The organism is Granulicatella elegans ATCC 700633, assembly GCF_000162475.2.
Lineage (GTDB): Bacteria > Bacillota > Bacilli > Lactobacillales > Aerococcaceae > Granulicatella > Granulicatella elegans.
In genome coordinates this window covers 1,194,582-1,425,267 of the sequence record NZ_KI391971.1, presented here as the reverse complement: position 1 = coordinate 1,425,267, position 230,686 = coordinate 1,194,582, and the positions used below count along the sequence as shown (strand labels likewise).

At 33.8% G+C, this 230,686-nt stretch carries 225 protein-coding genes, 1 other RNA gene, 2 pseudogenes, 3 riboswitches and 3 other annotated features (2 of these 234 only partly in view); of the genes and pseudogenes, 192 read left to right on the top strand and 36 right to left on the bottom strand.

Annotated elements, in window-relative coordinates; genetic code table 11:
• A protein-coding gene (locus tag HMPREF0446_RS06800) for an N-acetylmuramoyl-L-alanine amidase family protein (RefSeq protein ID WP_006703239.1) crosses the window boundary here: on the top strand, positions 1-14 show its final stretch. The gene continues 1,075 nt to the left of window position 1, outside the view; the window shows 14 of its 1,089 coding nt (coding positions 1,076-1,089); its start codon lies off the left edge, out of view; its stop codon occupies positions 12-14.
• A 99-nt stretch (positions 15-113) separates the two neighbouring features.
• On the opposite strand, the gene HMPREF0446_RS06795 is transcribed toward HMPREF0446_RS06800, so the two are convergent.
• Entirely contained in the window at positions 114-1,115 is a 1,002-nt protein-coding gene (locus HMPREF0446_RS06795; RefSeq protein ID WP_006703240.1) for a nucleoid-associated protein, read from the bottom strand.
• A gap of 112 nt (positions 1,116-1,227) precedes the next feature.
• Here HMPREF0446_RS06795 and HMPREF0446_RS06790 point away from each other — a divergent pair, with 112 nt between their 5' ends.
• From HMPREF0446_RS06790 to rplA, 4 genes are all read left to right on the top strand, one after another.
• Positions 1,228-1,707 carry a methylated-DNA--[protein]-cysteine S-methyltransferase gene (locus HMPREF0446_RS06790; RefSeq protein ID WP_040507981.1) on the top strand — a complete coding sequence of 160 codons (480 nt, stop codon included), beginning with the start codon at positions 1,228-1,230 and terminating at the stop codon, positions 1,705-1,707.
• The gene (locus HMPREF0446_RS06785) at positions 1,708-2,652 is read left to right on the top strand and encodes an aromatic acid exporter family protein (RefSeq protein WP_006703242.1); all 945 of its coding nucleotides are present in this window, start codon (positions 1,708-1,710) and stop codon (positions 2,650-2,652) included. It abuts the gene before it with no gap.
• A gap of 162 nt (positions 2,653-2,814) precedes the next feature.
• Positions 2,815-3,240 (top strand): 50S ribosomal protein L11, encoded by a 426-nt coding sequence (gene rplK / locus HMPREF0446_RS06780; RefSeq protein ID WP_005607816.1) that lies wholly within the window; start codon positions 2,815-2,817, stop codon positions 3,238-3,240.
• 100 nt (positions 3,241-3,340) lie between these two features.
• Positions 3,341-4,030, top strand: coding sequence for a 50S ribosomal protein L1 (gene rplA, locus HMPREF0446_RS06775; protein WP_006703243.1), 690 nt, complete (start codon positions 3,341-3,343; stop codon positions 4,028-4,030).
• Positions 4,031-4,181: 151 nt separating this feature from the next.
• On the opposite strand, the gene HMPREF0446_RS06770 is transcribed toward rplA, so the two are convergent.
• Positions 4,182-4,988: a MurR/RpiR family transcriptional regulator gene (locus HMPREF0446_RS06770; RefSeq protein WP_006703244.1), complete on the bottom strand. Its 807-nt coding sequence runs from the start codon at positions 4,986-4,988 to the stop codon at positions 4,182-4,184.
• 138 nt (positions 4,989-5,126) lie between these two features.
• Here HMPREF0446_RS06770 and murQ point away from each other — a divergent pair, with 138 nt between their 5' ends.
• The 74 genes from murQ to HMPREF0446_RS06400 all read left to right on the top strand — a co-directional run bounded on the left by murQ (position 5,127) and on the right by HMPREF0446_RS06400 (position 63,210).
• Positions 5,127-6,023 carry an N-acetylmuramic acid 6-phosphate etherase gene (gene murQ / locus HMPREF0446_RS06765; protein ID WP_006703245.1) on the top strand — a complete coding sequence of 299 codons (897 nt, stop codon included), beginning with the start codon at positions 5,127-5,129 and terminating at the stop codon, positions 6,021-6,023.
• Positions 6,024-6,035: 12 nt separating this feature from the next.
• The gene (locus tag HMPREF0446_RS06760; protein ID WP_006703246.1) at positions 6,036-7,460 is read left to right on the top strand and encodes a PTS transporter subunit EIIC; all 1,425 of its coding nucleotides are present in this window, start codon (positions 6,036-6,038) and stop codon (positions 7,458-7,460) included.
• Entirely contained in the window at positions 7,426-8,478 is a 1,053-nt protein-coding gene (locus HMPREF0446_RS06755) for a MupG family TIM beta-alpha barrel fold protein (protein WP_006703247.1), read from the top strand. Before HMPREF0446_RS06760 ends, HMPREF0446_RS06755 begins: the two co-directional genes overlap by 35 nt.
• 373 nt (positions 8,479-8,851) lie before the next feature.
• Positions 8,852-10,300 carry an amidase gene (locus HMPREF0446_RS06750; RefSeq protein ID WP_006703248.1) on the top strand — a complete coding sequence of 483 codons (1,449 nt, stop codon included), beginning with the start codon at positions 8,852-8,854 and terminating at the stop codon, positions 10,298-10,300.
• 79 nt (positions 10,301-10,379) lie between these two features.
• Complete coding sequence (locus HMPREF0446_RS06745) at positions 10,380-11,588, top strand: NADH-dependent flavin oxidoreductase (RefSeq protein WP_006703249.1); 1,209 nt, start codon at positions 10,380-10,382, stop codon at positions 11,586-11,588.
• The gene (locus HMPREF0446_RS06740; protein ID WP_006703250.1) at positions 11,578-12,543 is read left to right on the top strand and encodes an MsnO8 family LLM class oxidoreductase; all 966 of its coding nucleotides are present in this window, start codon (positions 11,578-11,580) and stop codon (positions 12,541-12,543) included. The genes HMPREF0446_RS06745 and HMPREF0446_RS06740 overlap by 11 nt, the downstream gene beginning before the upstream one ends.
• Before the next feature lie 17 nt (positions 12,544-12,560).
• The gene (locus HMPREF0446_RS06735; protein WP_006703251.1) at positions 12,561-12,893 is read left to right on the top strand and encodes a glycine cleavage system protein H; all 333 of its coding nucleotides are present in this window, start codon (positions 12,561-12,563) and stop codon (positions 12,891-12,893) included.
• Positions 12,886-13,680, top strand: a complete 795-nt coding sequence (locus tag HMPREF0446_RS06730) for a protein-ADP-ribose hydrolase (RefSeq protein WP_006703252.1) — start codon at positions 12,886-12,888, stop codon at positions 13,678-13,680. Before HMPREF0446_RS06735 ends, HMPREF0446_RS06730 begins: the two co-directional genes overlap by 8 nt.
• A 42-nt stretch (positions 13,681-13,722) precedes the next feature.
• Positions 13,723-14,595 carry an SIR2 family NAD-dependent protein deacylase gene (locus HMPREF0446_RS06725; protein ID WP_006703253.1) on the top strand — a complete coding sequence of 291 codons (873 nt, stop codon included), beginning with the start codon at positions 13,723-13,725 and terminating at the stop codon, positions 14,593-14,595.
• The gene (locus HMPREF0446_RS06720) at positions 14,582-15,604 is read left to right on the top strand and encodes a lipoate--protein ligase (protein WP_006703254.1); all 1,023 of its coding nucleotides are present in this window, start codon (positions 14,582-14,584) and stop codon (positions 15,602-15,604) included. Before HMPREF0446_RS06725 ends, HMPREF0446_RS06720 begins: the two co-directional genes overlap by 14 nt.
• Positions 15,605-15,665: 61 nt before the next feature.
• Positions 15,666-15,785: a sequence feature (ribosomal protein L10 leader region), on the top strand.
• 28 nt (positions 15,786-15,813) lie between these two features.
• On the top strand, positions 15,814-16,317 hold the full coding sequence (gene rplJ, locus HMPREF0446_RS06715) for a 50S ribosomal protein L10 (protein WP_006703255.1): 504 nt from the start codon (positions 15,814-15,816) through the stop codon (positions 16,315-16,317).
• A 61-nt stretch (positions 16,318-16,378) separates the two neighbouring features.
• A complete protein-coding gene (gene rplL / locus HMPREF0446_RS06710; RefSeq protein WP_006703256.1) occupies positions 16,379-16,747 on the top strand; it encodes a 50S ribosomal protein L7/L12 in 369 nt (122 codons plus the stop codon).
• A 251-nt stretch (positions 16,748-16,998) separates the two neighbouring features.
• Positions 16,999-17,580: a xanthine phosphoribosyltransferase gene (locus HMPREF0446_RS06705; RefSeq protein ID WP_006703257.1), complete on the top strand. Its 582-nt coding sequence runs from the start codon at positions 16,999-17,001 to the stop codon at positions 17,578-17,580.
• Positions 17,577-18,839 carry a nucleobase:cation symporter-2 family protein gene (locus HMPREF0446_RS06700; RefSeq protein WP_156902325.1) on the top strand — a complete coding sequence of 421 codons (1,263 nt, stop codon included), beginning with the start codon at positions 17,577-17,579 and terminating at the stop codon, positions 18,837-18,839. Before HMPREF0446_RS06705 ends, HMPREF0446_RS06700 begins: the two co-directional genes overlap by 4 nt.
• A 104-nt stretch (positions 18,840-18,943) precedes the next feature.
• On the top strand, positions 18,944-19,474 hold the full coding sequence (locus HMPREF0446_RS06695; RefSeq protein WP_006703259.1) for an NUDIX domain-containing protein: 531 nt from the start codon (positions 18,944-18,946) through the stop codon (positions 19,472-19,474).
• A 10-nt stretch (positions 19,475-19,484) separates the two neighbouring features.
• Positions 19,485-19,802 (top strand): hypothetical protein, encoded by a 318-nt coding sequence (locus HMPREF0446_RS06690; protein WP_006703260.1) that lies wholly within the window; start codon positions 19,485-19,487, stop codon positions 19,800-19,802.
• Between the two features lie 168 nt (positions 19,803-19,970).
• A complete protein-coding gene (locus HMPREF0446_RS06685; protein ID WP_006703261.1) occupies positions 19,971-21,008 on the top strand; it encodes an AEC family transporter in 1,038 nt (345 codons plus the stop codon).
• Between the two features lie 87 nt (positions 21,009-21,095).
• A complete protein-coding gene (locus HMPREF0446_RS06680) occupies positions 21,096-22,094 on the top strand; it encodes a 2-hydroxyacid dehydrogenase (RefSeq protein WP_006703262.1) in 999 nt (332 codons plus the stop codon).
• 142 nt (positions 22,095-22,236) lie between these two features.
• Positions 22,237-22,428, top strand: coding sequence for a hypothetical protein (locus tag HMPREF0446_RS06675; protein ID WP_006703263.1), 192 nt, complete (start codon positions 22,237-22,239; stop codon positions 22,426-22,428).
• Positions 22,429-22,440: 12 nt separating this feature from the next.
• On the top strand, positions 22,441-22,683 hold the full coding sequence (locus HMPREF0446_RS06670; RefSeq protein ID WP_006703264.1) for a hypothetical protein: 243 nt from the start codon (positions 22,441-22,443) through the stop codon (positions 22,681-22,683).
• Between the two features lie 20 nt (positions 22,684-22,703).
• A complete protein-coding gene (locus HMPREF0446_RS06665; RefSeq protein WP_006703265.1) occupies positions 22,704-22,940 on the top strand; it encodes a hypothetical protein in 237 nt (78 codons plus the stop codon).
• A 371-nt stretch (positions 22,941-23,311) separates the two neighbouring features.
• The gene (rpsJ, locus tag HMPREF0446_RS06660; RefSeq protein ID WP_039849279.1) at positions 23,312-23,620 is read left to right on the top strand and encodes a 30S ribosomal protein S10; all 309 of its coding nucleotides are present in this window, start codon (positions 23,312-23,314) and stop codon (positions 23,618-23,620) included.
• Positions 23,621-23,645: 25 nt separating this feature from the next.
• Positions 23,646-24,278 carry a 50S ribosomal protein L3 gene (rplC, locus tag HMPREF0446_RS06655; RefSeq protein ID WP_006703267.1) on the top strand — a complete coding sequence of 211 codons (633 nt, stop codon included), beginning with the start codon at positions 23,646-23,648 and terminating at the stop codon, positions 24,276-24,278.
• A gap of 26 nt (positions 24,279-24,304) precedes the next feature.
• A complete protein-coding gene (rplD, locus tag HMPREF0446_RS06650; RefSeq protein ID WP_006703268.1) occupies positions 24,305-24,928 on the top strand; it encodes a 50S ribosomal protein L4 in 624 nt (207 codons plus the stop codon).
• A complete protein-coding gene (gene rplW, locus HMPREF0446_RS06645; protein ID WP_006703269.1) occupies positions 24,928-25,218 on the top strand; it encodes a 50S ribosomal protein L23 in 291 nt (96 codons plus the stop codon). Before rplD ends, rplW begins: the two co-directional genes overlap by 1 nt.
• A gap of 40 nt (positions 25,219-25,258) precedes the next feature.
• A complete protein-coding gene (gene rplB, locus HMPREF0446_RS06640) occupies positions 25,259-26,089 on the top strand; it encodes a 50S ribosomal protein L2 (RefSeq protein ID WP_006703271.1) in 831 nt (276 codons plus the stop codon).
• 51 nt (positions 26,090-26,140) lie between these two features.
• Positions 26,141-26,422: a 30S ribosomal protein S19 gene (rpsS, locus tag HMPREF0446_RS06635; RefSeq protein WP_006703273.1), complete on the top strand. Its 282-nt coding sequence runs from the start codon at positions 26,141-26,143 to the stop codon at positions 26,420-26,422.
• Between the two features lie 19 nt (positions 26,423-26,441).
• Positions 26,442-26,798 carry a 50S ribosomal protein L22 gene (rplV, locus tag HMPREF0446_RS06630; RefSeq protein WP_006703275.1) on the top strand — a complete coding sequence of 119 codons (357 nt, stop codon included), beginning with the start codon at positions 26,442-26,444 and terminating at the stop codon, positions 26,796-26,798.
• Between the two features lie 3 nt (positions 26,799-26,801).
• Entirely contained in the window at positions 26,802-27,464 is a 663-nt protein-coding gene (rpsC, locus tag HMPREF0446_RS06625) for a 30S ribosomal protein S3 (protein WP_006703277.1), read from the top strand.
• A gap of 2 nt (positions 27,465-27,466) precedes the next feature.
• Complete coding sequence (gene rplP, locus HMPREF0446_RS06620; RefSeq protein WP_006703278.1) at positions 27,467-27,901, top strand: 50S ribosomal protein L16; 435 nt, start codon at positions 27,467-27,469, stop codon at positions 27,899-27,901.
• On the top strand, positions 27,891-28,097 hold the full coding sequence (gene rpmC / locus HMPREF0446_RS06615) for a 50S ribosomal protein L29 (RefSeq protein ID WP_006703280.1): 207 nt from the start codon (positions 27,891-27,893) through the stop codon (positions 28,095-28,097). Before rplP ends, rpmC begins: the two co-directional genes overlap by 11 nt.
• Before the next feature lie 24 nt (positions 28,098-28,121).
• Complete coding sequence (gene rpsQ, locus HMPREF0446_RS06610) at positions 28,122-28,388, top strand: 30S ribosomal protein S17 (RefSeq protein ID WP_006703281.1); 267 nt, start codon at positions 28,122-28,124, stop codon at positions 28,386-28,388.
• 38 nt (positions 28,389-28,426) lie between these two features.
• A complete protein-coding gene (rplN, locus tag HMPREF0446_RS06605; RefSeq protein WP_005607465.1) occupies positions 28,427-28,795 on the top strand; it encodes a 50S ribosomal protein L14 in 369 nt (122 codons plus the stop codon).
• A 30-nt stretch (positions 28,796-28,825) separates the two neighbouring features.
• On the top strand, positions 28,826-29,137 hold the full coding sequence (gene rplX, locus HMPREF0446_RS06600) for a 50S ribosomal protein L24 (RefSeq protein WP_006703282.1): 312 nt from the start codon (positions 28,826-28,828) through the stop codon (positions 29,135-29,137).
• A gap of 24 nt (positions 29,138-29,161) precedes the next feature.
• On the top strand, positions 29,162-29,701 hold the full coding sequence (gene rplE / locus HMPREF0446_RS06595; RefSeq protein WP_006703283.1) for a 50S ribosomal protein L5: 540 nt from the start codon (positions 29,162-29,164) through the stop codon (positions 29,699-29,701).
• A 26-nt stretch (positions 29,702-29,727) separates the two neighbouring features.
• A complete protein-coding gene (locus HMPREF0446_RS06590) occupies positions 29,728-29,913 on the top strand; it encodes a type Z 30S ribosomal protein S14 (RefSeq protein WP_005607459.1) in 186 nt (61 codons plus the stop codon).
• Positions 29,914-29,945: 32 nt separating this feature from the next.
• Positions 29,946-30,344: a 30S ribosomal protein S8 gene (gene rpsH, locus HMPREF0446_RS06585; protein WP_006703284.1), complete on the top strand. Its 399-nt coding sequence runs from the start codon at positions 29,946-29,948 to the stop codon at positions 30,342-30,344.
• A gap of 26 nt (positions 30,345-30,370) precedes the next feature.
• Positions 30,371-30,907: a 50S ribosomal protein L6 gene (gene rplF, locus HMPREF0446_RS06580; protein ID WP_006703285.1), complete on the top strand. Its 537-nt coding sequence runs from the start codon at positions 30,371-30,373 to the stop codon at positions 30,905-30,907.
• Between the two features lie 59 nt (positions 30,908-30,966).
• A complete protein-coding gene (rplR, locus tag HMPREF0446_RS06575) occupies positions 30,967-31,332 on the top strand; it encodes a 50S ribosomal protein L18 (protein ID WP_040507629.1) in 366 nt (121 codons plus the stop codon).
• A gap of 21 nt (positions 31,333-31,353) precedes the next feature.
• Complete coding sequence (rpsE, locus tag HMPREF0446_RS06570; RefSeq protein WP_006703287.1) at positions 31,354-31,854, top strand: 30S ribosomal protein S5; 501 nt, start codon at positions 31,354-31,356, stop codon at positions 31,852-31,854.
• Between the two features lie 13 nt (positions 31,855-31,867).
• On the top strand, positions 31,868-32,047 hold the full coding sequence (rpmD, locus tag HMPREF0446_RS06565; protein ID WP_006703288.1) for a 50S ribosomal protein L30: 180 nt from the start codon (positions 31,868-31,870) through the stop codon (positions 32,045-32,047).
• A gap of 32 nt (positions 32,048-32,079) precedes the next feature.
• The gene (rplO, locus tag HMPREF0446_RS06560; RefSeq protein ID WP_006703289.1) at positions 32,080-32,520 is read left to right on the top strand and encodes a 50S ribosomal protein L15; all 441 of its coding nucleotides are present in this window, start codon (positions 32,080-32,082) and stop codon (positions 32,518-32,520) included.
• On the top strand, positions 32,520-33,818 hold the full coding sequence (secY, locus tag HMPREF0446_RS06555; RefSeq protein ID WP_006703290.1) for a preprotein translocase subunit SecY: 1,299 nt from the start codon (positions 32,520-32,522) through the stop codon (positions 33,816-33,818). The genes rplO and secY overlap by 1 nt, the downstream gene beginning before the upstream one ends.
• 68 nt (positions 33,819-33,886) lie before the next feature.
• Positions 33,887-34,546, top strand: coding sequence for an adenylate kinase (locus HMPREF0446_RS06550; protein WP_006703291.1), 660 nt, complete (start codon positions 33,887-33,889; stop codon positions 34,544-34,546).
• Between the two features lie 112 nt (positions 34,547-34,658).
• Positions 34,659-34,877 (top strand): translation initiation factor IF-1, encoded by a 219-nt coding sequence (gene infA, locus HMPREF0446_RS06545; RefSeq protein ID WP_005607446.1) that lies wholly within the window; start codon positions 34,659-34,661, stop codon positions 34,875-34,877.
• A 35-nt stretch (positions 34,878-34,912) separates the two neighbouring features.
• Entirely contained in the window at positions 34,913-35,026 is a 114-nt protein-coding gene (gene rpmJ, locus HMPREF0446_RS06540; RefSeq protein WP_005607444.1) for a 50S ribosomal protein L36, read from the top strand.
• A gap of 23 nt (positions 35,027-35,049) precedes the next feature.
• The gene (rpsM, locus tag HMPREF0446_RS06535) at positions 35,050-35,415 is read left to right on the top strand and encodes a 30S ribosomal protein S13 (RefSeq protein ID WP_006703292.1); all 366 of its coding nucleotides are present in this window, start codon (positions 35,050-35,052) and stop codon (positions 35,413-35,415) included.
• Positions 35,416-35,442: 27 nt separating this feature from the next.
• Positions 35,443-35,829: a 30S ribosomal protein S11 gene (rpsK, locus tag HMPREF0446_RS06530; RefSeq protein WP_005607440.1), complete on the top strand. Its 387-nt coding sequence runs from the start codon at positions 35,443-35,445 to the stop codon at positions 35,827-35,829.
• Between the two features lie 70 nt (positions 35,830-35,899).
• A complete protein-coding gene (locus tag HMPREF0446_RS06525) occupies positions 35,900-36,844 on the top strand; it encodes a DNA-directed RNA polymerase subunit alpha (RefSeq protein ID WP_006703293.1) in 945 nt (314 codons plus the stop codon).
• 32 nt (positions 36,845-36,876) lie between these two features.
• Entirely contained in the window at positions 36,877-37,257 is a 381-nt protein-coding gene (rplQ, locus tag HMPREF0446_RS06520; protein ID WP_006703294.1) for a 50S ribosomal protein L17, read from the top strand.
• Positions 37,258-37,561: 304 nt separating this feature from the next.
• A complete protein-coding gene (locus tag HMPREF0446_RS06515; protein WP_051349256.1) occupies positions 37,562-38,347 on the top strand; it encodes an energy-coupling factor ABC transporter ATP-binding protein in 786 nt (261 codons plus the stop codon).
• Positions 38,323-39,183 (top strand): energy-coupling factor ABC transporter ATP-binding protein, encoded by an 861-nt coding sequence (locus tag HMPREF0446_RS06510; RefSeq protein ID WP_040507622.1) that lies wholly within the window; start codon positions 38,323-38,325, stop codon positions 39,181-39,183. The genes HMPREF0446_RS06515 and HMPREF0446_RS06510 overlap by 25 nt, the downstream gene beginning before the upstream one ends.
• Positions 39,184-39,984, top strand: a complete 801-nt coding sequence (locus HMPREF0446_RS06505; RefSeq protein WP_006703297.1) for an energy-coupling factor transporter transmembrane component T family protein — start codon at positions 39,184-39,186, stop codon at positions 39,982-39,984. It abuts the gene before it with no gap.
• Positions 39,984-40,379: a hypothetical protein gene (locus tag HMPREF0446_RS06500; RefSeq protein ID WP_006703298.1), complete on the top strand. Its 396-nt coding sequence runs from the start codon at positions 39,984-39,986 to the stop codon at positions 40,377-40,379. The genes HMPREF0446_RS06505 and HMPREF0446_RS06500 overlap by 1 nt, the downstream gene beginning before the upstream one ends.
• A 107-nt stretch (positions 40,380-40,486) precedes the next feature.
• Positions 40,487-41,239, top strand: a complete 753-nt coding sequence (gene truA / locus HMPREF0446_RS06495; RefSeq protein WP_006703299.1) for a tRNA pseudouridine(38-40) synthase TruA — start codon at positions 40,487-40,489, stop codon at positions 41,237-41,239.
• A gap of 59 nt (positions 41,240-41,298) precedes the next feature.
• Positions 41,299-42,543 carry an aminopeptidase gene (locus HMPREF0446_RS06490; RefSeq protein WP_006703300.1) on the top strand — a complete coding sequence of 415 codons (1,245 nt, stop codon included), beginning with the start codon at positions 41,299-41,301 and terminating at the stop codon, positions 42,541-42,543.
• A gap of 81 nt (positions 42,544-42,624) precedes the next feature.
• Complete coding sequence (locus HMPREF0446_RS06485) at positions 42,625-43,371, top strand: alpha/beta hydrolase (RefSeq protein WP_020991413.1); 747 nt, start codon at positions 42,625-42,627, stop codon at positions 43,369-43,371.
• A 108-nt stretch (positions 43,372-43,479) separates the two neighbouring features.
• Positions 43,480-44,958 (top strand): glutamate--tRNA ligase, encoded by a 1,479-nt coding sequence (gltX, locus tag HMPREF0446_RS06480; protein ID WP_006703302.1) that lies wholly within the window; start codon positions 43,480-43,482, stop codon positions 44,956-44,958.
• Between the two features lie 218 nt (positions 44,959-45,176).
• Complete coding sequence (locus HMPREF0446_RS06475) at positions 45,177-46,238, top strand: PTS transporter subunit IIC (protein WP_006703303.1); 1,062 nt, start codon at positions 45,177-45,179, stop codon at positions 46,236-46,238.
• Positions 46,239-46,253: 15 nt separating this feature from the next.
• Positions 46,254-47,183, top strand: a complete 930-nt coding sequence (locus HMPREF0446_RS06470) for a 2-dehydropantoate 2-reductase (RefSeq protein ID WP_006703304.1) — start codon at positions 46,254-46,256, stop codon at positions 47,181-47,183.
• 492 nt (positions 47,184-47,675) lie between these two features.
• Positions 47,676-48,443: an ABC transporter ATP-binding protein gene (locus tag HMPREF0446_RS06465; protein WP_006703305.1), complete on the top strand. Its 768-nt coding sequence runs from the start codon at positions 47,676-47,678 to the stop codon at positions 48,441-48,443.
• Entirely contained in the window at positions 48,436-50,418 is a 1,983-nt protein-coding gene (locus tag HMPREF0446_RS06460; protein WP_006703306.1) for an FtsX-like permease family protein, read from the top strand. Before HMPREF0446_RS06465 ends, HMPREF0446_RS06460 begins: the two co-directional genes overlap by 8 nt.
• Before the next feature lie 184 nt (positions 50,419-50,602).
• The gene (locus HMPREF0446_RS06455; protein WP_006703307.1) at positions 50,603-51,673 is read left to right on the top strand and encodes an ABC transporter ATP-binding protein; all 1,071 of its coding nucleotides are present in this window, start codon (positions 50,603-50,605) and stop codon (positions 51,671-51,673) included.
• Positions 51,673-52,548: a carbohydrate ABC transporter permease gene (locus HMPREF0446_RS06450; protein ID WP_006703308.1), complete on the top strand. Its 876-nt coding sequence runs from the start codon at positions 51,673-51,675 to the stop codon at positions 52,546-52,548. Before HMPREF0446_RS06455 ends, HMPREF0446_RS06450 begins: the two co-directional genes overlap by 1 nt.
• Before the next feature lie 2 nt (positions 52,549-52,550).
• Complete coding sequence (locus HMPREF0446_RS06445) at positions 52,551-53,369, top strand: carbohydrate ABC transporter permease (protein WP_006703309.1); 819 nt, start codon at positions 52,551-52,553, stop codon at positions 53,367-53,369.
• On the top strand, positions 53,353-54,645 hold the full coding sequence (locus HMPREF0446_RS06440; RefSeq protein ID WP_006703310.1) for an MBL fold metallo-hydrolase: 1,293 nt from the start codon (positions 53,353-53,355) through the stop codon (positions 54,643-54,645). Before HMPREF0446_RS06445 ends, HMPREF0446_RS06440 begins: the two co-directional genes overlap by 17 nt.
• A gap of 27 nt (positions 54,646-54,672) precedes the next feature.
• Entirely contained in the window at positions 54,673-55,962 is a 1,290-nt protein-coding gene (locus tag HMPREF0446_RS06435) for an extracellular solute-binding protein (RefSeq protein ID WP_006703311.1), read from the top strand.
• 423 nt (positions 55,963-56,385) lie between these two features.
• Positions 56,386-57,942 (top strand): bifunctional metallophosphatase/5'-nucleotidase, encoded by a 1,557-nt coding sequence (locus tag HMPREF0446_RS06430; RefSeq protein WP_020991412.1) that lies wholly within the window; start codon positions 56,386-56,388, stop codon positions 57,940-57,942.
• A 127-nt stretch (positions 57,943-58,069) separates the two neighbouring features.
• A complete protein-coding gene (locus HMPREF0446_RS06425) occupies positions 58,070-58,753 on the top strand; it encodes a response regulator transcription factor (protein WP_006703313.1) in 684 nt (227 codons plus the stop codon).
• Complete coding sequence (locus HMPREF0446_RS06420) at positions 58,728-59,747, top strand: sensor histidine kinase (RefSeq protein WP_020991411.1); 1,020 nt, start codon at positions 58,728-58,730, stop codon at positions 59,745-59,747. Before HMPREF0446_RS06425 ends, HMPREF0446_RS06420 begins: the two co-directional genes overlap by 26 nt.
• Positions 59,748-59,842: 95 nt before the next feature.
• Positions 59,843-60,730: an RNase adapter RapZ gene (gene rapZ, locus HMPREF0446_RS06415; RefSeq protein ID WP_006703315.1), complete on the top strand. Its 888-nt coding sequence runs from the start codon at positions 59,843-59,845 to the stop codon at positions 60,728-60,730.
• Positions 60,727-61,746: a gluconeogenesis factor YvcK family protein gene (locus HMPREF0446_RS06410; RefSeq protein ID WP_006703316.1), complete on the top strand. Its 1,020-nt coding sequence runs from the start codon at positions 60,727-60,729 to the stop codon at positions 61,744-61,746. Before rapZ ends, HMPREF0446_RS06410 begins: the two co-directional genes overlap by 4 nt.
• A gap of 66 nt (positions 61,747-61,812) precedes the next feature.
• A complete protein-coding gene (whiA, locus tag HMPREF0446_RS06405) occupies positions 61,813-62,748 on the top strand; it encodes a DNA-binding protein WhiA (RefSeq protein WP_006703317.1) in 936 nt (311 codons plus the stop codon).
• Positions 62,749-62,829: 81 nt separating this feature from the next.
• On the top strand, positions 62,830-63,210 hold the full coding sequence (locus HMPREF0446_RS06400; RefSeq protein ID WP_006703318.1) for a single-stranded DNA-binding protein: 381 nt from the start codon (positions 62,830-62,832) through the stop codon (positions 63,208-63,210).
• Positions 63,211-63,441: 231 nt separating this feature from the next.
• Here the strand turns inward: HMPREF0446_RS06400 and HMPREF0446_RS06395 are convergent, their stop codons facing one another.
• Both HMPREF0446_RS06395 and HMPREF0446_RS06390 read right to left on the bottom strand, forming a co-directional pair.
• Entirely contained in the window at positions 63,442-64,260 is an 819-nt protein-coding gene (locus HMPREF0446_RS06395; RefSeq protein ID WP_006703319.1) for a Cof-type HAD-IIB family hydrolase, read from the bottom strand.
• A gap of 60 nt (positions 64,261-64,320) precedes the next feature.
• Positions 64,321-65,466, bottom strand: coding sequence for a hypothetical protein (locus HMPREF0446_RS06390; RefSeq protein WP_006703320.1), 1,146 nt, complete (start codon positions 65,464-65,466; stop codon positions 64,321-64,323).
• Positions 65,467-65,557: 91 nt separating this feature from the next.
• On the opposite strand from HMPREF0446_RS06390, the gene HMPREF0446_RS06385 reads away from it, so the two are divergent.
• A complete protein-coding gene (locus tag HMPREF0446_RS06385; RefSeq protein ID WP_006703321.1) occupies positions 65,558-65,875 on the top strand; it encodes a winged helix-turn-helix transcriptional regulator in 318 nt (105 codons plus the stop codon).
• A gap of 57 nt (positions 65,876-65,932) precedes the next feature.
• Here the strand turns inward: HMPREF0446_RS06385 and HMPREF0446_RS06380 are convergent, their stop codons facing one another.
• Entirely contained in the window at positions 65,933-66,901 is a 969-nt protein-coding gene (locus HMPREF0446_RS06380; protein ID WP_006703322.1) for an L-lactate dehydrogenase, read from the bottom strand.
• Positions 66,902-67,193: 292 nt separating this feature from the next.
• On the opposite strand from HMPREF0446_RS06380, the gene pth reads away from it, so the two are divergent.
• From pth to HMPREF0446_RS06315, 13 genes are all read left to right on the top strand, one after another.
• Positions 67,194-67,754 (top strand): aminoacyl-tRNA hydrolase, encoded by a 561-nt coding sequence (gene pth / locus HMPREF0446_RS06375; RefSeq protein WP_006703323.1) that lies wholly within the window; start codon positions 67,194-67,196, stop codon positions 67,752-67,754.
• A gap of 70 nt (positions 67,755-67,824) precedes the next feature.
• A complete protein-coding gene (gene mfd, locus HMPREF0446_RS06370; protein ID WP_006703324.1) occupies positions 67,825-71,349 on the top strand; it encodes a transcription-repair coupling factor in 3,525 nt (1,174 codons plus the stop codon).
• A gap of 19 nt (positions 71,350-71,368) precedes the next feature.
• The gene (locus HMPREF0446_RS06365) at positions 71,369-72,985 is read left to right on the top strand and encodes a putative polysaccharide biosynthesis protein (RefSeq protein ID WP_020991410.1); all 1,617 of its coding nucleotides are present in this window, start codon (positions 71,369-71,371) and stop codon (positions 72,983-72,985) included.
• The gene (locus tag HMPREF0446_RS06360) at positions 72,972-73,244 is read left to right on the top strand and encodes an RNA-binding S4 domain-containing protein (RefSeq protein ID WP_006703326.1); all 273 of its coding nucleotides are present in this window, start codon (positions 72,972-72,974) and stop codon (positions 73,242-73,244) included. Before HMPREF0446_RS06365 ends, HMPREF0446_RS06360 begins: the two co-directional genes overlap by 14 nt.
• A 153-nt stretch (positions 73,245-73,397) precedes the next feature.
• Complete coding sequence (locus tag HMPREF0446_RS06355) at positions 73,398-74,048, top strand: hypothetical protein (RefSeq protein WP_006703327.1); 651 nt, start codon at positions 73,398-73,400, stop codon at positions 74,046-74,048.
• A gap of 145 nt (positions 74,049-74,193) precedes the next feature.
• Complete coding sequence (locus tag HMPREF0446_RS06350; protein ID WP_006703328.1) at positions 74,194-74,892, top strand: MgtC/SapB family protein; 699 nt, start codon at positions 74,194-74,196, stop codon at positions 74,890-74,892.
• Positions 74,893-75,044: 152 nt separating this feature from the next.
• Positions 75,045-75,470, top strand: a complete 426-nt coding sequence (locus HMPREF0446_RS06345) for an FtsB family cell division protein (protein WP_006703329.1) — start codon at positions 75,045-75,047, stop codon at positions 75,468-75,470.
• A 94-nt stretch (positions 75,471-75,564) separates the two neighbouring features.
• A complete protein-coding gene (locus HMPREF0446_RS06340) occupies positions 75,565-76,056 on the top strand; it encodes a S1 domain-containing RNA-binding protein (RefSeq protein ID WP_006703330.1) in 492 nt (163 codons plus the stop codon).
• Positions 76,057-76,134: 78 nt separating this feature from the next.
• Complete coding sequence (gene tilS / locus HMPREF0446_RS06335; protein ID WP_006703331.1) at positions 76,135-77,487, top strand: tRNA lysidine(34) synthetase TilS; 1,353 nt, start codon at positions 76,135-76,137, stop codon at positions 77,485-77,487.
• Entirely contained in the window at positions 77,481-78,023 is a 543-nt protein-coding gene (gene hpt, locus HMPREF0446_RS06330; RefSeq protein ID WP_040507612.1) for a hypoxanthine phosphoribosyltransferase, read from the top strand. Before tilS ends, hpt begins: the two co-directional genes overlap by 7 nt.
• A gap of 91 nt (positions 78,024-78,114) precedes the next feature.
• Complete coding sequence (gene ftsH / locus HMPREF0446_RS06325; RefSeq protein WP_006703332.1) at positions 78,115-80,160, top strand: ATP-dependent zinc metalloprotease FtsH; 2,046 nt, start codon at positions 78,115-78,117, stop codon at positions 80,158-80,160.
• 76 nt (positions 80,161-80,236) lie between these two features.
• Positions 80,237-81,127: an Hsp33 family molecular chaperone HslO gene (hslO, locus tag HMPREF0446_RS06320; RefSeq protein ID WP_006703333.1), complete on the top strand. Its 891-nt coding sequence runs from the start codon at positions 80,237-80,239 to the stop codon at positions 81,125-81,127.
• Positions 81,128-81,273: 146 nt separating this feature from the next.
• Positions 81,274-82,161: an ROK family protein gene (locus tag HMPREF0446_RS06315; RefSeq protein WP_006703334.1), complete on the top strand. Its 888-nt coding sequence runs from the start codon at positions 81,274-81,276 to the stop codon at positions 82,159-82,161.
• A 42-nt stretch (positions 82,162-82,203) separates the two neighbouring features.
• On the opposite strand, the pseudogene HMPREF0446_RS06310 reads toward HMPREF0446_RS06315, so the two are convergent.
• A pseudogene (locus tag HMPREF0446_RS06310) lies at positions 82,204-82,579 on the bottom strand (DDE-type integrase/transposase/recombinase); the annotation flags it as partial.
• 90 nt (positions 82,580-82,669) lie between these two features.
• Between HMPREF0446_RS06310 and HMPREF0446_RS06305 the strand changes: the two are divergent.
• The 6 genes from HMPREF0446_RS06305 to dltD all read left to right on the top strand — a co-directional run bounded on the left by HMPREF0446_RS06305 (position 82,670) and on the right by dltD (position 89,757).
• Positions 82,670-83,119: a CopY/TcrY family copper transport repressor gene (locus HMPREF0446_RS06305; protein WP_006703336.1), complete on the top strand. Its 450-nt coding sequence runs from the start codon at positions 82,670-82,672 to the stop codon at positions 83,117-83,119.
• Between the two features lie 19 nt (positions 83,120-83,138).
• Complete coding sequence (locus HMPREF0446_RS06300; RefSeq protein ID WP_006703337.1) at positions 83,139-85,247, top strand: heavy metal translocating P-type ATPase; 2,109 nt, start codon at positions 83,139-83,141, stop codon at positions 85,245-85,247.
• A 433-nt stretch (positions 85,248-85,680) separates the two neighbouring features.
• Complete coding sequence (gene dltA / locus HMPREF0446_RS06290; RefSeq protein WP_006703338.1) at positions 85,681-87,174, top strand: D-alanine--poly(phosphoribitol) ligase subunit DltA; 1,494 nt, start codon at positions 85,681-85,683, stop codon at positions 87,172-87,174.
• 1 nt (position 87,175) lies between these two features.
• Positions 87,176-88,336 carry a D-alanyl-lipoteichoic acid biosynthesis protein DltB gene (dltB, locus tag HMPREF0446_RS06285; RefSeq protein WP_006703339.1) on the top strand — a complete coding sequence of 387 codons (1,161 nt, stop codon included), beginning with the start codon at positions 87,176-87,178 and terminating at the stop codon, positions 88,334-88,336.
• Between the two features lie 15 nt (positions 88,337-88,351).
• Positions 88,352-88,588, top strand: a complete 237-nt coding sequence (gene dltC, locus HMPREF0446_RS06280; protein ID WP_020991407.1) for a D-alanine--poly(phosphoribitol) ligase subunit DltC — start codon at positions 88,352-88,354, stop codon at positions 88,586-88,588.
• A complete protein-coding gene (dltD, locus tag HMPREF0446_RS06275; protein WP_006703341.1) occupies positions 88,588-89,757 on the top strand; it encodes a D-alanyl-lipoteichoic acid biosynthesis protein DltD in 1,170 nt (389 codons plus the stop codon). The genes dltC and dltD overlap by 1 nt, the downstream gene beginning before the upstream one ends.
• 164 nt (positions 89,758-89,921) lie before the next feature.
• On the opposite strand, the gene HMPREF0446_RS06270 is transcribed toward dltD, so the two are convergent.
• Positions 89,922-91,175 carry a CapA family protein gene (locus HMPREF0446_RS06270; protein ID WP_006703342.1) on the bottom strand — a complete coding sequence of 418 codons (1,254 nt, stop codon included), beginning with the start codon at positions 91,173-91,175 and terminating at the stop codon, positions 89,922-89,924.
• 247 nt (positions 91,176-91,422) lie between these two features.
• Between HMPREF0446_RS06270 and fba the strand changes: the two genes are divergently transcribed.
• The 6 genes from fba to tadA all read left to right on the top strand — a co-directional run bounded on the left by fba (position 91,423) and on the right by tadA (position 97,895).
• Positions 91,423-92,280, top strand: coding sequence for a class II fructose-1,6-bisphosphate aldolase (gene fba / locus HMPREF0446_RS06265; protein ID WP_006703343.1), 858 nt, complete (start codon positions 91,423-91,425; stop codon positions 92,278-92,280).
• A 133-nt stretch (positions 92,281-92,413) separates the two neighbouring features.
• Positions 92,414-93,421, top strand: coding sequence for a hypothetical protein (locus tag HMPREF0446_RS06260; RefSeq protein ID WP_006703344.1), 1,008 nt, complete (start codon positions 92,414-92,416; stop codon positions 93,419-93,421).
• Between the two features lie 458 nt (positions 93,422-93,879).
• Positions 93,880-95,688: a glutamine--fructose-6-phosphate transaminase (isomerizing) gene (gene glmS / locus HMPREF0446_RS06255; protein WP_006703345.1), complete on the top strand. Its 1,809-nt coding sequence runs from the start codon at positions 93,880-93,882 to the stop codon at positions 95,686-95,688.
• Between the two features lie 125 nt (positions 95,689-95,813).
• Positions 95,814-96,284 (top strand): low molecular weight protein-tyrosine-phosphatase, encoded by a 471-nt coding sequence (locus HMPREF0446_RS06250; RefSeq protein WP_006703346.1) that lies wholly within the window; start codon positions 95,814-95,816, stop codon positions 96,282-96,284.
• Positions 96,284-97,381 carry an AI-2E family transporter gene (locus tag HMPREF0446_RS06245; RefSeq protein ID WP_006703347.1) on the top strand — a complete coding sequence of 366 codons (1,098 nt, stop codon included), beginning with the start codon at positions 96,284-96,286 and terminating at the stop codon, positions 97,379-97,381. Before HMPREF0446_RS06250 ends, HMPREF0446_RS06245 begins: the two co-directional genes overlap by 1 nt.
• Before the next feature lie 7 nt (positions 97,382-97,388).
• Entirely contained in the window at positions 97,389-97,895 is a 507-nt protein-coding gene (tadA, locus tag HMPREF0446_RS06240) for a tRNA adenosine(34) deaminase TadA (protein WP_040507957.1), read from the top strand.
• 67 nt (positions 97,896-97,962) lie between these two features.
• Here tadA and HMPREF0446_RS06235 read toward each other — a convergent pair whose 3' ends face one another.
• The gene (locus HMPREF0446_RS06235; RefSeq protein ID WP_006703349.1) at positions 97,963-98,604 is read right to left on the bottom strand and encodes an SAP domain-containing protein; all 642 of its coding nucleotides are present in this window, start codon (positions 98,602-98,604) and stop codon (positions 97,963-97,965) included.
• 222 nt (positions 98,605-98,826) lie between these two features.
• Positions 98,827-98,917: riboswitch (TPP riboswitch) on the top strand.
• 145 nt (positions 98,918-99,062) lie between these two features.
• Between HMPREF0446_RS06235 and HMPREF0446_RS06230 the strand changes: the two genes are divergently transcribed.
• Together HMPREF0446_RS06230 and mgtA are read left to right on the top strand one after the other, a co-directional pair.
• Positions 99,063-99,725: a TenA family protein gene (locus HMPREF0446_RS06230; RefSeq protein ID WP_006703350.1), complete on the top strand. Its 663-nt coding sequence runs from the start codon at positions 99,063-99,065 to the stop codon at positions 99,723-99,725.
• Positions 99,726-99,837: 112 nt separating this feature from the next.
• Positions 99,838-99,992, top strand: a riboswitch (M-box (ykoK) riboswitch).
• A 191-nt stretch (positions 99,993-100,183) separates the two neighbouring features.
• Positions 100,184-102,844 carry a magnesium-translocating P-type ATPase gene (gene mgtA / locus HMPREF0446_RS06225; RefSeq protein ID WP_006703351.1) on the top strand — a complete coding sequence of 887 codons (2,661 nt, stop codon included), beginning with the start codon at positions 100,184-100,186 and terminating at the stop codon, positions 102,842-102,844.
• A 193-nt stretch (positions 102,845-103,037) separates the two neighbouring features.
• On the opposite strand, the gene HMPREF0446_RS08375 is transcribed toward mgtA, so the two are convergent.
• Positions 103,038-103,142: a putative holin-like toxin gene (locus HMPREF0446_RS08375; RefSeq protein ID WP_169816068.1), complete on the bottom strand. Its 105-nt coding sequence runs from the start codon at positions 103,140-103,142 to the stop codon at positions 103,038-103,040.
• 492 nt (positions 103,143-103,634) lie between these two features.
• On the opposite strand from HMPREF0446_RS08375, the gene ffs reads away from it, so the two are divergent.
• From ffs to recR, 5 genes are all read left to right on the top strand, one after another.
• Positions 103,635-103,721, top strand: an RNA gene (ffs, locus tag HMPREF0446_RS08370) — signal recognition particle sRNA small type.
• A gap of 80 nt (positions 103,722-103,801) precedes the next feature.
• Positions 103,802-105,946 (top strand): HelD family protein, encoded by a 2,145-nt coding sequence (locus HMPREF0446_RS06220; RefSeq protein ID WP_006703352.1) that lies wholly within the window; start codon positions 103,802-103,804, stop codon positions 105,944-105,946.
• Between the two features lie 100 nt (positions 105,947-106,046).
• Positions 106,047-107,768, top strand: a complete 1,722-nt coding sequence (gene dnaX / locus HMPREF0446_RS06215) for a DNA polymerase III subunit gamma/tau (protein WP_006703353.1) — start codon at positions 106,047-106,049, stop codon at positions 107,766-107,768.
• A gap of 12 nt (positions 107,769-107,780) precedes the next feature.
• The gene (locus HMPREF0446_RS06210) at positions 107,781-108,098 is read left to right on the top strand and encodes a YbaB/EbfC family nucleoid-associated protein (RefSeq protein ID WP_006703354.1); all 318 of its coding nucleotides are present in this window, start codon (positions 107,781-107,783) and stop codon (positions 108,096-108,098) included.
• A 17-nt stretch (positions 108,099-108,115) separates the two neighbouring features.
• Positions 108,116-108,712 carry a recombination mediator RecR gene (recR, locus tag HMPREF0446_RS06205; protein ID WP_006703355.1) on the top strand — a complete coding sequence of 199 codons (597 nt, stop codon included), beginning with the start codon at positions 108,116-108,118 and terminating at the stop codon, positions 108,710-108,712.
• 379 nt (positions 108,713-109,091) lie between these two features.
• Here the strand turns inward: recR and HMPREF0446_RS06200 are convergent, their stop codons facing one another.
• Complete coding sequence (locus HMPREF0446_RS06200; protein WP_006703356.1) at positions 109,092-110,849, bottom strand: flavocytochrome c; 1,758 nt, start codon at positions 110,847-110,849, stop codon at positions 109,092-109,094.
• Positions 110,850-111,041: 192 nt separating this feature from the next.
• A complete protein-coding gene (locus HMPREF0446_RS06195; protein WP_006703357.1) occupies positions 111,042-111,794 on the bottom strand; it encodes a DeoR/GlpR family DNA-binding transcription regulator in 753 nt (250 codons plus the stop codon).
• A gap of 428 nt (positions 111,795-112,222) precedes the next feature.
• Here HMPREF0446_RS06195 and HMPREF0446_RS06190 point away from each other — a divergent pair, with 428 nt between their 5' ends.
• The 9 genes from HMPREF0446_RS06190 (at position 112,223) to HMPREF0446_RS06150 (ending at position 121,458) form a co-directional block, all read left to right on the top strand.
• Positions 112,223-113,989 carry an L-fucose isomerase gene (locus HMPREF0446_RS06190; RefSeq protein ID WP_006703358.1) on the top strand — a complete coding sequence of 589 codons (1,767 nt, stop codon included), beginning with the start codon at positions 112,223-112,225 and terminating at the stop codon, positions 113,987-113,989.
• A gap of 14 nt (positions 113,990-114,003) precedes the next feature.
• Positions 114,004-114,300: a PTS sugar transporter subunit IIB gene (locus tag HMPREF0446_RS06185; RefSeq protein WP_006703359.1), complete on the top strand. Its 297-nt coding sequence runs from the start codon at positions 114,004-114,006 to the stop codon at positions 114,298-114,300.
• A 4-nt stretch (positions 114,301-114,304) separates the two neighbouring features.
• A complete protein-coding gene (locus HMPREF0446_RS06180) occupies positions 114,305-114,676 on the top strand; it encodes a PTS lactose/cellobiose transporter subunit IIA (protein ID WP_006703360.1) in 372 nt (123 codons plus the stop codon).
• A complete protein-coding gene (locus HMPREF0446_RS06175) occupies positions 114,669-116,165 on the top strand; it encodes a sugar ABC transporter ATP-binding protein (protein WP_020991404.1) in 1,497 nt (498 codons plus the stop codon). The genes HMPREF0446_RS06180 and HMPREF0446_RS06175 overlap by 8 nt, the downstream gene beginning before the upstream one ends.
• An 18-nt stretch (positions 116,166-116,183) precedes the next feature.
• Complete coding sequence (locus HMPREF0446_RS06170) at positions 116,184-117,167, top strand: ABC transporter permease (RefSeq protein ID WP_006703362.1); 984 nt, start codon at positions 116,184-116,186, stop codon at positions 117,165-117,167.
• Between the two features lie 74 nt (positions 117,168-117,241).
• Entirely contained in the window at positions 117,242-118,321 is a 1,080-nt protein-coding gene (locus tag HMPREF0446_RS06165; protein ID WP_006703363.1) for an ABC transporter substrate-binding protein, read from the top strand.
• A 26-nt stretch (positions 118,322-118,347) separates the two neighbouring features.
• Positions 118,348-119,838, top strand: a complete 1,491-nt coding sequence (locus HMPREF0446_RS06160) for a rhamnulokinase (protein ID WP_006703364.1) — start codon at positions 118,348-118,350, stop codon at positions 119,836-119,838.
• On the top strand, positions 119,832-120,254 hold the full coding sequence (locus HMPREF0446_RS06155) for an RbsD/FucU family protein (protein WP_006703365.1): 423 nt from the start codon (positions 119,832-119,834) through the stop codon (positions 120,252-120,254). The genes HMPREF0446_RS06160 and HMPREF0446_RS06155 overlap by 7 nt, the downstream gene beginning before the upstream one ends.
• A gap of 52 nt (positions 120,255-120,306) precedes the next feature.
• Positions 120,307-121,458, top strand: a complete 1,152-nt coding sequence (locus HMPREF0446_RS06150) for an iron-containing alcohol dehydrogenase (RefSeq protein ID WP_006703366.1) — start codon at positions 120,307-120,309, stop codon at positions 121,456-121,458.
• A 106-nt stretch (positions 121,459-121,564) separates the two neighbouring features.
• On the opposite strand, the gene HMPREF0446_RS06145 is transcribed toward HMPREF0446_RS06150, so the two are convergent.
• The gene (locus HMPREF0446_RS06145; RefSeq protein ID WP_020991403.1) at positions 121,565-122,620 is read right to left on the bottom strand and encodes a DUF6287 domain-containing protein; all 1,056 of its coding nucleotides are present in this window, start codon (positions 122,618-122,620) and stop codon (positions 121,565-121,567) included.
• A 158-nt stretch (positions 122,621-122,778) separates the two neighbouring features.
• Positions 122,779-123,804, bottom strand: a complete 1,026-nt coding sequence (locus tag HMPREF0446_RS06140) for a DUF6287 domain-containing protein (RefSeq protein ID WP_006703368.1) — start codon at positions 123,802-123,804, stop codon at positions 122,779-122,781.
• A gap of 153 nt (positions 123,805-123,957) precedes the next feature.
• Between HMPREF0446_RS06140 and HMPREF0446_RS06135 the strand changes: the two genes are divergently transcribed.
• From HMPREF0446_RS06135 to HMPREF0446_RS06095, 9 genes are all read left to right on the top strand, one after another.
• Positions 123,958-125,412, top strand: coding sequence for an amidase (locus HMPREF0446_RS06135; protein ID WP_006703369.1), 1,455 nt, complete (start codon positions 123,958-123,960; stop codon positions 125,410-125,412).
• Positions 125,413-125,424: 12 nt separating this feature from the next.
• A complete protein-coding gene (locus HMPREF0446_RS06130; protein WP_020991402.1) occupies positions 125,425-126,549 on the top strand; it encodes an NAD(P)/FAD-dependent oxidoreductase in 1,125 nt (374 codons plus the stop codon).
• Between the two features lie 81 nt (positions 126,550-126,630).
• Positions 126,631-127,014, top strand: coding sequence for a large conductance mechanosensitive channel protein MscL (mscL, locus tag HMPREF0446_RS06125; protein WP_006703371.1), 384 nt, complete (start codon positions 126,631-126,633; stop codon positions 127,012-127,014).
• A 760-nt stretch (positions 127,015-127,774) separates the two neighbouring features.
• Positions 127,775-128,935 (top strand): glycerate kinase family protein, encoded by a 1,161-nt coding sequence (locus HMPREF0446_RS06120; protein WP_006703372.1) that lies wholly within the window; start codon positions 127,775-127,777, stop codon positions 128,933-128,935.
• A gap of 1 nt (position 128,936) precedes the next feature.
• A complete protein-coding gene (locus HMPREF0446_RS06115) occupies positions 128,937-130,193 on the top strand; it encodes a GntP family permease (RefSeq protein ID WP_006703373.1) in 1,257 nt (418 codons plus the stop codon).
• Between the two features lie 108 nt (positions 130,194-130,301).
• The gene (locus HMPREF0446_RS06110; protein WP_006703374.1) at positions 130,302-132,356 is read left to right on the top strand and encodes a BglG family transcription antiterminator; all 2,055 of its coding nucleotides are present in this window, start codon (positions 130,302-130,304) and stop codon (positions 132,354-132,356) included.
• Positions 132,349-132,630, top strand: a complete 282-nt coding sequence (locus tag HMPREF0446_RS06105; protein ID WP_020991401.1) for a PTS sugar transporter subunit IIB — start codon at positions 132,349-132,351, stop codon at positions 132,628-132,630. The genes HMPREF0446_RS06110 and HMPREF0446_RS06105 overlap by 8 nt, the downstream gene beginning before the upstream one ends.
• Positions 132,631-132,654: 24 nt before the next feature.
• The gene (locus HMPREF0446_RS06100; RefSeq protein WP_006703376.1) at positions 132,655-134,037 is read left to right on the top strand and encodes a PTS ascorbate transporter subunit IIC; all 1,383 of its coding nucleotides are present in this window, start codon (positions 132,655-132,657) and stop codon (positions 134,035-134,037) included.
• 5 nt (positions 134,038-134,042) lie between these two features.
• A complete protein-coding gene (locus HMPREF0446_RS06095) occupies positions 134,043-134,759 on the top strand; it encodes a transaldolase (protein WP_006703377.1) in 717 nt (238 codons plus the stop codon).
• Positions 134,760-134,814: 55 nt separating this feature from the next.
• On the opposite strand, the gene manA is transcribed toward HMPREF0446_RS06095, so the two are convergent.
• On the bottom strand, positions 134,815-135,765 hold the full coding sequence (gene manA, locus HMPREF0446_RS06090) for a mannose-6-phosphate isomerase, class I (RefSeq protein WP_006703378.1): 951 nt from the start codon (positions 135,763-135,765) through the stop codon (positions 134,815-134,817).
• A gap of 158 nt (positions 135,766-135,923) precedes the next feature.
• Here manA and glmU point away from each other — a divergent pair, with 158 nt between their 5' ends.
• The 4 genes from glmU to HMPREF0446_RS06070 all read left to right on the top strand — a co-directional run bounded on the left by glmU (position 135,924) and on the right by HMPREF0446_RS06070 (position 141,706).
• Positions 135,924-137,306 (top strand): bifunctional UDP-N-acetylglucosamine diphosphorylase/glucosamine-1-phosphate N-acetyltransferase GlmU, encoded by a 1,383-nt coding sequence (glmU, locus tag HMPREF0446_RS06085; RefSeq protein WP_006703379.1) that lies wholly within the window; start codon positions 135,924-135,926, stop codon positions 137,304-137,306.
• A gap of 89 nt (positions 137,307-137,395) precedes the next feature.
• Complete coding sequence (locus HMPREF0446_RS06080) at positions 137,396-138,376, top strand: ribose-phosphate diphosphokinase (RefSeq protein WP_169816074.1); 981 nt, start codon at positions 137,396-137,398, stop codon at positions 138,374-138,376.
• 67 nt (positions 138,377-138,443) lie between these two features.
• Positions 138,444-139,655: a chloride channel protein gene (locus tag HMPREF0446_RS06075; RefSeq protein ID WP_020991400.1), complete on the top strand. Its 1,212-nt coding sequence runs from the start codon at positions 138,444-138,446 to the stop codon at positions 139,653-139,655.
• Positions 139,656-140,419: 764 nt separating this feature from the next.
• Positions 140,420-141,706 carry a uracil-xanthine permease family protein gene (locus HMPREF0446_RS06070; protein ID WP_006703382.1) on the top strand — a complete coding sequence of 429 codons (1,287 nt, stop codon included), beginning with the start codon at positions 140,420-140,422 and terminating at the stop codon, positions 141,704-141,706.
• 153 nt (positions 141,707-141,859) lie between these two features.
• Here the strand turns inward: HMPREF0446_RS06070 and HMPREF0446_RS08495 are convergent, their stop codons facing one another.
• Complete coding sequence (locus HMPREF0446_RS08495) at positions 141,860-143,047, bottom strand: IS110 family RNA-guided transposase (protein ID WP_006702274.1); 1,188 nt, start codon at positions 143,045-143,047, stop codon at positions 141,860-141,862.
• Positions 143,048-143,902: 855 nt separating this feature from the next.
• On the opposite strand from HMPREF0446_RS08495, the gene HMPREF0446_RS06060 reads away from it, so the two are divergent.
• From HMPREF0446_RS06060 to pepF, 14 genes are all read left to right on the top strand, one after another.
• Positions 143,903-145,696 carry an oligopeptide ABC transporter substrate-binding protein gene (locus tag HMPREF0446_RS06060; protein WP_020991399.1) on the top strand — a complete coding sequence of 598 codons (1,794 nt, stop codon included), beginning with the start codon at positions 143,903-143,905 and terminating at the stop codon, positions 145,694-145,696.
• Between the two features lie 520 nt (positions 145,697-146,216).
• A complete protein-coding gene (locus HMPREF0446_RS06055; RefSeq protein WP_006702276.1) occupies positions 146,217-148,001 on the top strand; it encodes an oligopeptide ABC transporter substrate-binding protein in 1,785 nt (594 codons plus the stop codon).
• A 193-nt stretch (positions 148,002-148,194) separates the two neighbouring features.
• A complete protein-coding gene (locus tag HMPREF0446_RS06050) occupies positions 148,195-149,979 on the top strand; it encodes an oligopeptide ABC transporter substrate-binding protein (protein WP_020991398.1) in 1,785 nt (594 codons plus the stop codon).
• Positions 149,980-150,446: 467 nt separating this feature from the next.
• Positions 150,447-152,231 (top strand): oligopeptide ABC transporter substrate-binding protein, encoded by a 1,785-nt coding sequence (locus HMPREF0446_RS06045; RefSeq protein WP_006702278.1) that lies wholly within the window; start codon positions 150,447-150,449, stop codon positions 152,229-152,231.
• Positions 152,232-152,642: 411 nt separating this feature from the next.
• Positions 152,643-153,644 (top strand): ABC transporter ATP-binding protein, encoded by a 1,002-nt coding sequence (locus HMPREF0446_RS06040; RefSeq protein WP_006702279.1) that lies wholly within the window; start codon positions 152,643-152,645, stop codon positions 153,642-153,644.
• Positions 153,644-154,591, top strand: coding sequence for an ATP-binding cassette domain-containing protein (locus tag HMPREF0446_RS06035; RefSeq protein WP_006702280.1), 948 nt, complete (start codon positions 153,644-153,646; stop codon positions 154,589-154,591). Before HMPREF0446_RS06040 ends, HMPREF0446_RS06035 begins: the two co-directional genes overlap by 1 nt.
• A 3-nt stretch (positions 154,592-154,594) precedes the next feature.
• A complete protein-coding gene (gene opp4B / locus HMPREF0446_RS06030; RefSeq protein WP_006702281.1) occupies positions 154,595-155,557 on the top strand; it encodes an oligopeptide ABC transporter permease in 963 nt (320 codons plus the stop codon).
• A gap of 17 nt (positions 155,558-155,574) precedes the next feature.
• Positions 155,575-156,483 (top strand): ABC transporter permease, encoded by a 909-nt coding sequence (locus tag HMPREF0446_RS06025; RefSeq protein WP_006702282.1) that lies wholly within the window; start codon positions 155,575-155,577, stop codon positions 156,481-156,483.
• A 341-nt stretch (positions 156,484-156,824) separates the two neighbouring features.
• On the top strand, positions 156,825-157,259 hold the full coding sequence (locus tag HMPREF0446_RS06020; RefSeq protein WP_006702283.1) for a NusG domain II-containing protein: 435 nt from the start codon (positions 156,825-156,827) through the stop codon (positions 157,257-157,259).
• Positions 157,260-158,261: 1,002 nt separating this feature from the next.
• Positions 158,262-160,400 (top strand): transglycosylase domain-containing protein, encoded by a 2,139-nt coding sequence (locus HMPREF0446_RS06015; protein ID WP_006702284.1) that lies wholly within the window; start codon positions 158,262-158,264, stop codon positions 160,398-160,400.
• A 128-nt stretch (positions 160,401-160,528) separates the two neighbouring features.
• Positions 160,529-161,653, top strand: coding sequence for a CAP domain-containing protein (locus HMPREF0446_RS08160; RefSeq protein WP_006702285.1), 1,125 nt, complete (start codon positions 160,529-160,531; stop codon positions 161,651-161,653).
• A gap of 127 nt (positions 161,654-161,780) precedes the next feature.
• Positions 161,781-163,058: an MFS transporter gene (locus tag HMPREF0446_RS06005; RefSeq protein WP_006702286.1), complete on the top strand. Its 1,278-nt coding sequence runs from the start codon at positions 161,781-161,783 to the stop codon at positions 163,056-163,058.
• Positions 163,048-164,121 carry a helix-turn-helix domain-containing protein gene (locus HMPREF0446_RS06000; RefSeq protein ID WP_006702287.1) on the top strand — a complete coding sequence of 358 codons (1,074 nt, stop codon included), beginning with the start codon at positions 163,048-163,050 and terminating at the stop codon, positions 164,119-164,121. The genes HMPREF0446_RS06005 and HMPREF0446_RS06000 overlap by 11 nt, the downstream gene beginning before the upstream one ends.
• Positions 164,122-164,164: 43 nt before the next feature.
• Positions 164,165-165,970, top strand: coding sequence for an oligoendopeptidase F (pepF, locus tag HMPREF0446_RS05995; protein WP_006702288.1), 1,806 nt, complete (start codon positions 164,165-164,167; stop codon positions 165,968-165,970).
• A gap of 273 nt (positions 165,971-166,243) precedes the next feature.
• Here the strand turns inward: pepF and HMPREF0446_RS05990 are convergent, their stop codons facing one another.
• The gene (locus tag HMPREF0446_RS05990) at positions 166,244-167,239 is read right to left on the bottom strand and encodes a biotin--[acetyl-CoA-carboxylase] ligase (protein WP_006702289.1); all 996 of its coding nucleotides are present in this window, start codon (positions 167,237-167,239) and stop codon (positions 166,244-166,246) included.
• Between the two features lie 161 nt (positions 167,240-167,400).
• On the opposite strand from HMPREF0446_RS05990, the gene HMPREF0446_RS05985 reads away from it, so the two are divergent.
• Positions 167,401-168,663 carry a UDP-N-acetylglucosamine 1-carboxyvinyltransferase gene (locus HMPREF0446_RS05985; protein ID WP_006702290.1) on the top strand — a complete coding sequence of 421 codons (1,263 nt, stop codon included), beginning with the start codon at positions 167,401-167,403 and terminating at the stop codon, positions 168,661-168,663.
• 1 nt (position 168,664) lies between these two features.
• Entirely contained in the window at positions 168,665-169,930 is a 1,266-nt protein-coding gene (rho, locus tag HMPREF0446_RS05980; protein WP_020991397.1) for a transcription termination factor Rho, read from the top strand.
• Positions 169,931-170,620: 690 nt separating this feature from the next.
• Here rho and HMPREF0446_RS05975 read toward each other — a convergent pair.
• The 8 genes from HMPREF0446_RS05975 to HMPREF0446_RS05945 all read right to left on the bottom strand — a co-directional run bounded on the left by HMPREF0446_RS05975 (position 170,621) and on the right by HMPREF0446_RS05945 (position 175,897).
• Positions 170,621-171,262, bottom strand: a complete 642-nt coding sequence (locus HMPREF0446_RS05975; RefSeq protein ID WP_006702292.1) for an HD domain-containing protein — start codon at positions 171,260-171,262, stop codon at positions 170,621-170,623.
• Between the two features lie 64 nt (positions 171,263-171,326).
• Positions 171,327-172,058 carry an amino acid ABC transporter ATP-binding protein gene (locus HMPREF0446_RS05970; protein WP_006702293.1) on the bottom strand — a complete coding sequence of 244 codons (732 nt, stop codon included), beginning with the start codon at positions 172,056-172,058 and terminating at the stop codon, positions 171,327-171,329.
• Between the two features lies 1 nt (position 172,059).
• Positions 172,060-173,499, bottom strand: a complete 1,440-nt coding sequence (locus tag HMPREF0446_RS05965; RefSeq protein ID WP_006702294.1) for an amino acid ABC transporter substrate-binding protein/permease — start codon at positions 173,497-173,499, stop codon at positions 172,060-172,062.
• A gap of 117 nt (positions 173,500-173,616) precedes the next feature.
• Positions 173,617-173,772 carry a YvrJ family protein gene (locus tag HMPREF0446_RS08365; RefSeq protein ID WP_006702295.1) on the bottom strand — a complete coding sequence of 52 codons (156 nt, stop codon included), beginning with the start codon at positions 173,770-173,772 and terminating at the stop codon, positions 173,617-173,619.
• A 67-nt stretch (positions 173,773-173,839) separates the two neighbouring features.
• Positions 173,840-174,712 carry a Cof-type HAD-IIB family hydrolase gene (locus HMPREF0446_RS05960; protein WP_006702296.1) on the bottom strand — a complete coding sequence of 291 codons (873 nt, stop codon included), beginning with the start codon at positions 174,710-174,712 and terminating at the stop codon, positions 173,840-173,842.
• Positions 174,709-175,053, bottom strand: a complete 345-nt coding sequence (locus tag HMPREF0446_RS05955; protein ID WP_006702297.1) for a YtxH domain-containing protein — start codon at positions 175,051-175,053, stop codon at positions 174,709-174,711. Before HMPREF0446_RS05955 ends, HMPREF0446_RS05960 begins: the two co-directional genes overlap by 4 nt.
• Positions 175,050-175,472: a hypothetical protein gene (locus HMPREF0446_RS05950; RefSeq protein WP_006702298.1), complete on the bottom strand. Its 423-nt coding sequence runs from the start codon at positions 175,470-175,472 to the stop codon at positions 175,050-175,052. The genes HMPREF0446_RS05955 and HMPREF0446_RS05950 overlap by 4 nt, the downstream gene beginning before the upstream one ends.
• Before the next feature lie 2 nt (positions 175,473-175,474).
• Positions 175,475-175,897, bottom strand: a complete 423-nt coding sequence (locus tag HMPREF0446_RS05945; RefSeq protein WP_006702299.1) for an HIT family protein — start codon at positions 175,895-175,897, stop codon at positions 175,475-175,477.
• 154 nt (positions 175,898-176,051) lie between these two features.
• Here HMPREF0446_RS05945 and HMPREF0446_RS05940 point away from each other — a divergent pair, with 154 nt between their 5' ends.
• From HMPREF0446_RS05940 to HMPREF0446_RS05885, 11 genes and pseudogenes are all read left to right on the top strand, one after another.
• Positions 176,052-176,795 carry an ABC transporter ATP-binding protein gene (locus tag HMPREF0446_RS05940; RefSeq protein WP_006702300.1) on the top strand — a complete coding sequence of 248 codons (744 nt, stop codon included), beginning with the start codon at positions 176,052-176,054 and terminating at the stop codon, positions 176,793-176,795.
• Positions 176,788-178,020, top strand: coding sequence for an ABC transporter permease (locus HMPREF0446_RS05935; RefSeq protein ID WP_006702301.1), 1,233 nt, complete (start codon positions 176,788-176,790; stop codon positions 178,018-178,020). The genes HMPREF0446_RS05940 and HMPREF0446_RS05935 overlap by 8 nt, the downstream gene beginning before the upstream one ends.
• A 91-nt stretch (positions 178,021-178,111) precedes the next feature.
• Positions 178,112-178,912 carry a phosphotransferase family protein gene (locus tag HMPREF0446_RS05930; protein ID WP_006702302.1) on the top strand — a complete coding sequence of 267 codons (801 nt, stop codon included), beginning with the start codon at positions 178,112-178,114 and terminating at the stop codon, positions 178,910-178,912.
• 1 nt (position 178,913) lies between these two features.
• On the top strand, positions 178,914-179,579 hold the full coding sequence (gene trmB, locus HMPREF0446_RS05925) for a tRNA (guanosine(46)-N7)-methyltransferase TrmB (protein WP_006702303.1): 666 nt from the start codon (positions 178,914-178,916) through the stop codon (positions 179,577-179,579).
• A 13-nt stretch (positions 179,580-179,592) separates the two neighbouring features.
• Entirely contained in the window at positions 179,593-179,925 is a 333-nt protein-coding gene (locus HMPREF0446_RS05920) for a hypothetical protein (protein ID WP_006702304.1), read from the top strand.
• A 97-nt stretch (positions 179,926-180,022) separates the two neighbouring features.
• Entirely contained in the window at positions 180,023-181,108 is a 1,086-nt protein-coding gene (gene pepA / locus HMPREF0446_RS05915) for a glutamyl aminopeptidase (protein ID WP_006702305.1), read from the top strand.
• A 28-nt stretch (positions 181,109-181,136) separates the two neighbouring features.
• Positions 181,137-181,751: a YtpR family tRNA-binding protein gene (gene ytpR, locus HMPREF0446_RS05910; protein WP_006702306.1), complete on the top strand. Its 615-nt coding sequence runs from the start codon at positions 181,137-181,139 to the stop codon at positions 181,749-181,751.
• A 23-nt stretch (positions 181,752-181,774) separates the two neighbouring features.
• Positions 181,775-182,518, top strand: coding sequence for a hypothetical protein (locus HMPREF0446_RS05905; protein ID WP_006702307.1), 744 nt, complete (start codon positions 181,775-181,777; stop codon positions 182,516-182,518).
• Between the two features lie 21 nt (positions 182,519-182,539).
• Positions 182,540-183,871 carry a UDP-N-acetylmuramate--L-alanine ligase gene (murC, locus tag HMPREF0446_RS05900; protein WP_006702308.1) on the top strand — a complete coding sequence of 444 codons (1,332 nt, stop codon included), beginning with the start codon at positions 182,540-182,542 and terminating at the stop codon, positions 183,869-183,871.
• 90 nt (positions 183,872-183,961) lie between these two features.
• Positions 183,962-184,110, top strand: a riboswitch (Lysine riboswitch).
• A 141-nt stretch (positions 184,111-184,251) separates the two neighbouring features.
• Positions 184,252-185,910 (top strand): annotated as a pseudogene (locus HMPREF0446_RS08625) (ABC transporter permease subunit).
• Positions 185,911-185,915: 5 nt separating this feature from the next.
• The gene (locus HMPREF0446_RS05885; RefSeq protein ID WP_006702311.1) at positions 185,916-186,653 is read left to right on the top strand and encodes an amino acid ABC transporter ATP-binding protein; all 738 of its coding nucleotides are present in this window, start codon (positions 185,916-185,918) and stop codon (positions 186,651-186,653) included.
• Positions 186,654-186,732: 79 nt separating this feature from the next.
• Here the strand turns inward: HMPREF0446_RS05885 and HMPREF0446_RS05880 are convergent, their stop codons facing one another.
• Entirely contained in the window at positions 186,733-186,975 is a 243-nt protein-coding gene (locus tag HMPREF0446_RS05880) for a ferredoxin (RefSeq protein WP_020991396.1), read from the bottom strand.
• Positions 186,976-187,201: 226 nt separating this feature from the next.
• Here HMPREF0446_RS05880 and HMPREF0446_RS05875 point away from each other — a divergent pair, with 226 nt between their 5' ends.
• From HMPREF0446_RS05875 to ileS, 12 genes are all read left to right on the top strand, one after another.
• A complete protein-coding gene (locus tag HMPREF0446_RS05875) occupies positions 187,202-187,789 on the top strand; it encodes an SAG1386/EF1546 family surface-associated protein (protein ID WP_006702313.1) in 588 nt (195 codons plus the stop codon).
• Between the two features lie 82 nt (positions 187,790-187,871).
• Positions 187,872-188,531 (top strand): (d)CMP kinase, encoded by a 660-nt coding sequence (gene cmk, locus HMPREF0446_RS05870; protein ID WP_006702314.1) that lies wholly within the window; start codon positions 187,872-187,874, stop codon positions 188,529-188,531.
• Between the two features lie 130 nt (positions 188,532-188,661).
• The gene (gene rpsA, locus HMPREF0446_RS05865) at positions 188,662-189,855 is read left to right on the top strand and encodes a 30S ribosomal protein S1 (RefSeq protein WP_020991395.1); all 1,194 of its coding nucleotides are present in this window, start codon (positions 188,662-188,664) and stop codon (positions 189,853-189,855) included.
• Positions 189,856-189,926: 71 nt separating this feature from the next.
• Positions 189,927-191,240: a ribosome biogenesis GTPase Der gene (gene der, locus HMPREF0446_RS05860; RefSeq protein WP_006702316.1), complete on the top strand. Its 1,314-nt coding sequence runs from the start codon at positions 189,927-189,929 to the stop codon at positions 191,238-191,240.
• 138 nt (positions 191,241-191,378) lie between these two features.
• Positions 191,379-191,657 carry an HU family DNA-binding protein gene (locus HMPREF0446_RS05855; RefSeq protein ID WP_006702317.1) on the top strand — a complete coding sequence of 93 codons (279 nt, stop codon included), beginning with the start codon at positions 191,379-191,381 and terminating at the stop codon, positions 191,655-191,657.
• A gap of 103 nt (positions 191,658-191,760) precedes the next feature.
• Positions 191,761-193,035, top strand: coding sequence for a tetratricopeptide repeat protein (locus tag HMPREF0446_RS05850; RefSeq protein ID WP_006702318.1), 1,275 nt, complete (start codon positions 191,761-191,763; stop codon positions 193,033-193,035).
• A 12-nt stretch (positions 193,036-193,047) separates the two neighbouring features.
• Entirely contained in the window at positions 193,048-193,575 is a 528-nt protein-coding gene (locus tag HMPREF0446_RS05845) for a YpiB family protein (protein ID WP_020991394.1), read from the top strand.
• A gap of 19 nt (positions 193,576-193,594) precedes the next feature.
• Entirely contained in the window at positions 193,595-194,806 is a 1,212-nt protein-coding gene (locus HMPREF0446_RS05840; protein WP_006702320.1) for a CCA tRNA nucleotidyltransferase, read from the top strand.
• A 110-nt stretch (positions 194,807-194,916) separates the two neighbouring features.
• A complete protein-coding gene (locus HMPREF0446_RS05835; RefSeq protein WP_006702321.1) occupies positions 194,917-195,390 on the top strand; it encodes a hypothetical protein in 474 nt (157 codons plus the stop codon).
• 662 nt (positions 195,391-196,052) lie between these two features.
• Positions 196,053-198,800, top strand: a complete 2,748-nt coding sequence (locus tag HMPREF0446_RS05830; RefSeq protein ID WP_006702322.1) for an AAA family ATPase — start codon at positions 196,053-196,055, stop codon at positions 198,798-198,800.
• Between the two features lies 1 nt (position 198,801).
• Positions 198,802-199,557, top strand: coding sequence for a hypothetical protein (locus HMPREF0446_RS05825; protein ID WP_006702323.1), 756 nt, complete (start codon positions 198,802-198,804; stop codon positions 199,555-199,557).
• 308 nt (positions 199,558-199,865) lie between these two features.
• Positions 199,866-200,086: a binding site (T-box leader), on the top strand.
• Positions 200,087-200,129: 43 nt separating this feature from the next.
• Positions 200,130-202,919 (top strand): isoleucine--tRNA ligase, encoded by a 2,790-nt coding sequence (gene ileS, locus HMPREF0446_RS05820; RefSeq protein ID WP_006702324.1) that lies wholly within the window; start codon positions 200,130-200,132, stop codon positions 202,917-202,919.
• A gap of 105 nt (positions 202,920-203,024) precedes the next feature.
• Here ileS and HMPREF0446_RS05815 read toward each other — a convergent pair whose 3' ends face one another.
• From HMPREF0446_RS05815 to HMPREF0446_RS05800, 4 genes are read right to left on the bottom strand one after another with little or no spacing between them, the layout of a single operon-like run.
• A complete protein-coding gene (locus HMPREF0446_RS05815) occupies positions 203,025-203,369 on the bottom strand; it encodes a DUF5960 family protein (protein WP_006702325.1) in 345 nt (114 codons plus the stop codon).
• Positions 203,344-203,724 (bottom strand): hypothetical protein, encoded by a 381-nt coding sequence (locus HMPREF0446_RS05810; protein WP_006702326.1) that lies wholly within the window; start codon positions 203,722-203,724, stop codon positions 203,344-203,346. The genes HMPREF0446_RS05815 and HMPREF0446_RS05810 overlap by 26 nt, the downstream gene beginning before the upstream one ends.
• A complete protein-coding gene (locus HMPREF0446_RS05805) occupies positions 203,721-205,136 on the bottom strand; it encodes a Y-family DNA polymerase (protein ID WP_006702327.1) in 1,416 nt (471 codons plus the stop codon). Before HMPREF0446_RS05805 ends, HMPREF0446_RS05810 begins: the two co-directional genes overlap by 4 nt.
• A 9-nt stretch (positions 205,137-205,145) precedes the next feature.
• Positions 205,146-205,829 carry a LexA family transcriptional regulator gene (locus HMPREF0446_RS05800; protein WP_006702328.1) on the bottom strand — a complete coding sequence of 228 codons (684 nt, stop codon included), beginning with the start codon at positions 205,827-205,829 and terminating at the stop codon, positions 205,146-205,148.
• A 135-nt stretch (positions 205,830-205,964) separates the two neighbouring features.
• Here HMPREF0446_RS05800 and HMPREF0446_RS05795 point away from each other — a divergent pair, with 135 nt between their 5' ends.
• Positions 205,965-207,221 carry a hypothetical protein gene (locus HMPREF0446_RS05795; RefSeq protein WP_006702329.1) on the top strand — a complete coding sequence of 419 codons (1,257 nt, stop codon included), beginning with the start codon at positions 205,965-205,967 and terminating at the stop codon, positions 207,219-207,221.
• A 12-nt stretch (positions 207,222-207,233) separates the two neighbouring features.
• Positions 207,234-207,938: a CpXC domain-containing protein gene (locus HMPREF0446_RS05790; protein ID WP_006702330.1), complete on the top strand. Its 705-nt coding sequence runs from the start codon at positions 207,234-207,236 to the stop codon at positions 207,936-207,938.
• A 106-nt stretch (positions 207,939-208,044) separates the two neighbouring features.
• Here the strand turns inward: HMPREF0446_RS05790 and HMPREF0446_RS05785 are convergent, their stop codons facing one another.
• The 3 genes from HMPREF0446_RS05785 to HMPREF0446_RS05775 all read right to left on the bottom strand — a co-directional run bounded on the left by HMPREF0446_RS05785 (position 208,045) and on the right by HMPREF0446_RS05775 (position 210,133).
• Positions 208,045-208,551: a phosphatidylglycerophosphatase A family protein gene (locus HMPREF0446_RS05785; protein WP_006702331.1), complete on the bottom strand. Its 507-nt coding sequence runs from the start codon at positions 208,549-208,551 to the stop codon at positions 208,045-208,047.
• A 68-nt stretch (positions 208,552-208,619) separates the two neighbouring features.
• The gene (locus HMPREF0446_RS05780) at positions 208,620-209,621 is read right to left on the bottom strand and encodes an NAD(P)/FAD-dependent oxidoreductase (RefSeq protein WP_040507591.1); all 1,002 of its coding nucleotides are present in this window, start codon (positions 209,619-209,621) and stop codon (positions 208,620-208,622) included.
• Positions 209,622-209,623: 2 nt separating this feature from the next.
• Positions 209,624-210,133, bottom strand: coding sequence for a divergent PAP2 family protein (locus HMPREF0446_RS05775; RefSeq protein WP_006702333.1), 510 nt, complete (start codon positions 210,131-210,133; stop codon positions 209,624-209,626).
• 152 nt (positions 210,134-210,285) lie between these two features.
• Here HMPREF0446_RS05775 and HMPREF0446_RS05770 point away from each other — a divergent pair, with 152 nt between their 5' ends.
• The 4 genes from HMPREF0446_RS05770 (at position 210,286) to HMPREF0446_RS05755 (ending at position 213,430) form a co-directional block, all read left to right on the top strand.
• Complete coding sequence (locus tag HMPREF0446_RS05770; RefSeq protein WP_006702334.1) at positions 210,286-210,933, top strand: CpXC domain-containing protein; 648 nt, start codon at positions 210,286-210,288, stop codon at positions 210,931-210,933.
• A gap of 94 nt (positions 210,934-211,027) precedes the next feature.
• Positions 211,028-211,621, top strand: a complete 594-nt coding sequence (locus HMPREF0446_RS05765; protein WP_006702335.1) for a peptidylprolyl isomerase — start codon at positions 211,028-211,030, stop codon at positions 211,619-211,621.
• Between the two features lie 9 nt (positions 211,622-211,630).
• The gene (locus HMPREF0446_RS05760) at positions 211,631-212,023 is read left to right on the top strand and encodes a CvfD/Ygs/GSP13 family RNA-binding post-transcriptional regulator (protein WP_006702336.1); all 393 of its coding nucleotides are present in this window, start codon (positions 211,631-211,633) and stop codon (positions 212,021-212,023) included.
• A 60-nt stretch (positions 212,024-212,083) separates the two neighbouring features.
• Complete coding sequence (locus HMPREF0446_RS05755; protein WP_006702337.1) at positions 212,084-213,430, top strand: glucose-6-phosphate isomerase; 1,347 nt, start codon at positions 212,084-212,086, stop codon at positions 213,428-213,430.
• Between the two features lie 151 nt (positions 213,431-213,581).
• Here the strand turns inward: HMPREF0446_RS05755 and HMPREF0446_RS05750 are convergent, their stop codons facing one another.
• Positions 213,582-214,196, bottom strand: a complete 615-nt coding sequence (locus HMPREF0446_RS05750; RefSeq protein ID WP_006702338.1) for a response regulator transcription factor — start codon at positions 214,194-214,196, stop codon at positions 213,582-213,584.
• Complete coding sequence (locus tag HMPREF0446_RS05745; protein ID WP_006702339.1) at positions 214,189-215,238, bottom strand: sensor histidine kinase; 1,050 nt, start codon at positions 215,236-215,238, stop codon at positions 214,189-214,191. Before HMPREF0446_RS05745 ends, HMPREF0446_RS05750 begins: the two co-directional genes overlap by 8 nt.
• 160 nt (positions 215,239-215,398) lie before the next feature.
• Here HMPREF0446_RS05745 and HMPREF0446_RS05740 point away from each other — a divergent pair, with 160 nt between their 5' ends.
• The 8 genes from HMPREF0446_RS05740 to thrS all read left to right on the top strand — a co-directional run bounded on the left by HMPREF0446_RS05740 (position 215,399) and on the right by thrS (position 224,680).
• On the top strand, positions 215,399-216,343 hold the full coding sequence (locus tag HMPREF0446_RS05740; RefSeq protein ID WP_006702340.1) for an ABC transporter ATP-binding protein: 945 nt from the start codon (positions 215,399-215,401) through the stop codon (positions 216,341-216,343).
• Positions 216,340-217,404 (top strand): ABC transporter permease, encoded by a 1,065-nt coding sequence (locus HMPREF0446_RS05735; RefSeq protein ID WP_006702341.1) that lies wholly within the window; start codon positions 216,340-216,342, stop codon positions 217,402-217,404. Before HMPREF0446_RS05740 ends, HMPREF0446_RS05735 begins: the two co-directional genes overlap by 4 nt.
• Complete coding sequence (locus tag HMPREF0446_RS05730; protein ID WP_006702342.1) at positions 217,391-218,530, top strand: ABC transporter permease; 1,140 nt, start codon at positions 217,391-217,393, stop codon at positions 218,528-218,530. Before HMPREF0446_RS05735 ends, HMPREF0446_RS05730 begins: the two co-directional genes overlap by 14 nt.
• Positions 218,531-218,840: 310 nt before the next feature.
• Positions 218,841-219,446, top strand: coding sequence for a dephospho-CoA kinase (gene coaE / locus HMPREF0446_RS05725; protein WP_006702343.1), 606 nt, complete (start codon positions 218,841-218,843; stop codon positions 219,444-219,446).
• A gap of 29 nt (positions 219,447-219,475) precedes the next feature.
• Complete coding sequence (nrdR, locus tag HMPREF0446_RS05720) at positions 219,476-219,952, top strand: transcriptional regulator NrdR (protein ID WP_006702344.1); 477 nt, start codon at positions 219,476-219,478, stop codon at positions 219,950-219,952.
• 12 nt (positions 219,953-219,964) lie between these two features.
• Positions 219,965-221,452 carry a replication initiation and membrane attachment family protein gene (locus HMPREF0446_RS05715; protein WP_006702345.1) on the top strand — a complete coding sequence of 496 codons (1,488 nt, stop codon included), beginning with the start codon at positions 219,965-219,967 and terminating at the stop codon, positions 221,450-221,452.
• A gap of 2 nt (positions 221,453-221,454) precedes the next feature.
• On the top strand, positions 221,455-222,378 hold the full coding sequence (gene dnaI, locus HMPREF0446_RS05710) for a primosomal protein DnaI (protein ID WP_020991393.1): 924 nt from the start codon (positions 221,455-221,457) through the stop codon (positions 222,376-222,378).
• 71 nt (positions 222,379-222,449) lie between these two features.
• Positions 222,450-222,661, top strand: a binding site (T-box leader).
• 75 nt (positions 222,662-222,736) lie between these two features.
• On the top strand, positions 222,737-224,680 hold the full coding sequence (gene thrS, locus HMPREF0446_RS05705; protein WP_006702347.1) for a threonine--tRNA ligase: 1,944 nt from the start codon (positions 222,737-222,739) through the stop codon (positions 224,678-224,680).
• A gap of 101 nt (positions 224,681-224,781) precedes the next feature.
• On the opposite strand, the gene HMPREF0446_RS05700 is transcribed toward thrS, so the two are convergent.
• Both HMPREF0446_RS05700 and HMPREF0446_RS05695 read right to left on the bottom strand, forming a co-directional pair.
• Entirely contained in the window at positions 224,782-225,339 is a 558-nt protein-coding gene (locus HMPREF0446_RS05700; protein ID WP_006702348.1) for a DUF6036 family nucleotidyltransferase, read from the bottom strand.
• Positions 225,332-225,616: a hypothetical protein gene (locus HMPREF0446_RS05695; protein ID WP_006702349.1), complete on the bottom strand. Its 285-nt coding sequence runs from the start codon at positions 225,614-225,616 to the stop codon at positions 225,332-225,334. The genes HMPREF0446_RS05700 and HMPREF0446_RS05695 overlap by 8 nt, the downstream gene beginning before the upstream one ends.
• A 170-nt stretch (positions 225,617-225,786) precedes the next feature.
• Between HMPREF0446_RS05695 and HMPREF0446_RS05690 the strand changes: the two genes are divergently transcribed.
• The 5 genes from HMPREF0446_RS05690 to HMPREF0446_RS05670 all read left to right on the top strand — a co-directional run.
• Complete coding sequence (locus tag HMPREF0446_RS05690; protein ID WP_006702350.1) at positions 225,787-226,074, top strand: hypothetical protein; 288 nt, start codon at positions 225,787-225,789, stop codon at positions 226,072-226,074.
• A gap of 92 nt (positions 226,075-226,166) precedes the next feature.
• The gene (locus tag HMPREF0446_RS05685; RefSeq protein ID WP_006702351.1) at positions 226,167-227,546 is read left to right on the top strand and encodes an MATE family efflux transporter; all 1,380 of its coding nucleotides are present in this window, start codon (positions 226,167-226,169) and stop codon (positions 227,544-227,546) included.
• A 98-nt stretch (positions 227,547-227,644) separates the two neighbouring features.
• Positions 227,645-229,024 (top strand): deoxyguanosinetriphosphate triphosphohydrolase, encoded by a 1,380-nt coding sequence (locus HMPREF0446_RS05680; protein WP_006702352.1) that lies wholly within the window; start codon positions 227,645-227,647, stop codon positions 229,022-229,024.
• A gap of 24 nt (positions 229,025-229,048) precedes the next feature.
• The gene (locus tag HMPREF0446_RS05675; protein ID WP_006702353.1) at positions 229,049-230,083 is read left to right on the top strand and encodes a M42 family metallopeptidase; all 1,035 of its coding nucleotides are present in this window, start codon (positions 229,049-229,051) and stop codon (positions 230,081-230,083) included.
• Positions 230,084-230,532: 449 nt separating this feature from the next.
• A protein-coding gene (locus HMPREF0446_RS05670; RefSeq protein ID WP_006702354.1) for a helix-turn-helix domain-containing protein crosses the window boundary here: on the top strand, positions 230,533-230,686 show its 5' portion. The gene runs 53 nt beyond the window's last position; 154 of the gene's 207 nt are visible here — the first part of the coding sequence; it begins with the start codon at positions 230,533-230,535; its stop codon lies beyond the right edge, outside the window.

The following is a 230,686-nucleotide window of genomic DNA, read 5'->3' as shown; positions in this document are numbered from 1 at the left end:
GTATGTATCACTAATCATACGAGTGAATTAGTGTAGGATTAGCGAATAGAAAACCTTCACTAAATGAAATGTCAAAAAGACGATGGCTTTGGATAGTCATCGTCTTTTATTGTTTATGCATTAAATCGATTCATAATTGAGTCGATATTTTTAATTAATACAGAAATGGATCCATCTGGATTGTTGATAAATTCAACCATTTCTTTGTTTTCGTATATGTCACTTGGAATAGTAATTTCAATTCCATTATCGAGTTTGAATTTTTGTTTACTATATTTCTTCTCATATTTTGGAACATTTGTAACTGGAATTTTCTCTGGGATTTTTTCAGTCGCAATGGCTTGGTAAGCTGCTTCTTTTGCAAGAGGTTTATCTTTGAAGACTGTATCGAAAATAATTCCTGCATCAATCTCATCACTTTCTTCTAGCTGTGTAAAGATTGCTTGTTGTGTCGTTGCAAGTGCTAGATAATTTTCTTCGTCATATTTTTTAGCAACATGTGTGACGGTTTTTTTAATTTCTTTGATTTGTTCCTGTGTGCTTGTTGGAGGTGTGATTTCTAAAAATTGTTCAGAGAAATACGGTATTTTTTTACCTTCTACAATATATTTTCGTTCGATTAATTGATACTGTCCATTGCTTGTATCTACAATGAATGCTTCTGATAATTTTTGAGAAGGATTTGGTAAAATCGCATGATTTTGCAAAACGGTATTTAATACTTGGTCGTCTTCATAATCTAAAAAATGCGTATATTTAGAGCTATAATCTAATCGCAAAATCGCAAAGAAAGTTCCACCTTGATCATTAATACCTGATGCGAATACATAATCAGCTGCAGGGATATCTTCTGCTGGAGCGATGATTTCATATAATTTATGAGCAAGTTGTTGAGTTTTTTCAATAAAAGGAATGCTATCGTCTGCTAAAAATCCTAGAAGCGGTTCTTCTGGAGGTAAGACACCATGACGAGGGTCACTTTTCAATGTCTTTTCAATTATTTTTGTAAAATATTCTGTAATATAGGGATTCGATAAAGGTAATTCTTTTTGCGATAACAGTAAGTTTCCGCTATTTTTATCGAAAATGTGTAAGTATGCTTGGTGTAAAATCATAAGAACTCCTTAAAAATATTATTGATACAAACATACCACTTCTTTTTTTGTAAGTAAATGGAGTATACTATTTTTATTCTGAGAAATGGGAGGCTGAGAAGTGTTTGAAAGAATGATACAAACCCCTCTAGGAGAAATTCGATTAAGAAGTGATGGAAAGTCATTAACAGGATTATGGTTTATAGGGCAAGTGAATGATACCAAGTTTAACAGTGATATTGAGATAAAAGATGATTTGCCGATTTTTGGGCAAGTTGAAACTTGGTTAGAAAGTTATTTTTCTGGCGAGCAAATTCCGATAAAGATTCCGTTACAACCAAAAGGAACTATGTTCCAAGAAAGAGTTTGGAAGATTTTGCAAGAAATTCCGTATGGAGAAACGATGACTTATGGAGAAATTGCGCAGAGAATAGCAAAAGAAAAAGGTGTAGAAACATACTCCGCTCAAGCAGTCGGTCAAGCCGTTGGAAAAAATCCAATTAGTATTCTCATTCCATGTCATCGAGTGCTAGGGAAAAATGGGGCATTAACCGGATATGCAGGTGGAGTTCATAGAAAAGAACACTTGTTACAGTTAGAAAGGGGAAAATAAATGGTATTAAAAGGAATTAAAATGATATTGGCTGCATTTGGAGCTTTAGTAGTTGCACAAGCGATAGGATTATCTTCAGCTTCCGTTGCTTCTATTATTGCGATATTGAGTGTGGTAGATACAAGAAAGTCTTCGATTGTCATTGCTTGGAAAAGAATTATTTCTATGTCCTTAGCTTTAACAATAGCAGTGTGTGTATTTTTGCTACTTGGACATTCGACAGTTGGGTTTGGGGTTTATTTACTCATTTTCATTCCATTAGCCTTTTTGTTTAAAGTAGAAGTAGGAATTGCACCAAGTTCGGTACTAGCAATTCATGTTTGGTTAAGTAAGCAGATAACTCCAAGTTTATTACTTAATGAAGCATTAATTTTATTTATTGGGGCCGGCGTAGCAATTTTAGTCAACTGGTATATGCCGAGTTACCAACAAGAGATTGAAAAGAAAAGAGAAGAAATCGAAGCAAAACTTCGTGAGATTCTGTGTTTAATGGCTTCATTTTTAAGAGAAGGTAATGGAACAAATGATGCTAAATTAATTTCAGAAGCAAAAGCAACATTAACTGAAGCACAAAAATTATTATATATCGAAAGTGAAAATCAATTATTTAGTCAATTTAATAAAGATTTATGCTATTTTGAAATGCGTGCGGAACAATTACAGTTATTAGAAGTAATGGCAAAAAATTTAAATGATTTCCATTGCCCTGCTAGAGAAGCTGATTTGTTAGCAGAAATGTTCCATTCAACAGGAGAACAATTACATCTAACAAATACAGGTATATCATTAATGGATGAAATTCAAGATTATATTGATGAATTTAGAAACTTAGAACTACCAAAAACGAGAGATGAATTTGAATATCGTGCAACATTATTCCAGTTATTAAGGGATTTACAACGTTTTATTGATCTAAAAGTTTGTTATTTTAGAGATCATAAATAATCGTCAAAAAATATATCGAAAAAGTGACAAAATATCTTGCATTTCACAAGAATTCTTGCTAGAATATCAAAGTGCATTTATGTGCACTGGAACAAAACGTGGGAGGAGAAATCTTCATCTCCATTTAAACCACGCGCGAAACAATCAAGGAGGTAATGTCTCGTGGCTAAAAAAGTTGTAAAACTAGTTAAATTACAAATTCCTGCAGGTAAAGCTACACCAGCTCCACCAGTAGGTCCAGCTTTAGGTCAAGCACAAGTTAACATCATGGGCTTCTGTAAAGAGTTCAACGCTCGTACAGCAGATCAAGCTGGTTTAATCATTCCGGTAGTGATTTCAGTATATGAAGACCGTTCATTCGACTTCATCTGTAAAACACCACCAGCAGCAGTATTATTAAAGAAAGCTGCTAAAGTAGAAAAAGGTTCAGGCGAACCAAACAAGAAAAAAGTTGCTACTGTAACTCGTGATCAAGTTAGAGAAATTGCTGAATTAAAAGCACCTGACTTAAATGCAGCAGATGTTGAAGCTGCAATGCGCATGGTCGAAGGTACAGCCCGTTCAATGGGATTTGTAGTAGAAGGCTAACAAACATGCAGCTTCCAAAAGTCCCTAACACGAGTGTTTCACTCATGGACTTTGTGGGAGGTAGAACCGTTAAAACCACACAATAGGAGGAAATTATACAATGGCAAAGAAAAGCAAAAAATATTTAGAAGCCGCTAAAAAAATCGATTCTTCAAAAGCTTACTCAGTTCAAGAAGCAATCGCATTAGCAAAAGAAACAGACTTCGCTAAATTTGATGCATCTGTAGAAGTTGCATATCGTTTAGGATTAGATCCAAAGAAAGCTGACCAACAATTACGTGGAGCAGTAGTTCTTCCAAACGGAACTGGTAAAACTCAACGTGTATTAGTATTCGCAAAAGGTGAAAAAGCTAAAGAAGCTGAAGCAGCTGGCGCAGACTACGTTGGTGATAGCGAATTAGCTCAAAAAATCCAAGGTGGATGGTTTGAGTTTGACGTTATCGTAGCTACACCTGACATGATGGGTGAAGTTGGTCGTTTAGGTCGTGTATTAGGACCTAAAGGTTTAATGCCAAACCCTAAAACAGGTACTGTTACAATGGACGTAACTAAAGCTGTTGAAGAAATCAAAGCTGGTAAAGTAACTTACCGTGTTGACAAAGCTGGTAACATCCACGTTCCAATCGGTAAAGTTTCATTCGAAAACGAAAAATTAGTAGAAAACTTCAAAACAATTCACGAAACATTATTACGTATCAAACCTGCTACAGTTAAAGGTCAATACGTACGTAACGTTGCTGTGACAACTACTTTTGGCCCTGGGGTTAAAGTAGACGTAGCTTCTCTATAATTTTAACAATAAGAAAAGAGTCGAGTTGTCTCGGCTCTTTTTTGTGTATATAAAAAGGACTTCGTAGAATAGTAGCTGAAGACGGCAGCAGCCTCGCCGAGCGAGTCTCATAGCTGAATGCTACTATGGGAAGTCCTTTTTATTTTTTGCACTAATCTTCTCTTAATGGATGAGTCATGCGGTAACTTTTTTCTAGATTTTGGAAATGACGATGTTCTTCTTTTTGAAGTAAAGCAAGATATAAAATATCAATTAAGAAAAATGAATCATTTCGGCTAGTAATCGCAGATGAACGAATAGTATTTTCATGTCTTGGAATTTTTAGTTGATACGTGCTTAAAGAGTCTAGTTGCTGGTTACCAATTCCTGTAATCGATAAAGTTGGAATGGATAATTCTTTTGCGATTTTAAAAGCAGTAATAACTTCCTTTGTATTAGAAGAATAACTAATTCCAATAATAAAATCTTGGTTTGTTGCGCCACTTAGACTTGCTAGTTGAATATGAGAATCTGTATGGTAAATGATATTTTTGCCGATTCTACTCAATTTGAAATATAAGTCGTTACAAACCATTCCTGAAGCTCCCACTCCAAACATATAAATTCTTCTTGCGGAATGGATTTGTTGAACAATCGTTTCTAGTAATTCATCATTGAGAAGTTCTAATGTCATTTCATAAGAACGTGTAATTGTATGAAATAATTTAGACTGAATCGTTTTAATAGTATCGTTACTATCCAATTGTGCATCGATAGGTTGGGCATTTTGTTGAGCGAGAACTACTTTGAAGCGAGAGTAGGATGCATAGCCAATTTTTTTAATGTATTTACTAATTGATGAAGATGAAACGCCGATAAGATTTGCTAAGTCATGAATACTCGAAGACAGGACAGTAGAAATATTTTGTTCGATATAGTTAGCAATTTTTTTGTCGGTATCTGTTAAAAAGTCTTTCATCGTGTTTGAGCCTCCTTTGGAAATTTTATTTCTAAATTTATTATACTATATTGAAATAAAAATTACAAAAGTGTATAATGAAATCAGATAAAGCGATTACAAATCATCTGAGAATGAAATAGGGATGGAGGTGAAAGTGTGGAAAATATTTCAAAATTAATGACAGAACAGTCAAATGTAAGAAGTAATAATATAGAAACACAATCTGTAAAAGATATTTTAATGTATATGAATGATGAAAATCAGATGATTACAAATGCTATCGAAAAATGTATTCCTTCTATTGAGCAAGTAACAAACGCAGTTATTGAAAGTTTCGAGAGAGGTGGACGACTTATTTATATCGGAGCGGGTACTTCTGGAAGACTAGGAGTATTAGATGCTAGTGAGTGTCCTCCAACGTTTGGAGTTTCTCCGGAAATGGTCGTTGGATTAATTGCCGGTGGAGATACAGCGTTGAGAAATGCTATTGAAGGAGCAGAAGATGATGAAGAGTTAGCTCAAAAACAATTAGAAGCAATTCGTCTTTCGTCAAAAGATGTTGTAATTGGAATTAGTGCAAGTGGCAGAACCCCTTATGTAGTTTCTGGATTAATTTATGCCAGTCAAAAAGGTTGTTTTACCGGAGCAATTTCTAATTCTCCTCAATCGAAAATTAGTCAAGCTGCTACAGTAGGGATTGAAGCGATTACTGGTCCAGAAGTTGTGACAGGATCAACGAGAATGAAGGCGGGGACTGCTCAAAAAATAATACTCAATATGATTACAACAACATCAATGATTCGTATTGGTAAAATTTTTAAAGGGTATATGGTCGATGTTCAGCCAACAAATCAGAAATTAAAACAACGAGCAGCTACTATTTTGGAAAAAGTAACAGGAATTAAAAAAGAAGAGGCTGTTCAGATGTTAGAAGCAACTGATTATGATTTAAAAGTGGCAATATTATCGCAAATACATGGAATTACACCTGAAGAATCCATAGACTTATTAAAAGAAAATCATATGAATATTGTAAAAGCGATGAAAAAATAAGGAGGTAATATTATGGAACCGAGAAAAATAGCAGAAGCAATTTTAAATAGTGTTGGGGATAAGGGGAATGTTTATAGCAATTCTACATGTATGACCCGCCTTCGTTTAATGGTATCAGATACATCAAAAATTGATTTAGCCTCATTGAGAAATATTGAAGGAGTTTTAGGTGTAGTAGAAAGAGATGAAGGTGTACAAATTGTTTTAGGGCCTGGAAAGGTTACAGAAGTGGGAAGAGAATTTGCTGAGTTGACAGGTATTGCTTTAGGAAGCGTGGATGAAGTGAATGCTGAAGATTTAGCAAGAAAGAATAAAAAAGATAATAAAGCAGCTCACAATGGACCGGTTCAAAGATTTTTAGAACATATTGCTAATATTTTTGTTCCGCTATTACCAGGTATTATTGCAGCTGGTTTAATTAATGGGATTTCAAATGTTATTAATGTAACAACTGGAAATGCTTATAATTTTGAATGGTGGTATCAAGCTATTCGTACAATGGGATGGGGGTTGTTTGGCTTCTTACCTTTATATGTTGGATACAATGCCGCGAAAGAATTTAAAGGAACTCCTATTTTAGGGGCGATTGCAGGTTCTATGTCATTAGGTGTTTCTACAATGCCATTGTTATTAAAAACTGATACACAAAATGTTGTATTACCATTTACAGGAAAACCATTTAATCCAGGCGCTGGTGGTTTGTTAGCAGCTTTGATGATGGGGATTGTAGTAGCTTATTTAGAAAGATGGATTGATAAGAAAATGCCTCAAATGTTAAGAACTTTCTTAACACCATTATGTACTTTAATTATTGGAGCATTTATTTCAATCTTATTGATTCAACCTGCTGGTGCAGCTTTAACACAAGGAATTTATACTGTATTGAATTTTGTTTATGAGCAATTAGGTGTTGTAGGTGGATATATTTTAGCAGCAGGATTCTTGCCAATTGTATCTGTTGGATTACACCAAGCGTTAACACCGATTCATGTACTATTAAATGATCCAAATGGACCAAGTGCCGGAATTAACTACTTATTACCAATCTTAATGATGGCTGGTGGCGGCCAAGTTGGTGCAGGTTTAGCTTTATATTTGAAGACAAATAATAAAAAATTAAAACAATTAACAAGAGATTCATTACCTGTAGGTGTCTTAGGAATTGGTGAACCAATGATGTATGCTGTAACTCTTCCTTTAGGAAAACCATTTATCACAGCTTGTTTGGGTTCTGGTTTAGGCGGAGTTTTAGCTGTACTATTCCATTTAGGAACAGTATCTCAAGGGGTATCTGGATTGTTTGGAGCATTAATTATGGTTCCTGGCACACAAGTTCAATTTTTAATCGCTATGGTAGGAGCTTATGTAGGAGGATTCATCATGACTTGGCTATTTGGAGTAGATGAAGAAAGAATTAATGAAGTGTATGGAAAATAATCGAAACAAAATTTCATTTGGACGTTCGATTTATCCTAATTTAAATAGAGAAATTTTAAAAGATATTTTAGAGGAGATGAAAGCTGCGCGTCAGTGCGTAGCTTTTACTTCTTTTCAATTGCAAGAATTTCCTATGAGAATTGAACAAATGATGGAATTTATTGAATTAACAGTTTCTTATGGGGTAGATGTTATTCCTGATATTGCCCATAAAGATTTGATAAAAGAAAATATTTTAGCATTAAAAAAATCGGGATTGAAATATCTTCGCTTGGATGAATTTGGAGATGAATCTCTGGTTCAGAGATGTGGTCAAGCTTTTCAATTAGTTGTCAATGCTTCGACTTTCAAAGAAGAAATGCTTGTTTTACAAAAATTAGGACTAAACACTCAAATAATTGCATGTCATAATTATTATCCAAAAGAATATACAGGAATTTCTATTAATAAACTAGAGAAGATGAATGCGTATTTAAAAAGTTTTGGGGCTGAAATTTTATCGTTTATTCCTGGAGATGAACCGTATAGAGGGCCAATTCATCAAGGGCTACCTACTGTAGAAGAACATCGAAAATGTGATAAGCGTTTAGCAATTTGCGAATTAATGAATGCTCAGACAGATATGATTATTGTAGGAGATCCTTATGTAACTGAAGAAACTCAAAAAATCTTATCGGATTTCCAAAAAGGATTTGTAACATTAGAGGCGGTTGTTCCTGAGGAGTTAGAAGGAAATATTCTTTATGACAGACCAGATGCTAGTGATTATGTTTTTCGAGTGCTTGGAACAAGAGGGATGGAATTGTTAGCAGGCGAAGTTTCTGTAAGAAACAGACGTGTTGGAGAAATTAATCAAGCAAATGAGGCTTATGGACGATATCAAGGAGAAGTGGAAATAACAAAACAAGTTTTACCTCCAGATAAACGGCAAAATGTAGTAGGCCATATTTTAGAAAAAGAAGCTTTCTTACTGACGCAATTACCAGAAGGCTATGGAATTGTATTATCAAAAGTTTAAAATGAATCAGTTTAGACTAGTAATGGTTTAAACTGATTTTTTTATAGAAAGGATTTTTCTAATTGTAGCATTAGGACGCTAGCATCCTCGCTAAGCGAGTCTCATAGCTAAAAATTGAGCCTATGTTTACTGTGCTAGAATCTGTTGTGACAAATTCTAGCGCTCATACTACGGGGAAAATCCTTTCTATTTTTTTTAAGATACGTTAACAAGTGACTTCTTGAATAGTAGCTGAAAGACGATAGCAGCTTCGTTAGGAGAGTCACTTGAATAAATGCTACTATGAGAACTTTTTCCCATGCATTCTCATTGCCAATAAAGAACGTACATGTATATAATGACAATGCGAAAGATTGTGAAAGAGGGTGTGGAGATGTTTCGTGATGCGACTAGTATGGCGCAAGCTGTACGTGATAAACAAGTAAGTCCGTTGGAATTGGTGTTAGAAACGATTGAAAAGGCGGAACGATTGAATCCAAGATTAAATGCAATTGTTTCGACACGTTATGAAGAAGCAATAGAAGAAGCGAAGAAGTTTCAAGTGAATAATCAACCTTTTGCGGGAGTTCCTTTGTTTTTAAAAGACTTGGGGCAAGAGAAAAAAGGGACACCGTGTACCTATGGTTCTCGTTTATTTAAAGATTATATTTGTCATGAAACAAGTCATTTTGTGAAACGTCTAGAAGAACTTGGGTTTGTTATATTAGGAAGAACGAATACGCCAGAGTTTGGGTATAAAATGGTGAGTGATGCTCAGTTACATGGGCCTGTTCGTCATTTTTTAGATGAAACCGTAAATGCGGGGGGCTCTAGTGGTGGAGCTGCTGCGATTGTTGCTGCAGGGATTTCTCCAATGTCAGCTGCAAGTGATGGGGGCGGTTCAATTCGTGTACCTGCTAGCCATAATGGATTGATTGGGTTGAAGCCGACTCGTGGTCGTGTCCCGGTGGGACCTGGTTCTTATCGTGGGTGGAATGGAGCGACGGTTCAATTTGCTTTGACTAAGACGGTGAGAGATACTCGGAATTTGTTGTGGCATTTACAAACGTGCCAATTAGAAAGTCCATTTCCATTACCTTTGTTGCAAGAAGAAAATTTGTTTTCCCTTAAGCTGAATCGTCCATTGAAAGTGGGGATGTTATTAAAGCACCCGATTGGTGGAAAGGTTTCTAGTGAAGTGGAACAAGTTGTTCGCCAAATGGCGAAGAAATTTGAAGTGGATGGTCATGAAGTCAGTGAAATAGTAGAAGATCCGATTAATGGAATTGAACTTCAAAAAGGATTTTATCTCATTAGTGGGGCAGAGACCGTTGTCATGTTTCAAAAAATGGAGAAACAATTGCAACGTCCAATGACTCGTTTTGATATGGAATTGATGACATGGGTCATGTATCAAAGTGGTTTAATGGTGACGGGGGCTGATTATGCACGAGTTGCGGGTGATTGGGATCGTTATGCGGAAGCAATGATGCAACTTCATGATACGTATGATGTGTTGTTGCTACCGACGGTTGCCAATACTGCGCCAAAACAAGATGCGTATTCTTTAGATGCTGATTTAATCGAGAAGATGGAGCATATTCATGAATTATCACATGAAGAACGTCAAGAAATTGTGTGGAAGATGTTTGAGTCGAGTGTGGAAGATACTCCGTTTACACAACGGATGAATATTACAGGTCAAACAGCGATTAGTTTGCCAGTTGGTCACTCACAGGAAGGTATGCCAGTTGGAGTGCAATTAGTTGCAGCGAAAGGTAGAGAAGATTTATTACTAATGATTGCTGAACAGTGGGAACAAGATGAATTATGGAAGTTTTGATAAAGTTGAAAAAATTTCCAGCATATAGCCAGAAAAGTGATACAATAGAAGTATGTGTGGTTAAGGAAGGTGTTTAAAAATGAAAACAATAGATGCATTGTTTGAACCTTTTACTTTGAAGGGAAATATTGTATTAGAAAATCGTTTTGTATTATCTCCAATGGTGACGAATTCTTCAACGGAAGAAGGGCATATTACGCAAGATGATTTATTATATGCAAAGAGACGCGCTGGTTCTGCTGCTTTACAAATTACAGGGGCAGCGTACGTTAATAAACAAGGGCAACTATTTGAATTTGGATTTAGTGCGATGGATGAATCTGCTATTCCAGGATTAAAGAAATTAGCTCAGGAAATGAAATCTCAAGGAGCGACAGCTATTTTACAATTAACCCATGCAGGACGTTTTGCCAGTCATGCATTGAATCGAGATAAAACAGTTGTAGGGCCTAGTGCGATGAAATTACAATCGCCATTTCCTCACGAAGTGCATGAGATGACGATTGAAGAAATTCATCAAGTAATTGAAGATTATCGTCGTGCTACTAAAATTGCAATTGAAGCCGGATTTGATGGAGTGGAAATTTCTTCTGCTCAACGATTGTTAATTCAAACATTCTTCTCTACTTTTTCAAATGAGAGAACAGATGAATATGGATCACAATCTTTAGAAAATCGTTCTCGTATTGGGATAGAAGTGTTAAAAGTTGTTCAAGAAACCATTGGGCAATATGCTGGGGAGAATTTTATTTTAGGTTTTAGAGCAACTCCAGAAGAAACTAGAGGGAATCAAATTGGCTATAGTATCGATGAGTTTTTAGAATTTTTCCATCAAGCTCTAACCATTGCTTCGATTGATTATTTAGCGATTGCGAGTTGGGGGCATGATGTATTTCGAAATAAAATTCGCGCAAAAGGTCCTCATCAAGGTGAATTAGTGAATGCTGTGATTTATAAAGCGTTAAAAGGAAAAGTAGCGGTGATTGCTTCAGGTGGCATTAATAGTCAAGAAAAGGCATTAGAAGCATTAGAACATGCTGATCTTGTTGGATTATCGACTCCATTTATTACAGATCCTGAATTTGCTGAAAAAATTAAAGAAGGTAAATCAGAAGAAATTCAATTATCGATTAAACCGGAGAATTTAGAAGAGTTAGCGATTCCTCAAGCTGCGTTTAAAGATATTGTGCCGTTAATGGATTTTGGAGAGTCGCTTCATAAAGATGCTAGAGATTTCTTTAGAAGTTTGGAAGTTAACTATAAGGAGAGAGCTGTCGATGAAAATTAGTGTATTAGATTATGGCGTTGTTGATTTTGGAAAAACAAATGAAGAAGCCATTCAAGAGACGATTCAATTAGCTAAAAAGGCAGAAGAATTAGGTTATGAACGTTTTTGGGTAGCAGAACACCATCAAGTAAAAGCTTTATCGATCAGTGCACCTGAAGTGGTGATTCCAGCGATTGCTTCTCAAACAAAGAATATTCACGTTGGTTCAGGGGGGATTATGGGTTTGCATTATGCTCCTTATAAAGTAGCTGAAGTGATGCACTCATTAGAAGTGCTATTTCCGGGAAGAATTGATATCGGTCTAGGGAATTCAATAGGGACAAAATCTGTTTCAACGGCTTTGAAAAGTCATTATATTAAACCTCAGTTTGGGGAATGGGTAGCTGATGTACAGGAAATCATCCAAACAAATGAAGCTGTTCCTTATACAAAGAGAGTTCCGGAACAATTTTTATTAGGGATGGGCGGTGAATCCGTTCATATTGCTGCAAAAAATGGCTTAGGATTTGTTTATGGCGTTTTCCCTTATATTCCACAAGAGCCTCTTGTGTTAGCGAAAGAATTATCAACAGCATATCGTAAAGAATTTCAATCCGTAAATGAGTCAGATTCTTGCTTTATTTTAGCAGTTTTTGTCGTGATTGCAGATACTGAGGAAAAAGCCGAAGAGATGGCTCAAGCATTAGATTTATGGATGTTAGGAAAACAAGATTTTAGTGAATTTGAAACATTCCCAACTAAAAAAGAGGTTGAAACAAGAGAAGTAACTCCAGCAGAAAGAAAAACAATCGAAGGCAATCGTCAACGGTTAATTGTTGGAGATTCACGGGCAGTAAAAGCGCAACTGGATGAATTATGCCAAGTTTGTAATCCGGATGAATTATTAATGATTCCACTAGTTGGAGGATTTGAAAATCGGAAACGTGCGTTAGAATTATTCGCACAATTGTATTAGTAGAAAGGATGAATAAGATGAGAAAATTTGCAAATTTTTTATGGATTGATAAAGAAGGAGACCGTTATACGATTCGTATGACACCAGAGTTACAAGATGATGTGGGTACAATTGGTTTTGTTCAATTTAGCCAAGATGAAGTGTTAGAAGCAGAAGAAGAAATCGTTAGTATTGAAGCTTCAAAAACAGTGATGTCTATTGTGACTCCAATTGGAGGAAAAGTAGTAGCATATAATAAAGCTGCAGTAGAGGAACCAACATTGTTAAACTCAGAAAAACCAGAAGAACATTGGTTAGTCGTATTAACAGATGTTGATGAAGCGCAATTTATGGCATTAGAAGATGAATAAAGACACACAAGTTAATCGATTACAGCAAATGATTGCTTTTTTAATGGAGGAAAAAGGCGAAGTTGTTCCAGATTTCTCTAGGAAATCAGAAAAAGATTTAGAAGAAATTTGGCGAGGGTTGGTTAATATTCGCCCGGCTAGTCCAGCGGATATTCGTTATTTAGAATTGGAAGAGGCGTATTTAAAGCAATACCATACGGGGGCAATTGTTGGATTGGAAAGTTGCCAAGATACCAATGAAGAGAGAGTAAAATTATATCATGGAGACTTATGTCATTTAGAAGTGGATGCAATTGTAAATGCGGCGAATAGTGATTTGTTAGGATGTTTTATTCCAAATCATCGTTGTATTGATAATGCCATTCATACGTTTGCAGGGGTCAAGTTAAGAGAATGTTGTCATCAAATTCAATTGGGACAAGGAAAAAAAGAGCCTGTTGGATCTGTAAAGGTGACACCGAGTTTTCATTTGCCATGTGAGTATGTTTTTCATACAGTGGGACCGTTTATTCCAAGTGGAAAGCCCGTTACGCCTATTCGGAAACAATTATTAGAGAAATGTTATATGAGTTGTTTGAAGCAAGCGGAAGAAATGAAGCTAGAAAGTATTGCTTTTTGTGGGATTTCAACAGGACAATTTGGTTTTCCGGTAGAAGATGCTGCACAAATTGCAGTTTCGGTTGTAAAAGACTGGGTTAAGCAACATGTCTTTCCAGAAACGGTTATTTTATCGACATATATAAATGAAGAACAAATGGCTTATAGAAAATTATTACAATTATCATAGAAGGGAGGAAAAGTAGTGGAGTGGATTACACCGATACAAAAGATGGAAAGTCAGGTGCAACAATTAAAAAGTTTGTTTGAAGAAGCGGATGCTATTGTTGTAGGAATTGGAGCAGGAATGTCTGCTGCGGATGGCTTTACTTATATTGGGGAACGTTTTGAGTCAGCTTTTCCAGATTTTATTGAAAAGTATCAATTATTAGATATGTTACAAGCAAGTTTATTTCAATTTGCCAGTTGGGAAGAGTACTGGTCTTTTCAAAGTCGTTTTATTGCACTGAATTACTTAGATCAACCAGTGGGAGCTGCTTATGTTGAGTTGAAAGAAATGCTTGAAACAAAACCGTACCATATTATTACTACGAATGCTGATAATGCCTTTGAAGTAGCAGGATTTGATATGGAGAAAGTATTTCATATTCAAGGAGAATACGGACTGTTACAATGTAGCCAACATTGTCATCCGAAAACTTATCGAAAAGATGAGTTGATTCGTGAAATGATTGCAAGGCAAAAAGATATGAAAGTCCCGTATGAATTAATTCCGTTTTGTCCAGAATGTGGCGCACCATTAGAGATTAATAAGCGTAATGCTGAAAAAGGGATGGTTGAGTCTGCAGATTTCTTTGAACAAAAAGCTCATTATGATTCCTTTTTAAAACAATATGAGACAGGAAAAGTAGTCTATTTAGAAATCGGAATTGGATTTACAACACCACAATTTATTAAAACACCATTCCAGAAGAAAGTTACAGAAAATCCAAATGCGGTTTATGTAAGTATGAACCATAAACATTATCGAGTGCCTTTAGCCATTCGAAATCGCACCCTACTATTATCGGAAAATATTGCAATATTAATACACGAAACACATCAATTATTAAAGGAAGAAGGAAAGCTTTATGTATTTGATTGAACCAATTAGAAATGGAAAGTATGTTACAGATGGAGCGGTAGCTCTTGCGATGCAAGTATATGTCCAACAAAATGTATTTTTAGATGATGATATTTTATTTCCATATTACTGTGATCCGAAAGTGGAAATTGGAAAATTCCAAAATACAGTTGCAGAAGTGAATGAACAATATTTAAAAGAACATAATATTCAAGTCGTTAGAAGAGATACGGGTGGTGGTGCCGTATATGTAGATTCAGGTGCTGTTAATGTTTGTTATTTAATTCAAGATAATGGAGTGTTTGGAGATTTCAAGAGAACATATGCTCCGGCGATTCAAGCGCTGCATGAGTTAGGGGCAACTGGAGTAGAACAAACTGGTCGAAATGACTTAACTATTGATGGGAAGAAAGTTTCTGGAGCTGCAATGACGATTAGTAATGGACGTGTTTATGGAGGCTATTCTTTACTATTAGATGTGGATTATGATGCAATGGAAAAAGTTTTGAATCCAAATAAAAAGAAATTACAATCTAAAGGGATTCAATCTACAAGAGCAAGAGTGGGTTCGATTCGTCCAAATTTAGCACCAGAATATCAAGAAATTACCATTGATGAATTTAAAAACTTAATGACTTGCAAGTTGTTAGGAATTGATTCAATGGATGAAGCGAAACATTATGTATTAACGGAAGAAGATTGGAAAGCCATTGATGAATTGACAACTAAAAAGTATAAAAATTGGGATTGGAATTATGGAGAATCTCCACAATATAGCGACTATCGTGATGGAAGATTTAAAGCAGGAACAATTCAAGTATACTTAGAAGTAGAACAAGGAAGAGTTACAAAATGTAGTATTCGTGGAGATTTCTTCTCTAAACGAGAAATTCAAGATGTAGAAACTCAATTAATAGGCGTTCGTATGGTTGAAGAAGATATTAAAGCTGTGTTAGATACATTTGAGTTAACAGAATATTTTGGAGCCGTAACTTCTGAAGAACTTACAAAACTCATCTTAGGTGAGTAAGTAAAAAATATTCAAAATTGCAAAAAAATAGTTGACAAGGGCTTTTTGTTCCTGTAAACTATTTTCTAGTTGAATGCGACCGAAGACAGTAGGGGGCGTTAGCCTTAATATCCTACCGAGGGAGAACAAGTTGATCTTATTTCTCTATGTCTTTGTGGGCATAGAGTTTTTTTATGCCCTACCTAAAATTCAGGAGGTGAAACACGAAGATGAGTGAAGCAATTATTGCTAAAAAAGCGCAACAAGTTTCTGAAGTTGCTGAACAATTCAAAAACGCAACATCTGTTGTAGTTGTGGATTATTTAGGAATTACAGTAGAACAAGCAACAAACTTACGTACAGAATTACGTAACGCAGGTGTACAATTTGCAGTTGTAAAAAACAGCATCTTATCACGTGCAGCTAAAGAAGCTGGTTTAGAAGGAATGGATGACATTTTCAAAGGACCATCAGCTGTAGCTTTCAGTAACGATGACGTAGTAGCTCCTGCTAAAATCTTAGCTGACTTTGCTAAAAAAGTTGAAGCTTTAGAAATTAAAGCAGGTGTAATCGAAGGTAAAGTTTCTTCTAAAGAAGAAATCGAAGCTCTTGCAAAATTACCAAACCGCGAAGGCTTACTATCAATGCTATTATCAGTATTACAAGCACCAGTTCGCAACACTGCATTGGCATTCAAAGCCGTTGCAGATCAAAAAGATGGCGCAGCTGCTTAAAGCTAGCTAGCTAATCAAAAAAATAATAAAAATTAATTAACCAAAATGGAGGAATTTTAAAATGGCATTAAACATTGAACAAATCATTGCTGACATTAAAGAAGCAACTGTATTAGAATTAAACGACTTAGTAAAAGCAATCGAAGAAGAATTTGGCGTAACAGCAGCAGCTCCTGTAGCTGTAGTAGCTGGTGGCGCTGGTGAAGCTGCTGAAGAAAAATCAGACTTCGATGTAGAATTAACATCTGCAGGCGACAACAAAATTAAAGTAATTAAAGTTGTTCGTGAAGCTACTGGTTTAGGATTAAAAGAAGCTAAAGCTTTAGTTGATGGCGCACCTGGAATCTTAAAAGAAGGCGTTGCTAAAGAAGAAGCAGAAGCATTAAAAGCTCAATTAGAAGAAGTTGGAGCTTCTGTAACATTAAAATAATTTTTAATGACTATTTAGAGGTCGGACAATTATGTCCGGCCTTTTTTATTACCTAAAAATGAATATTTTTAGCGTATATAAACTTTATTGTTCGTTTTTAATCGAAATATCATAATTAAAACTATTGATTTTATGAGTTAGTAGTATTAAAATACAGATATTCCGAGTTGGTAAGAACTGGAACGTATGCTTTTTGATTCGGTAAAGTGTTGTGAGGAAGTAAGAAAACTATTGGATTAGTAGGAGGACTTATGAAATTACTAGAAGAACGCATTTTGAAAGATGGCCATGTTTTAGGTGAAAACATCCTTAAAGTGGATTCCTTTTTAACTCACCAAGTGGATATTCGTCTGATGCATAAAATTGGAGAAGTTTTCGCAGAAAAATTTGCGAATGCGGGAATTACAAAAGTTGTAACGATTGAAGCGTCCGGTATTGCTCCAGCGATTTATGTAGCTGATAAACTAGATGTTCCAATGATTTTTGCAAAGAAATCTAAAAATATTACGATGAATGAAGGAGTATTAACTGCAGAAGTGTATTCCTTTACTAAAAAAGTAAGTAATACGGTATCTATTGCAGGTAAATATCTGTCTAATGAAGATAAAGTGCTCATCATTGACGATTTCTTAGCCAATGGGCAAGCTGCTAAAGGTTTGATTGAAATTATCGAACAAGCTGGTGCCAAAGTAGAAGCAGTAGGAATTGTCATTGAAAAATCATTCCAAGATGGTCGTGGATTGATAGAAGAAGCTGGATATCCAGTGTTATCTTTAGCTCGTATTGAACGTTTTGAAAATGGGAATGTTATTTTTAAGGAGGCAGACTTATAATGCAACAACAAAAACACTCGCAAGCAGCAGTTTTAGGGTTACAACATTTATTAGCAATGTATTCAGGTTCTATTCTTGTTCCTCTAATGATTGCTACAGCTTTGGGATATTCTAGTGAACAGTTAACGTATTTAATTTCTACAGATATTTTCATGTGTGGGATTGCTACATTGTTACAACTTCAATTAAACAAACACTTTGGTGTAGGTCTTCCAATTGTGTTAGGGGTAGCGTTTCAATCGGTGGCACCTTTAATTATAATCGGTAAGAGTCATGGTAGTGGAGCGATGTTTGGTGCTTTAATCGTTTCAGGGATTTATGTCATTTTAGTTTCAGGTATATTTTCTAAATTAGCGAACTATTTCCCTTCGATTGTGACGGGTTCTGTTATTACAACAATTGGATTAACATTAATACCAGTAGCGATTGGAAATATGGGAAATAATTCTCCAGAGCCAACGGCGCAAAGTTTATTACTTTCAATTATTACGGTTGTTATTATTCTTTTGATTAATATTTTTACAAAAGGATTTATCAAATCAATTTCGATTTTAATTGGGCTGATTGTTGGAACAGTTGTTGCAGCTAGTATGGGATTAGTTGATTTTGCACCGGTACAGCAAGCGTCTGTTCTTCATGTTCCGTCTGTATTTTATTTTGGAATGCCGACTTTTGAATTGTCATCTATTGCTATGATGTGTATTATTGCAACAGTTTCAATGGTTGAATCAACAGGTGTTTATATGGCTTTGTCAAATATTACAGGTGAAACAATTGATGCAACTCGCCTTCGTAATGGGCTTCGTGCTGAAGGGATGGCAGTGTTACTTGGTGGGTTATTTAATACATTTCCATACACAGGATTTTCTCAAAATGTGGGATTAGTAAAAATTTCTGGAGTAAAAAATCGTCTTCCAATCTACTATGCGGCAGTCTTTCTAATTATTTTAGGTTTATTACCAAAATTTGGCGCATTAGCTCAAATTATTCCAAGTCCTGTCATTGGTGGTGCGATGGTTGTAATGTTTGGTTTTGTATCTCTCCAAGGAATGCAAGTCTTGTCAACAGTAGATTTTGCTAATAATGAACATAATTTCTTAATTGCAGCTATTTCAATTAGTATGGGTGTTGGTTTTAATAATAGTAATTTATTTATTAGTATGCCGACTGCAGTTCAAATGTTCTTTTCAAATGGGATTGTAGTTGCCAGCGTAATGGCAATTTTCTTAAATACTGTTTTAAATCGAAAGAAAAATTAGAGAAACTTATTTTGAAATGTATGAGAGAAGGTCTTGAGGATCTTCTCTTTTTTGTATTTCAGGAAAAAAGAGATATAATAGTGAGTGCGATTGGAGGAAGATGCATGAAAGATTTACACTTTTATTTAGAATTAGAAGACAAGGAATGGAAAAGAATAGGTGAACAAAAGGTTCGACATTGTGCAAGAGCAATTGTTGTGGATGAACAGAATCGATTTTATTTTGTTCAAATTACTAGAGATGATTTATTCGGTCAGGGAACGTATATTGAAACTGCAGGTGGAGGTATAGAAGAAAGTGAAAATGCTGAAGAGGCAGTTTTACGAGAAGTTAAGGAAGAATTAGGCATCGAAAGTGAACTTCTATGTAAAATTGGAATCGTGAGTGACTATTATCACGCAGTGAATCGTCATAATATGAATCATTATTATTTATGTAAAATGAAGAATCGTGGAGAGCAAGAATTGCTAGATTATGAAAAAAATGATTTTCAAATGAAGGTATTAATGCTTGGATATGAAGAAGCGGTAAAATTGTATGAAAGTCAAACAGACAAAAAATTAGGAAGATTACTGACAAATCGTGAGTTGCCGATTTTAAAAGTAGCTAAACAATGGATAGATGAACACAAATAGGAGGGGGAAGATGGAATCGTCTTTTTATCATTTTAAGGCATTAACGCATATATTGAATGTGAATCAGATCCATGTGTCTTCTGGTGAATTCAAAATTTTATTAGAAGCTATACAAAAAGGTAATTTAAGTGAAGTGAAAGAGGGTCTATCCTCATTAGGGAAGATAGTTGCAAGAATTTTTGAGGTGGAACCGCTAAAGGCGCATCAATATTATTTTGTTGAATGGGAAAATCAAGCGGTAGCTGTTACAAGTAGTGCGGATTTGTTGGCAGAACTATTAAAGGCGTCTCCTGAACAACCAGAAATTCGAATTTGTACAGAGAAATAGAAGTTAAGTTTAATATGCAAATTTATCATCTAAAGGAAATGTTTTTCATAAAGAATTATCGTTTTCAAAACCAGAAATATTTTGCAAAAAAAACAAGAAATATGTTAAAATACTGTGGTGTGTACGAGGGTACATAAAAATAAAAATAGAAAAGGGGTTAATTTTTAGATGTCATCAGCTGAAATTCTGAAAATTTTAACTGCGCCAACATTTGTGGCAGCAATCTTTTCAACAATTTCTATTATTTTAGTCGGATATATTATTCGTAAAAAGGATATTGTTGATGCAAATAGTGGAAAGGTCATTAGTAACTTAGCGTTATCTGTTGCGATTCCTGCATTAGCGTTCAAAGCATTCATGCAAGATATTAAACAAGAAACATTTACAACAGGATTAAACGTATTTATTTTTGGTTTTATCGCTTATGCAATTTTAATTGTTTTAGGAGAGTTATTCTTCATGAAAGAGAAAGGGGATCGTAAAACAACTCTTTCTGTTTTAACAACATTTGGTTCAACAACGTTCTTCGGTATTCCAATTATTAACGGATTGCTAGGAGCAACTGGTACATTATATGCGAACATTTTCAATTTAGCTTATCGTGTATTTTTATATTCATATGGTTTAATTCGTATGAGTGGTATGAAATTCGAAAAGAAAAACTTAAAATTAATTTTTGGAAATATTATCGTTATTGCAACTTTTGCTGGTTTATTAATCTGGGTATTCCAAGGTTCATTACCACAAGTTGCTGTAATGGATAAAGATAAAGAAATTATGGTAGCTTTCTTACGTATCGATAAAACAGCTCCATGGTTATTTAAAGCTATTTCTTATTTAGCGGACTTAAGCTCACCATTAGCTTGGTTAGCAATCGGGATTACATTAGGTAACATTTCATTAGGTGATGCTGTAAAAGAACGTGCAGTTTGGTTCTATAGTTTAGTGAAATTATTAGTAGTTCCAGCTATCTTTGTGGCAATTATTTTTGCAGTACGTCCATTCTTACCAATGGGTTATGAAGCTGCAATGGGTATTATTATTATGCTTGCAACACCGCCTGCAACAGTAGCAGTAGCTTATGCGATTAAATATGATCGTGAAGCAGTTTTAGCAAGTAATGCGTCATTATTAGCAACAGTATTAAGTGTTGCAGCAGTAGTATTCTGGATTGTATTAGGATCAGTTATTTTAAAAGGTTTATAATCTAGTTTAAATAAAATTTTTGGAAATGGAAAAGTAGAACCATGTAAGACGGGGATACTTTTCCATTTCAATATTGGAGGAAAAAACGTGAAAGTATTAGCATACGGAGTTCGTGATGTAGAAAAACCAATTTTTGAAGCAGTGAATGCAAAATTTGGTTATGAATTAGTAACAACACCTGAATATTTAAATTCAGCAGAAACAGCACGATTAGCAGAAGGATGTCAAGCAGTTATTTTACGTGGGAATTGCTGGGCAAATAAAGAAAACTTAGATATTTATAAAGAATTAGGTGTAAAATATGTTATTACACGTACAGTAGGGGTAAACCACATTGATGCACCTTACGCACGTGAATTAGGATTTAAATTAGGATATGTGCCATTCTATTCACCAAATGCAATTAGTGAATTAGCAGTGACATTAGCGATGACATTATTAAGAAATGTTGCATACACAGTTTCAAAAACAAGTAAACAAGATTTCCGTGTAGATGCTCAAATGTTTGCGAAAGAAATCCGCAATTGTACAGTAGGTGTAGTAGGGATTGGCCGTATTGGTTTAACAACTGCAAGCTTATTCAAAGGATTAGGTGCAAAAGTTTTAGCTTATGATGCGTTCCCTAAAGAAGGAGTAGAAGATATTTGTACTCAAGTATCTTTAGATGAGTTATTAGCGAATTCAGATGTGATTAGTATTCATGCGCCATACATTCCAGCGAATGGAAAAGTTATTACAAAAGAATTTATTAGCAAAATGAAAAAAGGTGCTATCTTAGTAAACACAGCTCGTGGCGAATTACAAGATGTTGATGCTATTATCGAAGCGGTTGAATCTGGTCACTTGTCAGGTGTTGGTTTAGACGTATTAGAAGGAGAAAGTGTAGTATTCTTTAAAGACTTACAAGGTCAAACAATTGAAAATCCTGCAGTTGCAAAATTAGTAGACTTATATCCTCGTGTACTAATTACTCCACATATGGGAAGTTATACAGATGAAGCAGTATTAAACATGATTGAAACAAGTTTCGAAAATATTAAAGAATACGAAGAAACAGGTCAATGTAAATTTGATATCCAAGGTTAATTTGGAAAGGAACACTCTAAGCAAATGCTTAGAGTGTTTTTTTAAATGACTTTAGTCATGATAAGTAGTGACTTTAAGCACTCAACAATGAAAAAAGAATTAGCTATACTAGAAATGTAAAAACGTAAAGGAAGTGATTGGAATGACAGAAGTAAGAGAAAGTTACAAGATGAAAAAAATAGTTAAGAATTTATTTTGGTTCTATGTTGTAGTGTTGACGATGTTGATGGTGAAAGTATTTGTTGTAGGAGAATCAGTCGTTGACTATATAACAGGAGAAAAGTTTGTACTCTTCATTCCGATCCTATTAGGAGTCATTTCGGAAGAAGTTTAAGGAGGAATAACAATGAGAAAGAATGAAAATAACAAAGAAAAACAAATAAATATTACAGGAAGAACAATTTGGGCAGCGGTACTTATTATAAATGTAATTTTAATTTTGATTAAACTATTTAATCTGTATTACTTCAAACATTCGTTTGGAGAAGAGTTTAATTTCACCTATTTGATGTCAATATTTCCGACTTTCTTTTTATTCTTCGTGACAGCTAATATTGAAAAAGAAAAGAGTGAAAGTAAAAAATGGTAGAAGTTTAAGGAGGAATAACAATGAGAAAAGATGAAAATGCTAAAGAAAAACAAGTAAATATTACAGGAAGAAGAATTTGGGTTACAGCAATTATTATAAATGTAATTCCTATTTTGATTAAATTATTTAATGTATTGTACTTTAAACATTCATTTGGAGAAGAATTTAATTATCCTTACTCCATTTCGCTAGTCACAATTTTATTTTTATTCGTAGTAACAGCTATAATTGAAAAAAAGAAAAATAAAATTTTTTAACATAAATTTTTTAGAGAAAAAATTGTATTGGTTTTCATAATTTTTAAAACTTTAAATTAAACAGCTAGAAACATTGAAATAACAACGTTTCTAGCTGTTTTTACGCAAAAATGAAACACACGGAGGCGTTTGTATAAAAAAAGATTGATAAATCAACAAAAAAAGCTTGCATTTTTTCAAATTAGCATGTATACTATTAAAAGTGTCGCAGGGGATAAGTATGTCCACGTGCGATACCCCCTGTAAAGGAAACAGGGGTAGCTATGAAACGAGAGGTTGCGACACACCCGGACGCTTTGCCACGAAAGGGAAACGTCGGAAATTCGCGTGGAGCTAGTCTTATGACAACATTAGACGAAGGAGGAAAGAAAATGGCAAAACAAAAAATCCGTATCCGTTTGAAAGCTTACGAACACCGTGCGCTTGATCAATCAGCGGAAAAAATCGTAGAAACAGCAAAAAGAACTGGTGCTAGCGTAGCTGGTCCAATTCCATTGCCTACAGAAAGATCGCTATATACAGTTATTCGTGCGACTCACAAATATAAAGATTCTCGCGAACAATTTGAAATGCGTACTCACAAACGTTTGATTGACATTGTCAATCCAACACCAAAAACAGTTGATGCCTTAATGAAACTTGATTTACCAAGTGGCGTTGACATCGAAATCAAATTATAATTTATAGAAAAATGGAGGTGTAACCATGACCAAAGGAATCTTAGGCAAAAAAGTAGGGATGACTCAATACTTTACAGAAGCAGGTGAACTTATTCCTGTAACAGTTGTAGAAGTAACTCCAAACGTTGTTCTTCAATTAAAAACAATCGAAAACGACGGTTACGAAGCTGTTCAATTAGGTTTCGACGACTTACGTGAAGTTTTATCAAATCGCCCTGCAAAAGGTCATGTAGCAAAAGCAAATGCTACTCCTAAGCGCTTCATTCGTGAATTCAACAATGTCGAGCTTAGCGAGTACGAAGTAGGACAAGAAATCACTGTGGATGTATTTAAAGCAGGTGACATCGTTGACGTAACAGGAACATCTAAAGGAAAAGGTTTCCAAGGTGCGATTAAACGTCATGGTCAATCTCGTGGACCAATGGCTCACGGTTCTCGTTACCACCGTCGTCCTGGTTCAATGGGTGGAGCATCATTCCCATCACGCGTATTCAAAGGTAAAGCTTTACCTGGACAAATGGGTGGCAACCGTATCACTATTCAAAACCTTGAAGTGGTTAAAGTTGATGCAGAACGTAACGTTATCTTAATCAAAGGTAATGTACCAGGATCTAAAAAATCATTAGTAGAAATTAAAACAGCTATTAAATCAAAATAATTCAGTAAGGAAGGAGGAACGAGAGAATGACAAAAGTTACATTATACAAACAAGATGGAACAAAAAATGGAGAAATTGAGTTAAACTCAGACATCTTCGGAATTGAACCAAATGAAAATGTAGTATTCGACGCAGTAATCATGCAACGCGCTTCATTACGTCAAGGAACTCACGCAGTTAAAAACCGTAGTGCAGTAAGCGGAGGCGGCCGTAAACCATGGCGACAAAAAGGAACTGGTCGTGCTCGTCAAGGATCAATCCGTTCACCACAATGGCGTGGCGGAGGTATTGTATTCGGACCAACACCTCGTTCATATAGTTACAAATTACCAAGAAAAGTACGTCGCTTAGCGATTAAATCAGTATTATCACAAAAAGTATTAGATCAAAAGCTTGTTGTAGTGGAAGCATTACAATTCGACGCACCAAAAACAAAAGAGTTTGCACAAGTATTAGCTAACTTAAAAGTTGACACAAAAGTGTTAGTAGTTGTTGAGTCTTCAAACGAATTCGCACAATTAGCTGCACGTAACATTCCAAACGTAACAGTTGTTGATGAAACACAAGTTACTGTTTTAGATGTTGTAAACAACGATAAATTAGTATTAACACAAGCTGCTCTTTCTAAAGTAGAGGAGGGACTTCAATAATGGATGCACGTGACGTAATCAAACGCCCAATCATTACTGAAGCTTCAATGCTTGCTACTGACGAAAAGAAATATACTTTCGAAGTAGACGTACGCGCAAACAAAATCGAAGTACGTCAAGCCGTAGAAGAAATTTTTGGTGTTAAAGTAGAAAAAGTTAACATCTTAAATGTACGTGCTAAATTCAAACGTGTTGGCCGCTATGCTGGTTACACAAACAAACGTCGTAAAGCAATCGTGAAGCTTACAAAAGACTCAAAAGATATTCAAATCTTCGCTGAAGAAGCATAATCTTCGAAGCAAAACTACTATTATATAGGAGGAATTAGACGTGGCGATTAAAAAATATAATCCAACCTCAAACGGCCGTCGTAATATGACAGGTTATGATTTCAGCGAAATTACAAAGTCAACACCAGAAAAAACTTTGTTAGAATCATCAAAAAACAACGCTGGTCGTAACAGCCAAGGTAAAATTACTGTACGTCACCAAGGTGGCGGACACAAACGTGCTTATCGTGTGATTGACTTCAAACGTAACAAAGATAACGTTGAAGGAGTTGTTCACTCAATCGAGTACGATCCAAACCGTTCAGCAAACATTGCTTTAATTCACTATGTTGATGGTGTGAAAGCATATATCATTGCTCCAAAAGGTTTACAAGTAGGACAACGTATCGAATCAGGCGTTAATGCTGATATCAAAGTTGGTAATGCATTACCATTAGGAAGCATTCCAGTCGGTACTGTTATCCACAACATTGAAACAAAACCAGGTAAAGGCGGACAATTAGTTCGTTCAGCTGGTACAAGTGCACAAGTACTTGGTCAAGAAGGTAAATACACTTTAGTTCGTTTGAACTCAGGTGAAGTTCGTATGATTTTAGCAACTTGCCGTGCAACAATCGGTACTGTTGGTAACGAACAACATGAATTAATTAACATTGGTAAAGCTGGTCGTGCTCGTTGGAAACGTAAACGTCCAGAAGTTCGTGGATCTGTAATGAACCCTAACGATCACCCACACGGTGGTGGTGAAGGTCGTGCTCCAATCGGACGTCCAACACCAGTATCTCCATGGGGTAAACCAGCTCTTGGATACAAGACTCGCAGCAAGAAAGCTCGTTCAAACAAACTTATTGTTCGTGGTCGTAAAAAATAATTATTAAAACAAATCTGATTCTATTAAAATTTTGGAAGGAGGATTTCCATAATGGGTCGTAGTTTGAAAAAAGGACCTTTCGTCGATGAACATTTGATGAAAAAGGTTGAAGCAGCTCAAGGAAGCGACAAAAAAGTAGTGATCAAAACTTGGTCTCGTCGTTCAACAATTTTCCCAAACTTTGTTGGACAAACAATTGCTGTATATGACGGCAGAAAACATGTTCCAGTTTATATTCAAGAAGACATGGTAGGACACAAACTAGGTGAATTCGCACCAACAAGAACTTACCGTGGTCATGCAAATGATGATAAGAAGAGTAAACGTAAATAACGAGGGGAGGACTTAAACTATGTCAGAACAAATCACATCTGCAAAAGCAGTTGCTAAAACAGTTCGTATTGCACCTCGTAAAGCTCGTCTTGTTGTCGATCTAATTAGAGGTAAAAAAATCGGTGATGCAATTTCAATCTTGAAATTCACACCACGTGCAGCTTCACCAATCGTAGAGAAAGTGTTGATGTCTGCAATTGCAAATGCTGAACACAATTTCGACTTAGATGTTGAAAACTTATATGTAAGTGAAGCATACGTGAACGAAGGACCAACAATGAAACGTTTCCGTCCACGTGCTAAAGGTTCAGCTTCACAAATCTTAAAACGCACAAGCCACATCACTGTAGTGGTATCAGAGAAGAAGGAGGGATAATCAGTGGGTCAAAAAATTCATCCAATTGGAATGCGTGTCGGAATCATCCGTGACTGGGATTCAAAATGGTACGCAGAAAAAGATTTCGCAGAATTCTTGCATGAAGATTTAAAAATCCGTGATTATATCCGTAAACAATTAAGCGATGCTAGCGTTTCAACAATTGAAGTTGAACGTGCAGCTAACCGCGTTAATGTTTCAATCCACACTGCAAAACCTGGTATGGTTATCGGTAAAGGTGGATCTGAAGTTGATAAATTACGTACAAACTTAAACAAATTAACAGGTAAAAAAGTACACATCAACATCGTGGAAATCAAAAAACCTGATTTAGATGCAAAATTAGTTGCTGAAGGAATTGCTCGCGACTTAGAACGTCGTATCGCTTTCCGTCGTGCACAAAAACAAGCTATCCAACGTACAATGCGTGCAGGTGCTAAAGGAATTAAAACAATGGTATCAGGTCGTTTAAACGGTGCAGATATCGCTCGTTCAGAAAGCTATTCTGAAGGAACAGTTCCATTACACACATTACGTGCAGATATTGACTACGCTTGGGAAGAAGCAGATACTACTTACGGAAAATTAGGTGTTAAAACTTGGATTTACCGTGACGAAGTATTACCAACAAGAAAGAACAACAACTCTGAGAAAGGAGGGAAATAAACATGTTAGTACCAAAACGTGTAAAACACCGTCGTGAATTCCGTGGAAAAATGCGCGGGGAAGCTAAAGGTGGTAAAGAAGTAGTATTCGGTACATACGGTTTACAAGCAACAGAATCTCACTGGATTACAAACCGTCAAATCGAAGCAGCTCGTATTGCAATGACTCGTTATATGAAACGTGGTGGGAAAGTATGGATTAAAATTTTCCCTCACAAATCATACACAGCTAAAGCTATCGGGGTACGTATGGGTTCTGGTAAAGGGGCACCTGAAGGTTGGGTAGCACCAGTTAAACGTGGTAAAATCATGTTTGAAATTGCTGGAGTTTCAGAAGAAGTAGCTCGTGAAGCTTTACGTTTGGCATCACACAAATTGCCAGTTAAAACAAAATTTGTGAAACGCGAAGAAAATGGTGGTGAATCGAATGAAGGTTAATGCACTTAGAAAAGAACTTAAAGGGTTATCCACTGCTGAACTTGTTGAAAAAGAAAAAGAATTAAAGCAAGAACTATTCAACTTACGATTCCAACTTGCTACTGGTCAATTAGAAGGTACAGCACGCATTCGTGAAGTACGTAAACAAATTGCGCGTATCAAGACTGCATTGCGTCAAGAAGAATTGCAAAAATAATCATCAGCAAAGGAGGCAATGAACATGACTGTAGAACGTAACCAACGTAAAGTGTATCAAGGTCGCGTTGTTTCAGATAAGATGGAAAAGACTATTGTAGTTGCTATTGAAACTTACAAACGTCACAAAACTTACGGAAAACGCGTTAAATATACGAAAAAATTTGTAGCTCATGATGAAAATAACTCAGCTAAAATCGGTGATATTGTTAAGATCATGGAAACTCGTCCATTGTCAGCAACAAAACGTTTCCGTTTAGTTGAGATTGTTGAAGAAGCAGTAATTATTTAATTTCAAATTGTGTATACATTTGAAAGGAGGAACCAATAGTGATTCAAACAGAAACTCGTTTAAAAGTGGCTGACAACTCAGGCGCTCGTGAAGTATTGACAATTAGAGTTCTAGGCGGATCTGGCCGCAAAACAGCTAACATCGGTGACGTAATCGTTGCATCTGTTAAACAAGCAACACCAGGTGGGGTTGTTAAAAAAGGTGACGTTGTTAAAGCTGTAATCGTTCGTACGAAATCAGGAGCTCGTCGTAAAGACGGTTCTTACATTAAATTCGACGAAAACGCATGTGTAATCATTCGTGATGACAAGAGCCCTCGTGGAACACGTATCTTTGGACCAGTTGCACGTGAATTACGTGATAACAACTATATGAAGATCGTTTCATTAGCTCCAGAAGTATTATAATTCTCATCAAAATCGAAGGAGGTGTAACACATGCACGTAAAAACTGGTGATAAAGTTAAAGTAATCTCAGGTAAATACAAAGGAAAAGAAGGAGTAATCCTAAAAAGTTTTCCAAAACAAAACCGAGTTCTTGTTGAAGGTGTGAACATTGTTAAGAAACATCAAAAACCATCTCAAGCTAACCAAACAGGCGGCGTAGTTGAAATGGAAGCACCAATTCATGTTTCAAACGTAATGCTAATTGACCCTTCAACAGGTGCAGCTACACGTGTTAGCTACAAGGTTGAAAATGGTAAAAAAGTTCGCGTGTCTAAACGCACAGGCGAAGTACTAGATAAGTAATTTTAGGAAGGAGGACCATCCTGCATGAATCGCTTAAATGCAAAATACAAAAACGAAGTGGTAGCTTCTTTAATGGAAAAGTTTAACTACAAATCAATTATGGAAGTACCTAAAGTAGAAAAAATCGTTATCAACATGGGTGTTGGTGATGCAACATCAAACGCTAAAAACTTAGAAAAAGCAGTTGAAGAATTAACATTAATTTCTGGTCAAAAACCAGTTGTTACTACAGCTAAAAAATCAATCGCTGGTTTCCGTTTACGTGAAGGTATGCCTATCGGTACTAAAGTTACTTTACGTGGTGAACGTATGTATGATTTCTTAGATAAATTAGTAACAGTTTCATTACCTCGTGTACGTGACTTCCGTGGAATCTCTAAAAAATCATTTGACGGACGTGGAAACTACACTTTAGGTGTGAAAGAACAATTAATCTTCCCTGAAATTGACTACGATCGCGTAGACAAAGTACGTGGTATGGATATCGTTATCGTAACTACAGCTAAATCAGACGAAGAAGCTAAAGAATTATTAACTCAACTTGGAATGCCTTTCCAAAAATAAAATAAAACTCACAGGAGGCGAGTAGTTTGGCTAAAAAATCAATGATCGCAAAGAACAAACGTCCAAAAAAATATTCAACACAAGAATATACTCGTTGTGAACGTTGTGGTCGACCACATTCAGTTTATCGTAAATTCAAACTTTGCCGTATTTGTTTACGTGAGCTTGCCTATAAAGGGCAAATCCCAGGAATGAAGAAAGCAAGTTGGTAATCATTACTACTTGATAAAGGAGGTACTCATTAATGGTTATGACAGATCCAATCGCGGATTTCTTAACTCGTATTCGTAATGCGAACATGGTTCGTCACGAATCTTTAGAAGTTCCGTCATCAAATATGAAAGTGGCTATTGCTAACATCTTAAAATCTGAAGGATTTATCAAAGACTTCACAGTTGAAGAAGATGGCAAGCAAGGTGTCATGAAAGTATTCTTGAAATATGGAAAAAATAACGAACGTGTAATCACAGGATTGAAACGTATTTCTAAACCTGGTTTACGTGTGTACGCTAAAACAGGCGAAGTTCCTAAAGTATTAAACGGTTTAGGTATCGCTATCGTATCAACATCTGAAGGTGTTATTACAGACAAAGAAGCAAGAGCTAAAAACGTAGGTGGAGAAGTTCTAGCATACGTTTGGTAATCTAGAAAACAAGGAGGTGCAGCCAAGTGAGCCGTATCGGAAATAAACCAGTTGTTATCCCAGCAGGCGTAACAATCGACTTAAAGGACAATACAGTAACTGTTAAAGGTCCAAAAGGTGAATTATCATATACATTCAACCAAAATATCACATTAGTTCAAAACGAAGGTGAAGTTGTTTTCACTCGTCCAGATGACTCAAAAGAAAACAAAACAATCCACGGAACAACTCGCGCAGTATTCAACAACATGGTTGTTGGTGTTACTGAAGGATTCCAAAGAGAATTGGAATTAATCGGGGTTGGGTATCGTGCTCAATTACAAGGTAAAAAACTTGTATTAAACGTTGGATATTCTCATCCAGTGGAATTCACACCGGAAGAAGGAATTGAAATCGAAGTTCCTTCAAATACTAAAGTTATCGTAAAAGGTTATGACAAACAAAAAGTTGGTGAATTAGCTGCTAACATTCGTGGCGTACGTCCACCAGAACCATATAAAGGTAAAGGTATTCGTTACGTTAATGAATTTGTACGTCGTAAAGAAGGTAAAACAGGTAAATAATTTTCGTAATTATTTACCTTTTGTTGCGCTATTAGTCGCATAAAAATATATTATAAGAGGTGAAAATTGTGATTACAAAACCAGACAAAAATAAAGTGCGTCAAAACCGTCACGCACGTGTTCGTCGCAAAATTTCTGGTACTGCTGAGTGCCCACGCTTGAACGTTTTTCGTTCTAACAAAAACATCTACGCTCAACTAATTGATGACGTAGCGGGTGTGACGCTAGCAAGTGCCTCTACTTTAGATACAAATGTAGAAAATGGAACAAAAACAGAGGAAGCTGTTGCAGTTGGTAAATTAATTGCAGAACGTGGACTTGAAAAAAATATTAAGAAAGTAGTCTTTGACCGTGGTGGATACTTATACCATGGACGTGTAAAAGCTTTAGCTGAAGCAGCACGTGAAAATGGACTAGTATTCTAGGAAAAGGAGGACCCACAATTCATGGTTAATATTGATGCAAGAAACTTAGAATTAGAAGATCGTGTAGTTGCGATTAACCGCGTTACAAAAGTTGTAAAAGGTGGACGTCGTTTACGTTTTGCTGCTTTAGTTGTTGTAGGTGACCGTAATGGACATGTTGGTTTCGGTACTGGTAAAGCTCAAGAAGTACCAGAAGCTATCCGTAAAGCAATCGAAGATGCTAAGAAAAACTTAATTGAAGTACCAACAAGTGGTTCTACAATTCCTCACGAAGTTATCGGACGTTTCTGCGGTGGTAATGTGTTATTAAAACCAGCTCAAGCCGGTTCAGGAGTTGCTGCAGGTGGACCAGTTCGTGCCGTTGTTGAATTAGCAGGTATCGCTGACGTAACTTCAAAATCTTTAGGTTCAAACACACCTGTAAACATGGTTCGTGCTACAATCGAAGGTTTGAAACAATTAAAACGTGTTGAAGATGTTGCTGCATTACGTGGCAAATCAGTTGAAGAATTATTAGGATAGGAGGACATAGAAAATGGCAGAATTAAAGATCACTTTAAAGAAAAGCTTGATTGGACGTCCTCAAAACCAAATTGATACTTGTAAAGCATTAGGCTTAACAAAAATTCGTTCAACAGTTGTAAAACCAGCTAACGATGCTATCAAAGGCATGGTTAACACAGTATCACATCTAGTGGATGTTGAGGAAGTTTAATTAATCAACTTATAAGAGGAGGTGCCCGAAACATGAAACTTCATGAATTACAACCAGCTGAAGGTTCACGTAAAGAACGTAACCGTGTTGGTAGAGGTCAAGGTTCAGGAAACGGAAAAACTGCAGGACGCGGTAGCAAAGGTCAAAAAGCTCGTTCAGGCGGTGGCGTTAGATTAGGATTCGAAGGTGGACAAACTCCATTGTTCCGTCGTTTACCAAAACGTGGTTTCCAAAATATCAATCGTAAAGAATACGCAGTCGTAAATCTAGAAACATTAAACCGTTTCGAAGATGGACAAGAAGTGACTGCTGCTGTACTAGTTGAGGCTGGTATCGTTAAAAACGAGAAAGACGGTATCAAAGTATTAGCAAACGGAAAACTTGAACGTAAGTTAACTGTTAAAGCAAATAAATTCTCTCAAGCAGCAAAAGAAGCAATTGAAGCTGCAGGTGGAACTGTAGAGGTGATTTAATGTTCTCTCTACTAAAAAATGCGATTACAACCAAGGATATTAGACAACGTCTTTTATATACACTAATGGTATTAGTGGTATTCCGAATTGGTACGCATATTACAGTTCCCGGTGTTAATGCTTCAGCTATTGAAACATTTGCATCAACGGGTTTCTTTGGTATTTTAAATACTTTTAGTGGTGGGGCGCTATCGAACTTCTCAATCTTTTCGATGGGAGTTTCGCCTTACATCACTGCGTCAATCGTAGTCCAATTATTACAAATGGATATTCTTCCTACATTCGTAGAATGGTCTAAACAAGGGGAAGTTGGTCGACGTAAATTAAATACCGCTACTCGTTATTTAACAATCGTAATTGGATTCTTCCAAGCATTCGCGATTTCATTTGGTTTCAATGCTTATGCAAACTATGGATTAATTAATAATCCTGGAATTTCAACATACTTGTTGATTGCGTTAGTTTTAACTGCAGGAACAATGTTTGTTACATGGTTAGGGGATATGATCACTGTTAATGGGATTAGTAATGGGGTTTCTATTATTATCTTTGCAGGGATTGTAGCTCGAATGCCACATGATATTTATGAATTTTATGTCAATCAATTACAAGGAAAAGCCGATGAAGAGTTATATAAAGCTTACGGATTCACTGCTGCTTTAGCAGTTGCAATTATCCTTGTTGTAATGTTAGTAGTATATATTGAACAAGCGCAACGTCGTTTACCAATTTCATACTCTAAACGTCCAACAGGGGCTAGTGAAGCTTCATGGCTACCATTGAAAATTAACTCAGCAGGGGTTATTCCAGTAATTTTTGCAAGTTCGTTTATAGCATTACCTCAAACTGTATTAAGTGCTGTTCATGGTCAATACAGTGAGGAAAGTTGGTATCAAGTTGCAACAAATATATTTGATTACCAAAAACCAGCAGGTGCAAGTTTATATATCTTTTTAATAGTAGTATTTACTTACTTCTATGCATTTGTACAAGTTAACCCTGAAAAAGTTGCGGAAAACTTACAAAAACAAGGTGGTTACATCTTAAGTGTAAGACCAGGTAAAGAAACAGAACATTATATTTCTGGAATGCTTTTAAGATTGAGTACAGTCGGAGCACTTTACTTAGGTGGTATTTCATTATTACCAATGATTGCTGCAGCTTTGTGGAACCTACCACGTGGTTTAATGTTAGGTGGAACAAACTTACTAATCGTAGTTGGGGTTGCACTTGAAATTAGCCGTCAAATTGAAGGCCGCGCAATTAAACGTAAATATAAAGGGTTTATCCAAGAGTAATGAGGAAGATTGACAAAATATTTTTGAATGTTTTGTCTTTTCTTCATCTACAATGTAAAGGAGATATTATGAATATTATTTTAATGGGCTTACCTGGAGCAGGTAAAGGAACTCAAGCAGAAAAAATTGTTGCTACTTATAACATTCCACATATTTCAACTGGCGATATGTTCCGTGCAGCAATGCAACAAGGAACAGAATTAGGACTAAAAGCTAAATCTTTCATGGATAAAGGTGAATTAGTTCCTGATGAAGTAACAAATGGAATTGTTAAGGAACGTTTACAAGCAGACGATACTAAAAACGGATTTTTATTGGATGGTTTTCCAAGAACTCAAGCTCAAGCTGAAGCACTTGATAAAATTATGGATGAATTAGGTCGTAAAATTGATGCTGTTATCAATATTGATGTAAATCCAGAAATTTTAATGCAACGTCTAACTGGACGTTTCATTTGCAGAACTTGTGGAGCTACTTATCACAAAATCAATAAACCAACTAAAGTAGAAGGTACATGTGATCGTTGTGGAGGACACGATTTCTACCAACGTGAAGATGACAAACCTGAAACTGTTGAAAATCGTATTCAAATTAATATTGAACAATCAAAACCAATCTTAAACTACTACAATGCAAAAGAAGTTTTACATAATGTAGATGGTGAAAGCGGGATTGATCATTTGTTTAACACAATTCAATCAATTATGGGCGAACCGCACCAAGCTTAACCTGTTATCTTGCATTTATTGTAGCTGAAATGGTATAATTAGAAAGTTAGATAACGGTAGAAGTCCGTCAGTAAAATCCGTAACAACTTTTTAAAAGTGAGGAGGATGAAGCATGGCAAAGGAAGACGTAATTGAAATTGAAGGTATTGTTAATGAAACATTACCAAATGCGATGTTCAAGGTCGAACTTGAAAATGGTCATGAGGTTTTAGCGCATGTATCTGGAAAAATCCGGATGCACTATATTAAGATTTTACCGGGCGATAAAGTAACGGTTGAATTATCACCTTACGATTTAACGCGCGGAAGAATCACATATCGCTTTAAATAATGGACTCCGTTAATGATATAAAGGAGGGAACTTAAATGAAAGTTAGAGCATCAGTAAAACCAATTTGCGAAAAATGTAAAGTAATTAAACGCAATGGTAAAGTTATGGTGATTTGTCAAAATCCCAAACATAAACAACGTCAAGGATAATTTATAAGGAGGTACTTAAAAGTATGGCTCGTATTGCAGGTGTGGATATTCCACGTGAAAAACGTGTTGTTATTTCTTTAACCTATATCTACGGTATCGGTGTTACGACTTCTAAACAAGTATTAGCTGCTGCTAATGTAAGTGAAGATACTCGTGTTCGTGATTTATCAAATGATGAATTAGACCGTATCCGTGCAGAAGTGGATAAACTAAAAATTGAAGGTGACTTACGTCGTGAAGTGAACTTAAACATCAAACGTTTGATGGAAATTGGTTCATATCGTGGTGTTCGCCATCGTCGTGGTTTACCAGTTCGTGGTCAAAATACTAAAAACAATGCTCGTACTCGTAAAGGCCCAGCTAAGGCTATTGCAGGTAAGAAAAAATAATTTAGAGAAGAAGGAGGTTAATTCTTCATGGCAAAGAAAGTTGTACGCAAACGCCGCGTGAAAAAGAATATTGAATCTGGTGTAGCTCACATCCGTTCAACATTTAATAATACAATTGTTATGATTACAGATGTACATGGAAATGCTGTTTCATGGTCTTCTGCAGGTGCTTTAGGATTTAAAGGTTCTAAAAAATCAACACCATTTGCTGCTCAAATGGCTGCTGAATCTGCTGCGAAAGGTTCAATGGAGCATGGTATGAAAACAGTTGAAGTTTCAGTTAAAGGTCCTGGTTCAGGTCGTGAAGCTGCAATTCGTTCATTACAAGCTACTGGTTTAGAAGTTACAGCAATTCGTGACGTAACACCAATCCCTCATAATGGATGTCGTCCTCCAAAACGCCGTCGTGTGTAATGGATTGTTATTGTTGAATTTTGTTGGACAATCGCACATTGTACGTACGTTTTGAAAGGGGTAAAAAATAATGATCGAAATTGAAAAACCAAAAATTGAAACGATTGAGATCAGCGAAGATGCTAAATTTGGTAAATTCGTTGTTGAGCCACTTGAACGCGGTTATGGTACTACATTAGGGAACTCATTACGCCGTATTCTATTATCGTCACTCCCTGGTACTGCAGTAACAGATATCCAAATGGATGGCGTGTTACATGAATTTTCAACAATAGATGGCGTGGTAGAAGATGTTGCTGCAATCATTTTAAATATTAAAAAAATTGCATTAAAATCTTTTAGCGAAGATGATAAGGTGTTAGAAATCGATATCGTTGGTCCTGCTGTAGTTACAGCTGGAGATATTAAACATGATAGTGATATCGAAATCCTTAACCCTGATTTATATATTTGTACAGTAGCTGAAGGTCATCGCTTCCATGTTCGTATGAACGCTAAAAATGGTCGTGGTTATGTTCGTGCTGACTATAATAAATCTGATAATATGCCAATTGGTGTTATCCCAATTGATTCTATTTATACTCCGATTAGTAAAGTGAATTACCAAGTCGAAAATACTCGTATTGGTCAAAAAAATATTTATGATAAATTAACGCTTGATGTATGGACAGATGGTTCAATCTCTCCAGAAGAAGCAATTAGTTTAGCAGCTCGTATTTTAACTGAGCACTTAAATATTTTTGTTAATTTAACAGATGAAACTCGCCAAGTAGAAATTATGGTCGAAAAAGAAGAAACTCAAAAAGAGAAAATGCTTGAAATGACTATTGAAGAATTGGACTTATCAGTTCGTTCTTATAACTGCTTAAAACGTGCGGGAATTAATACTGTACAAGAATTAACAAATAAATCTGAAGCTGAAATGATCAAAGTTCGTAACTTAGGTCGTAAATCGCTTGAAGAAGTTAAACACAAATTAATCGAATTAAATTTAGATTTACGTCGTGAAGACTAATAGAAACTCTTAAGAAGGAGGAATATTAAAAAATGGCTTATCGTAAATTAGGACGTACAAGTTCACAACGTAAAGCGTTATTACGTGACTTGACAACTGACTTAATTATTAACGAACGCATCGTTACAACTGAAGCTCGTGCTAAAGAAATCCGCTCAACTGTTGAGAAAATGATTACTTTAGGTAAACGTGGAGATTTACATGCTCGTCGTCAAGCAGCTGCATATGTTCGTAACGAGGTAGCAGATGTACGTGAAGAAGGCGAAGGAATCGTTGTTGAAACTGCATTACAAAAATTATTCAATGGTTTAGCATCACGTTACAGCGAACGTCAAGGTGGATACACTCGTATTCTTAAAACTGAACCTCGTCGTGGCGATGCTGCACCAATGGTTATCATTGAATTAGTTTAATAAATAAACAAACACTTTTCGATGGTTGAAATGAGCGTCATGATGGTAATAATCATCTTGCGGTTGTGAGATGAGAAGTCTGAGGCTACTGTAAAGTAGCCTTATTCTTTCTCATGATTATTTAGTCTAGCTCGCTGTCTCCCCGCCAGCGTTGGCGGGAAGGCACTTCATCATGAAGGTGTCTTTTTTTGTTTATATACATATTTTGTTTTTTATACATATTATAAAAGGTTAAGAGGTGAAGAAATTGACTCAACCAGTTATTTCAATTAAAAATATTCATTTTAATTATCAGGATCAAGATATGAGAGAAGCATTATCTGATGTATCATTAGACGTTTATGAGGGAGAATGGTTAGCTATTATTGGACATAATGGCTCAGGGAAGTCTACACTTGCAAAAATGATGAATGGCTTATTAGAAGCTTCAAGCGGAGAAATTTATATTGATGGTCAATTATTAACAGAAGAAACGGTTTATGAGGCACGTCGTAAAGTAGGAATGGTATTTCAAAATCCAGATAATCAATTTGTTGGAACAACTGTAGAAGATGATATTGCTTTTGGATTAGAAAATATTGGGATGCCACGTGACGAGATGGTTCAAAAAATCAATGCTTCTTTAGAAATGGTTCGTATGACAAAATTTAAAGAAAAAGAACCAGCTCGTTTATCTGGTGGTCAAAAACAACGAGTTGCGATTGCTGGAATGATTGCATTAGCACCAAAGGTAGTTATATTAGATGAAGCTACTTCCATGTTAGATCCACAAGGTAGATTTGAAGTGATTTCAACGATTCAACAACTTCATAAAGATAAGGGAATTACAGTCATTTCAATTACTCATGATTTAGATGAGGCAGCACAAGCGGATCGTGTTTTATTAATGGAAGGTGGAAAAGTGAATCGTATCGGAAAGCCTTCAGAAATTTTTGAAATGGGAACAGCATTAGTAGATAAAGGGTTAGATGTTCCTTTCTCTGAAAAATTAAAAGCTATTTTAAAAGATAAAGGGATGAATGTTCCAAACGAGTATTTAGATGAAGAAGGGTTGGTGGAATGGCTATGGACATCCGTTTTAAACAAGTAGGATTCGCATATCAAGCGGGTACTCCCTTTGAAATGAGAGCATTACATGATGTGACGTTTTCAGTTAAAGATGGTTCTTATGTAGCTATTATTGGTCATACTGGTTCAGGAAAATCTACGATTCTTCAACATTTAAATGCTTTATTAAAACCAACGGAAGGTCTTGTTGAATTAGGGGATAAAACGATTGATTCAACTACTGGAAATAAAGATTTAAAACCTTTGCGTAAAAAAGTAGGGATTGTTTTTCAATTTCCAGAAGCACAATTGTTTGAAGAAACTGTAGAAAAAGATATTGCTTTTGGTCCAAAAAACTTTGGAGTTAGTGAAGAAGAAGCATTAAAAATCGCTGCTGAAGTCGTTAAAACGGTAGGATTACCTGAAGAAGTTTTAAAAAAATCACCATTTGATTTATCGGGTGGGCAAATGAGACGTGTTGCTATTGCAGGTGTATTAGCGATGAAACCAGAAGTGTTAGTATTAGATGAACCGACAGCTGGTCTTGATCCAAAAGGTCGTTTAGAAATGATGGAGATGTTTTATAAATTAAATAAAGAACAAAATATGACCATCGTTTTAGTGACACATCAAATGAATGATGTCAGTGATTATGCTGATCATGTAATTGTGATTGAAGCTGGAAATGTTGTAAAAGAAGGTTCACCTAAAGAAGTTTTCTCAGATGCTTCTTGGTTATTAGAAAAACAATTAGGAGTGCCAACGACTTTAGCTTTTGTTGAAAAATTAAAAGAAAAAGGTTGGTCTACTGATAAAATGCCTTTAACTTTAGATGAGTTAGCGGATGCTATCTTAGAAGAACGTGGGGTGAATGAATAAATGTTAGATAAATTGTTATTAGGACGCTATTTACAAGGGGACTCTTTTGTTCATCAATTGGATCCTCGCACCAAATTTATTTCTACATTTGTATTTATTATTATTATTTTCCTTGCAAATAATTGGTTAACTTATTTAATTTTAGCGATTTTCACATTGGTAGCTTTATTAGCTTCTAAAATTCCAATGAAGTTCTTTTGGAATGGTGTGAAACCACTATTGTGGGTTATTTTATTTACCGTTGTATTGCAAATGTTGTTTACATCTGGTGGGGATGTTTATTTTGAATGGAGCTTCATTAAAGTTACTTCATTTGGTGTCATTAATGCAGTCTATATTTTCTTACGCTTTGTATTGATTATTTTTATTTCTACATTGATGACTTTAACAACACCTCCTTTGCAAATTGCAGATGCGATGGAGTCTATTATGAAACCTTTAGGAAAAATTGGTGTTCCTGTTCATGAGATTGCTTTAATGCTATCGATTGCTTTACGTTTTGTTCCAACATTAATGGATGAAGCTCAAAAGATTATGAATGCACAAAGAGCTCGTGGTGTAGATTTTGGAGAAGGTAATTTATTTGAACAAATGAAAGCTATTATTCCGATTTTAATTCCTTTATTTGTTAGTTCATTTAATCGTGCAGAAGAATTAGCGACTGCAATGGAAGCTAGAGGATATCAAGGTGGAACTGGTAGAACAAAATATCGTGTGTTAACATATGGCAAGAAAGATGGAGTAACAGCTCTTACACTTGTAGTTTTAACAATTGCATTAGTTATTTTTAGAGGACAATAATGAGTATGGAACAGGATTTAACACTATTAAGATATATATTAAGAAAAATCTATCATGCTGAAACACGAATGAAAAAATTAAAATCATGGATGATTTTTGATTTTTTTAGTGATAGTTTCATTTTAAATTTTTTTAAGAGAAGACAAATTTCATTACTGAATAAAGATCTAGCAGAAATTCAACGTGGAGTTAGAACACTTCAAAGAGAGTATCCTTATTTATTAGCACATTCAAATTTACATATTTCTAATACAACATGGGATTATATTTTTGATTTGTGGCTAGATAATCCTGTTGTAGATTTTATGATTTATAAAAATGTACAAGATATTTCTAAACATTTAGATGCGCTAAAATCGGTAGTTGTTCGATTAATCAAACAACAATTAAATTAAAGACTTTCCCGTAGTAGAATGATTTTCTAACTATGGGAAAGTCTTTTCCACTTTTCTAATAGGAATGTGGTACAATAAATCGAAGAAATCGTGAAGGAGGAAATCGAGTGGGATTTCGTTATAAAGTCATTTTAAGCTATGATGGAACGAATTATGTAGGGTTTCAAGTACAAGAAAATGGCAATAGTATTCAAGCAGAATTAAATAAAGCATTACGAAAAATGACAAAGGGATTGTATATTCCGGTTTGCGGTTCAGGTAGAACAGATTCAGGTGTACATGCGAATGGACAAGTGATACATTTTGATTATCCAACTAAAATTGAAGAAGAAAATTTACAAAGAGCTTTAAACAGTTTATTACCGGATGATATTTCTGCAAAACAAGTAATGGCAGTTAGTGATGAATTTCATGCTAGATATAGTGTGACGGGGAAACGATATATTTATCGTGTAAATATTCAAAAATTCGTAAATCCATTTAGTCGTTTATATACTCTTCATCATCCTTATCGAGTGAATGTGGATAATATGAATGAAGCTTTACAAGCGGTCATTGGCGAACATGATTTTACAAGCTTTTGTTCTACAAAGACGGATAAGGAATCGAAAGTGCGAATCGTTACCAAAGCAGAAGTGGTAGAAAAGGATGGGGAATTAGTCTTCACGTTTGAAGGAAATGGCTTTTTATACAATATGATTCGTATATTAGTGGGGACAAGTCTACAAATCGGAGATGGATTACGACCTGTTTCAGATATGAGAGACATTTTAGTAGCAATGGATCGACAAAAAGCAGGACCTACAGCTCCACCACAAGGCTTGTATTTAGATGAAGTTTTCTATGAAGAAAAGGAATAATGCAGTTTTATCAAGAGTATGTTACAATAGAAGCGTAATTAATTTAAAGGAGAGATACGATGGTATTAGAAAATTTTGATGTAAATTTACAAAAATATGCAAAATTACTAGTGTCTACTGGGATTAATGTTCAACCGGGACATACAGTAGTCATTTATGCGGAAGTGGAGCAAGCAGTATTTGCACGCTTATTAGTAAAAGAAGCGTATCAATTAGGAGCAAGTGAAGTTATCGTTCAATGGAGTGATGATGAAATCAACCGTGAGCGTTTATTATATGCAGCGGAAGATCGTATTACGACAGTTCCTGAATATAAAGTCCAAGAAATGCATTATTTATTAGACCATAAAGCAAGTCGTTTAAGCATTGTCTCTAAAGATCCAGATGCATTAAATGGAGTAGATACAAGTCGTCTTGCAAAATCAATGAAAGCTACAAGTGTTGCTTTAAAACCAATGCGTATTGCAGGTCAATCGAATAAAATAAGCTGGACAGTAGCTGCTGCTGCAGGTAGCGCATGGGCTAAAAAAGTATTCCCAGAAGCAACATCAACTGAAGAAGCTGTAGATTTACTATGGAATCAAATCTTTACTACTTGCCGAGTATATGCTGATGATCCAGTTGCTGCTTGGAAAGAACATGAAGAAAAATTAGACAAAAAAGCAGCTATTTTAAATAAAGAACAATTTGCTAAATTACACTACACTGCACCAGGGACAGACTTAACTCTAGGAATGCCTAAAAATCACGTGTGGGAAAGTGCAGGAAGCATCAATGCTCAAGGAGAACACTTCATCGCAAACATGCCAACAGAAGAAGTATTCTCAGCTCCAGATTATCGTGTAGCTGAGGGGTATGTAACAAGTACAAAACCATTAAGTTATAATGGCAATATTATCGAAGGAATCAAAGTTACGTTTAAAGATGGTCAAATTGTAGAAGTTTCTGCTGAAAAAGGCGACCAAGTAATGAAAGATTTAGTATTCGAAAATATGGGTGCTCGTGGATTAGGTGAAGTTGCGTTAGTAAGCGACCCTTCTCCAATTTCTCAATCAGGAATTACATTCTTTAATACATTATATGATGAGAATGCTTCAAACCACTTAGCAATTGGTTCAGCTTATGCGACAAGTGTTAAAGGTGGAGAAAAATTTGAAACTGAAGAAGAATTAGCTGCAGCCGGTTTAAATCGTTCAGACGTTCATGTGGACTTCATGATTGGTGGACCAAATATGAATGTTGACGGTATTCGTGAAGACGGAACAGTTGTACCAATCTTCCGTAATGGAGACTGGGCTATTTAATGACATTGAAAGCATCCTATCCATTGTTAATCTTAGATGGACGGGATGTTTTTTATTTAACAAACGAAGGGAGTTGTAAGTATGACTCGACAAAGAAAATGGTTTTATGGAATTTTTGGGATGTTATTTGCACTGATTTTATTATTTTATGGATTGATTCTTATATTTACTTATCGTGGAACTCCTGAAGCAATTGGATTATGGAATTTAGAAACTTATGAAAAAAAGAATCACTCTTATCGATTTGATGCAAAGGGCGATGAAATGGCAACGATATTATTTTATACGGGAGCATTAGTAGAGCCTCAAGCTTATGTAAATTTAGCGATGGAATTATCCAATCAAGGTATTACGACTTATGTCATTGAATCATCTCTTAACTTACCGATTTTAGAAAGAGGTACAACGGAATCGATTATAAAAGAGGAAAAGTTAGATAAAGTTTATGTTGCAGGACATTCATTAGGTGGAGTTGTGGCAAGCTTAGATGCTGTCAAATTGAAAAAGGAAAATCATTTAGCAGGTATTATTTTATTAGCAAGTTATTTTGATAAAAGTGTAGATTTTAGTAATAGTGATGTCCCAGTCTTATCCATTATCGCAAGTAATGATAAAGTTTTGAATTGGACAAAGTATATTAAAAGTAAAAATCGCCTTCCTCAAACTTTTGAACAAGAATTCATTTTTGAAGGAAATCATAGTGGATTTGGCTCATATGGAAAACAAATAGGTGATGGAGAAAGATCGATGAGTGATCGCAGACAACAAAAAATTACAAGTGAAAAAATCGCTAAATTTATTAAGGAACAAAACAAGAATGCTCAATAGTTAAAACGATGAATGAATTTTAAAGAAAAAGCATTAAAGTCATAGCAATTTTAACTAAAAAGTTTTACAATAGAAACGATAGACAAAATAGAAGGGAAGTTATTAAAAATGGCAGATAAAGTGCGTGTACGTTATGCACCAAGTCCAACAGGGCATTTGCATATTGGTAATGCAAGAACAGCTCTATTTAATTATTTATTCGCAAGACATTACGGTGGAGAATTTATTATTCGTATTGAAGATACTGACCGTAAAAGAAATATTGCTCATGGAGAAGAAAGTCAATTAGAAAACTTAACTTGGTTAGGAATTGACTGGGATGAAGGTCCAGATAAACCAAAAAATGTAGGACCATATCGTCAATCAGAACGTGAACATATTTATAATCCATTAATTGAACAATTAATTGCAGAAGATAAAGCTTATAAATGCTATATGACTGAAGAAGAGTTAGAAGCAGAACGTGAAGCACAACGTGCAAATGGAGAAATGCCACATTATAGTGGACAACATGCTCATTTAACACAAGAACAACGTGATGCTTTTGAAGCAGAAGGACGTACTCCAGTTGTTCGTTTCAGAGTTCCTCAAAATAGAACATATACTTTTGATGATATTGTAAAAGGTGAAATTACTTTTGAATCTGGTAGTGTCGGTGGCGACTTTGTTATTCTAAAACGTGATGGTATGCCAACGTATAACTTTGCAGTAGCAGTGGATGATCACTTTATGGAAATTACTCATGTATTACGTGGGGATGACCATATTGCTAACACTCCAAAACAAATGATGGTGTATGAAGCATTTGGTTGGGATACTCCTAGATTTGGTCATATGACATTAATTATTAATACAGAAACAGGTAAAAAATTATCAAAACGTGATGAGTCTATTTTACAATTTATTGAACAATATAAAGATTTAGGCTATTTACCAGAAGCAATGTTCAACTTCATTACTTTATTAGGATGGTCTCCACAAGGGGAAGATGAAATTTTCTCAAGAGAAGAATTTATTGAAATTTTTGATGAAAAACGTCTTGGTAAATCTCCAGCAGCATTCGATCCTAAGAAATTAGAATGGATTAACAACACTTATGTGAAGAAAACTCCATTAGAAGAAGTTGCACCATTAGCAATTCACCAATTACAATTAGCAGGTTTATTACCTGAAACATTGAGTGAAGAGCAACAAGTTTGGGCGAATAAATTAGTAGCGTTATATCATGATCAAATGAGCTACATGAATGAGATTGTTTCTATTTCAAGTTTATTCTTCCAAAAAGACTTTGTTGTAGAAAATGATGAAGCAAGAGAAGTGCTTCAAGGTGAAACTGTACCGACTGTACTTCATGCATTTAAGGCTCAATTAGAAGCTTTAGAAGTATTTGATGAAGCTAGTGTGATGGCAGCTATTAAGGCTGTTCAAAAAGAAACTGGTGTAAAAGGTAAGAACTTATTTATGCCAATTCGTGTGGCAACAAGTGGTCAAACTCATGGTCCATCTTTAGGTCAAACGATTGAATTATTAGGAAAAGAACGTAGCCTTGTACACTTAAACGAAGCGTTGGCTTTAATCCAAGCGTAATTTATGCGTATTAGACTTCCTTAATAGTAGTATTAGGACGGCAGTAGTCTCGCTAAGCGAGTCTCATGCCCATGCTATTATAGGAAGTCTTTTCTTATTTTAAGTAATTATACTAGTAAAGTTATAGTTGCTTTTTAGTATGTAAATAATGAAAATATTGCTTTGTTTTCAAAAAGGTTATGATATAATGAGTCCATTGAAAAGAAAGGGGAATGAATATGGATACAAATAAAACTTATTCAGCAAAAGAGTTTACAATGACCGTATTAAATGCGTTAGCATTAGGGGTAGTTGTAACTTTAATTCCTGGGGCAATTTTAGGTGAATTAACAAAAGCGTTATTACCAGTGTTTCCTCAAGGACAATTAATTATTCAAGCGACTCAAGTGGCTAATACTATGATGGGTGCTATTATCGGTTTAATGGTAGGACATTTCTTTAAATTTACTCCAATTCAAGCAGGAGCCATTGCTTTAGCTACTGTTTTTGCAGGAGGTGCACCAGGCTTTAATCCAGATGTTAAAGGTGTAGTGTTCGCTGGTACTGGAGATATTATTACAATGGGTGTAACGGCGGCAGTAGCAGCTGCATTTATTTTATGGATTGGAGATAAAGCAAAAGCTTATTCAATTATCGTCATTCCAACGGTTACATTAGTCGTTATTGGTGGGATTGGAAGACTTGCTCAACCATACATTGTTAAAATTACAACATTAATTGGTCAAGGGGTGGAATTCTTATTAACCTTACAACCAATTATTATGTGTATGTTAATTGCGATGACATTCTGTATTTTAATTGTTTCACCATTTACAACAGTAGGGATTGGTTTAGCAATTGGTTTATCAGGGATTGGTTCTGGTGCAGCGAACTTAGGAATCTGTGCGGCAGGTTTTGGTTTAGCGGTTGCTGGATTAAAAGTTAATTCAGTAGGAACTTGTATTGCACACTTTATTGGATCTCCTAAAATGTCAATGGCAAACGTAATCGCCAAACCAAAGATTTTATTACCGATGTTATGTTCTTCAGCATTATTAGGTGTTTTAGCAGCAGTCTTTTCTATTCAAGGAACTCCTGCTAGTGCCGGTTTCGGTTTTAGTGGTTTAGTAGGACCTATTTATGCTTTAAACTTAATGGAAAATGGATGGACAGTTGGAAATATTTTATTAGTAGCAGTTATTTTCGTAGTGGCTCCTATTATTTTCAATATTTTCTTTATCCATGTGTTCGAAAAAGTGGTACAATGGATTCAACCGGAAGATTATAAATTAACGGTATAATAAGGAGGAATTATAATGAAAATTGCAATTGCAGGTGCTGGAGCAATGGGATGTCGCTTTGGTTACATGTTGACAAAAGCAGGACAAGATGTTGTCTTAATTGATGAATGGCCAGCGCATATTGAAGCAATTCGTACAAATGGATTACAAGTAGTAGATGGAGATACAACGGATACATTACAAATTCCAATCTACAGACCTGAAGAAGTTCATGAGGAAGTAGATGTGGTTATCGCATTTACAAAATCAATGAAATTAGGGGAAATGCTTGAAAAAATCAAAGCAATTATTCATGAAGATACAAAAGTTGTATGTTTATTAAATGGTTTAGGCCATGAATATACAATGGAAAAATATGTTCCGCGTAAAAACATTATTATGGGTGTAACGATTTGGACAGCAGGAATTAATGCTCCAGGCGTGGCTCGTTTAGGTGGAACAGGTACTGTTGAAATTCAAGCAGTCGAAGAAGCAAGCGGTCGTGCGATTGCAGAAGAATTAGTCGCTGTTATGAATCAAGCAGGATTAAATGCTAGTTATAGTGAAGATGTTTTATTCTCAATTTGGAGAAAAGCATGTGTAAACGGAACAATGAATGCAACGTGTGCCATTTTAGATGCGAATATTGGAGAAGTATTTGACACAACTACAGCAGAAGCAGTTGTGGATCAAATTATTCATGAATTCGTAGAAGTGGCTCATCATGAAGGTGTAAAAATTGATGAAGCTGAAATGAAAAACTATGTTTATACAGCTTCAAACAAAGTGCGTGCACACTATCCATCAATGCACCAAGATTTAATGCAAAATCATCGCTTTACTGAGATTGATTACTTAAATGGATTTGTTGCAAAACGTGGATTAGAGTACGGGATTCCAACTCCATATTGTGCTATGATTACTCAATTAATTCATGCAAAAGAACAAATCTTAAAAGTACAATAATAAGAATTTTGAAGGACGAGACGAGAGTCTCGTCCTTTTTATGGAGAAATTAATAGAATTTTTATATAAAAAACCCACCTAACTATTCAAACTTTCGTCTGATTTGCTAGGTGGGTAAACTTCGTTGGCAGAGTTTCTGGCATAAGTGTATGATGGTTGTTTATTTTTAGAATATCTCTGCCAATCAAAGCGAAGATTAACGAAAAGAACGAGGTTCTTTCCGGAAATCACATCAATAAAAAAGGAAAAATAAGTAAAATGATTGTTTAAATTAATCATTTTATTATATTGTTTAAGTAACGAATAATCATTACTTTTATAAATGTATTATACGATTTTTATTGCTTTTTTAAAAGTAAAAACATTTAAGATTAAGAAATTTCTTTCTTACAAAAATGTAAGAAACAAAAAGAAAATGATAGTTAAAATACAGGAATGCATCGATTTTATTTGATAGAATAAATACAAATCAAAGAGAAAGTAGGAATTGAAATGACATTATTAGATGTAAAACAAGTACAAAAAATTTACCATACAAGATTTGGAGCGATGCAAGTAGAAGCATTAAAAGATATTACTTTTAGTGTTGAAAAAGGAGAATATGTTGCCATTATGGGTGAATCTGGTTCTGGTAAAACAACGCTACTAAATATTTTAGCGACATTAGATCGTCCAACAAAAGGACAAGTATTATTGAATCAATTAGATATTCAAAATATACCTGACAAAACATTAGCAGCATTTCGTCGAGATCATTTAGGATTTGTATTCCAAGATTTCAATTTATTAGAAACGTTATCTGTTAAGGATAATATGTTACTTCCATTAGTACTAGCGAAGAAAACTGTTCAAGAAATGGAGAAAAAAGTAAAACCTGTTGCTACTATGTTAGGGATTGAAAAATTATTAGAAAAATATCCTTATGAATTATCCGGAGGTCAACAACAAAGAGTAGCCATTGGACGTGCAATGATGGCGGATCCTAGTATATTACTAGCAGATGAACCAACTGGAGCATTAGATTCAAAATCTTCTAGCAATATTTTAGATGTGTTTGATACTTTAAATGAAAATGGACAAACGATTTTAATGGTAACGCATAGTACCTTAGCTGCTAGTCGAGCGAAACGAGTGTTATTTATTAAAGATGGAATCTTGTATCATCAATTATTTAAAGGCGAACGTACAGATGAAGAAATGTTTGAAGCAATTTCTGATACGTTAACAGTAATGGCTAATCGAGGTGAGACTCATGTTTAAATTAATTAGTTCATTAGCGGTATCCAATTTAAAGAAAAATCGAACATTGTATATTCCATTTTCGATTGCTTCTATAACAATGATGGTTATTACGTATATTTTATTGGCACTATCTACAAATAAAACGATTTTGCAAAGTAATGGTGGGAATACGGTAGTTATGGCATTAGGTTTTGGTGTTGTGATTATGTTACTTGTCTCTACCTTAACGATGATTTATGCTAATGGATTTGTAATGAAAAATCGCTCGAAAGAATTTGGATTGTATAGCATTTTAGGGTTAGGGCGCTCACAAATTCAATTGTTACAAGTTATTGAAATGTTATTGTTCGCAGTGGTGAATCTTATTGTAGGGCTTGTATTAGGAGTGTTATTGAATCGATTAGCATTTGCCTTATTATTGAAAGCAATGCGCTTTAACGTTCCAATTTCATATGAATTCCAAATTGCATCAGTCATTATAATTGGAATTTTATTTAGTGGAATTTTTGTTTTCTTAATGATTTTAAATGCGATTAAAATTAGAGTGAGTCGACCATTAGAATTATTACGTGAGAAGAAATCGGGCGAAAAAACAGGGCGTTTCTTAAGTATTCGTGCACTAATTGGAGTAGCAATTTTAGGATATGCTTACTATATTTCTCAATCTATTGAAAGTCCGATTAAAGCATTAGGTTGGTTCTTTGTTGCAGTATTATTAGTAGTCATCGCAACTTATATTTTATTTGATGCTGGAAGTATTGCACTTTTACGTTTCTTGAAAAATCGTAAAACATTTTATTATCGTCCAATTAACTTCATCTCAGTTTCTAATTTAATTTTTAGAATGAGAAAAAATGCGATGGGTTTAGCAAGTATTTGTATTTTATCAACAATGGTATTAGTTACTCTTGGCACAACAGGTTCATTACAGTTTGGTGCACAGGAAGTCATTAATCGAACAAGTCCAACTGATTTTGACTTTAGAGGAATGTATCGCAATCCAGAAGAAGTAGCAGAATATTCAAAAGAGGTGAAACAATTATCTGCAAGTGTTTCTTCAAAAGTAACGGATTTTTATGAATATTCTTATATTTTAACAGCGGGAAATCATGAGGGAAATATCTTAAATACAAATGTTAAACAATTAGGTGCTTTACCAGAGGCAATGGTCGTTCTTATATCGGTAGAAGATTATAATCGTAATACAGGTGAAAATCTTACTGTTCAATCAGGAGAAATGTTACTAGGAGAGGAAAGTTTCAAAAAGAAACCTTCGTTTAATCAAGTAGCTTTAGGAGATAATACATTTTCAGTTGCACAAGTCATTGATGTTAAAAATTTCTCAAAAATTGCGGTAGCAAATCCTAATATTACTGATCATTCCTATATTGGTATTTTAAATGAAGAAGATATGGTAAAAGTTGTTCCATATTACAGCAAAGAAAATGATGGAGGACATCGAACTTATACAAGACAATATGTAGCATTATGGAATACATCTAGTCAAACCGATGAGGAGAAGAAGAAAGAATTAGAATTGTATCAACAATCAGACATTGCTGGGGGAATTGATGGGAAAATAGAAATTGCTCAATTATTATTCCAATTTTATGGTTCCCTATTATTCTTAGGAATTTTATTAGCCATTGCTTTTTCAGTAGGAGCAGTTTTAGTCATTTACTATAAACAAGTTTCTGAAGGTTATGAAGACCGTGAACGTTATGTCATCTTGAAGAAAATCGGAATTGATCAACCAATGATTCATCAATCCATTAATCGTCAAGTATTAATTGTATTCTTCTTACCATTATTAACAGCATTCTTACATACTGCGTTATCCTATAATATGGTAAGTAAAATTGTCTTAATCTTTGGCATTAAAGGAAGTATTATTGGATTGACGATGTTAGCAGTAGCAGGCGTTTTTATGATAGCTTACTTCTTAGTTTACAAAATTACTTCAAGAGAATACTTCAAAATTATCAATCGATAGTAAAAATAAACGTCTTTAGTAAGAGCTAAAGGCGTTTTTTTATTGAAGTTTTTCTTCGGGGATTATTCGAAATATTTCGTATAAAAAATATTTTTTTAAAAAATACTTAATATTTGTATCGCATGAAAGCGCAAAACATGATATACTAGAATGTATTCAAGTAAAGAAATTTGGAGGTTTACTCATGATTGATGTTATCGACTTAAATAAAGTATTCGATAATGGCTTTGAAGCATTAAAATCCGTTAACTTTTCAATTGAACAAGGGGATTTAGTTTGCTTATTAGGGCCTAGTGGTTGCGGAAAATCAACTATTTTAAATATGATTGCAGGGTTATTACAACCAACTGGTGGAGATATCCAATTTAAAAAATCTTCTGTTATTAATACAGAACCAAAAGATAGAAATATTGGATTCGTATTCCAAAACTATGCATTATATCCTCATATGACAGTGTTAGAGAACATTATGTTCCCATTAACAGTAGGGGAAAAGAAAATCTCAAAAGAAGAAGCTAAAAAAGTTGCAGAAGAATACATGCAATTAACAAATATTGAGGAATTAGCTGAGAAAAAACCTGGTACTTTATCAGGAGGACAACAACAACGTGTTGCGATTACTCGTGCGTTAGTTCAAAAACCAGAAGTATTATTATTAGACGAACCATTAAGTAACTTAGATGCTCGTTTACGTTTAAAAATTCGTGAAGAAATTCGTCGTTTAGTAAAAGAAGTGGGAATTACAACAATCTTCGTAACTCACGACCAAGAAGAAGCTTTATCAATCAGTGATAAAATTATCTTATTAAATGAAGGTGTTATTCAACATCATGATGACCCTCAAAACTTGTATTTAGAACCAAATAATTTATTTGTGGCTAAATTTATTGGAAATCCAATTATCAACATTTTAGAAGTTGAAGTAAAAGATGGTGTCATTACCCATCCATCATTCACTTTACAAGCAAGTGAATTAGTGGAAAGTCGTTTCCGTAAAGAATTAGAGCAGGGACATTACTCTTTAGGATTACGTCCTGAAGATTTAGTTCCAACTGAAAATGGATTATTTACAGTAACTGTTACGGCTGTAGAATTAATCGGTCGTGAACGTATTTTACACTTTACATTAGGAGAACAAGATATTAAATCAATCGTAAGTGTGGAACATAAGATTGAAGAAGGAGACACACTTTCATTTGACCTTCTAAGACATAAATTATTCTTATTCGATCAAAATGGAGAACGTGTATACTAATGAAAAAATATAATCCTGAGAATCAACCAAAGGCGTGGTTATTCCTTCTTCCGTCATTAGGTGTGATTTTACTATTTAATATTTACCCATTAATTCGTTCATTTTGGATGAGTTTCCAAAAGGGTTCATTGTTAAAACTTCAATTTACTGGTTTATCGAACTATCAAAAAGTTTTAGCAGATCCAGTGTTTCATAAAGCATTACTAAATACGGCTTTATATGCATTTGTAGTAGTGCCAGTGGCACTATGTATTTCAGTTGTCATTGCTTGGATTATCTTTGAAAAGGTAAAACATAAAAGTGTGTTCGAAACAATTTTCTTCATGCCATATGTTACAAGTACAATCGCAATTGGGATTGTGTTCCGTTATTTCTTTAATGGAAGTTATGGATTAATTAACTTTTTACTTGGTTTAGTAGGAATTCCAGCAGTAAACTGGTTAGATAATGTTAATATGAGCATGCCAACTTTAATTATTTTTGGTATTTGGACAGGGCTTGCATTTAATATCATCATTTTATTAGCAGGTTTAAGAAATATTGATCCAGAACATTTTAAAATTGCAAAAATGTTTGGAGCTACAGAAAAAGAAATTTTCTGGAGAATTACATTCCCTCAATTAGTTCCAACAATTGCGTTCTTATCTACAGTAAACTTAATTGGTGCCTTCAAAGTTTATACTCAAGTATATGCATTATTTGGAGGAACAGCAGGGGTAGCCAATAGTGCAACAACTGCAGTTTACTATATTTACGACAAGTTCCATGTGGCTGGTCGTCCAGGGATTGCGATGGCAGCAACTGTAATCTTATTTGTGATTATTCTGATTGCTACTTTCTTCCAAAATAAATTCTTGAGAAGAGCGGAGGGTTAATCATGAAAAAAGTGATCAATTATTTATTATTAGCACTGATTGTGGTTTTATCAATCATTACCGTGTTCCCATTTATTTATATGATTTTGACAGGATTAATGACTTATGCGGAAGCTACAAGTATTCCACCAACATTAATTCCTAAATCATTACAATTCCAAAACTATTTTGAAGTATTCCAAAGAGCGCCATTCTTACGCTACTTTGCCAATACATTATTTGTATCATTATTTACAACTGCTGCAACAGTTATTACTTCATTATTAGCAGCATTTGCTTTAACAAGTTTAGAATTTAAATATAAAAAAGTTGTGACATTAGTGATGGTTTCATTATTAATGGTTCCTTATGAATCTATTATCTTTACAAATTATCAAACTATTGCACAATTAGGATTATTAGATACTTATCTAGCTTTAATCCTTCCATTTTTAACTAGTATTTTCTATATCTACTATCTAAATGGCTATCTTCGTGGAATTCCAAGTACATTCTACAAAGCCGCAAAAATTGATGGTGCATCAGATTTAGAATATATTCGTCGAATTTTAGTGCCAATGTGTAAGCCAGCGCTTGTAACAGTTGGGATTTTAACATTCATTATGAGCTGGAATTCATTCCTATGGCCATTACTTGCAACAAACACTAAATACTATCGTTTATTAAATAACGGTTTATCAGCCTTCACGACTGAAAGTGGTAGTGATGTTCAATTACAAATGGCTGCCGCAACATTGACAGTAGTTCCTATTTTGATTATCTATTTCGTATTTAGAAAAGAAATTATTAGAGGGGTTGCTAAGAATGGTATCAAAGGATAAAACCGTTGTTACATTCCATAGCGGGATTCTAACAATCGGAGGAACGGTTATCGAAGTCAGTTATGGGAATTCACATATTTTCTTTGACTTCGGAACAGAGTTTCGACCAGAATTAGATTTGCCAGATGAACAGTTACAAACACTGATTCAATATGGAATCATCCCAAAACTAAATCATGTTTATGATCCACGTTTGGGATATGAGTACGATGGAGAAGAAACGGAAGAGTATGAAAATACAGCAGTATTTTTATCACATGCTCACTTAGATCATTCAAGAATGATTAATTATTTAGATCCAGCTATTCCATTGTATACGTTAAAAGAAACAAAAATGATTTTAAATAGTTTGAATCGTAATGGAGATTTTTTATTACCAACACCGTTTGAAAAATCTCCTTTTACGAGAGAGATGATTGGCTTAGAACCAAATGCAATCGTAACTGTTGGGGATATTACAATTGAAGTTGTTCCAGTAGATCATGATGCATATGGTGCAAGTGCCTTATTAATTCGAACTCCGGATCATTTCATTACGTATACTGGAGATTTGCGATTACATGGTTATATTCCAGAAGCAACTGTTGAGTTTTGTAAAAAAGCGAAACATACGCAGATGCTAATGATGGAAGGGGTAACGATTAGTTTCCCTGAAAGACCAGTTGATCCAACTGAAATTAAACCAACCAATGAATTAGAAGTAATTGAAAAAGTGGTTCAATTCCAACAAGAAAATCCAAATCGTCCGATAGCTTTTAATGGCTATCCAGCGAATGTGGAACGTTTCGCAAAAATTGTTGAAGAATCTCCACGAACAGTAGTATTAGAGGCTCATATGGCAGCGTTACTACAAGAAGTATTTGGAGTTCATGCTCATTTTTATTATTCAAATGAAGCAAAACGTATTCCAGAATTAAATCATGATTTAGAAGTTTCCTATCAAACACTAATAGACGATCAAGGGGAGTATTTCTGGCAGGTAGTTGATAATTTTGATAAACTACAAGAAGGAACACTGTACCTTCACTGTGATGCTCAACCATTAGGTGACTTTGATCCGAATTATCAAGTGTTTCTCGATTTATTAGCGAAACATCACATCGAATTTGTGAAGATCGCTTGTTCAGGTCATGCAAAACCTGCGGATTTAGACCGTATTATTGCGATGATCGAACCCCAACTTTTGGTTCCTATCCATACTTTAAAACCAGAATTACTGGAAAATCCGTATGGTGAGAGAATATTGCCACATCGTGGCGAAAAAATTGTGTTGTAAAACTATAAAAGAAAAAGGAGAACAATTATGAAATTCAAATCTTTAGTAAAAGCGACACTTGCGACAACATCAGTTTTAGTTTTAGGAGCTTGCGGCAATAGCGCATCAAACTCACAAAAAGAAACTAAAGCAGACATTCAAACAGAAGTAAAAGAGGAAACAAAAATTACTTTCTGGCATGCCTTAAATGGTAAATTAGAGGAAACTCTAACGAAATTAACTGAGGAGTTTATGGCTAAAAACCCTAATGTGAAAATTGAGTTACAAAACCAATCTTCATATAAAGATTTACAAGCTAAAATTAACTCTACATTAACTTCACCAAAAGATTTACCAACAATTACTCAAGCATACCCAGGATGGTTATGGAATGCTGCAGATCAAGATCAATTAGTTGATTTAAAACCTTACTTAGAAAATTCAACTATTGGTATCAAAGATGATGCTGCAATTCGTTCAGAATTATTAAAAGGTGCTCAAATCAATGGAGTTCAATATGGTATTCCATTTAACAAATCAACAGAAGTATTATTCTACAATGCTGACATCTTAAAAGAGTATGGTGTTAAAGTACCAACTACTTTAGATGAATTAAAAGAAGCAGCTAAAACAATTTATGAAAAATCAAATCATCAAGTTGTAGGTGCTGGTTTTGACTCATTAAACAACTACTATGCAACTGGTATTGTGAACAAAGGTGTTCAATTCAACAAAGAATTAGATATCACTGGTAAAGAATCAAAAGAAGTAGTTTCTTACTATGCTGATGGTATTAAAGAAGGTTACTTCCGTACAGCTGGTTCAGATAAATACTTATCAGGACCATTTGCTAACAAACAAATTGCAATGTATGTAGGTTCAACTGCGGGTGAATCATTCGTAGCTAAAGGTGCTAAAGAAGCTGGATATGAGTATGGTGTAGCTCCTCGTCCTGAGAAAATTAACATCCAACAAGGTACTGATATTTACATGTTCCAAAGTGCTTCTGAAGAACAACGTACTGCAGCTTACTTATTCTTAAAATTCTTAGCTTCTCCTGAGTCTCAATTAACTTGGGCACAAGCTACAGGTTATATTCCAGTAGTTTCTAAAGTGTTAGAAAGTGCAGAATACAAAAACTCAAATTCTAAAGTTCCAGCAGCAATCGCTGAAGGTAAAAAAGAATTATTCTCAATTCCTGTAATTGAAAATGCTGACTCTGCATATTCAGAAATCACTAAGATTCAAGAAAAAGTTTACAGTGATGTAAATGGTTCAAGCGTTGATAAAGTGTTAGAAGCTTCTAAAGCTGAATTCCAATCAGTTTGGAACCAATAGATTCGTATTAGACTTCCTTAATAGTAGTATTAGGACGCCAGCAGACCTGCGGTCTCATGGCTAAAATTTGAGCCTAAGGTCTCAAATTTTCCTGCAGTATCAGCCGATGTGGCTGATACTGCTCATACTACTATAGGAAGTCTTTTCTTATTTAACGGATATAAATTAGGGTACGTTTGGAATTAGACTTCCTTAATAGTAGTATTAGGACGGCAGCAAACCTGCGGTTTCATGGCTAAACATGCTACTATGGGAAGTCTATTCTCATTTTACGGAAGTATAATAGGGCACTTCTGAAAGGAGAGTTCGTATAGTAGTATTATTACTATACGAACTCTTTTTTTGTTTTATGATAGAAATCTATATATTTTATGGCTTATATGATACAATGGACTGTGACTAAAGAAGGAAATGAGGGATATAATGGAAATCAAAATTATTGAAACAAGTGATATGCATGGATATGTATTACCTACCAACTATGCTGAAAGAAATTTAGATTTAGGATTTAGTACGGCTAAAGCTGCAACAATTATTAAAAAAATTAAAGCTGAAGCAAAAGGGCCTGTTATTCAAATTGAAAATGGGGACTTCATTCAAGGTTCTCCATTAAGTTATTACGTACGTAAACAAGGTCATCATGTAGCGAATGATTTAACAAAAGTTTTAAACTATTTAGAATATGATTTAGGAATTTTAGGAAACCATGAATTCAACTATGGATTAGACTATTTACGTGAAGCAATTGAATCATACAACCATCCAATTATTTGTGCGAACATTCTTTCTAAAACAGGAGAACAAGTATTTGGAGAGCCTTATCGTATTATCGAAAAAGAAGGCGTTAAAATTGCAGTGTTAGGATTGACAACTCCATATATTCCAAAATGGGAACAACCTGCAACCGTTAAAGATTTAACCTTTGTTAGTGCTTTAGAAACTGCACAAAAATATGTTCCAGAAATGCGTGAAAAAGCAGATATCGTAGTGGTTACATATCACGGAGGGTTTGAGTCAGATTTAGAAACTGGTGAACCAACTGAGTTATTAACAGGAGAAAATGAAGGGTATGCGATTGCGACTAAAGTACCTGGAATTGATGCTCTTGTAACAGGACACCAACACCGTGTTATTGCAACAAAAGTAAATGGAGTTCCAGTGATTCAACCAGGATACCGTGGAGCTTATGTAGGTGAAATTAGTTTACAAGTTGAAAAAGAAGGCGACCGTTATGTTGTCGTTAATAGTCAAGCTAAATTACATGAAACAGCGGGAGTTAAAGCAGATCCTAAAGTATTAGAAATGTTTGAAAAATTACAAGCTGATGTAGAAAATTGGTTAGATACACCAGTAGGAACTGTTGTTGGAGATATGACAATTACAGATCCTCAGCAAGCAAGATTAGTGGAGCATCCCTATATTGAATTTATTAACAAAGTTCAAATGGAAGCAACGGGTGCAGATATTTCAGGAACAGCTTTATTCAATAATGAAGGACGAGGCTTTGGTTCTAAAATTGCAATGCGTGATGTGATTACAAACTACATTTATCCAAATACTTTAGCAGTTCTAAAAATTTCCGGAGAAGATTTACGTTTAGCTTTAGAAAGAGTAGCAACTTACTTTATTGTAAAAGACGGAGAAGTTCAATTTAATCCAAAATATATTGAACCAAAACCACAATATTATAATTATGATATGTATGAAGGTATTGAGTATACACTTGATTTTACAAAACCATTTGGAGAACGAGTGACAAGACTAGAATATCATGGAGTTCCTGTTCAAGATACAGATGAATTAGAAGTTGTAACAAACCAATATCGTGCAGTAGGTGGCGGAAACTATGCCATGTTTAAACCAGAAAAAATTGTAAGAGAAGTACAAATTGATATGACAGAATTAATTGCGGATTATATGAAAAAACATCCTGTATTAGAAGCCACAACAAACCAAAACTTCAAGACAATTATTAAATAAATTTTTTAACAATCAGGAGAAAACATTTTTCTTTGTAGCTAAGCTACTAAAGGAAGGTGTTTTTTTCTTATTTATTCCGTGATACAATCAAGGTGTATAGGAATGATTAGAAATTGAGGTGAAATGGATGCATACGGTGATGATTGTGGAAGATGAACCCATTATTCGTGATGCTGTAGCTCAGGAATTAAGCAAATGGAATTATCAAGTTGAATGTGTAACAGATTTTAATAAAGTAATGGATGATTTTGTAAGAGTGAATCCACAGTTAGTGATATTAGATATTACTCTTCCTTTTTTTAATGGTTATTATTGGTGTCAGGAAATTCGTAAAATTTCGAATGTACCAATTTTATTTTTATCTTCTCATCAACAACCGATGGATATTGTCATGTCAATCAATATGGGGGCAGATGACTATATTACGAAACCTTTTGAAATGCCGATATTAGTAGCTAAAATTCAAGGACTTTTCCGTCGTGCGTATGAATTTGTGGGGACTCAAGATTGGATTGAATATAAGGGTGCGACTTTACATTTGAAGACGACTCAATTTACTTATAAACAACAAGTTATTGATTTGACGAAAAATGAATTTCAAATTTTACGTGTTTTATTTGAAAGAGTCAGAAGCTTTGTAAGTCGAGATGAATTGATGAAAGAATTATGGAATAGTGATTTCTTTATTGATGATAATACGTTAACCGTTAATGTTGCACGTCTTCGTAAAAAATTAGAAGAATGCGGGTTAGTGAATTTTATTACGACTAAAAAAGGAATCGGTTATGGATTGGTGGATACCAATGAGTAAAGAGAAGAGAAAGTTCATTCAACAGTGGCTATTTAGTCATAAAAATTTTTTAGTTTATATTGTTTTTATTCTATGCTTATGGCTAATCTTTGGGTTTGCTTTTAATGCTTTAGAATGGATGTTGTATTTAATATTGCTAGTGCTAATTTTTTCAGGCTTATTTTTAGCTTCATGGTGTGTAAAGGATTTTCTACAGTATAAAAAAATAAAGAAAAATCCAAATTGGAAAGAATTACTTCAAAGTGAAAAAGTGTGGACAAAATCTGAACAGTTTTTATTAGAAACTTTAGAGGATTATGCCTCTCAATTAGCGCAAACTGAATTTCAACAAAGAGAAGCTTATAAAGAGCAGTTGGATTACTATACAATGTGGATTCATCAAATTAAGACGAGTATTGCTTCGAGTCAATTATTAATTCAGGCTTTACCAACTCTTCCTGAAAAGAGTCCATTAGAACAAGAGTTAATAAAAATTACAACTTATACAGACTTTGTTTTGCATTATGTTAGAATGGAGACATTTCATCAAGATTTAGTATTGAGAGAACATTCTTTAGACAGTATTATTCGTCAAATTTTAAAGAAATTTGCAACGTTCTTTATTTATAAAAATCTTCGATTATCTTATGAGTCTATTGATCAAGTCATTGTGACGGATGCAAAATGGTTTAGTGTTATTTTGGAACAAATTTTACTAAATTCCATAAAATATACGGATAAAGATGGGCAGATTTCTATTTATTTAGATGGGTCTTATTTATGTATTCAAGATACAGGAATTGGAATTGCTAAATCTGACCAGCAACGTATTTTCGAAAGAGGATTTAGTGGGTTTAATGGGAGAATGAATTACCATTCTTCAGGATTAGGCTTATATTTATCAAATGAAATAGCGAAAAATTTGGGGTTAGAATTATCAGTAGAATCGGTTGTTGGAGAAGGAACAACTTTAAAAATTTTATTACAACAAAATAAGCTGGATACGAGAGTTTAATGCGGAAAAATGAGTCTTAAAATCGCTTAAAATTTCCCATGGAACACCCGGATATGTTATGATAAAGAGAATGAAATAGGAGAGGTGAATGACACATGGCAGATCAATTAGAATTAGTGGTCATTACAGGAATGAGTGGTGCTGGAAAAACAGTCGCAATGCAAAGCTTTGAAGATATGGGCTATTTTTGCGTTGACAATATGCCACCAAGTTTATTACCAAAATTTTGGGAATTAGTAAAAGAATCTGGAAAAATTACAAAAATTGCATTAGTAATCGATTTACGTTCTAGAGCATTTTTCGATGAAATTATGACATCGATTAGTGGGTTAGATAATACTTCGTTTATTACTACAAAAATCTTATTTTTAGAAGCGAGTGATGATGCATTAGTTTCTCGTTATAAAGAAACTCGTCGTACTCACCCATTAGCTGGTGACGGGCGTGTATATGATGGAATTATTGCAGAACGTCGATTATTACAAGATATAAAAGTTCGTGCTCAAAAAGTAATTGACACAACAACTCTTTCTCCAAGAAAATTACGTGAGGAAATTATGCATACTTTCTCAAATGGTGATACTGATATCTTTACGATTCAAGTCGTATCTTTTGGATTTAAATATGGAATTCCAATTGATGCGGATATCGTAATGGATGTTCGATTCTTACCAAATCCTCACTACATTGAGGAATTACGACCATTAACAGGGCAAGATTCTGCCGTTTATGATTATGTCATGAGTCAACCTGAAACGAAAACTTTCTATCATAAATTTATGGAATTATTAGACTTTGTAATTCCTGGTTATAAAAAAGAAGGGAAATCAAGTGTAACGATTGCGATTGGCTGTACAGGTGGACAACACCGTTCCGTTGCATTAACAGAACGTACAGGAAGAGAATTAATGTCTGACTCTTATCATGTAACGATTTCCCACCGCGATAAAGATAAACGTAAAGAAGGGAATGGTCGTTCGTGATTTTTGAAGTAGAGCCTCAAGAAAAGAAGCGAAAGAAAGGTCCTAAAATTACTGTTATTGGTGGAGGAACAGGCTTACCTGTTTTATTAAGAAATTTAAGAAAGAAAGATGCTGAAGTGACGGCAATTGTAACGGTTGCTGATGATGGAGGTAGTTCGGGTGTTATTCGTGACTATATTAACGTTGTACCTCCAGGCGATATTCGTAACTGCTTATGTGCGTTATCTCCAATGAATTCCTTGCAAAAAGATATTTTCCAATATCGTTTTAAGTCAGATGATCAATTTTTTGCAGGTCATGCGATTGGAAATTTAATTATTGCTGCTTTAACAGAAATGCATGGGAATAATATTTTTGATGCGATTCGTTTGCTTTCTAGAATGATGAGTATTGAAGGTCATGTTTATCCTGCTGCAGAAGAACCATTATTGTTAAGAGCAGAATTTGAAGATGGAACGATTGTAGATGGAGAGTCTCAATTAGCGAAGCATCGTAAAAAGATTAAACATGTTAGTGTCCATACTTATGATGAAAATCGTAAACCAATTGCTTCGAGAGAAGTTGTTGAAGCGATTATGGAAGCCGATATGGTCGTTATTGGACCAGGAAGTCTGTATACAAGTATTTTACCAAACTTAATGATTGAAGATATCGGACGAGCTGTTTGCGAAACAAAAGCAGAAGTTGTGTATATTTGTAATATTATGACACAATTAGGAGAAACAGAACATTTTGCAGATAGTGACCATGTTCGTGTCTTGCATGAGCATTTAGGGGAACGATTTATTGATACGGTATTAGTGAATACGGAGTCTGTTCCAGAAGAGTATTTGAATCAACAAAAGCATGAAGAATATTTGTATCAAGTAAAATATGATTTCCAAGGATTACGAGATCAAGGATGCCGAGTGATTTCTACTGATTTTCTTAAATTAAGAGAAAATGGCGTCTATCATGACGGACAAAAAGTTATTGATGAATTATTTACTTTATTACGAAGTGTAAAACATGATTAATGAAAAAGAAGTGGGGAAGAGCAAATGTTCTTTCCCACTCCTATTGTATAGAGAAAGGAGGGTATTATGTCATTTGCATCTGAAACAAAAAAAGAATTAACACAATTAGAAGTGCATATTGAACATGCCAAAGCTGAATTAGCGGCACTTATTCGTATGAATGGTTCTTTAAGTTTATTTAATCGTCAGTTTGTGTTAAATATCCAAACGGAAAATGCAGCAATTGCGAGACGTATTTTCGTATTATTAAAACAACATTATCAAATTGAAAGTGAATTACTTGTTCGTCGTAAAATGAAATTGAAGAAAAATAATGTGTATATTGTACGTTTAAAACAAGGAACTAAGGAAATTTTAAGCGACTTAGGTATTATGGAAGGTTTTGAATTAATTACACATATTCCATTAGAGATTCGTGATAATGAAGAAAAAATGCGTTCTTATTTAAGAGGAGCATTTCTAGCAGGGGGATCTGTTAATAATCCTGAAACAAGTCGATATCATTTAGAAATTTATTCAAACTATGAAGAACATAATGAAGATATTTGTGATATGATGAATGCTTTTGGGCTCAATGCAAGGATGATTGAGAGAAGAAATGGATTTATTACTTATTTAAAAGAAGCAGAAAAAATTGCAGATTTTCTTGCACTTATTGGTGCAGCGAATGCGATGATGAAATTTGAAGATATTCGAATTGTAAGAGATATGAGAAACTCGGTGAACCGTTTAGTGAACTGTGAAAATGCCAATATTAATAAAGTAGTTAATGCCGCTTCTCGACAAATGGAAGATATTTTATTAATTGAGGAGACAGTGGGGCTTGAAGCGATGCCTGCTAAATTATTTGAATTAGCACAAGTTAGAAAAGAAAATCCGGATATTAGTTTAAAGGACTTAGGGGAGATTATTCCATCTGGTCCGATTTCAAAATCTGGAGTTAATCATCGCTTAAGAAAAATATCTGAATTTGCCGAAAATTTAAGAAAAAATATTTCGTAAAAAAATATTTTTCGCGATTTTTTTCATACTTATATAGTGAAGGACAAATTGTTCTTTGATTATAGAATGGAGGTATGAAAAATGAATCATGTTTCATTAATTGGTCGTCTGATTAAAGAGGTGGCTGTTCATCAATCTGAGAAGGGAAATTCTGTGTGCCGTAATACTTTGGCAGTGCAGAATATTTATAGACAGAATGATGGGGATAAGCAAACAGATTTTATTCAGGTGATTGCTTTTGGTAAGATGGCAGATCGTATTCAACGTTTTGTTAAGAAGGGCGATCGTTTAGGAATTGAGGGTCGTATTCATTCGAGACATTATAAGAATCGTGATCAGCAGGATGTTTATGTGACCGAGGTGATTATTGAGGAATGTTATTTCCTAGAGCCTAAGTCGCAAGACAGTGAACCAGAAGAAACGGATGAGTTTGCTTCGATTTTCACGGTTGAGGGCGAATGAGATAAAAGACTTCTTAGATTGTAGTATTAGGACGCAAGCAGCCTCGCAAATGCGAGTCTCATTGCTAAAATTTGAGCCTAGGGTCTCAAATTTTCCTGCACTAGAAGCCAGTTGGCTTCTAGTGTCCATACTACAATTGAGAAGTCTTTTTTCTTTTCTTGGGAATGACAATGGGCCGTTGAAAACGATACTTCTAATGATTGTAGTATTAAGATATTTCCTGTGCTTATACTACAATTTCTCAGTAATTACTCGCTCAATAGCTTTAATAACACCATTATTTTCATTCGTGTCTGTTACAATGTCGCATAGATTTTTCACTTCTTCTGTGGCGTTTCCCATTGCGATTGCTAATCCTGCGTATTGAAGCATTTCGATATCGTTTGCAGCATCTCCAATCGCGGCAATTTCGTTTCGGGTGATATTGAGTTTTTGTGCTAATTTTTTTAGTCCGTATGCTTTATTGATGCCTTTTTTTAGTACCTCAATTAAATATTTTTGGCTACGAACTACATAGAATTCATCTCTCCATGAATCTGGAATCATTTTTTCAAATTCATTTAATTGTTCTTCGTCTCCAAGTAGTAAAATTTTATAAAAATCTGTTGTGAGAGATTCTTCTATTGTAATACGTTTGATCTCTCCGTTGATAATTTTTACATCATATTCCATCCATTCTGTTGGTTCTTGGTCAAAGGAGTAGTAATAATCAACTCCACCTCCCATCACACTAATGTCGTGTTCTTTTCCGAGTTGAATCCATTTTTGGATAGCAGATGAATCTACAAATGCATCCATGATACGATTTCCTGTTTGGCTTTCATAAATATTAGCTCCATTTTGACTAATAATATAATGATTTTCTTCAAGATAGCCTAAGTCTTTTAAGTAAGGGCGAATTCCCGTTTCTGGCCTACCTGTACATAGAACCAATAGTGTTTCTGTATCTTTATGATGAAATTCTTTGAAATATTGTTTTGTTTCTTCCAGTAATTGTTTTTTAGAATTGAGCAGTGTACCATCCATATCAATGGCAATTAGTTTAATCATATGAGATCTCCTTTAGTGTTCTGTTAGTCTATTGTAACATAAAGAAGAGTTTTAAATATATCAACCTTCCAAAAGCCAATCAAAAATCACATCATTCGTATCAAATGCAGCGCCATTTTGACAATGAAGATTGCTGTAGTCCTGCTCTTTGTCGAAAATTTTCATCTTTTTATTGGTAATGTCTAATTGTTTAAAATATTGTGTTGCTAAGTCAGAAGGATAATAGTTATCATTTTTTGCAACACAGATAAGAACTGGATTTTTTACAGGGAGTTCTGAAAAATCTCGACATTGAATGATGAGTTGGTTGAGTGAATCACATCCGAAAACCCATTTTGCATGTTCAATTTGCCAATTTAAAAAAGGGACATGAGAAATATATACCTCAATCATTTTTTCTAAAAAAGGTGGGAATTGACTTTTTAAATAGGGATGAAGCATTTTCGGGATATTTGTTTTAAAGGAATCCAACATATTTGGAAAATAATTATATAGTACAACTTTATCGAATAAATGCTCGTTTAATGCAGATGTCCTTGCAATTAATAATCCACCTAATGACAGTCCGATTCCGATTTTTGGTAAGACAATCTCTTCTTGGTAAGAATGAAAGATAGCTTCTACTACTAAATCCCAACGTGGAGTAAAACTTTTTTGATAAGTTCGTATAGCCCTAGATTGTCCGGGGCCTTCAAATAAAATGACATGATAACCTTCCTCTAAAGATGCTTTTACATTCGTAAAATAAAGTTCTTCTAATAAGGCATCGAATCCACCACAAATGAATAATGTTCCTTTAGGTGTTTGATTCGTTTTAAAAAATAATGTTCGTAAGGAATAATCTTCAAAAGGGACTTCCTTCAGTTCATAAGGAATTGATAATAAATTAAGACCTTTATAAAAATAATCAATGGATAGTTGATAACAATCCAGTTTTCTGCTGTCTTTTGGCGATAAGAAAAATTCAGCTGCTTGAAAGTATCGACTAGCCCTCAAATAAGCTTTTCCTTTAGAAATAGAACTGTTGAATTTTTTTGTTACTAATCTGTTGCCGAGTTTATACCATTCGATATACCAAGAATCATAATTTTTTTCTTTAATTTTTTCTGTAGTAGATTGAACTTCGGCAAAATCACTTCCGCCATAGGGGCAATACCACATTAATCGTCTTGTTTCAAATTCGAATTCAAAAGTTTTAAAAAACATCGAAACACTCCTTTATAGCAATCATATCTAGTTATGGGTATAATAATAATCAGATTAAGCTTGTGAGAAAAGAAGTTACTTTGAGGTGCCTATGGAAAAAGAAAGATGTTTACGAGAGTTAGCTTTACCATTACTCGGGAAATGGAGCATATTTATTGTATTAACATTATCTGAAGAGGAAATGTATTTTGCTCAATTAGAGCGTGAAATTGGAATGATTTCAAGAAAGATGTTATCGCAAACGTTAAATGATTTAATCGAGATTCATATTGTCTATAAAAAAGGGGAATCTTCTACAGGACAAAAGACGTATTATGGATTAACTCCTTTAGGGAAGAGTTTATTGCCACATGTTTATGGACTTAAAAATTGGATGATAGCGAATGAAGAATTTTTACGCAAAAAATAAAAGCACAAAATCATGGCAAAGCGCCATCGGTTTTGTGCTTTTAAGTAGTTTGAATAATTATTCGTTTTCTAAACGTTCAAAGGCATCGTGAATGACTTGTTTTAAGGCAGATGCTGATAAGTCCATTTTTTCTTGTTCAGAATCTGCTAATGGAATTTCGATAATTTGACGAATACCGTCACGACCAATAACGGCTGGTGCTCCGATATACACATCGTCTTGTCCATATTGTCCTTCAAGATAAACAGATAATGGGAAGATGGCTCTTTCATTATTTAAAATCGCTTTTGTAATTCTTGCTAAAGTAGCTCCAATACCATAGTAAGTAGCACCTTTTTTCGCAATAATTTCATAAGCAGCATCTCTTACTTGGAAGAATACTTCGACTAATTTTTCTTCATCAGTATTTGGATTTTGGCGAACCCATTCATAAATTTGTAATCCACCGACATTGGCATGTGACCATACTGGGAATTCAGTATCTCCGTGTTCTCCTAAAATATATCCGTGGACATTACGAGCATCAACGTCGATTAGTTCAGCAATTGCTTGACGGAAACGAGCGCTATCTAAGGCTGTTCCTGAACCAATTACTCGATGTTTTGGTAATCCAGAGAATTTCCAAGTAGCATAAGTTAAAATGTCTACTGGGTTTGATGCAACTAGGAAAATTCCATCAAATCCACTAGCCATAATAGGATCAATAATTCCTTTTAAGATTTTTAAGTTTTTGTGTACTAAGTCAATACGAGTTTCTCCTGGTTTTTGAGCAGCACCTGCTGTGATACAAATAACGTCTGCATCATGGCAGTCTTCATAACTTGCTGCATAGATTTTCTTAGGAGAGTTAAATGCTAGAGCGTGTGATAAGTCTAAAGCATCTCCTTCAGTTTTTTCTTTTGCAATATCAATAATACCAAGTTCTTCAGCAATTCCTTGAAGTACAAGTGCGTATGCATAGCTAGAACCAACAGCACCGTCCCCTATTAAAATCACCTTGTTACTAGATTTAATTGTTTTTTCCATTGTATTACCTCCTTATTCCTTCGTGGAATAACTATCCATAGTATAGCACGATTTGATTTGTGATACTTAATCTAAAGTTTTGAAAAAATGAATTTTTTCAAAAGAGTATGTTTGCGATTTCTTCCGTTTTCATTTGCGAATAAATAATGATTTATATACTTTTATAGAGAGGGAAATGGTAAAAAAATAAATGTGAAAGTTCTCTCACACAATGATTTATTCGTTAATTTTTCGATTTTTGAATAGTTTGTGATATACTAAATAGGACTCAAGATAGAAATGGTGTGACATTATGAAATTAATTATTGGATTAGGAAATCCAGGTGCGAAATATAAAGGAACTCGTCATAATATTGGATTTATTACCGTTGACGAATTTGCCTATCAAGAAAAATTAGAATTTAATCAAGCGTTATTTGATGCAACTTTTACTCAAACACATATCGATGGAGAAAAAGTCATTTTAATGAAGCCGTTGACGTATATGAATTTATCTGGTCAAGCGGTGCGTCCATTAATGAATTATTTTAAAATTGGAATTGAAGATATTGTTGTTCTGTATGATGATATGGATCTTCCAGTTGGGAAAATTCGTTTGCGTCAAAAAGGTAGTGCCGGAGGACATAACGGGATTAAGAGTATCATTAGTTGTTTAGGAAGTGACCAATTTAATCGTATTAAAATTGGCGTAGGACGACCTGCTCCAGGTAGAAGTGTGGTCAATCACGTATTAGCTAATTTTGAAAAGGAAGAACAAGAAGAAATTTTATCTTCTGTTTCTAAAAGTGTAGAAGCGTTAAGAGATTGGATAAAAGGTGATAACTTTATTCAAACAATGAATCGTTATAATTAAATAAATTAAAAAAAGGCTGGAGCGAAAGTTTCAACCTTTTTAGTGCGTATATAAAGAGAAAGGAAAAGATATGTTACCGTTAGGAATTAGTAAAAAACAGATCCATAGTTTTAAAGAATGGATAGAAAACCTTCCTATGATGCAAAGTCAGTTAGTGTTAGGATTAACTGGAGCGGCAAAACATTTAGCTGTAGCAAATGCATATGAAAATTGGAAGGGCCCAGTAGTTGTTGTAACGCCAACAATGTTACAAGCGACTCAATTATATGAAGAATTAGTACAGTGGTATGAAGACGAAGTATATTTATTTACAGTAGAGGAATCTTTAGCTGCAGAATATTCCATTCACTCTCCTGAAGTGGTGAGTAATCGAATTCGAACATTACAGTTTTTAACAACTGGAGAAAAAGGAATCGTAGTCGTTCCATTATCAGGAATTCAAAAGCCATTAGTACCTTTAGAAGTTTGGAAGAAAAGTACCATTGAATTAGTCGTTGGAGAAACTCAGTTAGAGGTAGAAGATTTAGTAACGAAATTAGGACGGATGGGTTACCGTAGAGAAGCAATGGTAGCTACACCAGGAGATTTTTCTGTTCGTGGAGGAATTGTCGATATTTATCCGTTGAATCAAGAACATCCGATTCGGTTAGATTTTTTTGATGATGAATTAGATTCATTACGGTATTTCGATGCAGAAACGCAACGCTCACTTGAAATGGTGGAAAATATCATTCTTTTACCGGCAACAGATATTCCATTTGAATATGAAGTGGTATTTGAGGCAAAAGCTAAGATTCAAAAAGCTTATGAAAAAGATATAAAGAGTAGTGAATCAGATGAACGCACTCAATTATTAACCAATCAAATGAATCACCTGTTGGCACAATTAGAAGAAGGAGAGATTCCTCCTAAAATTTCTTATTGGCTCGAACTATTTTATAAAGAGAAAACATCTATTTTAGATTATGTGTCTAAAAAAGGATATTTATTAGTAGATGATTATGCTCGAATTCAAGAAAAACAACGTTCACTTCATGAAGAAGCAGGATTATGGAAAATTCATCAATTAGAATTAGGAATGATTGCTAGTTCGATTGATATGATTTTTGAAGGAAAGAAAGTGTTAAAAGATTCTACGCTACCAAGAACCTATTTCTCATTATTCCAAAAAGGATTGGGCCGATTAACGTTTGAAGCCATTCATAATATTCAAGAACGTTCAATGACACAATTCTTCTCACAAATGCCAATGGTAAAAGTAGAAGCAGATCGTTGGGCGAAACAAAAAGCTACGGTTATCGTAGTGGTGGATCAGTTAACGAGAGCTGCAAAAGTAGAACAAACTTTCCATGATTTTGATATTCCAGCGATTATTACAAAAGAAGTACAAGAAGGAATTCTTCAAATTATGGTAGGAACTTTTAGCCATGGATTTGAATTACCACAAGATAAGTTTGTAGTCGTTACAGAAAAGGAACTATTTAATAAATTAACGAAACGTGCTCCAAGAACTCAAAAAATTTCTAATGCGGAAAGATTGAAGAGTTATACAGAATTAGCAGTTGGAGACTATGTTGTCCATGTTAATCATGGGGTGGGTGTGTATCAAGGGATGGAAACATTAGAAATTAATGGTGTCCATCAAGATTACATGTCGATTCATTATCAAGATGGAGGGCATTTATTTGTACCTGTTCATCAAATTAAATTAGTTCAAAAATATGTTTCTTCGGATGCAAAAGTTCCTAAATTAAATAAATTAGGAAGTAGCGAATGGGCTAAAACGAAACGTAAAGTTGAAACTAAAATTGAAGATATTGCCGATGAATTAATTGAATTATATGCAAAACGTGATGCGGAAAAAGGATATGCCTTCAGCAAGGATACCGTGGAGCAAAAAGAATTCGAAGATGCTTTCCCTTATTCAGAAACTCAAGACCAATTAAGAAGTATTGAGGAAATCAAAGCAGATATGCAAAAAGATAAACCAATGGATCGTTTACTTGTTGGAGACGTTGGTTATGGGAAAACAGAAGTAGCGATGCGTGCAGTTTTCAAGGCTTTAATGGACGGAAAACAAGCAGCAGTATTAGTGCCAACAACGATTTTAGCAGAACAACATTATGAAAATTTTGTTCAAAGATTTGCAGATTATCCGTTCAAAATAGGATTGTTAAGCCGATTTAGAACGAAGAAAGAACAACAAGAAACAATTGAAGGATTACAAAAAGGTCAAGTAGATGTCGTGATTGGAACGCATCGTATTTTATCAAAAGATGTGAATTTCTTAGATTTAGGGTTATTAGTAGTCGATGAAGAACAACGATTTGGTGTAAAACATAAAGAACGCTTGAAACAATTGAAATCCCAAGTCGATGTTTTAACACTAACAGCAACACCAATTCCTAGAACATTACATATGTCGATGTTAGGCGTACGTGATTTATCCGTTATTGAAACACCACCTTCAAACCGTTATCCTGTCCAAACTTTTGTAATGGAGCAACAAGGGATTACAATTAAAGATGGAATTGAACGGGAATTAGCTCGTGGAGGACAAGTCTTCTATTTATACAATCGTGTGGAAACCATTGAGAAGAAAGCAGATGAATTACGTCAATTAGTTCCTGAAGCAAGAGTCGGAGTCATTCATGGACAAATGAGTGAAACGACGTTAGAAAATATTTTATATCAATTTATCGAAGGCGAATATGATGTTTTAGTAACAACGACGATTATTGAAACAGGGGTAGATATTCCAAATGTAAATACCTTATTCATTGAAAATGCGGATCATATGGGATTGTCACAGTTATATCAATTAAGAGGAAGAGTGGGACGTTCCAACCGTATTGCGTATGCGTATTTAATGTATCAACCAGATAAAACTTTAACAGAAGTTGGAGAAAAACGTCTGCAAGCGATGCGTGACTTTACAGAATTAGGTTCTGGATTCAAAATTGCGATGCGAGATTTATCGATTCGTGGTGCAGGGAATTTATTAGGAAAACAACAACATGGATTTATAGATTCTGTTGGATTTGATTTATATTCTCAAATGTTGAGTGAAGCAGTATTGAAAAAACAAGGGAAAGCTGTCCCAACAATGGAAGATTCTGTTGAAATTGATTTACAAGTAGATGCTTATATTCCAGCTACTTATATTCAAGATGAACGTCAAAAAATTGAAATGTATAAACGAATTCGTTCTATTGATAGTATGGAAACGTATCATGAATTATTAGATGATTTTATTGATCGCTTTGGAGAATTCCCTGATGAAGTGAGCTATTTATTAGAAGTTGGAATGCTAAAATATTTTGCAGAGCAATTATCGATTACTTCGATTAAGCGAAGTCAAAATTCAATCGTCGTTTCGATTGCTCAACCAGTCGCTCAACAATTAGAAGGAGTTGCCATTTTTGAAGCCCTTGGGCCAGTGAAATTACCTGCTCAAGTTACTAAAAAAGGTACAACTTTACAAGTATTGCTCAATGTAACGAATCAACCAACGGATTTATGGTTAGAACAAATCAAAATTTTCTTAGAAAAATGTTGTGAAGTTGTAGAAGCGCAAAAAGAGGAAAATGAATAAGAACAGAGAGGGGGATTCAATGGTTAAATCGAATAGACAGATGATGCAAGGAGCGTTGGTATTGTCACTAGCAGCCTTCATTGCGAAAATATTAAGTGCCGTTTATCGAGTTCCTTTCCAAAATATGGTTGGAAATACTGGTTTTTACGTTTATCAGCAAGTTTATCCTATTTATGGAATTGGAATGACCTTTGCTCTCTCTGGTTTTCCGGTATTTGTTTCAGCATTAATTGCTCAATATCGTTCGGACTATGAACTATTGCCACTTTTAAAACGATTATTTTGGATTTTAAGCGGATTAGGATTAGGAGTCTTTTTAATTCTATATACACAGTCAGAACTCATTGCTTCATGGATGGGAGATGCTTTATTGTCATCTGTTATTCAAAGTGTTTCGTGGATGTTTTTAATGATGCCATTTTTGGTCATTGCCAGAGGGTATTTCCAAGGGACGAATCGAATGGTTCCAACCGCTGTTTCTCAAGTAATGGAACAAGTCGTTCGAGTAAGTGTTATTTTATTAGCTGCAAGTTTTTATGGAAGTCTTACGAATGATTTATATGAAGTTGGAACTTGGGCAATGTCGAGTGCCGTTGTGGCTGCAGTGATGGCAACTTTTGTATTATTGTATTATAAAAAATCAGACTCCTTTGAAAATTGGAATGGCAGTCGTGTCATTGAACCTCATAAGATTCAATGGGGAGTATTGCTGAAGAGATTAGTCATTGAAGGTGGAACTCTATGTTTATTAAGTTCGATTTTAGTGTTGTTTCAATTGATTGATTCATTTACCTTATTTAAAGGGTTAGTAGAACAGGGAATGAGTCAAGAGGTTGCCAAAGATTTAAAAGGAATTTTTGATAGAGGACAACCACTGGTGCAATTAGGAATGGTTGTTGGAGTTGGATTTTCTTCAAGTTATTTACCATTACTGAGTCGTAGTTATACAAAACAACATTTAGAAGAATTTGAACAATTGAAATACTCACTCTTAAAAATGACAATGGTATTTTCAGTTGTAGCAACAGTAGGGTTATTAGTTATTTTGCCAAGAGTCAATCATATGCTTTTTGGAGATATACAAGGTAACGATGTACTGAGTATTTATATTATCAGTATCATATTAGCCTCTATGATGATGGCTTACCATGGGATATTACAAAGTACTGGAAAATATTCCATTACGCTTATAGCCTTATTGATTGGGCTCATTGCTAAAGGAATCGGCAATCTTTGGTTCATTCCCCAGTTTCAAACATTAGGGGCTAGTATTGCAACGATTTTAGGGTTATTCGTGATGCTAGGGATGATTTGGATTCTGAGTGGAGGTAAGTCTTCTTCGAATCATCAAAAGTCAACAATGATAAAATTAGGAATTGTATCGATTGGAATGGCAATCGTTGTAGGAGGATTGAATATCCTCTTTGAACGCTATTTTCCAGCCGGAGATTCTCGGACAAAAGATACACTGCTGGCTCTATTGTTAGTGAGTGTTGGAATCATCGTATTTATAATAGGGGCAATTCGGATAAAGTTATTTACCATTCGCGAATGGTTAATGATTCCAAAAGGGAAATCACTATTAAGATTTACAAGAAAATGGAAGAAAAGAGGGGAAAAGGATGAGATTAGATAAATATTTAAAAGTCTCTCGATTAATTAAAAGAAGAAGTGTTGCAAAAGAAGTAGCCGATAAAGGAAGAATTACGGTACAAGATAAAGTGGCAAAATCTTCAACAGATGTAAAAGTAGGAGATATTATTACTATTCAATTTGGAAATAAGACTGTAACAGTTCGAGTGGATGCTATTTTAGACTCAACAAGAAAAGAAGATGCCAAAGAAATGTTTACGATTTTAGAAGAGAAACAAGTAGTGAAAACAGAAGAGTTTTAAAACGGAGAAGAGAGAGTTGATTCGTCAACCTCTCTTATTTTTTAGAAAAACTTAAACAATAATAGGATGAAGAAATATTGAGAAAGAAAAATGTTTTCATTATACTATATGTGAACAAAATAACGATTTCATATCAGAGAAAGGATGAGAAAGATGAATAAAATTAGTAAAGTCTATATGGGTGTTGCAATGATTACGTCAGTTCTAATTTTTTTATTTGGCTTGTACTTTAGTACAAAAGGAATTGTTGAAGTAATGTATGAATCGTGGAGAGCGATTGGAGTCAGTTGTTTAGCTTTTCTGTTGACATTGTTTAGTATGATGAAACTACCTTTCAAAATTAAAAAAGGAATTATAGCGCTAGAACTAATATTAATGACAGCTGTATTTGGTCCAATGATTATAAAGGGCACTATTCTAAATTTTCCCTCATTACCTTTTGGTGTGATTGTGGACATAACGATTGTGTTTACAGTTCTTTTAATGATTCTATTAGGATTGAGTACTAGAAGAATTCATCATGATAAAGAATTGAAGATAGATTCCATCTTTATTAATCTTCAAATCATTATGATGATCCATACTTTTTATGATCATTTCTCATTTGGAATAGAGGTGATGGATCATGCGAGTGCACTTCAAATTGGACAGGTAGTTAGAAGTGTGTTTCTTGGAACGATGAATCTTCAAATGTTATGGATGGTTTTTGGAATTATGATTGTATTTGGAAGCATACTGAAGATGTTTTACGATATCTTTGTAGTGAAGAATATGAAAGATTCAATCATGAGTGTCTCTAAGTAATGATTATTCTATTTACTCCAATTCATGATGCCAAAATTGAAAGATAAGATTTCTTGACAATTATGGAAGAAAAGCATAGAATAATGGGCACGTTATCATTTTGATAAGAGTGCAGAAAAATTCAATGTTCATGAGAGGAGCAAGTATGGTAGAAACAATTTTAAGTAGAAATTTTGATGCAATATTAGAAGTTAGACATTTAATAGCCATTATTTTAGCTTGCTTATGTGGATGGGCCATTGGACATGAACGAAAATCTAGGAATAAACAAGCGGGGATTAAAACACACGTCATTGTGGCGTTAACTTCAGCGTTAATGATGTTAATTTCTAAAGAAGCTTTTTTAGATACTTCCAAATTTGATACAGCTCGTGTGGCGGCGCAAGTGGTTAGTGGTATCAGTTTTATCGGTGGTGGTATTATCTTTATGAGAGATAAGAAAATCAGCGGAATTACAACAGCTTCAGGAATTTGGGCAACAGCTGGGATTGGTTTAGCGATTGGTGGCGGCATGTGGATTTTCGGAGTTGTTTGTGCAGCAGTAGTCGTTATTATTCAATTGTTGACACATGAATCTCCATTAAAGGCACAAAATCGTCAAGTAAGTATTCATTGTTTAGTTGCAGATGTAACGATTATGCAGAAAATTTATGATTTTTGTCATTTAGAAGATTATCAATCCATCCAAGTTGAAGCAAAGGAATTGGAAGATGGTCAATATGAATTGATTTTACGTGTAGAGCATGATGAAGAAATTGTAATTGAAAAAATTCAAGAGTATATGGAAGAACAACATTCTGATTTAGAAGTGAAAAAGATTAAGTTTAAGACAGAAGAATATTAACGAATAAGACTTATCTGAAATAGTAAATAGGAAAGTGGTATTAGCCAGCAGAGTGGCTTATACCACTTTTTTTATAAAATTTTCCTAAAAGCATAGACTAGTTATCATATTCTTGTTATACTCGTCATATAATCATTAAAGGAGTCAGTGTAGTGAATAAACAGCAAGAAGAAAACAGCAAAATTATTGCGTTTGAATCAAAAAAGAAAAAATTACATACAAATGTTCATTTACCAAAAGTAGCTGTTTGGAAACGAGTAGCTGTGTGGCATTCATTACTGATGGCTGTAGTGATAGCAATTGCTGGTTCTTTAATACTACAAATTGTAGGGCAATTAAACCAAGCTGGTAAAATTGAAGCACAAATTGTAGAAGCGAAAAAAGAAGAATCAAAAGTAAAAGAACAACAAAAATCTTTAGTTCAACAAGTTGAATTATTACAACAAGATGATTATGTAGCAAAACTTGCACGTAGTGAATATTACTTAAGTAAATCAGGAGAGATTATTTTTAATACACCTGATGATGCTGCACAAAATAAAATTCAACAAGCAAAAGATAATCAATCTCGTCATTAAATTTGACAAGGAACTATGAAGTGATGGAAATAATCTTTTATACTCGTCAAGCGTGTGTATAAAAGGGGAAATTTGAAGGAGGAACGCTTTTTATATGTCAATTGAGGTAGGGAATATTTTACCTGGTAAAGTAACTGGTATTACAAATTTTGGTGCTTTTGTGGATTTAGGAAACCGTAAAACAGGTTTAGTTCACATTAGTGAAGTATCTAATTCTTATATTAAAGATATTAAAGATGTCTTAACAGTTGGAGACGAAGTACAAGTAAAAGTAATGGAAATTTCTGGAGATGGAAAGGTAAGTTTATCGATTCGTCGTGCAAGTGCTGATTCTTCAGAAGAAACTGTTGAAGAAAAACCAAAATTCCAAAAATCAGCTCCACGTAATCAAGAAGGTCAAGGATTTAAGAAACCTTATGCAGCTAAATCGGCAACATCATTTGAGAAAAAATCTCCATCACAAGCAAAAGTGAATGATTTTGATGCAATGATGAGTTCCTTCTTAAAAGATTCTGAAGATCGTTTAACTTCATTAAAACGTAATACAGAAGGTAAACGTGGCGGACGTGGCGGACGTCGTTCATAATAAAGTATTCAAATGAGGCTGGAAATTTCCAGTCTCATTTTTGTCATTGTTAGTCGTAATAAGAATGGAGGTGTTTGAATGAAGGAAGTAGAAAATTTTTTAATAAAATTTGTTCCTAATTGGCAACAGGAATCTTTTTTATTAGCTGTTTCAGGCGGGGTGGATTCAATGGTGTTATTAGAGAGTTTTTTTAAGCTTCAAAAAAAGTTTCCAACATTACAGTTTTCAGTTGTTCATATTCATCATCATCTTCGAAAAGAATCCGATGAAGAAGAAGAGATGGTTAGAAATTTTTGTAATGAAAGAAGTATTTCTATAGAAGTTTATCATTGGGAACAAGGGTTTGAACAGAGAGTAGGAATTGAAGAAAAAGCAAGAAAGTTTCGATATCAAAAACTGGAAGAATCTATGAAAAAAAATAAAGCTCGATATGTTGTAGTGGCTCATCATGCAGACGATCAAGCAGAAACGGTTTTAATGAAATTAACAAGGGGTAGTACAATTGAAGGGATTGCTGGAATGAAGTCCATTCGTCCCTTTAGTGAAGGCTATCTCATTCGTCCTTTTTTAACGGTTGATAAAGAAGATTTATACGAATATGCTTCGATTCATCAAATACCTTTTAAAGAAGATAGTTCGAACCAAAGTTTAGAATATACGAGAAATCGATTTAGAAAGGAAATTATTCCACTTTTTAAACAGGAAAATTCTAAGTTTAATCAGAAAATCCACGAATTTACGAAAACTTTACAAGAGCAACAAGAAGTAATTTTAATGTTAGCAAACCAATGGATGGAACAGGAACTATTAGAATTACATAATGGGTGGTCTTGGGATAAGGGAAGGTACATCAAGCAACCACAAGGACTTCAAAAAGTTATTTTAGTAGAAATATCTAAAAAACTTGGAGGTTTATTGAGTGCTAAAAATGTGTTAGATATTCAAGAGGCAATTATATCTGACACTTCTCAAATGAGTTTGAATTTACCAAACGGCTGGAGTTTCCAAAAAAGATATCAACAATTATTGATTATAAAAGAAGAAAGTAAAGAAATTCCTTATCAAGAAATAAGGATAGAGGGATTTCAATTAGCAGATATTGTATTATCAGAAGATGAAAGGATATCATTTACAGCTGAACAAGGATGGGAAATGTTTCTCTCAATGGAAGATTTTCCCTTAACTATACGTAGAAGAAAGCAAAAGGATCGTTTTCTTTTAACAGAAAATCAGCATCAAAGTATTAGAAGATGGTGTATTAATCAGAAAATCCCTAAAGAAGAAAGAGAAAAATTGTGGATTGTAGAAAATTCTTTTAAAGAAATCATCGCAATATTAGGATTTCGTAAAACACAATCATTGTCCAAAAGGAAAGAAACTGATAGAATAAGAATAGTCTATAGAAAAAAAGAAGAGGTGCTATCATGTTAGATAATTATATTGCAGAAGTAGTTGTTAGTAAGAAAGAATTAGAAGAAACAATTGAAAAATTAGGGAAAACATTAACTGCAGAGTATCAAGATAAAAATCCATTAGTGATTTGTATTTTAAAGGGAGCTATTTTCTTTATGGCAGACCTTGTTCGTGCGATGGACTGCGATTTAGAAGTGGATTTTATGGATGTATCTAGTTATGGTGATGCTTTTGAATCAAGTGGTGAAGTTCGTATTTTGAAAGACTTGGATCAAAGTGTAAAAGGTCGCCATGTATTAATTGTGGAAGATATTATTGATACAGGCCGTACTTTAGCTCATATTGTTGAATTATTAAAACATCGTCAAGCAGCAAGCGTTAAAATCGTAACATTATTAGATAAACAAGAACGTCGTGTTATCGCAATTGATGCAGATTATGTTGGAGTAGAAGTTCCAAATAAATTTGTAGTTGGCTATGGGTTAGATTACAAACAAGGATTAAGAAACTTACCATATATTGGAGTATTAAAACCAGAAGTGTATGAATCATAAGATTTGGTTAAGTTAATTATCAAAAATGGTCAAAGACCTTTAAGTGTGATACACTATTTTATACAACCATTTATGAATTGCAGGAGGCAAAATGAATACAAATAATAATCGTCAAATATTTCGTAGTGGACTAATGTATATTATGATTTTTGTGGCAATTGTTGGGTTAGTTTCTTGGTTTAATCAAGGTTCTAATGGACAAACGACAGAAGTTAGTTATACACAATTCGTTCAAGAATTGAAAAAAGGTGACATTAAAGAAATTAAAATGCAATATGCAAACTCCGTATATACTATTACTGGAGAATACAAAGAAGCAAAAGAAAATACAAATACATCCTCTAAAGGATTAGCGATATTTGATAAGAGAACTTCTAAAACATCAAATTTCAAAACAACAGTTTTACCAAATGATGGAACTGTAACAGAGATTAATAATGCTGCACAACAAGCGGGAACTCAAATTACTACTCTTCCTGAAAGTCAATCAGGAATTTGGTTATCACTGTTCTTACAATTAGTTGTGCCATTAGGAATTTTTGGATTCTTAATGTTTAACTTATTATCAAGTCAAATGGGACAAGGTGGTCCACGTGGCGTGATGAATTTTGGTCGATCAAAAGCGACAGATCAAAATAAACAAAAAGTAAAAGTTCGTTTCTCTGATGTAGCAGGTGCGGAAGAAGAAAAACAAGAATTAGTAGAAGTAGTAGAATTCTTAAAAGATCCTCGTAAATTTACAGCTCTAGGAGCTCGTATTCCAGCAGGTGTCTTATTAGAAGGTCCTCCAGGGACAGGTAAAACTTTATTAGCGAAAGCTGTTGCTGGTGAAGCAAATGTTCCGTTCTTCTCAATTTCAGGTTCTGAATTTGTTGAGATGTTCGTTGGGGTAGGGGCAAGTCGTGTTCGTGATTTATTTGAAAATGCGAAGAAAAATGCTCCAGCTATTATTTTTATTGATGAAATTGATGCTGTTGGTCGTCAACGTGGTACAGGTATGGGTGGAGGTCACGATGAACGTGAACAAACTCTAAACCAATTATTAGTTGAAATGGATGGTTTTGAGGGAACAGAAGGCGTTATCGTGATTGCTGCAACAAACCGTTCCGATGTATTAGACCCTGCATTATTACGTCCGGGACGTTTTGACCGTCAAATTTTAGTAGGTCGTCCAGATGTTAAAGGACGTGAAGCAATTCTAAAAGTTCATGCTAGAAATAAAAAATTAGCAAAAGAAGTGGACTTAAAAGTGATTGCTCAACAAACTCCAGGTTTCTCTGGTGCTGAATTAGAAAACTTATTAAATGAAGCTGCTTTAGTAGCTGCAAGAAGAGATAAAACAGCGATTGACAAATTAGATGTGGATGAAGCACATGACCGTGTTATTGCGGGTCCAGCGAAAAAGGATCGTGCAATTAGTGAAAAAGAACGTAAAATGGTTGCTTTCCACGAAGCTGGTCATACAATCGTCGGAATGGTATTAAGTGATGCACGTGTTGTTCATAAAGTGACGATTGTTCCTCGTGGACGTGCAGGCGGATATGCTATTATGCTTCCAAAAGAAGATCGTTTCTTAATGACTAAAAAAGAATTGTTCGAACAAGTAGTTGGATTACTTGGTGGACGTGCTGCTGAGGAGTTTATCTTTAATGAGAAAACGACTGGAGCAAGTAATGACTTCGAGCAAGCAACAGGAATTGTTCGTAGTATGATTACTGAATATGGAATGTATGATGAATTAGGAACGGTTCAATATGAAGGAAATCATCAAGTCTTTATTGGACGTGATTACGGACAAACAAAAGCTTATTCTGATCAAGTGGCTTTTGAAATTGATAATGCAGTTCGCTCGATTATGAAAGAAGCTTATGCACAAGCATTACAAATTTTAGAAGAACATAAAGATCAATTAACTCTAATTGCTGAAAAATTACTAGAATTAGAAACTCTTGATGAACGTACAATTAAAGCATTATTCGAAACTGGAGAAATGCCAACAGAAGATGTTGAAGAAGAGTATCCAAGTGAAGTAGAAGCAGCAAGTTTTGAAGAGTCTAAAAAGGCTTTAGCAAAACGTGAAGCAGCAAAACAAGATGATAATGAAGAAGAATCTGATTCAAAAGATGATTTAGAATAATGACAAGGAAGTGAGAAGGGAAAGTCAAAGCTTTTCTTTCCCACTTTTCTTTTATGAAGGAAAGAAGGAATGAAGAATGAAAGATCATTTATTAAAAGTATTAGCTTTTAATGATGAAGTTAAAGCAGTTGCGATAGTAGCTACAGAAGCAGTATCTCAAGCACAAAAACGTCATGATACTTGGAGTGCAGCTACAGCAGCATTAGGTCGTACGATGATTGGAACTCAATTATTAGCGACTAGTTTAAAAGGAAAAGAAAAAATTACGGTTCAAGTCAATGGAGATGGCCCAGGTGGAAAAATTATGGCAGAAGCTAATGGTTTAGGTCAAATGAGAGGTTATATTTCAAATCCACATGTAAGCTTACCTTTAAATGAAAAAGGAAAGTTAGATGTACGTGGCGTTGTGGGTACAAACGGAACGATTACTGTTATAAAGGATTTACAAATGAAAGAACCTTTTTCTGGACAAATTCCAATTGTTGATGGTGAATTAGGAATGGACTTCACTTATTATTTAGCTGTTTCAGAGCAAATTAATGGGGCAGTTGGTGTGTCTGTTTTAGTAAATCCAGATGAATCTGTTCGTGCTGCAGGTGGATTTATGATTCAATTACTTCCTGGAGCTAGTGAAGAAACGATTGTAGAAATTGAACGACGTATTAGTGAAATGCCTCTTGTTTCAAAATTGATTGACCAACAAGAAGAGCCAATTGATTTATTAAACCGTTTATTAGGTAAAGAAAATATTAAAGTATTAGAAGAATTACCAGTAGAATTTCATTGTCCTTGTACTAGAGAAAGATTTAGTGCAGGTTTATTATCGATTGGTGTAGAGGATTTACAACATTTAATTGATGAAGATCATGGAGCAGAAATTGTTTGTCATTTCTGCGGTGAAAAATATCAATTTAGTGAAGATGATTTAAATGACTTAATCACAGAAATTAAATCTCAGAAAAAATAATTAAATTTTGACTTTCTATATAAGGACTGTTTTATAATATTCCTATTATAGAAGGTCTTTTCTTTTATTTAAAAATTTACATTGCAAAAAACTTCAAACCAGGCTACAATAACGATGAAAACGATTAAATAAAGGAGATGTTTTTAATGAAACAATCGATTGGTGTTGATATTGGGGGAACAAAAGTAGCTGTTGCTATTATTAATGAAAAGGGAGAAATTGTGAGTCGCAGGCAAGCACCTAGTGAAGTGGAAAGTGCTGAAACATTATTTGAACAAGTTGTTCGATTAATAAATGAAGAGTTAAATGAACATCCATTTTCAATTCAAGAGATGGAAGGTATTGGAATTGGTTTGCCAGGGAAAGTAGATGTAGAGAATGGAGTAGCAGTTTTCCAAAATAATATTCCATGGCCAAATTTCCCAATTGTTAAAAGATTACAAGAAGTTTATGGAAATATTCCAGTAAAAATTGATAATGATGTAAAAGTAGCTGCCTATGCAGAATATCGCCTTCAAAATTTAACAGAAAAAGAAATGTTTGCGTATGTCACTTTATCAACTGGAATTGCAGCAACAAATATTGCGGGCAACCAAATTCTTCGTGGAGCAGGTTTCTCAGGTGAAATTGGATTTATTCCAGTTCATTTCTTTGGTCAATGGATGAGCTTAGAAGAAGCTTGTTCAGGAGTAGGGATTCAAAAGAAAGCTCAAGAATTATACAAAGATGATTCTGTGACAACTAAAGATGTATTTGAAAAATGGCGTCAAGGAGAAGCCGTTGCAACTGATATTATTCGTCAAGCAGCGAGTGGAATCGCTAGTAGTTTACATGCGATGGTTTGTTTACTAGATCCACATGTCATTGTATTTGGAGGAAGTGTATCTAATTATAATCCTGATTACATTGAATTAGTTAAAGAAATTTTAGAAACTCGATTACATGCTGAACAAAAACATGTGTTGAAACGAATGGTTGTTTCTAAGATTAAAGGAGATAATGGAATTATCGGTGCAGGTTTATTAGTGTTATAAAGGATTGAAGGTTGGAAGGGACTGACCCCAAAAAGTGAGAATTTAATAAAAACACCCTAGGACTACCTGTCTCCGGTTGAATACCGGAAACAGGTAGTCCAATTTTTGTTGGATTCTTTTTTCATTATAATATTTGATGTAATTTTCTACAATTTGAATTACATAGATTGTAGTATTCAGCAGAAGTATAAACGCTGCCTTGATCTCTATGTAGTAGAACATCCTTAGGTAAATCAATTTGATTTAATGTATCCAATACAAACTTAGTATCCTGTTTTGAGGAAATTGTATAAGCAATGATTTCTCCATTATGTAAATCCATAATGAAAGATAAATAGAATCGTTTAGGACCGAAAGGCAAATATGTGATATCTGTAGTCAATTTTTTCATAGGTTTGTCTGCTGAAAAATTTCTATTATTAAAAAGACTTGACATAATTCGTTTACAGTTGTAAACTTAGTTTAATCATAATTGTTCACATCTGTAGACGAATAGAGGGGAAGGAGAATGAGCACAATGGAATTTAATACTTATATCACAGATGCAGAATGGGAAGTCATGCGTGTAGTTTGGGCAAATGATCGAGTAACTAGTAAAAAAGTCATTTCCGTATTGCAAGAAAAAATGGACTGGACACAATCCACTATCAAAACGATCTTAGGTCGATTAGTTGGAAAAGGCGTACTAAATACAGAGCATGAAGGTAGAAAGTTTATTTACACTGCCAATATTGAAGAGACAGAAGCCGTAAGGGATTATGCAGAAGAAATTTTTAACCGTATTTGCAATAAGAAAGTCGGAAATGTAATAGGAAGTATCATTGAAGATCATGTTTTAAGCTTCGATGATATAGATCGACTAGAAAAAATATTAGAGATGAAAAAATCTTTCGCAGTAGAAGAAGTAGATTGCAATTGTCCAGAAGGACAATGCAAATGTCATTTACATCATCATTAAGTATAAGGAGGAATTTAAAATGAATAATGACAACATGGATAAGTTAAAACACGAGCATGGAATCACAGATAAACATGGATACCATAAGGATCAACATCAAGTACATCATGCTGGGCATGATCACAACGGGCACAGCGGACATAATGGGCATGATCACAGCGGGCACAGTGGGCACGGAGGGCATGCCCACCATCATCACGGAAGCTTTAAGGAACTTTTCTTAAAGTCATTGCCACTAGGAATCATTATTATGTTCTTTTCCCCTTTGCATGGATTTAAACTACCATTCCAGTTTACTTTTCCATATTCTGATATTGTAGTAGCTATTTTATCTACTATATTAATTGTTTATGGTGGACGTCCATTCTATCAAGGTGCAGTTGACGAATTTAAACAAAAAAAACCTGGAATGATGGCACTCGTTTCTTTAGGTTTAAGTGTTTCATATTTATATAGTATCTATGCTGTGATCATTACCTACGTAACGGGTGGACACGTGATGGACTTTTTCTTTGAATTTGCTTCATTACTATTAATCATGCTATTAGGTCACTGGATTGAGATGAAAGCTATTGGAGAAGCAGGAGACGCACAAGCAGCATTGGCTAAGTTAGTGCCGAAAGATGCTCACGTTGTATTAGAAGATGATTCAATTGAAACACGACCAGTTGCTGACTTAAAGATAGGTGATTTAATTCGTGTTCAAGCCGGAGAAAATGTGCCAGCAGACGGGATTATCGAGCGTGGCGAATCACGTTTAAATGAAGCTCTTCTAACTGGGGAGTCAAAAGCAGTAAAAAAAGGCCCTGGCGATGAAGTAATCGGAGGCTCAACAAATGGAGAAGGGGTTCTTTATATTAAAGTGCTTGAGACAGGTGATCAATCCTTTATCTCTCAAGTACAGACTTTAATTAGCCAAGCTCAAAGTCAGCCTTCCAGGGCAGAAAATATTGCGCAAAAGGTTGCAGGGTGGCTCTTCTATATTGCTGTTATTGTCGCGCTAATTGCTTTTGTAGTGTGGATGATTATTGGAGATATCCCAACGGCAGTTATATTTACTATTACTACATTAGTTATTGCTTGTCCGCACGCATTGGGTCTGGCTATTCCATTGGTAACCGCCCGTAGCACAAGCTTAGGAGCTAGCCGTGGCTTACTAGTAAAAGACCGTCAAGCCTTAGAAATAGCTCAAGATGCAGATGTGATTATTTTAGATAAAACGGGTACTTTAACAACTGGTGAATTTAAAGTATTAGATGTAAAACTTCTTAATGACAAATATACAAAAGAGGAAATCATTGCCTTATTGGCAGGTATTGAAGGAGGATCTAGCCACCCAATTGCTCAATCAATTATAAGATTCGCCGAGCAGCAAAATATACGTCCAGCATCTTTTGATTCGATTGATGTGATTTCCGGTTCTGGAGTAGAGGGTAAAGTAGGTGGGCACCGTTACCAATTAATCAGTCAAAAAGCCTATGGACGTAATCTTGATATGGATACTCCAAAAGGAGCAACTCTTAGTGTCTTAGTAGAAAACGATGATGCCATTGGTGCTGTAGCTTTAGGGGACGAATTAAAATCAACGAGTAAAGAGTTAATTAAAGCTCTTAAAAAGAACAATATTCGACCAATTATGGCAACAGGTGATAATGAAAAAGCGGCTCAAGGCGCGGCAGTAGATTTAGGGATTGAATATAGATCAAATCAATCTCCACAAGACAAATATGAGTTAGTTAAAACACTTAAAGATGAAGGAAAGAAAGTTATCATGGTAGGTGATGGTGTAAATGATGCTCCTTCTCTTGCCTTAGCAGATGTTGGTATAGCTATAGGTGCTGGAACTCAAGTTGCATTGGATTCAGCTGATGTCATATTGACTCAATCCGATCCAGGAGATATTGAATCATTCATTGAATTAGCACACAAAACAACTCGTAAAATGAAACAAAACCTATTTTGGGGAGCTGGTTATAACTTTATAGCTATCCCTCTAGCTGCAGGAATTTTGGCTCCTATTGGTATCACATTAAGCCCTGCATTAGGAGCAATCCTAATGTCTGTGTCAACAGTCATCGTCGCCATTAATGCTATGTTATTACGTTTAGATCCAAAAAATAACGGTTAACAGATCGAATGATTGAAACTCCTTAAAGTATCAAGATACAATAGTTTTACAGGAGAAAAAGAGATGTAAGTACTGGCTCTTTGTAAAATCGTGTTGGTAGAAGTAGACGATTTTTCTACCAACACGATTTTTAACTATAAAAAGACACCTCCATGTGCATTTGATTACATTGTACCAAATCCAACTTGGAGGTGTTTTTATTTAATTCTCATTTACGGGGGTTACTTCAATGTTGTTCCAGCCTTTTTTATTATTGGTAAAAAGAAGGGAGTTTGAAGAAAAAATCTAAAATGTGAAGAATTTCGGTAAAATTTCTTATAAAAGTTTACTATTTTTAGGAATACGATTTTCAGAAAATCTATAATATGGTATACTTCTATTATGTGACAGTCTAGACATTGGCTGTTAGGCGATTAGATGATAAAGAAGGGAAATGAATACGGTGTTTGAAAAGTTATTAGATCGACTATCAAGTTTTAAGGGGAAAACTGAAAAAATCTATCGTCATGATTTGTTTTTAGAAGAGGAATTATCTCCAGAGGAATATTGGGAATACTCTGATAAATTAGCCTATTATTTACAGGAAAGATTGCAATATAATCGTCAACCAATCGTTGTTTATGGACATAAGCACCCAATGATGCTTGTATATTTCTTAGCCTGTGTTAAATCAGGACGTGCATTTTGTCCAGTAGATGTAAATACACCCATTGATCGAGTACAAGATATTATTACAACGGTACAATCACCAGTTGTATTAACAAGTGAAGTAATTGAGTTAGAAACTCCATTATTAGATGTTTCAGCTACTAAAGAAATTCTTCGCACAACTTCTGAAAGTATCGACCCTAAATATTATGTAAAAGATGAAGATATTTTTTATATTATTTTCACTTCTGGAAGCACAGGAAAACCAAAAGGGGTTTCGATTACGTATGATAATCTAAATCATTTCTTAAAATGGTATACAGGTTACTATACAAATAAAGGTCCGCAAGTATTTTTAGGGCATCCGCCGTTTTCATTTGATTTGTCAGTAATGTCTTTATGGCCATCGCTTTATATGAATGCGCCATTAATACAAATTGATAAACAGCATTTACAAGATTTCAAGGTTTTATTTAACACATTAAAAGAATCAAATGCTACGGTTTGGATTTCAACACCGTCATTTGCAGAGATGTGTTTAGTCGATCCAAGCTTTAATCAAGAATTATTGCCACAAGTCGATCAATTTGTTTTCTGTGGAGAAAAATTATTCGCAACAACTGCGCAAAAATTATTAGATCGTTTCCCAAATGCTGAAGTCGTAAATACTTATGGGCCAACAGAATCTACTGTAATGATTACATGGATATCGATTACAAGAGAAATTTTGGAACAGTATCCAAATAATTTACCAGTCGGTGTAATTAAACCAGGAACAACAGTTACGATTGATGGAGAACAGAGTGGGGAAATTATTATCCAAGGGGATACAGTTGCGAATGGATATTATCAAAATCCAGAAATGACGCAGAAAAGTTTTATTATCCCTGAAGTTGGAGAACGTAGCTATAAAACGGGAGATTTAGGTCATTTTGAAGGGGAATTATTATTCTGCGAAGGACGTATTGACTTCCAAATTAAATTACATGGACATCGTATTGAATTAGAGGATATTGATAATAATTTATTGAAAAATCCAAAAATTCGCCAAGCTGCAACGGTTCCATCTTATGCAGAAGATGGGAAAATTAAATCTATCATTTCTTATGTAGTTTATACAGAAGAAGTTGAAAGCCGATTTGCAACGGGTAAATTGATCAAAAAAGATTTAGCGCAATATGTTCCAGAATATATGATTCCTAAAAAAATCGTCTTTTTAGATGAAATGCCATTAAACAATAATGGTAAGATTGATAAGAAAAAATTAAAGGAGTTATAGAATGGAATATTTTGAAGGCTTAGATTTCTTTGGAACATTGTTTTTTGCACTGATTCCAGTAATTCTCTTACGATTATTTGAAAAATCGGTTTATTGGATTACTTTTGTTCTATCAATTGGAATTGCGATAGCAGTATTTAAAGAGCAACCGAACCATTTTATAAACTTAGTCATCTTTATTGTAGAAACTTATTTATTAGTTCGATTAGGCTTTCATTTTAGAGATAAGAAATCTACGAAATATCCTATTATATTTTTTGCGAGTTTGTTATTAATTGCCGCAAAAACAGTAGTTATATGGAAAGTTTCCATTTTCGGATTTCTAGGCGTTTCTTATATGACTTTCAAGGTATTACAAATTATATTTGAAACATATGATGGAATTATAAAAGAGCCAATTGGTTTGATTGATTATCTTCAATTTTTATTATTCTTCCCAACTATTAGTTCGGGACCGATTGATAGAAGTAAAAGATTTATGGAAGATATTCATCAGACAATTCCGAGAGAAGAATATGTTGAATTATTAGGAACTGGATTATTTAGACTATTATTAGGATTAGTTTATAAAGTAGTGTTATCTGGATTATTGTATTTAGCCATGAATCATATTCCAAATAGAGGATTGTTATTTACAACGGTTTCTTATATGTATTTATATACATTTTACTTATTCTTTGACTTTGCAGGATATAGTTTAATGGCAGTCGGTGTAAGTAATATTATGGGAATTCAAACGCCTATGAACTTTAATAAACCATTTTTAAGTATCGATATTAAAGATTTCTGGAATCGTTGGCATATTTCGTTGTCAACATGGTTGAGAGATTTTATTTTCTCAAGAATTGTAATGAAGTCAATGAGATATAAATGGTTCAAAACTCGTTTAACAACAGCAATGGTAGCGTATATGCTCAATATGATATTCATGGGGTTCTGGCATGGGCTTTCATGGAGTTATATTATTTATGGTGTGTATCATGGAGTTTTAATGGCTGGCTTTGAATGGTATCAGAAGAAATCTAAATTTTATAAAAAATATAAACAGAAAACAGCTTATAAGGTTGTAAGTTGGTTTGTAACCATGCATTTAGTGATGATTGGTTTACTCATTTTTTCTGAGAAACCATATGAATTTATTGTGAAATTATTGACGAAATAATAAGAGGTGAACATCATGTTAGAAGAAAAAGTTTTAGCAATCATTGAAGAAATTTGCGAAGATGATGTCATTTATGAAGAACGTGACATTAATTTAAAAGAAGAAGGTCTAATGGATTCGTTAGCTTTTGTGGAATTATTAGTTCGAATGGAAGAGTTTGGTATCGAAGTAGCTCCAACAGAAGTAACTTATGAAGAAATTGATACCCCAAATAAAATTATTCAATATATCGAAACTAGGGTGAAACAATAATGAAGAAAATAAAGGCCCTAGGAATAGCCTTGGTACTTGCGTTACTTACTCTTGGGGTATATGTTCATGTACTAAATCAGAAATTAGCAGATTATTATCATGTAAGTGATAATAGTATTCGCTATAATTTCGAATATACCAAATACAAAAGTAGAGATATTATAAAAGATAATATAGATGATAAAACTTTAGTAGTGTTTGGTTCCTCTGAATTGAGTACTCCAAGTAATTATCCATTCCATATTAAGCATCTTTTTAATTATGATGATTTTCATATTATGGCTGTAGGTGGAGGGAATTTTCAAAATATTATTCAAGCTTCAATGTTAGGTTCATTATCGGATAGTATTCCTAAACAAAAATTTATTTTAAGTGAATCATTTATTTGGTTTGATCAATATGGTATGAATCCAAAAGCATTTTTAAGTCGTGTCTCAAATGAGCATGTGTACTATACATTGAAAAATCCTAAACTTAGTCATGAGACAAAAGAGAAATTTATAAATCGTATTTTAGAGTTATCTAAAGATAATAAATTTGTACATCAAAATTTTGAAAGATACAAACGTCGATTATTGGATAATAAAGGAACAGTTTTAGATGATTTATTAAATTGGTTCGATGTGGAAAAATACACACTTAATAATAAAATTGCCTTTTATTTTACAGGAAATGTTAAACCAATGCCTTCTAGTGGAGAGAAAACTCCTCAGTATGATTGGGCTGAAATTCAAAATAAGTATTTAGATGAAGCAAAAAAAGCAACAGATAATAATGAATTTTACGTTGAAAATCGCCAATATAATGCTGAAATTAAAAATCGTAAAGAAAAACTAAAAAATAAGTACTCTAATTATAAATATGATCAATCAACAGAATATGATGACTATGCATTAGTATTACAAATGGCTAAAGAATTAGGGTTAGAAGTAGAAGTCGTTAATTTCCCAATTAATGGACGTTGGTATGATTATATTGGTATTGGTAAAGATCAAAGAGAGGTTTACTCTAAAAAGTTAGCAGAAATTACTAATTCATATGGATATAAACTTATGGATTTAACACCAAAGGAATATGAACCTTATGTTATGTATGATACGGTTCACCCTGGATGGAAAGGATGGCCTGAAGTTGCTGAAGAAATGTATAAATTCTATCAAAAAGATTAGTGAAAAACATGAATTATTTGTATGGACAATGGCATTTTATGTTTTATTTCTAGTATTAGGCTTATATCTACTTCATGCAGATTTTTCAAATGTAGCAGAATTTGTCTACAGTGCTTTTTAAAGAATATAAAAAACCACACGATTTTTGTCGTGTGGTTTTTGTTTTAGAATTGAATATTTAATAACTCTAACATTTCGTGATAAGCTTTTTCAATTCGTTGACGAGTTGTTTCATCAACAGTATTTGCGTATTTTGCACCTGGTAAATAATCTTCTGCTAGAAATACTTGATAATCATATGCTTGATAGCCTTGGAATGTACGATTAATTGGAGTACGAGAAACCCATGTTGGATGAGCTTGTACGCTTGTTAAGGTTGTTTGATTGCCTTCTTTTTGAATCGTAATATCCATAATGACACCACGCTCGGTCCAAATTTTATCTAATGTTTCAATTCTTTGGTTAGATAGTAAGTTCCCCATTGAATAAATGATGAATTTCTTTTGCCCATCTTTTTCGATAGTTTCAGTAGGTTCAGCAACGTGAGGATGCCCTCCAAATACAACATCTGCTCCCCATTCAATCATTTTATGATAAGTGTCGACTTGAGCGTCAGTTGGTGTTAACTGATATTCTACTCCCATCTGAGGCATAATGATTGTAAAATCAGCGATTTGTTCAGCTTTTTCAATTTGCTCTTTTACTTTATCCATGTTTAAGTCATATAAATGATTATCGTAATCTTCTTTAGAAATACTTGCTTCAATTCCGTTGAATCCGTATGAAAATCCTAAAATAGCGACCTTAATCCCGTTTACTTCTTTGACTAAAATTCCTTCATTTGGATCTACCTTTACTCCGAAAATATCTAAACCGGCATTTCTAAAAGCTGTAGCTGTATATTTTAATCCACTAATTCCTGTATCTAAAATATGATTATGAGCTAAGTCTAAAACATCATATCCAGCATCTTTAATACTTTGAACAACTTCTTCAGGGGCATTAAAAATCGGATAGCCGGCTAAAGGTCTATCTGGATTAATCGTACCTTCAAAGTCTCCAAGAGCTAAATCAGCTGAAGAAACGAGTGGAGTAATTTGCTCGTAATCATTTTTGAAATCATAGTTTTGTCCATCAAAGGCACTTCCATAAACAATGTCATGATATAGCATATCTCCACTAGCTGTAATTCTAGCGGTATGGACTTCCTTATCTTCTGAAGCGGTTGAAGAACTTTGCTGATTTGTAGATACATTTTTAGTTAATAGCTTATTTTCATTATTAATAATTGATGGAATATTTAAAATGAAAATGACAATAGCGAGTGAGGCTATTGCGATAAAAGCAAATAATAGTTTTGCGAAACGTGCTTCTCTAACTGCACGTTTATGATATGAACTGTTTTGACGTTGGTTCATATTAATCCCTCCCAAATTGTTTATACTATCACTATTATAAAACAAATTAGGAAAATTTCTATAAAAAATTCTAAGAAAATTCTTATATTTATTGAAATGATAATATATGAAATCTTATGAAAAGAAAAATAGATTATGAAATTATTTCATAATAATATTCTAAATAACTAGCTATCGAACGAATTTTGGGGTATAATAGCAACGTAAAAATAAATACTAGGAAACTAGTATAAGGAGGAAATTTTAAATGAGTCGTTTAGTAAGTATGACAGAAATGTTGAACAAAGCTAAAGAAGGTAAATATGCCGTAGGTCAATTCAACATCAATAACTTAGAATGGACACAAGCTGTTCTAACTGCTGCTCAAGAAGCAAATTCACCAATCATCTTAGGAGTATCTGAAGGTGCTGGTAAATATATGGGTGGCCCATTAGTAGTTGCAGCTATGGTAAATGCATTATTAGAAACTATGGATATTACAGTTCCAGTTGCATTACACTTAGACCATGGTTCATCTGTAGATGTATGTAAAAAATATATTGATGCTGGTTTCAGCTCAGTAATGTTTGACCACTCTCATTATCCAATTGATGAAAACATTGAATTAACTAAAGAAGTTGTTGCATATGCACATCCAAAAGGCGCTTCTGTAGAAGCTGAAGTAGGTACTGTAGGTGGTACTGAAGATGGCGTTACTGGAGGAATCCAATACGCAGACTTACACGAATGTGAACGTATGGTTAAAGAAGCAGGAATTGATGCTTTAGCAGCTGCTTTAGGTTCAGTTCACGGAACTTATGCAGGTGAACCTGTATTAGGATTTGACGAAATGTTAGCTATTTCTGAAGCTACTGGTGCTCCATTAGTATTACACGGTGGATCAGGTATTCCAGAATATCAAATTAAAAAAGCAATCGAACGTGGACATGCTAAAATCAATGTTAACACTGAATTACAACAACAATGGACTGCAGCAGTTCGTGCTAAATTAAATGCAGACGCTAATGTTTATGACCCACGTAAAGTTATCAAACCTGGTTTTGATGCAATCGTTAAAGTAACAAAAGAAACTATGGATATCTTCGGTTCAACTGGTAAAGCTTAATTTTAATCAGAGAAGAGATTCAAAAGGCGAGAGAAATCTCGCCTTTTTTGTTTGAAAAAAGTAGTATTTTAATAGTATTTAGAGTAAAATATTGCTAAATGAAACGAAATTTTACAATAAAAAGGAGTTAGAAATGAAAGTAAAAAAAAGAATTACAAAAGGGGCAAGATTATATTTGCTCATTAGTTTGTTCATAATTTTCATATCTTCTATTACTATGCTAAAAAATGTTGTTAGTTATACTGAACCAATTGAAGAGATTTATATTAATCAGCCTTTTAATGAAAAGGAAGAAGATGAGGTTCAAGTAATTCGAATTTATGATATCGAAAAAGTAGAATTACCAAATGAAAAAGAAGTCTTTTATATCATTGAAGATGAATTAGGTTATCATATGTTAAAATCAGTAAATGATAAATTAGACGAGCTTGCAGAGGAAGCTAGCAAACTGTCAAAAGCAAGACCATTTGATAATAAATTAATTTTATTAAAAATAAGAGTCGTTCCTGAATTTACACGGGGAAGAAGAGGAAGAAAAATTGTAAAGATTTCTCCAGAAATGCAGCAGGATTTTGAAGCTGTTTTTCAACAAAGTAATTTAGCAAAGAAAAAAGAAAGAGAAGCGAAAAATGATACAATTTTAGGTGATATCTATAAGTTTTCATTACTAAGAACAGACATCTATTTTGATGAATTTGATAAGTTTGATTTATGGATTGAAATGGGAAAAGATTTAATTTTTCTTATTGTGGGATTAGGATTTTTAGTAGCAGCTGGAAAAATTATTTATCATAACTATAAGAGTTATAAAGAATTATTCGAACTGTTCCCAGAAGTTCAAGGTCATATGAATCTTTTAGTGGAAAATGCCGAGTATGTTTCAAAGGATTTTGCTTTATTAGTTTATAAAGGGCATATTATTATTCATGCTGATGAATTTTATGTGGAATCATTGAATAAAATTCGCGGTATTCGTAAGTTTAAGAAGAGTTATAAAGGAATTGCAGAATATTATTTACGAGTGAAATATAAAAACTCTGATGTACCTTATGAATTATCGATTGGGCTCTTTGCAAGTAAGAGACATGTTGATGACGAAAAATGGTTAGAGGAGAATTACAATATTTTTGCCGAGTTCTAACAGTAAGATTTTCCCATACTCGTAAATAAAGGTTATATAAGAATATAAAAGAGACAATCGGTGGTTGAAGGACTATTATTAATTAGCCAATGATTTTCGTAAGTAATCAGGGCCATAAGTTACTAATGAGTGACTTATGGCTTTTTTGCATAAAAAATATATAAAATTAAATATAAAATTCGAGAGTTTTGACAAATAAGTACAAAATCGTGTATGATAAATCATGTTTCTGAAAATAAATTGCTAAGAAAGGTAGCAACATAGGATAGCGCCAGGCTTATCATTAAGAATGATAAGTGACGAGGATTGAGTTTATCGAATGATTCGGCGGGTGACTCAAGGCAGTGCAGTCTACAGCAATATACAAAAATCTCTGTGGGGATACAAAATTTTTGCATGCACCAGAAACAATGAAAAATTTGTGTGAAGGAAACCCTTCATTAAAGGAGACTATATATATGTGTGGAATTGTAGGATGTATTGGAGATAACAGTATTCAAACGGTCATTTTAGATGGATTAGAAAAATTAGAATATCGTGGATACGATTCAGCAGGATTATTTATCGCAGATGCTGATGGTACAACACAATTAGTAAAAAAAGTAGGACGTATTGCGAACTTACGTGAAGCAGTGGATGAATCAGTTCCTGCTTTTGCAGGAATTGGACATACTCGTTGGGCAACTCATGGACCAGCAACAGAAAATAATGCTCACCCACATCGTTCTCAAAATGGACGCTTTACATTAGTTCATAATGGAGTCATTGAAAACTTTTCTGAATTAAAAGAAACTTATTTATCACATGTAAACTTCCAATCTCAAACAGATACAGAAGTTGCAGTGAATTTAGTAGAATATTTTGCAGAAAAAGAAGGTTTATCTGGTAAAGAAGCTTTCCGTCGTGCGTTAAAAGAAATTCGTGGATCATTTGCATTCGGTTTATTAGATGAACAAGCTCCAGGAGTATTATATGCGGCAAAACATAAAAGCCCATTATTAGTTGGAGTAGGAAATGGATTCAATGTTATTTGTTCAGATGCTATGGCAACTATTTCTCAAACGGATACTTACTTAGAAATTAAAGATGAAGAATTAATTACTATTACAAAAGATAAAGTGGAAATTGAAACAATTGATGGAAAAGCAGTGGAACGTGCACCATTTAAAGCAGAATTAGATGCAGATGATATTGAAAAAGGTGCTTATCCTCATTACATGTTAAAAGAAATGGATGAACAACCTGCCGTATTACGTCGTATTATTAAAGAATATACAAATGAAGCTGGTGAATTAGAAGTTCCTAGTGAATTATTAGAAGAAATTGGACAAAGTGATCGTGTTTATGTTGTAGCTTGTGGGACAAGTTACCATGCTGGATGGATTGGAAAATATTTATTAGAACAATTAGCAGGAATTCCTGTTGAAGTATTTTTAGCAAGTGAATTTGCATATCACCAACCAATTTTATCTGAAAAACCATTCTTTATTTTCTTAACACAAAGTGGAGAAACAGCAGATAGCCGTCAAGCATTAGTAAAAGTGAATGAAAAAGGTTACCCTTCATTAACGATTACAAATGTTAAAGGTTCAACGTTATCTCGTGAAGCAACTCATACATTATTACTTCATGCAGGACCAGAAATTGCAGTAGCTTCAACAAAAGCTTATACAGCACAAATTACAGTAATGGCTGTATTAGCAGAAGTATTACGTCGCACAAAAGGACGTCCTCAAACATTTGATATGAGTCATGAATTAGCCGTTATTGCTTCTGCAATCGAAGGTGTATTAGACGAAAAATCTGTTGTCAAAGAATTAGTGGATCAAAACTTATTAGATACAGCGAATGCCTTTTATATTGGTCGTCACTTAGATTATTATGTAGCAATGGAAGCAGCATTGAAATTAAAAGAAATTTCATATGTACAAACGGAAAGTTTCGCTGCTGGAGAATTAAAACATGGTACAATTGCCTTGATTGAAGAAGGAACACCAGTTATTGCTTTATTAAGTGAACCAGTAGTTGCAAGCCATACAAGAGGAAATATCGAAGAAGTGAAAGCACGTGGAGCTAAAGCAATGGTGATTGCCATGGAAGGAAGCGAACGTGAAGGCGACGATATCGTTTTACCAAAAGTACAAATGGAATTAGCACCAATTTTAAGTGTTGTTGTGACACAATTAATTGCTTATTACACATCTCTTGGTAAAGGATTAGATGTTGATAAACCAAGAAACTTAGCAAAATCTGTAACAGTAGAATAATGATATGAATATGTAGCACACGAAAGACAACGAAAATGTCTTTCGTGTGCTTTTGTTATAGAATTGAAAAGGACGATTTTTATAAAATATGATATACTGGCAGAAAGAGAAAAGGAGAGTTGCAGATGAAAGTTGTATTTGTATGTTTAGGAAATATTTGCCGTTCACCGATGGCAGAAGCAGTTTTTAGACAAATGGTGAAAGATAAAGGTTTGGAACAACAAGTCATGATTGATTCTGCTGCAACAAGTTCTTGGGAACAAGGCAATCCTGTTCACTCTGGTACTAGAAAACAATTAGCCAAAGTAGGAATCTCTACTGAGGGGATGTATTCTAGACAATTATCTTCAGTCGATGCCGATGCAGATTATATTATTGGAATGGATTCGGAAAATATGATGAATATTAAACGAATGATGCAAGGAAAGACCGCTGCTAAAATTGCTTCTTTATTAAGTTTTGCAGGAAGCAATCGAGATATTGCAGATCCATGGTATACAGGAGATTTTGAACAAACGTATCAAGATGTTTGTTTAGGATGTGAAGGTCTTATGAAAGAAATTCAAGAGAAATTACAGAAAAATGGAGACAAGTAATGGAGAAAAATTTTAAACAACAATTAATATTAATTGCAGTTGCGGCGACGTGTTTATTTTTCGTATTAAATATTAGCCATTTATATACAGGAGTGAATGCTTTTTTACGAATGATGTCCCCTATTGTTTTAGGATTATTAATGGCATTCATCTTTAATGTTCCAATGAAACATATGGAAAAACAATTAAAGAAGATTAAAGTACCTCCTTCTTTAAGACGGAGTATTGCTATTTTAGGAGTACTATTCATTTTTATTGCGATTGTAGTAGCAATTTCCTGGATTATTGTTCCAACCTTAGCGAGAACCGTTGTTCAATTAGGAGAAAGTTTTAATTACTTAATGGATTTTTGTGTGAATTGGATACAAAATTCAGGATGGTTACAAGCAGCTGATGTAGAACGGATTACAGGATTTATTAATCAAAGTAATATTGTTTCTAGTGTAGTATCGTTTCTAGGTGGCTTTACTTCTAATATTACAGGAATATTCTCTAATGTATTTACGATTTTAATGGCAGTATTTTTAATGTTAAATATTTTAGGAAGTAAAGAGCAGTTACAATATTTAATCACTCGATTGTTAAAGGTAATTCTTCCAGAAAATCGATATAAATTACTTCAGTATATCGGTAAAATCACGTTAGATACTTATGATAAATTTTTAATGGGACAATTAATTGAAGCGATGATTATTGGTTCATTAGTGTTTGTGACGTATAGTGTGTTTCAATTGCCTTATGCAGCCATTACTGGTGTCTTGGCAGGAGTGTTGTCGTTCATTCCATATATCGGACCATTTTCAGCTTGTATGTTAGGGGCTATTTTCATTTTTACAGTAAGCCCAATTCAAGCGTTAATTTCAATTGGTGTCTTTTATGGATTACAGTTAATTGAGGGGAATTTTATTTATCCTCGTGTGGTAGGAAATTCTATTGGATTACCAACAGTTTTAACATTAGCTGCGGCTTTGATTGGTGGAAATTTATTTGGAATTTTAGGATTAATTTTCTTCACACCATTGTGTGCAGTCATCTATCATCTTGTTAAAGAATTAGTCATCAAACGAGAAGAAACATTGAAACTTTTGGATAAATGAGGTGAGAATCATCGAACAAAAGGAAAAAGAAATGTTTATGAGGGAAGCTTTAAAGGAAGCGCAAAAAGCGTATGATAAAGAAGAGGTTCCTATTGGCGCAGTCGTTGTGTTAAATGGGGAAATTATTGGACGTGGACATAATTTGCGTGAGAAAGAACAAGATGCAACGTTACATGCGGAAATTAAAGCAATTCGTCAAGCTAATCAAGTTCTAGGAAGTTGGCGATTAGAAGATTGCGAACTGTTTGTGACTTTAGAACCATGCCCTATGTGTAGTGGAGCGATGATTTTATCACGTTTGAAAAAAGTAACGTTTGGAGCTTTTGATCCAAAGGCCGGAACAGCAGGAACATTTATGAATTTATTACAAGATGAACGGTTTAATCATCAAGTAGAAGTCGAACACGGCGTGTTAGAAGAAGAGTGTCAACAAATTTTAAAAGACTTCTTTAAAGGATTAAGAGAACGAAATAAAAGACGAAAAGAACAAAAGAAATTAGAAAACGGTGAATGACCTTAGGTTACTCACCGTTTTTTGTTTTTACTACCGCTCTCTTTTGTAATTAACTATTCTATTTTATTTAATTCGATGAACTAGAATCTGATTTCTTAAGGTATTCCGATACTTTGTGTTCATATCTCTTTAAAAGTTCTCTTGTATAAATCTTTTCATTTGTAGAATTTCTAACTTCTTTCCAAAGAATAGATGCAACTTTTAATTTATGAGAATAAAAATTGCTACATTCATCTAAGCAAAAATCTTTTAAAAACTGATTCCATTGACAAGCTGAACTATCATATTTGGCATAATCTGATTCACCATAATAAATTTTAAGCATATCTTGAATCGTGAAGTTGATGTCTTTTTCTCTTTTTACTTTTCGCCAAGCTGTTGCCATATCAGCACTAAATTTAAATGGACTAATCCCTGTTACAGATGAAAAATAATCTCGAAATTTTTGATTGAAAGAAAAACCACAGTAAAGTAATGGAGTTTCCAAAGTTATAACTTTGACTTGATTTTTTGTTTTGTTGCTCACTCTTTTTTCTATTTTATTTCCTAAAAAATATTGATGGATTATATCATTCAATTCTTGCTTCGTACCTCTATACTCTAATCCAAGGGATTTACAAATTTGTGATAGTTCTTCTCGGTACCAATAGTAACAATTAAATTCTTCAAATGAATGGATATCTTTAAAGTTAGGTCTTTGTTCTTTCATAGGAACTCCTTAATCAATTTACTTATTCATTATTATAAATGTAATGAGTAAAAATGTACATTTTAGGTAATTGAACAATCTGAACAAATGAAAACTATTTTTTCTTTGGGGAACTTTAAGTATGTGTGGAGTTATTAAGAAGTTTAAAATGGTTTTATAAACTCAGAACTCAAAACCTTTACATTAAATCTCAGTATTGTTATACTGTCTTCGAATGAAATGAGAGAACATTTGGGGTGCCTTTATGGCTGAGATGATACCCATTGAACCGGATGCAGTTCGTACTGTCGAAGGGAAATGATTCGCTATTGATGTTTAATCCATAGAAAAGATTAAGGAAAAAGACTCATATTTGAACAATCATCTAATATCCTCTTTTGTTTGCCTCATTATTTGGTAAATGAAAGAGGATTTTTGCCCTCTGGAAATAATATGGAAAAGGAAAGGATTGGTTAGATATGGAAAAATATGCTTTTAAAACGGGAGATGCTGTGGGAGAATTCCTTAGAAATAGTCAGAAAAATTGGCAAGCAGCAGTCAATCATCGTTTTGTACAGGAGCTTTTTGAAGGAACGATTGAGGATGAAGTGCTAATAAAATATCTGATTCAAGACTATCATTTCTTTGATGTTTTTTTATCGATGTTAGGAGCTTGTGTCGCACATGCTGACACACTTGAAGCAAAACTAAGATTTGCTAAACAATTAGGCTTTTTAGAAGCAGATGAAGATGGATATTTTCAAAAAGCTTTTAAAGAATTAGGAGTGACAGAAAAAGAATATTTAGAAGTAACGTTACATCCTGTGACAAAAGAGTTTCAACAATTAATGTATTCTGCCGTGGATTCATCTGATTATGCGCAGCTTTTAGTGATGTTAGTTATTGCAGAAGGGCTATATTTAGATTGGGGCTCTAAGGAATTACCTCTTCCAGAGAAGTATATTCATTTGGAGTGGATTCATCTTCATCGAGGAGAATTTTTTAAAGAATGGGTTCAGTTTCTTGTGGATGAGTTGAATCGAGTTTGTAAGGATAAAGGAACTATTTCAGAACTTCAAGAACGTTGGGATCAAGCTGTAGCTTTAGAACTAGCGTTTTTTGAGATTGGGTATGATGCTTAGTTGTTTAGAGTATATAAAAATAAACGGTTAGAATTTTTTTCTACGCGTTTACGCTTAGAAAAGCGCTGTTTCTTTTTATTTGACAGTAGATAAATGAATTAAGTATACTGAATATGTAAATCGGTAGGTGAGACTACCATGGAGATACGGATGGCTACCGCAAAGTAGTGGAGACACTATTCGCTGGTTAGCAGTTCCTGTCGTGAAGGCAGAAACTAATGTCATTTCATTGCTCCATGATGTTAAAGCTTGGACGGGAATCAAAATAAGAATGTATTTGAAGGCATCTTGTTACGTCTAAGCACGCAACAAGATGTTTTTTCATTTGCCAAAATTTTTAAAAAGGGGTGATTAGAAATGCCGGAACCGGATAGTAAGCAAAACTTAGCAGATGAACAAAGGCGATTGCATGATAATCACCATTGCTTCATCTGACTTTAAAAAAGAGGTGAAGTAAAATGAAAACAGCAAAAGAAAGATTTGATTTTGCAATGACAAAATCTGTAGTAGAAGTACTAGATGCATTAGAAACTTCTATTACTGGAGTTCAAGAAGACCAAGTGGAAACACTTCGTGATACTTATGGAGAAAATAAATTAACAAAAGCAACAGAAGTGCCACTTTGGAAGAAAATTTATGAATCAATTATTAATCCATTTACAGTTATTTTATTAGTGATTGCAGTGATCTCGTTAATGACGAATGTGATTTTAGCAAAACCTGGTGAAGAAGATCCAACAACATCGATTATTATTGTTGTTTTAGTCCTCATTTCAGGAGGCATTCGTTTTGTACAAGAACTAAAAAGTGATAAAGCAGCAAGTAATTTATCGAGTTTAATTGTAAATACGGCTACAGTCATTCGTGATGAAGTTCAACAAGAAATTCCTATTGAAGAATTAGTAGTAGGGGATATCATTAAATTAAGTGCAGGAGATATGTTACCTGCTGATGCTTTGTTGCTTGAAACAAGAGACTTCTTTATCCAACAATCAAGCTTAACGGGTGAAAGCGAGTCTGTTGAGAAAAAAGCAATATGGATTCCTTCAGAAGAAACTCAAAAACCTGTATTAGAAAGTGAACGCTTTGTATTTATGGGCTCGAATGTAGTGAGTGGAAGTGCGCTAGCAGTTATTTTAGTAACAGGAAATGATACGATGATTGGCCGTATTGAAAAGACGCTAAATACTTTTGATGAGCCAACAAGTTTTGAAAAAGAAATGAATACAATCTCTTGGTTACTCATTCGTTTAATGTTAGTGCTTGTTCCAGTTGTATTTGTGATTAACGGATTAACTGATAGTGACTGGTTAGAAGCAGGAGTGTTTGCACTCAGTGTTGCGGTTGGTTTAACACCAGAGATGTTGCCTATGATTATTACAGCAAGCCTTGCTAAAGGTGCAGTTATTATGGCAAAAGAAAAAGTAGTTATTAAAAAATTAAATGCGATTCAAGATTTAGGCGCGATTGATATTCTTTGTACGGATAAAACAGGAACATTAACACAAGATGAAATTATTTTAGAATATCCTCTTGATATTCATGCAAATCTTGATTTAGGAGTTCTGAAAATTGGTTATTTAAATAGTTATTTCCAAACAGGATTGAAAAATTTATTAGACCGTGCGATTATTACACGTACAGAAAAAGAATCAGTGGAGCATGAAGATTTACGAGATCTTTCAACTCGCTATCAAAAAATTGATGAATTACCATTTGATTTTGAACGTCGTCGTATGAGTGTTATTGTTAAAGAGGAAAGTCAAGAGGGAGCATTATTAGTGACAAAAGGTGCTCTTGAAGAAATGTTAAGTATTTCTTCTCATGTACAAGATGGGAAAGAAATTCATCCAATTACAGAAGAGATTCGTCAAAATATTTTAGAAGCTGTTTCTCAATTAAATGAACAAGGACTTCGTGTATTAGGTGTTAGTCAAAAATTTTATCCAAATGCTTCTCATCGATTTGCAGTTGAAGATGAATCCAATATGATTTTAATGGGATATTTAGCATTTTTAGATCCACCAAAACCTTCTGCAGCACCAGCAATTCAAGCGTTAAAAGAACATGGTGTTTTGACAAAAATTTTAACAGGTGATAATGAAAAAGTAACACAAACTGTGTGCGAACGAGTAGGATTACCAGTTGATCATATTTTATTAGGAACAGATATTGAAGAGATGGATGATGCAACTTTAGCGATTGAAGCTGAAAAAACAACTATTTTTGCAAAACTATCTCCAGAACAAAAAGCTCGTATTATTCGATTATTAAAAGCAAATGGGCATAAAGTAGGATATATGGGAGATGGAATCAATGATGCGCCGTCTTTAAAAGTAGCAGATGTAGGGATTTCTGTAGACACAGCAGTCGATATTGCTAAAGAAGTAGCAGATGTTATTCTTTTAGATAAAGATTTATTAGTGTTAGAAAAAGGATTAATTGAAGGTCGTAAAGTATATGCGAACATGACAAAATATATCAAAATGACCGTTTCATCAAATTTTGGAAATATTTTCTCATTATTATTTGCGAGTGTATTTTTACCATTTTTACCAATGGCTCCAGTACATTTAATTGTTTTGAATTTGATTTATGATTTAAGTTGTGTAGCATTACCATTTGATCATGTGGATGAAGATTTCCTGAAAGAACCACGTGCATGGACTGCTAAATCAATTACAAGATTTATGTCATGGTTAGGACCAACCAGTTCAATTTTTGATATTATTACATTTGCAGTGATGTTCTTTGGAATTGCACCAATGATTACAGGAAGTAGCTATGCAGAGTCAACAAATCCTGCCTTCTTCTTAATGGTCTTCCAAACAGGTTGGTTTATTCAATCCATGTGGTCACAAACAATGGTAATTTATATGCTTCGTTCTCCTAAATTACCATTTATTCAATCAAAACCAGCCTTTTCATTATTAGTGACATCATTATTTGCTTTATTTATTGTGACAGTTTTACCGTATACACCATTAGCAGCTTCCTTAAAACTAGCTACTTTAAATGGGATGTATTTCTTAGCTTTAATGTTAATTACAGTAAGCTATATGTTATTAGTAACGATTGTAAAAAAAGTGTATATTAAGAAATATCGTGAATGGTTATAGAAATGAAGTTTAACTTGTGTTTAAACTGAGAGGAAATATGGGTTTGCAACGTTTGCAATTCGTTTTGTTTTTGGTATAATGAAGATGCAAAAAGAGCCGAGCAGTAACTCGACTCTAATGTAGCCCGTTAAAAAGACGGTGGCTTGTTTACAGTGTATATAACACCGCTCACTCTACCAAAGTTAGAGCGGTGTTATTTTTTTGTTTTCATATCTATTAGTTTAACAATGAGTGCTACTAACGCAACTAATAAAGTCGCAAAAGAACACACTAATGTCAAAGCTTCATAGACTGACAAAATACAACCTCCTTTCGATAGATTTTATGAAGATGCTCATAAGCATCACCTACCTTTATAGAGATTGCCACCGCTTTAAAACTTTCTACGCCGAGAGTGTACCATAAACGAAATGAAAATAACAGTGAAATGTGTAAAAAATCACGTTGTTATAATAATATTCTTTTGATTATTTTTACTTGTGTTTAATAAGATAAAACTGCTAATTTTTCAAGAGTTAGACAGCTTAAATTTTAAGTGATATAATATTTTACGAAAATGTAGTGCGTTAGCATAGCAAAGTCTCTAAGGAATGTCAGTTCCCTAGGGACTTTTTTGTCGGCGTTGGATTAGTTTTAGCCGTCATCCTTGATATCTAATTAATTATAAATATAATGTGATGTTACTTCTTTGATTTGAGACATTATCACTTGTGTTTGACACCGTGAAAACTATTTTCTTTGCACTGTTGCAATTTTCAGAAAAGTAGAGTATAATAGTATCTGCCGTTAGGCCATATGGCAATAGCGAACATATGAATCGAGTCAGGTCCGGAAGGAAGCAGCTATAAGTATCGTTCGTTATGTGCTGTATGTACATAGAAGAAATTACAGGCTGGGGCTAGCGTTCCAGCCTGTTTTTATAAGTAAGTATTTTGGGATAGATGGAGGAGCTCTCTAGTGAAAAATAAAGGGTTCAAAGAAGAAGAAAAGCACTTAGTAGAAGTTCAATCAAAATTTGAAGAAAAAATACAATCTGAAAAACTAAGATTAAAAGATGAAAATTTGGATCAACAACGTCAAGATTTTATTGATTTTTCGATTCACCAATTAGAAAATCAAAAAGAATCTCCTTATTTTGGAAGAATTGATGTTCAATTTGAAGGTGAACCGGAAGTTGAAAAAATGTATATTGGTTCATCAACATTTTTTGATGAAGAAAAGCAAGTGCTAGTATATGATTGGCGTGCGCCAATTGCCAGTTTATTTTATGAAGGAACATTGGGGGATTTAACGTACCAAACACCTTCTGGAATTCAACATGGACAAGCCTCTTTAAAAAGAGATATTGTCATTAAAAAAGGTAAAATTCAATCGGTCTATGATGTAGAAAATGAAGAATCATTATTAATGGAAACATTAAGTGCACCTACGAATCGTGATGGACATTTAGAAGGAATTACAGCTACGATTCAAAAGGAACAAAATGAAATTATTCGTCATAAACAAAAGGATTGGTTAATTGTTAATGGTTGTGCAGGTAGTGGTAAAACTACTATTTTATTACAACGAATTGCGTATTTGATGTATCAATCAAAAGATCAAAGTCATAATGATATGTTGTTGTTATCACGAAATCAATTATTTGCCAAATATATTTCACACGTTATTCCTAATTTAACTGGTAGTGAATTATATCAACAAACATTAGCACAACATACAGTAGAATTATTTAAGAAATTTTTCTTAAATAAAACAAGTATGTTAGTACCAACTAAAACGAGAAGAGCGTATTTAACAGATAGTGAGTGGGCAGCTTTAATTACTGAGCAATTGCCAGCTTTATCTGTAGCGAATTTACATTTTCGTCCGATTTCCATTAAAGGATTTAGAATTTTTGGTGAAAAAGATTATCAAAAAATTATTGAACAAGTAAATCCTAAATTAACATTATATCAACAATTGGTACAAATTCAGGAAGTCTTAGAAAAGAACTTAAAACGTCGTTTGAATCGTTTCTATGTTTCTGATGTTGCTAAACGTGTATATGAAGAAATGTCATCGATGCAAATTGAAGTATTGATGAAAAATGAAGAATTTAATAGTGAAACAGAATACTATCAAATGCTAGGACAACGAGTATTTGAAAAACAATCATTAGAAGCAGAGCAACAAGTAGAAATGTTTGCATTTGTGAATTTTGCAAAACATTTACAAGACTGGATGCCGCTAGCTAAACAGCGTAGAGAAGAATTAGGAAAAGTAGATAATGCTCAATTACCTTTAAAAGATACAGGTGAAGGACGTCTTCAAGTAACAGCAGAAGGAGTAAGAGTGTTACTTTACGTAGCAACAATGATTGCTCCAATTCGTGATTATCAAGGATATACTCACTTATTTATTGATGAAGTTCAAGATGTATCATTATTATTCATGGCAGCATTATCTAATTATTATTTCCGAGCGAAATTTACAGTAGTTGGAGATACATTCCAATCATTCTCAACAGCTACAACAATTTTCTCTTTAGAAGAACGTCATCCAGAATTAGTAGCAGCCTTTTTCAAAGAACGTGTATTAGAACATCGTTCATTAGAAATTAGTTACCGCTGTACTGCGCAAATTACTCGTTTTGCCAATAGTATTTTAGGTTGGGAATTAGATAAAAATGTCTTCCCACGTACAGGTGAAGAAGTAGGGGTATTTGTTGATGAAGAACCTTCAATTGAACGATTGAAGAAATTAGTCGAAGATACACCTGAATGTTATCATACAAATGCTATTTTCTGCCGTACAATGGACGAAGCAAAAGCTTTACAAAAAGAATTAGTCGAGTATGATGCGGAATTATTGGAAGATACAAGTGAATTATTAGGTAGTCGATTAGTAGTGACAACGATTGAAGTTGCTAAAGGGCTAGAATTTGACCAAGTCTTTATTTGGCAAGCAACAAAAGATCGCTATGCAACGATGAAAGAACGATTTATGTTCTATACAACTTGTACTCGTGCAAAACATTGCTTGAATATTTTTACGACTCCAGAGGTGACAAATTTTATTGCAAACTCTAAAGCACCGATGTCTGTTTTTGGAACATTCCGGTAGTCAAATCTTATAAAAAAATGTAAAATAGTAAAGGATAGAAAACATAACCTACGATTGTAGCGTTGTGTTTTCTTAGTATAAAGTCAAAAGGAGAAGACCGATGGCTTATCAAGCGTTATACCGAAAATGGAGACCGCAAAAATTTGAAGATATGGTGGGACAAACTGCAGTTACGAAAACATTGAAAAATGCGATTATCCATCATAAAACAAGTCATGCGTATTTATTTACAGGTCCAAGAGGAACTGGGAAGACAAGTGCTGCGAAAATTTTTGCTAAAGCAATTAACTGTTTGAATCCTCAAGATGGAGAACCTTGTAATGACTGTTTATTATGTAAAGGTATTACAGAAGGAACGATTGGGGATGTTATTGAAATCGATGCGGCGAGTAATAATGGGGTAGAAGAAATTCGTGATATTCGAGATAAAGCTCGTTATGCTCCAACTCAAGCAACGTATAAAGTTTATATTATCGATGAAGTACATATGTTATCAACAGGAGCATTCAATGCTTTATTAAAAACATTGGAAGAACCTCCAAAAAATGTCATCTTTATACTAGCAACGACTGAACCGCATAAAATTCCAGCAACGATTATTTCACGAACACAGCGATTTGATTTTAGAAGAATAACGAATGATGAAATTATTCAAAGACTTCGTTATATTTTAGAACAAGAAGAGATTGCATATGAAGAAGAAGCGCTAAGTGTTATTGCTCGTTGTGCTAATGGTGGAATGCGTGACGCATTAAGTTTATTAGATCAAGTCATTTCATTTAGTGATGATAAAGTGAGTTTTGAACAAGCCATTCAAGTTTCTGGAAGTTTAACGGATGATTTAATGATTGAATTTGTTCGATTATTGACTCAGCAACAAGCCCAAGCAGCATTATTACAATTACAAGACTTATTATTGCTAGGAAAAGAAGCGTCTCGATTAATTGAAGAATGGCTAGAATTTTCTAGAGATTTATTAGTGGCAAAACAAACCGGAGATATGATTGGTAGAAGTGAAGTTTTTGTGGAGTTTGCAAAAGAAGTTGAAGAAGCCTTTTTATATCGATTTATGGATGCTTTAAATCAAACGCAACAAGAAATGCGATTTACAACAAAACCAACCATTAGTTTAGAAGTCTTTACGATTAAAATGGCACAACCAGTAGTAGCAGTAGATCAACAAGCAGCCTCAACTAATCAGGAATATGTCTCACAATTGGAACAACAGTTACAAAGTTTACAACAACAGATGTCTCAATTATTACAAGGACAAGGAGTAGTAGCTCCTAAAAAAGCGACATCAACTCTACAAGCAAAAGCAAGTACGTATAAGCCAAATATTGGTGAAGTTTATAAAGTGCTTGATGCTGCAACTCGTAAAGATTTAATTTTTATTCGAGAATTGTGGGGCGATTTATTACAAATGCTTTCTACCACTCAAAGAGCATTATTGAAAGCAAGTGAACCTGTAGCAGCTAGTCCAAATGGATTTGTGTTAAAATTTGATTATGAAATTTTATGCCAAAGAGCGCAGGAAAGTGTAGAACTTCATGAAGATATTGCTCGTCATTGTCAGACATTAGCACAGTATCCGGGGAATTTTGTCAGCGTGACAGGAGAACAATGGGTACAAATTCGACAAGATTATTTACGAGATAAGAAAGAAAAGCAAGAATCAGAAGGTGTGACTCATGCAACAGAAATGGAAGAGCAACCGACTGATGAAGAAGAAAAAAATGAAGTAGAACAATTAGTTCAAAATACGATTGATTTGTTTGGAGAAGAAATTGTTCATATTTCAGAAGAAACAGAAAACAATTAAGGAGGAATCAACATGCGTGGAATGGGAAATATGCAAGGCATGATGAAACAAATGCAAAAATTACAAAAACAAATGGCACAAGCTCAAGAGGAGTTAAACCAAACAGAATATGTGGGAAGCTCTCAAAGTGACTTAGTACAAGTAACAGTGAACGGAAAACGTCAAGTACTTTCAGTATCGATTAAACCAGAAGCGGTTGATGGAGATGATGTTGAATTATTACAAGACTTAGTATTAATGGCAACAAATCGTGCCTTAGAGCAAGCTGAAAAAGCAAATGAACAAACAATGGGACAATTTACTAGAGGATTAAATATCCCTGGATTTTAATGAGTTGAGGTGAGAGGATGCAATATCCAGAACCAATTGCTCGATTAATGGATAGTTATATGAAACTGCCTGGAATCGGGGCAAAAACAGCAGCTCGTCTTGCTTTTTTCAGTATGGAAATGCCGGAAGAAGAAGTGATGAATTTTGCCAATGCACTTATTAGTTGTAAACGAGATTTAACAATGTGTTCTGTTTGTGGAAATATTACGCAAGAAGATCCTTGTGAGATTTGCCAAGATGCTTCTAGAGATAGAACAAAAATACTAGTTGTTGAAGATAGTCGAGATGTGATGAGTTTAGAGAGAATGAAGGAATATAAAGGTTTGTACCATGTTCTTCATGGTGTTCTGTCTCCAATGGAAGGAACAGGACCTGATGATATTAATGTGGCTTCTCTCATTCAGCGTCTTCAGGATCCTACTGTAGAAGAAGTGATTATTGCTACTAATGCAACTGCAGAAGGTGAAGCAACTGCGATGTATTTATCTCGTTTAATTAAACCAGCTGGAATTAAAGTGACGCGTTTAGCTCATGGTCTTGCAGTTGGTAGTGATATTGAATATGCAGATGAAATGACTTTATTCAAAGCAATTGAAGGACGAAGAGAGCTGTAACAATGTTATATAGATATGAATAGACTTCCCTTGTATAGTAGCAGGAGGATGCAAGCAGCCTCGCAAAAGCGAGTCTCATTGCTAAACTTCGAGCCTAGGTCTCGAAGTTTCCTGTCCAATAAGCAGCAAATGCGGCTTATTGGACTAATGCTACTATGGGAAGTCTTTTTTGTGCTTGAATGGATATGTATGAGAGAAAGAAAATGAATAGACGTCCCTTTATAGTAGCAGAAGGATGCAAGTAAGCTTAGCGATTTCATAATTAGTGCTACTATGGGACGTTTTTTGATATTTTTAGGTTATAGAGTAAAAGCTAAAAAACAGTCGAATCTTGTTATTAAAGTTCGACTGTTTCTTATTAATTATTTTCTATAAGTTATTAATTAGCGACTTGTTTTCCTGCAATTCTACCGAATGTAATAATATCTGTAATAGCATTTCCACCTAAACGGTTTTTACCTTGAATAACACCAGTTAACTCACCAGCAGCATATAATCCAGGAATTGGTTCACCGTTCTCATTTAATACTTCAGTTTTTTCATTTATGACTAAACCACCCATAGTATGGTGTACAGAAGGAACGGCTTTTTGAATATAATAAGGACCATTTTCTAAAGAGACTAAACCGCCACGATGGTGAAAATCTTTATCATCTTTTTCTTTTGCATACATATTTACTTTAGAAATCGTATCTTTTAAGTTATTAATATCAATATTAAAGAATGTTGCAGCTTCTTCTAAAGTATCAGCTTTGACTAATAACTTTTCACGAATTAATTCATCGTACTCAGCTTTATGAGCTTCTTTTGTTTTAGAAATTGCGTCAATATCATCATTCCAAAGTTGGTAAGTATATCCGCCAGTTTGAGCTAAGATAGCTTTTGAAATTACGTCACGACGATCTAATTCTTCTACAAATCGTTTACCTTCTTGATTGATTAAAATTGCACCATCAAATCTAGTATCAGCTAGTAATGAAATCATTCCAGTTTTTGGATTAGCGATTGGATAAGTTTGAATATATTCCATATTGTTTAGAGCAGCACCAACTTCTTGTGCCATAATAATTCCATCACCTGTAGTACCAACTGAATCTGTAGATTTATATCTAGAATCATATTCTTTATTAAATTTAGTTCTCATTTCAACATTAGAACCGAATCCACCAGTTGTTAAAACTACTGCATTATTTGCATTGAAAGTTAATTCTTTTTTATTTTTATCGTTTGCTTTTACTCCAATTACACGGCCGTTTGAATTATTGATTAATTTTTCAGCTTTTACATTTAAGAAAATTGGAATTTTTAGTTCATCAGCTTTAGCATTTAATTTTGATATTAATTCTGCTCCAGTATGCCCAACAGGAATTAATGCTCGTTTATAACTATGACCTCCAAAACGGAATAATTGGTCTGAAAGGAATTCAACATGGATTTCATCTTTTAACCATTCAGCAGATTCTAAAGCTTTTTCAGCCATAATTTTTACTAAACTAGGGTTTGCTGCATGGTCTCCGCCTTTTATAGTATCTTCATAATAAGATTCAACAGAATCACCAGTAATTCCTAGATTTTTTTGTACCCAGTTTTCAGGAGCATTCATTTCTCCTCCTGAAATAAGGGTGTTTCCTCCAACTGCAGGTAGTTTTTCAATAATAGCAACTGATTTTCCTGCTTCTTTTGCTTCAATTGCTGCACTAAAGCCTGCACCACCAGATCCGACAACGACTACATCAAAGGTTTGTTCTGTTGGAATTTGTTCACTGTCCTTAATTTTATTTGTTACACTTGCTAAGTTAATCCCAGATTTTTTTAAAGCATCTTTAACAGCTTCTAAATATCCTTCACTTGTTGCAGTTGCTCCAGAGACAACATCTATATCTGCAGAATTTTTTGAAATAATATTAGTTGATAATTCTTTATAGACTTTATCTGCTAATACTTTATTCTCACTTTGTTTTGTAATATCAATTTTTGTAATTTTAGCATCTTTAATGGATACCATTACTTTAATTTCACCATGCTTACCAGTTCCTATTCCCTCAAAAGAACCGCTATTTTTGGATGGTGAACATCCAACTAAAACTAAAATCATTGATAAAAGCATAAATATAAAATTAAATTTACTATTCTTCATTTTATATCCTCCCTAAAATAAATATTGTGATTAAAATCACAATTTATTATATCTTTTTTAACGTTTTCAAACAAGTGTGTTTTTCACTTTTTTAGACAAAATTCATCTATTGTACCTAAAAAATCCTTTTTTGCATTGAAGAAAAATCAAATACAAAAAAGGTCAAAGATTTTTATAACGATTTAATAGCTACTACCAAAGTATTTCACATTCCTTAGTAACAGTGTCTTGGAATGAATCAACAGGTGCTTCGTTTGTAATAATATAGTCAATTACATTGTAATTAGATAATTTAAAATAGTGACTCGTATTAAACTTTGAAGAATCTGCTAATAATACTGTAACGTCTGCATTCGCAATCATTTGCTGTTTTAGTAAAGCTTGATTATAGTTTGCTTCATAAGCACCAAAACGATCAAGTCCTCTACAACTCATAAAGCAAATATCTGCATGGAAATTATTGATAAAATGGATAGCAAAATCTCCCAATGCCGAATTTGTTCCATAATCAATATGCCCTCCACAGAAAAATAAAGTAATATTATCATAATTATTTAATTGACGAGCTATTTCAATCCCATTTGTAATAACACGTAAATTTTGTAAGTTTGCAAAATACGGAACGAGCATAGCAGCTGTTGAAGAACTATCAATAAAAATAGATTGATTGTCTGTTAAAAAAGTTGAAGCAGTTTCGGCGATATGTTTTTTACCTGAAGTTTCTTCTTGTTTTCGACTATCATAAGTATATTCCACATTATTGGTTGTAACTAGTCTAACTTCCCCATGAGTTCGTATAATCTTTCCATCTTTTTCTAACTGGATTAAATCCCTTCTTAAGGTTGAAGTTGAACAGTACATAAGAGATTCCAATTGTATCGTAGATATCATTTTTCTCTTCGATAAAATATCTAAAATCTTGGTCATTCTTTCGTATGAAACCATAATAAACCCTCCTGATATAGTACACCTTGAACAATTATGAACAATTATGAACAAATTATAGCACAAATTTTGGCGAAATTTCAATAGCGCTTTCATATATTGTATACGCTTTCTAATATTGGTATGATGAAATCAAGAAAAAGAGGATACTATTATGACATTTGATGAACAAGTAGTTTAAAACCGAATTTGTGATATGAATTGTTAGAAGGATGACTAAAAAGAGTTGTACAACAGTTTAAAATATCTCGATTCGATTTGATGATTATTCCATCATCGTAACGCCAACAGGTATCAATAAAATTAAGGAGGGTGAAATACTTAAAACAAATGTTTTAAATGGTAGGAAGTTATTAAAATTCAGTAATGTATTCTAGATTTTACAGGAATCGTACTGATAAAAGGTATAAACAAGGAGGAAGGAAAAAATGATACAACATCCACGTATCGGGATTCGTCCTACGATCGATGGCCGTCGTCAAGGGGTTCGCGAATCTTTAGAAGTACAAACAATGAATATGGCCAAAAGTGTGGCAGCTTTGCTAGAGTCAACATTGAAATATCCAGACGGACAACCTGTTGAATGTGTGATTTCACCATCAACAATTGGACGTGTTCCAGAAGCAGCTGCATCACATGAATTGTTCAAAAAATCAAATGTTTGTGCAACAATTACAGTAACTCCATGTTGGTGTTATGGTAGTGAAACAATGGATATGTCACCTGATATTCCACATGCTATTTGGGGATTCAATGGAACTGAAAGACCAGGAGCTGTATATTTAGCAGCAGTTCTTGCTTCTCATGCTCAAAAAGGAATTCCAGCATTTGGTATTTATGGTAAAGATGTTCAAGAAGCATCTACTACAGAAATTCCAGAAGATGTAAAAGAAAAACTTTTACGTTATGCAAGAGCAGCATTAGCAACTGGATTAATGAGAGACACAGCTTACTTATCAATGGGTAGTGTTTCAATGGGTATTGGTGGTTCAATCGTAGATCCTGATTTCTTCCAAGAATATTTAGGAATGCGTAATGAATCAGTGGATATGACAGAATTTACTCGTCGTATCGACCGTGGTATTTATGACCATGAAGAATTTGAACGTGCTCTAGCTTGGGTAAAAGAAAATGTTAAAGAAGGCTTTGACCGTAACCGTGAAGATTTAGTATTAAGTCGTGAAGAAAAAGATAAACAATGGGAATTTGTTATCAAAATGTTCATGATTGGACGTGACTTAATGGTTGGTAACCCTCGCTTAGCTGAACTAGGTTTCGAGGAAGAAGCTGTTGGTCACTATGCTTTAGTTGGAGGATTCCAAGGTCAACGTCAATGGACAGACCACTTCCCTAATGGGGACTTTATGGAAACATTCTTAAATACACAGTTTGACTGGAATGGTATCCGTCGTCCTTATATTTTCGCTACAGAAAATGATGCTTTAAATGGTGTATCAATGTTATTCAACTACTTATTAACAAATACACCTCAAATTTTCGCAGACGTTCGTACTTACTGGAGTCCAGATGCAGTTGAACGTGTAACAGGACATAAATTAGAAGGTCATGCAGAAAATGGATTCTTACACTTAATTAACTCAGGATCATGTACTTTAGATGGAACAGGACAAGCTACTCGTGATGGAGAAGCTGTTATGAAACCATTCTGGGAATTAACACAAGATGAAGTAGATGCAATGCTTGAAAATACAGATTTCCCAGCAGCAAACAGAGAATACTTCCGTGGTGGTGGTTACTCTACTCGCTTCTTAACAAAAGGAAATATGCCTGTAACAATGGTTCGCTTAAACTTATTAAAAGGTGTAGGACCAGTATTACAAATTGCTGAAGGTTACACATTAGAATTACCAGAAGAAGTTCACCATACATTAGACAATCGTACAGACCCAGGTTGGCCAACAACATGGTTTGCTCCTCGCTTAACAGGAAAAGGCGCATTCAAATCAGTATACGATGTGATGAACAACTGGGGTGCTAACCACGGTGCGATCTCTTATGGACATATTGGAGCAGATTTAATTACATTAGCTTCTATGCTACGTATTCCAGTAAATATGCACAATGTGGATGAAGAAGATATTTTCAGACCGAAAAATTGGTCATTATTCGGAACAGAAGATTTAGAATCAGCTGATTACCGTGCTTGTCAATTATTAGGTCCAATTCATAAATAAAAGAGGTAACTAGAATGACAAAAACAATTATTTTAGCCTGTGTTGGCGGATTAACAACAAGTATGTTAGTAGAAAGAATTCATGAAGTAATTTATCGTGATAAATTAAATTATTCATTCTACTCTGTAGGGATTACAGGTGTTGATAATTTAAAAAATGTAGATGTTCTACTATTATCACCTCAATTAGCTTATCTTGAAGAAAAAGCAAAAGCAAACCTTGATATTCCAGTTGCAGTAATTTCAGATGAAGATTTTGAAAATATGCGTGGAGAAGAAGTTCTTAAACAAGGTATTGAATTATTAGGATAAACTTATGAGTGATACTAAAAAAGCAGATACACAACGGTTGATGCAACTCATAGTAAAAAGTAGTAAAGTAACATCTTTAGCGATGCAATCAATGAAGAGTGCTCTTGCAGGTGATTTATCATCTGCAAGAGAATTACTCGATGAAGCAAAAGCTAAAGGAGTAGAAGCTCACAATATTCAAACGGAAATGATTCAATTAGAAATTAAAGGAGAAGCAAGTTCTCCAACATTGCTTGCAGTGCATGCACAAGATCATTTTATGAATAGTCACTTACTCTTAGAAATGGTAGGCATCGTCGTTGAACAACAAAAACAAATGAAAGCGCTCCAAGAGCGAGTTATAAAACTGGAACAGGTAGGTGAAACGCATGAGTAATCCAGTTATTCTTGAAATGAAGGGAATCGTTAAAAGTTTTGGTCCCGTTAAAGCTTTAAAAGGTGTAGATTTCGACTTAAGAGCTGGAGAAGTACACGCCCTAATGGGTGAAAACGGTGCAGGGAAATCCACATTAATGAAAGTACTAACAGGGATTCATAAACCAAACGAAGGATCGATTCACTATAACGGAAAACAAGTGGAATATTCAAAACCAAAAGAAGCGATGGATGATGGTATTGTTATCGTTCACCAAGAGTTAAATATGATGAATGATTTAACGGTAGCACAAAATATTTTCATTGGTCGTGAAGAAATTAGTCAAGGGTTCTTTATCGATGATAATGCTGCTAATAAAAAGGCAAAAGAATTATTTAACTTGTTAAAACTGGATATTAATCCACAAGAAAAAGTGGGTCATTTAACAGTTGGGAAACAACAAATGGTTGAAATTGCAAAAGCGTTATCGATGGATGCGAAAGTAATCGTATTCGATGAACCAACTGCAGCTTTAACAGAGTCAGAAATTAATGAATTATTCGTGATTATTGATGATTTACGTAAAAAAGGCGTAGGAATTACTTATATTTCTCACCGTATGGACGAAATTGCTCGTATCACTGACCGAGTAACGGTTATGCGTGACGGTGAATATGTTGGTACGGTAAATACAAAAGATACAACTAAAGACGAAATTATTGCGATGATGGTTGGACGTACAATTTACGAAGATCCAAAAGCAGCATCAGCAGTACCAGAAGATGCACCAGTAGTCTTAGAAGTTGAACATTTAAATGCAGGAAGTTCTGTAAAAGATGTAAGCTTTGTATTAAGAAAAGGCGAAATCTTAGGCTTCTCTGGCTTAATGGGTGCAGGTCGTACAGAAGTAGCGCGTTTATTATTTGGTGCGGATAAAAAAGATAGCGGTACCATTAAGATTAATGGCAAAGAAGTTGATATTAAAAATCCTCAAGATGCTATTCGTGAAGGTATTGGATACTTATCAGAAGACCGTAAACGTTATGGATGTATTGTTGATATGACAATTGCTAATAATACAGTAATGACAAACTTAGATAAGTATGTACATGGTGGTTTAATCAATGATGCAGAAATTGTTACAGCAAGTGATAAATTTGTTAAATCATTAAGAACAAAAACACCATCCTCAAAACAATTAGTTCGAAACTTGTCAGGTGGTAACCAACAAAAAGTTGTTATTGCAAAATGGCTAGAACAAGACAGTGATATCTTAATCTTTGATGAACCAACTCGAGGAATTGACGTTGGTGCTAAAAGTGAGATTTATACATTGATGAACGAGCTAGTTGCTCAAGGAAAATCAATCATTATGATTTCTTCAGAATTAACAGAAATACTACGTATGAGTGACCGTATTGTTGTTATGTGTGAAGGACGTAAAACAGGAGAACTTGACATTAGTCAAGCAACACAAGAACGTATCTTAGCATTAGCTACAGATCGATAATTGAAGAGGGGTATAAATATGGAAGAGAGAAACTCCATCTGGACTAAACTAGTAAAAACAGTTGGGCTACAAAAATTAATCGCAATAATCGCATTGATTGTAATTTTCGCATTTTTTGCAATCTCAAGTGAATCATTCCGTTCATTTGATACAGCAGTGAGCATCTTAGATGCATCTTATTACATTGGGTTCTTAGCTATTGGGGTAACATTCGTTATTATTACTGGTGGGATTGACTTATCTATCGGTACAGTAATGATGTGTGCTGCTATTACTGGTGGTGTACTCCATACAAAAATGGGTTGGCCTTTATGGTTAGCACTTTTAGCAATTTTAGTGATTGGAGGTGTATTCGGATTATTCAACGGAGTATTAATTGCAAAATTTGGTTTACCACCATTCATTGCAACACTTGGTACAATGATGATTTCACGTGGTTTAAGTTCGATCGTATCTAATGTACAAAGTATCACTTTCCCATTACGTGGAACAGGTGAAGGTTGGTATAAAGACTTATTCAGAACACAAGATAATCTTCCAACAGGTTTAGTTGTTCTGATTGTAGTTGCACTTTTAGCAGCACTTGTTTTAAATAAAACAAAAGTTGGTCGTTATATCTTTGCAATTGGTTCTAATAAAGAAGCTACAAGACTTTCTGGGGTAAATGTTATCAAATGGGAAGGTACAGCTTATGTAATTAGTGGATTATTAGCAGGTTTAGCTGGTATTGCATATGCAGCAACTTACTCAACAATTCTTCCTGGTACTGGTAACGGTATGGAACTTGATGCAATCGCAGGGGTAGTAGTTGGTGGTACTTCATTAGCCGGTGGTGTTGGTTCAGTAATTGGTACAATTATTGGGGTATTCATTATGTCAGTATTGAAGATTGGTTTACCATATATCGACTTACAACCACACTATCAATTATTCATCACAGGATTTGTAGTAATTGTAGCGGTTTACTCTGATATCTTAATCCGTCAAAATAAGAAAAAATAAGCGTTAAAAAGTATTGAGTGTTTCAAAATTTTAGTATATATCCTATAAAGGATAAATAAAAGGAGAGAAATCTTATGAAAAAATCATTGAAATTTGCAATTGCCACTTTTGCTTGTGCATCTGCGATTTTAGCAGGCTGTTCATCAAAATCAAGTGATGGAGGTAGCGGAGGCTCTAAAGGTGGAGATTTTAAAGTTGAAGTAATTGCGAAAGGTTTCCAACATGACTTTTGGAAAGCAGTTAACAAAGGTGCTTCAAAAGCAGCAGATGAATTAGGTGCTAAAATTACATTCGTAGGACCTCAAAATGAAACAGCTATTGCTGAACAATTAGAACAATTAAACAACGCAATTAATAAAAATCCAAAAGCAATTGCATTAGCAGCTTTAGATACTGAAGCAGAATTAGATGCAATTAAACAAGCTCAAAGTAAAAATATTCCAATTATCGGGTTTGACTCAGGGGTACCTGGTGCACCAGAAGGAGCTATTAAAGCAACAGCTTCAACTGACAACCACGCTGCTGGGGGAAATGCTGCAGAAAACTTATTCAAATTATTAGAAAGCAAAGTTGGAGATAAAAAAACTCGTATTGGGGTAGTTTCTCAAGAAGTTAACTCTCTATCAATCACTCAAAGAACAAGTGGTTTCATTGATAAAATGGTTGAATTATTAGAGAAAAAAGGTATTAAAACAGCTGTAGTTGGACATGACAAATTCAAAAACAATGTTTCTGAAGCAGATGCAAAAGTTGTCATTGAAGTTCGTGTTCCAGCACAAGTAGACGATGCTGCTGGTAAAACAGAAGCTTCAACAGTATTAGAAAAAGAAGATACTATTGCAGTTTATGGTTCAAATGAATTTGCTGCTAAAGCAATCATCAACGCAAACGGTGGTTTCAAAGAATCTAAATTAGGCAAAGATAAAATCTTAGCTGTTGGTTTTGACTCAGGTGCTTTACAACAAGATGCTATCCGTAAAGGTGTCTTTGTAGGTTCTGTAACTCAAGACCCAGTTCAAATTGGTTACCAAGCTGTTAAATTAGCAATTGCTTCAGCTAAAGGTGAAACAGTTAAAGACGTAGATACTGGTTCTAAATGGTATGATGCTTCAAACATCGACAAAGAAGAAATCAAAGCATTATTATATGAATAAAATATAAAGAATTTGGAGGAAAAAGCATGAGCTTAATGAAAGTGTTAGCTATTGATTTAGGTGCAAGTTCAGGTCGTGTCATGCAAGCCGTTTATAATGGCAGCTCCCTCCAGTTATCAGAGGTTCATCGGTTCAAAAATGAACCGGTGAATCTTAACGATGGATTGTATTGGAATTTGTTACACTTATTTGGTGAAATCAAACAAGGAATTAAAAAAGCTTCAAATGATTCTATTCCGATTCGTTCCATTTCTGTTGATACATGGGGAGTGGACTATGCATACTTAGATCACAATGGAGATTTGCTCTATCAACCGCATTGTTACAGAGATAATCGAATGGGACGTTATGAAGAATCGTTCTATCAATTAATTTCTAAAAATGAATTATTTAAGAAAACAGGAGTTCAACCTGCAACGTATAATACGATTTTGCAAATTTATTCAGATTTACAAGAAAAACCACAGCTAAAACAAGTCGTACAAAGAGTTTTGTTTATCCCAGATTTAATTAATTACTTATTAGCGGGTGTTCTTGCAAACGAATATACAATCGCAAGTACGAGTGGTTTACTTGATGTTTTCACACAAGATTTTTCAGAAGAAATTTTTGAAAAGCTAGGAATTCCAACCAAATGGTTCTCATCACCAGTTAAAAATGGATCTGTATTAAGAGATTTATCACCAAGAATTGTTCAAGAATTAAAAGTTGAACCGTTTAAAGTAATTGCAGGAGCTGGACATGATACAGCTGCAGCAGTTTTAGCAATTCCTTATGAAAATGAAAAAGGTACTGTATTTATTTCATGTGGTACTTGGTCATTAGTAGGGATTGAATCTGATAAACCTATTATTACTGATGAAGCATTTGAATCAGGATTAACAAATGAAGGATGCTTCGATGGTAAATACAGATTACTTCAAAATACAACTGGCATGTGGATTATCCAAGAATTACAACGTGACTGGAGAAGTCAAGGTGAAGAAGTAAGCTTTGCTGAAATGGTACAATTAGCTGAAAAAGTAACGGATAATCACACATGGATTTATCCAAACGATCCAGTATTTGCTTCGCCAGGAGATATGGAAAGTAAAATTAAAGAGTTTTGTAAAGTAACTGGACAAGCTGTTCCGCAAACAAAAGGACATATTGTAAGAATTGTGATTGAAAGTTTAGCATTAACTTATTTAGAAACAATTGAACAATTAGAAGACTTAACAAAACAAAAAATGACAACCGTTCAAATGGTAGGTGGAGGAATCCAAAATAAACTATTGTGTCAAATTACTGCTAACTTCACAAATCGTCTTGTTATTACAGGACCGGTAGAAGCTAGTGCGTTAGGAAATATCCTTTCACAATTATTGACACTAGAAGTGATTCATTCACGCCAAGAAGCACAAAATCTGATTAAAGCTTCAGAAGTTGTGACTCGATATGAGCCACAAGCAGTTGAAGGATTTTCTAACATTCAACAAAAATTCAAACAAATTAAGAAAGGAATTTCATCATGTTAAAACAAATTCCTAAAATTTTGAGTCCTGATTTAGTGGCATATTTAATGGAAATGGGTCATGGTGATGAGCTGGTAATCGCGGATGCGAATTTTCCAGCTCACCGCATTGGGCAACGTGTAGTTCGTATGGATGGACATGGCGTTCCAGTAGCATTAGAAGCAATTCTAAAATTATTACCATTAGACACATATAGTTCATACCAAGCAGGACTTATGCAAGTAGTACCGGGAGATACAACAGTTCCAGTTATTTGGGACGAATATAAAAAATTATTAGAAGAAAGTCATCCAGGTGCAGCGATTAAAGAATTTGAACGTTTTGAATTTTATGATCAAGCTGAAAAAGCTTATCTAGTGATTCAAACGGGAGAAAGTGCCTTGTATGGCAATATTATTCTTAAAAAAGGTGTTTTATAGGCACTAAAAAAATACAAAAAATTAATGAAACAAATTTAAGGGGAGAAACATTATGTCAACATTTTATGTACCAGCAATTAACTTAATCGGAAGAGGAGTAGTAAACGAAATTGGTTCTTATGTAAAAGATTTAGGTTATAATAAAGCTTTATTAGTAACGGATAAATTTATCGAATCAAGTGAAATTCTTCCTAAAGTTACAAAACCTTTAGATGAAGCCGGAATTGATTATGTTGTATTCTCAGATGTAGAACCTAACCCAACTTGTAAAAACGTAACAGATGGTGTTAGCGCATTAAAAGAAAACAACTGTGACTTCATTATTAGTTTAGGTGGTGGATCTCCACAAGATGCTGCAAGCTGTATTTCAGTTATCGCAACTAATGGTGGAAAACCTCAAGACTATGAAGGATTACACAAATCAGCTAAAAAAGGTTTACCAGTAGTAGCTATCAACACTACAGCAGGTACTTCAGCAGAAATTACAATTAACTACGTTATTACTGACGAAGAACGTAAAGTTAAAATGGTAATGGTTGATAAAAATAGTTTAGCATTAATCTCAGTTAATGACCCAGAATTAATGGTTTCTAAACCAGCTCCATTAACTGCAGCAACAGGTATGGATGCTTTAACTCACGCTGTTGAAGCATTAGTAACACCAGGTGCTTATGGAGTAACTAAAAAATTATCAATTGGTGCAATTGAATTAATTAAAGAATATTTACCACGTGCTGTAAAAGATGGTCACGATATCGAAGCTCGTGAAGGAATGGTAAATGCTATCTTCTTAGGTGGTATGTCATTCAACAACGCAGGTTTAGGTTATGTTCACTCAATGGCTCACCAATTAGGTGCTGTTTATAAATTACCACACGGTGTATGTTGTGCAATGTTATTACCAGTTATTGAACGTGAAAATGCAAAACGTGTACCTGCAGCATTCCGTGATGTAGCTAAAGCTTTAGGATTAGATCCAGCTGGTAAAACAGATGAAGAATGTGCAGCTTATGCTATTAAAGAAATTGAAACATTATCTGAAACTGTAGGTATTCCTAAGAAATTAACTGAATTAGGAATTGAAGAAAAAGACTTTGATTTCGAATATCTATCTAAGAATGCGTTAATCGATGCTTGTGCACCTGGTAACCCATTCATGCCAACATTAGAAGAAACAATTGCTTTCTATAAAGAATTATTCTAATGATTAATAAGTTTTAAATCTTAATGTCCCTCTTCAAAGGGGCATTTTTTAGTAGACAAAAATCCCGTCAGTTTTTGAGTCTGACGGGATTTTATAGTGTGTTTAGTTAATCATCAATTCGATAATGAAACTCACTTGCGAATCGTGGGAATTGTTGCCCAGCAAAAATACGATCTTTATCTGTTTGAATAGGATCTACGAAAGTATCATTTCTATCGGCTGTCATTGGAACGCCACCTGGGATGATATAAACAGCTGCACCACCAACTGGAGAATTCTTAGGACCATATCCACCAATTAATGTGCCTTTATATTCCTTGAAATAAGATAATTTCATCTCATAATTTTCATCTACAAGACCTTTTTCATCAAAAATAAAGGTATGCCCAGTACCGTCTACCCAAGTGCCTTTTAGGCTTGAATAATCTCCATTTTGAATCGCTTGAATATCTAATTTCTTCTGAGTAACTTCTTTTTGTTTTTCAGGAGAAGTGATATACCATTGTGTTGGTTTCCATTCTTTTTGTTTTAAATCAATTTTTGGAGAGAGAGTTTTAACATTATCATCAGTAATTATTTCTTTAATCTCTTCTAAAGCATCTCCCTTATCATTTAATTTGTAATGAATATAGCCGTGATCTCTTGAAGTTCCTACGCCGATGTATAAAAATGTTCCATCTTCTAATGGGAATATTTGCATTCGTTCCCCAATCATATCTAATTTATTTTCTCTGTTTGTTACTCGAATTAGTTTTCCTTCTGAAATAGTATAGATATCTAAAATATAATGATTTTCTTTTGAAGAATCCATAGAAATTACTAATTCATCCACATTATTTTTGTCAAAGTCATATAATGTATAACTAATACCAGGAGAATCGAATCCTTTTTTTACTAAGTATGCGATACTATTAACATTATCATTAAGTGTTATTTTAGAATGATCATTTGAATGTTTAGTAACATTCTCAACGACTTCTTTATAATCCTTAAGAACAGAATTATACAATGTATAATCCGTTACAGGTTTTGGTGCAACGGTTGTTTGAGTAGTTGTTTCTGCTTCTGTTGTAGCAGAGTTAGAATTAGAACTTGAATTTTGACAAGCTGTTAATAAGCTAATAGAGATTCCCAGCCCTACTAGCAAATGAGTTTTTTTCATAGTATTCACTCCTTTTTATTGATACTCAAAGTATAACAAAAAGGGATTCAAAATATCAAAAGATAACTGTGAAATTATGAACAAAATTATATAATAAAAATTTCTAAATACCAAAAAACGCCAGTAGAAAGTTCCCACTGACGTATGTTTGAGAATTGTTAATCATCAACTTTATAATAGAAGTCTGCCGGATTATCAGCAATTGACTGCCCTGCCCATAAGCGATCACGGTCAATTTGAGACGGGTCTGAGGTAGAATAGGATAGAGTTACTCCAGCTGGAATAATTGCTAAAACATATCCTCCTGGAGCAGGTATTTTCGGTTGGACTCCAACTCGTAAAAAACCATTTTCCTCTTTTAATCGTGAAAATTCTACGGCTTCAGTATCACTAACTAGCCCATTTTCATCGAATATAAGAGTATACCCTAAACGATTTACCCATGTTCCTTTTAGAGTAGTATAATCTCCATTTTTAATGGCTTGAAGATCTAGCTTTGCCTTTGCCATTTCTTGTTGTTTTTCAGGAGTAGTGATATACCATTGCACTGGATACCAATCATTTTCTGGGATATTTAATTTTGGAGCTAGTCCTTCAATAATATCTGCAGTTGTTCCTTCTTTTACACGTTCTAATGCACTTCCTGTTTCATTCCATTTGTAATGCGCATATACATGGTCTTTTGCAGAAGCAGCTCCAATATAAGTGAAAGTTCCATCTTCTAATGGGAAAATATTCATTCTTTCACCGATAAAGCTTAATTGATTTTCAGCATTGGTTACTTGAACAACTTTTCCATCGACAATGGTGCGAATATCTAAAATCGCATGTTTATTGTCTATTGACGTAGTCGCAACTAATAATTCCTCAACTCCGTTTTTATCAAAGTCATATAAAATATAAGAAGCACCTTGTAGATAGTGATTATTTTTTGCGATTAAAATAAATTGATTTATATTTTCTTTATTGAAGGAGCCACCTTGTTTTTTCAGCGCTTCTTTATAGTCTTGAAGAACAGAATTGTATAAAGTGTAGTCAGTAACAGGTTTTGGAGCAACAGTTGTTTCCTCAACGGTTGTAGTGGTTGCTTCACTAGTTGAAAGTGTTGTGGTTTCTTGTTTTTGGCAAGCCGTTAATAAACTAATAGAGATTCCCAGCCCTAGTAGCAAATGAGATTTTTTCATAAATAGAACTCCTTTTTTCTTAGTTTGAAGTTAGTATAGCAAAGGTGTCATTTATTTTTCAAAAGATATCTTAAAATACGATAATTATGAGGTTTACGAATAGAAAATAGCTGTGTACAATAAAGTAGAGTGAATGGAAGGAGAGGAATAAACATGCAAGAGTTTAAAGATGCAACAGCAATGGCACAAGCAGTTAGAAATGGGGAAGTTTCTTCTGTTGAATTAGTTCAAGATGCTTTGTTTAAAGTAAAACAATTGAATCCAACTTTGAATGCGGTCGTGCATTTGCAAGAAGAAAGAGCATTAAGAGAAGCTCGAACACGCAATTTTAGTGAAAAACCATTTGCAGGGGTTCCTTTATTGTTGAAAGATTTAGGACAATGTCAAAAGGGTGAACCTTCTACGGCTGGTTCACGTTTATTCAAAAATATCCTTCAAACACATCAAGATACATTAGTCGCTAAATTAGAAGAAGCAGGATTTGTCATTATTGGGCGAACCAATACACCTGAATTTGGATTTAAAAATATGACAGAACCAAGCTTGTGGGGAGTCACTTCGAATCCATATGACCTCAGTCGTAATGCAGGGGGATCGAGCGGTGGCGCTGCAAGTGCAGTGGCGAGTGGAATGGTTCCAATTGCGATGGCAAGTGATGGTGGAGGCTCGATTCGTATTCCGGCTAGTTTTACAGGATTAATTGGGTTAAAACCAAGTCGAGGTAGAATACCTGTTGGTCCTAATGGCTATCGTGGCTGGCAAGGAGCATCAGTAAATTTTGCCTTAACTAAAACTGTTCGTGATACAAGAAGCTTATTAGAAGTACTACAAGTGGAACAAATGGAAAGTCCGTTTATATTACCCAAATTATTGAAACAACAACTTTATGCATCTATTGAACGACCACTAAAAATTGCCGTCATAGAAGATTCACCGATTGGAAATAAGGTTGAAGATTCCGCAAAAAAAGCTTTGAATCGAGCTGTAAGATTTTTACAAGAAAAAGGACATTCTATTGAAAAAATTCAATGGCCAGTAGATGGCATCGAAGTGATGAAAAATTACTATGTGATGAATAGTGTGGAAACAGCTGCGATGATGGATGGAATTGAAAAAATGCTACAACGTCCACTTACAAAAGAAGATATGGAACTAATGACATGGGGAATTTATCAATCGGGACAAAAGATTTTAGCGAAAGATTATAGTGCAGCATTGAACCAGTGGGATTATTGGACAAAACAGATGCAAGAGTGTCATGGAGACTATGATGTGATTTTAACTCCATGTGTGAATGATATCGCTCCAAAACATGATCAGTATCCAATGAAAGAATCCATTCGAGTAGCACTAGAATCCATCGAACAATATTCAGTAAATGAACAGCAAGAAATTATTTGGAAAATGTTTGAAAAAACATTGGAGTTAACTCCATTTACTCAATTGACCAATATTACTGGACAACCAGCGATTAGCCTCCCAATTTATTGTACACAAGAAGGACTACCAGTTGGGGTACAACTGATGGCTGCAAAAGGGCGAGAAGATTTATTATTACAAATCGCAGAAATTTTTGAACAAGAACATCAATGGAATCGAAAAGATTAAGGAGGAAGTAGGATGAAGATTGCAATTATCGGAGCAGGAATTGTGGGAGCAACGGCTGCATATCAATTGTCAAAAAATAAAGAAGTAGAATTAGTCGTCTATGATGATGGAGTTGGGCAAGCTACGAAAGCTGCAGCAGGAATTATTTGCCCATGGTTGTCTCAAAGAAGAAATAAAGAATGGTATCGATTGACTGCAAGAGGAGCTTCTTATTATCCAGAATTAATGGCTGAATTACAAGAAGATGGTGTGACTCAATTACCGTATGAGCAAGTAGGAGCTCTAGTGTTTAAAAAGTCTCCGGAATTATTAGAAAAATTAGAAAAAATTGCTACTGAAAGAAGAAAAGAAGAAGAGAGAATTGGGACTTTAACAAAAATTGAAGCTGAGAACATTTCCACTTATGTTCCGGGATGGGATGGAACGCATGGAGCGATCCATTGTTCAGGTGGAGGAAGGGTTGATGGGAAACTATTAGTTGAACAGCAATTGTTTTTAGCCAAACAAAATGGGGCTAGTGTTCAACAAGAAAAAGTGAGTTTAACACGAGATGAAGAAGGAAAAGTAGTCGTTCAGACAAATAGAGGACTAGAACAGTTCGACAAAATTATCGTAGCAAGTGGAGCGTGGGTTAAAGAGTTAATTGAACCGCTAGGGTATTATGTAGACGTTCGACCACAAAAAGGGCAATTAATTGAATTAGAATTAGAGACAACTGAAGAAACAGGAAAATGGCCTGTTTGTATGTTGCATGGGGAAATTGATATTTTACCATTTGCAGATGGGAAAATTATTGTAGGTGCAACACATGAGAATGATCAAGGGTTTGATTTAAGAGATAGCCAAGAGTTACAACAAAAGATGTATGAAGAAGCGTGTGAAGTTTTCCCTCCATTAAAACAAGCTAAATGGGTAGGGAGTCGAATTGGAACAAGAGCCTATACTTCTGACTTCTTACCATTTTTCGGTAGTATTCCAGAAGAAAACTCGATATTTGTTGCTAGTGGTCTAGGATCTTCAGGCTTAACTTCAGGAGTATGGATTGGTGCATTATTAGCACAGTTGTCAGTTGGTGATACACCTTTATTTAACGTGGATTCTTATACTCCAGAAAATTATATCCAAAAACTAATATAACAGAAATCATATTTGTTGCATTGAAATGCAAAATCTTGTATTATATCTATGGTAAATATTATAAATTTAGGAGGAATCATAATGTTAAAAGAATTTAAAGAGTTCTTAATGCGTGGGAATGTTGTTGATTTAGCAGTTGCAGTAATCATTGGGGCAGCTTTCAAAGCTATCGTTGATTCATTAGTAAAAGACATTTTCGAACCAATTATTGCAATGGTATTTAAAGCAGATTCAATCGCTGGTGTATCAGTTCAAATCGGTTCAGCTACATTAGGTGTAGGTGCTTTTGCTGCTGCAATCATTAATTTTGTAATCGTAGGTTTTGTTCTTTTCATGGTAGTTAAAGGTATGAACACTGTTCAAGGTTTGGCTAAATCTGGAAAAGAAGAAGCTAAAGAAGTAGCTCCAGAACCAAAAGCTGAAGATTACTTACGTGAAATCCGTGATTTATTAGCAAACAAATAATAAAATGAAATTTAATGAAGGATGAGGTTTCTCATCCTTTTTTTTATTGAAATCTATAGTGATCTATGTTATTATTCCAGTGTGATAAGTTTTTTTTCATTTTCTTATCACTTTTTTTCTTTTTTTTATTTTTTTATTGGACTGTCCGTTCAGGGGATAGTTTTGAAAACCACCTAATCTCCTGGTGGTTTTTTTGTGCTTGAAATTGATAGAGTTTAGTGATATTATACGAGTGTGATAAGTTTTTTTATCATATTTTAATTTATTTGTTTTTTTTAGATTTTTTCATAGAACTATCTCCGGAAAAAGATAGGTATGAAAAATAAAAACCATCTATGTATTAGGTGGTTTTTTTGTGCTTGAAATTGATAGAGCTTAGTGATATCATACAAGCATTAAGATTTTTTCATAGAACTATCTCCGGAAAAGATAGGTATGAAAAATAAAAAACCATCTATGTATTAGGTGGTTTTTTGTTCTTGAAATTGATAGAACTTAATGATATCATAAAAGTGTGATAAGTTTTTTTACTTTTCCTTTCAAGTTTATTTTCTTATCACTATCTTTTTTATTTTTCTTTTCAGCATTTTTTTCTGTTTTTTGCTGAATTTTTTTAAAATTTTTAGACGACTTCGGTCGTCTTTTTTTGTTTTTAAAAAGAAATTTAATAGAATTTTTAAGAAATATTCTAAAAGTACTTTGAAAATATGTAAGCGTTTGCTATAATAATGTATCGAACTATGAAAAGGGAGGTTTAAATATGAAAGTTGTTGTTGCCATTGACTCGTTCAAAGGAAGTTTATCGTCTATGGAAGCTGGTAAAGCGATAGCAGAAGGCATAAAACGTGTTTATCAAAATGCAGAGGTAGTGGTTCGGCCATTAGCAGATGGTGGGGAAGGAACGGTTGAAGCATTAGTCGAAGGAATGGGAGGAATCTTTGTTACTAAAGAAGTAACAGGACCGTTAGGAGAAAAAGTAGAAGCAATCTACGGAATTATCGAATCGAAGGATGATTTGAGTAAGACAGCCATTATTGAAATGTCAGCAGCAGCAGGAATTACATTAGTTCCTGAAGAAAGCCGCAATCCGATGAATACGACTACTTTTGGAGTTGGTGAATTAATTCTAGATGCAATCGAAAGAGGTTGTCGACATTTTATTGTTGGAATTGGTGGAAGTGCGACAAATGATGGTGGAGTTGGGATGTTACAAGCATTAGGATATGATTTCGTAACACAAGAAGGAAAGGCTATTTCTTATGGAGGAAATGGACTCAGAGAATTAGCGAGTATTGAAGAGAGCAATGTACATCCAACATTAAAAGAATGTACTTTCAAAGTAGCTTGTGATGTAACGAATCCATTATGTGGTGAAAATGGCTCCAGTGCTATTTTTGGTCCACAAAAAGGAGCAACTCCTGAAATGGTTCAAGAATTGGATCAATTATTATTACACTATGCTGAATTGTCTAAGAACATTAATTCTCATGCGGATCGATTTTATCCCGGAACTGGGGCGGCTGGTGGTATGGGATTTGCGTTTTTAACTTATACTAATGCCACATTAGAGTCTGGTATTCAAATTGTATTAAAAGAGACGAAATTAGAAGAATTAATAGCAACTGCTGATTTTGTTGTAACAGGTGAGGGAAGACTTGATGGACAAACGGCATTAGGAAAAGCTCCAATAGGAGTAGCAACCTTAGCTAAAAAGCATCAAAAGAAAGTGTTAGCTTTTGCAGGAGCTGTTACACCAGATGCAAAAGAATGTAATCAACATGGAATTGATGCATTTTTCCCAATTTTAAGAGGAGTTGTAACACTCAAAGAAGCAATGAATAAAGAAGTTGCTCATCAAAATATGGTGGATACAGTAGAACAAGTTTTTAGAGTAGTAGAAATGATGAAAGAAGGAAAATAAAATGGTTAGTCAAATTAGTACATTAGGAGCTTTAGTTGGATTAATTCTCGCAATTATACTGATTATTAAAAAAGTTCATCCAGCTTATAGTTTAATTTTAGGAGCTTTAGTAGGAGGCGTGATTGGTGGAGCAGGGTTAGCAGGTTCCGTTAGTGCGATGGTGACTGGAGCACAAGGAATGATGTCTCCAGTATTAAGAATTATGACTTCAGGTATTTTAGCAGGTGCTTTAATTAAAACAGGTTCTGCTGAAACAATTGCTGAAACAATTGTGAAGAAGTTAGGGGAGAAAAGAGCTATTGCAGCGATTGCGATTGCAACAATGATTATTTGTGCAGTGGGAGTATTTATTGATATTGCAGTTATTACAGTAGCACCGATTGCTATTGCGATTGCAAAAAAAGCAAATTTATCAAAAGCAGGTATTTTATTAGCGATGATTGGTGGAGGAAAAGCAGGAAATATTATTTCTCCAAATCCCAATACAATTGCTGCTTCAGAAGCGTTTCAATTAGATTTAACAGCATTAATGGCTAAAAATATTATTCCTGCATTAGTGGCATTAGTTGTGAGTATTTTATTAGCAGGATTTCTAGCAAAGAAAGTCGATCATGCTTTTGACGATATGGAAGAAGAAGCTGAACATCACACTTCTGTGCCATTTTTCCAAGCAATTCTTGGACCGGTTGTGGTTATTGCCTTATTAGCTTTACGTTCATTAGTAGGAGTAAGCGTGGATCCTTTAATTGCATTACCAATTGGTGGATTAGTAACCATTTTAGTAACAGGGCATTCAAAACATACTGTAGAATATACTGAATTTGGATTGAGTAAAGTAATTGGTGTATCGATTTTATTAATTGGAACAGGAACGATTGCAGGAATTATTAAAGCTTCTTCTCTACAAGTGGATATGATTCATGTATTGGAAGCTTTGAATATGCCATCCTTTGTTTTAGCGCCATTATCAGGTATTTTAATGGGAGCAGCTACAGCTTCTACAACAGCTGGTTCTACGATTGCTTCTCAAACGTTTGCAACTCCTTTAGTTTCTTCTGGGGTTCCTGCAGTAGCAGCTGCAGCAATGATTCATGCTGGGGCAACGGTGTTAGATTCTCTTCCTCATGGCTCATTCTTCCATGCTACTGGAGGTTCAGTCTTTATGAGTATTGAAGATCGTATGAAGTTAATTCCTTACGAAGCATTGGTAGGTTTGACAAGTACTATTGTTGCAGTGATTTTGTATTTATTAGGGTAAAGTAAATTTGGGCACAATTTATGTAGAGATAACGAACATAAAGTTGTGCTCAAATATTATTGATGAAAATGATAGCGCTTTATATAATTTGGTTATAGGAGGAAGAAAGTGTTAACAAATGAGCTCATAAAAAAATATCAATTTTTTCTTAATTATAATCATACCTCTATAGAAGAAATGGAGGGTGTGCTTCAATGTAATAAAAGAACTGTAATGATAGATATACAAAAAGTTAATGAAATGTTAGTAATTTTAAAATTACCTACCATTACAGTTCAAAATAATTTTATCATTACACCAGATATCTCTATAACTAATATATTGAAGTATGTTGATATAGCATCAAAAAATTATGTGTTTCAAGAAGAACGTATTGATATGTTGATTTTCTATATAATTTTATGTTCTGACTATATTTCTAATTCACATTTGCAAGATTTTTTAAGAATGAGTAAAAATTCAATATTAGCAGATTTAAAAGAAGTTAAAGTTATTTTGCAAAAATATGAACTTCAGTTAATCTACTCTCGTGATAAAGGATATTATATAGATGGAAATAGTAATAAAATTAGAGAATTACTTGAGAGAACAATTGGAAATTTAATTACTTTAGTGTGTGGAAGAAATATTTTACGCTATATTTTTAATGAATGTAATTTAATATATCAGGAAGAATTATTTTTTAATTTGCTAAAGATATATAGTGATAAATATCAATTAATATTTATTGCAGAGAAAATTGATACGGTAGCCATATTGATGGCAGTAATTAATGAATATAGTTTGAAAGAATCTTATATCAAAAATACAGAGGATTTCGAAAAAATAATTGAAACACCATTATTAAGGTTGCTAATAGATATCGAAGAAAAATTTCCAAATTTATCAAAGGAAAGAGAATTTCTTTTATCAAGATTAGCTGGATGTGTTCAGGGAGATTTAAATATTAATCCTGAACCTGAAATTATAAAAATAATGGACGAAATTATTTTACAAGTAAAAGTAAATACAGGTTTAGAATTTCCTGAAACATTTCAATTTAGAAAAAATTTATATGCACATTTATATCCTGCATTTTATAGACAAATTTTTGATGTTTCTTTAAAAAATCCTCTGACAAGTCAAATTATTAAAGAATATGACTATTTGTTTGCTTTAATTAAAAGAAGTCTTAAGCCTTTAGAAGAAGCAACGTTTAAAAAGATATCTAATGATGAAATTGCCTATTTTACTATTCATTTTGGTGGATATTTAGAAAATATTCAGAAGGAAAGTATAACAGAAAAAATTGTTGCTATGGTTATTTGTCCAAATGGAATTAGCTCTTCATTAATTTTACGAGCCGAATTAAAACAGATTTTTCCCATGATAGAATTTTATACAATGTCTTTTAATGATTATAAAAAGAATATTGGAATTCAAAAAGTTGATATGATTTTTTCTACAATGAGTATTGAGGTAGATAAACCGCTTTTTATTGTTAAAACAATCATGAATTCTACTGAAAAAATACTATTAAAGAAAAAAGTTTTTGAAACTTTCCATTTGAAGAAAGAAGAATTTATTTCAGTTGAGGAAATACTTAAAATTATTACTAAGCATGTATTAATAAAAAACGAAAAGGAGTTGAGAAACGATTTAACAAAATATTTGTTTGCAAATAAAGAAGTAGTGTTAGGAGGTGATTCCTTGAAAGATCTAGTAAAAAAAGAATTGATTCAACAATTAGATAAAGTAAATGATTGGCAAACTGCAGTCAGAATTGCTTCTAAACCTTTGTTAGAATATGGATATATAGAAGAAAGTTATGTTGAAGCTATTATTTCAAGTGTTAATGAAATTGGTCCTTATATAGTGTTGGCACCAAAAGTAGCAGTACCGCACGCATCACCAGATGCTGGTGTGCATCGCTTAGGGATTAGTTTGTTGCAATTAAAAGAACCTGTTAATTTTGGATTAGCAGATGATGAAGATAAAAATGTACAGTTAATATTTGTATTAGCAACAGTTGATTCTACTGCACATTTAAAAGCTTTACAGCAGTTGGCATTAATTTTAGATGATGATGATATTATAGAAAGTTTGATTAGAGCAGAAATTCCTGAAGAAATTTTAGGTTTAATTGAGAAAGTAATTCAAGAAGGAGGTGAGTGGGATGATTAAAGTAGTAACAGTTTGTGGAAATGGAATTGGTAGTAGCTTGTTATTGAGATTAAAAGTAGAAGCTATAGCCAAAGACTTAGGGATTGAAGTTGAAGCAGAATCATGTGATTCTAATGCAGCAGTTGGAAAAAATGCTGATTTATATGTAACTGTGAAAGAGTTTAAAGATATTTTCCCAGAAACAGCAAATGTTTGTATTGTAGAAAGTTATACAAATAGAAAGAAAATTGAACCAGTATTAGCACCAGTTTTACAAGAAATGAATAATAATTAATGTGATAAATAAGGAGGAAGTAACATGAATGGGGTATTAATATTTTTTCAAAATATTTTAAGTGAGCCAGCATTTTTAATGGGATTAATTGCATTTGTCGGCTTACTTGCTTTAAAAACACCAGGACATAAGGTGTTGACTGGAACATTAGGTCCTATTTTAGGATATTTAATGTTAGCTGCAGGAGCAGGTGTTATTCAAGCTAATTTAGCTCCTCTAGCAACATTAATTGAACAAGGATTTGGTATTACTGGAGTAGTTCCAAATAATGAGGCTGTTACAAGTGTAGCACAAAAAATTTTAGGTGTAGAAACAATGTCAATTTTAATTGTAGGATTGTTATTGAATTTGTTTTTCGCTAGATTTACTCGTTTTAAATATATTTTCTTAACAGGGCATCATAGTTTCTTCATGGCATGTTTACTTTCAGCGGTCTTAGGAGCAATTGGATTTGAAGGAGTTGCATTAGTTCTATTAGGAGGATTTTTCTTAGGTGCATGGTCAGCTATCTCACCAGCAATTGGTCAAAAATATACTTTGAAAGTAACAGATGGTGATGAAATTGCTATGGGTCACTTTGGAAGTTTAGGTTATTATTTAGCAGCTTGGATAGGTACTAAGGTTGGTAAAGATAGCAGAAGTACAGAAGAATTACAAATTTCTGATAAATGGAGTTTTTTAAGAAACACAACAATTTCAACAGGAATTGTAATGGTAATATTCTATATTATTGGTGTTGTAGCTTGTTTGATTAGAAATCCTCAAGTTGTAGAAGAATTGGCTAACGGTAAGAATCCTTTGATTTTTGCTATTATTAGTGGTTTGACATTTGCTGTAGGTGTATCAGTAGTTTATGCAGGGGTTCGTATGATTTTAGCAGACTTAATTCCTGCTTTCCAAGGTATTGCTACTAAATTAATTCCAAACGCAGTACCTGCGGTAGACTGTGCTGTATTCTTCCCGTATGCTCCAACTGCTGTAATTATTGGTTTTGCATTTAGTTTTTTAGGTGGACTTGTAGGTATGTTTGTACTTGGTGCATTGGGCGGAGTGTTAATCATTCCTGGTATGGTACCGCATTTCTTCTGCGGGGCTACAGCCGGAATTTTTGGTAATGCAACAGGAGGTAGAAAAGGAGCGATTTTAGGATCATTTGTAAATGGATTATTCTTAGCATTTTTACCAGCTACATTACTTCCAGTTTTAGGAAAATTAGGATTTGCTAATACAACATTTGGTGATTTTGATTTTGGTTTAATTGGTATTCTATTGGGACGTACTGGTGAATCAGCAGGAGCTATCGGTATTTATATTATTGCCGCTGTTTTAGCTGTCGTATTAGTTTTACCTTCAGTTCTTACAAAATCAAAAGAAGCTTTGAATAATATTGTTGAAGAAGAGGAGTAAATCATATGGTTAAAGAATTAACAGTTAAAGTGTTTTCTGATGGAGCAAATTTAGATAACATGTTAAATGATTTGAATTCTGGTATTGTAACGGGGTTTACTACTAATCCTAGTTTAATGAAAAAAGCTGGTATTACAAGTTATATTGGATTTGCTAAGGAAGTATTAAAAGAGATTAAAACTTACCCTGTTTCTTTTGAAGTATTTGCAGATGAAATCGACCAAATGGAAAAAGAGGCACGTAGAATTGCAACGTTAGCGGAAAATGTCTATGTAAAAATTCCTATTACTAATTCAAAAGGAGAGAGTACTGTACCATTGATTAACCGTTTAACTGCAGATGGTATTAAAGTTAATGTAACTGCAATTTTTACAATAAAACAAGTGGAAGAAGTTGTAGCAGTGCTAAAAAATAATACTCCATCCATTGTTTCCGTTTTTGCGGGAAGAATTGCAGATACAGGTGTAGACCCAATGCCGATTATGAAAGAAGCTTTAGAAATTTGTCGTAAGAAAGAATTGGCTGAATTATTATGGGCAAGTCCTAGAGAAACATTTAATATTTATCAAGCAAATGAGCTAGGAGTGGATATCATTACATGTACTTCTGATTTGATAAAGAAATTATCGTTAAAAGATAAAGATTTAACACAATATTCTTTAGAAACTGTTCAAATGTTTTTAAGAGACAGTACAAGTTTAGGTTTTAACATTTTAGAATAATTAAATTTATTGTTAAAAAAACAGCATTCCATAACCAGAATGCTGTTTTTATTTCTTATTCTTCAGAACGAGAAACGATTAGTGTTAGATTTCCTTTTACAGTTACATCATGAATCGGTGTTGGTAAAATAAAGGAATCTGCCTTTTTAAGAGCGAATGATTCGCCATTTACTTCTAGTGTTCCTTCACCTTCGATAACAGTTACTAAGTAGTAGTTGTCATCTAGTGTAGTAGCGTAAGTACCATCAATTTCCCACTTCCAAACAGAGAAATAATGATTTGTAATGAAATGAGTAATCGTTGCATTATCCGTTTTTTCAATTGTTTGTTTAAAACTTGGTAATTGATGCGGAATTGTAGTGACATCAATCGTTTGTGGAATATGTAATGGACGAGGATTTCCTGCATCATCTTTTCGGTCATAGTCATAGACACGGTAAGTAGTGTCAGAGTTTTGTTGTGTTTCTAAAATGACAATCCCTTTTCCAATAGCGTGAATGGTTCCGCTTGGAACATTGAAGAAATCTCCTGCTTTGACAGGAACTTCTGTAAATAATTCGTTCCATTTTTCTTCTTGGATTAATTGAACAAATTCTGCTTTTGTTTGTGCGGTATGTCCGTAAATAATTTTTGCACCTGGTTCAGCAGAAATAACATACCAACATTCGTTTTTCCCTAATTCGTGTTCATGTTCTAACCCATAAGCATCATCTGGGTGAACTTGAATAGATAAGTCATCGCTTGCGTCTAAAATTTTGATTAATAAAGGGAAAGTTGGCAATGTTTGTTGATGAAATAAATCTGCGTGGCCAGCATATAGTTCTGCTAATGTCATTCCTTGATACTCAGAAGGAGAAAGAACAGTTGATTGTCCATTTGGATGAGCGCTAATTGACCAAGATTCACCAACTTTATCACTTGGTAAAGTTAAGTTAAATTCTGTTTGTAATTTTTTTCCACCCCAAATTTTTTCTTGTAGGACTGGCTTTAAAAAGATAGGTTGCATGTTGAGGGCTCCTTTATGATTTTCTCGATTACAGTATAGCATATTTAAAAGAATGAAAAAAATAAAAGCAAATTCACCAATATTCAAGACACTTTCTTGCAAAAAACATCATAGTTTACTATTATAAAGAAGTAAAAATAGAACTTGCGAGGGATAATATGAATCAAAAATACGGAATTATTTTAGCAGCTGGAAAAGGCACACGAATGAAATCTGAACTTTATAAAGTCATGCATCCAGTTTGTGGCAAACCAATGGTAGAGCATGTGGTAGATCAAGTAGAGCGTGCGGGAGCCGAAACGATTGTAGCCATTGTTGGACATGGTGCAGAAATGGTACAACAACAATTAGGAGAACGTGTTTCTTATGCTTTACAAGCAGAACAATTAGGAACAGGTCATGCTGTTTTACAAGCAGAAGAATTGTTGAAAGATAAAGAAGGGACTACTTTAGTTGTTTGTGGAGATACACCGCTATTAACTGCAGAAACTTTTGAACAATTAATGAAAGTTCATGAAGATACAAAAGCAAAAGCGACTATTTTAACAGCTTGGGTAGACGACCCAACTGGATATGGACATGTAGTTCGTGAGGAAGATGGAACAGTTTTAAAAAATGTAGAACATAAAGATGCTACTCCAGAAGAAGCAGCGATTCAAGAAATTAATACAGGGACTTATTGCTTTGATAATCAATCTTTATTCAGCGCATTAAGCGAAGTTGGAAATGATAATGCTCAAGGGGAATATTACTTACCAGATGTATTAGAAATTTTGAAAAAACGCGGAGAAATCATTTCTGCGTATCAAATGCCAAATGTAGATGAAGGAATGGGCGTTAATGACCGAGTTGCTTTATCCAAAGCAGAAAAAGCAATGCGTCAACGTATTAATGAACAACATATGAGAAACGGTGTCACTTTAATTGACCCTGAACAAACATACATTGACTCAGAAGTAGTCATCGGTTCAGATACAGTGATTGAACCAGGAGTTTATTTAAAAGGGGATACAATGATTGGACAACATTGTCACATCACTTCAGGTAGTGTGATTCGTGATTCTGTATTAGAAGATTATGTAACAGTGACAAGTTCAAATATTGAAGAGTCATTAATGAAAGCTTATAGTAATGCTGGTCCGTTTGCACATCTTCGTCCAAAATCTGTCATTGGAAATTCTGTTCATATTGGAAACTTCGTAGAAGTGAAAAATGCAACCTTAGGATCTGGAACAAAAGTTGGTCACTTAACCTATGTTGGAGATGCTGATTTAGGGAAAGAAATCAATGTTGGTTGTGGAACAATTTTCGTAAACTATGATGGTAAAAATAAACATAGAGCTACTGTAGGTGACCGTGTATTTGTGGGCTGCAATGCGAATTTAGTAGCACCTGTTACAATTGGAGATGATGTCTTTATTGCAGCTGGTTCTACAATTACAAGAGATGTTCCAAATGGAGCTTTAGCCATTGCTCGTTCTCGTCAAGAAAATAAAGAAAACTATGCTGAAAAATTACCTTCAGCTCAAAAAAATTCATAGAAATATACATTTAGTTCTTTAAAAACGAATCAAAAACGTTTATTATTATAGTAGTGAAAAAACAAAAATAAAATTCTTCGGGGGTTATCATTGTGGAACATTATTCCGATCCAAATTTAAAGATTTTTGCACTAAGCTCAAATCGTCCATTAGCTCAAAAAATTGCAGATCAAGTCGGGGTAGAATTAGGAAAAGTATCCGTTACTCATTTTAGTGATGGAGAGATTAAAATTAACATTGATGAAAGTATTCGTGGAGACCATGTTTATATTGTTCAATCAACATCGTATCCAGTAAATGATAACTTAATGGAGTTATTAATTATGATCGATGCATTACGTCGTGCAAGTGCAAAAACAATTAACGTTGTATTACCGTACTATGGATATGCACGTCAAGATCGTAAAGCTCAATCACGTGAACCAATTACAGCAAAATTAGTAGCAAATATGATTACACAAGCAGGTGCAGATCGTGTGTTAACATTAGATTTACATGCTGCTCAAATTCAAGGATTCTTTGATATTCCAGTGGATCACTTATTAGGAGCTCCATTATTAGCCAATTATTTCTTAGAAAATAATTTCAAAGATAAAGATATCGTCGTTGTTTCACCAGACCATGGTGGGGTAACTCGTGCACGTAAATTAGCAGAATTCTTACATGCGCCAATTGCAATTATTGATAAACGTCGTCCAAAAGCAAATGTTGCAGAAGTAATGAATATCATTGGGGATGTTAAAGGAAAAGTTGCCGTGTTAATCGACGATATGATTGATACAGCTGGAACCATTACACTAGCAGCGCAAGCTATTCAAGATGCTGGTGCATTAGAAGTTTATGCTTGTTGTACTCACCCTGTATTGTCAGGTCCAGCATTAGATCGTTTAAATGCGTCTGTTATTAAAGAAGTTGTAGTAACTGACTCAATTCAAGTTCCTGAAGAAAAAACAGGTGGAAAAATTGTCCAAGTTAGTGTGGACCAATTAATGGCTGAAGCGATCAAACGTATTCATGAAAACCGTTCAGTAAGTCCATTATTTATTGAAAAGTTCACAATTTTAGATTAAAAATTTGCGGGTTAAATCGGAGGCTGGAGATATTTCTCCAGTCTTTTTTATTCGAGGAGGTTATTTGGTGAATTCGTGTAAAATCAAGGAAAAAGTTTTACTAGGAATCGTTAGTATCATTGTCGGAGTGATTACTGGTGTTTTAACGTCCTTTTTTGGGCAAGTATTATTAAAAGTATCCGAATTACGGGTAGAATATTTTGCGTATCTAATTCCGTTTTTAGCAGTAGTAGGATTTTTATTTCATACAGTTTATTTAAAATACGGGAAAAATGCGGTTGAAGGAATGAATATTGTCTTTCGAATTGGGCAAGGAGAGGACAATCGCATTTCAAAATGGTTAATTCCCTTTATGATGATTGGAACATGGCTAGCGCATTTATTTGGAGCAAGTGTGGGTCGTGAAGGAGTGGCGGTTCAATTAGGAGCAACGGTTGCGAATCAGTTTCAACAATGGTTTTCTTCTAAGAGAAATCGTCAAATTTTATTAATGATTGGGATGGCGAGCGGCTTTGCTGGACTATTTGGCACTCCTCTAGCAGCAACGTTCTTTGCGATTGAAGTAATGATTGTCGGACAATTACAAATTGACGCATTATTTTATGCATTGTTGTCCAGTTTTATTTCGATGAATGTAGCGCAACGTTTAGGATTAGAGAAATTTATGGTTGGTATTCTTGTAGATATTCAATTTGATGAAACATTATTGAAGATGGTTGTATTAGGAATTGCTTTTGGATTAACAGGAAGACTATTTAGTGTAAGTTTAGCGTATTTGAAAAAATATTGGAGTAATAAAATTCCAAGTCCAACTCTAAGAATATTCTTATTAGGAATTGGTGTCAGTATTTTAATCGCAGCTTTTGGTAGTGGTCGTTATGCAGGATTAGGGACGAATTTAATTCATGCTAGTTTTTATAGTGAGACAATTTTTGTACAAGATTGGTTGTTTAAATTAGGATTAACAGTATTCTCCCTTAGTGCAGGATTTTTAGGCGGGGAAGTAACTCCACTCTTTTCGATTGGTTCTTCTTTAGGAATTGTGATGAGTTCTTGGTTAGGAATTTCTCCAATGGTAGCAGCTGCGTTAGGTTATGGAGCTGTATTTGGAAGTGCGACAAACACTTGGCTAGCCCCTATTTTTATTATCGGTGAAGTGTTCGGATATAGTATGATGCCATATGCAGCAATTGTATGTATTGTTGCATTTGTCGTAAATGGAAATAATAGTATTTATGGACAACAAAAAATTTTTGAATTAGAAAGTATAGAAAGATAAAAAACAGGGGCAAGTATTTTGTCCCTGTTGTTATATACACACTTTAAGTAGCAAAAAATTACTGATAACTTTCTTGATTTTAGAGCCAAGAGAAGCTCACTATATAACTTTCTCACTTAGGATTGAGATATACGTTTTTTCAGAATTATTTATTACATCGAAATTCTATCATAAATATACCTAAAACTATAAAAATACAGGAAATTACTGCGCTCATTACTAGTGATACATTCATATAATTTTTTAGAAAAGAAAATAAGGCTACTCCTAAAACGGTTATCAAGCTCGTTAATATTCTCTTTTTCATATATTCATCCCCTAATTCAATATTTTTATCTTTAACACTTACTATTATATTTCTTTGATTAGAAAAGTTTGTAGAATATAACTTATACAGTTATACATAAAAGAGCTGACAAGAAATCGCTTTTTTTATGCTTGTATTATAATTAATTTTTAAGAAAAATACAATGAATATTAAACCTAAGAGACAGATATACTCGTGGTGTAAAATTTGATAAAATTTCAAATAAACGAAAAAATTCACTTGTTATTTCATGAAAAGTCTAGTATACTTTCGCATAGCGAGGGCTTTTAAATTCATCCCGTGAGGTGAAAAAGGCGATCATAGTTCAAGTTTATATTTCTAGGAGAATTTTTTATGCATAGAAAAAATTTTCCTATATGAAAGCAGCCCTTTTGCAAACAAAAATAAATAGGGTTGCTTTTTTGTATGCACAAAAAGGCCCGGAAAAGAGGGAATGATGGAGTTACAAACTTCAAAAGTCAACTTATTACTCGATGTGGACCAAAATCCACCTTTTGCCAAAGGCTTATTACTAAGCTTGCAACATGTGTTTGCGATGTTTGGGGCAACGATTTTAGTGCCATTAATTTTAGGGATGCCTGTTTCTGTAGCATTATTTGCTTCAGGTTTAGGTACTCTGATTTACATGGTAGCAACTCAATTTAAAGTGCCAGTGTACTTAGGTTCTTCATTTGCATTTATTTCAGCGATGGCATTTGCAATGAAACAAATGAATGGAGATGTTTCAGCGGCTCAGTCAGGGGTTGTTCTTGTAGGTCTTGTTTATGTAATAGTAGCATTAGCGGTTAAATTAATTGGAACAAAATGGATTGATCGTTTATTACCACCGATTGTCATTGGACCAATGATTATGGTAATTGGTTTAGGATTAGCAAATTCAGCCGTGACAAATGCAGGATTTATTAAAGATGGTACAGTTCAACAAATAACAGTAGCGATTGTAACTTTCTTGATTACAGCATTTATTAATACAAAAGCTAAAGGATTTTTAAAAATTATTCCATTCTTATTCGGAATTATTGGAGGATATATTGTAGCTGTACTGTTTGGATTGGTTGATTTCACTCCAGTATTAGAAGCAGATTGGATTGCGATTCCGCAATTATATTTACCATTTTCGACAAATGGATTTTTCAAAGAATATCATTGGTATTTTGGACCTGAAACTTGGGCAATCTTACCAGTTGCCGTTGTAACCATTGCAGAACATATTGGAGATCATACGGTTTTAAGTCAAATTTGTGGAAGACAATTTTTGAAAACACCGGGCTTACATCGTACATTAATTGGAGATGGTGTTGCGACTGCAGTTTCAGCATTTATGGGTGGTCCTGCGAATACAACTTATGGTGAGAATACCGGTGTTGTAGGGATGACAAGAATTGCTAGTGTTTCAGTGATTCGTAATGCAGCACTATTTGCGATTGGATTAAGTTTTCTTGGGAAATTTACAGCATTGATTTCTACGATTCCAAATGCAGTACTTGGTGGGATGGCTATCTTACTATATGGGGTTATTGCAAGTAATGGTTTGAAAGTGTTAATTGAAAAGCAAGTAGATTTTAGAGAAGTGCGTAATTTGATTATTGCTAGTTCAATGTTAGTGTTAGGATTAGGTGGAGCGATTTTAGAATTAGGTCCTGTGACATTATCAGGTACAGCATTATGTGCATTAGCAGGGGTTATTTTGAACCTTGTGTTACCTTATGAAAACAGAAAATGATTTCTTTGATGCGGCATGGGACGGAAGCAGCCTCGCTAAAAAGCGAGTCTCATCCCTAAAATTCGAGCCTAAGGTCTCGAATTTTATTTGAAACAAAGTACGAAAAAAAGACAAAAAGATACTACCTATGCTATAATATAAGTGGAAATTTTTTTAAATTGTCAAAGATAAAGCGTTAGTCTGTTGTCGCAGACCTAACGCTTTTTGACTATTATAAGGTTGGTGCGATTGAAGTATTTTATAGATAATTCTAAGCATTTTATGACCACAAGCGATAATAGCTTTCATTTTACTTCCTCTGCTGGAAATTCGCTGATAGAAAAGTGAAAAGGTTTCTTCTTTAGCACGTTGAACACTTAACACCGACATTACTAAGGCTTGTTTAAGATATTTATTGCCTTGCGTCGTGTGTGAAGATTTTTTTACACCGGCACTTTCGTTAGAACCTGGGCACATCCCAGCCCATGAAGCTAATTTCTTATCAGTTTTAAAATCATCAACATTTGGACCAATTTCAGCTAATATAGTGGCACAACAATTATCACTAATACCAGGAATTGTTAGAAGAAGTTGATATTCTTCAGGGAAATGTTCTAAAATATATTCATTTATTTCTTTATTGAGTTCATCTGATATCTTTTTCTGAAGTTTATATTCTTCCATACATTCTTTAATTAGAAAACGATCTACTGTAGATAGTTTACCTTCCATAGCTTCAATTAATTGTTTAGTAGAGGCTTTTATGCGACCGTGTATACAACTTTCGACATTATCTTCATTAATAACTTCACCATCAATAAATAGAGTTAACAGTGCTTGTCCTGTCTTGCTGAAAATATCTGATAAGTAGCTTGTTATTTTAATATTAGCCCTTTGTAAAATGACATGGATATGATTTTTTATTTGAGTTAAACGTTGTTTGACTGAGAGACGATAACGAGTTAAATAACGTAATTGAAGCACTTCTTGAGAAGGGATATAAGATTGATTAATTAAACCACACCTACCAAGTTGTGCAATCCACTCAGCATCTTTGACGTCTGTCTTACGACCTGGGACATTTTTAATATGTTGCGGATTTGCAAGGACTAATTCTAAGTCGGAATCTGAGAAGATATTGAAAAGAGGAATCCAATATTGTCCTGTGCTTTCGAAGAAAACATGCGTAACTTGATGTTCAAGTATCCAATCAAGAGCTGCTTTTAATTCTTTAGTTGTGGTACCAAAGGTTGTTTGATATTTTTTAGGTTCATTTGAAGTTAGAGGACCATCTAAAATACAACAAACAATGGATTTTTGATGTACATCAATTCCACAACATATTGGGTGCATTACTTGCATAATAAAACCTCCTATTCTACTTGTTAAAGAACAATGGAACAGGAGGTAAAATGTAATTTTATTTTCATGCTCTAAGCATAATCGAGTTTTCTCATGACCCCTGTTCATCCAGTTTTCCCGACAGGAACGACAATTCCCCAATAATTCGAACGGATTAGTATTGTTCTCTAACGTAAGTATAATACCAAATTTTGTTTCTGTCATGAGTAAGACGGTGAAACCGTCTTGGCGTTTTCCCAGTACCAGTAGCCAATAGCGTGGCTACTGGTACTCTTACTACAGCGGGAAGTCTATTTTTTTGCATACATTTATGAGGGTGCGTTTAGGAATATGACTTCCCTGTAAGTAGTATGGGATGTCAGCGATTTCGCTAAAGCGAATCTCATGGCTAACTTACAGTGGGGAGTTTATTTTTTATATAAAAAATGTGTTTTTTGAATAATAGAAAAAATATTGTTAGTTGTTGATTTGATGCTGTTTTTTCAATGAATAAAAATTAATTTCGAAAAAAATCATAAAAAAGTAGTTGACAATCGATTTAAATCAGTGCATAATAAGCTCCATCACAAGAAAAGGAGTTAAGAACATGCATCAAGTATTCAAATTACAATTACAATTAAATACTCGTTGGCAAAGCCACTAGATACAGGTTGTTCTTAACGTACATTTTGTACATATAGATACAACCTTCATTGTCGTGAAATTGTATCTATGTGGCAAACTATAATTATGAATGAACTCGACCACGTAGATTCTAATACAATAGAACTTACGTGGTCTTTTTGTATACAGAGACCACTATGGTCTCTTATTTTTTTATCGAGTTCATTCGAAATGATTTACTTGGAGGATTTTATGAAGAAAAAAGGTCTATTATTTTTATCAACTGCAGCCGTAGCTGTAACATTAGCAGCTTGTGGCGGGAAAGGACAATCAAGTGATGCAACTACGACAAGTGCAAACCCACAACCAAAAATGAAATTTGCATCAGAGGTAACTCATGAAGGAACACCCATTAAAGGTGGAACATTAAAATATGCAATTGTTTCACCAGCTCCTTTTAAAGGGATCTTTATGGATGAATTAGCATCAGATTCAGTTGATTCACAAATTACATCTCAAATTGACAATACATTATTTGAATTTGATGATAACCGTCGATTAACTAATACAGGTTTAGCATCCGTTGAATTTGATATTGAAGGGAAAACTGCAACTGTCAAACTAAATTCAAAAGACTATAAATTTTCAGATGGACAACCTTTAACAATTGACGATTATATTTTTGCAATTGAAGCAATTGGCAATAAAGATTATACTGGCGTTCGATATAATGGCAATTATCAGAACATTGAAGGGATGGAACAATTCCATAGTGGTGAAGCTAGTTCAATTTCTGGAGTAGAAAAATTAGATGACTACTCCGTAAAAATTCACTTTAAACAAATGCGACCATCAATGCAATTAGCAGGAGGCTCGTTACCATCCTATGTATTACCAAAACATATCTTTTCTTCAATTCCTATCACTGAATGGGAGAAAAGTGAATATGTTCGTGGAACAAAAGGCGTAGGTATAGGACCATTTAAAATTGAATCAATTGTTCCAGGAGAATCCGTAACACTAGTACCAAATGAACATTTTTATAAAGGTCGTTCAAAAGTTGATAAAGTTGTGATGGAAGTTGTGTCTCCTGATACAGTTGTTTCTCAAGTAAAATCTGGTAATTATGATATTGCATCAATGCCAAGTTCGCAATTTGAAGCATATAAAGATTTAACAAATGTTTCCTTTATTAGTTCATTTGCTTCTCAATATGAATATATCGCATTCCATTTAGGAAAATTTGATAAAGAGCAAGGCAAAAATATTACAAATCCAAATGCTAAAATGAGTGACCCAGTATTACGTCAAGCAATCGCTTATGCAATTGACAATAATGCTTCTGGTGAAAGTATTTTTAATGGTTTACAAAGAGGAACAAACTCTATTATTATTCCATCTTTTAAAGATGTATATAATCCAAATCAAGAAGGATTTGATTATAATCCAGAAAAAGCTAAACAATTATTAGATGAAGCTGGTTATAAAGATACAGATGGCGATGGATTACGTGAAAATAAAGATGGTTCTAAATTATCAATCAACTTCGCAGCTCGTACTCGTGATGATGCAAATGAAGCGTTAATCCAACAATATTTATTATGGTTTAAAGAAGTCGGCTTAGACATTAAACTATATACAGGCCGTACGCTTGAACCGAGTCTATTCTATGAAAAAATTCAAGCAGATGATCCGGAAATTGATATGTTTGCGGGTGGATGGGGAATTGGTTATGATCCAAATCCAGCCAACTTATTTGGAGAAACAGCTAAATTCAACTTCTCTCGTTTTGTAAGTTCAGAGGGTAATGAGATTATTGGCAAGATTGGTTCTACTGAAGCATTCGATGAAGCGAAGAATGTGGAGTTCTTTAAACAATGGCAAAAATATGTTCACGACCAAGCCTTCATTTTCCCAACTTTAATTGGTGAATCTGTAACTGCCGTGAACAAGCGTGTGAAATTCATGAATTCTGAAATTGGTACGAAAGATGCTAAATCTGAATTGTATCAAATTGAATTGGTTTCGGAAAATTCTTTTAAATAATTTTATATGACTTCCCTGTAAGTAGTAAGGGACTCAAGCAGCCTCGCATTGCGAGTCTCATTGCTAAAAATCGAGCCTTGGTCTCGATTTTTCCCAGTACCAGTAGCCAATACAGTGGCTACTGGTACTTTTACTACTGCGGTAAGTCTATAGTTTGGGCATTCATTTATGCGAGTACGTTTTTGAATATGACTTTCTTGTAAGTGGTAAGGAATGCCAGCAGTTTAGCTAAAGTGAATCTCTTGGCTTATCTACTGCGATAAGTCTATGTATTTGCCTTGTTTAATACTAGTACGTATATAAATATGACTTCCCTCAAAGTGGAACTAAATGTGCTACTTTGAGGGAGTTTTTTTATTTTTCCACGATACAGAGACACTTTATTAGAAATTTATGTAATTATGAGTAAATAAAGTGAAAAAGATTAAAAAATTTGCTTTTATTTTAATTTATGATAGAATAATTTCGACATAAGGAGATGAGAACTTTATGTGGAATAAGAAATATTTGGAGGAATGAGATGAAGAAAAAGAATTGGTTATATGTAACAACAGCAGCAACAGTATTAGCTTTAGCAGCTTGTAGTTCTAATAAAGAAACAACAGCTTCTAAAACACCACTTGGAACACAAACAAAGTTTGCGACAGAAGCAATCAATGATGCAGAAGCTATTAAAGGTGGAACATTAAAATATGCTCTAGTAGCGTCTTCTGGCTTTAAAGGTGTTTTCATTGATGAATTAGCACAAGATTCATTAGACTCAACAATTAGTTCGCAAATTGATACAAGTATTTTTGAATTTGATGAAAATAGACAGTTAACAAATACTGGTTTAGCAAGTATTGATTATGATGTTGAAGGAAAATCAGTCACTGTTACATTAAATTCTAAAGATTATAAATGGTCAGACGGTCAACCTGTAACCATTGATGATTATATCTTCACTTATCAATCAATTGGTCATAAAGATTACACAGGTTCTCGTTATAATAGTAAATATGAAAATGTAGAAGGAATGAAAGAATTCCATGAAGGAAAAGCAGATTCAGTATCAGGATTAGAAAAAATTGATGACTATTCTGTAAAAATTCATTTCAAGGAAATGCGTCCTTCTATGAAATTGGCAGGTGGAGCATTAAATGCTTATATTATGCCGAAACATATTTTCTCTACAATTCCAGTTGCAGAATGGGATAAGAGTGAATATGTACGTGGAACTAAATTCGTTGGTTTAGGAGCATTCAAGTTAGAATCCATTATTCCTGGAGAATCAGTAACTTTAGTTCCTAATGAACATTACTATAAAGGTCGTGCCAAATTAGATAAAGTAGTAATGGAAATTGTATCTCCAGATAATATCGTTTCAGAAATGAAAGCAGGTAAATATGATATTGCTGAGATGCCAAATGCACAATATGAATCTTATAAAGATTTAACAAACGTAAACTTAGTAAGTACGTTTAAATCTTCATTTGAATATGTAGCTTTCCATTTAGGAAAATTTGACAAAGCAAGTGGTAAAAACATCACTGATCCAAATGCAAAAATGAGTGACCCAGTATTACGTCAAGCAATTGCTTATGCATTAGATATGGATACAGTAGGTGAAACACTTTACCATGGCTTACAACGTGGAACAAATTCAATTATTATTCCATTCTTCAAAGATGTATATAATGCAGAACAAGAAGGATTTAAATATAATCCAGAAAAAGCAAAACAAATGTTAGAAGAAGCTGGATATAAAGATGTTGATGGTGATGGAATTCGTGAAAATAAAGATGGTTCTCCATTAAGTATTACATTTGCGGCACGTACTCGTGATGATGCAAATGAATCATTAATTCAACAATACTTATTATGGTGGAAAGAAATTGGATTAGATGTTCAATTATATACTGGTCGTACAATTGAATCGAATAACTTCTATGAAAAAGTTCAAACAGATGATCCAGAAATTGATATGTTTGCAGCTGGATGGGGAACAGGGTTCGATCCAAACCCAGCAAACTTATTCGGTGAAACAGCTAAATTTAACTTTGCTCGCTTTGTAAGTGAAAAAGGAAATAACATCATTAATAACATTAGTTCAACAGAAGCATTTGATGATGCTAAAAATGTTGAATTCTACAAAGAATGGCAACAATACGTTCATGATGAAGCATTTATTTTCCCAACATTAGTAGGGGACTTAGTAACAGCTGTTAATAAGCGTGTGAAATATTATGATACGAAGATTGGAACAAGCAATTCAAAATCAGCATTGTATCAAATAGAAGTAGTATCAGATACTCAAGTTAAATAGTAAAATTTTTATGAAGACTTTTCCCATGGATATTCCCGTGAGAAAAGTCTTTTTCAGTTGAAAATGAGATAAAATGAAAATAAATTAAAAAAAGATTAAAAAATGCTTGCAAAATCCAAATTTTATGTTAATATAATAACATCTTAATTAAAAAATGAATTTTTAAAGAAGATTTTATTAAGGAGAGATGAAAATGATGAAAAGAAAATGGCTTTGGTTACCAACTGCTGCAGTAGCTTTAACATTAGCAGCTTGTGGTTCAAAAACTACAACAACTAAAACAACAACTGAGGGAGCAGACAAAACAAAATTTGTTTCTGAAGTAACTCATGATGGTGAACCAATTAAAGGTGGAACATTAAAATATGCGATTGTTTCAGCTTCACCTATTAATGGACTATTCATTGATGAATTAGCTTCTGATACAACAGATTCATCTGTAGCAGGAATGATTGATGAATCAATGTTTGAGTATGATGATAATCGTAAGTTAGTAAATTCAGGTTTAGCATCTATTTCATTTGATGTAGAAGGGAAAACAGCAACTGTTAAATTAAACTCTCAAGACTATAAATGGTCAGATGGAGAAAAATTTACAATTGATGACTATATTTTCACTTATGAAGGAATTGGTCACAAAGATTACACTGGTGTACGTTATGATGGAGATTTCAAAAACATTGAAGGAATGGATGAATACCACAAAGGTAAAGCTTCAACAATCTCTGGGTTAGAAAAATTAGATGATTACACAGTGAAAATTCACTATAAAGAAATGACACCTTCAATGCAATTAGCAGGTGGTTCAGTAAGTAGCTATGTTATGCCAAAACATGTATTCTCTAAAATTCCTGTAGCTGAATGGGAACAAAGTGATGCTGTTCGTGGTAAATCTAACGTTGGTCTAGGGGCGTATACAATCGAAACAATGGTTCCAGGAGAATCAGTAACATTTGTACCAAATGCTAACTATTATAAAGGTCGTTCAAATCTTGATAAAGTTGTAATGGAAGTTGTTTCTCCTGATAGTATCGTTTCAGAAATGAAAGCTGGTAAATATGATATTGCAAGTATGCCATCAGCTCAATACGATTCATTTAAAGATTTAACAAATGTAACTTTCGTAAGTTCATTACAATCACAATATGAATATATTGGATTCAAACTTGGTAAATGGGATAAAGAACAAGGTAAAAATATTGTAGATCCAAATGCTAAAATGAGTGATGTTGCTTTACGTCAAGCGATTGCTTATGCGATTGACCCAGATACAGCAGGTAAAAACTTGTATAATGGATTACAACATGGTACAAACTCAATTATCATTCCGTTCTTCAAAGATATTTATAACAAAGATCAAGAAGGATTTGATTATAACCCTGAAAAAGCTAAGAAATTATTAGATGATGCTGGTTATAAAGATGTAGATGGTGATGGATTACGTGAAAATAAAGATGGTTCTAAACTAAAAATCAACTTTGCTGCTCGTACTCGTGACGATGCGAATGAATCATTAATTCAACAATATTTATTATGGTGGAAAGAAGTTGGATTGGATGTTCAATTATATACTGGACGTACACTAGAAGTGAACAATTTCTATGATAAAGTTGAAGCAGATGATCCTGAAATTGATATGTTTGCTGCTGGATGGGCAACTGGATACGATCCAAATCCATCAGGATTATTCGGTGAAGATGCTAAATTCAATATGCAACGTTACACAAGTCCTGAAGGAAATACTTTAATTGAGAAAATTTCTTCAAATGAAGCATTTGATGATGCTAAAAACATCCAATTCTATAAAGAATGGCAAAAATATGTACACGATCAAGCGTTTATCTTCCCAACACTTACTGGTGAAAGTGTAACTGCTGTTAACAAACGTGTGAAATACTACGATAAAAAAATCGGTTCAAACCACGATGAATCTTCTATGATTAAATTGCAATTAACTGCAAATGAACCAGTAAAATAAGCCCACGTTTTTTCTCGACTCAGTGAAATACATTGAGTCGAGTTTTTTTGTTAGGGGCGAGCAATGATACTGTTTGCTGTAGCTAAGGACGCCAGCAGCTTCGCAATGCGAATCTCATGGCTAAACTTTGAGCCTATAGTCTCAAAGTTTCCTGCAATCAAATCCAATTTCTGGCTTTGATTGCTTGAGCTACAGCGGACAGTATCATTGCTCTTTTTGTATTGAGGGGACAGATAGAATCTGTTGTAGTTGATGACGCTAGCAGCCTCGCTTTTGCGAGTCTCATATTTGAGGTACAACTGAAAAATTTCTGGCTCTTTTTATATGAAAATGTTATGTAAGATTTTCATAGGGATTAATGAGGAGTTTATTAAAGTTTGGGAAGAATTTTATGTAAGCGCTTGAACGGTTGAGGTGTTGTGCTAAAATAGTAGTGGTAAAAATAAAACCAAAAAGGGTGGAAAATCATGAAAAAACAAAGCAAGGCAATCTTATCCTCACTTGCAGTAGTTGCTGTTTTAGGAGCTTGTTCTCCAAAAAACTCTACAAATGGGGCAAATGACTCAAATGCACAGGATAGAACATTTGCAAAGGAAGTTACTCATGAAGGAACACCAATAAAAGGCGGAACATTAAAGTATGCCATTGTAAGTGCATCTCCTTTTAATGGACTTTTTATTGATGAATTAGCTTCAGATTCAACAGATTCTGCATTAGCAGGCTATGTTGATGGAACAATGTTTGAATATGACGAAAATCGTAAGCTAGTCAATTCTGGTTTAGCATCACTTGAATTTGATGTTCCTAGAAAAACAGTGAAGGTAACATTGAATTCTAAAGATTATAAATGGTCTGATGGACAACCAGTTACCATTGATGACTATATCTTTACCTACGAAGGAATTGGAGATAAAGATTATACAGGTATTCGTTATGATGCGAATTACAAAAATATCGAAGGAATGGAAGAATTTCATAATGGACAAGCATCTAGTATTTCTGGCTTAGAAAAAATTGATGATTATTCAGTAAAAATTCATTATAAAGAAATGACTCCGTCTATGAAGTTAGCAGGTGGACCAATTAGTCCTTATATAATGCCAAAGCATATTTTTTCAACGATTCCTGTAAAAGATTGGGAACAAAGCGACTATGTTCGTGGAACAAAAGTAGTAGGGTTAGGGGCTTTTACCATTGAATCAATCGTTCCTGGTGAATCAGTGACTTATAAAGCAAATGAGTACTATTATAAAGGAAGACCAAAATTAGATAAGGTAGTAGCAGAACTTGTTTCTCCAGATAGCATTGTTTCTGAAATGAAAGCAGGTAAATATGATATAGCCTCGATGCCAAGAGCACAATTTGATACGTATAAAGATTTAACAAATGTTACTCTATTAGGTAGTGAAGACTCTGCTTATGAATATATTGCATTCCAATTAGGAAAATGGGATGAATCGATTGGAAAAAATGTCATGAATCCAAATTCAAAAATGTCTGACCCAGTTTTACGTCAAGCAATTGCATATGCATTAGATATCGATCAAGCCGGAAAGAGTTTATACAACGGATTACAACGTGGAACGAATTCATTAATTATTCCATTTTTCAAAGATGTTTATAACAAAGACCAAGAAGGGTTTTCTTATAATCCAGAAAAAGCAAAGAAAATGTTAGATGATGCAGGGTATAAAGATGTTGATGGAGATGGGTTAAGAGAAAATAAAGATGGTTCTAAATTAACCATTAATTTTATTGCTCGTACTCGTGATGATGCGAATGAATCCTTAATTCAACAATATTTATTATGGTGGAAAGAAATTGGATTAAATGTTCAATTAGTCAATGGTCGTACGATGGAAGTGAATAGTTTCTATGATAAAATAGAAGCAAATGATCCAGAAATTGATATGTATACTGCAGGATGGAATACAGGGTTTGACCCAGATCCAACAGGATTATATGGAGAAGATGCAAAATTTAACTTTACTCGCTTTGTAAGCAAGGAACAAACGGATATCTTCAATAAAATTAATTCTGAGGCTGCATTTGATGATGCTAAAAATATTGAATTTTATAAAGAATGGCAAAAATATGTACATGATCAAGCATATGTTTTCCCAACTTTAATTGGGGATCAAATTACTGCTGTGAATAAACGAGTGAAATATTATAGTACGGATATCGCTTCAAATAATAAAAAAAATGCGATTAATGAAATGGAATTAGTTGCGGATACTCCAGTCAAATAGGTTTAAGAAATTGACTTTTAGCAAGTAGTAAAGGACGCTAACTACTGTTAAAGGTCTTTTTCTAGTTATAATTATACGAAATAACTATAACTAGAAATAAGAAAAAATTAATTTTCCAAGCTTGAAAGAAAAAGTAAATAAAACATGCAATTTTGAAACCATTTTTATGAAGAAAATGAGGAAATAATTAAAAAAATCTATAGAAAATCATAGGAATTTTAAAAGAATCGTGGTAAAATAAGCATACGTTATTTTAAAAAATGGAATTGTCATACAATTTGCATTTTCGTTTGAAAATACGTATAATATCAATAATGTTTAAAAGAAAATTATTGAATTTGAAATAAAGTATGGCAGACATACGAAGGTTAAAATGTTAACCATTCGATTCAGACAAAGGAGGACGAAGATTTGGCTATCGATAAACCATTATTAGAAATCAACGATTTACATGTTGGATTTCGTATTAAAGATGATTTTTATGATGCAGTTGATGGTGTTTCATTATCATTAGAGAAAAATGAAATTTTAGCAATTGTAGGGGAATCTGGATGTGGTAAATCTACATTAGCAACAACTATTATGGGTTTACACAATAAATTAAACACAAAAATCACTGGGGACATTATTTATAATGATGTGAACTTAGTGAATTTAAATGAAACTTTATATAATAAAATTCGTGGAAATGACATTGGTATGATTTTCCAAGATCCATTGGCTTCATTAAACCCATTAATGACCATTGGTGCTCAAATTGACGAAGCGTTATTATATCATACAGATTTAGATGAAAAACAACGTACAGAACGTGTATTAGAATTACTTGCACAAGTAGGAATTCCAAATCCACAACGTACATTTAAACAATACCCACATGAATTATCAGGTGGGATGCGTCAACGTGTTGTAATTGCGATTGCATTATCATGTAAACCACCAATTATTATCGCTGACGAACCAACAACTGCGCTTGACGTAACAATTCAAGCACAAATCTTAGATTTATTAAATGAAATTCAAGCAGAAACACAATCAGGAATTATTTTAATTACGCACGACCTTGGGGTAGTTGCGGAAACAGCTGACCGTGTAGCCGTGATGTATGCTGGGCAATTCGTAGAAATTGCTCCTGTAGAGGAATTATTTACAAATCCTAAACATCCATATACTCGTTCATTATTACAATCAATTCCTCAAGCTGGTTCAGAAGGACAAGAATTACACGTAATTGAAGGTACAGTTCCTCCATTACCAAGCTTACCACGTACAGGATGCCGTTTTGCTCCTCGTATTCCATGGATTTCTGCTGAAGAACATGAAGAAAATCCAACATTACACGAAGTTGGCAAAGGCCATTTTGTTCGTTGTACATGTTATAAAAATTTCCATTTTGAAGGGGAGGAAGCATAATGGGTTTTGTTAGAATTGAAGACTTAAAAGTTCACTATCCAATTAGAAGTGGCTTCTTTAACCGAGTAACGGATCATGTTTACGCAGTTGATGGCGTTACATTGGAAATTGAAGAAGGAAAAACTTATGGACTTGTAGGTGAATCAGGTTCTGGTAAATCAACAATCGGTAAAGCAATTATCGGTTTAGAGCCAGTAACTAGCGGTAAAGTATTATATGAAGGTCAAGATGTGACAAATAAAGCACGTCGTCGTACTTCTGATTACAACCGTAATGTACAAATGATTTTCCAAGATTCATTATCAAGTTTTAATCCTAAAAAACGTATTTTAGATATCGTGGCTGAGCCATTACGTAACTTCGATCGTTTGTCTCCAGAAGAAGAACGTCGTAAAGTTATCGAATTAATGGAAATTATTGGTTTATCTGAAGAAGCATTATTAAAATACCCTCACCAATTCTCTGGTGGACAACGTCAACGTATTGGGGTAGCTCGTGCATTAGCAAGTAATCCACGTTTAATTATTGCCGATGAACCAGTATCTGCTTTGGACTTATCTGTACAAGCGCAAGTATTAAACTATATGAAACGTATTCAAGATGAATTTAACTTAAGTTATTTATTCATCTCTCATGACCTTGGGGTTGTAAAACACATGTGTGATGAATTATTCATTATGTATCGTGGACGTTTTGTTGAAACAGGAAAAGCAAATGATATTTATGCAGACCCTCAACATATTTATACAAAACGTTTATTATCAGCCATTCCAGTTATTGACCCAGTAAACCGTGAAGCGAACAAACTACGTCGTATTGAAGCTGAGAAATTCTATCAAGAAAATCAAACAATGTACTATGACGAAAATGGTCGTGTATTCGATTTACAACAATTGTCAGATTCGCATTTTGTTGCGTTGAATCCGTCAGCAAAGGGAGGTAACTAGACTATGTGGAAAACTATATTACGTCGTGTGCTACTAATGTTGCCACAAATTTTAATTTTAAGTTTATTAGCATTCTTAATTGCTAAGATGATGCCAGGGGATCCATTTACAGGTTTAATTACTCCTGAAACAGACCCAAATACGATTGAAGCTTTACGTGTGAAAGCTGGATTCTATGATCCATGGTATATTCAATATGTTCGTTGGATGGGTAAAGCATTACAAGGAGACTTTGGACAAAGTTATACTTATAAATATGCTGTTACTAAATTAATTGGTGAACGTATTGGTAACACAGTTTGGTTATCATTATTAACATTAATTTTAACGTATTTAATTGCATTACCTTTAGGGATGGTTGCAGGACGTTATCAAAACTCATGGGCAGATAAGTTAATCGTTGTGTATAACTTCATTACTTATTCGATTCCAACATTCGTATTTGCCTTAATCCTATTATGGTTATTTGGTTATACATTAGGTTGGTTCCCAACTCGTGGTTCAGTTGATTCAGGTGTATCACCAGGATCTATTGGTTATTTAATTAATCGATTCCACCACTTATTATTACCAGCATTAACAATGGCGATTTTATCAACAACTGGTACAGTTCAATATTTAAGAACTGGGGTAATTGATGCGAAGAGTCAAGACTATGTTCGTACAGCTCGTGCTAAAGGGGTTCCTGAAAAAGTTGTATTTAACCGTCACATTTTCCGTAACTCAATTTTACCAATCGCTGCCTTCTTAGGATATGAATTCACAGGCTTAATCGGTGGTTCAGTATTTATTGAAAACATCTTCTCATATCCAGGAATGGGGAACTTATTCGTAAGTTCAATTTCATCTCGTGACTATTCTGTTATCTTAGCGTTGTTATTACTATTTGGTACAGCAACACTATTAGGAACATTATTATCTGATATTATTATGAGTATTGTTGACCCTAGGGTTCGCGTACAATAGAAAAGGAGGAGTAGCAAATGGCGCAAGATAAAAAAGATGTAACAAAAGAAAGCACCGTATCTACCCCACCTACTGGGTTCCAGGTTATTGTGCGAGAATTTTTAAAAGATAAAATTGCTCTTGCAGCATTAATTATCTTAACTTTAATTTTCTTATTTATTTACATTGGTCCGTTCTTCATTAATGAAGCAACTGCTTTGAAAGTAAATATTTTACAACGTTATAAAGCACCAGGTGTGAACGGTTATTTATTAGGTTCTGATGAAGGTGGTCGTGATGTATTCGCGATGTTAGTTATCGGGGCTCGTAACTCTGTAACAATTGGTTTCACTATTACAATTTTAACTTGTATTATCGGGATTATCGTTGGTTTAATTTCTGGTTACTATGGTAAATGGGTTGATACTACATTAATGCGTATTGTTGATTTCATCATGATTTTACCAACATTAATGATTATCATCGTATTCGTAACAGTTATTCCAAACTATACATTATTCCACTTTATTTTAATTATGACATTGTTCTACTGGGTTGGTTCAGCTCGTTTATTCAGAACTCGTACGTTACAAGAAGCTAGTTTAGATTATGTAAATGCGTCTAAGACTTTAGGTTCTAGTGATTTACAAATTATGTTCCGTGAGATTTTACCTAACATTAGTTCATTAATCATTGTTAACTTAATTTTACGTTTAGCAGGAAATATCGGTATTGAAACTGGTTTAACATACTTAGGTTTCGGTTTACCATATACAACTCCTTCTTTAGGAACATTAATTTCTGCAGCGAAAACGCAAGATATTATTGAAAATAAAATGTGGGTATGGTTACCTGCAACAATTTTAATCTTAGTAATGATGTTATGTATCAACTACATTGGACAAGCGTTCCAACGTGCAGCGGATGCTCGCCAACGTCTAGGTTAATATTTCGAATTAGACTTCTCTATATAGTAGTAAAGGACGGCAGCAAACCTTCGGTTTCATGCCTAAACTTTGAGCCTAAGGTCACAAAGTTTCCTAGTACAAGTAGCCAAAAGAGGCTACTTGTACGCTTACTACTATGAGAAGTCTTTTCTGTTTTATCAGAAGTTTTAGGAGAGTGCGTAATAAATTAGACTTCTCTATATAGTAGTAATGGATGACAGCAAACCTTCGGTTTCATGGCTAAGCTACTATAGGAAAGTCTTTTTTGTTTTACCTTTTTGGTTGTGTAATTTTTTATTTTTTTGTAAAATAGAAGGGCTAATAATTTTAATGGAGGATTTATGAAAGAGAAATTTAAGAAATATCAGTATTTAGTGAAGCCTTATGACATTATTATTGTAATTGCCTTATTTATTTTATCGTTTTTACCAAATGCAATTTTTGCAGTACAACAGATGACGACTCCAACTGAAGAAGCAAAGATTTATGCTGTTGTTACGATTAATGGTGAAGAAGTTCAACGTTTTGAATTAAAAGAAGATACTCCACGAGAGGAATTTATTTATTTCCCTAGTGATGATCAATATAATATTATTGAAGTAGATGGGACTAGAATTAGAGATAAGGAAGATAATAGTCCTGACCAAATTGCCGTAAAAACTGGTTGGATTTCAAGAGTGGGGCAAACGAGTATTTGTTTGCCACATGGGTTGATGATTGAGATTGTTTCAACACAGGATCCTACCGAAGAAACGGATACTATCATTCCCCTGTAAAAGGAACAGAATTTGACTTCCCTGTATAGTAGTATAGGACGCCAGCAAACCTACGGTTTCATGGCTAAACTTTGAGCCTAAGGTCTCAAAGTTTCCTAGTACAAGTAGCCAAAAGGCTACTTGTACGCATACTACTATGGGAAGTCTATTCTGTTTTAACGGATATTTATGAGGGTACGAATAAAACATAGACTTCTTTATATAGTAGTATAGGATGCCAGTAGCCTCGCAAAAGCGAGTCTCATTGCTAAATTTTGAGCCTCGGTCTCAAAATTTCCTAGTAACATTAGCCACGAGTGTGGCTGCTGTTACGTATACTGCTATAAGAAGTCTATTCTTCTTTAACGGATATTTATGAGGGTGTGCATAAAAGTTAGACTTCTTTTATAGTAGTATAGGACGCCAGTAGCCCCTATGGGTCTCTTGGCTAAAATTTGAGCCTTGGTCTCAAAATTTCTTAGTAACAGTAGCCACAAGTGTGGCTGCTGTTACGCATACTACTATGGGAAGTCTATTCTGTTTTAACGGATATTTTTGGGAATGCGGATAAGATTTAGACTTCTTTCATAATTGCGAAGGACGGCAGCAAATTCGGAATGCGGATAAGATTTAGACTTCTTTCATAATTGCGAAGGACGGCAGCAAACCTTCGGTTTCATGGCTAAACTTTGAGCCTAAGGTTTCAAAGTTTCTTAGTACAAGTAGCCACAAGTGTGGCTGCTGTTACGCATACTACTATGGGAAGTCTATTCTGTTTTAATGGATATTTATGAGAATACGGATAAGAGTTAGACTTCTTTCATAGTTACGAAGGACGGCAGTAGTGCCTGTGGGTTTCCTAGTGCTATGAGAAGTCTTTTTTGTTGTTTAATAAATGGTAAAATATTGTTCTATAATTTGTCAGCTAAATTTATTCGTGATACGATAGTAGTACATGTATGTAATATACCTTACACGTATATAAGGTCTATACATTGAAATTAATAGAAATGAGAGAATTTTATGAATGAAAATCAACCATTAGAACCTCAAAGAATTCCTTCTCGTCATGATAAAATGGAAGAAGAAATTGGTTCAACTGATAAATGGTATAAAAAAATATGGAATCATCCTTGGTTTAAAAATTTTAGAGAATTTTGGAAAAAATTTCACCTAACTAAATTGTTTTTAACCGTATTTCTAACATTTACAGCGTTCTTTTTAACTTATTTAGTTTATGGAGCAAAAACTGCTGATGTAAGTGGATTAAGAGCAGGAATGATTCAAGAAACTGTGATCTATGATGAAGCTGGTCAAGAAGCTGGGGCATTAAATATTTCCAAAGCAGAGTACGTACCTTTGAACGAAATCTCAACATTTATGAAAGATGCAGTAATATCAACAGAAGATAAGCGTTTCTATCATCATAAAGGTTTTGACTTAGTTGGGATTTTACGTGCATTTGCTGGAGTGATTATTCACCGAGGAAATATAGTTGGTGGAGGAAGTACATTAACGCAACAATTAGCAAAAAATACATTTTTAACTTTAGATCAAACTTTGATGCGTAAAGCAAAAGAATTATTTTTAAGTCTTGAAATTGAAAAACATTATACAAAAGATCAAATTTTTGAAATGTATTTAAATAATGCTTATTTTGGAAATGGAGCTTATGGTATTGAAAATGCAGCAAGGCGTTATTTTGGAAAAAGTGCTGCAAACTTATCATTAAGTGAATCTGCAATTTTAGCGGGTGCTTTAAAGGCACCAAGTTATTATAATCCAATTGACAATTATGATGCTACACTAAAAAGACGTGCAACTGTATTGAGTTTAATGGTGAATAACGGAAAAATTAGTGAGCAAGATGCAAATATTGCAGGAGAATCTGAAATTTCACTTGTTGATAATTATGTAGCTAATTCAAGATATCGTTATCCTTATTATTTTGATGCGGTTATTAATGAAATCACTCAAAATTATGGTATTAAGGAAGAGGATTTATTTAATAAAGGGTATCGTATCTATACTGGATTAAATCAAAAACTGCAAGCGGATATGGAAGAAACTTTTGGAAATACACAATTATATCCTGCTTATGATGATGGAACAAAAGCTCAAGCAGCCTCTATTGCTATGGAACCTCAAACGGGAAATGTGTTAGCAGTAGTTGGAGGAAGAATTGATGGTTCAGGAAAACATACTTTTAGAGGATTTAATCGTGCGACTCAAATGAAAGTTCAACCTGGTTCAACTTTTAAACCATTAGCAGTCTATACTCTTGCATTAGAAGAAGGATATGAACCTAATTCAACATTAATAGATGAAAAACGTTCGTACGGTCCAGAAAAATATACTCCAGAAAACTGGAATCATCAAAATAAAGGTACGGTAACAATGACAGAAGCGCTAAGTTTAAGTTGGAATGCTCCAGCAGTATGGTTATTGGATCAATTAGGTTTGAAAAAAGGAGTTGAAAAAGTTCATCAATTTGGAATTTCAACAGTTCCAGAGGATGAGTATTTAGGAATTGCTTTAGGGGGATTAACAAAAGGAGTTTCTCCAATGGAAATGGCATCAGCTTATACAACATTTGCAAATAAGGGTGTTCGTGCTAAGGGGAGATTTGTGACTAAAATTGTTGATGCTACTGGTGCTGTTATTGTTGATAACACAACTCCTCAAACTAATAAAGTAACGAGTGAAAGTGTTGCAGATAAAATGACAAGTATGTTATTAACCGTATATGCACCTGGTGGTGGTGGAGCTAATGCTGCTCCTGCAGGTTATACCATTGCAGGTAAAACGGGTACTACTGAAACGGTTAATGGAGAAGATGGAGCAAGAGATCAATGGATGATCGGTTATACTCCAGATATGGTAGTAGCAACATGGATGGGTTATGATGATTCTGCTAAATATTCATTAGCTGTATCAAGTACTCATGGAGTGGGACCATTATTCCAATTAGAAATGTACGGTTTATTAAGTACATCTTCTAAAAATACACCATTTAATGTTAAACCTGCTGTTGCAAATCAAAAGAACACTTCACCTGTGAATGTAGATGAAATCATTCAAAAAGCAGAAGAAACAGGAAAGCAAATATGGTCTAAAGTTCAAGAGTGGACAGGACAATTATGGAAAAAAGTTGGACAATAGATGAGTAAGGATGAAAAAATTACTTTTTCAACTAAAAAATAAATTGTAATCAATTTGTTATATAACTGCTCATGAAATGCAATCAAAGAAGTGTATAATTGACAGAAAGATTAAATAGGGGGAAATCTATGAAACATAAAAAGTTATTATTAGGCTGTCTTTCAGCGTTAACACTATTTACTGTTGGAACATATGCAAATACAACTACAGCATATGCTGAAGATACAGTAGTTAGTGGGAAATACATTTCTGATAGTAAAGAAGCGATTATTAATCGAATCAATGAAATTCGTAAAGAAGCTTATGAAGAAGGTTTAGTAGATCGATATGTACCTATTAAATGGTCAACAGCTTTAGAAAAAATTGCTGAAATTCGTTCAGTAGAAGCTTCTGTTTTACTTGCCCATAGTCGTCCAAATGGAGAAAGTGATCCATTTAGTATTGTTAAAGATAATGTGAGAAGTTATGGTGAAAATTTAGCTTGGAATAGCACAGGAGTTTTAGAAGGAATTGAATATTTCTATGGTGAAAAAGCTGCTTATGTGAAATCAACAGTGAATCATCAACCATTAGAAGTTGGAGAACAAACAGGACATTATTGGAATTTAATTCGTCCAGATTTTACGCATACAGCATTAGTTGCTTTCCAAAAGGATGGTAAAGGTGTAATTACGGCTCAAGCATTTACCAATACGGAATGGTTAAAAGGAAATGGCTTTGATACTAATTTATCAGAAGACTATTTAGGTCATAATGGTGAAGCATCAGTCAACATTACAACTGGTGGTAAAATTGCAAAAGCCTCTTCTAAACAAACAAAAACTGTAAAACAAGCAAATACAACTGTAGAAAATAAAGTAGTTGCTACATCTACAAGTCAGCAGAAAGAAACAACAACTGTTTTAAATGGTTGGTCAGATCGTAGTTATTATAAAAATGGAGAAAAGGTCATTTCTCAATGGATTTATGATGCGAATTATTCTAGTTGGTTCTATCTAGATGCAAATGGAGAATATCTAGAAAATGTTTGGAAGGGCGATTACTATTTAGAAGCTGGCGGTTATATGGCTAGTGGAGAATGGGTCTATGATGCCAATTATCAAAACTGGTTCTACTTGCATGGTAATGGAAAATATGCTCGTGACTATTGGAAAGATTCATACTATTTAGGGCAAAATGGAGCATTAGTTCGTGATACATGGATTGGAAGCTACTATGTAGACGCAACAGGTAAATGGAATCCAGAAATGTAATTGAATGGAATGTCAACAAAAATTAGAATTTTATCTAATTTTTGTTGACATTTTTTGTTTCTAGCAGTAAACTTCTAATTAAGTTAGATGTTTATCTAATTTATTGTGAAAGTGAGGTTGATATTTTATGGATATCATATTTAATAATGCAAATTTTAGAAAATTATGGTTTAGTAGTACATTTGCAGGAGCAGCGAGTAATATCATTCAATATGCTTTGTCGCTCTATGTGTTAGATAAGACAGGTTCTGCAACAGCTTTTGCCAGTATTCTTTCGATTATTATCTTCCCTAGAATACTATTTTCGCCAATTGCAGGTGTGTGGGGAGATAGAGTGGATCGACAAAAAGGTCTAGTATATACAACACTGATGACGGTTATTACGTTATTGATTTTTGGAGTGGGGACTTATGTAACAAGTAATTTATCTCTTGTAGCGATTTATGTTTTGGTCATTATTTTAGAATTAGTAGAAGTTTTTCAATCGGGTCCAATGATGAGTGTTTTGCCTGCAATTGTAGAAGAAAATCAATTAGCTCTAGCGAATACTTGGATGCAAGTGGATAATGGAATTGTAAATATTATTACACCATTTGTAGCTGCATTCATTTATTCGACTTTTTCTATTACAGGTTCTTTATTCATTTCAGGAAGTATTTTATTTTTGACAATGATTGGTTATGTATTTATGAAAATTCCTGAGCGTAAAGTTCAAAAACAAATGGATGATGAGCAATCTGTTGTGAATAGTTTTTGGACAGATTTCAAAGAGGGAATTAAAATTGCGTTTGATATTCCAAATCTTATTATTATTGTATTGCTTGCATTATTTATTAATTTTTTAATGTCTCCTATTTTTGGTATTGTCATTACTTACTTTATCAGGGTGACGTTGGAATTTTCAAATACAGAATTTAGTATGTTTCAATCATTTGTAGCAGTAGTGAGTATGATTTCTCCATTAATTGCGTATCGTTTAATCAAAGACAGTAAAGAACCCGTTCACTTATTATTAAAATATACTGGGGGATTTGTTGTTGGATTATTTGTGGTTATGTGTGGAACAATGGCTCGTGATATTTTTTCAATGAATCAAAGGATGTCGTTAGCTGGTATTCTTGTTGGATTTATCCTTGTTTCTGTTTTAGCAACGTATATTAATATTCAATTATCAACTTTAGGTGCTAAAATGGTTCCAGAAGAATATTTAGGAAGAATTGGAACAACGATGGGGATGTTAGCTACGATTTCTGTTCCAATTGGGCAGTTAGTATTTGGAATTATTTTAGATAATTTTAATGCTACAGTTTGTTTAATTGTTTCGATTGTGGGATTAGTGGTATTCTTAATAGTAGCGAATCGAATGTATCAAGATTCTAGTCAGGAGGGGGAAAATGCAATTTAAACAAGAGCAGATGGAGTTTGTCAATCAACTGCTATATCCAATATTAATATTGAAAAAGGATCGAGATGAAGAACGACCTTCATCACCTTTAGAAGAGCAATTAGAAGTTATTGTAGAAGAAATGAGACATATGAGTGTTCCTTTGGAACCTTATAAAGATAATATTCTCTATTTCTATAAGGATGATGCTTTACGAATGTTTTTCGTTAATGTGAAAAATGTACTCCGTTATCATTCTTTTGATGAGTATGCTGAAGCTTTACATTCGATGGATGAAGGTCAAATTAAGCAACGATTGATGACAAATATTGTAAAGCAAGATGAAGAAGAGGTAGAAGTAGAAGAAAAAGTTCAAGAGTTATTAGGAAATCAATTTGCATTTCTAGATTTTTTAAAAAATTTACCGATTGTTGATACTGTACGTTGGAATTACTTTACGATTATGTCAGAGCCTAAAAAGTTTGTTGAAGATTTTATTTCTTTGCATCAAAAACTGAAGCCAATTTTTGAAAAAGTGTATGCAGAATATTTACCGATTTTAGAAAAATCTTATACGGAATTTGAAGCTACGATTCATGAGCATCCAACGATTTTAGCAGAGGCTTTTACTGGAACAAAGGAAATTGAAGAAATTGACTGGACATCGGATGAAATTTCAGTCATTCCAACCTTATTATTATCTGATTTCTATTTTCAAGATTCTGAACTCTTAATACTAGGGGCAAAATCATTAGAAGTCATTCAACATGTCATCCAAACAAGATTGGATAAACAACAAGAACGTATTAATGTCTTCAAAAATTTAGGGGATAAAACAAGGTATCAAATTTTTTGCGAGATTGCAAAGGGTACAAAGAGTGTGAAAGGAATTGCGGAACAATTAGGCATTACTTCGGCAACTGTTTCGTATCATATTAATGAATTAGTCTTATCTAATTTAGTCGTTCATGGTTGGAATAAGAAGGATTGTACGCATGCAATCCATACGGAATTGATTACAGAAGTGATGAATGGATTAATGGAAGATAGTTTCATGACGAATACACTAGAGAATGAAAAATAATATGCTATAATAGCAATACAAAAGAATGTATGGAGGGATACACATGAGTGATGTAAAATTAGTAAAACGTAGTGAAGTCGATCAATCCATTACTTGGGATATGAGTTTGTTATATCCAAGTGATGAAGCATATCGTACAACATTAAAGGAAACAGAAGCTCAATTAAAGAGTTTTAAAGAAAAATATGAGGATAAATTAGCAGATTTAGAAGTATTAACTGTGGCTACTGAAGAATATGAAGCATTATATGAAACATTTTACCGTTTATCTCATTACGCAGAATTACCAATGACTGTAGATCGTTTCAATGATACAGTAGTTGAAAATGCAACATTATTTGAACAATTAGCTAGTGCTTGGGCACAAAATATGAGTTTCTATGATACTGAAATTGTAGGATTAGACGAAAGTTTATTACGCCAATTTGTAGCAGAAAAACGTTCGGATTTAGCATACTTTATTGAAAAAATTATTCGTGTTAAAGCACATACTTTATCCAAAGATGCAGAACAAGTTTTATCAAATATGTCTAGTCTACCAAGTTTCTATCAATTATATGAAGTAACAAAACATGAAGATATGGAATTTGACTCATTTGAAGCTGATGGAAAAACGTATGAAAATAGTTTCGTATTATATGAAAACTTACATGAAATGGATAATCATACAGAAGTTCGTCGTAATGCAGCAAAAAGTTTTTATAAAACATTAAATCGTTACAAAAATACAGTTGCGAATGAATATATTTCAACTATTAAAAATGAAAAAATGATTGCAACGATGCGTGGATTTGATAGCGTTATTGATTACTTATTAGAAAAACAAGATGGAGATCGTGAATTATATGATCGTCAAATTCGTACATTAATGACAGATTTAGCACCACATATTCAACGTTATATTCGTTTATTAGCAAGAGAACATCATATTCAAGATATGCAATTTGCAGATTGTAAAATTAATTTGGATCCTGATTTTGAAGTGGATATGTCCATTGAAGAATCTAGAGACTATTTGAAGAAAGCTCTTGGAATTTTAGGGGAAGATTATAAAGATATGATTGATGAAAGTTACGACAAACGTTGGACTGACTTCCCTCAAAATATTGGTAAGAGCACAGGTGGATTCTGTGCGACTGTTCCAAAAGTAGCTAGCTATATTTTATTATCATGGACTGGAAAAATGAATGAAGTATTCGTATTAGCCCATGAATTAGGACATGCCTACCACTTTAAACGTGTTGGAGAAGAGTTAACAATGTTTAATAATGAATGTTCATTATACTTTGTAGAAGCTCCATCAACTTGTAATGAAGTTATTGTATCAAATTATTTATTAAAAAATAGCACAGATGCTCGTTTCAAACGTTGGGTTATTAGTAATATGATTAGTCGTACTTATTTCCATAATATGGTAACTCACTATTTAGAAGCAGTATTCCAAGATCGTATTTATAAAATGGTAGATAATAATGAAATGTTAAATGCAGATGTGTTATCTAAAGTAAAACGTGAAGTGATGGAAGAATTCTTCGGGGATAGTCTTGTTGTCAATGAAGGAGCAGAGCTAACTTGGATGCGTCAACCTCACTATTATATGGGATTGTATCCATATACTTATTCTGCTGGTTTAACAATTGGTACAGCAATTGCGAATAAGATTGAGGAAGATCCTTCTCAAGCTCAAGTTTGGAAAGATACATTAGCATTAGGTGGTAGCCTTTCTGCGAAAGATTTAGCACGTCATGCTGGGTGTGATGTTTCAACAGAACAACCACTAAAAGAAGCCATTGCTTATGTAGGAAAATTAGTGGATCAATTATACGAATTGACAGATGAGTTAAAATAGGACTTATCTGAAGTAGCAAAGGACGGCAGCAGCCTCGCTTGTGCGAGTCTCATGCCTAAATTTCGAGCCTAGGTCTCGAAATTTCCTTATGGAAGAAGCCAATTGTTGGCTTCTTCCATTTTTGCTACTGCGAAAGTCCATTTTACTCGGACGGAAATTTATGAGAGAGCGTAAAAAATAAGACTTGTCTGAAGTAGCAAAGGAAAAAAGAAGCTCTGCTTTGGCGGAGCTTCTTTTTCTATATAACTATTGACAAACCTATAAATTATTTAATTATTTCGTACGAATACTTACCTCTCCATATGATAATGAGTGTAAAGTGTTATCCTCTTTTTCGATAATTAAATGTCCATTTTCATCAATATCTTTTGCAAAAGCATCATAAACTAGGTTTCCTTCTATAACTTTGACAGATTTTCCAATGACATTAGAATGTTCCTTATAAGACTTGATAAAGTCTCTTTTGGAAAGATTTTGATAATAAAATGCCCATTTTTCTAAAAATGTCGCAATAAATTGATTACGATTAAAAGAATGTGCTTCATATTCCTTTCTAGAAGAAAAAATGCTTCCTACAATAGAATGTAATTCTTTCGGAAAGGACTGAGGATTTTCAATAAGATTGATTCCCATTCCAACAATGAGTGCTTGAACTTGTTGAGACTCAAAATCACTAATCACTTCTGTTAGAATTCCTCCAACTTTTTTATCTTGATAAAATAAATCATTTACCCATTTGATATTTAGAGATTTTCCCGTTAATTCTTCTAGTGTTTCAACACAGGCTACTGCTGTTGCACAAGTAATGAGAGATAAGTCTTCCAATGCTATAGTAGGGAATAAACAAAGGCTAATGTATAAACCTGTTTTAGATGGAGAAACAAATTTTCTTCCTAAACGACCTCTACCAGCGGTTTGTTCTTCACTTATAAAGATAGCAGGAGTAGTGGAGTTCTGATTTGCATAAAGTTTTGCTAAATCATTCGTTGAAGTCGTACTTTCCATTGTTTGAATGACCCAATCGATTGGATGATGCTGTTGAATAAGTTCTTGGTTGATTTGTTGTTCTGATAATACGTCGTTATTTTCAGATAATGTATATCCTTTATTCGTAGAAGAATCGATAGCATAGCCTTCTTTTTTCAGTGATTGGATGGCTTTCCAGATTGAAGTTCGAGATTTATTTAAGGCTAGTGCCATTTTTTCTCCGGAAATTGGTTCGCCAGAATTTTCTTGAAGATAGAGTAAAACAGCTTCTTTTGTTTTCATAAAAAATCCCCCTTTATTTGATTCAAATTGTATAAAGATTCAGTAATATTGTCAACTTTACTTTTGATTAGGGATGACAATGATAAATGTAGTTTTAAGTATGCCTTTTTGTAAAGGCATGGTATAATGGAAGAGAAGATGTTATGAGAGGATTTGAATCAATGAGAAAATTAGTCATTAATGGAGGAAAACCGCTAACTGGTGAAGTAACGATTAGTGGTGCTAAAAATAGTACAGTAGCATTAATTCCTGCTGCTATTTTAGCGTCAGAACCAGTTGTATTAGAAGGTGTTCCAGATATTCAAGATGTCGCTGCATTAATTGAAATTTTGAGCGATTTTAATGTTCATACTACTTTTGAAGAAGGAGTATTAACAATTGATCCAACAAATATGTTATCCATTCCAATGCCAAGTGGAAAAATTCAAAGTATGAGAGCTTCTTATTATTTTATGGGAGCAACTCTTGCAAAATTTGGTGAAGGGGTTGTTGGACTTCCTGGAGGATGTTTCTTAGGACCAAGACCAATTGATCAACATATTAAAGGATTCAAAGCATTAGGAGCAGATGTTCGTAATGAAATGGGAGCTATTTATTTGTCTACAAATGGACAAGGCTTAACAGGAACTCGTATTTATATGGACGTTGTATCAGTAGGAGCAACGATTAATGTTTTATTAGCAGCTGTTCGTGCAAAAGGTAAAACGATTATTGAAAATGCTGCAAGAGAACCTGAGATTATTGATGTCGTTAATTTATTGAATAAAATGGGTGCCAATATTAAAGGTGCTGGTACTAGTGTGATTCGTATTGAAGGCGTAGATGAATTACACGGATGTCGTCACACGATTATTCCAGATAGAATCGAAGCAGGTACATATTTATCAATTGCAGCAGCAGTAGGTGAAGGCGTAACTGTTAAAAATGTCATTTTTGAACATATTGAAGGCTTACTTGCAAAAATGGAAGAAATGGGCGTGAAAATGACCATCGGAGAAGAAGATATTTATGTGGCTCCTTCTAAAGATTTAAAAGCAGTAAGTATTAAAACATTACCTTATCCTGGTTTTGCAACAGATTTACAACAGCCAATTACTCCATTGTTAATGAAAGCAACTGGAGAAGCAAAAATTATTGATACAATTTATCCAAAACGTGTCAATCATATTCCTGAATTAAATCGTATGGGAGCTTTAGGACGTGTAGAAAATGATGTCATTTCAATTACTGGTCCAACTCCATTAACGGGTTGTGAAGTTGCAGCGAGTGATTTAAGAGCTGGAGCAGCGTTAGTCATTGCAGGTTTAATGGCTCAAGGTACAACGAAGATTAGCAATATTGAACATATTTTAAGAGGATATTCTCATATTGTAGAAAATCTACAACAATTAGGTGCCGATATTCAAATGATTGAAGAGGATTAAAATGTCAGAAACAATTGAAACAGTAACTTTGCCAGTCTTGCAACAAAAGACTTTAAAAGAAATGTATGCTTTTGCGAAGCATTATAAAATTCCTTATTATGGGCAAATGAATAAAAAAGAATTAGCTCTAGCGATTATGAGAGCTCAAGAAGAAGCGACTGGATTCTTCCAAGTAGAAGGAGTATTAGATATTAATAATGCGGAAGGATATGGTTTCCTACGTCCTATTAATTATTCTACTAGCCAAGAAGATATTTATATTTCTTCTTCTCAAATTCGTAAATTTGCCTTAAGAAATGGTGACTTAGTAGCAGGGCCTGCTCGTCCTCCCCGTACGGGTGAAAAGTTTAATGGATTAATGCAAGTTGGATCAGTCAATGGTAAAGATCCTGAAGAAGCAAAAGAAAGGGATCATTTTCCAGGATTAACACCACTTTATCCTGAAAAACAAATGCATTTAGAAACAACTACTGGTAGAATTGCTTCTAGAATGCTAGATTTAATTTGCCCAATTGGATTTGGACAGCGTGGATTAATTGTGGCTCCACCGAAAGCTGGTAAAACAAGTTTATTAAAAGAAATTGCGAATGGAATTACAACTAATTATCCTGAAGCAGAATTAATTATTTTACTAATTGATGAACGGCCAGAAGAAGTAACGGATATTGAGCGCACAGTGGAGGCTGAAGTTGTTTTTTCAACGTTTGATCAAACACCGGAACATCATATTAAAGTAAGTGAATTAGTGTTAGAGCGTGCATTGCGTTTAGTAGAAGATGGACGAGATGTTATTGTCTTATTAGATAGTATTACTCGTTTAGCTCGTGCGTATAATTTAACGATTCCACCTTCTGGACGTACATTAAGTGGGGGAATCGATCCAGCAGCTTTTTATCGTCCTAAGAGGTTTTTTGGTTCTGCTAGAAATATTGAAGATGGCGGAAGTTTAACGATTTTAGCAACAGCTTTAATTGAAACAGGAAGCCGTATGGATGATGTCATTTATGAGGAGTTTAAAGGAACTGGGAATGCGGAAGTGCATTTATCTCGTGAATTAGCAGAAAGACGTGTATTTCCAGCGATTGATGTGAAACGTTCAGGTACTCGTAAAGAGGAAATTTTACTGGAACCTCATGTTTTAGAAGCAGTTTGGAAAGTTCGTAACACGATGAAGGGTGACGGATTAGAAACAAGCGAGCAAATGGTGAAGCAATTAAGAGAAACGAAGAGTAACAAAGACTTTATAAAGCGTATTGAATTACTGTAAAGAGATATGAAATTAGACTTTTCTGAATGTAGCAAAGGACGCAAGCAGCCTCGCTTTCGCGAGTCTCATTGCTAAACTTCGAGCCTAGGTCTCGAAGTCTCCTGTATTATCAGCCAAATCTGGCTGATAATACTTATGCTACTGGGAAAAGTCTATTTCATTGGACGTAAATTTATGAAAGTCCGTAAAAAATGATCGTTTTATAGCACTAGTAAAAAACATACGTTTCTCACATCAAAGAGAGTGAATAGAAAGAAAAAATATTTTTACCGTAGCAGTAATATAAGCCACAAAGGTAGTGGCTTATATTACGGGAAAATTTGAGACCAAGGCTCAAATTTTAGCCATGAGATTTGCGAAAGCAAAGCTGCTGGCGACCTAGCAATAGTAAAAATGTTTTCTGTTTCTATCTACGAGTAGAAGCTTTATCTTTTAATCCTTTTAAAGTTTGAGATAAATTATTACAGCACTAGTAAAGACCCATACGATACTCACATCAAAGAGAGTGAATAGAAAGAAAAAACATTTTTACCGTAGCAGTAATATAAGCCACAAAGGTAGTGGCTTATATTACGGGAAAATTTGAGACCAAGGCTCAAATTTTAGCCATGAGATTTGCGAAAGCAAAGCTGCTGGCGTCCCGCAACAGTAAAAATGATTTTTTCCTTCTATTCACGAGTAAATTTACTTTTACTTTAATCCTTCCCATTCTGCGAAAAATTGGGTTAAATAATCTTTCATAAATTCGTGTCGTCCTTTTGCGATTTCACGTGCTTCGGGAGTATGTAAAGTGTCAGATAAAGTTAATAATTTTTCATAGAAATGACCAATGGCAGTGTCTTCAAGATCCTGAGCATTTTCTAACACATCTTGAGGTTCTCCTGTATAAATTGGACGTTGGTGTGCGCCTGAATAAACAAAAGTACGAGCAATGGCAATTGCACCAATCGCATCTAGTCGATCCGCATCTTGAACAATTTTATCCTCAATTGAAATAGGGTGAAGAGGATTTTTTCCATTGCGAAACCCAACTGCGTCAATGGAATAGAGAATTTTTTTTATTAAATCTTCTGGTAAGCCATGTTGTACTAATAAATCTCTCACTTCTAGTTTAGCTTCTTCAACATTAGAAACAATTTTATGATCATATCGATCATGAAGTAGGGCAGATAACTCAATCTGTAGATGATTTGCTTCAGGATAATGTTCAGCAATTTTTTTAGCATTTTTCCATACTCGTTCAATATGATACCAATCATGCCCAGTATGTTCTTGAGTAAAAAATTTTTTCATTTCATTTTGAATCGAATGAATGATTTCTCTATGATTCATAGTTTATTCCTTTCTTCTGTCGAATAAAAAGACTTTTGGAAATCCAAAAGTCTTTTTGTAAATATTAATGTAAAACTTTATTTAAAAAGTCTCTTGTACGATTATGTTGAGGATTTTTGAAGATTTGTTCTGGTGTACCATCTTCTACGACATAACCGCCATCCATGAAAATTACACGGTCACTTACTTCGCGCGCAAATCCCATTTCGTGAGTTACTACGACCATTGTCATACCATCTTTTGCTAATTGTTGCATTACTTCTAATACATCTCCAACCATTTCAGGGTCAAGAGCAGAAGTAGGTTCATCGAATAATAACATTTTTGGTTTCATCGCTAAAGCACGAGCAATGGCTACACGTTGTTTTTGTCCACCGGATAAAGTTTTTGGATAAACATCTGCTTTATCTTCTAGTCCAACCATTCCTAATAATTCTAAGGCATGTTTGTCTGCATCTTCTTTTGTTTCACGTCCTAATTCAACAGGCGCTAATGTGATATTTTCTTTAATGGTTAAATGAGGGAATAAGTTAAAGTGTTGGAAAACCATTCCAATTTCTTGACGAACAAAGTTTAAATCAGTATTTTTATCGGTTAAATCATAACCATCAACGATAACTTTACCTTCAGTTGTTTTTTCTAGACGATTTAAGCAACGTAAAAATGTTGATTTACCTGATCCAGAAGGACCGATAATACAAACAACTTGTCCTTCTTCGATTTCTAAATCAATCGATTTTAAGACTTCTAATTCACCATAATTTTTTTTAAGGCCTTTTACTTCGATAATTGCCATCTTATGCCTTCCTTTCTAAACGTGCTGAAATTTTTGTTAATAGAGTAATAACAATTAAGTACATCATACCAACAATAAACCACATTGAACTTGATTGTAAGTTTCTTGCAATAATTATTTTACCAGTTTGTGTCAATTCTACAAGTCCTATGATTGATAAAATTGAAGTATCTTTCAAAGTAATGACAAATTGGTTAATAAATGACGGAACCATTAAACGAATCGCTTGAGGCAAAATGATTTTTTGCATTGATTTGTAATATGGTAATCCTAAACTCATCGCTGCTTCACTTTGGCCTTTATCAATCGCATTAATACCACCACGGACAATTTCAGCAATATAAGCAGCAGCATTTAACCCTAATGTTGTAATAGCTGCAACTGTTGCATCTAAACGAATATTTAATGCTTGAGGAATTCCAAAATAAATAAAGAATGTTAAAACAATTAGTGGAATACCACGCATAAAATCAATGTAGATAGTTGCGATTGTTTCTAATACAGAAATACGGCTAGTTCTCATTAATCCTAAAAGAACTCCAATAATAGTTGCAATTGCTAGAGAAACAAATGTAATCCAAATCGTATTCCATAAACCATTTAAAAGAGTAGGAGCATTTGTTTTTAATAATCCTAATAAACTTGTATCTTCAGTAGAAGTAGTTGTTGAATCATCTGTTCCAATGTAGTTATTAATGATTTTATCGTATTCACCATTAGATTTTAAAGTAGCTAATCCACGGTTGAAAGCTTCGATAAATTCAGTGTTTTGATTTTTTAATACGGCAACTCCATATTGAGTGGCTTGTTCTTTATAAGAAGTTAATGTCATTGGTAAGTGATTACTGCGAATGGCATATCCTAATACTGGATAATCTTCAAAAGCAGCCACACTATTTCCACTGACTACATCTTGATACATATTTGCTGAATCTTCAAATGTTGAGATTGTAAATCCGTATTGATCTTTAATAGAAGAAGCAAAACTAGCTCCTTGCGTACCAATTTTTACAGCGACATTTTTACCTCGTAGTTCTTCATAAGTACTAATGTTGCTTGAAGTGCTTACTGCCATTCCAATACCACTATCGAAGTATGAATCAGTGAAGTCAAATTTTTGTTTTCTTTCATCAGTCATACTCATTCCTGCAATAACTGCATCAACTTGTCCAGCTTCTAAAGCTTGAACAGCAGCGTTAAATCCTAAAGCTTTAATTTCAATTTCAAAATTTTCTTCTTTTGCGATAGCATTCATTAAATCCATATCAATTCCAACATAATTACCAGAAGTATCTTGGAATTCAAATGGGGCAAAAGTAGTATCTGTCGCAATCGTATATTTTTTTGTTGCAGCTTCAATTGGAGTAGAAAGAAGGAAAAACAAAATTCCTAATAAGCTAATCCAGAAGCTCTTTTTCTTAATGTTCGTATGTATTTTCATAAAGACCTCCATATTGTTAAAAATTAATGTGCGTCTATTTTACTAGATTTTAATGTAAAAAACAAAAAACAGGTCTCATGTCATGTTATATTTTATGACATGAGATCTGAGATGGAGTCACTCTTTCTTTAAATGATGATTGAGTTCAGTTAACAAATGAATCATTGTATCTAACCGTTGTTCCATTCGATGAAGTAAGTAAATACTCATTGCAATTGGAAAACCCATATTGCTAATTAAAGCAATGAACGGTTTAAGAATATCTGTTTCCATAAAATCACCTCCTACTATTAAAAAGGAAAGTGTATAAAAAAATTACCCCCATAAGGAGGTAATTTTTTTAACTTTGTTGATCTAAACATTTTTGGATTGCTTTAGCAACGCCACCATGTTTGTTATCATCTGTTTGAAATTTAGCAGTATTCATTGCTTCTTGATTCGCATTTCCCATTGCTACACTATAACCAGCCAATTTTAACATAGAAACATCATTTGAATTATCTCCAATCGCAAAAACTTCGTCCATTGAAATTCCTAAAGTGTCTGCGTAGTATTGAAGAGTGATTCCTTTTTGAGCATCTTTGTGAGTGACTTCAATATTTGTTTTAAAAGAAGAAGTAACAACTAGATTAGGAAGTTCTTGTTCGACATAAGATTTAATTTCCATTAATGAATCTTCAGCTTCGTAATTAGAAGTTAAGACTTTATAAATTTTAATCGTTGGGTCTTCTAAAACTTCCTCAACACTAGAAACATCGATGGCATAAAATAGTTTTTTTAATTTATCAATTTCAACTTCTAATTCATCTGGAGTAAGTTCTGGATGATTTTCTTTAAAAGTAGCTACTTTTTTAGCGAATTTCTCTTTAAAATGTAAAGAGAAGAATCCCTTAGAAGTCATCATATCCCAATTGTTATGATGCTTTTCAATTTTTTTAATAAGAATACGTGTGTCTTCATGAGAAAGTGTGACTTCTTTTAGGATTGTACCATCTTCTTGATAAATAACGGCTCCATTTAATCCAATGACTGGGCAGTGAATATTTGCAGGTTCTAAGCAGAGAGAAGCTTGGTAGAAATCTCTTCCTGAGCAAATGACAAATGGAATATTTTTTTCTTGTAAATAGTGTACCATTTTGATATTGTCCGGATGAATTGTAGAATGATCTTGTAAAATCGTACCATCCATATCGCTGGCAAATAATCGAATCATACATTCTCCTTTTTTGCTTCTTGAATATGTTTATTTAACAATGATAGATGTGCTTGAATTCTTTTAATACGAGGTTGGCTCATATGGTTAAAATTTTGTACATCTTGCATTATTTCTTCAGATAGTTCTTTTACTTGTGGAATAATTCGATATTGTAATTGTTGAGTTCCTTTTTGAAGAACAGGAATCCCATTACTTAAAGTAGAAATATCCTCCGATAAACTGACGATATTCTCATATAACTGTTCACGATTTTTTTTACCATTTTGCTTTGTTGTTAATAGAGCTACTGTACCACCAACAATACTTCCGAAGAGTAATCCTTTGACAAATTTTTTCATTTATTTTTTCTCCAAATTTCTAAGTAAATTTCATCATGAGAGTTTCCGTTAAATTGTTCTTTTTTAACGACTTCAGCATCATTCAAAGGTAATTCTAAGGTTTTATCACTTGGATAAATACTAGGCCATTTATAGAAATAATAATCTAAATCGCCTTTATAATCTTCAAGTTGAATATCTTCATTTTCAATAAATACAAAATCATTTTCTTTTGCGCAAGAAAGATCGAATTCAGCTAATGACTGGATAGAAACATCTGTACCTTCAAATAATTCTTTAGAATAATCTGATACAAATAAAGTTCCATTTTCCTGTTTTACTTTGCTTACGATGTTTTCAACTAAAAAAGCATCTCTTGATTGACGACGATGATTGAAAAGAACACCATTATTTTTATCTAATACATAAATGACTTTCATATTTATCCCTCCACATGTTTGGCAATGTTTTGTGCGATATTTGCTAATTCCTCGTGAGAATAGTCATGAGTTTCCCATTTCAATCCGAAACCTTCTTCGTGTTTGTAACGAGGAATTAAATGGATATGAGAGTGGAATACACTTTGAAAAGCAACTTCTCCATTATTATTTAAAATATTTACTCCTTTTACATCTGGATTCATTGCTTTTAAAGCACGAGCGATTTTTGGAATTCTGCTAAATACAGCTGCAGCTAATTCCTCATCATATTCAAAAATATCTTTCACGTGTTTTTTTGGCACAACTAATGTATGACCAGGGGTTACTTGACCTAAGTCTAAAAAGGCAATGACTACCTCATCTTCATAAACAATATGTGCTGGAATTTCTTTAGAAATAATTTTATCAAAAATACAATCTGACATGATAAAAACCTCCTTAAATTGTATAGGCAAATCGTACCACGAGTAGTGAAGGAATGCAATGAAATCGCGAAGTTTTTCTTCAAATGAAAGATTCTAGGAACTAGAGTATTTTTTTGATATAATAATGCTAAATTGTGTAGGATTGGAGAAAGTTATGACATTAAAAGTAGATCATATAACAGCTGGTTATACTCAAGTTCCTGTCATTAAAGGAGTTTCTTTTGAAGTACAATCAGGGGAAATTTGTGGGCTTATTGGATTAAATGGAGCAGGGAAAAGTACAACCATTAAATGTATTACAAATTTTATTCAACCATTTTCGGGAGAAATTTCTATTCAAGGGCATACGGTAGCAGAAAGTGTTCGAGATTATCGTAAATTGATTGCAGTCATTCCGGAAACGCCGGTATTATATGAAGAATTAACCTTTAGAGAACATATTGAATTAACAGCTCGTGCTTATCAACAAGACACACCTGAAACGATGCATAGAGCGATGGAATTAGTAGAGCAGTTTCGTTTAACGAAGCAATTAGATTGGTTTCCAGCTTATTTTTCAAAAGGAATGAAGCAAAAGGTACTCATTGTTTGTGCATTAATGTTAGACGTTCCGTTATATGTGGTCGATGAACCATTTTTAGGATTAGATCCATTAGGAATTCGTACATTATTAAATGTTTTAAGAGCAAAAAAAGAATCTGGTGCAGCAATTTTAATGTCTACGCATGTGCTAGATACTGCTGAAAAATATTGTGATCGTTTCATTGTATTACATGATGGATTGGTTCAAGCACAAGGAGATTTAGAAACGCTTAAAGGCGAAGTTCAAATTGATGAAACTTCATTAGAAGACGTGTATTTTGCCTTAACAACGAATACAGGTGATCATCATGAATAGTGAACAATTGTGGGGAACTCGTTTCAAGACTTATCAGAAAAAAGTAATGAAATATGCCAAATATATGATGAATGATCATTTTATGATTGTTGTCTTTTTCTTATTTGGCTTTCTATTATTTCAATATTCAACATGGTTAAAAACAATTCGTATTTTAGAATGGCCTTTGATTTTATTGATTAGTTTATTATTAGCTATTGTTCCTTTATTTGGTGAAATTGCTACTTATGTAGAAGAGGCAGATTTACACTTTTTAAGTGTGATTGGTGAAGATTTTAAACCCTATTTTAAACGTGCGATTCGTTATAGTTGGATTTTTCCATTAGTGATGAATTTTATTGCAACGATTTTTGTGTTGCCGATTTTTATGCAAGCATATGGGAACGGAATGATTCCATTTATTGCCATTCTAGTAACGCTATTATCACTAAAAGGATTCCATTTTATGATTCAAAAATCAATTTTTGAAGGAAAGTTACCGAGGAATTCTTTTTATAATGTAGCACTCTATTTGGTGAATAGTATTTGTTTATTTGGAATTCTTTCTTTTATTCCAAAAGTGTTCTCTTTATCGATGGCACAAGTATTAGCAGTTCTTGCAATTGGACTTTATCGTTTTGCATCTGCTAAAACGGTGAATTTTGACTGGAATGAAATGATTCAAAAAGAACAAGTGCGTCAACAAAGAATTTTTAGAGTGATTGCTTTATTTGTAGATGTGCCGTTTTTAAAGAAACATCAAGCAAAACGCAATCAATCATTAGATATTTTCGTAGGAAAACTAACACCCAATCGTATTCATCCGTATCGTTATTTATTAGTTCGAACAGCATTAAGAAGTTCCAATTATGTTACGGTATTTCTTCAAATGATTGTAGTGACAGTTTTATTATCATTTATTAGTTCTATTTGGTATTGGATAATGGCAATTCAATCGATGATGATGTTAGTGATTTGTTTCCAATTTGCTTCTTTATATAAACATCCAAAAGCGCATTCTATTTATATTCATTCCTTATATGAACCAAAGGAAATGATGGATGATTTTATTGGGGTTGTTTTACAGTTAGTAATTGGAGCAAGTATAATGATTAGTCTATTAACAGCTTTAGTCTCAAGAAATCCTTTCGTATTAGTAGGACTTTTATGGTATCCCGTATTATCTACAGTATTTTTATATGGTTATTTAAAACCACGTTTAAATCGTAAAAAGAAAAGAAGATAGATTTTAACCGTGAAGCTTGACGGAAACATTGGGACAGCATAAAATGAAAGATAACGAATAAACTCAAGAAATGGTCGGTAGGGATAGAAATATGGAACAAAACATGGATGCAGGATGGGAATTACATCCAATTGGGGGAGATACCGGACAAGCCTATATGGCAGTGAGAGCGCAGGAGAGAGTCTTTTTAAAAAGAAATTCTTCGCCATTTTTAGCTGCATTGTCAGGAGAGGGAATTGCCCCTAAATTAATGTGGACCAAGAGAGCAGGAAATGGAGATGTTTTAACAGCTCAAGAATGGTTAAATGGTCGATCCTTAACAACTGAAGAAATGAATTCAATGGAAGTGATTGATTTATTAAAAGAAATCCATCAGTCTCCTAATTTACTATTAATGCTTCAAAAAATTCAAGGCGAAGAATATACTGCTCAGCATTTCATTGAAGATTATTTAGTAAATTTACAATCAGGTTTACAAAGTCATCGTTTCTTATCAGAAGTATTAGATTATTTAAAAGAAACATTGCCTCTTGTATTAGAAGCAGGCAAAACCGTTTGTCATGGTGATTTAGATCGTCGTAATTTTTTATTAGCTAATGATAAATTATATTTAATTGATTGGGAAATGGTTCGTTTAGCTGATCCTGTATCGGATTTAACGATGATTTTAACTCAATACATTCCTGTTCACCAATGGGGTGAATGGTTAGATGCTTATGGGTTGAATTTATCAACGAATATTTATCAACGAATTGAATGGTATGCTTTGATGAATTGTTTAAACTTTATTAAGAAAAGTCATTTTGAAGGTCGTTATTATGAAATGAATGAAAAGATTTTAGTGGTAAAATCAATTTATAATCATCGTTTGATGAAAGAAGAGGAGTATTAAATTGCGTTTAAGAAATAAACCATGGGCTAAAGATACTTTATTAGCTCATCCAGAAATGGTGATTCAAAATCCAGAGGAATGGAAAGGACGCTGGAAAGAGCGTTTTGGAAATGATCATCCGATTCATATTGAAATCGGATCTGGAAAAGGACAATTTGTTAGTGAAATGGCAAAGAAAAATCCAGAAATCAATTATATTGGGATTGAAATTCAAACAAGTGTGATTGTTGTTGCGTTAGAAAAAGCTTTAGCAGCAGAAGTTCCAAACTTACAATTATTACATATTGATGGTGGAACAGTAACAGATTATTTTGCAGATGGTGAAGTTGATCGAATTTACTTGAATTTTTCTGATCCATGGCCTAAGAAACGTCATGCTAAAAGACGCTTAACTCATGCTGATTTTCTAAAAGCATATGAACAAGTATTGCCGTTAGAAGGAGAAATTCATTTTAAAACAGATAATCGTGGATTATTTGAATATAGTTTAGCTTCATTTTCTCAATTTGGAATGATTTTAAAGCAAGTATGGTTAGATTTACACCAAGTAGAGTTTGAAGGCAATGTGATGACCGAATATGAAGAAAAGTTTTCTGCTAAAGGACATCCGATTTATCGAGTAGAAGCAATTTTTCCAAAAGAACGTCATCCCTATGAAGTAAAATAGAGGAGTGAGTAAAATGTCAGAAAATAAATCATCTTTTAGAGCAGGATTATTCCTTGCAGCCGGTGCTTTTGTTGGTGCATGGCTCGTTTCTAAATTTTATGAGAAGAAACTAGTAAATGGGGATATCATTGTAGGAAATGTTCGTCGTTTATTTACAGTTGTTGGTACAATTGAAGGTTCATGGATTGAAATGGAACCAGTGTATATTGAACAAGAAGATTTTAGTGGATATGTATACTATGGTGGCATTACTCGTAAAGAACAAGAAGAATTGGTACAATACGAATTTTATGCAGATGCAAAAACAGGTGCAGTTCTAGATTTATATAAAATAGCGTCAGCCTAAGGGTGAGGAATACTCATCAAAGAGTGACGGTTAAAGGAGCTCTGAAAGGACTGGGAACGGTACATTAGAGCTTTTTATTCTTATGGAGGCAAGAACAATGGAAAAGAAAACAGAAAGTTTAATTAAAACTTTAACAGAATTACAATCAACAAGTGGACATGAAAGAAATGTTCGAGAATTTATGAGAAAAGAATTGGAGCCATTAGTCGATCGTATTGAGCAAGATGGTTTAGGTGGTATTTTTGGGATTCGTGAACATCAAGATGCGAATGCTCCTAAAATTATGATTGCTGCTCATATGGACGAAGTTGGATTTATGGTGACAAATATCACTGCAACAGGTTTGTTAAAAGTTAGTCCATTAGGTGGTTGGAATCCATATGTCGTTTCTGCGCAACGTTTTACATTGCAAACTCGAAAAGGAGATTATCCTGTTATTTCAAGTTCAATTCCTCCACATTTATTACGTGCAGCGGGTGGACAACAAGCAGCAGTGAAAGTAACAGATATTTTATTTGATGCCGGATTTACTTCTAAAGAAGAAGCTGAAGAATATGGGGTTCGTCCTGGAGATACAATTGTTCCTATAGTGGAAACAATTTGGACAGCGAATAAAAAACGAATGATTGCAAAATCATGGGATAATCGTTATGGTTGTACAGTCGTATTAGAAGCTTTACGTGAATTACAAAATGAAGCTTTACCAAACACATTAATTGCTGGAGCAAATGTTCAAGAAGAAGTTGGATTACGTGGTACAGGACCAAGTGTTACAAAATTCAATCCAGACTTATTCTTTGCTGTAGACTGTTCTGCGGCAGATGATTTAACAGGTTCAAAAGATACATTTGGACATTTAGATCAAGGATTCTTATTAAGAATATTAGACCCAGGTTTAATTACATTACCTCGTATGAAGGAATTTTTAGAAGATACTGCTTTAACTCATAATATTCCATTCCAATATTTTGTTTCTCAAGGTGGAACAGATGCAGGAAAAGCTCACTTAATGAATCAAGGTGTTCCAAGTACGGTGATTGGGGTATGTGCTCGTTATATTCATACGCATCAAACAATGTTCTCGATTAAAGATTATGAAGCGGCGCGTGAAATGGTTATTCAAACGATCCGTGCATTAGATCGTAGTACAGTTAATACAATTTTAGATGGAAGAACAAATTAATTTAAAAAATAAATTTAAGGAGATTACTATGTGGTTAAGTTTTTATAATCAAGAAGGTATTTCAGATACATTATTATTAACATCAGGAGCGGCAAGCCGTTATGATGTAGCGATTGAAACTAAAAATGGAGTAACACGTGTATTAGATGAAAAAACGAATACAGTGATTGGCTATAATATTGCAGGAATTTCAAACCATATTCGTTTTGAAAAAGCAGGACAACAATTTTTATCTGCTGAAGAGCAAGAAATTGTTAAAACATTAATCCAAGAAGCTGGATTCGATGGAGCATCATTGGATTTATCTCCAAAAGATACTTTAGTAGTTGGTTATGTGGAAACTTGTGTTCCTCATGAAGATTCAGATCATTTACATGTTACACAAACACGTGTAAGTCAAGATACAGTTTTACAAATTGTTTGTGGAGCTCCAAATGTAAAAGCAGGACAAAAAGTTGTAGTAGCAACTCCAGGTACTGTAATGCCAAATGGTAGCATTATTTGGTCTGGAGAATTACGTGGGGTAGAAAGTCATGGGATGTTATGTTCTGCTCGTGAATTAGGTTTAGAAAATGCGCCTGCTAAAAAAGGAATTTTAGTGTTAAATGATGATGCTGTTATTGGAGAACCGTTTAAAGGTTAAAAAATCGATGAGGAGTGGTATTATTGTCAGATAACCATCGTTCGATGAGAGAGATTAGTAATCAACATTTACCAAATAAGAAAAATTTCCAAACAAAATGGGTTGATTTTCCAAATCATTTGCACCCGAAAGAAGAGGTAGCATTTGATTCTGAACAAGAAGAGATAAAAGAAGAAACCATTGTAGAACATTATCTACCTTTTTCTCATCCAACTCGTTCAGCATTAGAGGAAAAAATGAATCCTGAAAAAAAAGAAGGAATTTTCCAATCTTTCAAAGAAAGCAGTCAAAGAGGGAACAATCGAGATAAATGGCGTAGCTTTTTACAAGAAAAACCAACTCGTACTCGTTTTACACCTTCAACGGTTCCTTCGATTTTAAAAGGGATGACTCCTGTTAAAAGTGTAAAGAAGCAAGTTGCTTATGAAGAGTTAGAAAATCAATTAAAAAGAGATGCGGAAGAGTTACTTATATTTTCAAGTGAAGAAACCCCTTTAGTAAGAGTAGAAGAAGTAGAAGTTGAAAGAAAATCACAAAAAATTGAAAAACAAACTCCAGCACAAAAAAGAGTGAATCCTTCTTTATCTTCTAGTCAAATGGTACAAGAAACATTATTGAAGACTTTACCCGATACACAATCAATGGAAGTATTAGCTCCAGAGTTAAAACCTTTACCTGGTAAGCAGCGAAGAGCTATGAATCGATCATTATCTTGGATAATGGAACAAGAACAAGGAAAAGATACTTTACCATACAGTAAAAAGTAAACATAGGAAGTGGAATTGATCATGGATAAAAGTAAAATTTATCATTTTACGGGTATCAAAGGCTCTGGGATGAGTGCTTTAGCCCTAGTATTACATGGAGAAGGATATTCTGTTCAAGGTTCAGACTTGGAGAATTATTTCTTTACACAAAAAGGTTTAGAAGATGCTGGCATTAAAATGTTTCCTTTTAATGCAGAAAATATTCAAGAAGGACAAATTGTCATTGCAGGAAATGCATTTCCAGATAGCCATGAAGAATTAGTGGCTGCACGTGAAAAAGGAATCGAAATGATTCGATATCATAAATTTTTAGGAGAATTATTAAAAGGCTATAAAAGTGTTGCTATTACTGGTTCGCATGGGAAAACAAGTACAACAGGTTTATTAGCACATGTTTTAAGTGCGATGGAACCAACAAGTTATTTAATTGGGGACGGTACTGGACATGGGGTAGAAGGGTCTGAATACTTTGTATTAGAAGCCTGCGAATATAAACGTCATTTTATGGCCTATAAACCAGATTATGCTATTATGACAAATATTGATTTTGATCATCCTGATTATTATACGGATATTGATGATGTGCAAAGTGCATTTGAATCATTTGGTCGTCAAGTGAAAAAAGGGATTATCGCTTGTGGGGATGATGCAAGATTACATGAGTTGGATGTGACTACACCAATTACTTATTATGGAATTGCTAAAAGCAATGATGTTGTAGCAGAAAATATTGAAAAAGATACAGAAGGTAGTCATTTTGATGTTTATATTTATGGTAAATTCTATGGTAAATTTGATATTCCAACATTTGGAACTCATAATATTTTAAATGCATTAGCGATTATTACTTTCTATTATTTAAATAATTTTAATCCAGAAGAATTAGCATCTAATTTAAAAACTTTTGGTGGAGTTAAACGTCGTTTCTCAGAGAAAAAAATTAAAGAAATTACAGTTATTGATGATTACGCACATCACCCATCTGAAATTCGTGCAACATTAGATGCTGCAAGACAAAAATATCCAACAAAGAAAATTGTAGCAGTATTCCAACCACATACGTTTACAAGAACAATTGCTTTGTTAGATGAATTTGCAAAAGCATTATCTTTAGCAGACGATGTTTATTTATGTGATATTTTCGCCTCTGTGCGTGAAAAATCAGGAAATGTTTCGATTGAAGATTTAGCAGCTTTAGTTGAAGGTGGAGCAACAGTATTAAAACTTGAAAATGTTTCACCATTGTTAGTTTATAAAGATGCTGTTATTATCTTTATGGGTGCAGGAGATGTACAAAAATTTGAATTTGCTTATGAACAATTATTAAGCAGTACTTCTCCAACACAAAATTAATGATGGAAATTTAATTATGAAAATTAAATGAAAATAGTTGACATCATATTTTCATTTTGTTACAATGAATTTACAAATTAAATAAATGGTTATTGAACTTGAGGCGCGGATGACAAAAGTACGTGATTACGGAAAGGGGATTTCGCCGAAATGTAGCAAAGCTATGTTGGGGGCTGGTCATAATAGGTCAGTCACTGTCACACTCTCTGCCCAGAACAGTGTGAAGTGCAATCAATTACCGGGCAAAAGCAGTTTATGCTAATTTTTTCTGTACACTTTTTTATGATAAGAGTCTATTCAGGGGAGATTGCGAACCTTTTGTTCGTGATCTCTCTTTTTTATTTGAGTCAAAAGTTTATAGCCAGGAGGAGAGGATTTTTATGAAAAAAAATTTATTAAAAGGATTATTAACTGTAGCAATCGGTTTAGGCTTAGCTGCTTGTGGAAGTAAATCATCAAGTAACCAATTAGTTGTTGGGATGGAAGCGGGATATCCTCCATTTAACTGGACACAACAAACAGATGCTAATGGCGCTGTAAAAATCCAAGGAACAAATGATTATGCTGGTGGTTATGACGTTGAAATTGCTAAACGTGTTGCTAAAAAATTAAATAAAGAATTAGTTGTTGTAAAAACTGAGTGGGATGGCTTAACACCAGGCGTTGTTTCTGGTAAACTAGATGCAATCATAGCTGGTATGAGTCCGACTGCTGAAAGAAAAGAAGCAATTGATTTCTCAGATAACTATTACAAATCACAATTAGTTATGATTGTTAAAAAAGGTAGTAAATATGAACAAGCTAAAACATTAGCTGATTTCTCAGGTGCTAAAGTAACTGGACAATTAAACACTTTCCACTATAGTGTAATTGATCAAATTCCAGGCGTTGCAAAACAACCTGCAATGGATAACTTCCCTGCAATGCGTGTTGCATTACAAGCTGGAACAATTGATGCATATGTTTCTGAATTACCAGAAGGTGTTTCTGCTCAAGCTGCAAATTCAGATTTCGTAATGATTAAATTATCTGATGGATTCCAAGCAAGTGATGAAGATACAGATACAGCTGTTGGATTGAAAAAAAATAGCCCATTAAAAGATGCTATCAACAAAGCTTTATCAGAAATTTCTGATGCTGAACGTCAACAAATTATGGATGAAGCTATCAAAAATCAACCAGCTGCTAACTAATAAACATATTTTACTAAACTAGAAGGGGAAATCCTTCTAGATACATAACTAAAAAAAGAAAGAGGGCAAAAGATGAATATTGAATGGATTATCAAAATTATACAAGATAATTGGCCAATGTTTCTAAATGGAGCTTGGGTAACCTTATATATTTCAATTATTGGGACAATTATTGGAACAGGAATTGGATTATTAATAGGATTAGTAAAAACTATTCCAATGCCAGAAAAAGGTTCAAAAAGAATTACATTAAAAATTGCAAATGCGATTTTAACAGCTTACACAGAGTTCTTTAGAGGAACTCCAATGATTGTACAAGCAATGGTTATTTATTATGGGTCAGCATTAGCGTTTGGAATTGATATGGATCGTACATTTGCTGCAATTTTTATTGTATCGATTAATACAGGTGCTTATATGTCTGAAATTGTTCGTGGAGGAATTATTTCTATCGATAAAGGACAATTTGAAGCTGCTCAAGCAATCGGGATGACACACACTCAAACAATGATGAATGTCGTATTCCCGCAAGTCATTCGTAATATTTTACCTGCTACAGGAAATGAGTTTGTTATTAATATTAAAGATACTTCAGTATTAAACGTAATTTCTGTTTCAGAATTATATTTTGCAACAAAAACAGTTGCAGGAGCAAACTTCCGTTACTTTGAAACATTCTTTGTCACATTGATTTTATATTTCATTATGACAACTGTATTAACACAAATTTTACGTTATATTGAACGTAGAATGGATGGTCCAGATAACTATGAAATTATTCATTCAGATCCATTAAATTCAAATTCAATGGCATCTGTATACGAAAAAACGAAAGGGAAAGGATAAGAATCATGAGTCAAGAAGTAGTAACGATTAAACATTTAAATAAAGTGTTCGGGACTCATGAAGTCCTAAAAGATATTTCATTTTCAGTAGAATCTGGAGAAGTAGTAACAATTATTGGTTCATCAGGTTCTGGTAAATCTACTTTATTACGTTGTGTAAACTTATTAGAAAAACCAACTTCTGGTGAAATTTTATATAATGGAAAAAATATTTTAGATGAAGATACAAATATTTATGAATATCGTACTCATTTAGGAATGGTTTTCCAACAATTTAATTTATTTAATAACTTAAATGTATTAGAAAACTGTACAGTGGGTCCTATTAAAGTATTGAAAAAATCAAAAGAAGAAGCTGAAGAAATTGCAAAAAGTTTCTTAGAAAAAGTTGGTATGAGTGCTTACTTAAATGCTCGTCCTCGTCAATTATCTGGTGGACAAAAACAACGTGTAGCGATAGCTAGAGCTTTATCAATGCAACCAGATGTACTATTATTTGATGAACCAACTTCTGCATTAGACCCAGAAATGGTGAATGAAGTTTTAGAAACAATGAAGAGTTTAGCCCATACTGGATTAACAATGATTATAGTGACACACGAAATGGAATTTGCTAGAGACGTTAGTGATCGCGTTATCTTTATGGATAAAGGGGTTATCGCTGAAGAGGGAACTGCTGAGCAAATCTTTACAAATCCGCAAAAAGAAAGAACAAAAGAATTCTTGATGCGCGTATTGTCGTAAAATGAGTGATCAAATAGTAATAAAGGACGGCAGCAGATATCGAAAGGTATCTGCTGCCGAACTATTTTAAATAGGTGAATTAAAATGGAGAATTTTTTCTTTTAATAGCTCCTGTCGGACAGTGAGTATAGGCTTCTTTAAAAGGTTCTATTTCATGTTCAGGGATTGGGAGGCTTCCAGTATTATTATCGTGTTTCATGAATGCAATTCCATCGTTATCGTATTCAAAAAGATGATTAGCTTTCAGTTGACAAATGCCACAGGCAATACAACTTTCACAATCAACTTTTCCATAAATGGATTGTATTTTTTTTGAATTCAATTGGTTCCCTCCTTTTTTGAAGACGTTACTAGTTACTGTAAGTTTCTCATATTTCAAAAAAATTTTCAAAACATTTAAAATTTTTGAAAAAGTAATGACAATAACAAAAAATGTGCTAAAATGTTATCTATAGATTGAAAAGATTGCATATTATTAGGAAAATGTGCTATAGTTTTAAATGAATAAAGTCTAATGACGACAGTGGTTGAATTTAGGAGGATTTTTAATGAGTGATAATTTAAATAATGAAAGAAGCCCAAAAGATGAGCAACCATGGGATCGCCAATTTGGTGAAGATACGCAGAAAGCACGTCAATACTCTCGTAGTGCTCGTAACTCTAATGGTAAAGCAGTAGCACCGCTTTTAAGTGTGTTATTATTTGTATTTATTGTAGTTGTAGTATCTCCATTATTATTTATGATGTGGTTCTATTGGTCAAGTTCAAAAGCTGAAGTAAAACCTCGTACAGCAGATGAGGTAATGTTAACAAAAGTTGTAGAAACAACGACAGCAGTAACAACGACTGCTGAGGCAAAATCTACTGAAACAAAAGCTAATGAAACGACAGTAACATCTACTACTGCAGCACCATCAGATGCTGCTAGACAACAACAAAGAGAGCAAACTACAGCTGAGGCACAAACTTCTCAAAATGGTGCTTATGGAACATATACTGTTCAAGCAGGTGAAACATTATATAGAATTGCAGTAAATCATGGTATGGATGTAGCAACATTGAAATCTATTAATGGATTATCGGGAAATAACATTTCACCAGGTATGCAATTAAAAGTATTACAACCAAGACAATAACAGCTAAAGGCTGGGCAGCAAGTCCAGCCTTTTAGGTTGTTATAAGACAAAAATTTATAAAATTTAAAAGGAGAAATATGTTATGCAAGTTGCAATTGATGGACCGGCTTCGTCTGGAAAAAGTACTATTTCAAAATTAATTGCGAAAGAAAATCATTTTGTTTATTTAGATACTGGAGCAATGTATAGAGTTGTGACATTAGCAGTGTTGAGAAATAATATTTCGTTAGATGATCACGAAGCTATTGAAAAATTAGTTCAAACTATTGAAATTGTTTTTTCGATGCAAGATGGAAAACAAAGTGTATTTATGAATGGTGAAGATGTCACAGATGAAATTAGAAGTGTAGAAGTGACTCGTAATGTTTCAGCTGTTTCAGCTTTAAAAGAAGTAAGAACAAGATTGGTTCATCTTCAACAAGAAATTGCAGAAAATCATTCGATTATTATGGATGGAAGGGATATTGGAACAGTCGTACTTCCACAAGCTGAAATTAAAATTTTCCTTGTAGCTAGTGTGGAAGAGCGTGCAAGACGTCGCTTCATTGAAAATCAAGAAAAAGGAATTGAGATGTCTTATGAAGAATTAGTGGAAGATATTCGTAGACGTGATCATATTGATTCTACACGTAAGGAATCACCACTAAGAAAAGCCGAAGATGCAATTGAAGTGGATACAACAAAAATGACAATTGAAGATGTTGTAAAAGTAGTAACCGCATTGATTCAAAAGAACCAATAACATAGGCGTTTTAAAAGGATATTACTAGAATTGTGATAGAAATAGTGATATGATATAAAGAGGAGAAAAAATTATTTTTTAGAATAATTTTTTCGTTCGAATGAATGGTTGCGTAATAGGAGGAAGTCAAATGTCAGAATTACAAACAATGCAAGATGCGCTTGATATTGTAAAAGATATCCAAGTTGGAGACTTAGTTCAAGGAGAAGTACTAGTTTTACAAGATAAACAAGCTATTGTTGGTATTATTGGTGGAGGTGTTGAAGGTGTAATTCCTTTTAATGAATTATCAGCAACTCCATTTGATAAAGTAGAAGATGTAGTAAAAGTGGGAGATGTATTAGATTTAGTAGTTATTAAACCTATTAAAGATAAAGAAAATGGTAGTTTCTTACTTTCAAAACGTCGTGTAGATGCTCGTAAAGTTTGGGAAGAACTTCAAGTAAAAGCAGATAATCATGAACAAGTTGAAGGAACTGTAAAAGACGTAGTTAAAGGTGGATTAGTTGTAGATGCAGGTGTGCGTGCATTTGTACCAGCTTCAATGATTTCTGACCACTTCGTTTCAGATTTAAAACAATTTAAAGGACAAACTTTATTATTTGATATCGTTGAAATTTTACCAACAGATAATCGTTTAATTTTATCACGTAAAGAAATTGTAGCAAACGAAAAAGCAGCTAAACGTGCTTCTGCGTTAGAAGCTGTTTATGAAGGAGCAATTGTTACAGGTAAAGTTGCTCGTTTAACAAACTTTGGTGCGTTCATTGATTTAGGTGGAATTGATGGTTTAGTTCATGTTTCTGAAATTTCTCATGAACATGTATCAAAACCAAGTGATTTCTTAGCAGTTGGTCAAACTGTAGAAGCAAAAGTAATCGGCTTAGATGCTGAAAAAGGTCGTGTTTCATTATCTATTAAAGAAACTGTTCCAGGACCTTGGGATAATATTACTGAACGTGCTGCAGTTGATTCTACATTAGTAGGAACTGTTAAACGTTTTGCAGCGTTTGGAGCATTTGTTGAATTATTCCCTGGAGTAGAAGGGTTAGTTCATATTTCTCAAATTGCTCATAAACATATTGCAACTCCTCAAGAAGTTCTTCAAGTGGGACAAGAAGTATCTGTTAAAGTATTAGAAGTAAATGAAGCGGAAAAACGCATTTCATTAAGTATTAAAGCTTTAGAGGAAGCTCCAGTTGTTGAAAAGCCTGAAGTGGAAGAAGTTGTTGAAGAAGAATATGTCTTACCAGAAGAAGACGTAACATTTTCATTAGCAGATCGTTTAGGTGAACAATTATCTGAATTAGTTGTTGAAGACTAATAAAAAATATTAAATTTGGGTGAGGTTGGGAAAAACTCCCAGCCTCATTTTTTGAGAAAGGAGGAATTTTGATGTCAACACCAGTTATTGCGATTGTAGGTCGTCCAAACGTTGGTAAATCTACCATTTTCAACCGAGTTGTTGGTGAAAGAATTTCGATTGTAGAAGATATTGCTGGAGTAACGAGAGATAGAATTTATTCTGAAGGTGAATGGTTAGGACATCAATTTCATATTATTGATACAGGTGGTATTGATATTACAGATGAGCCATTCATGTCAAATATTCGTATGCAAGCTGAAATTGCAATGGAAGAAGCAGATGTGATTATTTTCTTAACAAGTGTAAAAGAAGGTGTAACATCAACGGATGAGCATATTGCAAAAATGCTTTACCGTACAAATAAACCTGTATTATTAGCTGTAAATAAGGTAGATAATCCAGAATTAAGATCAGATATATTTGATTTTTACGCATTAGGTTTTGGAGAACCATTTCCAATTTCAGGAAGTCATGGTTTAGGTCTTGGAGATTTATTAGATGCAGCTGTAAAAGCATTTCCTGAACATGATGATCAAGAAGATGATACAGATGTGATTCGTTTTAGCTTTATCGGTCGTCCGAATGTAGGAAAATCAAGTTTAGTGAATGCAATGCTAGGAGAAGAACGTGTGATTGTATCAAATGTTGCTGGTACAACTCGTGATGCGATTGATACCAGTTTTACGGATGAAGAAGGTACTATCTTTAAAATGATTGATACAGCTGGTATTCGTAAAAAAGGACGTGTTTTCGAATCTACTGAAAAGTATAGTGTTTTACGTGCATTAAGAGCTATTGAACGTAGTGACATTGTTTGTGTTGTCTTGAATGCGGAAGAAGGAATTCAAGAACAAGATAAGAAAATTGCAGGGTATGCCCATGAAGCCGGAAAAGGTGTTATCATTTTAGTGAATAAATGGGATACTTTAGAAAAAGATAATTCTACGTTTAAAGAATTCGAACAAAATATTCGTAAAGAGTTCCTATACTTATCTTATGCACCAATTTTATTCGTTTCAGCTAAAACAAAACAAAGATTGGTAAAAATTGCCCCATTATTAAAAGAAATTCATGAAGTTCGTTCTAAACGTATTTCATCATCAATTTTAAATGATGTATTAATGGATGCTATTGCAATGAATCCAACACCAACAGATAAGGGAAATCGATTGAAGATTTATTATATGACACAAGTGGCCATTCAACCACCAACATTTGTTGTTTTTGTTAATGATGTGGAATTAATGCACTTCTCATACGAACGTTTCTTAGAAAATCGAATTCGTTCAGCCTTTGGTTTCGAAGGAACACCAATTCATATGATTGTTCGACAAAGAAAATGATAAAATCGTGTATAATTCGTTGAAAGTCCGCCAATCAAATGGTATACTTGTTTAGAAATCAACAGTAAGGTTTCCAGAGTTATTGGACCACTCAATAACTACTGAATTATTTTCTTGTGTGATGGAGGTGAATCTAACATGGCAAATAAAGCAGAATTAGTAGATCGCGTAGCTAAAAAAACGCAATTGACAAAGAAAGATGTTTCAGCAGCAGTTGATGCATTATTCGAAACAATTCAAGAAGCATTACAAGCAGGTGAAAAAGTACAAGTTATCGGATTTGGTAACTTTGAAGTACGTGAACGTGCTGCTCGTAAAGGACGTAACCCTCAATCAGGTGAAGAAATCCAAATCGAAGCTAGCAAAGTTCCTGCATTCAAAGCAGGTAAAGCTTTGAAAGATGCTGTAAAAAACTAATCAGTTTATTATGACATTTTCATAGAAACTATTTCATAAAGGTGCTATATTAGAGTTAAATCAATATAGCATCTTTTTTGTTATCTATAGAAATGGAGAGAATATGAAATCAATTGTTGAACAAATTCAAAATGCTTTAGAAGAACAAGAATTAGAAAAAGTATATTCACTTTTTCATCAATTTATGAATGAAGTTACAGAAGAACAAATAGAGGAATTAATTGAGTTAGCTGCATTTAGTGCTAGTAGTGGATTTTTTGATGAAGCAAGACAGGCTTATTTATTATTAACTCAATTTGAACCTGAAGAATCCGCTTGGACGATTTTATTAGCAGAAATTTTAGTGAATCAAGGAGAGTATGATCAAGCATTATCTGTTTTATATGATATTCCTGAAGATGATCCGAATTATTCAAGTGTTTTAGTGATTTTATCAGAGTTATATAAGGCTCAAGGATATTATGATGTTGCTGAAAGAAAATTATTACTCGCAAAAGAGTTGGCTCCGGAAGAATCTATTTTAGATTTTTATTTAGGTACTTTATTGTTTGAGTCTGGTTCGTTAGAAAGAAGTGTTCAGTATTTAGAAAGATTTTTAAAAAATTCCCATGAAGAAACTGGAGAAGAAAATCGTGCAAGAGAATTATTAGTAGAAGCTTCTTTAGAAATTGGGAATACAGAACCCTTACAAGAACTAGTATCAGATGAAGGATTAGAATCAGCTTCTAATGAATTATTAATTAGTATTGCAAAGCATGATGCTCAAGAAGGAAATTATGATCATGCAGAAAAAATCTATCAAGAAGTACTCTCTCGTGATGAAGAAAATTATGAAGCCTTACTAGGAGTAAGTCATATTCAAATGTATAAGCATGAGTATTTAAAGGCTATTATGAGCTTATCCAAAATGACAGAAACTTATCCTTATGAGAAAGAGCCATTCTTTAGTTTAGGTGTGAGTTATTTATCCATTGGGCAAATGGATAAAGGACAAGAAGCGTTAAAACAAGCTTATGAATTATCCCCTGAATCATTTGAAATTATGCAAGCTTATACAGAAATATTATTATATCAAGAAGAGTTTGAAGAAGTTCAAGATATTTTAGCAAGGGAAATAGAAGAAGGTTTAGAAAATGGGCAAATTTTCTATTTAATGGCAAGAGCCAAAGAAGGTCTGGAAGAATTTGAAGAAGCACTAGAATTTTATCAAAAAGCAAGTGTGGAATTAGAAGATTCAGTAGAGTTTATTGTTGATTATGTAAGATTCCTTCGCGAAGAAGGACGAACTGTAGAAGCTAAAGAGTGGTTAGAACATGGTCAAAATCTTGAACCATTAAATGAAGATTTACAAGAATTGCAGCAATATATTGAAGCATAAGGAGTGAAGAAGATGTTTCAACCGAGTTTAGAGGATAAGAAAAATTTTATTTCATGGTTTGTATCCAATCAGGCTCTAAAAAGAAGAGAAGCATTATGGATTTTAAATTATTTATTAAATCATGAATTACTATTAAAGCAAGTTCATTTTGTAGAACGAGTAGATTGTACTCCAAAAGGAATGTGGTTTTCGACAGATAAAGCACCTGATGAATCATTTTATTTTTACAAATCTGGTGCACGTTTTAATAATCCAGAGCAAGCATTTCATGACATTCGATTGAATTGGAAAGAAGAATGTTATATTGAAATGGAATTTGAAGATGCTTACTTAACGATGGTAAAATTTGGTATACTAGAAAAGAATCCTTTTTATGAAGAAGAAAGTTCTTCTAATGAAGAAGTTCATCAAGCCTTAACAGAAATTCAATTAAGTGTGTTAAAACAAGAAATTTTAACGCAAATTGATCAAGCTTTGGAAAAAGGGAATCAAGAGTTATTTATTAAATTAACAGAACAATTGAAAGAATTAGAAAAGTAAGAGAAAGAGAGGCGAGTGAATGTCTATTCAGAAAGAACCATTATTTTTAGAAGCATTACCTGTGATGCAACAATTAGTTGATGCAGGATATGAAGCCTATTTTGTAGGTGGTTCAGTAAGAGATATGCTCCTTCATAAGCCTATTTCAGATGTAGATATTGCCACAAGTGCTACACCGCAAGAAGTTAAAGAAATCTTTTCGCATACAGTAGATGTAGGAATTGAGCATGGAACAGTAATGGTGATTCATCATAAAGAAGGTTATGAAGTTACAACCTTTCGAACAGAAGAAGGTTATGAGGATTTTAGACATCCAGATAAGGTAACTTTTGTTCGCTCGCTAGAAGAAGATTTAAAACGTCGTGATTTCACGATTAATGCATTAGCGATTGGAATTGATGACCAATTGATAGATTTTTTCGATGGAATTGGTGATTTAGAACGTCAATGTATACGTTGTGTTGGAGATGCAAAAGAACGTTTCAATGAAGATGCATTACGAATGTTTCGTGCGGTACGTTTTGTTGGTCAGTTAGGATTTCAAATTGAAGAGAATACGAAAAATGCGATTTCTCTTTTAAAAATGAATTTATCTAAAGTAGCCGTAGAACGAATGAAAGTGGAATTTGAAAAAATGATTCAAAGTTCTTATCGTAAAGATGCATTGAAATTATTTGTTGAAACGGGCTTATATCAAGCCTGTCCATTATTTGATGGAAAAGGTGAAATTCTTTTAAAATTAGCAGAATTTCCTATAAAAGAAATGAGCGTTTTACAAGCTTGGATTTTATTCGTAGATGAATTGAAATTGAGTGATAAAGAAGTGACTCATTTATTAAAATCATGGAAATCATCTAATGAACAAATTCGAGATGTATTAGTTGGATATAAAACTTATCGTGCACGAAAAGAAGAAGAATGGAATTTCTTTTTAGCTTATGATTGTTCATATGAAGTTGCCAGTGAAGTGGAGCAATTATTGATTGCCCAAAATAAGAGTACCTCCATAAAAGGCTTAGAAGCAACGTATCAGTCTTTACCGATTCGTTCAATGAATGATATTCAATTGAATGGTCATGACATTATTCGTATTTTAAAATTAGAAAAAAAAGGTCCTATTATAGGGCAGGTATTAAAAACGGTTGAAAAAATGATTTTAGAGCAAAGTATTGAAAATGATGCAGAAATTTTAGAAGCCTATGTTCTAACTCATTTTGGAAGTGGAAAGTGAATAATCATTGAAAATATTCGTGTTCAATGGTAAAATTCGAAGAGTAAAGAATAAAAAAGTGTTTTCACTGTTCATGAGGGTGAGAACATACATAAAAAGGAGAGACTTTTATGAAAAAAGTAATGTCAGGATTACGTTTTGTATTCCGTAACGGAGAAACATGGACGATTAACCGTCGTTTAATTGGAGATTTATGGATCAAACAAGTTACAACATCGTTTGGTCGTATTAATGGAAGTGAATTCCAAGAAATTCATCCATGTGAATCATTACGTATTGAAGTGTTTCCTGAAGCAGACCACGTAATGTCTGAAGACATTAACTTAGGTGGATTAGAATTAGGAATGTTCGAACGTGTTAAAAAATATAGCGATATCGAATTAATGGATATTTTATATTTAGATAGCGATCATCCAAAATCAGACGTGATTGTTTCAACAGATCGTGTATACTTCCCATATAGCCCAGTGGATGAAGATGGAAATGACAATAAATACCAAAGTTCAGCTATTGGAAAACATGGTCACTTATACATTGTAATTGACCCAGCGAAAACTGTGGAAGATATTTACCCAGAGATTTAATTACGAAGGACTTCTTGATATAGTAGTATAGGACGGAAGCAGCCACCTACGGTGTCTCATTCCTAAAATTTGAGCCAAGGTCTCAAATTTTCCTGTACTAGAATCCGATTTGGATTCTAGTACTTATACTACTATAAGAAGTCCTTCTCCATTTTTACGTAAGGAAATGAAGGTACGTATGAGAAGAGGACTTCTTGATATAGTAGTATAGGACGCCAGCAGCTTCGCGAAGCGAATCTCATGGCTAAAAATTGAGCCTTGGTCTCAATTTTTCCTTGTAAAAGTAGCCGTTTTCCGGCTACTTTTACGCATACTACTATAAGAAGTCCTTCTCCATTTTTACGTAAAGATATGAAGGTACGTGTAAGAATAGGACTCTTTGAAATAGTAGTAAAGGACGCCAGCAGACCTGCGGTCTCATGGCTAAAAATCAAGCCTAAGGTCTTGATTTTTCCTAGTAAAAGTAGCCGATTTACGGCTACTTTTACGCATACTACTATAAAGAGTCCTTCTCTATTTTTAAGGCCACTTTGGTCTTTTTTTGTTTGTACTTATTTCTAAAATACTAAATAAAAGCCTGAAAACATCTGATAATAAATTGACAATGAAGAAGAAAAACAGGTAAAATAATTATGATTGAAACAAAAAAAGAAGGTGAGTAAATGCCGACATATCAAGTAGGATATGATGATAATACATGGGATTTTAATGATGCCATAGCAGCTGCTAAAGTAGGCGATGTATTGGAAATTCAAAAAGATTATTACCTAAAATTTTCAACGGATAATCCATATGAAATTACAAAAAATCTTACTTTTTTAGGATTATTAGACGAAGAAAATGGAGAATCATACTTCACGAATAAATTTCAAGGATGTATTTCTCTTGACTGTGGAGCTTCCGTAGTATTTGAAAACATTTGGTTTACGAATGTTAACAATACTACATTAATGATTATTAACGAAAATTGTTCTGTCACATTTAAAAATTGTGTCTTTGAATGTACAGAAGATCATAATGAAAATTATTTAATTTTTGCAAAAGAGGATTCGTTTGTTACATTTGAAAATTGTAAAACACATTTTGTTAGTGATGAAAATAATCAAACTATTTTTCTAAAAAATTGTTCTGTAACGGCAAATGATTGCTTTTTCCAATGGAGAATTTCTTCGGAAGGTTCGCAATTGAAACTTACAAATACTGTTTGTGAGAACTATTCAGGAAATGCTGTTTATTTACAAAAAGATTCACGATTAGAAGCTAATAATTGCCAATTTTATGGTGGAGATATGCTGAAAGGTTATCCAATGATTTGGGTAACGAATTCTTCATTCCAATTAGATACAGGAATTATTGGTAAAGCAGATAGAGGACAAGGAATCTATTCTGAAAAGAAAAGTGGCGTAACTTTGACGGATGTAACGGTTCAATCAATGGATTTGAGAACAACAATTACTCGTTTAAATAATTGTAAAATTATGGATAACTTTGATTTAGGTCCAAATACTTATTGCTTTGCTGATGGAATAATCACATTCCAGTGTGAAAGTAAGTCAAGTATTCCATTAAGATTGTACTATTGTTCAACTATTTTTGCGAAACAACTTTTATTCGAAAAATCTCTTGAGGTGAGTATTAAAGGATTGGAATCTTCCTTAATTCATGTTCAAGAATTAATGTATGCCCAAGGTAGTTCGAGTGAATTAAATATTGATACAGATGAAGATTCTATTTTACATGCATCTGTTCGTCATACCAAAGCAATTGGAGCAGAAGGAGATGAAAATGCTCCTAAAGAATTAGACAGTTATGAAGAATTACAAAGCCTAGTTGGTTTAGAAGCTGTGAAAAAAGAAATTGATACACTAATTGGAATGGTTGATTATAATAAACAACGTGTTTTAAGAGGAGAACCACCTCAACAATTAGTATTGCATTCTATGTTTATGGGAAATCCGGGTACAGGTAAAACAACTGTTGCACGTTTAATGGGTAAAATCTTATTTGAGCGTGGAGCATTGTTTGGAGATACTTTTAAATTTGTGGAAGTTTCTGAATCAGATTTATTATCTGGATATGTGAACCAAACAACAACTCAAACATTAGCAAAATTAGAAGAAGCACGTGGAGGAGTTCTATTTATCGATGAAGCTTATTCATTAGATAAGAAGAGTACTAATGATACAGGTAAAGAAGCCATTACAACGATTCTTAAATATATGGAAGACCACAAAAATGAGATTATGATTATTTTTGCGGGATATACAAAAGAAATGGAGCAATTTTTACAAATTAATCCAGGATTGACTTCACGTGTTCCGAACCGATTAGATTTTGAAGACTATACTCCAGAACAAATTGTTCAAATGGGAATTAAAGGTCTACAAAAAAACAGCTATGAAATTGCAGATGTGGAGTACTACACACGTAAAGTGACGTTGGAATATAATCGTTCATTAGATCGTAGTAATGCGCGTTGGATTCGTAATTTTAACGAAAAAATTATTAAACAATTAATTGCTCGTGTTATTGCTGAGAAAAGCGAAGATATTTCACTCATTACAAATGCGGATATTGATGCTGTTCTTGAGATTGGTAAGTATCAAGATAATGGTACGAAGAAAGATGCTTGGGAAGAATTACATCAATTAATTGGTCTTCATAAAGTGAAAGAACAAGTAGAAGACTTTATTGCTCAAGCTGAAATGAATCGTAAACGTGAACAAGAAGGATTTGCAACTTCTGTTGCGACTTTACACTCATTATTCTTAGGAAATCCAGGTACAGGTAAAACAACGGTTGCTAGAATTGTTGCCGAATTATTGTATCAAAAAGGATTAATTGCTACGAATAAACTAATTGAAGTATCTCGTGGAGATTTAATTGGCGGATATCAAGGGCAAACAGCTATCAAAACAAGAGAACATTTACATGCAGCTCTTGGGGGAGTTTTATTTATTGATGAAGCTTATTCTTTAAAACATGGTTCTAGTGATAATTTTGGACAAGAAGCCATTGATGAAATCTTGAAATTTATGGAAGATCATCGACGTGATATGGTTGTCATTTTTGCTGGATATCATAAAGAAATGGCAGAATTTTTAGAATCTAATTCGGGATTGAAGAGTCGTGTTCCTACGACATTTGATTTTGAAGACTATAGTCCAGATGAAATTGCACAAATTGGTGAATTTATCCTACAAGGTCAAGGGTATCAATATGATGCAGAAAGTTATAGAGCAGCTGTGAAGGAAGCTTATGCTACAACTGATGACTATAGTAATGGACGTTGGATTCGTAACTTTAACCAAAAATTATTGGCACATATGTCTCGCCGTGTGACAAAAGATGAGTCGAGTGATTTTAATACGATTACAAGTGAAGATTTAGAAAAAATGAGGGAGGCATAAGATGACAGATTATGTAGCACCACCAAAAAGGAAAAAAGATTCTGATAATGATAATAAGGACTATGTAGTAGTTCCTAAAACAGATGATTACGTAGCTCCTCCAAAAAGAGATGACTATGTAGCGCCACCTAAGAAAGGTCAATCAAATTCTTCAGATTATGTTGATCCGACTTCAGCTGAATGGAGAAAGAATCTAGTCTTTCAAACCAAACCTTCTTCAGAATATCCAAAAGAGGAACCAAAACTAGATCCTCAAATCATTCCTTATTCAGGACATGGTGGCTATTTTGATACACCAAAGCAAGACTTAAGTTTTTATATAACGGGTTATTTATTGATTTCACTATTCAATTATATTACTTCTTTTAATGAGTTAGGATTATGGGGAAAAATCTTCTGGCCTATTTATGTCCTACTTTCTAACTATACTTATAGTTGGTATATTGACTATCGTCGTTTCAAAGGTGGACTTTTAGGCTGGTTCTTTACACCATATGGTGGAATTCGTGCTGGATATGCTGCTTCTGAAATCATGGATTATAGTACTGGAAAAGTTAAACGTGGACTATTTGGTAGCTATAAGATGAAAATGAAGAAAGATATTGGATCACATCTGCTTTCATTTTTAATTATTACGTTTATCGTAGAAATTATTAAGTATTTTGTAGCAATTCCAGTTGCATTTATCTCGTTATTCTTCCATAAGAGTACAGTTCGTAAATATGTAAGAGCGAGTGAAGAGGCTGTTAGAGACTAGAAATTGACTTTTTATACAGTAGCAGTAGGACGCCAGCAGCTTTGCTTTGCAAATCTCATGGCTAAATTTCGAGCCTAGGGTCTCGAAATTTCCAATCATAAAAGCCATTATTTTGGCTTTTATGATTGTGCTACTGTAAAAAGTCATTTCTATTTGACGTGTATTTACGAGAGTTCGTAAAAGAACTTTGACTTTTTAAACTGTGGCAAAGAACGCTAGCAGTTTCGTTTTGCGAATTTCATGATTTCTGCTACTATAAAAGGTTAATGGATAGTACTTGCAATTTTTAGAAAAATAGCGTATTATTTTGATATTCATGGACGAGAACGTTCTATTTTTGATACAATTAGCGAGCTAATGATTGGTGGAAGTTTAGCATGTCCCTCAAAGGTAGAAAATCATCTCTGAGATATATTTCCGAAATAATAGTAAGAAATATCGCCTAAATAGCGTTAACAATTTACCAAGTTGAAAAGTACTGAATACTTTTCAAGAATTTGGGTGGTACCGCGAAACTTTCGCCCCTGCTTTTGCAGGGGATTTTTTATTTTATAGACAAAGGAGGAAATGCAATGAAAATGAAAGAAACATTGCAAATTGGAAAAACAGAATTTCCAATGCGTGGGAATTTACCTACAAAAGAATTAGATTATCAACAAGAATGGGAAGAAGCAAACCTTTATGCGCAACGTCAGTTAAAAAATGAAGGTAAACCTTCTTTCGTATTACATGATGGCCCTCCATATGCCAATGGGGATGTTCATATGGGACATGCGTTAAATAAAATTTCAAAAGACTTTATCGTACGTAGTAAATCAATGAGTGGATTCCGTGCTCCATTTGTTCCTGGTTGGGATACTCATGGTTTACCAATTGAACAAGCTTTAGCAAATGCTGAAGGTGTTGATCGCAAAAAAATGTCAGTAGCAGAATTCCGTAAATTATGTGCAGAATATGCTTGGCGTCAAATCGACAATCAAAGAACAGTGTTCAAACGTTTAGGTGTAACTGGTACATGGGATAATCCATATGTAACATTAAAACCTGAATTCGAAGCAGAACAAATTCGTGTATTTGGTAAAATGGCTGAAAACGGCTATATTTATAAAGGATTAAAACCAATTTACTGGTCTCCATCAAGTGAATCTTCATTAGCTGAAGCAGAAATCGAATATAAAGATGTAGAAAGTGCTTCTATTTACGTAGCATTCAAAGTAAAAGATGGAAAAGGCTTATTGGGTGAAGATACTTCATTTGTGATTTGGACAACAACTCCTTGGACACTTCCTGCAAACTTAGGAATTTTCGTTCATCCTGATTATGTCTATGCACAAGTAAAAACTTCTGCTGGAACATTCGTTGTTGCTAAAGATTTAGTAGAATCATTAACAGCTACATTAGGTTGGGAAAATGTTGAAATTTTACAAGAATTCCCTGGTAGTGCGTTAGAATATATGACAGCTTGGCATCCATTCTATGAACGTGAATCATTAGTGATGAATGGGGACTATGTAACATTAGATGCGGGTACTGGTTTAGTTCATACAGCTCCTGGACACGGGGAAGACGACTTCTATTATTCACGTAAATATAATTTAGCAGTATTATCTCCAGTAGATAGCCAAGGTTGTTATACAGATGAAGCACCTGGATTTGAAGGAATGTTCTATGCAGATGCGAATAAAGTTATTACAGACTTATTAACTGAAAAAGGTGCATTATTAAACTTAAGTTATTTTGTACACAGTTACCCACATGACTGGCGTACGAAAAAACCAGTTATTTTCCGTGCGACACCTCAATGGTTTGCTTCAATTGATGCCTTCCGTCAAGAAATCTTAGATGTGATTGAAAATGACGTTAAATGGTATCACCCTTCAGGTCAAGTTCGTATTTATAACATGGTTCGTGATCGTGGTGACTGGGTAATTTCTCGTCAACGTGTATGGGGAGTTCCATTACCTGTATTTTATGCTGAAAATGGTGAACCAATTATTACACCAGAAACAACAGAACATGTTGCTCAAATTTTTGAAAAACATGGTTCAGATGTATGGTTTGAATGGGATGCGAAAGATTTATTACCAGAAGGCTTCACTCATCCAGATTCTCCAAATGGTATCTTTACAAAAGAATTAGATATCATGGATGTTTGGTTCGACTCAGGTAGTTCTCATGCTGGAGTTTTAGGAACTCGTGAAGAATTATCATTCCCAGCTGATATGTATTTAGAAGGTAGTGACCAATACCGTGGTTGGTTTAACTCAAGTTTAACAACAAGTGTTGCGATTCATCACCAAGCTCCATATAAATCAGTTCTTTCTCAAGGTTTCGTAATGGATGGAGAAGGGAAGAAAATGAGTAAATCATTAGGAAATGTTATTTCTCCAGCTAAAGAAATGAAGACTAAAGGGGCAGATATTATTCGTTTATGGGTAAGTTCTGTGGACTATGAGTCAGACGTTCGTATTAGTGATGATATCTTAAACCAAGTTTCAGAAGTTTACCGTAAAATCCGTAATACAATGAGATTTATGTTAGCTAATACAACTGATTTTGATCCTAAAGCTCACGCAGTAGCGTTTGAAGATTTACGTACAGTGGATCAATATATGTTAGTACGCTTCAATCAATTAGTAGATAGTATTCGTAAAGCATATGATAACTATCAATTCTCAACAGTATACCAAGGGGTTATTAACTTCTGTACTGTTGACTTATCACAATTCTATTTAGACTTTGCTAAAGATGTTGTGTATATTGATCAAGAAAATGGCTTTGAACGTCGTGCAATGCAAACAGTATTGTATGATATCTTAGTGAAATTAACAAAATTATTGAGTCCAATTTTAGTGCATACAACAGAAGAAGTATGGAAATACTTGAAAGAAGAGGAAGCTTATGTTCAATTAGCAGAATTCCCTGAAGTAACTCATTATGAAGGTGAAGAAGCTATTTTAGCTCGTTGGGCTGAATTCTTTAAAGTTCGTAATACAGCTCTTAAAGCATTAGAAGAAGCTCGTAATGAAAAATTAATTGGTAAAAACTTTGAAGCAAAAGTGACATTATATCCAACTCAAGAAGTGGCTGATTTATTAGACAGCTTACAAACAGATGTTGCTCAATTATTCATTGTTAGTCAATTAGAAGTTGCGCCAGTAGGAACTGCAGCTCCTGAAAATGCTGTTCAAGGTGAAGGTGTTTCAGTGGTTGTTGAACATGCACAAGGTGAAACTTGTCAACGTTGTCGTGCGGTGAAAGTAGAAGTAGGAACATTAGAAGATGCTCCAACATTATGTCATCGTTGTGCGACAATTGTGCGTGAATTTTATCCAGAAGCGCTTAATGGCGAAGAAGAATAATAAGTTTTAAATGACTTCCTGTTATAGTAGCAGGCGGACGGCAGCAAACCTATGGTTTCATGCCTAGAGCTACTATGGTTCGTCTATTATAAAAACAGCTCTTTCCTAATTAGGAGAGAGCTGTTTTTGTTGTTGTGAAAGATACTGTTGTTTTAATTGTTCTAGTGAATGAGTAACGCAACGATAGCGATAGAGTCGAATCGATGGTTGAGTTGCTTCTTTTTCAATTGTAAAGAGAAAATAATGATCCTGATGATCCAATGCATTTTTCTTATTCAACTTAAAATAAGGACGATTTGATTTTGCCATGGATAATAATACATCATCAATTAAAAAAGTCAGAGGAATCGTTAGAGAAGAATAGCGATAAAAATCTTCTTCAAAACGAAGGTACTCTTCACTAAAATAATTCATTTGCAGTTCATTACGATAATAATCTTGTTGATTCATCCTGTTCCTCCTCTACTTGTTGAATAGAGACAATATTTTCAATAAAAATTCTTTGATAGCCATTACAGAGTTTTAATAAACATTCTGTAGCAGTGAGATTTTCTAATGTGCCTGTATAGTGCAACAGTTGCTTGTTTTCAAGAATAGAAATATGAGCTTTTAAAGAATATAACTGTAATTGCCCTAATAATAAATATTTTTCTTCTAAACTGAGTTGTGAATGAGTAGGGATAGGGATTGCATCATCTTCTAATGCGCTTGTATGTTCAGAAAGGAAAAATCCCATCCACTTTGCCATTTTTCGATCTTGATATAAGCGAGCAGAACGAAAGGGTAAATAAGAACGATCAATCATTTTAATCCCTCCAATCCTCCAGCAGAATGTCCTCCAATGAGTTTGCTACGAGCAATATTTCTCGAACTTTCTAATAGAGAAGTTCCTTTTTGAATCGATAAAAATCCAAATTCATCTCGAATGCCATCAATGGCTTGTTGTAATTTTTCCTCTTTTTCCATGAGGATGGGATCATCGAATAATGAAATGATAGAATATTTATCATCCACTAAGTCACTATAGCGTACTCCAATTTGGCGGACAGCACCGCTATGATATTTTTTGCGAAATAATTGTAAGACAGCCTTTGTTAAGATGGCTGTTTGATTACTTGGTTCAATAGCTTCTTGGCAATGAAGCGAGGATTTCATTTCATATTTTGAAAAACCAATATAAATAGAAATGAGTTTTGTTTTTTTATGTCGTCTTCTTAAGCGAATGGCTACTTGTTCCACCATTTCTGATAAGACAACTTCTACATCTTCTTGATGAATATAATCTCGTGGTAAAATCTGCGAATTACCAATTCCTTTTGATTGTACTTTATACGGTTGATGGATATTACTTTCGTCAACCCCATTGGCATGAAACCAAAGCTGGACTCCTATGATGCCAAATTCTTTTTGTAAATCATCCGGATTACTCTTAGCTAATTCACGAATATTATGAATGCCTAGTTTATGTAATCTTTTTTCAGTTCTACTGCCAATTCCCCAGAAATCGGTTAAGGAAGGAATCGCCCATACCTTTGTTTCCACATCTTCATAGGACCAGTTTGCTCGCATTGTTTTTGTTTTTTTAGCTTCATTATCGAGAGCTAGTTTAGCAAGAAGGGGATTTGCATTGCTCATTCCAACAGTTGAGATAATTCCTGTTTTTCTCCATATTTCTTGTTGGATTTTGGAAGAAAGAACATCTAATTTTTCCTTTTTAGTGAATTGATGATGCGAGATAAAATAATTCAAGGAAGAAGTTAAATCAATAAAAGCTTCATCAATGGAATAAGGAAGAATATCTGTCGGTGCAGCAAATCTTTGAAAAATCTTTTGAATTTCCATATTTTTTTCAATGTAGCGATCCATTCTTGGGGGTACAATTAATGTTTTTTGCGCCCAATTTTCTACATAACGTATAAAATTTTGATTGATGGGTAAACTTTGTCTTTTTGCAGCAGCTAGATTGAATTTTCTTGTTTGAATATGAAAAGGTAAATCATAAGAGCGACTGACATTTGCTTTTCCAAAAATTTTCTTAAAAATAGGGGAAGAAGCAAGAATCAGTCCATTAGCATTATCTGCACGACTCATGACACAAAGGCAAGTTGTTAATGGATTCAATCCACGGTCTACACACTCCACACTAGCATAGAATGATTTCATATCAATAAAGGCAATATCACTATGTGGTTCTCTTGCATAATCAATAACGGTCATTTTGAACCTCTAGGAAGCAGATACCGGCATAAAGTGATTCACGACGAGTCCAACTACTTGTGGATTTTCTTCATAAGGAATGAATTGCTCTGAGTAATTCGGATTTAAAGAAACCATTCTAAAGCCTTGTTCGTCTCGATATAATTTCTTAATATAAACGGCCTCGTTCCATGTTAGGGCATAGACTGCTCCATCATAGTCAAATCCATTAGCTTGAATAAGAGCGACTTCACCATTTTGATAAGCGGGACTCATCGAATCTCCTTGAATCCATGCAGCAATATCATACCCTCGTTGCTCTGTTGGAGAGTAGACAATTTCTGTTTCATATTCATCAAAAATTCCTTTTCCTAATCCGGCAGAAAGTTTTACTTCTGCTAATACGGTAATCGGATAGAGCGTTTTTTGACTTTGTTGCTGATGAAGCAATTGCTCTACATAGTGTTCTGCTTTTTTTTGATTATTCGAATGCAGTTGTAAATAGTTTGTCACAATGGTATATTCCGATTCAAAATAACTGGCTTCTACATTGAAAATGTCTGCTAATGCGATTAAATTTTTTTGATTTGGAATGGTTTTTCCATTTTCCCAATGATGGTAAGCTACTCGACTAATTTCTAGTTGTTTGGCGATAAAAGATTGAGAATACCCTTGTTGAGTACGGATTTCTTTTAGCCGATTTGCTGAAAACATGATACACCTCCGTTGTTAATTTATAACTTAACAACAGTTTATCATATGAAATGTGAGATGGCAATATCCACCTATATTAATAGCGAATAAAATTGAAAAATGATAAGATACAAGAGAAGAACAGGGAGGAATTATATGAGAAATAAAGTTCGTTTTAAAGAAAAATTATTTCTAGGTACAACTTTGTCATTTGAGTTTGATGGAAGTACGATTGGAAAAGAAGCTACTCCTAATCAATGGGTGCATGGAAAATGTTCGATTGAAAATGCTTTTGTATCTTTAAAAGTTAATGGAGAATTTCTCCGTGTAAGAGAAGTGGATCAATGGATTGAATCTTTAAGAAAAATGAAAGAAAATGAAGGAACAGAACCTTGGCATTTATCATTTGAAGAAGAGGATATTGCTTTATATTTTTCTCCTAAAGAATATGAATCAGATGTCTGCTTATTAGGAATTCGATTGCGTCCTTTTATCAAAGGTGGAAGATATTTAACAGAATATTATGAGATTAGTTTATTTGAAGAAGAAATTTTTAAATTATTAGACTTCTTAGAATCTTGCCGTGAATTCAGTGTTGCCTCAAAAGAAAAAGTTGAGCCGACTTATCAAGATGGAGAATATAAATATTGCCGTGTAAGCTTTGAAGGCAGTCGAAAACAATATGTATATTTATGTCATAAAAATCTAGAAGTAGAAGTGGGCGATTATGTAACAGTTCCGGTTGGAGAATATTTCCAAGAAGTGGAAGCTTTCGTTGAAAAAGTCTTTTATGGAGATGAAGAGGCAGCTGATTTTCCAATAGAAGAATTGAAATATATCACAAATGTTGTTTCTTCCCAACAAGAAGCTGTGAGCGAGTATCAGTTATCCATTCCAAGAGAACAGATTATTTATAATTCTAGAGAAAATGAATTAAGAGAAAAAACAATTTTCGGAAGCAAAAATAAAACGGTCAATCCTGTGCATATTTTAAAAACAACGATTGGGGAATTTTGGCTGGAAGCAGATGGAGAAGTCATTCCAATGCATTACGAATTTACGAAATTAAGAGTATGGAAAGAAAATTTAGTCAATGGTTCGTATCGTTTAAGACCAGCTCAATTAGAGGAGTTAGCAGGCAAAACGGTTGTATTAAAAACTTCGATGGATTTCGAGGAAATGCGCTATATTAAATCTTATGAGGGAATTGATTTATTAGGAGCACAGTGGCAGTGGAATCAGCTAGCAGTTGGAATGTGGGCTGAAAAGGTAGATCCAGAACACTATGAGATTGAAGTGGATTCGAATGGTGTCGTTTACTATCCACCAGCAGCGAAGAAGGCTTCCTTTGGAGTAGCATGGAAAACTTATGTGGACGATGAAGATGCTACGATTTGGATGAATATAGAGTAAATAGGTGAAGAGATGACAGAAAAATTATTTGTAGATAGAGAGATTAGATGTTTGCATTGTAGACGACATTTTGGGATACGTGAATATCAAAAAATCGAATTACCAAGACAACGGGAATTGATTCCTTATCTTTTGGATGCGTCTATTTTTGAATTTGAATGTCCCTATTGTCGAGAAGAATATACTGTGTTAAAAGATCAAGAGGAAATTGTGATCGATAATCAGGAAAAGAAATATCGTATTTATTATAGTGACAATGAATATGATAATGGTGTTAAACTCATGCAAGTGTCACATGGATTAGGAATTACATCAGAAGAAGAAAAAGATTTTGTTCTTGAAGTTCGTGCATTAGATGAAGAGGGTTACCGTATTCGTTTTGAACCGAACTATAGTTCAGCAGTGGAAAAGATGGTCATTTTTGAAGCGGGTTTAAATGATGTAGCAGTCGAATTGCTGAAATCATATATGGAGCTTGAGTATGATTTTGATAAAGAATTTGATTATTTAGTATTTATAGATGATCAAGACAGAGCTTTTGTTGGTGTACAAGATGGTCGTCCTGTATTTGCAGTAGAATTTGATGAAGAGGAATATGAGGCGATTTTAGAAGCTTTTGCTGAAGAGTGTGAATGTATACAGTATGAAGTTGATACTTATGAAATTAAGAAAATTATGAAAAAGCGTCTCGAAGAATTGGAGGAAGACGAAAACTAGGCTTCGCTGAGGTTGCAAAAGGACGGCAAGGAAATTGTAATATCGATTTCCTTGCCGTCCTTGCTACTTTAAAAAAGTTTATTTTATTTAATGTTATGTTACCTAATTAATCCAATTCTGCTCCTTGGTATTCTGGATATCCGTGGGCTACACGACTTGCTGCTGCTGCTGCGATAGCACCTACAATATCATCTAAGAAAGTGTGGCAGTAGCCACTTGATTTATCATTTAATAATTCTAAAATTCCTGGTTTTACTTTATCGATATAACCATAGTTTGTAAATCCGATAGAACCATATACATTTACGATAGATAAAGCAAGAATTTCGTCTACACCATATAAACCTTCATCTTTTGTAAGAATATCATTTAATGGTTGAGATAGTTGATTTTTTTCTGCTAATTTATCTAACTCAATTCCTGTAATAATAGCGTTTTGTACTTCACGTTTTTTTAGAACAAATTCAACATTATTGTAGCAGTGTTCAAGCGTTAAATTAGGAAAATATGGTTCTTGTAAGAAATGAACTAATTTTGCAATTTCTTCTAACTCAACTCCACGTTCGTGAAGAAGTGATAGTGCATATTCATGTAATTCTTTTGTATTTTTCATAAAAAACTCTCCTTCCACGTTTCCAGAATTTAAAAGTGGAAACGAATACATCATTATATCATATATTATTAGAAAAGAGAAGAACTATGAATGGTTTGGATTCTTTTCTCAGGATGAATGTATGCCATTGCTTGGTTAACAGCAATCGGAGCTTCACCAAATCCTGTTGCGATAATTTGCACTTTTCCTTCGTATGTGGCAATATCACCAACGGCAAATATACCTGGAAGATTTGTTTCCATTTTGCTATTTGTGATAATCGCATTTCTTTGAAGTTCAAATCCCCAATCTTTAATGGATCCAATAGAAGAGGAAATGCCATAGCTGACAATGAAGTCATCTACTTCTAATTCAATTTCTTCTTCTCCACGAGCTTGTTTGAATGTAACAGATTGAAGCGTATTTCCATTTCCATTTAAACGTTCTGGAATGAATGGTGTAAAGATTTCAACGGAAGAATTTTGAAGTAATTCAACACTATGTTCGTGTGCTCTGAATTGTGGACGACGGTGAATGATGCTAACTTTTTTGGCGATATTTTCTAACGCTAATGCCCAGTCAACTGCAGAATCTCCACCACCACAAATGGCAATGTTTTTATCTCTAAATTGTTCTAAATTAGTCACGAAGTAGTGCAGTTGATGATTTTCATAATTTTCTGCACCTTCTAATTCTAATTTACGAGGACGGAAAGCTCCGTTCCCACATGCAATAATAATCGTTCTTGCAAAGTGTTTTTGTTTAGAAGTTGTAATTTCATAGTAGTCTTCGTGCTTTTCAATTTGAAGAGCTTCTTCTTCTAAGCAAATTTGTGTAGCTTCAAATCTATCTAATTGCTTGATTAAGTTTTCTACTAAATCTCCAGCTAAAATTTCAGGATAAGCAGGAATATCGTACACCATTTTTTCAGGATATAACATTCCAGGTTGTCCTCCAAGTTGAGGAAGGCTTTCGATAATTTTTACGCTTGCTTGACGAAGTCCTGCATAAAAAGCAGTAAATAATCCAACGGGTCCGCCACCAATAATGGCAATATCTACGATTTCTGTTGTTGTCATTTCATTCTCCATTCTTAGAAATATAAGAAGCGTAGTAGGAGAGCAATCACAATTCCTGTCATTGCACCACCAAATACTTCTACTGGTTTATGTCCAAGATATTTCTTAATAATTAATTTTTTATTTTCTTCTGTATTAAATAATTGAATCGGTTCATCATCATCAATTTCAATTTCTGATAATTTTGTAGATTCATCTCTTAATTGTTCTTCAAATAATTGTGATAATAAAATTCCTTGTTCACCACTTTGACGTCTAACCGCCATCGCATCAAACATGACAATCACACCAAATGTTGTGGCAATTGCTACAAGTGGAGAAGCAAATCCATATTCCAATCCAAGAGCTGTAATGAGTGAAGTAACGGCAGCAGAGTGAGAACTCGGCATTCCACCCGTACTTGTCATAAGGGATAAATGTGCTCCTTTTTTTCGAGTGAAAAAGGCAATTGGAAATTTAACAAATTGTGCAAATAATATTGATGATAATGCTGCTATTAAAGGATAATTTTCAAAAATAGTCATATATATACACTCTTTCCTAATTAGTCCTTTATACTATACCATATTCTCAAACGTTATACCAAATAAGGAAAGAAAAAACAGTAAATAAAAGGGGAAAGTTTTTGACGAGCGTGGTATACTAGGCACAGTAGAATTCGAAAGAAGGTATATTCATGACAGAAGTCAATCAAGTCCCAATTCACTGTGAAACATGTCAAAAGTCTTTTGACTATACGATTTATCAAAATGTAAATGTGACTGAAACTCCAGAGTTAAAAGAAAAATTAATCAATCAAACAGTATTTCAATGTACTTGTCCACATTGTGGGCAAAAATACTTTATTCCATATATTTTGAATTACCAAGATATGGATAAGAAAATTTTGATTCATTTCTATCCGAAGGAAGAAGAAATGCAAAAAGAATTACAACAAGTATTAATTGATGATCAAACAACGAATCAAGATTTCTTAGATAGTGGATATGCTGTTCGTTATGTGGGAAGTTGTGATGAATTTTTTGAAAAGTTATGCATTGCGGAAGAAGGTTACGACGATCGTATTATTGAAATTGTAAAATATTACTGTGTCGATCGAATGTTGCAAAAAAATATTGTATTTGATCGTATTCTTTTTAGTAATCAACAAGAAGCAGGAGTAGGAATTTATATTGTAAATGGAAAGAAAATTTCTCATTTTATTCCAGTTTCAGAAGAACTGTTAAAAATTGCAGAAAAGCAATTAGAAAAAGCAAAGCCAGAGAAAGATTTATTAGTGGATCGCTATTGGGCACAAATTGTTGCTTCTGTCGGAGATGAGTAGGTTGAAACTTCGTCCATAAATTGATAAAAAAGGCATTTTATGGTTTAATTGAAGCAGTATAAAACTTAGAAAAGAAGGGAAGAATAAGGGGAAAATGGTTATATTTCCACAATTAAGAAGACAATTAAAAGGAAACCCTGTTGTAATTTTACATACAAATATGGGGGATATTACTTTAGAATTATTTAAAAAGCGTGCACCGAAGACAGTTAAAAACTTTGTGACACATGCGAAAAATGGTTACTACGATGGAGTGATTTTCCATCGTGTTATTGAAGATTTTATGATTCAAGGTGGAGACCCAACTGGTACTGGTATGGGTGGAGAATCGATTTGGGGACCAAAATTTGAAGATGAATTTTCAAAAGAATTATTTAATCTTTACGGAGCTCTTTCAATGGCAAATGCTGGACCAAATACAAATGGTTCACAATTTTTCATCGTAACAGCAAAACATGTTCCTGCTCAAATGTTAACGCAATTAAAAGAGATGGGATGGCCAGAAAAAATTGTTGAAGCTTATGCAAAAGATGGTGGAACACCATGGTTAGATCATCGTCATACTGTTTTTGGTCGTGTTGTTGAAGGAATGGACGTTGTATTAAAAATTGAATCCGTTAAACGCAATGGTCAAGACCGTCCATTAGAAGATGTTGTGATTGAATCAACGACAGTAGTGAAAAGGTAGGGGTTGAACATGACACAGACGTATCGCATTGGAGATGTGATTACTGCTAAAGTGACAGGAGTTCAGCCTTATGGAATTTTTCTAGCATTGGATGAAGAAACACAAGGATTAATTCATATTTCTGAATGTAAGCATGGATATATGGATAATGTGCATAATTTTGTAAAAATTGGAGAAGAAGTAACTGCAAAAGTAATTGATGTAGATGAATTTACCGATAAAATTAGTTTATCAATTCGTGCATTAGAAAAATTAGATGTACCTTCTACACCAACGAGAATTAAGCGAAATAAGAAACGCTTTACTCCTCCAATTGGATTTTCATCTTTAGCGCATCAATTGCCGTATTGGATTGAAGAGGCGCAAGAAAAATTTGTAAAACCAAAAGAAAACAAAGCTTAGTAGTATTCATTTTATAGAAAAATTGATATAATAGAAGAAGAAATTTTTAGGAGGTTCATTATGGGACATATTTCATTTGATTATTCCAAAGCATTAGGTTTCTTTAATCAAGAAGAAATCAATCAATTACAATCAACTGTAACAGCAGTTGACAAAGATTTAAGAGAGGGATTAGGAGCAGGTGCAGATTTCACTGGTTGGATTAACTTACCTCGTGATTATGATAAAGAAGAATTTGCTCGTATCAAAGAAGCAGCTAAAAAAATTCAAGAAGATTCTGAAGTATTAGTTGTTATTGGTATTGGTGGTTCATATTTAGGAGCTCGTGCAGCAATTGATTTCTTAAATCATGCATTCTACAACTATTTACCAGCAGAACAACGTAAAACACCTCAAGTGTTATTTGCAGGAAACAGCATTAGCTCAACTTACTTACATGGTTTAATTGAGTTAATTGGAGACCGTGATTTTTCAGTAAACGTAATTTCTAAATCAGGTACAACTACAGAACCAGCGATTGCGTTCCGTGTATTTAAAGATTTATTAATTAAAAAATATGGTAAAGAAGAAGCGGTTAAACGTATTTATGCAACAACTGACCGTGCTCGTGGAGCATTAAAATCAGAAGCAGATGTTGAAGGTTATCAAACATTTGTTATTCCAGATGATGTAGGTGGACGTTTCACTGTATTAACAGCTGTAGGTTTATTACCAATTGCTGTAACTGGTGCAGATGTAGATGCGTTAATGCAAGGGGCTGAAGATGCTCGTGTGGCTTATAGCTCACCAAACTTAAAAGAAAATGAAGCTTATCAATATGCGGTAGCTAGAAATGTGTTATATCGTAAAGGTAAAGTGACTGAATTATTAATTAATTATGAGCCAACTTTACAATACTTCTCTGAATGGTGGAAACAATTATTCGGTGAATCTGAAGGGAAAGACTTGAAAGGTATTTATCCTTCAAGTGCGAACTTCTCAACTGATTTACACTCATTAGGTCAATATATTCAAGAAGGTCAACGTAATATCTTCGAAACGGTTATTAAAGTGGGTACTCCTAATGAAACTGTAACAATTCCTGAAACTGAGGAAGATTTAGATGGTTTAGGTTATTTACAAGGTAAAACAATGGATTTTGTAAATACAAAAGCTTTCCAAGGTACTTTATTAGCGCATACGGATGGCCAAGTTCCAAACTTTGTTGTAACAATTCCTGATATGTCAGCTTATACTTTAGGTCATTTAATTTACTTCTTCGAAATCGCTGTAGGTATTTCTGGTTACTTAAATGGTGTGAATCCATTTGATCAACCTGGTGTTGAAGCGTATAAGAAAAATATGTTTGCTTTATTAGGTAAACCAGGATTTGAAGAACTAGCAGAAGAGTTGAACAATCGTTTATAGAATAAATAATTTTTTTAATGGAATTTCCTGAAAGTAGCAAAGGACGCTAGCAAACCTGCGGTTTCATGGCTGCTACATGGAAATTCCTTTTTTTATAATGGCACATTAAAAAGACACCACTTTGTGGTGTCTTTGTTTTGTCATTAATAGTTCATTCTACCAAATCTTTATAGTAATAAATGGCTAATTGGGTTCTGTCTCTTAAGTTTAATTTTTCTAAAAGTAAGGAGAGGTAGTTTCGGATGGTGCCTTCGCTTAAGTACATTTTTTCTGCGATTTCTTTATTATTGTATCCTTCTGCTATTAAATACAATAATTCATTTTCTCTTTCGTTCAGAAGCTTACTAGTTTTTCGTTGAACCAATTTTTTAACAGGCATATCGATTGTTGAATCGTATACAATTTGATGATTCATAACTGCTTCGATAGCAGGGATGATGCCTTTAATATGTTGTTTTAATAAATATCCTTTACAGCCAATCGCTAATGCTTTTGTAATATATTCATCATCTTGAAAGGTCGTTAAAAATAAAATTTTTGCTTCAGGATAGTCTTGTAAAATTTGACTAGCTGCATCAATTCCAGAAGTAGGTTCCATTCGAATGTCCATTAAAACTAAATCAGGCTTATGTTGTTCGTATAGTTGAATCGCTTCAGCTCCATTACTTCCCATTCCAACGACTTCAATATGAGATTGGGCAGAAAGAATGGTTTCTAATGCTTGTAATACTAAATAATCATCATCAATAAGAATCGTTTTAATCATGAGAGGCCTCCTGTTTTGGAATACGAATAAAAATTTCGTATCCATTGTTTGTTTGAAGTGTAAAATCTCCATTATGTTTTTCCACTAGTTCCTTCATCATTGTAAGGCCCATGCCTGAGGGAGTATTAGTTGGACGGTCACCATTGTCTCTATAATCAATGGTGTAGGTTGTTTTTTGTTCTAATAGGAATAATTGAAGTTGTGTTCCATTCGAATGTTTCATGAAATTTGTCGTCAATTCCTTACAAATCGTTAAAATATCATATTTTATAGTAATCGGAATACTATCTGATATAGTGTTTGTAAAATTCACTTGTGCTTTTTCCTTTAAAGGTTGAAGGAGTGTATCCATTCTTTGTGAAAGTGAGAAAGAGTCATCATACATTTGGTGAATAGTTAATCGAATGTTATACATTTCCTGTTGTAAAATGCTTGATAAATGTTCTAATTTTTCTTCAACAACGGGTTCAGTTGTAATAATTTGTAGAGCTTCCAATTGCATAATAGAAGCACTCAAAGTATGTCCTAGTTGATCGTGTAATGCATGAGAAATCCGATTTCTTTCTTTTAACGTGGCAATTTCCATTTGTTTTAAAACTTCTTCAGAACTTGATTGTTGGCGTTGTACTAATTTTAGACGTTCTAGTTCTAAATCATTTTGTATTTGATAATTTTTCTTTTGAAAAGCCTCATCCTTTTGAGTTTGTAATATCATATAACTGCCAATGATACCGAGGATAATGGTAAATAAATGAGGATATAAAAATAAAATCACCCCAGAAAAAATTCCCCATAAACCATATAAATGAACCGCATGTATGATGAACAGTACACTATAAAGTCCAGTCTGTGGAAATAGAATACAAAGTATTCCAGAAATCCCTAATGCAATCGATGAAATGAATTTTGAACTGACATAAGGAGAAAGAGAGAGGATATAGATACAAAATCCTAGAAAAATTGTCAACAGTTCAATATTTTCCTGTGCTAAAAAAATACTGATGAGAATAAAAAATAATGATTTTTCAATGAATGTACGCAAGACTATCCCTCCAATCTGCTTTTTATTGTAGTATAACTGCAAAAGTCACAAAATTCTATAAAAATATGACAAATGTCATATGCAGATGATGATATTTGACACTAGGTAAGAGTGAAGACATTTTATATACTAAGATTGTGATGAAAGGATAGGTGAATATATGGAAACAAGTATTGTAGTTAAAGGTTTAGTGAAACGATATAAAGATTTAATGGCATTAAATCACTTTGAAATTGAGATTCAAAAAGGGGAGTTATTAGCGCTTCTTGGTCCAAATGGATGTGGAAAAACAACTTTAATCAATTGTATGCTAGGATTTTTAACATTTGATAGTGGAGAAATTACAGTGTTAGGAGAAAATCAATTTCCATTATCTGCTAAAGCTAGAGGGCAAATTGGAATTGTACCACAAGAGTTAGCTTATTTAGAAAATTTAACAGTGGAAGAAAATATTGATTTCTTTTGTGGACTATATATTTCAGATTCAACATTGCGAAAACAATATGTAAAAGAAGCGATTGAATTTACAGAATTACAAGAGTTTCGTAAATTTCTTCCGAAAAAATTAAGTGGCGGATTGAAACGCCGATTAAATATTGCTTGCGGAATCGTCCATAAACCATCTTTAATTTTCTTTGATGAACCGACTGTTGCAGTTGATACTCAAAGTCGTTCGTTTATTTTAGACGGAATTCGTCAATTAAATGAAAAAGGTAGTACCATTATTTATACCACTCATTATTTAGATGAAGTGGATGGATTAAGTGATCGTATTGTGATTATGGATAAAGGAAAGAGCATTATTTCTGGAACGTCTCAAGAATTAAAAGCATCGATTACTACTTCAGAAATTATTCAAGTAGAATTAACAACGATTCCAACAAGTGAACAATTAGAGCGATTAAGACAAATTCCTCAAATTTTAGTAATGGAAGAACAAAAGCAACAGTTGAAATTTCATTTTAAAAAGGGAAATAATCATTTAATGCATGTTGCCAACACGATTGAAGAATTGCAATTAAATTATGTGCGCTTATATAGTGAACAACCAAGTTTAGATGATGTATTTCTAGCCTATACTGGGAAAGGACTTCGTGATAGATGATGACATTTTTTAAGTTATTTAAGTATTTATTTAAAAATACGGTAAAAGATTTTGCATTTTCATTTTGGGTATTATGTTATCCAGTGATTTTAATAACTTTCTTTTATTTATCACTTTCTGGTGTGATTCATCAGGAATTAAATCCCGTTCGAGTGGCAATAACGAAGGATCATCCTTTTCATTTTGTATTCGAACAAGCAGGTGAAAATTTTAAAATTACAGATGTCACTTCAGCAGAAGAAGGAAAGCAGTTAACGCTTGATGGTAAAGTCGATGGATTTGTTGATTATCAGTTGGATGTTGTAGTCGCAAAAGAATCAGGTATTCCACAAAGTGTGTTGAAAAACGTCGTAACTCAAATCAAACAAGTTCAATCTCTTGGAAAAAGTGCCTCTACCATTGATTATAAAAAAAGTTGGATTAAAGAAACAAAGAGTGATGTTAGTGAAGGAACGATGCTGTTCTATTCAAGTCTAGCAAGTTTTGCAATGTATTCTATCTTCAGTGGAGTTGTTTGTGTAGCGTATATGAATGGTAATTTATCTGAAGTAGGACGAAGAGTTATGGGAAGTTCATTTAGTAAATGGAAATTTCTGATTTACAGTTTTGCTACAGGATTAACGTTGAATTTACTTTCGAATGCACTTTTATTAGTGTATATGACTCAAATTTTAAAATTACAGTTATTTACAGATTGGACAGGTAGTATTTTATTAATGCTTATAGGAAATGTTTTTGGATTATCCTTTGGAATTTTAATAGGAACTCTTCAACAGTTGAGTATACAAGGACGGATTATAGTAGCATTAATGACCAATATGATTGCATCCGCTATTGCAGGATTAATGGGAAGTAGTATACGCGCATTTATGAATAGCCATCTTCCATGGGTGAATCAGTATAATCCGGTAGCTTTGATTATATCTGGATTTTATCAATTAAACCGTTTAAATGAGGGAACACAAATGACTCGTATTTTTGGATTACTTGGAATTTATACACTTCTATTAATGGTCTTTGCATTATGGAGATTAAGGAGAACACGTTATGACAGTTTATAAGTATTTTTTAAAACTTACGAATCGTTACAAAATATATGGCATTATTTATTTAGTCATTTTTATGGGGATGGCTTTACTTCAAATTTCTAAGATAGATGAAAGGAAGTATTTTGAAGATGTTCCCGTTAAAATGATGATTAAAGATGAATCGAATGGTACTAACGAAATTATTAATCAATTGATTCAAACTCTTCAAAAGAAACATAAAGTACAAAAAACGACAAAAAGTGATACGAGTATGAAAGAAGCCATCTATGCAGGAGATGTAGATGCAGGATTATGGATTCCAAGTGATGCTCAATCAAAATTGGAAAAAGAACAAGAAGTTGTTGAGATGGAAATCTCCAATTCATTATCGGGACATTTAATTCGTGAGTATGTAAATTCTTATCTTCGATATGCAGTTGCTTTGAAAAAAGAAGGGGATTTTAATCCAGAAAAAATAGAAAAGATTATGGATCAAGAAGTAAAAGTAATGCTTCTTTCTAAAGAAGAAGCGGTATCCAGTCAATACTCTAAAGAAAAATTGGGTGAAAATTATTTTACCTATAGCCCATTTATTTATTTTTCAGTGTTCATTTATTTATTTGGTACGATTTTTTCTAAAATGAAGGGAAAAGAAGTTGCCAAGAGAATTACGATTGCTATGAAAGATGAGCGTCGAGTGATGTTAGAACAATTTTTAGCAGGTTTAACGATTGTAGCTTTAATTGTTGGTATTAATCTGATTTTTGTAGGGATTATAGCTCCTGAATTTTATGCAAGTTCTCAAGCATTGAAGATTTTATTATTGAGTACAGCATCGGCAATTTCAGCTTATGCTTTGTCATTTCTTTGTGCAGTAGTCATTGGTGAGAATCAATATGCTTATTCAGCTGCAAGTACAATATTTGGAATGGGGTTGGCATTTTTATCCGGAATTTTTGTTCCTTTAGAATTGGTAAGTTCATATGGAGTCAACATTGCTAAATTCTTCCCTGTTTATTATGTGACTTCAGCAGCAAGCAATTCTTCAACAGAGTTTTCTAGTTATGCATTCCATTTAGGGATGATTGTTTTATTTACTATTTTATATATCGTAATGGCGTTTAGCGTGCAGCGCATTCGTCGTAAAAAATTTATTTAATGGAATTTCCTGAAAGTAGCAAAGGACGACAGCAAACCTGCGGTTTCATGGCTAAATTTTGAGCCTAGGTCTCAAAATTTCCTGTGATTGGAACGGCTATGCCGTTTCAATCACTGCTGCTACGGGGAAATTCCTTTTTTGTTTTCCATCATAAGATATGTACGTATTCGAGTTAGAAATGGAATTTCCAAAATGTAGCAAAGGTTTTAATTACTGGGATTTCCTTTTTTGTTTCTCTTACATAGTTTTTTATTGCATGAATCTTTGTTTTCATCTAACATAGAACAAAAGAGCTATAAGGAGGAATTTTATGAAAATTGTTGGATTAACAGGTGGGATTTCTTCTGGGAAATCTACGGTATCTTCTTATTTCAGACAATTGAAAATTCCTGTCATTGATGCAGATGAAGTTGCTCGAAAAGTAGTCGAACCCAATAGTCAAGGCGCTATAGAAATTAGAAAAGCTTTCGGTAGTGATGTATTTGAAGAAGACGGAAGTTTAAATCGTCAAAAATTAGGTGCATTAATTTTTTCAAATGCAGAAAACCGTCAAAAACTAGATGACCTATTACAGCCTCTCATTAAAATTATGATTTTAGATGAAATCGAAGAGTATCGTCAAAAAGGGGAGACCATGATTGTCTTAGATTTACCCCTATTATTTGAAAAGCATTATGAGGAATTATGCGAAGAAATTATCGTTGTTTATATTCCAAAAGAACTACAATTAGAACGATTAATGAAGAGAAATCAATATACAAAACAAGAAGCGCTGTCTCGAATCGATTCTCAATTATCCATTGAGGAAAAACGAAAAAGAGCGACAGTTTTATTTGATAATCAAGGCACGATTCAGCAGTTATATCAGCAAGTTGAACAGTGGCTAGTAGAAACGAAAAATGATATACTACAATAAGAAAAAACTTGAAGAAAGGGGACATCGTCATGCAATGTCCAAGATGTAAATTTAATGGTTCACGAGTGATTGATAGCCGTCCAGCAGACGATGGTCGTTCAATTCGAAGAAGAAGAGAATGTGATGAATGTGGTTATCGATTCACAACTTTTGAAAGATTAGAAAAAGCGCCGATTTTAGTCATTAAAAGAAATGGAAATCGCGAGGCGTTTAATCGTGAAAAATTATTAAATGGATTAGTTCGTTCTGCTGAAAAACGTCCGATTCCATTAAGTCAATTAGAACAAATTGTCAATGAAGTAGAACATACGATTAATCAAGAAGGAGAAAATGAAATCTCAAGTATGTTAATTGGAGAGATGGTCATGGACTACCTTGCTAAAATTGATGATATTGCTTATATTCGTTTTGCAAGTGTATACCGTCAATTTACCGATAGAAAAATGTTCTTAAAAGAATTAGAGAGAATGTCTTTTGAAATGGATCGTAAAGATAGTAAATCATAATAGGAGGATCAAATGGACGAGAAATCAATAAAGTGGAGTCAGTTGAATCCACGTGATTGTATTCAAGTAACTCAGCAGGTTTGGCTGACACAACGTGAATTACAATTTGTGACGCAATTATATGTACCATTTTTAGGGGTTCAAGCCTCAACTTTATATTTAGTCTTATTTAGTGAGCTTTCTCCGAATTCCTATCAAAGTGATGTCATTCGATTGGCAGATTTATTAGCCTTAGTGAATATGGGAATTCCAGATTTTTATCAAGCAAGAATCCGTTTAGAATCAGTTGGCTTATTAAAAACTTATCGCTATGAAGATGAAGAATCGATTAGTGCTCAATATACATTTGAATTACAATCACCAGCGAGTCCAAATTTATTTTTCAAAGATGCTTTATTATCGACACTTTTAGTGAATCAAGTAGGTCATCAACGTTTTGAAATCTTACAAAAACGTTTTAGTGTAAAGGAAAAGGCTCCTCATGGTCAAGAGGTTACCAGTACTTTCCAAGAAGGATTCCAATTACCTTTTAATATGTCACAGTACAAGAGAAATATTGCTCAAGAAAAACAAATGATTAAAGATGTGAAGCAACAAGAATTATTTGTCATGAATTCTACTATTGATTGGGAATTATTAACGGACTTGTTAAAGAGCCAATTTGTTCATGAACAGGCTTTAACGCCTGAAGTGAAGCAAATGTTAAATAGCTTCCAATTGTATTATGGATTAACGGAAAGAGAAATTGCGCAATATGTGATTTATGCTGCGGATTTATCGACGGGTGAAATCGATGAAAAGGAATTGTATTCGATTATTATCAATGCTAATCAGCATTTAGCAGCTCCTAAACAAGAGGAATCTACTGTAACTTCAGTTGTTCCGAAAGAAGAAAGTATGCCTGTAGTTACAGAAGTTGTTGTAGAAGAACAACAAGAAACAACTGTAGCGAATACTCATTTACCTCAAGCGATTCAACGATTAATTACATTAGCAAAAGAAATGACGCCATTTGACTTTATGACAAGTATTAAGCAACAAAGAAATGGCTATGTTTCAAATGGAGAACAAAGAATAATTTTAGATTTAGTTCAAGTTGGCACGATTCCATCAGAAGTGATTAATATTTTAATTCATTACGTATTAGTGGTTAAAAATAATCCAACAATTAATAAAAATTTAATCGACACCATTGCGAATGATTGGAGTCAAAAAGGAATTCAAACTGCTGAAAGCGCCATTGAAGCGGTTCGTCAAAGAGATAAAGAGTTTAAAGCAAGCCGTAAAGAAAAAATCGAAAATCGACAAGCACAATCATACTCAGGTAAAAAATATTATGGGAATGCTCCAAAAGGAAGAGTGGCTTCTGTTCCTGACTGGGCTATGAAACCAAATGAAACAAAAGAAAGCCCACTAGATGATGAAAATCTTCAATTATTAAAAGCTCAACTTTCTCAATTAAAAACAAGTGGGAATTCTGAACAAGTGAAGGGAGAATAGTGATGGAAGGAATGCAAGATTTATTTGGCAATAAAACGGCTACTACAGAATTTCAACAACAATATCAAAAAATTGTAGCAGAAGTTTTACAAGACAAAGAAGTTCAACAATTTTTACAAGAACATCAAGATGAAATTCCGCAAGAAAATTTAGTGAAAAGCTATTCGGCCCTATTGGAATATATTCAACAACGTGATGCTCGTAACCAAGGAGTAGAGACATACATTAAAGGGATGGAACCCTTATTAAGGGTCAACCAAGGTTTTGTCGAAGTTGTGTATCGTCCAACTCAAGAGTTTATTCAAAAACAACAGCAGCAAGATTTAACGAATCGAATTCATGCCATTAATATGCCTAAAAATTTATTACAGGTGACATTAAATTCGTTAGATATTACAAAAGAGCGTCAAGAAACTTTTCAAGCTTCATTGCAATTTATTAATGAATTATCTGCAAAACCAAATGAGTTTCATCGTGCAATTTATTTAGTTGGTTCCTTTGGAGTTGGAAAAACGTATTTCTTAGCAGCTATTGCCAATGAATTAGCTCAACTCGGATTTGAAACAACTTTAGTGCATGTTCCAACTTTATCGAGTGAATTAAAAAGTGCGATTGGTGCTAATCGTTTAGAAGAAAAGGTTGAATTTTTAAAAACTTCACCAATCTTAATGCTAGATGATATTGGAGCTGAATCAAATTCTGCATGGTTTAGAGATGAAATTTTAATGATTGTATTAGAATATCGTATGATGCAACAATTACCAACATTCTTTTCATCTAATTTAACGATTGAAGAATTACAAGAACATTTAAGTGTTTCAAATCGTGGGGATGTAGAGCTATTAAAGGCGAAACGTTTGATTGAACGAGTACGTTTCCTATCGAAAGAAATTTTCTTAGCAGGAGAAAATCGTCGCTATTCATAATTTTCAAAAAAAGAAACAATTTTCTTGATTTTTATAAAAATAGTGGTAGAATAACTAATGAATTAAATATTTTGAAAATGATGAAAAAGACAAGAAACTGTTATCTGGTTATCTAATAGAGAGAAGTGGGTTGGTGGAACACTTCATCCGAGATAGTTTTACCACTTTTGAATCTTTGCTTGAAGTTTAGTAAGGTAAGGCGTAGCGGAGCGTTAGTCCGTTTAAGAGATTCGTTTAAAACGAATGAATTTGGGTGGAACCACGTAGAAATAACGTCCCATAGTTTGTATGAGTATGCAAACTATGGTTTTTTTGTTTTTTAAAGCATTTTTGAAAGGAAAGAAGGAGAACAATGTCAATGATTAAAGTTACATTTCCAGATGGAGCTGTAAAAGAATTTGAACAAGGAATTTCAGTGAAAGAAGTTGCTGAAAGTATTAGTAAGAGCTTAGCGAAAAAAGCACTTGCAGGTAAAGTAAATGGAGAATTAGTCGATTTAGATCAAGCATTAACAGAAGATGCAAGTATTGAAATCGTAACACCAGACCATGAAGATGCATTAGGAATTTTACGTCACTCAACTGCTCACTTATTAGCACATGCGTTAACTCGTTTATATCCAGGAATTCACTTTGGGGTAGGTCCAGCAATTGAATCTGGATTTTACTATGATACAGATATGCCAAACCAATTAACAGAAGACGCTCTTCCAGAAGTAGAAGCTGAAATGATGAAAATTGTAAAAGAAAACTATCCAATCGTACGTCGTGAAGTAAGTCGTGCAGAAGCGTTAGAAATCTTTGCAAATGATCCATATAAAGTAGAATTAATTAATGGTTTACCAGAAGATGAAACAATTTCTGTTTATCAACAAGAAGATTTCGTAGACTTATGTCGTGGAATTCACGTACCTTCAACAGGACGTATTCAAGTCTTCAAATTATTATCTCTTGCAGGAGCATACTGGAGAGGAAACTCTGATAATAAGATGATGCAACGTGTATACGGTACAGCATTCTTTGATAAAGCAGATTTAAAAGAATTCTTGAAAATGCGTGAAGAAGCTAAAGAACGTGACCATCGTAAATTAGGAAAAGAATTAGACTTATTTATGATTAGCCAAGAAGTTGGTTCAGGATTACCATTCTGGTTACCAAAAGGTGCTACAATTCGTCGTACAATTGAACGTTACATTGTAGACAAAGAAATTTCTCTTGGATATCAACATGTATACACTCCAGTAATGGCTGATGTCGGTTTATACAAAACTTCAGGTCACTGGGCACACTATCAAGAAGATATGTTCCCTCCAATGGATATGGGAGATGGCGAATTATTAGTATTACGTCCAATGAACTGTCCTCACCACATGATGGTTTATAAAAATCATATTCACAGCTACCGTGAATTACCAATCCGTATTGCTGAATTAGGTATGATGCACCGTTATGAAAAATCAGGAGCATTATCTGGTTTACAACGTGTACGTGAAATGACATTAAATGATGGTCATACATTTGTTCGTCCAGATCAAATTAAAGATGAGTTCAAACGTATTCTAGATTTAATTCGTGAAGTATATAAAGATTTCAATGTAAAAGATTATCGTTTCCGTTTAAGTTATCGTGATCCAGAAGATAAACATAAATACTTCGATGATGATGAAATGTGGAACAAAGCAGAAGCAATGTTAAAAGAAGCAATGGATGAAATGGGCTTAGAATATTTCGAAGCGATTGGTGAAGCTGCATTCTATGGTCCAAAATTAGATATCCAATTCAAAACAGCAATGGGCTTAGAAGAAACAATGTCTACAATCCAATTAGACTTCTTATTACCAGAACGTTTCGATTTAACTTATGTGGGTGAAGATGGAGATAACACTCACCGTCCAGTAGTTATCCACCGTGGGGTAGTATCAACTGCAGAACGTTTTGTAGCTTACTTAATCGAAGAATATAAAGGAGCATTCCCAACTTGGTTAGCTCCAGTTCAAGCAACTATTATTCCAGTAAGTGTAGAACATCATTATGATGCAGCTCGTGCATTAAAAGAAAAAATGATGAGCTTAGGATTACGTGTTGAATTAGATGACCGTAATGAAAAAATGGGTTACAAGATTCGCGCTTCTCAAACACAAAAAATCCCTTATCAATTAGTAATCGGGGATAAAGAAGTAGAAGAAGGAACAGTAACAGTTCGTCGCTATGGTTCAAAAGAAACTGTTTCAATGACAATTGGAGCATACTTAGAACGCGTTCAACGTGAAATTGCGAACTTCTCTCGTCCATTAGAAGACTAATTTAATGGTTGATCGACAAATCCTGTTGGTGAGAAATCACCGACAGGATTTTTTATATGTAAAAAAGACAACTTCTAAACGAGAAATTGTCTTTAGGGTGATTAATAATATTTTTGAAGTTGTTCTTGGTTTTCTTTGAAAAATTCTTCTAACCAGTCAATACCGTATGCGTAGCTAAATCCTTCTAATAGAATTGAAAAATCAATGATAGAAAATCCCATTTTTTTCAAGGTATCAAAGGCATCGAAAGGGGAACGGAAGTTTTTAAATTTAATAATCATCCCGATATCTTTTAAATCTTGCTCTCGAGCGCTCATCATTTTCATTCCGAGTACATATTCAATTGGTGCAACTAGTACGGTTAAGTGAGTAAAGGAGTACAAGGTATCACATAAATCTAATGGAGGTTGTTGATTCATATTTGCCACATTATTGTTGAGCCATAGTTCTTCCTGAGTATTTAGGTTAAACTTTTGACCAACACGAGCAATTATCTCGTTGATTTGATGACTTTCTTCATAAAAAGCATCTACATCTTGAGTAGCTCGTAAGCCATGATATTCTAACACATAACCACCAACACAAATAATCGTTAAAGAAAGATTTTTTTGAGATAATTCTTGGTTTAATGCTTCAAAGACAGGTTTCATTTTATCCATGTTTGTATTTCTCCATTAATTTTTGAACATTCGTTAATTTAGCGGGTTTATTTAATGAAATAACATATTCATGAGTAGGGCTATGTTTTTGTATAGCATATTTTAAACTCACTTTTTGAAAATGAGTAAGTTCTTCGGAGTTTAATAATTTCTCGACATCTTCGTCTGTTAAATAAGAATAGTCTTCAAAAATAACTTTGCGTAAATATCGAAACCAGTGACTAGCATTAAAACGTGACTGTTTGGAAGCGTTTATCATATAATCATACCATTCCATAATTTTCCTCCTATAAGAAATTGACTCAATCTTTGTAGTTTATTATAGCTGAAGCACTTATGAGTGTAAAGTTTGTGGAGGATCTTTATAGTTCACAAATGTGCTATTCATTGTTTATTAATAAATGGTAGTATAATAAGGTATCTAATAAATAGAAGGGAATAACATTTATGGAAGTAGAAGATTTAGTGTTTAATGCAATTGAACAAAATCCAGAACGGTTTGATAAATTGCTACAAAAACTGGGATATCAAAAAACAACAATGTGCAAGGAAAACTTAACAACAAGAGAAATGTGTGAACAATTAGGGATTAATTATAGTTCTTGGAAACAAAGTGAAGTGAGAAATCATCCAGAGATTGTTAAATTAAGAGACACGACTATTTCAAGAAATCATATTTATAAATCTAGTAGTTTAAGTATCATAGAAAGAGTTTGGAAAAATAGAAAAAGATAACTACTGTTCATATAGAAAAATATTTCATTGACATATTTATTTAAACCACCTTACAATATTTTTGTTCGAAGTTACAAAAAAGGAGTTCATATATGACAACTATTGAAAATCCGATGGGAACGCAGCCCATCAAAAAATTATTGATGCAATTAGCGGTTCCCGCAATGATTGCTAATGTCGTCAATGCCTTATATAACATCGTTGATCAAATTTTTATTGGACAAGGAGTTGGATATTTAGGAAATGCTGCGACAAATATTGCTTTTCCAATTACAACGATTTGTTTAGCATTAGGATTAATGACAGGAGTAGGGGCTGCATCTAATTTTAATTTAGAATTAGGTAGAAAAGAAGTGGAGAAAGCTAGAAGAATTGCAGGGACAGCAGTTGTTCAATTAATTGTGATGGGAATTGCAGTTTGCGTGATTGTTCAAATCTTTTTAGCACCTTTAATGCAACTATTTGGAGCAACAGATCAAATTTTTGATTATGCCATGGAGTATTCTCGCATTACGGCGTATGGGATTCCGTTTTTCTTATTTTCAACAGGATTCAATCCGCTTGTTCGTTCAGATGGAAGAGCGACTTTTTCAATGATGGCGATAATTGCCGGAGCTGTTTTAAATACGGTATTAGATCCAATTTTCATTTTTGTATTTCAAATGGGAATTGCAGGAGCAGCTTGGGCAACGGTGATCAGTCAGATGGTTTCAGCATTATTATTATTTGCCTATATTCCAAAGTTTCGTTCCGTGAAATTTCAATGGGAAGATTTTATCCCACATATGAAGCAAGTAGAAGCAATTGCTGCTCTAGGATTGACTTCATTTATTTTCCAAATTTCAGCCTTAATTGTACAAATTGTGTCGAATAATTTATTGAAAACATATGGAGCTATGTCTATTTATGGAAGTGAAATTCCAATTGCAGTTGGAGGAATTGTTTCTAAAGTATTTGTTATTTTTATTGCATTAATTATTGGAATGACGCAAGGAGTTCAGCCGATTGTCGGATATAATTATGGAGCAAAATATTACGAGCGAGTACGTCAAACGATATTTCTAGCATTAAAAATAGGATTTGGACTTTCATTTGTTACTTGGGCAGTGTTTGAAATTTTCCCGTTACAAATTATTCAACTATTCGGTAATGGAAATGATTTGTATTTTGAATTTGGAATTCGTTATATGAGATACTTTATGCTATTTACTTTAATTAATGGAATAACGATTTTAATTACAACATTTTTCCCAGCAATTGGAAAAGCAAAAACGGGAGCATTTTTATCATTAGCAAGACAATTATTGATTTTATTACCTGTCATGTTATTGATGACTTATACTTTTGGAGTAGAGGGGATGATGTTTGCTACCCCTGTATCAGATGTTATTTCTTTAGTTCTTTGTCTATTTTTCTTTAAACGAGAATTACACGATATTCATATGAAAGAAGAATTGATTTTATCCAAATAATCATTAGAGAGTGAAGTAGTCGAATACTTTGCTCTTTTTTCTTTCTAAGATGGAAATGTTTCGTAAATTGGTTTAAGATAGAGGAAAGGAGTGATGACATGGAATGGAAAACTTTATTGGCAACTACTCGTCTTTCAGACAAAGATTCAAACCATCGTAACGAGTTTGATGATGATTATAAAAGAATTGTAACAAGTCCTGCTTTTAGGCGATTACAAGATAAGACGCAAGTATTTCCATTAGAAAGATTAGACTTTATTCATACAAGGTTAACACATTCTTTAGAAGTAGCAATGATTGCAAGAACATTAGTGAGTGAAATTATACGATTATTGCAACAAGATTCATTGACCGAAACAGATTCCAGCAAACAAGAAATGATTGAGCATCAAAGTGATATTGCTCGAATTGTAGAATGTGCAAGTTTATTACATGATATTGGGAATCCTCCTTATGGACATTTTGGAGAAGATATTATTCGACAATGGTTTAAGAAAAATTTACCACGAATTTTAGCAGAACATTCAGATGTAGCAGATGAATTTTTAGCAAGCCCTTATGTACATGATTTTTATCATTTTGAAGGGAATGCACAATCATTACGAATTATATCGAAGTTACATGATTTTAAGGGAAACTTTGATGGGTTAGATTTAACTCCTGCGACCATTAATACGATTTTAAAATATACAAGAGCTTCTAATCAGCCAAAAACTGACAAAATCACTTCAAAAAAAGTAGGATTTTTCAGAGCTGAAGAAGATATTTTCCGTCAAATTACTTCGATTACTGGAACAGGAGAAAATCGCCATCCATTGACGTTTATTTTAGAAGCTGCAGATGATATTGCATATTTAATTGCAGATATGGAAGATGCCATTGGAAAAGGTGTTTTAAGATTTGCTGTTGCAAAAGAGTATTTACTTACGGTATTAAAAGAAGATAAAACTTCTCCACATTCTAAAAAAGTTGTGAAAATATTAGAAACGATTGATGAAGAAATTTTTAGTATCAATCAATTTTTTGTTGATTTAAGAACAATGTTAATCGATGCAGCGACAGAGTCTTTCGTTCTTCATTATGAGAAGATTATGAATGGAGAGTATCAGCAAGATTTATTATCGGACTCTAGCGCACATGAGTTATACACTCATTTAAGAAAAATTTCTGAAGATAAAATATATGATCATAAGAGTATTTTACGTTTGGAAATAGCAGGGTATTCAACTTTAACGTATTTATTAGAGAATTTTGTTCCACCATTAGTAGCCTATGATACAAACCGTCGATTAGATTATGTGGATTTGAAGAGAATCGGTATTATTTCAGAAAGTCAAAAACGTTCGTATCATTATTTTGCAGAAGGTAAATCTGAAGTGGAAAAATTATATTTACGCTTATTATTGGCAACTGATTTTATCTCAGGAATGACGGATAGTTATGCACATCAACTTTACCGAGATATGGTAGGAATTTAGAAGTTATTTGAAAGGAATTTATACATGAATCAAACATTAGAATATTTACAAGAATTATTAGCAGTCCCTTCTCCAACGGGATATACAGTAGGAGTACAAGAGTACTTAATGAAAACTCTAGAAAAATTATGTTACCCTTATAAAAGAACACCAAAAGGGAATATTATCGTAACGGTAGAAGGGAAGGACAATACGAGTAGTCGTGTAGTAACTGCCCATGTTGATACATTAGGAGCGATTGTTCGTGCTATTAAACCAAGTGGTCGTTTGAAGTTAGATAAAATTGGTGGATATCCATGGAATATGATTGAAGGAGAAAACTGTACCGTTCATATTGCTTCAACAGGTGAAAGTGTAACGGGAACCATTTTAATTCATCAAACAAGTTGTCATGTTTATAAAGATGCTGGTACAGCAGAACGTACGCAAGATAATATGGAAGTTCGTTTGGATCTAGAAGTAAATTTTGAACAAGAGACAAGAAGTTATGGAATTGAAGTGGGAGATTTTGTTTCCTTTGATCCGCGTACAACGATTACTCCAACTGGATTTGTAAAAAGTCGTTTCTTGGACGATAAAGTTAGTGCAGCTATTTTATTAAATTTATTAAAAACTTATCGTGATTGGCATGTTCAGTTACCAGTAACGACTCATTTTATGTTTAGTTGTATTGAAGAAACAGGAACAGGGGCGAATAGTAGTATTCCTGAAAATGCTGTGGAATTTTTAGCAGTCGATATGGGTGCAATGGGGGATGACCAACAAACAGATGAATATACGGTTTCTATTTGTGTGAAAGATGGTTCTGGTCCTTATAATTATACGCTACGTCAACATTTAGTAGACTTAGCAAAAGAAAAAGAGATTGACTATCGCTTAGATATTTATCCATTTTATGGAAGTGATGCTTCAGCTGCCATGCGTGCAGGAGCAGATGTCAAACATGCTTTACTAGGAGCAGGAATCGAATCAAGTCATTCCTATGAAAGAACTCATATTAAATCAATTCAAGCAACTGAAGCTTTAGTAGATGCTTATTTGAAAAGTGAATTAGTATAATCATGACCACCCGTCTAACGGGTGGTCATGATTTTTATAATTGGATTAATAGAATTATTAAACTATACAATAAAATCAATTTAAAGAAAAATAAATATTAGATAATCTTAGACGATAGAAATTAAAAACTCTATTGTCTATTTTTATACTCAAAAGTTGGAGGGTATGATGATGAGGAAAAAATTCTATATTAGGTCAAATAAAAAGCTTTAAGATAGATGACAAAACTAAGTCTAATAAGAAAGACCATAGCAAAGGTGCAGAGAGATAAATATCGGTAGTCTCCGGACGGCCTTTATTTTTTTGCTTTTTTAAAGTGATGTATCAATTGATTAAAAATAACCTATAGTTAATGTTATAATAAATTTGTATGTAATAACAAACATAAGTATTTTTTTAATGTATATATGTACGAGATTAGCTATCGAAAAAATAATCTTGGAGGTTATATGGAATTAAGTTATAAAAGGTTATTTAAAAAACTCATTGATTTAGATATGCAACATAATGAGCTTATGGAAAAAGCAAATGTAAGTAGGAGTACATTTTATAAATTAAAGAATGGTGAGAATGTAACTACCGATATTTTGCTCAGAATTTGTG

Bases quoted from the DNA above. Each gene is read 5' to 3' on its own strand.
- HMPREF0446_RS06795 (WP_006703240.1), bottom strand. From the start codon at position 1,115: ATGATTTTACACCAAGCATACTTACACATTTTCGATAAAAATAGCGGA.
- HMPREF0446_RS06790 (WP_040507981.1), top strand. From the start codon at position 1,228: ATGATACAAACCCCTCTAGGAGAAATTCGATTAAGAAGTGATGGAAAG.
- HMPREF0446_RS06785 (WP_006703242.1), top strand. From the start codon at position 1,708: ATGGTATTAAAAGGAATTAAAATGATATTGGCTGCATTTGGAGCTTTA.
- rplA (WP_006703243.1), top strand. From the start codon at position 3,341: ATGGCAAAGAAAAGCAAAAAATATTTAGAAGCCGCTAAAAAAATCGAT.
- HMPREF0446_RS06770 (WP_006703244.1), bottom strand. From the start codon at position 4,988: ATGAAAGACTTTTTAACAGATACCGACAAAAAAATTGCTAACTATATC.
- HMPREF0446_RS06760 (WP_006703246.1), top strand. From the start codon at position 6,036: ATGGAACCGAGAAAAATAGCAGAAGCAATTTTAAATAGTGTTGGGGAT.
- HMPREF0446_RS06755 (WP_006703247.1), top strand. From the start codon at position 7,426: ATGAAGAAAGAATTAATGAAGTGTATGGAAAATAATCGAAACAAAATT.
- HMPREF0446_RS06750 (WP_006703248.1), top strand. From the start codon at position 8,852: ATGTTTCGTGATGCGACTAGTATGGCGCAAGCTGTACGTGATAAACAA.
- HMPREF0446_RS06745 (WP_006703249.1), top strand. From the start codon at position 10,380: ATGAAAACAATAGATGCATTGTTTGAACCTTTTACTTTGAAGGGAAAT.
- HMPREF0446_RS06740 (WP_006703250.1), top strand. From the start codon at position 11,578: ATGAAAATTAGTGTATTAGATTATGGCGTTGTTGATTTTGGAAAAACA.
- HMPREF0446_RS06735 (WP_006703251.1), top strand. From the start codon at position 12,561: ATGAGAAAATTTGCAAATTTTTTATGGATTGATAAAGAAGGAGACCGT.
- HMPREF0446_RS06730 (WP_006703252.1), top strand. From the start codon at position 12,886: ATGAATAAAGACACACAAGTTAATCGATTACAGCAAATGATTGCTTTT.
- HMPREF0446_RS06725 (WP_006703253.1), top strand. From the start codon at position 13,723: ATGGAAAGTCAGGTGCAACAATTAAAAAGTTTGTTTGAAGAAGCGGAT.
- HMPREF0446_RS06720 (WP_006703254.1), top strand. From the start codon at position 14,582: ATGTATTTGATTGAACCAATTAGAAATGGAAAGTATGTTACAGATGGA.
- rplJ (WP_006703255.1), top strand. From the start codon at position 15,814: ATGAGTGAAGCAATTATTGCTAAAAAAGCGCAACAAGTTTCTGAAGTT.
- rplL (WP_006703256.1), top strand. From the start codon at position 16,379: ATGGCATTAAACATTGAACAAATCATTGCTGACATTAAAGAAGCAACT.
- HMPREF0446_RS06705 (WP_006703257.1), top strand. From the start codon at position 16,999: ATGAAATTACTAGAAGAACGCATTTTGAAAGATGGCCATGTTTTAGGT.
- HMPREF0446_RS06695 (WP_006703259.1), top strand. From the start codon at position 18,944: ATGAAAGATTTACACTTTTATTTAGAATTAGAAGACAAGGAATGGAAA.
- HMPREF0446_RS06690 (WP_006703260.1), top strand. From the start codon at position 19,485: ATGGAATCGTCTTTTTATCATTTTAAGGCATTAACGCATATATTGAAT.
- HMPREF0446_RS06685 (WP_006703261.1), top strand. From the start codon at position 19,971: ATGTCATCAGCTGAAATTCTGAAAATTTTAACTGCGCCAACATTTGTG.
- HMPREF0446_RS06675 (WP_006703263.1), top strand. From the start codon at position 22,237: ATGACAGAAGTAAGAGAAAGTTACAAGATGAAAAAAATAGTTAAGAAT.
- HMPREF0446_RS06670 (WP_006703264.1), top strand. From the start codon at position 22,441: ATGAGAAAGAATGAAAATAACAAAGAAAAACAAATAAATATTACAGGA.
- HMPREF0446_RS06665 (WP_006703265.1), top strand. From the start codon at position 22,704: ATGAGAAAAGATGAAAATGCTAAAGAAAAACAAGTAAATATTACAGGA.
- rpsJ (WP_039849279.1), top strand. From the start codon at position 23,312: ATGGCAAAACAAAAAATCCGTATCCGTTTGAAAGCTTACGAACACCGT.
- rplC (WP_006703267.1), top strand. From the start codon at position 23,646: ATGACCAAAGGAATCTTAGGCAAAAAAGTAGGGATGACTCAATACTTT.
- rplD (WP_006703268.1), top strand. From the start codon at position 24,305: ATGACAAAAGTTACATTATACAAACAAGATGGAACAAAAAATGGAGAA.
- rplW (WP_006703269.1), top strand. From the start codon at position 24,928: ATGGATGCACGTGACGTAATCAAACGCCCAATCATTACTGAAGCTTCA.
- rpsS (WP_006703273.1), top strand. From the start codon at position 26,141: ATGGGTCGTAGTTTGAAAAAAGGACCTTTCGTCGATGAACATTTGATG.
- rplV (WP_006703275.1), top strand. From the start codon at position 26,442: ATGTCAGAACAAATCACATCTGCAAAAGCAGTTGCTAAAACAGTTCGT.
- rplP (WP_006703278.1), top strand. From the start codon at position 27,467: ATGTTAGTACCAAAACGTGTAAAACACCGTCGTGAATTCCGTGGAAAA.
- rpmC (WP_006703280.1), top strand. From the start codon at position 27,891: ATGAAGGTTAATGCACTTAGAAAAGAACTTAAAGGGTTATCCACTGCT.
- rpsQ (WP_006703281.1), top strand. From the start codon at position 28,122: ATGACTGTAGAACGTAACCAACGTAAAGTGTATCAAGGTCGCGTTGTT.
- rplX (WP_006703282.1), top strand. From the start codon at position 28,826: ATGCACGTAAAAACTGGTGATAAAGTTAAAGTAATCTCAGGTAAATAC.
- rplE (WP_006703283.1), top strand. From the start codon at position 29,162: ATGAATCGCTTAAATGCAAAATACAAAAACGAAGTGGTAGCTTCTTTA.
- rpsH (WP_006703284.1), top strand. From the start codon at position 29,946: ATGGTTATGACAGATCCAATCGCGGATTTCTTAACTCGTATTCGTAAT.
- rpsE (WP_006703287.1), top strand. From the start codon at position 31,354: ATGGTTAATATTGATGCAAGAAACTTAGAATTAGAAGATCGTGTAGTT.
- rpmD (WP_006703288.1), top strand. From the start codon at position 31,868: ATGGCAGAATTAAAGATCACTTTAAAGAAAAGCTTGATTGGACGTCCT.
- rplO (WP_006703289.1), top strand. From the start codon at position 32,080: ATGAAACTTCATGAATTACAACCAGCTGAAGGTTCACGTAAAGAACGT.
- secY (WP_006703290.1), top strand. From the start codon at position 32,520: ATGTTCTCTCTACTAAAAAATGCGATTACAACCAAGGATATTAGACAA.
- HMPREF0446_RS06550 (WP_006703291.1), top strand. From the start codon at position 33,887: ATGAATATTATTTTAATGGGCTTACCTGGAGCAGGTAAAGGAACTCAA.
- infA (WP_005607446.1), top strand. From the start codon at position 34,659: ATGGCAAAGGAAGACGTAATTGAAATTGAAGGTATTGTTAATGAAACA.
- rpmJ (WP_005607444.1), top strand. From the start codon at position 34,913: ATGAAAGTTAGAGCATCAGTAAAACCAATTTGCGAAAAATGTAAAGTA.
- rpsM (WP_006703292.1), top strand. From the start codon at position 35,050: ATGGCTCGTATTGCAGGTGTGGATATTCCACGTGAAAAACGTGTTGTT.
- rpsK (WP_005607440.1), top strand. From the start codon at position 35,443: ATGGCAAAGAAAGTTGTACGCAAACGCCGCGTGAAAAAGAATATTGAA.
- HMPREF0446_RS06525 (WP_006703293.1), top strand. From the start codon at position 35,900: ATGATCGAAATTGAAAAACCAAAAATTGAAACGATTGAGATCAGCGAA.
- rplQ (WP_006703294.1), top strand. From the start codon at position 36,877: ATGGCTTATCGTAAATTAGGACGTACAAGTTCACAACGTAAAGCGTTA.
- HMPREF0446_RS06515 (WP_051349256.1), top strand. From the start codon at position 37,562: ATGAGAGAAGCATTATCTGATGTATCATTAGACGTTTATGAGGGAGAA.
- HMPREF0446_RS06510 (WP_040507622.1), top strand. From the start codon at position 38,323: ATGGACATCCGTTTTAAACAAGTAGGATTCGCATATCAAGCGGGTACT.
- HMPREF0446_RS06505 (WP_006703297.1), top strand. From the start codon at position 39,184: ATGTTAGATAAATTGTTATTAGGACGCTATTTACAAGGGGACTCTTTT.
- HMPREF0446_RS06500 (WP_006703298.1), top strand. From the start codon at position 39,984: ATGAGTATGGAACAGGATTTAACACTATTAAGATATATATTAAGAAAA.
- HMPREF0446_RS06490 (WP_006703300.1), top strand. From the start codon at position 41,299: ATGGTATTAGAAAATTTTGATGTAAATTTACAAAAATATGCAAAATTA.
- HMPREF0446_RS06485 (WP_020991413.1), top strand. From the start codon at position 42,625: ATGACTCGACAAAGAAAATGGTTTTATGGAATTTTTGGGATGTTATTT.
- gltX (WP_006703302.1), top strand. From the start codon at position 43,480: ATGGCAGATAAAGTGCGTGTACGTTATGCACCAAGTCCAACAGGGCAT.
- HMPREF0446_RS06475 (WP_006703303.1), top strand. From the start codon at position 45,177: ATGGATACAAATAAAACTTATTCAGCAAAAGAGTTTACAATGACCGTA.
- HMPREF0446_RS06470 (WP_006703304.1), top strand. From the start codon at position 46,254: ATGAAAATTGCAATTGCAGGTGCTGGAGCAATGGGATGTCGCTTTGGT.
- HMPREF0446_RS06465 (WP_006703305.1), top strand. From the start codon at position 47,676: ATGACATTATTAGATGTAAAACAAGTACAAAAAATTTACCATACAAGA.
- HMPREF0446_RS06460 (WP_006703306.1), top strand. From the start codon at position 48,436: ATGTTTAAATTAATTAGTTCATTAGCGGTATCCAATTTAAAGAAAAAT.
- HMPREF0446_RS06455 (WP_006703307.1), top strand. From the start codon at position 50,603: ATGATTGATGTTATCGACTTAAATAAAGTATTCGATAATGGCTTTGAA.
- HMPREF0446_RS06450 (WP_006703308.1), top strand. From the start codon at position 51,673: ATGAAAAAATATAATCCTGAGAATCAACCAAAGGCGTGGTTATTCCTT.
- HMPREF0446_RS06445 (WP_006703309.1), top strand. From the start codon at position 52,551: ATGAAAAAAGTGATCAATTATTTATTATTAGCACTGATTGTGGTTTTA.
- HMPREF0446_RS06440 (WP_006703310.1), top strand. From the start codon at position 53,353: ATGGTATCAAAGGATAAAACCGTTGTTACATTCCATAGCGGGATTCTA.
- HMPREF0446_RS06435 (WP_006703311.1), top strand. From the start codon at position 54,673: ATGAAATTCAAATCTTTAGTAAAAGCGACACTTGCGACAACATCAGTT.
- HMPREF0446_RS06430 (WP_020991412.1), top strand. From the start codon at position 56,386: ATGGAAATCAAAATTATTGAAACAAGTGATATGCATGGATATGTATTA.
- HMPREF0446_RS06425 (WP_006703313.1), top strand. From the start codon at position 58,070: ATGCATACGGTGATGATTGTGGAAGATGAACCCATTATTCGTGATGCT.
- HMPREF0446_RS06420 (WP_020991411.1), top strand. From the start codon at position 58,728: ATGGATTGGTGGATACCAATGAGTAAAGAGAAGAGAAAGTTCATTCAA.
- rapZ (WP_006703315.1), top strand. From the start codon at position 59,843: ATGGCAGATCAATTAGAATTAGTGGTCATTACAGGAATGAGTGGTGCT.
- whiA (WP_006703317.1), top strand. From the start codon at position 61,813: ATGTCATTTGCATCTGAAACAAAAAAAGAATTAACACAATTAGAAGTG.
- HMPREF0446_RS06400 (WP_006703318.1), top strand. From the start codon at position 62,830: ATGAATCATGTTTCATTAATTGGTCGTCTGATTAAAGAGGTGGCTGTT.
- HMPREF0446_RS06395 (WP_006703319.1), bottom strand. From the start codon at position 64,260: ATGATTAAACTAATTGCCATTGATATGGATGGTACACTGCTCAATTCT.
- HMPREF0446_RS06390 (WP_006703320.1), bottom strand. From the start codon at position 65,466: ATGTTTTTTAAAACTTTTGAATTCGAATTTGAAACAAGACGATTAATG.
- HMPREF0446_RS06385 (WP_006703321.1), top strand. From the start codon at position 65,558: ATGGAAAAAGAAAGATGTTTACGAGAGTTAGCTTTACCATTACTCGGG.
- HMPREF0446_RS06380 (WP_006703322.1), bottom strand. From the start codon at position 66,901: ATGGAAAAAACAATTAAATCTAGTAACAAGGTGATTTTAATAGGGGAC.
- pth (WP_006703323.1), top strand. From the start codon at position 67,194: ATGAAATTAATTATTGGATTAGGAAATCCAGGTGCGAAATATAAAGGA.
- mfd (WP_006703324.1), top strand. From the start codon at position 67,825: ATGTTACCGTTAGGAATTAGTAAAAAACAGATCCATAGTTTTAAAGAA.
- HMPREF0446_RS06365 (WP_020991410.1), top strand. From the start codon at position 71,369: ATGGTTAAATCGAATAGACAGATGATGCAAGGAGCGTTGGTATTGTCA.
- HMPREF0446_RS06360 (WP_006703326.1), top strand. From the start codon at position 72,972: ATGAGATTAGATAAATATTTAAAAGTCTCTCGATTAATTAAAAGAAGA.
- HMPREF0446_RS06355 (WP_006703327.1), top strand. From the start codon at position 73,398: ATGAATAAAATTAGTAAAGTCTATATGGGTGTTGCAATGATTACGTCA.
- HMPREF0446_RS06350 (WP_006703328.1), top strand. From the start codon at position 74,194: ATGGTAGAAACAATTTTAAGTAGAAATTTTGATGCAATATTAGAAGTT.
- HMPREF0446_RS06340 (WP_006703330.1), top strand. From the start codon at position 75,565: ATGTCAATTGAGGTAGGGAATATTTTACCTGGTAAAGTAACTGGTATT.
- tilS (WP_006703331.1), top strand. From the start codon at position 76,135: ATGAAGGAAGTAGAAAATTTTTTAATAAAATTTGTTCCTAATTGGCAA.
- hpt (WP_040507612.1), top strand. From the start codon at position 77,481: ATGTTAGATAATTATATTGCAGAAGTAGTTGTTAGTAAGAAAGAATTA.
- ftsH (WP_006703332.1), top strand. From the start codon at position 78,115: ATGAATACAAATAATAATCGTCAAATATTTCGTAGTGGACTAATGTAT.
- hslO (WP_006703333.1), top strand. From the start codon at position 80,237: ATGAAAGATCATTTATTAAAAGTATTAGCTTTTAATGATGAAGTTAAA.
- HMPREF0446_RS06315 (WP_006703334.1), top strand. From the start codon at position 81,274: ATGAAACAATCGATTGGTGTTGATATTGGGGGAACAAAAGTAGCTGTT.
- HMPREF0446_RS06305 (WP_006703336.1), top strand. From the start codon at position 82,670: ATGAGCACAATGGAATTTAATACTTATATCACAGATGCAGAATGGGAA.
- HMPREF0446_RS06300 (WP_006703337.1), top strand. From the start codon at position 83,139: ATGAATAATGACAACATGGATAAGTTAAAACACGAGCATGGAATCACA.
- dltA (WP_006703338.1), top strand. From the start codon at position 85,681: ATGAATACGGTGTTTGAAAAGTTATTAGATCGACTATCAAGTTTTAAG.
- dltB (WP_006703339.1), top strand. From the start codon at position 87,176: ATGGAATATTTTGAAGGCTTAGATTTCTTTGGAACATTGTTTTTTGCA.
- dltC (WP_020991407.1), top strand. From the start codon at position 88,352: ATGTTAGAAGAAAAAGTTTTAGCAATCATTGAAGAAATTTGCGAAGAT.
- dltD (WP_006703341.1), top strand. From the start codon at position 88,588: ATGAAGAAAATAAAGGCCCTAGGAATAGCCTTGGTACTTGCGTTACTT.
- HMPREF0446_RS06270 (WP_006703342.1), bottom strand. From the start codon at position 91,175: ATGAACCAACGTCAAAACAGTTCATATCATAAACGTGCAGTTAGAGAA.
- fba (WP_006703343.1), top strand. From the start codon at position 91,423: ATGAGTCGTTTAGTAAGTATGACAGAAATGTTGAACAAAGCTAAAGAA.
- HMPREF0446_RS06260 (WP_006703344.1), top strand. From the start codon at position 92,414: ATGAAAGTAAAAAAAAGAATTACAAAAGGGGCAAGATTATATTTGCTC.
- glmS (WP_006703345.1), top strand. From the start codon at position 93,880: ATGTGTGGAATTGTAGGATGTATTGGAGATAACAGTATTCAAACGGTC.
- HMPREF0446_RS06250 (WP_006703346.1), top strand. From the start codon at position 95,814: ATGAAAGTTGTATTTGTATGTTTAGGAAATATTTGCCGTTCACCGATG.
- HMPREF0446_RS06245 (WP_006703347.1), top strand. From the start codon at position 96,284: ATGGAGAAAAATTTTAAACAACAATTAATATTAATTGCAGTTGCGGCG.
- HMPREF0446_RS06235 (WP_006703349.1), bottom strand. From the start codon at position 98,604: ATGAAAGAACAAAGACCTAACTTTAAAGATATCCATTCATTTGAAGAA.
- HMPREF0446_RS06230 (WP_006703350.1), top strand. From the start codon at position 99,063: ATGGAAAAATATGCTTTTAAAACGGGAGATGCTGTGGGAGAATTCCTT.
- mgtA (WP_006703351.1), top strand. From the start codon at position 100,184: ATGAAAACAGCAAAAGAAAGATTTGATTTTGCAATGACAAAATCTGTA.
- dnaX (WP_006703353.1), top strand. From the start codon at position 106,047: ATGGCTTATCAAGCGTTATACCGAAAATGGAGACCGCAAAAATTTGAA.
- HMPREF0446_RS06210 (WP_006703354.1), top strand. From the start codon at position 107,781: ATGCGTGGAATGGGAAATATGCAAGGCATGATGAAACAAATGCAAAAA.
- recR (WP_006703355.1), top strand. From the start codon at position 108,116: ATGCAATATCCAGAACCAATTGCTCGATTAATGGATAGTTATATGAAA.
- HMPREF0446_RS06200 (WP_006703356.1), bottom strand. From the start codon at position 110,849: ATGAAGAATAGTAAATTTAATTTTATATTTATGCTTTTATCAATGATT.
- HMPREF0446_RS06195 (WP_006703357.1), bottom strand. From the start codon at position 111,794: ATGGTTTCATACGAAAGAATGACCAAGATTTTAGATATTTTATCGAAG.
- HMPREF0446_RS06190 (WP_006703358.1), top strand. From the start codon at position 112,223: ATGATACAACATCCACGTATCGGGATTCGTCCTACGATCGATGGCCGT.
- HMPREF0446_RS06185 (WP_006703359.1), top strand. From the start codon at position 114,004: ATGACAAAAACAATTATTTTAGCCTGTGTTGGCGGATTAACAACAAGT.
- HMPREF0446_RS06180 (WP_006703360.1), top strand. From the start codon at position 114,305: ATGAGTGATACTAAAAAAGCAGATACACAACGGTTGATGCAACTCATA.
- HMPREF0446_RS06175 (WP_020991404.1), top strand. From the start codon at position 114,669: ATGAGTAATCCAGTTATTCTTGAAATGAAGGGAATCGTTAAAAGTTTT.
- HMPREF0446_RS06170 (WP_006703362.1), top strand. From the start codon at position 116,184: ATGGAAGAGAGAAACTCCATCTGGACTAAACTAGTAAAAACAGTTGGG.
- HMPREF0446_RS06165 (WP_006703363.1), top strand. From the start codon at position 117,242: ATGAAAAAATCATTGAAATTTGCAATTGCCACTTTTGCTTGTGCATCT.
- HMPREF0446_RS06160 (WP_006703364.1), top strand. From the start codon at position 118,348: ATGAGCTTAATGAAAGTGTTAGCTATTGATTTAGGTGCAAGTTCAGGT.
- HMPREF0446_RS06155 (WP_006703365.1), top strand. From the start codon at position 119,832: ATGTTAAAACAAATTCCTAAAATTTTGAGTCCTGATTTAGTGGCATAT.
- HMPREF0446_RS06150 (WP_006703366.1), top strand. From the start codon at position 120,307: ATGTCAACATTTTATGTACCAGCAATTAACTTAATCGGAAGAGGAGTA.
- HMPREF0446_RS06145 (WP_020991403.1), bottom strand. From the start codon at position 122,620: ATGAAAAAAACTCATTTGCTAGTAGGGCTGGGAATCTCTATTAGCTTA.
- HMPREF0446_RS06140 (WP_006703368.1), bottom strand. From the start codon at position 123,804: ATGAAAAAATCTCATTTGCTACTAGGGCTGGGAATCTCTATTAGTTTA.
- HMPREF0446_RS06135 (WP_006703369.1), top strand. From the start codon at position 123,958: ATGCAAGAGTTTAAAGATGCAACAGCAATGGCACAAGCAGTTAGAAAT.
- HMPREF0446_RS06130 (WP_020991402.1), top strand. From the start codon at position 125,425: ATGAAGATTGCAATTATCGGAGCAGGAATTGTGGGAGCAACGGCTGCA.
- mscL (WP_006703371.1), top strand. From the start codon at position 126,631: ATGTTAAAAGAATTTAAAGAGTTCTTAATGCGTGGGAATGTTGTTGAT.
- HMPREF0446_RS06120 (WP_006703372.1), top strand. From the start codon at position 127,775: ATGAAAGTTGTTGTTGCCATTGACTCGTTCAAAGGAAGTTTATCGTCT.
- HMPREF0446_RS06115 (WP_006703373.1), top strand. From the start codon at position 128,937: ATGGTTAGTCAAATTAGTACATTAGGAGCTTTAGTTGGATTAATTCTC.
- HMPREF0446_RS06105 (WP_020991401.1), top strand. From the start codon at position 132,349: ATGATTAAAGTAGTAACAGTTTGTGGAAATGGAATTGGTAGTAGCTTG.
- HMPREF0446_RS06100 (WP_006703376.1), top strand. From the start codon at position 132,655: ATGAATGGGGTATTAATATTTTTTCAAAATATTTTAAGTGAGCCAGCA.
- HMPREF0446_RS06095 (WP_006703377.1), top strand. From the start codon at position 134,043: ATGGTTAAAGAATTAACAGTTAAAGTGTTTTCTGATGGAGCAAATTTA.
- manA (WP_006703378.1), bottom strand. From the start codon at position 135,765: ATGCAACCTATCTTTTTAAAGCCAGTCCTACAAGAAAAAATTTGGGGT.
- glmU (WP_006703379.1), top strand. From the start codon at position 135,924: ATGAATCAAAAATACGGAATTATTTTAGCAGCTGGAAAAGGCACACGA.
- HMPREF0446_RS06070 (WP_006703382.1), top strand. From the start codon at position 140,420: ATGGAGTTACAAACTTCAAAAGTCAACTTATTACTCGATGTGGACCAA.
- HMPREF0446_RS08495 (WP_006702274.1), bottom strand. From the start codon at position 143,047: ATGCAAGTAATGCACCCAATATGTTGTGGAATTGATGTACATCAAAAA.
- HMPREF0446_RS06060 (WP_020991399.1), top strand. From the start codon at position 143,903: ATGAAGAAAAAAGGTCTATTATTTTTATCAACTGCAGCCGTAGCTGTA.
- HMPREF0446_RS06055 (WP_006702276.1), top strand. From the start codon at position 146,217: ATGAAGAAAAAGAATTGGTTATATGTAACAACAGCAGCAACAGTATTA.
- HMPREF0446_RS06050 (WP_020991398.1), top strand. From the start codon at position 148,195: ATGATGAAAAGAAAATGGCTTTGGTTACCAACTGCTGCAGTAGCTTTA.
- HMPREF0446_RS06045 (WP_006702278.1), top strand. From the start codon at position 150,447: ATGAAAAAACAAAGCAAGGCAATCTTATCCTCACTTGCAGTAGTTGCT.
- HMPREF0446_RS06035 (WP_006702280.1), top strand. From the start codon at position 153,644: ATGGGTTTTGTTAGAATTGAAGACTTAAAAGTTCACTATCCAATTAGA.
- opp4B (WP_006702281.1), top strand. From the start codon at position 154,595: ATGTGGAAAACTATATTACGTCGTGTGCTACTAATGTTGCCACAAATT.
- HMPREF0446_RS06025 (WP_006702282.1), top strand. From the start codon at position 155,575: ATGGCGCAAGATAAAAAAGATGTAACAAAAGAAAGCACCGTATCTACC.
- HMPREF0446_RS06020 (WP_006702283.1), top strand. From the start codon at position 156,825: ATGAAAGAGAAATTTAAGAAATATCAGTATTTAGTGAAGCCTTATGAC.
- HMPREF0446_RS06015 (WP_006702284.1), top strand. From the start codon at position 158,262: ATGAATGAAAATCAACCATTAGAACCTCAAAGAATTCCTTCTCGTCAT.
- HMPREF0446_RS08160 (WP_006702285.1), top strand. From the start codon at position 160,529: ATGAAACATAAAAAGTTATTATTAGGCTGTCTTTCAGCGTTAACACTA.
- HMPREF0446_RS06005 (WP_006702286.1), top strand. From the start codon at position 161,781: ATGGATATCATATTTAATAATGCAAATTTTAGAAAATTATGGTTTAGT.
- HMPREF0446_RS06000 (WP_006702287.1), top strand. From the start codon at position 163,048: ATGCAATTTAAACAAGAGCAGATGGAGTTTGTCAATCAACTGCTATAT.
- pepF (WP_006702288.1), top strand. From the start codon at position 164,165: ATGAGTGATGTAAAATTAGTAAAACGTAGTGAAGTCGATCAATCCATT.
- HMPREF0446_RS05990 (WP_006702289.1), bottom strand. From the start codon at position 167,239: ATGAAAACAAAAGAAGCTGTTTTACTCTATCTTCAAGAAAATTCTGGC.
- HMPREF0446_RS05985 (WP_006702290.1), top strand. From the start codon at position 167,401: ATGAGAAAATTAGTCATTAATGGAGGAAAACCGCTAACTGGTGAAGTA.
- rho (WP_020991397.1), top strand. From the start codon at position 168,665: ATGTCAGAAACAATTGAAACAGTAACTTTGCCAGTCTTGCAACAAAAG.
- HMPREF0446_RS05975 (WP_006702292.1), bottom strand. From the start codon at position 171,262: ATGAATCATAGAGAAATCATTCATTCGATTCAAAATGAAATGAAAAAA.
- HMPREF0446_RS05970 (WP_006702293.1), bottom strand. From the start codon at position 172,058: ATGGCAATTATCGAAGTAAAAGGCCTTAAAAAAAATTATGGTGAATTA.
- HMPREF0446_RS05965 (WP_006702294.1), bottom strand. From the start codon at position 173,499: ATGAAAATACATACGAACATTAAGAAAAAGAGCTTCTGGATTAGCTTA.
- HMPREF0446_RS08365 (WP_006702295.1), bottom strand. From the start codon at position 173,772: ATGGAAACAGATATTCTTAAACCGTTCATTGCTTTAATTAGCAATATG.
- HMPREF0446_RS05960 (WP_006702296.1), bottom strand. From the start codon at position 174,712: ATGATTCGATTATTTGCCAGCGATATGGATGGTACGATTTTACAAGAT.
- HMPREF0446_RS05955 (WP_006702297.1), bottom strand. From the start codon at position 175,053: ATGAAAAAATTTGTCAAAGGATTACTCTTCGGAAGTATTGTTGGTGGT.
- HMPREF0446_RS05950 (WP_006702298.1), bottom strand. From the start codon at position 175,472: ATGAAAGTCATTTATGTATTAGATAAAAATAATGGTGTTCTTTTCAAT.
- HMPREF0446_RS05945 (WP_006702299.1), bottom strand. From the start codon at position 175,897: ATGTCAGATTGTATTTTTGATAAAATTATTTCTAAAGAAATTCCAGCA.
- HMPREF0446_RS05940 (WP_006702300.1), top strand. From the start codon at position 176,052: ATGACATTAAAAGTAGATCATATAACAGCTGGTTATACTCAAGTTCCT.
- HMPREF0446_RS05935 (WP_006702301.1), top strand. From the start codon at position 176,788: ATGAATAGTGAACAATTGTGGGGAACTCGTTTCAAGACTTATCAGAAA.
- HMPREF0446_RS05930 (WP_006702302.1), top strand. From the start codon at position 178,112: ATGGAACAAAACATGGATGCAGGATGGGAATTACATCCAATTGGGGGA.
- HMPREF0446_RS05920 (WP_006702304.1), top strand. From the start codon at position 179,593: ATGTCAGAAAATAAATCATCTTTTAGAGCAGGATTATTCCTTGCAGCC.
- pepA (WP_006702305.1), top strand. From the start codon at position 180,023: ATGGAAAAGAAAACAGAAAGTTTAATTAAAACTTTAACAGAATTACAA.
- ytpR (WP_006702306.1), top strand. From the start codon at position 181,137: ATGTGGTTAAGTTTTTATAATCAAGAAGGTATTTCAGATACATTATTA.
- murC (WP_006702308.1), top strand. From the start codon at position 182,540: ATGGATAAAAGTAAAATTTATCATTTTACGGGTATCAAAGGCTCTGGG.
- HMPREF0446_RS05885 (WP_006702311.1), top strand. From the start codon at position 185,916: ATGAGTCAAGAAGTAGTAACGATTAAACATTTAAATAAAGTGTTCGGG.
- HMPREF0446_RS05875 (WP_006702313.1), top strand. From the start codon at position 187,202: ATGAGTGATAATTTAAATAATGAAAGAAGCCCAAAAGATGAGCAACCA.
- cmk (WP_006702314.1), top strand. From the start codon at position 187,872: ATGCAAGTTGCAATTGATGGACCGGCTTCGTCTGGAAAAAGTACTATT.
- rpsA (WP_020991395.1), top strand. From the start codon at position 188,662: ATGTCAGAATTACAAACAATGCAAGATGCGCTTGATATTGTAAAAGAT.
- der (WP_006702316.1), top strand. From the start codon at position 189,927: ATGTCAACACCAGTTATTGCGATTGTAGGTCGTCCAAACGTTGGTAAA.
- HMPREF0446_RS05855 (WP_006702317.1), top strand. From the start codon at position 191,379: ATGGCAAATAAAGCAGAATTAGTAGATCGCGTAGCTAAAAAAACGCAA.
- HMPREF0446_RS05850 (WP_006702318.1), top strand. From the start codon at position 191,761: ATGAAATCAATTGTTGAACAAATTCAAAATGCTTTAGAAGAACAAGAA.
- HMPREF0446_RS05845 (WP_020991394.1), top strand. From the start codon at position 193,048: ATGTTTCAACCGAGTTTAGAGGATAAGAAAAATTTTATTTCATGGTTT.
- HMPREF0446_RS05840 (WP_006702320.1), top strand. From the start codon at position 193,595: ATGTCTATTCAGAAAGAACCATTATTTTTAGAAGCATTACCTGTGATG.
- HMPREF0446_RS05835 (WP_006702321.1), top strand. From the start codon at position 194,917: ATGAAAAAAGTAATGTCAGGATTACGTTTTGTATTCCGTAACGGAGAA.
- HMPREF0446_RS05830 (WP_006702322.1), top strand. From the start codon at position 196,053: ATGCCGACATATCAAGTAGGATATGATGATAATACATGGGATTTTAAT.
- HMPREF0446_RS05825 (WP_006702323.1), top strand. From the start codon at position 198,802: ATGACAGATTATGTAGCACCACCAAAAAGGAAAAAAGATTCTGATAAT.
- ileS (WP_006702324.1), top strand. From the start codon at position 200,130: ATGAAAATGAAAGAAACATTGCAAATTGGAAAAACAGAATTTCCAATG.
- HMPREF0446_RS05815 (WP_006702325.1), bottom strand. From the start codon at position 203,369: ATGAATCAACAAGATTATTATCGTAATGAACTGCAAATGAATTATTTT.
- HMPREF0446_RS05810 (WP_006702326.1), bottom strand. From the start codon at position 203,724: ATGATTGATCGTTCTTATTTACCCTTTCGTTCTGCTCGCTTATATCAA.
- HMPREF0446_RS05805 (WP_006702327.1), bottom strand. From the start codon at position 205,136: ATGACCGTTATTGATTATGCAAGAGAACCACATAGTGATATTGCCTTT.
- HMPREF0446_RS05800 (WP_006702328.1), bottom strand. From the start codon at position 205,829: ATGTTTTCAGCAAATCGGCTAAAAGAAATCCGTACTCAACAAGGGTAT.
- HMPREF0446_RS05795 (WP_006702329.1), top strand. From the start codon at position 205,965: ATGAGAAATAAAGTTCGTTTTAAAGAAAAATTATTTCTAGGTACAACT.
- HMPREF0446_RS05790 (WP_006702330.1), top strand. From the start codon at position 207,234: ATGACAGAAAAATTATTTGTAGATAGAGAGATTAGATGTTTGCATTGT.
- HMPREF0446_RS05785 (WP_006702331.1), bottom strand. From the start codon at position 208,551: ATGAAAAATACAAAAGAATTACATGAATATGCACTATCACTTCTTCAC.
- HMPREF0446_RS05780 (WP_040507591.1), bottom strand. From the start codon at position 209,621: ATGGAGAATGAAATGACAACAACAGAAATCGTAGATATTGCCATTATT.
- HMPREF0446_RS05775 (WP_006702333.1), bottom strand. From the start codon at position 210,133: ATGACTATTTTTGAAAATTATCCTTTAATAGCAGCATTATCATCAATA.
- HMPREF0446_RS05770 (WP_006702334.1), top strand. From the start codon at position 210,286: ATGACAGAAGTCAATCAAGTCCCAATTCACTGTGAAACATGTCAAAAG.
- HMPREF0446_RS05765 (WP_006702335.1), top strand. From the start codon at position 211,028: ATGGTTATATTTCCACAATTAAGAAGACAATTAAAAGGAAACCCTGTT.
- HMPREF0446_RS05760 (WP_006702336.1), top strand. From the start codon at position 211,631: ATGACACAGACGTATCGCATTGGAGATGTGATTACTGCTAAAGTGACA.
- HMPREF0446_RS05755 (WP_006702337.1), top strand. From the start codon at position 212,084: ATGGGACATATTTCATTTGATTATTCCAAAGCATTAGGTTTCTTTAAT.
- HMPREF0446_RS05750 (WP_006702338.1), bottom strand. From the start codon at position 214,196: ATGATTAAAACGATTCTTATTGATGATGATTATTTAGTATTACAAGCA.
- HMPREF0446_RS05740 (WP_006702340.1), top strand. From the start codon at position 215,399: ATGGAAACAAGTATTGTAGTTAAAGGTTTAGTGAAACGATATAAAGAT.
- HMPREF0446_RS05735 (WP_006702341.1), top strand. From the start codon at position 216,340: ATGATGACATTTTTTAAGTTATTTAAGTATTTATTTAAAAATACGGTA.
- HMPREF0446_RS05730 (WP_006702342.1), top strand. From the start codon at position 217,391: ATGACAGTTTATAAGTATTTTTTAAAACTTACGAATCGTTACAAAATA.
- coaE (WP_006702343.1), top strand. From the start codon at position 218,841: ATGAAAATTGTTGGATTAACAGGTGGGATTTCTTCTGGGAAATCTACG.
- nrdR (WP_006702344.1), top strand. From the start codon at position 219,476: ATGCAATGTCCAAGATGTAAATTTAATGGTTCACGAGTGATTGATAGC.
- HMPREF0446_RS05715 (WP_006702345.1), top strand. From the start codon at position 219,965: ATGGACGAGAAATCAATAAAGTGGAGTCAGTTGAATCCACGTGATTGT.
- dnaI (WP_020991393.1), top strand. From the start codon at position 221,455: ATGGAAGGAATGCAAGATTTATTTGGCAATAAAACGGCTACTACAGAA.
- thrS (WP_006702347.1), top strand. From the start codon at position 222,737: ATGATTAAAGTTACATTTCCAGATGGAGCTGTAAAAGAATTTGAACAA.
- HMPREF0446_RS05700 (WP_006702348.1), bottom strand. From the start codon at position 225,339: ATGGATAAAATGAAACCTGTCTTTGAAGCATTAAACCAAGAATTATCT.
- HMPREF0446_RS05695 (WP_006702349.1), bottom strand. From the start codon at position 225,616: ATGGAATGGTATGATTATATGATAAACGCTTCCAAACAGTCACGTTTT.
- HMPREF0446_RS05690 (WP_006702350.1), top strand. From the start codon at position 225,787: ATGGAAGTAGAAGATTTAGTGTTTAATGCAATTGAACAAAATCCAGAA.
- HMPREF0446_RS05685 (WP_006702351.1), top strand. From the start codon at position 226,167: ATGACAACTATTGAAAATCCGATGGGAACGCAGCCCATCAAAAAATTA.
- HMPREF0446_RS05680 (WP_006702352.1), top strand. From the start codon at position 227,645: ATGGAATGGAAAACTTTATTGGCAACTACTCGTCTTTCAGACAAAGAT.
- HMPREF0446_RS05675 (WP_006702353.1), top strand. From the start codon at position 229,049: ATGAATCAAACATTAGAATATTTACAAGAATTATTAGCAGTCCCTTCT.